This is a genomic window from Desulfovibrio intestinalis, assembly GCF_014202345.1.
Taxonomy (GTDB): domain Bacteria; phylum Desulfobacterota; class Desulfovibrionia; order Desulfovibrionales; family Desulfovibrionaceae; genus Desulfovibrio; species Desulfovibrio intestinalis.
Genome location: NZ_JACHGO010000005.1, coordinates 1 through 230,686 on the forward strand (window position 1 = coordinate 1; position 230,686 = coordinate 230,686).

The following is a 230,686-nucleotide window of genomic DNA, read 5'->3' on the forward strand; positions in this document are numbered from 1 at the left end:
CAGGCCAACTGCTGCTGGTCAGTGGACTTCATGCATGACTCGCTCTCCAGCGGACAGCGGTTCCGTACGTTCAACGTGGTGGATGATTACAGCCGAGAATGCCTCGCCATTGAGTTAGACACCAGCCTCCCCGCAGCCCGGATATTACGGGTTCTGGACAGGGTGGCGGCATGGCGAGGGTATCCGGAAAAGCTGAGAATGGACAACGGGCCGGAACTGATCTCGATCCAGATGGCTGAGTGGGCTGAGGCGCATGGAGTGGAGCTGGAGTTCATCCAACCGGGCAAGCCTACTCAAAACTCGTATGTGGAACGATTTAACAGGACGTATCGGACGGAGGTTCTTGACTTCTACCTGTTCAGCAGCCTCGCGGAAGTTAAGGAAATCACAGCGAACTGGCTGAAGCAGTACAACGAAGAACGGCCCCATGAGTCCTTGGGCAACATTCCTCCGGCTGAGTATTTGGAAATCAATTCACCCCAGAAAGTCTCTACCTTCGGGTGGCACTAACTTGGGGAGGTTTACAAAAAGATGAGGGCAATGACGCGTATATGAAAACCTACATACTTAATCTTTGCCTGAGCCATGTCATGAAGCTTGCTCTCTCATAGGCAACTTTCTTTCCAATCCTTACCCGGACTGATGGCCCTATCCCCATGGCATCGGCATTGGACATACTTTTGGGGGACAGAAGTCCCCCCATACATCTGGAAGCAACATCTCGCGTGAACACAGGTGGGAGTTCTTTTTCCAGGGCGTCGAAAAAACGATCTGTGCCATAGAGATTGGTAATGGGAGTACGATATGGCCGCATGTGGCTACCTCATCGGGCTAAATTGTGTGGTGTTGGGCATACTATATAGAGGAGGGCAGTAGGAATTTAATTTTCCTACTGCCCTCGGTATTTGAATTTCCGCACACTCGCACAGCTCGCACACTACGCACACGGCATTTTTTCAATTTTAAAAATCATTATCGTCAACGGTCTGATACACAATTGAAAGCTTTTCCCCTAAAGGCAAAGGACTTTCAATAATACCATGCGCAGATTCGCCATACAAGTTATCCCTAATAATGGCGAAACCTCTGGGCCGATTATCGTTACAACCTTGCCAGAACTGCTCTCGCACTTCACCGTCCTTGGTCAGAATCAACAGCCCTTTCTCTTTCAGATTAGTGACAAGAGATTTATACTGAAAATCCTTGCAGATTTCGGCTACTGCATAGGTACGTGGGATAAAAAAGCAGTCTTTGTTATCTGCAGCAAGCCTCTTGATTGGGTAGGTATCGCCAACTTTCCCGTAGAACTCAGCACGGGACAGAGACAGAAGCTTCTCTGTTGCTTTTTCAATCTCAAAGTCTACCGCACCATTTCTGTCCCGGAGCCACCAGTCAAAGCAATGCTGCATAGCGGCCATTGCTTCTCCAGCCGACCAGGGCAGTATGTTGAGACGTATGGCGATTTCACCCACACCCGCCAGGAAGGCAAAATGATTGGCAACCCGTTTTGCTTGGGCAGACATGGACGTGCTCGCACGCCCGACAAGGAACTGGGCCATGTATCCATTAACCGCCTCACAAATCCCAGCATAGTCGTCTTTGATGTGCTGGATCATAGCCCGTAATGGGGCACCCCGGTATTCTTTACTGCTTTGTACCAATTTGTCGGAAAATTCTCCAGCGGGCATGCCGTCAGGTATAATCGTGAATATGCCGTGGTCAGTACCACCGTCTGCAAGGATACTGATAACGCGCACCTCATGCCCGGCCATGGCTTTATTCCTATAACCTTGGTCAGCACGGTCAGATATGGACACTTCACCTGAAGACAGAAATGTCAAATTCCACGTCGGTACACGACGGCTGACACCGGTCTTTGAAGAACGTGATTTGCCCTGGCCATTGGCAAGCATATAGGCTGCCTGGGCCACCACATCAGGGTCACACTGATTTATTTCATCAAGCAAAAGGCAGTTGTCGTTATGTTGTTCCGCTACGCCTTCAAGGCCATTGTCCGTTGTTCGCCACGACTTAAGCTCACCGCCAGTGACAGAACCCGCAACATGAAGGCTCGTCGTCTTGCCGCTGGAAGAATTACCGTAGAGGTGAATGCCAAAACCAGAATGCCTCATGAGCGTCAACAAGGGGCCGGACAGGGCCGCAATAATCGTCACCTGCAAAAGAGGGTTGCTCTCGCAATACCTCCCCACATGCTCTCTCCATTCTTCGAGTGTTCCCTTTGACTCAAACAGCTTGGACGCCACAGGGAAGCGGGAGCACAGATACTCGCACTGGCCGTGCTGACTTCCCAGATCAAAAGGTACAAATTTGTTGGCCTTTTCAACCCAACCATTTTTTTCAACAATCAAAGCCCGCTGCTTTGGGGTTGCTTTGCTAAGGTATTGTATAAGCCGCTGGCGGGGCAGTCTGCCTGGCTCCAGCAGCAAACCAGCTTCCGACAGGAGCGCAAGCGCCTCTTCACCTGAGCCGTTTAAGGATGTGAAAGGCACTAGACACTGATGGAGAATGCCATCAGGATCACGTATTTCAATAATCTTTGACCAGCCGCAGCTTTCAGCGTCACGAGCAGAAGCCTTTACTTCAAGTGAGGAAGAGATTTTTTCATAAGTGGTTTTGTCGCTGGCATCTGGATAAAATACAAGCTCTTCGTCCAGTACGGCAAAGGCATCGACTTCGAGAGTCGCAGCGAGCTTTCGCCGATAAAGATCCATAGGGCATTTTACTCGGCAGCCGCCTGAACAAGGGAATACTTTCTGGACTTCCTTACAGGTGATGGGAGAATAACTGTAGGCATTATGCAGCTTCTTTTGGGCCTCTTCTTCATTATAGCGGCGAGGATCAAGCTGACTATACATGTGGAATAATATCCGTCCCAATGGCCCACAGTGGGAAAAAATTCTGGCAAGCGCAAACCATTGGGGCTCTGAGAGTTCACCCGCATGCTGGCTGCAGAAAGTCACAAATTTACATTCTGTTTCCAGGCTTGCAACCTGGCTATCGGCGTTACGCCTGTCAGCAGTAAGACAAACAACCCTTTTGGCTTGCAAATAGGCTTCTTCCAGCATGGGAGCGCAGGTGATACCATTTCGGCTTCCTTCCTCCTCAATATGCCGGTCTTTTTTGACGAGTTCCTCAAAAAAAGAAGCTCCATTGTACATGATCTCGTCATATGTCACCGGCACCTTGTAATTGCCGTCAGCCCGCTGGATATGGGGCAGTCGGATGAGTTGGCCTTTGCCGCCCTTGAACCCGTTTGGATCAATGCACAGGTCTTCAGGGGTAAGTTTGCGGCTATCCTTAAGCGCACCAAGGACTGTACCGTCCCAAAGTTCCTTATGGGCAGCAATATTCAGAATGGAATCAAGGGTACGCCTGTAAATGGCAGGCAACTCAATGTCACCAGCTTCTGAACCTATAAGCTCTCGTGGGATAATCACATGGAAGCCCTTGCCGCCACTGGCGTAATAATGCAAATGGTTGGGGTTCACGTCATATTTTTGGGTAAGCAGCCTGCTGAAAATGCGAACAGCTTCAAGCGCTTTAGCAATATCGCCCACCTTGCCCAACGGATTGCCATCGTTATCAAACAACTCTTTTTTGGCATCGAAGTCCAGCACCAGGTCGCCATAGCGCATGGGCTGAGGTTTACCCTTTTCCACAGGGCCACTGAATTCGAAAATAGAAATGGCGGTATATCCGTCACCTACGGCTTCTTTGATGCCATCTGTGGAGGCAGGGTACTCTCTCCATTGCCGAGGCATTTCCGCAAAATCTGCGTGTTCCTGATCGGCATGGCCCGCGTAGACTATCCGCTTTTCCTTCTGCTCTGTCGGCGTAGAGGAACCATCCAGGATTTTCATGACAACTCCTGATAAGTATGCGTGCGATAGTCGTTCAGGGCCGAAATGGTCTGCATCGGGCTATTACACATATACTAATCAGCAGAAATGTATTTTTTAATTTTGTTTTTGAGGAAACGTGTTTTTGCGCTGTGCGAGGTGTGCGAGGTGTGCGAAAGCCAAAACACCTGAGAAGGCGAGGGGACAAAAATTTTGCACAGCGGTATCTGTGCGGCGATATAACCTGCAACAGACTTTGATTTTTTGCTTTGGCCTTGTTTTAGATTCTTTCTTGTGTTTATTTTTCTTCGCCTTGATCAATAGGTTGGCAAACATATGCACTATCTATCCATCTGATGCACATCCCCCCTAAGGGGGGATGTGCATCAGATGGATAGATCAGCAGAATCTGCCAACATGATAATTCAAAAAGAAAAAAGGATGGTTCTCCCCAAGGAGAACCTATAAATAGCCGCAGGAGCCGTTCAGCAGATTTCATCATCCGACTGCTTGGTAATGTCGGCTTCCTCGGGAGCAGTAAGCTTGCCTTCTTCCCTGAGCGCTTTGTAATGGCTGTGAGCGGCTGCCCTCTTACATATACCCATATCCACAATAGCATCGCATACTTCACCTTGTGCCTGATCCGAGTGCTCTTTGACATAATTGAGGATGGCCTGATCAATATCCGGCTTATCGGGGGTGGATGCTCTCTTATTCGAATTTTTTATGTCTTCGTCTTCACCAGCCGGAAGGGCTGTGGTAGGCGATACTATTGCAACTTGACCGATAGGCTGAAAGGTCATGCCGTCGGATTCGTTTTTAATACTGTATTTGATCCAGGGCTTATCAGTAAATTCAAAATTACGATTTTTTGTTGCTGTGGCCTCAATTGCGTGTGTACTATTTTTCAGTTGCAATGCTGCATCCACACTGATGTCTTTCCCCATAGAACCAAAAGAGGCATGTCCACTTTTCCCTTGGTGGTCAACTACGATGCCAGTTTTACCGTGTCGCCTGCACCAGCTATAAAAATTATTTAATTCCTTGATAGCTGTATATTCCGAGCTCATAGCTGTTGGGATAACTTTAAACAGGCTGTCCACTATAATGATGTCAGCTTGTTCAAGGTCGGGCAGCAGGTCTAGCCACCCCTCTTCAGTGTCCAACACTAAATTCTTTTTTTCTGCCACCGAGGAGCGGACTATAAGATTATTTGCGGCATCCTCAGGCAATCCAAGCCCTTTGGCAATTGAACGAGCACGTTCTTTCAGCTTGCCTGGGGGCATTTCGCCGTCAATCAGCAGCACACGGTATTTACGTGAAGGATATACACGTCCGTTCAACGCCTTATGCCCATTTGCGAAGCACAGAGCCAATAGAAGCGAAAACAGACTCTTCCCTACGCCGCGCCACGCAAATATGGTCATCTGGTCATCCAAAGAAAGCAACCCTTCCAGAAGTGGCTCTGGCTCGCTTTCCCCACCTGGCAACTCCAACAAAGGTTGCCCTTGGGGTAAAATACCCTGAGGGGGCTCCACGCCAAATTCACGGCGACAGTGCTGTGCGAATGTAGAAAGATCGCATTCACCGCTTGGAAATGCTATCGGATAAATGTCTTGGGCAAGCTTAATAATATTTTGAACCTGGTTTGTTGCTTTTTTTTCTTGCCGTTTCAAAAAAATGGGAAACAACCCCTGCGCCTGTAACACCAAGAATAGCTTATAAGCCTCATAGCACCCATCAACAGTATCGTCTGGGAAAATAATGGGCGTCATTGACCCCAGGGATGCCCAATCGCTCATTTCAACCGAACTGTATGTTGTCACAGGAAACGTTTTTGGTATCCATGTGTGATCCTGTTTGATAGTTTCGCATGTCCACTCATTTGCACATATAAGGGCATATTTAGATCTACCGCGCCACCGTGACAGTGCATGTAGGTCATACAAAGGACAATTATGATGAGGATGGAGCAGATCAAAAACAACATTACCAGTAGAGTTACCAACACGCTGCCAGGCTGATATGGGAAGCTTGGCAACCATTCCTGAATCATCAAATAAATACATAATACCAAAGACTGTACTTCCATTCTCTGTGGAGTACCAATACACTCTAAATTTTTTGAATCCAAAATCTATCGGAACAGAGCGTTCAATGGCTTGCATTGCGTTAGCCTTGTCTCTGTCCGTCATCAACACGTTGTTGTGACAAGCCTTTCGATTAAACAGATAACGATCCTCTTGAGTAAGGCTCACCCTCAAACGTTGGAGGATGTTGGAGTAGACGTTTTGTGGGAGCCATCCGCATTTTTGCTGAAAAAGCGGACCAAGGTAATACCCACATGAGGCGGGGTGCTGTTCGGCATCTAAGATGGACTGCTTGTCTTCACTATTCCCTTGTAGCAGATTAACACGGCCAGGCCTTTCAGTAGTATACGCACCGCAGCTTTCAGGATGCAAAGAAATAGCAGTATTATCAGATAGAAAAATATTTTTGTTTTCTTGCGTTGCATTATGATCAAGGATAGTTGCTAATCTTGCCACAAGAGCGGGGTCTGTCTGAACTTTACGCCAAAATAAGTCTTGCAGAAGTGCATCATTTACAAAGCCATACAGGCTCCAGGCTGGATGGCCGAATGCCTTTGGGTAACGCGGGGTATATTGGTACATAAATCCTCCAAGTGAGGCAGGACCACACCTGTTTCACTTGCCAATTTAACGGCGAATTTCAGTTGCTGTTTAAAAAGTATCAACAGATACTGCTATATAAACCAGCATTGTCAATGGATGCAAGGAATGAAGCGTAGGCCGCAGGCAAGGATGTGTAACAATGCTTGTCTGGGGTATGTCTGGCATGATTCATAAATGGGGTTCGGCAGACGTGAGGCGTATGCCCCTTGCTGATGGGGGCGAGATGGGCTAAAAAAGGGTATATGGTACAGCGTGTGAGTGTGCCACTCACTGGGTCACCAATCCAAGAAATCTTATCAAGTCAGCCACAAAAAGAAAAAGGAATTGGGCTTGTTAGCTCAATTCCTAAATTCGTGGTGCCGAGGGCGGGACTCGGCAGTGGTGAGAAAAGGACTCGAACCAACTGGCTGTATTGCTTGATAAGTTAAAAGAGCAGGGTAGTTATGGTGACCCAGTGAGTGGCACACTCACACGCTGTGCCAGATGTCTTTTTTAGCTCATCTCACCCTCATCAGCAAGGGGCACACGTCTCACCTCTGCCGCACCCCATTTATAAACCATGCCGGACATAACCCTGCCTATCTCATTTTCCTTGTCTGTGTCTGGTTGAGTAGATATCACACCTGTCCGATTTTTGGGAGGCACTTCTGACCATCAGGCCACAGGAAAGAACTTCATGGCTATGTTTCGCCACATTGATAGCTACCAAAATCAATTCATTTTTGTCATGTTGACCAAGGTCATCGTAGCATTCTCCTTTTGGGTATAGGGATATCGTTAAGAATACTGATGACGACGGTGACCTGCTACTTAATATTCCGGTGGTACTACGGTCCGGAATCCAGCGATAAGGCCCTGGATGCTTGGGCTTTTGAGCACGGTGTGCAAATAGAGTTTACTCGTTCGGGGAAGCCCACGGATAATGGACACATTGACAACTTTAACGAAAAATTTCGGGATGAGTGTTTAAAACAGAACGCATTTCTGTCCCTGCCTGATGCCCGAAGAACCGTTGAAGCGAAGAACCGTTGAAGCATCGCGCCAGGATCACAACCAGCCGTGCCCGCATAGTGCATTGGGCTGCTGACACCGGAAGAATTCCGTGAAAAGAATATAACCTGCAACCCATTGGGAGCCACTAACTTTCAGTGGTATACGTAGTGGGGTACGGTCAAACTGCCCTGATAACTGTTATTTATGTAGAATGGAGCGCATCATGTCCAATTATGATAATGCTAAAGTGGCATTCTGGGGCAAATCATTCGACAAGTTTTACGTAAACGTAGATAAGGAAATTAATGAAATCAACAATAAAAGTTTATATAAACGACTTAAAGATGATAACTATGCTGATTTTTACAAATGCTTAGTTGTTCATGAATTTTACTCTAAAGATAAAATGTATCAGAAATATATCCTTAGTATTTTTGGAGTTGATGAATTAAAGAGAAAATCTTTAGTTGAACATCCTCAACCTGAAAAACTTTTACCTACTATTGTAATGGCATTGGGCTATCCTACTATTATTGCAGCAATTCTTTTGGGAAAATCTTTGAGAATAGAGCCTAGGCACTGTTTTTCTATGCCTTCACGATCTACCCTTCGTGCCAATACCTCCATTGTCAGTCCTGTGGAATGATTATATAATTCTTCCACGGTGTTAATTTGCTCTCTTTATTTATAAAACTGAATACAAAAACTGCTAATTTTTTAAGCGACTTGCACAATGCAGCACCATTTAAGCCGCCAACAGCTGGAAGCCCTCACTCTTCGGTGGGAGCAATGGGAATCTGAAGCTACGACCAAGGTGCAAAAAATTGCGCGGGCGAGGCTGCATCTGCTGTTTTTGCTGTTTCGTTACGGTGGATTGCGCCTCAGTGAGGCCATGGCGCTCAACCCGCGCCAAGCTATAGACACTATCACGGGGATGATGCGCGTGCCTGGCCCCAATGCCCGTGAATTGTTATTGCCTCTGAGCGTTATGCGGCACGTCCGGCGCATACTCAGTCTTCCTGAAGCTTCTGATATCGATTTTCTGCGCTTTGATCAGGGTTTTGTGCGCAAGAAGCTTTATGCGGTGGGTGGAACTATGGGGCTGCCCTCCGCCGTGGTGGGACCGCGGGCCATCCGCTATTCGCGGGGGCTTGAGCTGCTGGGTCTGCATGTGCCCATGCCTCTGGTGCAAAAATTTCTAGGGCAGCAAGAATCTGCACAACTGGCGGCCTTCTTGAACTTTTCAAATGGTGAGGCGCGCCGTATTTTGGTCAGCCAGGCATACGGCCGGGAAAGAGCCCAGTGCTCCCAGTCTGGCGGAGATAATGACGACACCAATCTTTTTCTTGGTATTGTCAGTGCAGTGGTTGTGGGCATGCGAAAAATTCAGGTGGAAGTGACCACCTTTTCTGATCTGCGGCTGACTGCCTTTTGTGATCCCGAGCAGGTTGGTCTTCTGGAGATTCATGAGAATCAGGTAGTGAGCGTTAGGATTGATCCAGAAGGCATTGTGCTGTGCTCTGAAAAAACAACAACAAGCCTGACGAACTGCGTATGCGGCATTGTGGAAAGCCTGCATGCCGATATGGTAGAAACTTTTGTTTGTCTGAGGCTGTCCGATGGCACTACCATACGGGCTACGCTTGAAACCCTGGCCGTGGGCAAACTGCATCTGACTGAAGGCAAAAAGATTTTTGCCGTTTTTCCCGCAACCGCCGTGTATTTGCTGGCGGATTAAAATCGACGTCACAATTCCCCACCGATATAGCTGAACCTTGGCCTGTTATTTTCTGCTGTGACCATGAGGCGCGAGCATTTGCTGCCATGGTCATGTCTTTTATGTCACGCTTTTTAATGATATCGTGATAATCGCATTGACAGCAGGACGCATCGGCTCGATCGGGCGAGTATTTTAACGTTAAAATACTCTGAAGGCGATGGCGTGAGCCGCCGCCCGCCGCGCAGGCGTAAGTCAGCTTCACCGTTGCCCATTAGGGCCTGCGGATGCTTTCTGCGCTGCAACGACTGCCGCGAAGGCAGTGCTGCTATTTGTTTGCGCTGGCAAATGCCGAAGCAAGCGTCTTCAAATTTTGAGAATGTACATTCTCAAAATTAATTTGCCATGATGAATTTTAAAAGGAGTATAACATGTTCCGTTTCTTTTTGTCTGTCTGCGTCTTGGGCTCTCTGGCTCTGACCCCTTTTGCGCGGGCCGCTGACACTCTCATGATGGCCACTACCACCAGCACTCAGGACTCGGGTCTGTTGGAGTACCTTGAACCTGTTTTCAAAAAAGAAACGGGCATAGAGCTTAAATGGGTGGCCGTGGGTACAGGCAAGGCGCTTGAAATCGCCAAAAACTGCGATGCCGATGTATTGCTGGTACATGCCCCGTCAGCGGAAATGGAGTTTGTCAAGGCCGGACATGGCACGGACCGCCGTCAGGTCATGTACAACGATTTTATCATTGTGGGGCCTGCATCTGATCCGGCTGGCATCAAGGGCAAAAGCACGGCAGAAGCTCTTGGCGGCATCTTTGAGGCCAAGGCCGGTTTCGTGAGCAGGGGCGACCAATCCGGCACACACAAGGCCGAGCAGAAGCTCTGGAAGCAGGCTGACATCACGCCTGACAAAGATCCCAAATATTTTTCCGCCGGGCAGGGTATGATAGCCACGCTGAACATGGCCGCAGAAAAACAGGCCTATTCACTGACAGACCGTGGAACGTGGATTACCTTCGCTGACAAGATGGGCGACAAGAATCCTCTGGTCATCGTGGTGGAAGGAGACAAGGCCCTGTTCAATCAGTACAGCGTCATTACGGTCAATGCCGCGCAGTGCCCCAAGGTCAAAAAGGATCTGGCGCAAAAATTCGAAGACTGGTGGGTGGCCCCGTCCACACAGCAGAAAATTGCGGATTACAAGCTGAAGGGTAAACAGCTTTTCTTCCCCAACGCTGAATCCGGCGCAGGAAAGTAACTGCACAAGTGACAATCGCCGGGGGGGCAGATCTGTTTGTGATGATTTGTCTCCCCGGCATGCCTTAAAGTTTTTTTGTTTTTTTACTCTTCTGCGAGCGCCCGTATGGAATATCTTATCAACGGCCTTTCTGGCGCGTTTTCTCTTCTAATCCATATGGATGCGGCTACACTGTCCGCCATATACGCCACTTTGCTCTCCACCTGTTACGCCATGACGGTGGCACTGCTGCTCGGGCTGCCGCTGGGCTTCGTCCTTGGTTACTGCACCTTCCCCGGTAAAAGAGCATTACGCCTCATTTCTGATACACTTCTGGCTTTTCCCACAGTGCTCATCGGGCTGTTGGTCTATGCCTTTATAACGGCCCGCGGACCCTTGGGCCAGTACGGGCTGCTTTTTACGCTGCCGGGCATGGCTATTGGGCAGGCCGTATTGGCTCTGCCCATCGTAACTTCATGGACGGCGCAGGCAGTGGAGAGCCTGGATCCGCGCTGTCGGGAAACGCTGCTCACTCTCGGGGCCAACGGCAGGCAGGTCGCCGCTCTCGCACTGTGGGAATGCCGCTACTCCATTGGCATGGTTTCCATCACGGCCTTCGGGCGTGTCATCACTGAAGTGGGCGTGGCCATGATGCTGGGGGGGAATATCCGTTACGCCACCCGCACAATGACAACGGCCATCGCGCTTGAAACCAGCAAGGGCGATTTTGCTCAGGGCATTGCCCTGGGGCTCATACTTTTGCTCATGGCTTTTATCATCAATTTGATGCTGGCCTTTTTTCGCCACAGGGGCCGGGTATGACAGAGAAGAAGGATTTGTTGTACCAGGGGCGCGATCTTGTGCAAGTATACGGCGATCGTATTGTACTGAATGTGCCTCACATTGAAATCGTACGGGGTGAGGCGCTTGCCCTGACGGGCCCCAACGGCTGCGGAAAGTCAACGTTGTTACGCATCCTGGCCTTTCTGGAGCGTCCTGCCTCGGGGGCGTTACAGTACGCCGGAGGAGGTAACGGAAGAAAGCAGGCCACACTGCTGCTGCAGGATCCCTACCTGTTGCGTATGAGTGTTTTCAGCAATGTTGTAATGGGGCTTCGCCTGCGTAATGATACCGCTTCGGCCGACATGGTTTTCGAGCAAAGTATGCGGGCTGTAGGTTTTGACAGGCCGTGGGATTTTGCCCGGCGCGGCCCAGGCGAGCTCTCCGGCGGAGAGCGCCAACGCATAGCGCTGGCTTCAAGGCTTGCCTTGCGCCCCATGGTGCTTTTACTGGACGAGCCCACGGCCAATGTGGATGCCGCCAGTGCGCGGGATATGGTACAAGCAGTGAGTGTCTGCCGGCGTGAAGGGGCGACAGTGGTTTGTTCAACGCATGATCCGGCGCTGATCCATACTCTTGGCGCGCGCGAGGTTCAGCTTGGCAGACGCTGGGATGAAACTTTCTGACATTGTAGCTGGGCCCTGTTTTAGCAGCCGCGCTGCGCCAGGGGCTGTTGAGTCATTCTTTAATCCTGCTTGAGCTTTTGTTGTCAGATTGACCAGTAGCCGTGTGCGCCACGTGCTGGCTGCGTCCTCTCCACGCATATCGTCATCGTTTTATACCAGTATGGGCACGCTGAGGGGAAAAGCGTGTCATTTTTTTTATATGCTTGCCTGTGTAATTGCCTGGGGTACAGTACCTCTCAAACACATACAGGCGCGGTAGCGCTTTTCAAGGAGGCCCCATGTTTCGTTTCTTGCGCGTCAATATGGCGACAAAAACCTGTGTTCTTGAAGAGATCCCCCAGGAGTATGCGGGCCTTGGCGGTCGCGCGCTGACCTCGACCATTGTGGCACGGGAAGTGCCACCAACGTGTACGCCCATCGGCCCGCACAACAAACTTGTTTTTGCCCCGGGGCTGCTTGGTGCGACCAACAGCCCCAACGCGAATCGTCTTTCCGTGGGTTGTAAAAGTCCCCTTACGGAAGGCATCAAGGAATCCAACGCAGGCGGCCAACCTGGCGGTCATTTGGCCCGTCTGGGTATTCTGGCAGTCATTATTGAAAATATGGCCGAAGAAGGTCAGTGGTGGCAACTCGAAGTAAGCAAGGATCACGCTAGGCTTGTGCCTTCGGACGTGGCTGGGCTGAACAATTTTGACGCCGTGGCCAACCTTGTGGAAAAATACGGCAAGGATTGCAGCTACATCACCATCGGCAGGGCCGGTGAATTCAAGCTTACTGCGGCTTCCATCGCCTGTACTGACCGCGAGCTGCGTCCCATGCGCCATGCCGGGCGAGGAGGCGTGGGCGCTGTCATGGGTTCCAAAGGGCTCAAGGCCATTATCGTCAATCCCGAAGGCGGTAAAAACCAGCCTCTCAATGACGAAAAAGCCTTTCGTGAGGCCTCCAAGCGCTTTGCCAAGGCTCTGGCCGAGCATCCCATCACCAGCAAGGGACTTGCGGATTACGGCACGGCCGTGCTCATCAATATTTTGCACGAAGCTGGCGGTTTGCCCACAGCCAACTTTACTGTTGGCCAGTTCGACCAGCACGAGAGCGTTTCGGGCGAACTTTTGAACCAGATCACCAAAGAGCGCGGCGGCACAGTGGCGCACGGCTGCATGAGCGGCTGCATGATCCGTTGCAGCGGCATCCTGCCGGACAAGAAAGGAAAATTCCAGAGCAAATGGCCGGAATATGAAACCCTGTGGGCTTTCGGTCCCCATTCCGGCATCGGCGATCTGGATGCCATTTCGCAGTACGACTACCTGTGTGACGATATTGGTGTGGATACCATTGACGTGGGTGTGGCCATGGGGGTGGCTATGGCCGGAGGGGGCATACCCTACGGCGATGCCAAGGCTGTGCTGGACGCCATGCATGGCATCAGTGAAGGCACGCCCTTGGGGCGCATTATCGGGTGCGGCACTGCCACCACGGGCCGGGTCTTCGGTGTGCGGCGCGTACCTGCCGTCAAGGGGCAGAGTCTGCCTGCCTATGATCCCCGTGCTGTCAAGGGCCAGGGCGTCACTTACGCCACTTCGCCTATGGGAGCGGACCACACTGCAGGCTATGCCGTCACCGCCAATATCCTCAGCAGCGGCGGCACGGTTGACCCTCTGAAAAAGGAAGGGCAGATTGAGCTTTCGCGTAACCTCCAGGTGGCTACAGCCTCTGTGGATTCCGTAGGCTTGTGCCTGTTTACGGCCTTTGCCATTCTTGACGTGCCGGATGCGTTGCCCGCCGTTGTGGACATGCTCAATGCCAAGTTCGGCTGGCAGCTCACCGGCGACGATGTGGTGACTCTGGGCCAGCGCATTCTATCTACTGAAATAGATTTCAACCGTCGTGCGGGCATCACCCTGGCTGCGGACGTGTTGCCCGACTTCTTCACGGATGAAAAACTTCCTCCCCATAACACCACGTTCGACATCACGCATGACGAACTTAAAACCGTGTTTAACTGGGTTGAAGAAAAGAATTAGACCTGATCTTGAAAAGCCGCCGCTCCGGCAGAAGGCGGAACGGCGGCTTTGAAATTTTGTTTTGCTGTCGAAAAAGGGCGCCCGGCTGGCGCGGGATAAGCCTTGGCGCTCCAGATGGATGCTGGATGCTTGACCGCAGTTTCAGGGCATGTGCATATAGAGTCTGACCGCGCAGGTTTGACTGGCATGCGGACGAGGAGTTTATCATGCACCTGACCGTAAAACTGAGTACTACACTACGTGATCATGTACCCGGCTATATCCCGGAAAAGGGCTTGCAGGTGACCATACCTGAAGGCTGTACCGTGGGAGGGCTGGCCCGGCATCTGAACCTGCCGCAGCAAGACATCAAGATTGTTATGGTCAACGGACGCCAGCACAAGGCGGACGATCTCCTGCGCGACGGCGATCGCATAGCCTTCTTCCCGGCTGTCGGTGGAGGCTAGGCGTCCGTTGGCCATGACTACACCCCAGTTATACGCTTTTTTCAAGCCCCATCTGTGCGCTGTATATCCGGCGCATCCGGCCTCAGCCGATTCCGGCAGGCACTGTGACGGTGCGGAAATACTGTTCGTAAGGCTTGCGGGCATTCGCACCTGGGCAGATACGCAAGGGATGACCTTGCGCGAGGCCATGATTTGCCTTTTGGGGCACCATATCTGGCCTGAGCGCTTTCGCCGCAATTACGGATTGTTTTCATCGGGCGACATGGCCTGCCTGTTGCAAAGCAGGGTACTTGTGCTGGGCTGCGGCGGTTTGGGTGGATATGTGGCGGAACTGCTGGCCCGGTCGGGTGTGGGCTCTATCCGGCTTGTGGATAACGATGTGTTTGATGAAAGCAACCTCAACCGTCAGTGTTTCAGTTCAGAACGCGCTCTGGGGCTGCCGAAGGCGCGGGTCGTGTGCAATGCTCTTGAAGATATTGCTTCGCATGTGGCAGCAGAAGCTCTGGAAGTTGAGGCTGGCGAGCACAACCTTCCTGAGCTTGTGACAGGTATGGATATTGCGCTGGACTGTCTGGACAGTATCCCTTTGAAGACCGCTCTGGAGCGGGCCGCCTTGGCAAGGAACGTACCTTTCATTCATGGGGCCGTTCTTCGGGAAGAGGGCTTCAGCTATGCCAACTCCGGCCCAAGGCCCCGGCTGGAGGAACTGTACCCTCAGGGGCAAAGCTCTCAGGAGCTTGCGCAGGCGAGACGTGAAGCCATTGGCGCTCTGGCCCCGGCTTCGGTGGCCTGCCTGATGGTCAAACTGACCCTTCGCGCTCTACTGACACAAAGCAAGGACTCGTCCTTGCTGCATCTTGATTTATCCGTACCGGAGCTGGAAGACTTTTCCTGGACTGGCCTGGAGTAAAAACTTCCACTACCTTCCCGCGTATTCCCAGATAATCTGACCTGTCTTTTCCGTGCCATAGCCTCCCATACTTTCAACCGTCTTGCGGAAGGATTCACTGCGTATGACATCCAGCAGGGCCTGCATGGCTTCCATTGCTAAAAAACGTCGTGGAATGACCAGATCGTATTCCTCCATGCCAACAGGAACAAAGGGGAGCCCCAGAGCATTGGCGGCGGCCCTGACAGCGAGGCCGGCGTCTGCCCGGCCGGAAAGCACGGCAGCGGCCACGTTCATATGGGTATATTCCTCGTCACGATATCCCTTGATGCCAGTGGAGGAAATTCCCAGGCTGGCCAGACGGTAGTCAAGCAGCACGCGGGTGCCGCTGCCGCGCTGGCGATTGATAAATCGCACATCCTGCCGGGCCAAATCTTCTATGCCGTTGATGTACAGAGGGTTGCCGGGCGCTGTCAAAATGCCTTGCTCCCTGTCCACAAGGCGTAGAAGTACTGTGGGTTCTTCAAGATTTTCTTCAATGGCCTTGCGATTATACACGCCGTCTTCCGCGTCGAGCAAGTGACTGCCCGCCAGATGGCACTGCCCACGCCGCAACGCCATCAGGCCGCCCAATGATCCCACATGGGCAGAAGTCAGGCGGAATCCGGGGTAGGTCTTGCGCAACAGGCTGTCGAGCATATCCAGGGTATTGTCATGACTGCCTATGGCGAGCAGCGCCCCTGCAAGAGCCGTCTCCGGGCGCAGCAACTCAACGGTTACCGGCTCTCCGGCATCACAGCCTTCGCTGTCTCGCGGAATGCAGATAATGCCGTCTGCGCGGCTCAGGCTTGTAATGGTTCCTGCGCCGCGTGGCAGGGGCACAGCCACTATGGAGCCACCAACAAGGCCGAGTTTGACTCTCAGTCGCTCTTCCATTCCGGGGCGCGAAGGCAGCGGATTGTAGGGAACAGCAAGAACTTTCCGGCGTTCGCTGACAGAGCGTTTCTGCCACAAGGCAAGCAAATGTAAGACAAATTCTTCCATGGCGATGCCAGCCGAAACCGGATAGCCCGGTACGCCGATAACGGGCCTGCCTCGCACTACGGCCAGTACCGTGGGTTTGCCGGGCATAACCGAAATGCCGTGCACCAGTACTTCCCCCAGTGATTCCAGCACATGGGCGGTGTAGTCGTGGCTGCCTGCCGAGGAACCGGCATTGAGGATGATCATGTCTGCCCCGGCATCAAGGGCGTTTGTGATGGCGGCGGCAATGGCAGTCGGTTCATCTGGAACTACGGGCAAAACCGTTGCATCGCCTCCGGCTTCGGTAATCATGGCTGAGAAAATCAGGGAGTTGAACTCGGGCAGCACCCGGCCAGCGCGCAGGTCTTCTTCTCGCGCTTCAGACAGGGGCACTATTTCCGAACCACTGGGCACGATGGAAACGCGGGGCCGGACGAATACAGGCACTTCAAGTACGCCACCCGCCGCCAATGCGCCCAGGTCGTATGGTCCTATACAGGTTCCAGGCGGCAGGATTATTTCTGTGGCCACCATATCTTCGCCAAGCTTTCGCACATGCTGCCAGGGGAAAGTGGCTTTTTCAATGATGGCCCACTGTGTTTCCCCGACGGTTTCCGTGTTGAGATTTTCCATCATGATGACGGCATTTAAGCCCTGAGGCAGGGGATGGCCGGTATTTATCCAGTGAGCCTTTTTACCCAGTTCAAGGCGCAAAGGGTTGCGGGCCGAAGCGGAAAACGTATCTTCGGCACTGACCGCAATACCGTCCATGGCTGCGCCGTGAAAGGCCGGAGAGGACCGTTGTGCCTCAACAGCCCGGCTGAGTACACGGTGCAGCGCATCAGGCAGAGCTACATTTTCTTCCGCCAGAGTATGGGAGTGGGCGTGTAGACGCTCAAACCAGAGAATTCTAGCTTCATCGGGCGTGAGCAGGGTCAGATAGGTATTGCGTTTCAAGGTTTGCCTCCACGAAAATTGGGCTCAGGTGCCGGACATTCTACTGAAAAAGCTCTATCATGACTATGTCTCCCGCATCAAAGCCTTCGCGGTTTTCAGCGCAAATCAGAAGGCCATCCGCAGCGGTCATGCCTGTTATGAGGCCGGAGACACCCATGATTGGTTCCGCCTCATACAACGCTGAAACTTCCTTGTCGGTATGGGAATTGGTCTGCGGGAGCATGTTCAGGCGAACTCGCAGATAATCGCGGCGTCCCTGGGCTGAAGCGACGGATCGCGCCAACCTGGCTGGAATACAAGGGGAAATTGCTGTTGAAATTTGCCCCTGAAGGTGATGCAATAAAGGGGTGAGAAAAACACGCGCGCAAACAAGGGCGCTGGCGACGTGCCCTGGAAGGCCCATGAGGCAGACTGTGCGTCCGTCCATGACAGCACGGGCCAGAATAAAGGGCTTGCCAGGGCTGATGGCCACCCCGTGGGTCAAAATTTCGCCCCCAGGCAGAGCGGCAAAGGCTTCAACCGTATGGTCACGCATACCGGCTGATGATCCGCCTGAAACCACAATGACATCATACTGGACGGCAAGCTTGGCAAGGGTCGCCCTGAGGTCGTCCGCATCGTCACGCACAAGTCCGGTTCGTTGGGCCTGGCCGCCTGCTTCGCGGCACAGGGCGGTGAGGCTGTACGCATTGACATCACGGATTTTACCCGGCGGTGGCGTTTCAGTTGCGGGAACAATCTCATCACCGGTGGAAAGCACGGCTACACGTGGGCTGCATCTCACGCCGATTGTGTTGACGCCGAATGCCGCCAGAAGCCCCACATCCTGAGGCCGCAGGCGATGCCCGGCGGGCAGTAGAGGTGCGCCGGCCGTAGCGTCATCATCACGCAGAATCACATTGTCGCCTGGGGCCTGGCTGCGGGTGAGCTCAATCAACTTGCCTCCGGCAGGGCGGGAATACTCCACCATGGCTACACAGTCCGCACCCTGTGGCAACATGCCGCCTGTGAGAATGCGCGCGGCTTGCCCTTCCTGAATGACGATTTCTGGGGCTGCGCCCATGGGGCAGTCGCCCACGCACTCCACCAGAGCCGGGCTGCCTTCTTGAGCGCCGAACAGATCCCGCGCACGCACGGCGTAGCCGTCTACAGTGGAACGGTCAAAGCCGGGCAAATCGGCGGGGGCGGTAAATGCGCAGGTCAGATGGCGATTTAGTGCATTATCAAGAAGAACCTGTTCCTCCCCCAGGACTGGAAAAGTACGGATATGCTTAATGACCGTTTCCACAGATTGTAAGGTCAGAAAAGGTTTCACGCGGGCCTCCGGATGGCAGTCTTCGGGGTGGATAACCCTTTAAATTTAACTGCAAATATTGCCAAAGAGCAATACATAAAGGCAAAAAAAATAGCCACGGCTTTGATCGCCTAACAAAGCAGTTCAATTGCGGTTTGGCCGTAGATCGCCCTTAAGTATAACAATGGATAAACTTGATAAATACATGACAACAAAGCATTCTAAAGTACTATCTGTACGCCTTGATATTCAGAATGAACAAGGAAGCAATGATACGCTCAGTTACAAGGAGCTGACCAGAGTCATTGAACATGACAACCGCTAGATAGATTCATGCTTTAAAAATGGGAAAAATGATCCAGATATGCACTATGTCTGGTCATCAGAGAAAAAGAGCCCAAAAGACAAACCACATTACCATCTCAACATCTTTGTAAATGGCAACGCCATACAAAATGGTTATTCCATCAAAGAAACCTTTACGAAGGCTGTGCAGCGTAGACTAAACACAGATAACGAAGGTTTGGTCAATTTTTTTTGCCAGTAATGGGGCCAAGGGTAAACTCATAGAACGCAATTCCACCGACGTTGAAGAGCAGATGGGTGACGTGGTGTATACCGCCAGCTATCTGGCCAAGACCCGGTCAAAGGAATTCAACTCCAAGGGGTCTCATGTATCTTCGCGCACACGCATACGTGAAAAACAGGTATCCTAGCCGAAAAAATCGGCCATCGTCCACTCCCGGTCTTGATATCACGGGCAAGGGCCAAGAGGCATCAGTAGACGTTACTACGGTAGAAATGCGCCCAGCACACGTGATGAGTTCTGCATGGCTCTGGGGATTACAAAATAGCGGTGACTGGTGGGGGCTGCCTGCATGACAGCCCCTATCTTTTGTCATTGTAAGCAATAGTATGTATTCCCACACATGCCCTCATCCACCCAACTCACCAGCAGGAGGCCACATGCAACACAGAAATTGGCATCACGACTTTGAATATAGCGACAGGCTGATAAATACCGGCATCGGTACAGAGGAATTCTTCAAAGCAATCGAGGTGGCCTTACCCCCGGTGGTTTCCAGAGCAGAGCTGGCACGAATTACCGGCGGCCTCATTTCTGCAAAGACGCTTAGCAATGAAGATGCGCTGCAAAAAGGTCCAAGGGAGCGCGTCAGAGCCGGGGCCAAGGTCGGCTATACTAAGGCGTCCGCCATCGCTTACTTACGCAAAAAGATTAAGTATTTGCAGCAACACAAATGTTAACTATTTAAACTGCACAGCGTATTCTTTGGTCGTGGGGTCTTTTTGTTTGTCCCCTGCCTGATTGCTTATCTATGATATATCGGATGGTTGAACAGCATGTATGATCTACTGTCCAATGCGAAAAATTCTGCGACCTTTGTAGTCATGAGTGTCATGGGCAGTAAATTCAAAGAGAATCAAGTGAGCAAAATAGAATGCGGTCCGATAACGCTTTTGCGCACCCCGGTATCCTGTTCATTGATCTCCGTCGCACCTCACTGCAGCCGGAAATCAAAGGGCAGCAAGACTACCGTATTAGCCACAATCCCTTTAATTTTTCCCGGTTTGAAACGTAATCGTTGGGCAGCCTCTAGTGACGCCTCTTCAAAGTAACCTTCAGGTTTTGCGGAAACTACCGTGCACTGTTGCGGTAAACCTGAGGTATCCACAATTATTTTTACAACTACAGACCCCTGAATGCGCTTGTGTTTGGCGCTGGAAGGATACTGTGGCGCAACGCGCTTGGTGATGGCCGGGGGACTGTCCACCGTTCCGGCCTGATATGCTGTATATTCTCCCGCAGATATGGCCTGCGGGCCGGAAGTTTGCCTTGCAGTGACATCTTGAGCAGGTAACCCAGCTGAAGCTGTGCCGGTAGTTTCAGTAGCGCGCTCTGTATCATCGGCAGAAAAGGACGGTGATTTTCTGGCCTCATTGTTGGGATGTCCCGTTATATGTTCAGATGGCGCCGAGTCTTTTTTTCGTTTTTTTGCACTAATGGGTATGGATTTTTCTTCTGTTGAAGCCCGCGCAGGTTTAGACGCGATAGGAAGGGCTTTGTCGTTCGCTTTAGGTTCATGCCTCACCTTAGCCACGGGCTCCACCGCTGAATCCGCTTTAACTGTAGGAATTGTTTTCTGAACTGCTGTCCCTTGTGCATAAAACGCATCCACAAGGGTAACATGGTGTGCATCCATTTGCAGGTGTTCTGCTTCATAAAAAAAGGCCAAGCCCGTTCCTACCAGCGCAGTGTGCAGGCACAAGGAACAGAGTACGCTGCCCAAACCGCGCGTTTTGGCGGACTTCTCTTCAAACACCTGTTCTGGCAATGTTAACAATTCTGCCATATGGGGTACCACGTAGGTTCATATGCTAAGATATGTCAGTGTAAAGCGGGTTCCTGTCTATTAAGTGATCTGACGGCATCAGGAGCTTCGTGGCACCTCAGTGAATTTACCATTGGAGCTTTGCTCCTGTGCAAAGGTACCAACCAGTGTAAAGTTGCTTTAATGAGACGGATGGACACCTTGTTTTTTTGGCGAAAGCCACATGGCAATGACGAGTATGCTGGCAGAAAGCAGCACGATCGCCGCCCCTGGCGGCACTGCCCAATAAAAGGACAGCCCAAGCCCGAGCGTAGATGCAATGGCGCCAAACAAAGCAGAAAGCCAGAACATGTAGCTAAGGCTGTACGTCAGCTGCAGGGCTGTAGCCGCTGGCGTGACAATAAGCGCATAAATCAACAGTCCACCGATGGCCTTGAGGGCAAAGGCCACGCCTAGCCCCAGCAGAATAAGGCAGGCGTAGTAGATTTTACGCACCGGAATGCCTGCGGCTGCAGCAGCATGCCTCTGTCCCATAATGGCCTCAATTTCTTTGAAAAAAAGAAAAATAAATAGAAATATCAGCAAGCCTGCTCCAGCCATAAGCTGTAAGTCAAAAATAGTGACGGAAAGCAAGCTTCCCCAGATGAGGCTGAGCCCTTCGGTCTTGGCCCCCGGCATAAGCCCCAGCGCCAGCATGGCCAGACTCATAACCACGGCAAAAACAACCCCCATTGCAGTGTCCAGACTGAATCCTGGCCTTTCAGCCAGTGGACCGACTGCCGAAGCCGCTCCCAAACTGGCCACAAGGGCGCCTGCTAGTGGGGGTAGCCCCAACCACAGCCCCAAAAGCGCCCCGGCAAATGAGGCATGTGAAACGCACATGCCTACAAGACTCATCCGCCAAAGCACTACAAAAACGCCCATAGCGCCACAGACGGCCCCTCCGATGAGGGCCATGAGGAGCGCCCTTTGCAAAAAGGCATAGTAAAAAAACTCTTCCATTGGATTACCTTGCACAGATAGTTTCAAGCACCATGCTTCAAAATAGGGCGGCTTTTCTTCCGTCACAGTCCGCAATCTGAATGGGTACATCATAAAGAGTACTTAAAAGTTTCGGTTCCATCGCATCTTGCACCTCCCCCTGCCAGAGAAGGCGGCCTTCCCGAAGCATGGCCACCTTTTGCGCCAAACTGAAGACGGCATTGAGGTCGTGGGTGACCATCACTACGGTGAGGGAGAATTCCTGGCGTAGTGCAGCCACAGTCGTGCAAATATCCCTCTGGGCTCGCCAGTCGAGTGCGGCTGTGGGTTCATCCAGCAACAGCATTTCCGGTTCTTGGGCCAGAGCGCGGGCCAGGGCCACACGCTGCCGTTCACCGCCCGAAAGCTGGCCTATGGGACGCGAAGCCAGATTCGCCAATCCCACAACGTCCAGCGCTCGCATGGCAAGTTTTTTTTCTTTTTGTCCAGCGCGCCGGAAAAGCCCCAAGCGTCCATAAGTTCCGCTCAACACGGAGGCAAAAACTGAAAGTGGCATTTTGGGATCAAGGTCTGTGGCCTGAAAGACATGAGCTATTTTCAGTCGTGCTTCCCGGGCGTTTTGTGGGGTGACGGCTTTACCAGCGTAGGTAACCGCGCCTGAGTCATACTGCGTCAAACCGTTAAACAGACCGATCAAAGTAGATTTTCCCGCGCCATTGGGACCGATTACCGTCCAAAATTCACCTGCGGACACGTTCAAGCAGATGTCGTGTAATACGGCGCGGCATCCATAGCTAACGTGCACGTTGTGTAAGACGGCAAGACTTTTCGACACGGTTTCTCCTTATAGCTTGGACAGTTGGGCCACGTTGGCCTGTAACAAGCTGAAGTAGTCTGGCACGTCGTCAGCAGAGCCGGGGAAATTGGAAAGTACCACATGCGGGACGCCAAGTTCGAGCGCCAGTGGCAGTCCGGCGTCCATTCCACTTTGATAATTGTCTATGACGCCGCAAACTTTTTTTCCTTTTGTATCCGTCATAATAGAGGCTAACTCTCGGGCATTGATTTCTTCAATGCGTCCGAAGGAACGCAGCACGCTAAAGCCCGCCCATTGCACAAATTCTGACTGCATGGCGGCAACAATAACGGGTTTTCCTGCGACAGCCCTGAGGTGTTCCCGGCATTCACGATCAGCCTGGGTAACTTTTTCAATGCGCTGTCGCGTTCTTTGCTGAATGGTCTCTGCCTTCTGCGGAGCAACGGCACACAAGGCTTCGGCTATCTCCAGCACCGCTTGTTTTTGTATTTCCGGAATGAGCCAACTTCCCTTCGGGCTTATGGCAACAAGCTTCAGCGAGGCATTGCCCACTGCATCCAGCATGGTGGTCACTTGCAGCATGTGGCGCTGAAAGGGATGTATCAGCACAAGGTCAGCTTTGGCGGCAAATACAAAATCCTGGGTTTTGGCATTCTCGTGGCCCGGGCAACTGGAGCCCTGAATGATGGTGATCACCTCGCTGTCGCCAGCGGTGAGATCATTGACAATATCAGTTATCAACGACGTGCCTGCGACGACCCTCAGCGGTTCAGCGGCAAAGGCCGCAGTGAAGGTAAAAAGACTTAATAAAAGGATGCTGGGCAGGGCAAAAATTAAACGGCGCATGCAACCTCCTATTTTATGGCAAAGAAGTAATAATGGTTGGCAGTTTCATCGGCATTGGTATGTGCGAAGCCAGCCTCAAGAAAAAGAAGTCGCATACCCGTTGGGCAGGGTAAGTGGTCACCCTCTACTGCATGGTGCTTGTCGTGCAATGCATTGAGTTTTTCTCTGCCGTCAATGTGCAGGACATAGGCCCTTCCACCGTTTTTCAGCACGCGATAAAATTCTTTGACTGCCGCAGGTTTGTCGCTGAAATGGGGAAAGGCAGAAAAGCAGACCAGAACGTCAATGCTTGCATCTGGCAGAGGCATTGATTCGGCTTTGGCATGAAATGTCTGAACATCGGGGAAACGAGTAGAGACGCTTTGAAGCATGATCTTGGAAGCGTCCAGAGCAAAAAGCTGCGCGTCTTTGCCCGCGTGCTTGCGTAAAAATGGTTGTAGTACCCCCTCACCACAGCCAACATCCAAAATGTTCATGCCGTTACTGAGAGCCAATCCGGCAACCATGTGATCCACTTGCACGAGTTTTTCAGGTGTATAATTTCGTTCTTCCCACTGGCAGGCATGTGCATCAAAGAAACGTGTTCGCTGTGTATTGCGCTCAGAACTATCTGCCATACAACCCTCCAAAGAAAACGTGCAACCGATGCCTAAAGGCATCGGTTGCACGTGCTTGCGTTAAAATTTGAGCTCAAACCCCACCATAACTGTGGTTCCCGGCATGTAATACAGTTGCCTGTCCTTGCCGTCACTTGTTTTTTCCATAGCGTAAGCATAGGGCGTATTAAAGATGTTGTTCACAGCCACGTAAACTTTGCCTTCTTCCAGGTGCAGGTCGTCATAGCTGAACATGTAGTCCAGCCGCAGATTGACCACATTGATTTCAGGTAGTTTGTCAATTTCCTTGAGCTTCGTGAAATTGCTAGCCGGATTGGCCGTTGCCGATGTGCGTGCCAGTGTGCCCGCATAAACATCCTGCAAATGCTGATAGTCGCCGCTTAAGCGAAAATGCTCCAGAAAATCCCATTTGAAGCCAGCCTGCAAGGCAAAGCTGGGGGTATAGGGCAATTCATTTGTAGTTTCGCCATTGTCACCTTTGGCCCAGGCTTTAATCCACGTTCCTGCCGCAAAGATTTCAACCCCGTCTATGGGGGTTACAGAACCGGCCAATTCAAAACCGTCAGTTTTGTATTCTGCGGTAGAAGAATTGAAAAATGATGCAGTGGGAGATGGGCCAAACATATAGGCGCGCAGCCTGTCTCTGCCGTCATCATGAAAATAGGTGGCACTGGCACTGAACACACCGGGCATGGTGTGCTTTAACGCCACTTCGTAATGATCTATGACTTCCGGTTTGATATCCTTGGTGTCGAAGCTGCCGGGCAGGGACTTATTGGCCAGAAAATTTTGCAGTACTACCGGACTGGGATAATTGACCCCACGCGAATAGTTGAAGCTCAGGTCTGTATTGGCATATCCGAGCACCAGGCCAGCCTGGGGCGCTGCATGGTCTTCAAAGAGGTTGCTGCTATATATGCGTATTCCAGCTGATGGCGTTACGTGGAACCCATCTATGCTGCCAAAAAGCTGGCTGGCGGCAAAATAAGGTGAAAACAGCGTCTGATCGGGAAAATCCCAACTTGTTGAAGTGCGTGTTTTGTACTGTTCCTGATAGTTCTGGAGGCGAGACATATCCAGGTCAAATCCTGCGACAAATTCACTTCCTTCCCACACAGAGAACGTTTCGCGCCCGCGGATGCCATACAGATCGTTGGTCTGACGAGACATGGCTGTACCGCTGTTTTCGCCCCTTATGTGAAACAACGTATTGTTATAATACCCCTTAAGATAGCCTGAGGCATTGTTGTAGTTATTGTTCAAAGAAAGTGTGGCAAGACTGGTTTCCGTGTCATATCGGTCAGTGGTGCGCGTGTCGGTTATGGGGTTATTGGGAACCTGGGTTTTGGCATCCACGCGGTTAGCCATAAGCCGCATGCCCCAGTTGTCGCCAAAGGCAATGCCCAAATTGCCGTAATAACTGGCCTGATGTCCGGCACTATGATCCACGTGCCCCAATGTGCTGATCCAGCTCTGTGCTGCATAGATGTCGACATTGCCTTTTTTAGCCCCCATGCCCACATTTTCCGCAACGGTTCCATAGCTGCCTGCTTCTGAACCTACACGCAGTTCATACCCTTCTTCCGTCATGTACTTGGGAATAAAATTAATCATTCCATACCCGCTGCCGAAACGTGAAGGCTGCGGTGCTTTGTATATCTCCATACCACCCAGGGCATACACAGGAATACCGTCAGCCAACGCCTGGCCGTAGAGCACCCCACTGCGCGGCACGTCGTCAAAGAAAATATTAAGGTCAGGACTGGGGTGGCTTGCCCCGCGCCCACGGATATAAAGGCTGTGCGACGTCTGTCCACCGATAATATTTTTCTTTTGGTACATAACGCCCGGCACATTGCGAAGAGCATCATAAAAATCCAGAGAATTTTGCCTCTTAATTTGTTCTTCCGTCACAACGTTGTACTGGGTTCCAAAACGGGTCTGAACAGGAACCGAAGGAGGTTGATCTGCCACACCGTACGCGGTTATCGCTGGTAATGTGAAAGCGGTCAGACTTCCCTGCGTAAGGCCTGTTTTTCGTTCTGGAACATCCTGCTGTGATGGATTCTGACTATCTTGCGGGCCTTCTGCCCGTGCAAGGGAACACCACATGCAAGTACAAACGAACAGCATGCCCACTATGGATAGCACCTTCCTCATCCGAAACCTCCCTCTCGTGTGAATGACCGGCTTATCCAGTTCATTGTTAGATTTTTTGAAATATGGGTTCCCCACAACCCTTACGCAGTAACACATTTTTTAAAAAGGTAGCACCATATGGGCGTGCAAATTCACCCCTGTTGCCGAAGCCGACAAGGTGAATTCAATAAAAATATTTAACACCCAAATGTTATTAAAGAATTTATTTCGATTGAATTAACAGTACATTAATTCGTGTTATTTTATATAAAAAGGTAACACACGCTATAAAGAACCTGGGCGCACGTCAAGCCATTAGTAAAAACTGACAACGAAAAAAAGAAGATAAATGGGCGCTCCGCTAGCAGCCAAAATATTTGGCTTCCGGGATGATTTTGTGAGGCAGCTTGGTGATGTTTAGTAGCAAGTAAGATTAAAAGCGGCCCTCAAAAGAATCTGAGGGCCACTCGCAGTAACATTCATTATTTCATGGCACGTATGGCAAACATAGGCACAGGGTTGTAGGTTGCATCCTGTTCTGTATAGATGCGTGAGCTTAGCTTCATGTCACATTGGCATTGGGAAAAGCCAATATCGCGCAAAACACGCATGTCCCAATCCGGGCGTGATTCGCGACTAAGGGGCAGTTCACGGCGAATGCATTCGCATTCTTCCATCATACCGTCGTCCATGCCAACATGCGCGTGTGTTCCTGGGTGGCGGACAACGTCCATAAAGGATACGGAGCCATAGTTTGCGTCGAAGTTCAGTAAGATTCCGCCAGAGCGTAACACGCGGTACCATTCTTTGTATGCCTCGGCAGCGTCTTGTAGGGTCCACGTCAGGTTACGGGAAATAACTACATCCATGCTCTCGCCTTCAAAGTTCAGGCAGCTCGCATCCATTTTTTGAAAGTCGACAGCGCAGCCATGTTGTTTGGCTATGAGGCGGCCCTCTTCAAGCATGGCTTCGCTCATATCAATTCCGCAGGCTGTATGGCCTTGCTGTGCCAGAAGAATTGCAAAAAAACCTGTGCCAGTACCTATATCAAGAACGCGTAAGGGCTGTTTGCCTTGCAGATGTGGTAAAATTTCGGCTAGCCATTGGTTTTTTTTGTCACTGCTCAATTCCACTCTGCGTGTGGTTCCATAGCTGCCTGCCCTGCGGGACCAGTAGCGTTCAATGCGGCTACTCAACGCACTGTCATTATGGGATATAGGTTCGCTGCTTGCAGAAGAGGGGGCTGTATAGTTCATGAAGATTCCTTATTTGTAATGAATACAATGGTGAGAAGGATCGGTTCTATTTGCCCGTCCAGCGGGATTGAAAGAGGATTGCTGAACCAATAAGCCTTTTGGCGTAATCACTCGATACATGGGCAAGAGCAGTGCTGGAGCACTGCTCAACAACGCTGCCCTTCTGTAAAAAATAAATATCATCACAGAGGTATGTGACGGCCTGCAGGTCATGCGCTATGAAAAAATAGGTCATATCCCCCTTCAGTTCACGCAGCAGCTCAAGTATTTTTGCCTGCACCGAAACATCAAGAGAGCTTATGGCTTCGTCAAAAAGAACGAAGGTTGGGTTTGTTGCAATGGCGCGAGCGATGCAAGCTCGTTGCAACTGCCCGCCGCTTACCTCGTGAGGAAGATGATTTGTCAGCTTGGGTGAAAGACTTACTCGATCCATAAGCTCGGCAATGGTGGCATCTGTTCCTTTGCTTTTACCACAGGCAACCAGCGGTTCTCGAATGATGTCTGCAATGGTGTAGGCCGGGTTTACTGATGTGGTATAGTCCTGAAAAACGACGCTCATTCCGCCAGCATGTTTTTTTCGCCATTGCCTTACGGGTTGCCCCTGCATAAGAATGCGACCGCTGTCTGCCGGTTCAAGGCCAAGAATCAAACGCCCCAGCGTGCTTTTTCCGCTGCCACTTTCACCCACAAGACCAACTGACGCTCCGGCAGGTACGGAAATGTTTATTCCGTGCAGCACCGGCTGCTTTTCAGTCCGCCAAAAACCACCTTTGCCGTAGCTTTTACAAACGTTAGCCACTTCAAGCATGGCATTTCTCCAGGATGGACTTGAAGTTTTTTGTCAAAGCCATGCGCGTTCTGATCAGGTATTGGGTATACGGGTGTTGCGGGGCGTTAAAAATATCCTCGGCACGCCCTGATTCAACGCATTCACCGTCTTTCATGACCAGCAATTCGTCCGCAAGGCGCTGCACAATGCCCAAGTCGTGAGAAACAAAAATCATGGCTGTGTTGTGGGTTTTTCGCAATTCAAAAAACTGCTGTACAACTTCATACTGTGTTTCCGCGTCCAGTGCCGTGGTTGGTTCGTCTGCAATGATACTTGCTGGTTTCATTATCAGGGCCAAAGCTATCATGCAGCGTTGCAGCATGCCCCCTGACAGCTGGTGCGGGTAGCTGTTCAGTACCGTTTCGGGATTGGCAATACACACGCGTTCAAGCATATCCATAGCCAAGTGTTTTGCTTGTGCCATGCCACATATGCCGTGTGCTGACATGGTTTCCAGAAACTGTTTATCGAGCGTGTAGAGTGGGTCAAAGGCCGTCATAGGTTGCTGCATGACCATAGCTATTTTACTTCCACGCAGGCTTCTCATGGTTTCTTGTGGGGCATGCAAAAGATCCATTCCCTCAAATATGACCGTACCATCTGCTTGCAGCGTGGGAGGCAATAGTCCCATAAGGCTCCGGCAAACAAGCGTTTTACCACTGCCGCTTTCACCTACGATGCCAAGGCAGGTTCCTGCATCAAGCGTGAAATTCAAATCATGAACCAGTTGCAGCATTTTTCCGGGATGCGTGATATGCAAATTGCGCACTTCAAACACGGGATTATTGCAATTTGTCATATACGCACACCTTCTGCCGTGGTGTGGGCGGGATCCAGTGCGTCCCGCAGGCTGTCGCCCAGAAAATTGAAAGCCGCCACAACTAACAGTATGAGCAGGCCGGGGGGGAGCATCTGCTGTGGATACATGCTCATGATGTCCTTGGCATCGCTGAGCATGGCCCCCCATTCCGGTGTGGGAGGCTGCACGCCAAGTCCCAGGAAGGACAGGGCGGATACGGCCAAAATGACTGCTCCTGTATCCAGCGTAGCCAGTACAATTATTTCTCCGGCAGCGGCTGGCAGAAGATGTTTGCGAAAAATGTGCAGGGTGCTGCACCCGGCTACACGCGAAAACCGCACGTAGTTCATGTCTGAATACTGCATGACTGTTGAGCGGATCATGCGTGTATACCAGGGCCACTTGGCTATAATACTGGCAATGACAATGTTGCCGAGCCCTGGCCCGAGCATGCCCACAATGGCAAGAATCATGACTTCACTGGGAAAAGACATCATTGCATCGCAAAAGCGCATGATGGTTTCATCCACCTTGCCGCGAAAAAAACCAGCCACAAGCCCCAGAAATGTCCCCACAAAAACGGTGAGCAGCATGGCCAGAAGTGAGAACCCCAAGGTTGCCCGGCCACCCCACATGAGCCGCGAAAGTACGTCGCGCCCTAGCTGGTCAGTCCCTAATGGATGCGAAAAGCTTAAGCCAGCAAACTTGTCCTTAACATTTATGGCGGTGGGGTCGTAAGGAGCCAGCCAGGGAGCAAAAAGAGCCGCAATAGCCACCATACCCAGAAAGGCCATACACCACATGGCCATGCGGTCTTGGCGTAATGCTTTCCACATCATTGCTGGCTCCCGTTGCGCATGCGAGGGTCGATGGCAGCGCAAAGAATGTCCATGAGCAGGTTAAAACCCACGAACAGCACGGCCATGAGCAGCACATAGGCCTGAATAACAGGGAAATCTCTGTTGAAAATTGAGGTCACGCACAGCCAACCCAGGCCCGGCCATGCGAAAATGGTTTCCACCACAAAAGTTCCGGCCATTAGCTTTGGAAGCGACATGCCAAGCCCTGTGAGCGTGGATTGCAGCGAATTGCGAAAGATATGCCGCCAGATTGTCCCAGGGTAAAGGCCGCGTGCCCGTGCGAATAACACGTAGTTGCTCTGCTTGTTGCGCACCATGCTGTTACGAAGCAGGCGCGCATAGGTGGCAGTGTATGTCAGGGAGAGCGTTATGGCTGGAAGGATAACGGAATATGCGCTGTTCATGCCGCTGGTGGGCAGCCAGTCCAGCTTTACGGCGAAAAGCCACATAAGGAGTAACCCTGCCCAGAATCCAGGCACGGCCGTTCCCAGAAATATCAGTCCACGTAGCAGATAGTCCACAGGTCTGCTTTCATAGCGGGCGCATATAAATGCCATGCCGATGCTGCAGACAGCCGTGATAATGGTGGCAACGGCAGCCAACCAAAGAGTAGGGGGCAAGGCTTTGGCCAATTCCTGTGCCACTGGTTTGTCGTCAACGTAACGTCTGCCCAGGTCGCCTTGTACGGCAGAACTTATCCAGTCTACATAACGAGTCAGAAAAGGCTTGTTTAATCCCAGCTTTTCTCGGGTAAGCTCAAGTACTTCTTCTGTGGGCACAATCTCATTAACGCGTACGGCTACTTCAGCCGGGTCACTGGGGCTCAGCTGAATAACCATAAATGCCAGAAAAGAAATGACTAGCAGTAGTGGAATAGTACCCAGAAGGCGATGCAATATGTATGTTTTCATACAGAAAGATTCATGCGCACCACCTGTACAGGGGTGCGCATGCTTATGATTGGTTACAGCTTAACGGGTAGAGTTCTGGAAATACATGGTCTCAAAGGGTATTTCATACTGGGAGGCTCCGAAGCCGACCCCTTGCAAGGCTTTGCTGTGCACGGCTTTGGTGCGGGAATACGTAAGGGGAATATATACCCCTTCATCATGAATGTAAGTCAGGATATCCCGGTACATCTTTTTTCTGGCGTCTTCAGTAGGTTCTATCATGAGTTCGGTGATAGCTTTGTCCAGCCATTCCTTGCGCTCAAGTCCAACCTGTGCCTGATAATCGCCGTGAGCGGGAATCCGCCAGGATGAAAGATAGGATTGGGGATCGTAAGGCGTACCCCAGGAGAGCGAGTATTGCAGTTCAAAATCGCCGGTCTTCTGGCGGTCAAGAAATGCCTGCTTTTCCTCGCCGATAATCTTCATCTCAATGCCGATTTTTTTCAGGTCGCTCTGCATATATTCGCCAATGGTGCGTTCCTGTGCATTTTGCGAGTTGTAATACAGGCGAACAACCGCTTTTTTGCCATCTTTGTAACGCCAGCCGTCTTCACCTGTTTTCCAGCCAGCCGCATCAAGCAGTTCAGCAGCTTTGGCCGGATCATAGTGACGGGCTGGCAAGCCAAGATCGCAGTAATGAACTGTGGGCGAAATAAGCGTGTCGGCCACGCTTTCAGTGCCGTTGAGCACGCCTTCCGCAATGGCTTGCTTGTTAACGGCATACTGCAGGGCTTCACGTACGGCTTTTTCTTCTGTGACGGGCTGATGAGCGTTGAGTAAAATGGCGCGTGAGGCCACAGGTGCGCTGATGGCAGTGACGTACTTTCCTTCCTTTTGCAAGGCATTGAAGGCATCAAGGTTCAGCATGTCTCCGTCCGACCCGAACAGCAAATCAATTTCACCTTTCTGCAGGGCCAGCATGATGGTCTGATGGTCCGGCATGACCCGCCAGCGCACCGTATCCAGTTTTGGCATTGTTCCCCAATAGTTTTTATTGGTTGTAAACAATGCGTATTGTTTGTCTTTATGCTCAGTTAGCACCCACGGGCCAGTGCCTGCATAGCCAGAGACTCCGTCTTTGGTTTGCCCGTTCACAAAGCAATTGGGGGAAATGAAACGGAAGGGGCGCACCAGGCCAAGCTCCACCAGAGTGGGGTAGTACGGGTGCTTCATCACCAGTTTGAAGGTGTGTTCGTCTATGACTTCATTTCGGTCGATGAGGTTAACCATATCAAGCCATGCATGACGTGGCTTGTTAGCTACAATGGCGTCCATATTGAGCTTAACGGCTTCAGCGTTAAAAGGTGCTCCATCTGTGAAGTGAACCCCTTTGCGCAGATGGAAGGTGTACTCCTTGCCGTCGGGAGAAATTTCCCAGCTTTCCGCCAGCCAGGGTTTAACGCCCTCTGTCGTGTTTATGACCAAGGGTTCAAAAACCATGTTCTGCGCGGCCATCTCCCCGGAGTACAAGTGCGGATTGATATTACGGATGTCCTTGGTGCTGGCGTATGACATCTCCGTGCGCGCTGCCTGTGGCTGATCTTTTTTTTTCGCTGCTTTCACAAGCCGCAATAGAAAGGCAGCACAAAAGGGCCGCCAGCAAAAAGACTAATTTTCGCATGATGGTGCTCCATATTCGCGAAAAACATACTTTCTTGTTGACTTTAGTAGCATGTTTTTTCAAAAGGTATTACCCAAAGTGTGGCGTATTGGTAACACGATTATAATAATCGTGTCTAGGTGGGGTTTAAAGAATAATCGCGATGTTGGGGATGATTATGTTGAAAAAAATCAGCACCCTGTTTATTGCTGCGGCCATTCTTCTGGGGGCGGGCACTGCCAGCCATGCCGTTGAATTCAAAGCCAAGGGCGTCTGGAATATGAACTTTGAATATGGCAGCGGAGGCAATTTTACTGAACGGGGGCGTTCAGAAAATGGCAACAAGGCTGCAGGGGTAACGGGCTGGGGCCGCTACGGTGAAGATCAATTCGAGGCCAAGTCACGAGTGCGCCTGCAACTGGACGCCGTGGCATCCGAAGCCTTGTCAGGTACCGTTTATTTTGAAATTGGCGGCGTCACCTGGGGTAGAGCCAGCAAGGGGGGGGCACTTGGCGCGGACGGCAACAATGTGGTCAAGATCAAGCACAGCTATCTTGACTGGGCAGTGCCGCAAACCAGTGTAAAGGTGCGTATGGGCATACAGCGCGTGTTCTTGCCCGACTTTACAACAGAAGCTTCTCAGGCGTTTGACGCCGACGTGGCTGGCGTGGTGCTTTCCACACCAATCACTGACAACCTTTCCTTGTCAGGTTTTTGGGTGCGGCCTTACAACGACAATTGGGCTGGCGACTCGCAGTCACCGCAAAATTACCTGGATAATTTTGATATTTTTGGTTTGACCGCTCCAGTGCGCCTTAATGGTGTAAATGTTACGCCCTGGGCCATGTTGGGTATGTTTGGCAGCAATTCTTTTCGGTCCGGCACTGATTTTTATGGCAAAAATTCAACTGGTGCTGGCGCTCTGGGCCTCTCCCCCGCAGTCTACGCGCTTAAGGATTCCAAGGTAGGCCGTCAGATAGCCGATGCCTATTCAACAGTACTTTGGGCCGGTATTACTGGCGAGATGGTTGCGTTTGATCCTTTCCGCATTGCAGCCAGCTTTAACTACGGCTCAGTGGACACAGGTGCAGAAGCTCTTAACCGTAAAGGCTGGTATAGCGCCCTGCTGGCTGAATATAAACTTGATTGGGGAACTCCCGGTGTCTACGGCTGGTACTCAAGTGGTGATGACGACAATATCAAAAACGGTTCAGAGCGTATGCCCAACGTTGAGGCCAACAACGAAAGCACAAACGCCATGTCGAGCTTTGGTACATTGGGTACATGGACTCTAGGCCGCGACACCCTCATTGGTTCCACTTTCGCAGGCACCTGGGGCGTTGGAGCGCGAATCAAGGATGTAAGCTTTTTTGATAAGCTGAAACAGACATTTCATGTGAACGTTCTGGGTGGCACCAACAGCCCCGCTATGGCCAAGTATATCAAGGGCGCAAAGGGTGTTGACGGCTATACCAGTTATACGCCCGACACGGGTGATGGGTTTGCAGACTTTAACTCAGCCAACTATTACGGCCTTTACTTGACCTCGCAGGATTACGCAGCTGAATTTGGCATCACGACTACATACCAGATTTACGACAATTTACGCCTCCTCGTGGAAACCAACTACATAGCCTTATGGCTGGATCAGTCGCGAGGGGTATGGGGTGGATATACATCTGCCACTGGCAACAACATGGGTGCCAATAGCACGACAGACGCTTGGAATGTTAACGTAAGCTTCATTTACAAGTTTTAGTCTCGTGCTTTGGAGTTGAGTCAAGAATATATGTGCGCAGAGTCAAATGCCATTGGACTTTGCGCACACTTCAGATGTGCAATCTCTATTGTCAGCAATTATAAATTGTTAAGGGATTGTTTTATTTTTTTGGAACAAGGGGCATCATGAATATCGTATTACGTAATTGACAAAGGTAACACTGGATGCTACTTGCTAGGCAGCTAATGAAATATTGCCATGCCCAATTGATCGTGAGATCTGATGGCGCGATAACATCCTGCCTAGATGGTAGGTTTTTTTACGGACTTAGGTGTTACGTTTTTTAAAAAGGTAGCACTTTGAAATGCTGACCAATGTTTTTAGCTACGCACAATCGTCTTGGGGGGAGTTTCAATGGGTACCGCCGCTGATTCAAAAGCAGTCTGGCTTGATGACGCCAAAATCAGAAATACGCTCGAATCATGTAGCCGCGAGGACGTAGCGAGAATCCGTGACGTCCTCGAAAAGGCCAGAGAACTGAAGGGACTTTCTCCGGCGGATGTAGCCGTGCTTATGGGAATTTCATCGCCGGAGCTTCTTTCGGATCTTTATCTGACTGCCAAGGCGGCTAAAGAAGAAATATACGGCAATCGTATCGTGCTTTTTGCTCCGCTTTATATTTCCAACCTCTGCTCCAACGAATGTCTTTATTGCGCTTTTCGCAAATCAAACAAGGCAGTAGTGCGACGGGCTCTGAACAAGGAAGAAATCACCGAAGAGACCAAGGCCATACTTCGGCAGGGGCACAAACGTGTTCTTATGGTAGCAGGCGAGGCGTATCCTGGTAGTGGCATAAGTTATGTGCTCGACGCCATTGACGCTATCTATGACGCCAGAGAAGACGGCAGCAGCATCAGGCGCGTCAATGTTAACCTAGCCCCTTTGTCCGTAGAAGATTTCAGGCAACTCAAAAACCGCAATATAGGTACATTTCAACTTTTTCAGGAAACTTACCACCGCGAAACATACAAGCAGGTGCATCTTTCCGGCCCGAAGAGCGATCTTGACTGGCGGGCATCTTCCTTTGACCGGGCCATGCTGGCTGGCATTGATGACGTGGGTATGGGGCTGCTTTATGGGCTTTATGACTGGCGTTATGAAACGCTGGCGCTCATGCAGCACATTGCCCACCTTGAAGACAGATTTGGTGTCGGTTGCCACACAATCAGCGTTCCGCGCATAGAGCCTGCCGTTGGTTCAGATATGGCCTCACATCCGCCACATGCCATAAGTGACAAGGATTTTCTTAAGCTCGTAGCCATTCTCAGACTGGCTGTGCCCTATACTGGCATCATCATGTCTACTCGCGAGAATGCAAACATACGCAGTCTCACGCTGGAACTCGGAGTTTCTCAAATTTCCGCAGGCAGTCGCACGAATCCTGGCGGATACAAAGAAAGCAGCCAGTTCGAGGCAGCCCAGTTCCAGCTTGGCGATCACAGAACCTTGGCAGAAGTAGTGAAGGATCTGGGAGATCACGGATTCATTCCATCGTTCTGCACCGGGTGCTACAGGCTTGGCCGTACTGGCAAGGATTTTATGGATCTGGCCAAACCTGGCCTTATTAAGGCCAAATGCGCACCAAACGCGCTTTCCACCTTTGAAGAATATCTGCTTGATTATGCAACGGACGAAGCCCGCTTGGCCGGGCAGGGAGCCATTGCCTCCACGCTGAATGGCATGGAAGACCGCACGCGTCGCGTTTCGGAAAACTTGCTGGCCAAGGTACGTTCTGGGCAGCGCGACGTGTATTGTTAGGCAGTTTTTGCAGGGGTAGTCATGCGCCGATCGGAAATATCTACTCTGCTGTTTGAGACGCCCTGGCCCGAACTACGCCACTACGCGGCCAGGGTTCTCGAACGTGAAAAGGGCTCACACGTTTTCGTGCGCGGCCTTGTAGAGTTTTCCAATCTTTGTCGGCGAAATTGTCGCTATTGCGGTTTGAGGGGCGGGAATTCTTCCCTTGTTCGGTATGCGCTTTCTCAGGCTCAGGTTCTTAAAGCCGCTTCAGTGGCGGTGGATACTGGCGTCGATACCATTGTATTACAGTCAGGCGAATATGCCATTGATCCACTATGGCTCGCCCAGATAATCGACGCCATACGAAGTACGCATCGGGTGCCTGTGACGTTAAGCGTGGGCGAACAGCCCGATGCTGCTTATGCACTATGGAAAGAGGCGGGGGCCGTACGTTTTCTGCTCAAGCACGAAACATCAGACCGAAGGCTCTACGCCGCACTACACCCAGGTCACAATCTGCAAGAACGGATTGATTGTCTGAAAAGATTGGCAAAACTGAAATATGAGTGCGGCTCAGGTTTTATGATTGGCTTGCCAGGACAGCACCCTGAAAGTCTCGTTGACGATATCCTGCTTGCACGTCGCCTGCGTGTAGGCATGTGCGGCGCAGGCCCGTTTATTCCGCAGGAAAATACGCCACTTGGGCGGTCTGAAAGCGGAAGTGTAGCTATGACTTTGCGCGTGTTGGCTGTGCTGCGCATCGCCTTGCCCTGGGCAAATATCCCGGCGACAACGGCTCTGGCCACGCTAGACGCTGCAAGCGGACAGCGCGAAGGCTTGCTGGCAGGAGCAAATGTTCTCATGCCCGGTTTTACGCCTGCGGGGTTTCGTGAACATTACCGCATTTATGACAATAAAAACCGTGTTGATCTGGCCGGGGTTCAGGCGGCCATTGAAGCAGCCGGGCGCACCCATTCACTCAAGCCTATGGGTAATACGCAGTGCGTGCTGGCGGAAGCATTGGCATCAGCCTAGAACAAGCTGTTTTTCGCCAGCACAACGCACAATGGGCTTCAGGCTCGGACGCTGAGCAGCGTTGGTATAAATGTGTACTTCATCTGTTACTATCGGGAGGTTGAGATGCCGCGCATTGTCATGGAACATATCCAGTATGAACCGCATGTGCCGCCAAAAGGTGCAGATGGCGACAAGATGCTTTTTGTGCAGATTGACGACAAAAAATGCATCGGCTGCGACCTCTGCCAGGAATATTGCCCCACCGGAGCCGTGTACGGCGAAACAGGGCTGGCGCATAAAGTTGCGAATCCTGAGCCCTGTATCAACTGCGGGCAGTGCCTCACCCACTGCCCTGAAATGGCTATTTACGAAACCCAGACCTGGGTGCCAGAACTTCAGGAGAAGCTGAAGGATAAAAACCTCAAGTGCATTGCCATGCCTGCGCCAGCGGTTCGTTACGCCCTTGGCGAAGCTTTTGGCCTTGAACCGGGAAGCGTGACCACTGGTAAAATGCTTGCCGCTCTCAAAGCCTTGGGCTTCACCCATTGCTGGGATACCGAATTTGCCGCTGACGTTACCATTTGGGAAGAAGCTTCGGAATTTGTGCAGCGTCTGGGTGAAAACAAGAGTCTTCCGCAGTTCACGTCTTGCTGTCCTGGCTGGCAAAAATACGCTGAGACCTTTTATCCAGACCTGCTGCCACATTTTTCATCCTGCAAGTCGCCCATCGGTATGAACGGCCGCCTTTCCAAGACTTATGGGGCCGAGAAAAAAGGCTATGATCCCGAGCAGGTATACACCGTTTCCATCATGCCCTGCATAGCCAAAAAATATGAAGGGCTGCGTTCTGAGTTGGCTGCCAATGGCATCCGCGACATTGACGCTACCCTTACTACCCGCGAACTGGCCTACATGATACGTCAGGCGGGGATAGATTTTGCGAAACTGCCCGAAGGCGAACGAGACAGCCTTATGGGTGAGTCTACTGGTGGAGCGACCATCTTTGGCGTGTCTGGCGGCGTTATGGAAGCTGCCCTGCGCTATGCCTATCAGGCTGTTACCGGTCAGCGCCCGGATTCGTGGGACTTCAAGGAAGTTCGCGGCTTGAAGGGCGTGAAGGAATATGCCGTTACCATCAACGGCACAGAACTGCGCCTGGCCGTGGTACACGGGGGGAAACATTTTGCCGCTGTGTGTGATCAGGTGCGGGCAGGAAAATCACCCTACCATTTTATCGAATTTATGGCGTGCCCCGGTGGCTGTGTCTGTGGCGGCGGGCAGCCCATCATGCCTAATCTGCTGGAATACGCAGAGCGCAAGGCCACCAGCTTGTTCGCAGGTCTTAAAAAGCGTCTCGCTGACGCTTCAACAAACGCATAGGGGGGCGGCTATGTCCATCATTGGCATCACAAGACGCGGTTTCTTGAAGGGCGCATGTATCGTTTCTGGCGGTCTTTTGCTCAGCGTGCGCCTGGTTAACAAGGCGCATGCGGCAGTCAAGGATATCAAGGACTACATGGTAGACCGCACAAAGGGGGTGTACGGCGCGGACGCGGCGTTTCCCAAAAGAGCCTCGCAGGACAATACGCAGGTCAAAGCCCTGTATGATAACTGGCTCGGCAAGCCTTTGAGCCACAAATCCGAAGAGCTGCTTCACACCCAATGGTTTGATAAATCGAAAAATCTTCAGGCCCTTGTTGACGCCGGGGTATATCCCCATCATCGATACAAGGAATTTGCTGAAACTCCATATCCCTACGAATAGACAATCGTTTCAAAATTGAGCGCTGTGCCCACAGCTCTCATCGGGAACCTCACCCGGTTCCCGCTCAGACCCCGGCCGACACGGTAATGCCCCACCGTGTCGGCCTAGCTTGCATGGCAGGTTGCTCAGGGGCTCAGTCATAAACCGACGTCCCCCCGCATAAGGAATCTTTACAATGAATGATGCCCCCAAGGGACTTCGTTTGCATATTGCTATTTTCGGTCGCCGTAATGTTGGCAAATCTTCGTTGCTCAATGCACTTACCGGGCAGTCCGTGGCCATAGTCTCCGACATGCCGGGCACGACTACTGACCCCGTTGAAAAAACTTTGGAGATGTTGCCTGTTGGCCCCGTAGTTTTTCTGGATACCGCAGGGCTTGATGATGTAGGAGAACTGGGAAAACTCCGTACCGAGCGGAGTCTTCAGGTTATGCGCCGTACCGATGTGGCTTTGCTTGTTACCGTGGCAGACGAGTGGGGTGCCGATGAGTCCGGTTTGGCAGCAAGACTTGTGGAATTGAAAATTCCCTTTGTGGTTGTGCAGAACAAGGCAGACGCAGCGCCTGAAGTAGAGGCGGGCTTTGCGCGCCCACACGATCTTTCTGCGGATATTCCTGTCATACGAGCTTCTGCCCATAGCGGGTCTGGACTCAATGAGATTCGTGAAGCCATAGCTCGCATTGCCCCGGAAGATGCCATGCACCAGCCAGCCCTGGTGAGTGATCTGCTGCCCGAAAAGGGCGTTCTTGTGCTTGTGGTGCCCATTGATACGGGAGCCCCAAAAGGGCGACTGATTTTGCCGCAGGTTCAGGCAATCCGTGACAGCCTTGATGGCCGTAAAATATGCATGGTTGTTACGGAAGAAGAGCTTCCCGCTGCTATTGGCTGTCTGAAAAATCCACCGGATCTGGTCGTTTGTGATTCACAGGTGGTGCATCTTGTGAACCGGGATACGCCAGCGCATATTCCCATGACGACATTTTCCATTCTTATGGCGCGATTCAAAGGAGATCTGAGCCAGATGGCCCGTGGGGCTGCCGCCCTGCAAAGACTCAAGCCAGGCGATCGGGTGCTTATTCAGGAGGCCTGTTCGCATCATGCGCAGAAAGACGACATAGGGCGTATCAAGCTGCCGCGCTGGCTGCAAAAAATGGCGGGTGGAGAACTGGAAATCACGGTGGCCGCAGGCAAGGAATTTTCCGGTTATGATCCGACGTTCAAAACCGTGCTCCATTGCGGTGGCTGTGTAATCACGCGGGGACAGATGATGGCTCGACAACGCGCAGCGGATATGGCCGGATGCCCCATGACCAATTACGGCGTGGCCATATCTCTCGTGCAGGGGGTTCTGCAGCGCGTACTGGAACCTTTTCCCGAAGCCCTTTCAGTGTTCGAGGCACACACTGGCAGAAGCGGGATAGGTAGCGCACAGGATCTGCGTTGAAGGCACCCGTTAGGGCGAGTTGCAGAATTGCACGGTGGAGGCGTAGGGTCTCTTTTCCCTTTTGGCTTTTCAGCCAAAACGCCAGTTGCCGACTTTTTGAGTGCTTGCCCCCTATCTGCGTCTGGTGAACGCCAAATTCCAAACTCAATTCCGTAGACTGGAAAGAGGAGCTAGGGGCACCTTGGCCTTGAATGCCAGTAAATAGTTTTTACGCTTTTTGTTATCAGTGCTCTCCCTTCGGTCAAGTGTAGCTATCACACTTAGTCTAATTGGGGGGAGCACCTTTGTTCCAAGGTAGCACGATGAAAAGATCATACACCAGTTGCTTTGCTATGAGGATATACTGACAAGTTCGTTGGCATATGTTCCTCCAAGGGCGCAATCCAAAATGGCGAGGCCAGACATGGGAACTCAGGAGCATACGCGGGTGTAGGAAGTGATGAATACTCAACTGGATGAATCTTATATTGAACAATACAAGTAATTTTAGCAGTATCCTTAAATATAAATCTTCAAGAAAGTTCATCTCTCACACATTACTCTGCACGTGCGTGCTCCAGATGCAGTTCAAAGTTTTGTAGATATTTTGCGCTTAATGAACAACTATGAATAATTAATAGATTTTCTGCATTGCGTTCTTCAGCCGATTTTGTAAAGTTGTAGCTTCCTGTGATGACTATTCGCCTATCTATGATTATGACCTTGTTATGAGCAATAGCTTGAGTGTAGTCGATATACAAAGGGATTCCCGCGTCTTTGAGTCGTTGGATTTTGCTATTTTTGGCTGTTAGCTGTGACTTGTCCAGTATTACCCGTATGTGAACCCCTTTTTTGTACGCCAAGATTAAGGAGTCACATATGTAATCTGAGGTAAAACTATAAGCAAGAACGTTGATATCTTCAGTTGCTTCGCGGATATTTCGGGATATAGCAGTTTCTGCACCCCCCTTGGGGGAAAAATATATTTCAGTATAAGCGTTTTGGATATTAAGTGACGCACCCGAAGCGGATTGCGCAAGAAGTCCGAAGAGGACATGAGCCAATAAAAAGGTCGTTATTAACGTTGCAATAGGTTGCAGAGCCCAGCAGGCCCCTATTAATAGGGGCCTGCTGGGCTCTGTTTCCAATTCAGCCACATTGGGGGGCATGCCTTTTAAGCCAAAAACTTTTACCATCGGAATAAGCTAAAAATGATCCGCGAGCTTAATGATAAGGCCCGCCCCAATGGCAGCGGCAAAAAACGCGGCTACAGCTTGTGGCCCAATAAACCAGAACAGTTTTTGCTTCACAATGGCGGAAAATCCTCCAGTGGTGAAAATCATGTCCGGTATGAAAAGCTTTCGTACAAAGTCACCCAGCAAGGTTCCCCAATAACCACTGATCACGCCTGCGATGAAGGCTATGATTTTAGTAAACAAACCGTAATTATAGGATTCTTTCAGGCTTCCAACTATAAGGCATGCCATTATGACGGCAATAATTATGTGGGCGATTTTCATTGGATTCTGTGAAAACGGCTTCTGCATTTCTCCATTCACATCAGACATGAATAGTCCTCCCCAATATTATTTTGTTTTGGTTAATACAATTTCAGCAAAACCTGTCTGTTGCAAAAACACTTTAGAACGCATTATTATTTTTCTTTCAGAATCAAAAACTATTTCAATAGGCGCACTGCTATTTAATGTTATTACAATTATATTGCTTTTCTCTTTTTTTACTTCAAAAGGAAGTATAAAAGCATCCTTTTGATTTTCAGTATAATAAATTTCAACGGTCTTCCCAAGAACATCAAAATTTAATGAGGGTCTGACCATTCTACTTACCAATTCAGATTTCATTTCTTTTGACATCTTCCCGTATTCTTTGCTCAAATCAACGGTTTCTTTTCTGTCTACTGACCATTTTCCATGAAGTTTTTCCAGGTTGTTCCCGCTTGATCCACACGCCAACAAAAAAAAGCTTACAACGAATACGCCAACAAGCTTGATTAAAGCCCCTAGTTGATTATTCACCATTTAACTCCCTCTTATGGGTTTATGCGTAGCGCGGGATTGCAGTCTGATGTCCTAATATTTACGTCTTTTACGCCTTAAAACACGCTTTTAAGTGTATGTCAATGCAATTCCTACCGCTTAAACTCAATTCCAGAATTTCCTCTGGAGGGTGCGGTGAAAGAACGGTCCAACTCCTTGACGCAAACAGTGGGTCAAGCCATTTGTCTACGCCGGAAAGCCTTGGCGATGTCTCAGGAAGAACTTGCGGAAAAAGTCGGTATTGGGCAGCAATCACTTTCACGCATGGAACAAGGAAAAATTGCACCCAAGTTTGAACGCTTGCAGTTATTTGCCGATGCGCTGCAGTGCCGTGTTGTTGATCTGTTCTTAGCGCCAGAGTCATCTGCTGACGCTTGCGCCGAATCGCTCGCAAGCTTATTGCGTCCGCTCTCAGAAGAGCAGCGATCTTTCATTCACTTACAGACAACGCAGCTCGTGCGGTTTTTGCAAGAAATGAAAAAACATTAATGGAGATGCCCCGCCTAGTATGACTAGGCGGGGCATCTCCATTTTGAATCGGGCATGTTGAGCCGGAAAAATCTCTCTGGAAAAATAGCTTTATCCCGCCAAATTTATAGAAAGCGGCTGGCAGTTCAAACTGCAGCTTGATCTGGGGATTATCCCGGCAGCAGGTGATCTAAAGGGCAAGAGCAAGGCCCGCGTTCCCGGTGTGGACAGTCAGGTCGAAATGAAGATGCAAGTTGTAGACTACGCCACCTTTGACGGCGGCCTGGGCTTTGAGCTTGGGAAAGGCGACTTTACCCTTGGGCTGAACTATAATCTTCAGGCTTCGGAACACCGCACTGGGCATGGTGTGTTTGGTTCGCTGCGGTATGAGTTTTAACGTTGGTTGACTGGATAATTGAGAGATTGAGGAGAGAGGGCTGGGGATTTCCCCGGCCCTCTTCATATGATCACCCTTTTCTAAAGAATAAATTCTACTAAATACAATCTAACATAATAATATATTCAATAAATAAAAATATATTAGTTAACGCTCTTCGCATTAACAAATAACATTAGGGTACAATTTAAAGTATACTCAACTTGCTCCAGGGAAGAGTAAGTCTTCTGTGCAGAGGCTATGACCTTATGAGTTGTTCATTGCAAAATTGGGAATATTCGGTTTAGCGGACAACTTCAAGCCGAATTAATTTGTCCATTGTACTGTATACAAGTTTTGAGAATCTATATTGTCAAATTGTATTTCAGGATTCTTTGGGCTACTTTGAAACAAATAGGTGTGTTACATTTTTTGAGAGGTCAAAAAAAATTGGCAGAGCCAAGTGAACGGGATCTCTTCAATATGAAAATATATGGTAAATTATCTAGAGGCTAATTCTAACTCCAGTAGGTGATTTATATATTTAATTAAATTTCTTAGGTGAAATAAAAATATTTTTTAAGCCCACCCAATAAGCTGATTATCAAGGGATCTCCATTAGCATTTACAAGATATCTAACACTAGTTCTGAATGTTACTTCACGCTACTTAATTCAAATGACAAAAGATAAATATTATGGATATAAAATTGCAAAAAATGATTGATGATGGAAAAAGAAATGCAACAACTCTGGAACTTGTTAAAAATTGGTGTGCTCATGTAAGACTAAAAAAAATTGGTGGCATTGGACTGATTGAACAACAGACCGGCTATCCCATTGGCCATCATGGATTCGAATGTGATTTTGCAGTTGATAGTACAGGATATTATTGGGATTTAGCCCATTCAGCTTTGGAACTTTATGATCAGCAGTGTGCAACTTGCACGAATCGTAGGGCAGTTGGCTTTCCGAACCTCACCCAATTAATTGCTGAGCGAGATAAACAAAAAGAAATCCGCGCCGCTCAAGCTGAGCGGGCTGAGCGTGAGGTTATCCAGCAAACTCAAAAACGACAGATACGACGAGATGATTTGTATAAGAGGCTGCCACCAGTAGCAGCATCAATTTTGGATGACATCGCAGCATTTGACAATGAGCGAATTGGTCAAAATCTTGAGCGCCTAAAGGAAAGCGCCAGGTTGGCACCAGAATATTTTATTAAGGATTTGGTCTCCTATGTTTTTGAGCTGACTGAAGAGGAAGATTGGTTTGAAGAAGCGGGACTTTCAATACTCCATGCAATTGATGCTGACCCACAGCGCCTTGTAAAGCTGGCTCTTGCTGCCGTGAATAGGGCTGCATTATACAAGATTGCTTCTGATATCCTTGTTACCCATATAAGTAATATAACCTCTTTTGATGTTCCGCTCATAGTGTGGTCTGCAGTTGAACATGCGTCTCCCGAGCGAGGCACATTTGGCGAAGAATTACCGCCAAATTCTAATCTTTTACATGTTATTTGGACTCATTTCCCATCAGATGTCCTGACGAATCTAGAGTCGTTGCTGTCAAGTACCACTTTGTATTCTGTGGAATTAGCTGGACGCGGATTCAAGGTTCTGCAGTCTTTTGATCCCACTGCAGCAAATCGCAGTGCTAGAAGCATGATTTCTTCATACGCTCGAGCCTATCTTTTCATCAAGGATTTTGACGCAGGCCGCAGCCGCTTGTTTCACCTAGGTGAGGCTATATCGAAGGTTTTTGAGAATGTGCCTAGTGAAGTGGATGATATTGCACAAGATCTCCTCTGTGGGCTAGAAACGGATTCTAGGGCTAGGATATTTGAAATTTATTCGAACTGCCTAAGAGATAAGAAAGTAGGAACTGATGATTTAATTTCACCGGATGCTCAAGCACCACGCATTGCTTTCAAACGAATACTTTGGGCTCCTATTAATGAAAGTCATGATACGATTATTAAGGCAGCACAGGATGTTTTTGTAAACAGAAGGCCATACGGGCTAAAGCTTATAGCTCGAGCTGAAATCGAAGGATTGCTAGGCGCTTTTATTCTTCTAGATGACCGGTTACGGATAATCAATGAAGAGCCTCATGAGCTTGATGAGGATCTTTTGGCTAGGATGAAACGCAATAATCGTCGTAATGCTATCAGAAATCTCATGTCCAGCTATGTTGAATGGGCCGCAATAGCTGCGGGAGAAGACGATGCGTTGATAGAAAAGATTTGTGCGACGATCGGCTCCATTCCTGAAGGCAGAGAAGAACTCAGAGGAATTGCGCTGAGGGCAATTGAACACTTAGCCGTATCCGTAGCTGGCGTAAACGCAATGCTACCTCATTTATATTCCGGTTTGGTGGGGGCTTCAACTCTTGTCCGAGCCTCTGCAGCGACTGCTTTGGGAGAAATTAGTTCTCAAGGGCACAAGAATATCCCACCATTAGTATATGAGGCTTTTTCAATATTGCTTTTTGATCAGTATGTTATAGTTCATAAATCTGCAGTACGCGCGTTGAGGCGATTTAACCTGCCCCAAGAATATCGTCCGCGTGCAGCCGAAGCATTGTTTAATATTTTCTTATACTACAGCGAAAAACGTAGTGATGAACAATTTATTGTTGACTGTGCCGACGTGCTGGCGAGTTTTCTTGATACATTTGAATGTGATTTAGATATAACAAAAAAAATAATAATAAAAAATATTTTAAAAATTGACCCTATATATCTTCATAATGGGCTTCATTTTTTATTACATTGGCTTGATAGTTGTGATGATTTAGCAGACTTAGTACTTCACATGTTGCCATATATTATAACTCTCAATAACTATGATAATGAGAGCTGGCGTCTCCTCCAACAACTATCTGATTCTTCAGTCGTACACAGGCAAGAACGTTTTGTTGAGTTTGGCATCTCAACACTCAAGGCAGCCCCTTGGGTTGCATACGAGATTGTTGAGCGCTTGAGTTTCGCAGGAGCTACAGAAGGAGCTTTGAAATTAGCAGTTGCTTGTGTTACTCGGATACCAAATACTGAACTTACACGAGAACTACGTACCAAAGGGCGCTCTATCCAGATAGCAGTTGAGTTTGAAGCGGCAGTTAAGTCTGACCAGGAATCTCTTGTCGTAGATTTCTCCAAACAATGGGAAAAGAATTTTGCCGAGCGAACAAGGCAAATAGTAGAGTCAAATGAAAGAAATTCTCGAAGAAATTTACCCTTTGCGCATTAAAGCAATAGAAATATTGCGCTGCTCAAGTGCAATAGACATAGACTCCTTCAGGGAGTGTGCAGAACGATTACGCGAGGCATCAAGTCTGTTAGGGCGCGCGCCTATCGCGAAATTGTGGAACATTTTCGCTGAGGCTATTAGTTGCATTAGCTTCCTTGAGGATTGGAGACGAGCGATTCTTGCAGGCGAGACTGATTCAGACCGCTTATTGCGTGCTGCTCGCGCTAGATTTCAGCTGATCACCGAAGTTGCTGGTAATACAGTATTTGAACAAACGGTACTTTCGATTCTTCAGCCGGTAAACAATGAGCTACAATTATCGGAAGTTATCACTATTCGGCGAGCTCTAGCAAAAGTACCAATGCCTGTACCCATCTATGCTGATCCAATCCTCGAGCCTCCAGAATGGGCTAAGCACAACATCCAAAGTAAACAAAAATTCCCGGAAGGTATTGCTGTAGCTTTCTTAGAATTTTCTATCAACGGGCGTCCTGCCGAGCGAGTACATTGGCTCCCTTCGCATCAAACTAATGATCTTGAAATACTTATTCGTATTTCTAGGTGGCCAGAACATGCCTCTGTTGTCCGTCTTAGCCCTGTATCGATTGAACCAACAAGTACATTCGAGCTTCCAGTATTTGAGTTTGAAAAACCGATCGGAGATCCACCGTATTTGCTTAGGCGGCTTGGACGCATGGTTCTCCATGCACCACAGAGTTTTCATGCGCGTCCATATGAGTTTATGTACACAGCCGAATCCTATCCATCACAAAGCGAGCAGCCTGTTGCCGTAGCAGGGCAACGCACGTTAAGGCTAGATGGTAGCGATATCCGTCAAAATCCTATTACCGGTTATCCTGCAGTGGATTCAAAAATTTTGAAAATTAGAGAACAAATGCGCCAAGAGCCAGCTCTTGCAAGTAATGATATTGCTGACGCCTTGACTTTACTTGCGTCACTCGGGAATTTAATGGGACAAGCAGTTCAGGACTCCCGTTATCCGGAGCCTATTTTGGAGGAAGAGTTCCAACGCGATATTCGGCAATTTCTTCGTCAATCCCCAACAATAGGTGTTGAACTCGAAGAGCAGGCCCATGCAGCTGGTGGCCGAACGGATCTATCATTCAGAGGAATTCGTATTGAGCTAAAGTCTGAACGCTCGAACCATCTTTTACCTGAGGACTGCAAGCAATACGCGGAGCAAGCTGCCACTTACGGAGTGGGAACTAATCGTCGTTTAGCATTTTTATGTGTTCTGGACTGTAGCCACAAAAAAACGCCTCCATTTCCAATAGAAGACGGCCTTTTTATTATCAAAGTTCAAACAGCAACCGCGCAGATTTATGTGATTACTTGCCTTGTTCAAGGAGGGATCCCGAAACCTAGTTCTTTGTCACGGCAACACTTAACATATAGCCCATAGCGTATATAAAGTTTCTTCCACCAAGGGGCCATAACTTATATACGGAAACGCTCTGCAATATAAAATTCTGTAAACGAGGATTGACGTGAATTTTACTATTCTTGACAGGAGCGATAGAGATCCACCAGATGCAAAAAATGCCGCCCATCTTCGTATTGATCGCTGGAATGATTATCATTTTGTGACGATGTTTTACATGAATGTGTACGATGAAACGGGGGAGAAGCACGATATAGGCCAAGTAAAAATAGGATTCCGTGGGCAAACCACTGCTGAAAGGACTTACTCAACTTTGCCTTCCAACTTTCAGGAGTTACCCAACGGATATTTCTCCGTAGGCCAAGACGTTAGTTATTATAAGGCAATATATAAGCTGCCTGTTGTTTTTCGGGAAGCATTGCTGACCGGACTAAAAGATATAGTTTTCATTCCAAGCTTAATAGATGTTATCAGCAATGAGCTGGTTTTTCAAACCTCGCTTTTACGAAGCTTAAGCCTTTCTTCCATTACTGGGCAATTCTCCGGCGTATTGCAAGGTCGAGCTCCTTTGACTGATTTTGAGTTCAGATTTATTAGAACACAAAGTGACAATACTTCTGGAATCAAACTTGATTTTATTGTTAAGGCAACATCTAAGCCAAGTACAAATATTCATGCTATCATTGGTCGAAACGGTGTCGGAAAAACAACATTGTTCGACTGCATGGTTAATACCTTGATAAAAAAAGATGGTGAATCAAAATTTTACAAAACAGAAGGCTTTCAAGATGTTGAAATAGATAGTGATTACTTCAGTAGTCTCGTGTCAATTTCGTTTAGTGCATTCGATGTTTTTACTCATCCGCAAGAGCAAAATGACCCTATAAAAGGGATGCGTTATTCTTATATTGGACTAAAAACAGATAATGGTAGCTTAAAACAGCCGACAGAAATTCGAGAAGAATTTGTCACATCTCTTGGGTATTGCATGAGCCAATCATCCAAGAAGAAGATGTGGCTGACAGCCATAGAAAACCTCGAATCAGACGAAAACTTTGCAAACATGAGATTGGCAAGCCTTGTCGATTATCCACAAGAAATATTAAAGGCAAAAGCGGGAAAGCTTATAACGAAAATGAGCTCTGGTCATGTAATTGTTTTATTAATAATCACAAAGTTGGTGGCGACGGTTGAAGAAAAGACACTGATTTTATTTGATGAACCAGAAAGCCATTTGCATCCTCCCTTGCTATCAGCACTAATAAGGGCCCTTTCAGAGCTACTCTATGACAGGAATGGCGTGGCCATCATTGCCACCCATTCGCCTGTCGTTCTTCAAGAAATACCCAAAACTAATGTTTGGAAATTGAACCGCTCAGGTGTTGCAACTATTCCGTCAAGACCTGATAGTGAGACTTTTGGTCAAAGTACAGGCATCTTAACTCGAGAGGTATTTGGGCTTGAGGTTGTTAAATCTGGGTTTCATGGCATGCTTGTTAAATCTGTTTCTCAAGGTAGCACCTATGAAGAAATTGTTGATGAGTACGGCAACCAGCTAGGCCTTGAAGCACGAGCCGTGCTGAAAGTTCTTATCATGAACCGTGACAGGGGGATGGAATAATGCTAAAATTTGTAACTCCACAATATACCAACGCAAATGTTTTGAGCCTATGTGAACAGGGAATACACAATACTAATCACCTACATGGACGGTTTCATGCCTGTCATGAAAGATTGCTCGAGCTTGGCGAAGAATACATATCTTGTGCTGAGCAAGAGGATCTCTATACCCTTAACGCCTTTCCTGTAGGAGTTATCCCAGAGCCACCAGTTGTAGGAACACTCACAAAGAATGAATGCGAAAAGCTATACACTCATTATTTCGCGAAAAACAATAAACCAGCGCGCATTGTGTATGACACTTTGCTTGCTGCCGCTGCTGGGAAGTGCCCCTACTGTTGTGGAATCGGTAACCCTAGCAATCTCGACCATTATTTGCCAAAAACGCATTACCCTCAATTTTCAATATTGCCTTTGAATTTAGTGCCAGCATGCCGAGACTGCAATATGGGAAGTAAGGCAAATTCCTATGCAATGACAAGGGGTGCACAAGTATTTCATCCGTATTTTGATGACGACTGCTACACAACAGAGCAATGGCTTTTCGCACAATACATTGCAGGAAAAGACTCAAATCCTTCTGTTATTGACTATAACGTTATTCCTCCAGCGCACTGGAATAGAGATCAAAAACAACGTGTTGAAATGCATTTTAAAACTTTCAATCTTAGGCTTCGTTTTTCAAGAGTTGCAAGTAGTTGCCTCAATGACTATCTTTCGCAGATCAAAAGGTTATATTCCCATATTGGTGATTTTGAAGAATCAAAAAGGATAATTGTACAGCCTATTATTGATAAAATTCCTGAGGTGAACCACTGGAAAAAATCTATGTGTATAGCTTTGTTGACAGAATTAATGCCATTTTAGCATATGTTGATCTTATATGCTTTAAGTTGATGGATAGAATTTGTGATGTGATAGTGCAAATATAAAATTAATCAAAAAAATGCCTACGAGAATATCATTAGGTGGTGAAGATTGTTATTCATCATCCTTTAAAAATATATTACTTTTGCAAGAACACTAGAACAACGTTTCAAATCACCCCTGAAAGCCCTGTCCAGCATTAAGCTGGCTGGGGCTTTGTCGTTTTGTTATCGTAGGAGGATTTTCATATGAACCAATACCAATCAGAAAACATCACCGATCTGGCTAAGGCCTTGCTCAACGTGCAGCGAACCATGCGCCCCATCGCCAAGGACGCTGAAAATCCTTTCACTAAAAGCTGGTACGCCAGCCTCAACAGCGTTATGGATGCCTGTCGTGATGCGCTCATCGAAAACGGCATCTGGCTCTGTCAGCATCCTGTGCCAGTGGAGCAGCCCAATACCCTCGGCCTCGTTACCAAACTGACGCATGCAGAGTCGGGCCAATGGCAAAGCTCCTTGGCCGTGGTGCCTCTGCCCAAGGCCGACCCACAGGGAATGGGATCGGCCATGACCTATTGCAGGCGGTACGTTCTGACCGCCATGCTAGGCATGGTGACGGAAGACGACGATGGCGAAGGGGCAAGAACTGGTCGGAAATCGGCATCTCGTCCGAAATTGCCCGTAAACAGTCCTGAAATGAAAAAAGCGCATTTGCCCGGCACCAATACCAAAAATAATTCTTCAGCCCCCTCAAATCGCTCGTCAGCAGTGCTTGAAAATCTTCCTCCGCTGGAGGGCATTACTTATCAACAGGTGACAGCTCAGGACGGGCGGCCCTGCATCATTGCTAGCGGCAACACGCAGGCCAAAAAGGAAATACTCACAGGCGTGGGCTTCCGCTGGAATCCGCAGAGAAAATTGTGGTGGAAATATGTTGATGCCGCATAATGAAAATCAAAATACCGAATAAGAGGGCTGCCTGATGGCGGCCTTCTTGCTTTTATGGAGGTAGCATCATGAAACAGAACGACCGTACGGAAGGATTGCGGGCGTTAATCAGACAAGGGCTGCAATCTGTCGCCCACAAAGACACACTGGCCCATCTGGGCGATCGTTCCAGCTACGTTGGTATGAGTGATATTGGCCAGCACTGGGAATGCCCACGGGCTGCACTGGCCAGAAAGGTACTGCCCACTAGAAACAGCCTGGAGCGTCTGCTGATCCTGCAACGCGGGCACTGGTTTGAATCTGGGGTTGGGCAAGCTATGGCATCGCTGGGCCTGCATGTACTGCCCCAGCTTGAGATCAACTGGCAGCATCAGAGCGTGCCCATCAAAGCCCATCTGGACTTTGTGCTGGTCTGGGGTGCGCCCGTCAATGCCGTACGGATTCTGGAAGTTAAAAGCACAGACAAACTGCCTGCTTCGCCGCATGATTCTCATCTTCTGCAACTGCATGGCCAAATCGGTCTGTTGACAAAAGCATGGAGCAAGCCCGTATTCAGCCTTCGTGCTGAGGACGGTACGCTTTTGCATGACAAAATGACCTTCCCTCAGCTTTGTTTTGCCCAACTTGGCCTTCAGTTGCCCGCAACGGCTGCCGAGGCAAGTATGGAGGCATGGTTGCTATGCCTTTCCATGAAAGAGGTAAGGGCGTTCGGCCCCTATGGGTTCAATCAGGCCATGCTGGATACAGTCCTTGACCATGCAACACAGCTTTGGGGCGAGTTGACTGCATTCCGGACTGGGCAATTAACTCTGGTGCGGGTGGATTGCGCTCAAGGTTTTTACCCTTTGTGCACGTACTGTGAGTATAACGGGGACTGCCCCAAGTTCCCACAAGGCGTGCAAATGCCCCAATGGGAGCCAGCATTGAAAAAATTGGCTGCCCTCAAAGAGCAGCGCACGGCTTTGGATGCCGAAATCAAAGAAATGGAAACAGTACTCAAGCTGGTTCACCGCCAGACTGGCACTCGGGATTGGGTAGACACGGGAAACTACCGCTTCCGTATGTCAGTGACAGCTGGTCGCACTACATTGGACAAGGATGCTCTGCGGGAGGAGTTGGCCGAGATTTTTCATACGGAGCATCTGTGCGGAATTGACGTAGATGTCTTGCTAGCACGTTGCGAGCATACGGGTGCGCCTTCCGAACGCTTAACCATTTCGCCAATCAACTGAAATCAATGAGAATAAGAATGGAATTAACGTGTGGAATTGCGGCTGGATAACTATTGCGGATACCGCCGCGCGGTATGCAGAACACGAAGAAGCTGAACTTCGGATTTAACAACCCGGTATGCAATAAAATACGGAAAATCTGTCAATACAAGCTCACGAGTCCCTGCGACTCTGCCAGCTCTTCCCCGCGAAGATAGTGAGGCGAGACTTTGTCCCGCATTCCATAGGCATTGGGCTACTTGTTTCCCTGCCTCCAAGTCCTTTCCAGCCAGATATGTCGCAATGTCATGCAAATCTTCAAGAGCCAGGGTGAGCCAGCGCACAGCCCTACTTTGCATGGACGCCCCAACGAGCAAAGGCTTCCGTCACCTGATGGTCAGAAGCAAATTTCCCCTCATCTGCCTGACGAATTCCTTCCTGAATAGCTTCAACCTGCCAGGACTGTTCAGCCACATATTGCCTCACCGCCTCTGCCACCAACCATGAACGAGAACGCGAGGTAGCAGCGGCAAGCTTTTCAAGCTGCGCCTGCGTATCCGTATCCAATCGTGCTGTGACTGTAGACATGGGAACCTCCTATGTCTTTATTGTGTACATTCAAGTTAAACGTGTCAATAGAACACACAGGAGAAGTGATGCATACCAATCTTACTTCTGGCCTTGATTCTCTCCAGCCCACCGACCTCGACGCCGGTCAGGTGTTCAGCGGAAAATCATCCGGCACCACCGTCAGAGGCTACGCCGCAGCATCTGCATATACCCCGGCCATAGACCTCGGTTACATATTCCACGAGTCCAGCCGGGATGTTGTGGTCTGGTTTCTCAACCCGCAGGGACTGGAGGAGCCGCTGTACGTTTTTGGCCCCACAGGCTGCGGCAAAACCAGTTGCATCAAGCAGTTGGCGGCCAGACTCAACTACCCCGTCTTTGAGGTGACAGGACACGGGCGGCTGGAATTTGCCGATCTGGTGGGGCATCTGACGGTCAGGGACGGCAACATGGCCTTTGAATACGGCCCGCTGGCACTGGCCATGCGCCACGGAGCAATTCTGCTGCTGAATGAAATCGACTTAACCTCACCTGAGATCGCCGCCGGGCTGAACAGCGTCTTGGATGGCTCCCCCTTGTGCATAGCGGAAAATGGAGGCGAAATCATCACCCCGCACCCCATGTTCCGTTTCGTAGCCACAGCCAATACCAATGGCGCTGGCGACGACACTGGTCTGTACCAGGGTACGCAACGCCAGAACCTCGCGTGGCTGGACCGCTTCACTATCTGCGAAGTGGGCTACCCCGATGCAGCTGTAGAAAAAAGGCTGCTGTCTCAGCGTTCCCCTTCACTGCCCGAAGCGCTCTGTGCCACCATGGTGGAATATGCCAATGAAATCCGCAAACTGTTCATGGGCGAAGCTTCGACCGGCAATCTGACCAACACCATTGAAGTTACCTTCTCCACTCGCAGTTTGCTGCGATGGGGGGATCTGACCGTGCGTTTCCAACCTCTGGCCCATCAGGGCATACAACCTGTCACCTATGCCCTTGACCGAGCCCTAGCCTATCGCGCCAGTCGCGAAACTCGCGCCATGTTGCACGAACTGGCCCAACGCATGTTCCCTCAACAAAAGGAAGCAGAAGACCCCAAAACCGAGATGTCTGAAACAGAAAGCCTGCAAGGTGAACAAGCCCTGCGCTTCATGCGCAGCCATTTGAGAAACACTCCCACGGTGGCAAAGCCGCGTGTTCATCTGGAGGTAGCTCAAACCCCTCCCGGTAAAAAACAGAGCGGAAAGTTCTGGATCGGCGAGGCGAGGCCTGAAGGCCTCATGCTTCATTGGGGTAAGCCGGACACTGCTGGACAACAACACTCTATCCCTGCTGAAAATTGTGCGGGCAACAATTCCGTACTGGAGCTTGAAGCCCGTGCAGCCAAAAAGCTCACCGAAGGCTACGTCCTAAACATTACAAAAAGCTTATTTTAGGAGGCTGTTATGACACCGATTGTTTCTGACATTCGCATTCTTGATAATTTACTGGCCCTCAATCTCAATGTCAGCCTGTGGTCAGCCCGGCGCAAGATGAGCCAAGAAGACCTGGGCGGCGCAGAACTGCCCCCTGAAGACCTAGCATCTCTGGGATCAAAGCGCATTGCTGACCCGGAAAACCTCAAAGTGTTTGGTACGCTCAAGGCCCGCGCCTTCAATTATCTGGACAGGCACGGCGTGCGCTTCATGTCCGGCTGGGCAATTCCTGAAGAAAAAGCCGGCGAAATCGTGCAAGAGCTTTGCAATATACGCAACGATTTTCAGAAAGAAAAAGAGGCCTTTCTGGCAGGTTATGATCAGAATGTGCAGGCCTGGATAGAAAAGCACCATCAGTGGGGCGAAATTATACGCAATTCCATTGTGGGGCCGGACTATGTTCGCGTCCGTATGGACTTTCGCTGGCAATTGTACAAGGTGTCCCCGTTGGAACAGCACTTGGACAACACAGCCGTGCTGGAAGCCGGTCTGGCAGAAGAAGTGCAGGGCCTCGGTGACACGCTCTTTGGTGAAGTAGCCAAATCCGCCGAAGACATCTGGCGCAGGGTTTACCACGGCAAGACAGAAGTAACTCACAAGGCCCTTTCTCCTCTGCGGACTCTGCATACCAAGCTCACGGGCTTGTCGTTTGTGGAACCGCATGTCGCTCCTGTAGCAGATATCGTGCAGGCCGCACTGCTTCGCATGCCCAAGAAGGGCAATATTATCGGCACAGACTTGCTGCTTTTGCAGGGTTTGGTCTGCCTGCTCAAGGACAGTGATGCCCTAGTGGCGCACGCGCAGAAGGTTGTTGAAGGCTATGGCCCGGCCTTTGTGCTGGACGCTTTGCTGGCCGATTCGGGCGTTGTCAACGAATCAGACGCCCCCGCTGGACAGATAGATGACATCGTAGATGGGGAGGTGGGCGACGAGCCCATACTGCCGGACATCCCCGTGGCAGACAACACGCTGCCTCATCCTGCCATTCCCAGCCTGGGCCTGTGGTGATGCCATGATTCGTTCAAAAGACATTCTCAACTGCCTGCCCCTGCTGGCGTCCGTGCTGGGCGACCAGTACGGGGTGCAGATACGTATCGGTGGCAATGAAGCCTGCACCAACGGCAAGATCATTCAACTGCCCTCATTGCCGATGGATTGTGAACCGGAACTACTGGCAATGGCTCGCGGATTTGTCGATCACGAGGCGGCCCATATACGGCATACGGATTTTGGCGTGCTACAAGCCGCCAACCTTGATCCTGTGACCTTCAACCTCTTTAACTGCCTGGAGGATTGGCGCATCGAGAAAAAGCTGTCTGGCATTTTTCCTGGCAGCCGATACAACCTGAACTGGTTGATACGGCGATTCTTTGTGGAGCAGGCACAGCCAAGGGCCGGGGATGATTCCCTGGCCCTTGCTGTTTTGGACTATGTGCTGTTGACCGTGCGGGCCTGGGATGTGGAAGAAGTGAACATTTCACGCATGGCAGCAGCAGAGGTGCTACGTCAGCACTTCCCCGGCCTGAAGGAAGTGCTGGATGCCATTCTGGCCAAGGTTTACATCCACTGCCCGGACACGGCTGCAGCCGTTGCCTATGCCCGTCAGTTGGCCCAAAGCATTCGGGAGTGGGAACCGCAACAGCAACAAAGGAAAACCAGAGGAAACGGAGCTGGCAACACTGATTTTGCCCCTCAATCAGATCAGGATATTTTGTCTGGTTGTGCATCTCAAACGCAGATGCCTACATCCCCCAGCAAGGCCAAAACTCAGCTTACAGCCCTGTTACACGCCGAAGCCCAAAACCTGCCTCAAAACCTGGGTGAGCTTCTTTCAACGGCACTTGTTCTTTGTCAGGCAGAATCAGCCTTTGAGAGCGTTACGGTGGCGGTGGAAGGATTTCGACCTTCGGGCGTATTGCCTGAGCCGCAAAAGCTGCAAGCCCTTCAGGCCAGCATTGCCTTGCGAACTCGCCTCCAAGGGCTTTTACAGGCACGGACACAAAAACGATGCAGCATAGGTCGGCGCGGGGCCTTACACCCCGGTTCGCTCCATCGGCTGCAGACGGGCAATCCGCGCATCTTCCGCAGGGAGGCAGAACAAACCGGCCTCAACACTGCTGTGCATATCCTGTTGGACGTCAGCGGCAGTATGAGCGGCGCTCCCATCGTTCTGGCAAGGCAGGCGTGCTTTGCTGTGGCAAAAGCGCTGGAAAATATCCGGGGCGTAAACCCTGCAGTCACGGCTTTTCCTGCGATGGCTTCCACAAGTTCTGTATTCCCCATTATGCGGCATGGTCAAAAGGTACCGGACAGCTTTGACATCAATGCTTCAGGCGGAACCCCTCTGGCTGCGGCTTTGTGGTGGGTTATGCAGACGATGCTGTTCCTCAGGGAGCAACGAAAAATAATTCTCATCATCACTGACGGGGTACCCGATAGCACACACGCAGCAACCCATGCTTTGAGTACAGCGCAAAAGCTTGGTTTTGAGGTGTATGGCCTTGGCATCCGAGATGAACACATCGCTCATTTGCTGCCACAGACCAGCAGGGTTATCAACGATCTGACCGACCTAGCACCAGTAATGTTTGATCTGCTTCAGGACGCTCTGCTGAAAGGGTGGGCATCATGATGGTACCACTGGACTTTGGCCGTTGGAGGCCGGCACGAGCCATTTCAACAATCATCAACTGCAACCGACGGCGCACTCCGCGCTGCTGATACCCAAGGAGGATGTATGAACCCACTGGCATGGATACCTGTTGCTATTGCTGTGCTGCAGGTCATCAAGGAGAATTGGGACGACTAAGCTATTTAAAATAGCAGATGAACAGTGGGCGGGAGCGATCCCGCCTTCTGCAATTGCGCAACTAAAAAGGAAGATAACCATGAGTAGTAAATGGACATTTATAGGGGGCATACTGGCCGGAATCGCAGGGGTATTCACTGCGGCGGCGGTTGCGGTGGAACTGGAAAACGGGAAAAGTGGCAAATGCGATACCGTGGATGAAGCCGTGGATGAATCGCAAAGGCTCGCCTTGCCTGAAGGCGAAGGCAGGTAGAGGGCTTCAGGCTGATTGCAGGACGGGAAGCGAGGGGACAGCTCCGCTTCCCGTCCTTTCGTACATGTTTTTCTACTGAGGAGTGCTATGTGTCCGTCAAATATAAAGTCACTATTACTTGAAGGAAATTTTTGAAATAAGTTCCTCATAGATTTGTTTTATTGAGAACTTATCACCATATTGCCTTCCTGCCAGATTTTGAATCTCATGTCCAAATACCTGTCTAAACATGTCTGTATGCATATTTCTAATTTTGAAAAAGTTTGAGAAGGAGTGACGGAGCGAATGAAAACTTTTTCCATCAGCAATTCTCTTTTCTTTTAGGAGCAATCCAAACGCTTTTCCAACCTGCTTACCATATTTTGGAGATTTTTCTGTTTTATTTAGAGATGGAAATAATCTAATTTGATTATTTTTTATTACATCATCGCGGTATGATATAAGTCCAAATTTTATCATATCGTCATGCAGCGGTATTTTTCGTTTTGCATTTTTTGTCTTTAATATTTTATCACATAGTCCATCCGCACTATCTTCACGGATATCAATTAAAAATATGCCATTTTCGTCATAAATATCCTCACAATGAAGTTGACATATTTCTTCAAGTCGCATTCCGGTATAGAGAGCAATCAAGGGAGCCCAGTAAAAAGCGGGATTTTTGAAGGCGTCTGGCTTATAATCACCATTAAAAAATATCAGCTTTATATCATCATCGGAGAGGGGAAGCCTCTTCTCTATGTCCTGTTGTGTGTCTTTAATGCCAAGGCCTTGAGCTGGGTTGCGGTCAATTAAATTCTCACGCATAGCCCAAGTAAACATTCCGGAAACTGCTTCCACAATTACATTGATACTCTTAATACTTAATGATGTTTTATTTTTGTGTTTTTCAATAAAATCTTCCACAGAAAGTCCAGATTTATCTAACTGCTCGCGCCAGCGCGGAGGAAGTTTTTGAAGCGTATCTCTGAAGTTACGCATATCTTTTCTAGTGATTGAATGTATTGGTTTGTCACCGATAATTCGTAATAGGCTTGTAACTCTGTTCTTGTGGTCGGCAAGAGAGCGCTGGACCCATGCGCCATCGTTAATTTTTATAATACAGTATTTCTCTATCAGTTCACTAAGATAGGGAGTTGCTTCTTCAGTTGGCATTTCAATTTGTGGATATGGTGTATATTCAGCTTGGTGGTAGGGTTGCTCGTATGAAAAATCTCCCTTAAGCCTCGCTGCCCTGATTTTTTCGAGGCTGATCTGCATAGCCAAAAAACTTCTGGTAAGTCCATCTACATTATCACGAGAGACTTCTGAAGCTTCGAATACACCGCTTTTAACGAGCTCAAATACACACCGCTGAATATCGTTATCAAAATTTTCCCCTGTATTGAGATTGTAAAGTAAATTTGCAGCAATCTCTTCACTTACTTGTGCCAAATCAACCCGTTCGACGTGGCCCTTCTCATCTTCAATTTCAATGATATCAGGAGGCTCAGGCGATACTGCTTCTTGGTCAAGCTGATACTTCAAATATCCGTTCAGCCGTTTACGAATATGGGAAGGGGGCAAATCTCGTTTGCCTGGCGCATCAAGGATTTTGTCCAATTCATTCTGAAGAAATTTGCGAAGTTCAGCAATTCTCTTCATGTTTTCTGTAAAATCATCATGATCGCCCATCGTCCAACGCTCCAAAAATTCTGTAGTCAAGGAATGCAGATGAGAAGCCATACGCACTGCCTGAGATTGATAGGCAGTTCGCAGGCTGATTCGGATTTCTTTCGTTGAGCATCCAGAAGCGAATCGCTTAGGCAGCTTATAGCGATAGTAGAAAATCCTTCCCTTTAGGTAAAGGAAGGTTGGAGGCTGAAGAGGGAATTGGCAATGACTGAGAGTAGGATTGTGCATGATTTTGGCTCCCTGTGACCCAGCGAGTGCCCCATTAAGGGGACGCCTGGGGTAGAGGGTCACCAGCCCAAGAAATCTTATCAAGTCAGCCACAAAAAGAAAAAGGAATTGGGCTTGTTAGCTCAATTCCTAAATTCGTGGTGCCGAGGGCGGGACTCGAACCCGCACGAGAATCCTCACTACCCCCTCAAGATAGCGTGTCTACCAGTTCCACCACCTCGGCGCGAAGCAATGTATTAGCGAATTGGTTTGGTCTTGGCAAGTGTTTTTTTTAAAAAAATTTTCCGGGACTTGCGCTTACGGGGTGTTACGGGTAACTTCTGGCCCCTACTGGAGAGAGACTATGGACGAATTTGTATATAAATTTTTGAAGCACACCGGGCCTATATTGTGTCTTGATATAGGCAGCGGCACGCAAGATGCTCTTTTGGCGCGCCCTGGGCTTGAGTGTGAAAACTGGCCAAGGTTCGTTCTTCCCGCTCCCGCCCGTATGGTGGCGCAGCGTATACGCGAACTGACGTTACTGCGCCGCGATATCTGGCTTTATGGCAACAATATGGGCGGTGGTTTTACACAGGCAATCAAAGAGCACCTGGCTGCTGGCTTCAAGGTCAGATCCACCCCAGCTGCTTCGCGCGGCATTCACGACAGTGAAGACGTTGTGCGTAAAATTGGCGTGGAGTTCGCCGCCAACTGTCCTGAAAACAGTGTGCCCATCTTTTTGTCGGACTATGCCCCCGATTTCTGGGCTGGCCTGTTACGCACATCCGGTCTGCCGCAGCCTCATCTGGTTTTGGCCGCGGCTCAGGATCACGGCTATCATGTTGGTGGCAACCGTCAGGCAAGAATGTGCATGTGGAGCCATCTTTTGGCTTCTTCTGCCGATCCGGCAGAGTGGATATATTCCTCACCGCCTCCTGCTCTGACCCGCTTGCTTCCGCTGCATGAAAAAACAGGTGGCCCTGTTGCAGATACAGGCACCAGCGCCCTGCTGGGCGCTTTGTGCGACGCTGAAGTTATGGAACGAAGCTTCCGTGAGGGGGTAACCTTCATTAACGTGGGCAATGGGCACACAGTGGCGGCCCTTCTCTATAAAGGGTTGGTGCGCGGTATATATGAGCACCATACGGGCATGCGGGATCTGGAGCAGCTGTTGCACGACCTGGAAGAGTTCCGCAAACACTGGCTGCCTGCCGAAGAAGTGCAGTCCACAGGTGGTCACGGCACGGCTTTTGGCCCTTATTGCGAAGAAGCCGGAGGGTACGAACCCACCTATATCACCGGACCCAAGCGGGCTTTATTGCAAGGATACGGGCGGTTTCTGGCGCCGCACGGCGATATGATGCTTGCAGGCAGTTTGGGATTGCTATGGGGCTGGGCGAGGCTGCACAGCAACTGACATGACGCTGTCTCTGAGCTTGAAGTAATCTGAAGATTTCACCTTGTGCGTTAATGACAATATTAGTGAAGGCGAGGAAAGGGCATGGAAGTTTTTGATCCCGCGGAATTGTGGAGCCGGGAACGCATTGAGGAAACACAGCTTGTCCGGTTGAAAAATACGGTAGGGCAGGCGCGCAAATGCGATTTTTATCGCCAGCGGCTTGACGAGGCCGGGATCGGCCCCGATTCTTTGCGCAGCCTGGACGATTTGCGCCGCATTCCCTTCACTACCAAGGAAGATCTGCGTACCCAGTATCCAACGGGTATGCTGAGCGTGCCTCAAACGGAAATTGTGCGCATGCACTGTTCCAGTGGAACCACAGGGTCGCCTGTGGCCATCTGCCATACACAGAACGACATCAATTCGTGGGCTGACCTTATGGCCCGCTGCATGCACATGGTTGGCGTGCGCCGCGAAGACGTTTTTCAGAATATGTCGGGCTACGGCCTCTTCACCGGGGGGCTTGGTATCCACTTTGGCGCTGAGCGTCTTGGGTGTCTGACCATTCCCGCAGGTGCGGGCAATTCGCGTCGGCAGATCAAGCTGGCCAAAGACTTTCGCACGACAGTCGCTCATATTTTGCCGTCCTACGCGCTTATTCTGGGTGAACATCTGCGCAATATGGGCGAAGACCCGCGCGAGTTTCCATTGCGTGTTGCCCTTGTTGGCGCAGAGCCCTACACAGAAGAATTCCGCCGCCGCATAGAAGGCCTTTTTGATATGAAAGCCTACAATTCCTACGGCTTGTCTGAAATGAACGGCCCGGGTGTGGCTTTTGAATGCCTTGAACAGAGCGGCATGCACTTGTGGGAAGACGCCTATATTCCAGAAATTATTGATCCTGAAACCTGCCAGCCGGTTCCTGACGGTGAAGTGGGCGAACTGGTCATGACGTGTCTTTGCCGTCAGGGAATGCCCATTTTGCGTTACCGCACCCGCGATCTCACCCGCTTTATTCCCGGTGAATGCGGTTGTGGACGCCTGCACCGTCGTATGGACCGTATTCTTGGCCGCTCGGATGACATGTTCATCATCAAGGGCGTCAACGTTTATCCAATGCAGGTAGAGCAGGTCATCATGACCTTCCCCGAAGTGGGGCAAAGCTATCTTATTCTGCTGGAAAATGATGGCATTGGCGATGTCATGCGTGTGCAAGTTGAAGTGCGGGATGAATTCTTTGTTGAAGACATGCGCGCATTGCAAAATCTGCAAAAAAGCATTGCCCAGCGGCTACGCGATGAAATCCTTATTACGCCAAAGGTTGAGCTTGTTCAGAGCAACAGCCTGCCGCGTACCGAAGGCAAGGCTGTGCGACTGCAAGATCTGCGCGCTAAAAAATAGGTCACCTATATGGATTTTTTGCCTTTTCCCTTGGCAAGCCTGCTGGCGGGCGCATTCATCACATTGCTGTGCTTTGTGCTTGTGCTCAATGTTTTTGGTCTGCCCGCCAACTGGGTAATGCTGGGGCTGGTGGCCTTATGGAAAATGGCGCATCCTGCTTCAGAATCCATGAATATCTGGTTTTGGGTTATGATGGTGGGCTTGGCTCTTGTTGGTGAAGCTCTTGAGCTTGGCATGCAGATCATCAAGGCCAAGCGCTACGGGTCCAGTTCATCAGGAACTTTTGCAGGTATGATTGGGGCTATTGCTGGGGCCATTTTACTGGCGCCGCTCTTCTTTGGCCTGGGGGCTCTTATAGGCGCAGTTGCTGGCGCATGGATAGGCTGCTTTATTATGGAAATGCTCAAAGGCCGCCCACTTCGTGAGTCGCTTGACGCTGCTTTCGGGGCGATGGTTGGCCGTTTTTTGGGCACTGTGTGCAAATGCGGAATTGGAGGAGCCATGCTGGCTCTGGCTGCCAGCCGTATCTGGCCGAAAGCTCCTGTTGAGATGCTGCCAGCAGCACCCGAAGGACCGCTTCAGCTGGTCATGGCCCTGGTGGGAGGTTTGTGCTGACATGGCTTTATTGCTTGATGGCCTTGATGTTGTTCTGGTCAAAACACGTTTTCCTGAAAATATAGGCATGGCGGCCAGGGCTTGCGTCAATATGGGATGTTCATCCCTGCACCTCGTAGACCCCGAGCGGTGGGACAGGGAAAAAGCCCGGCCCCTCGCTACGCCCAAGGGACAAGATTTACTGGATAGCGTGAATGTCTGTGCCGATTTGTCGCAAGCTGTCGCGCCTACAGCCCTTGTTGTAGGAACCACTGCACGCGTAGGCGGGTGGCGGCAATCATTGCTGTCTCCTGGTCAGGCTGCTGAAGCAATTGCTGAAGTGTTGGCCCGTGGTGAAAGAGTCTCGCTGGTTTTTGGGCCGGAAGACAGGGGCTTGAACAATGAAGAAATCACGCATTGTCACAAGCTTGTAACCATCCCCACGGATCCGGCGGCAAGCTCGCTTAACTTGGCTCAGGCCGTGCTGTTGCTTTTATACGAATGCGCTAATGCCGTGCGCAACTGCCAGAGAAAAGAAAAGGGGGCTTCGGGCGAAAACCGGAGTGGTGGCAAATTAGCCACAGCTGCAGAGCAAGAGCGCCTGATGGAGTCGCTGAAAGATATGTTGCTGCGGCTCGATTACTTACATGGCGATAACCCAGAGTATTTTCTTATGCCTTGGCGTCGTCTCTTTACCCGGGCTGAATTGAGAAGGCACGAGTACGACGCGCTGATGGGACTTTGCAGGCAGGTGCGCCACAAACTTGGCTGATCTGCAACTTGCTGATAAATTTGAAAAGTTTGCATTTCAAAGTTGGCATTTTGCCAAAAGATGCAAATTTCGGCAAGATTCACGGTGCGTTGCGCCACGTTGCATGAACGTGCAGGATTAAAGCGTTTAGTTTTTCAATATTAAAACGCTCTAACTGACCAATTTTATATTCTATTTTTTGTTTATTTTACTACACTTGTAGTTTACCCACGATAGAGGAAATTCTTCCATCGTGGGTTTTTTGTATGTTTTTTTCTATCCTTTTGACTCTATTTCATATATTAAATACAGATCTCTATAATAAATTATCTCATGCCTCCGATATGGCATTAAAAGTCTACAGAATGAATGTCTGATAATGATGGCGTTCACATGAAATATTTGTTTTTGTTGTATTGATTTAGTCAATATAACAAGTCGGTTAAAAATATTTCATGAGATTACCCTGCCTTGTTTCGGGAGTTTTTTACAGTTGTAAGGAACACAAACAAACATGCAAAGGCATGAGGAGCGGCTAATGCGTTTAACTCTGACTCATAAATATGTTGGTTCTCTTTTTGCGGCTCTTATAACCTGCTGCGTTGTCGTATTGTTTGTTTCAATATATTATATGAAGAAACCTATTGGCGAAGAGTTGAACAATAGCATCCGGCGGATGCAAAACGTGGTACAGTTGGCCAATGAACTAACTAGCAACCGCTATGCGCAAAATGCCGCCCTCATTGCTGCAGATGAAACACTCGCTCGGGCTATGGCCGATAATAATCACTCCATAGTATTCAGCCTTTCTGAAAAGGCTATGAAGATGGCCGGGTCGGACTTCATGTCTGTTACTGACGCCAAAGGAAAAGTCATTGCGCGCGGGCATGCCGAAAGCAAGTTTGGCGATAGCATTGCCAAGCAGGAGACTGTGGCCAAAGCCATGCAGGGCGTACCTGCTCAGGCTGTCGTCACGGGGCCTCTCAATCCGTTTACCTTGCGTGCCTCACAGCCCGTGTTTTTTGAAGGTCGCCTGGTTGGCACAATTTCCATCGGTGTGTCCCTTACTACTCCGGTCTATCTGGATTGGCTGAGCAAACTTGCTGGAGCCGATGTGAGCATTTTTAAAGGCGATACACGAGTCATGACTACTATTATGACTGATGGCAAACGTGCGGCAGGCACTGTGCTGGATTCGCCACAAGTTCTCGATGCCGTGCTGGAAAAGGGTGAACTGGTATTCATACAAAATTCCATTCTTGGCGTTTCTTTTCAGTCTGCGTATTGGCCAGTAAAAGCTGCAGACGGTAAAATTGTGGGTATGTGGTTTGTAGGCTCGCCTATAGATGAATTGAAGCGGCTCGAGAACCAGGGCATTCGCATGGCTGCGGGCACGGCAGCTGCCTTGCTAGCCGTGCAGCTTTGTATTTCTGTTGTGGTAGGATTGCGCGTGAGTGCCCCAGTTCGCAAAATTACCCGGTATGCACTGGATGTTGCCGATGGTAAAAAAGATGCGACGCTTACGGTGCACAGCGCGGATGATATGGGTATGTTGGCTGACGCCCTGCGTTCTATGGAAAAGAACTTGCGGTCTCTGGTTCAGGAAGCAGGCGAAAAGGCAAAAGAAGCCGAAATACTTGGTAAAGAAGCGCAACAGGCCATGTCAGACGCGGAAGAGGCCCGATTAAAGGCGGAGCAGGCGCGGCATGACGGCATAGCCAGTGCTGCCGCGCGTATTGAAGATGTTGCTGAAAAACTCAATAGCTCTGCCACGGATATTGCCGAGCAGGTGGAAAATACCGATGCTGCTCTAAGCCAGGCGGTGAAGCGCCTTGCTGAAACGGCTGCTGCTATGGAAGAAATGAGTTTCACAGTACTGGCTGTAGCAAAGAATGCGGGCGAGGCTGCTGATATTTCAGATGCTGCGCGTGAGAGGGCCGATACCGGGGCCCATGTTGTTTCACAGGCTGTGGCCAGCATACAGGAAGTGCAACAACAGTCGTTGAGTCTGAAAAGCGGTATGGCAGAGCTTGATGAGCATGCCAAGGCAATTAGCCGTATTATGGCGGTTATTTCGGACATTGCGGACCAGACAAACCTGTTGGCTCTTAACGCCGCCATTGAAGCCGCCCGCGCCGGAGATGCTGGCCGGGGATTTGCTGTGGTGGCTGATGAGGTTCGCAAACTTGCTGAAAAAACGATGGCTTCAACTACAGATGTTGGCAATGCCATTACAGCCATTCAAAAAAGCGCAGTTCAAAGTATGCAACAGGTGGATCAATCTGCGGCCAATATTTCCATCGCAACGGATTTTTCCAATAAATCTGGCCAGTCTCTTCAGGAAATTGTCAGTATGGTGGACAAGACCGCGAACGAAGTGCGCGCCATCGCTACCGCCAGTGAGCAGCAATCAGCAGTCACCACTGAAATCAGCAAATCCATCAATGACGTTAACTACATTGCCGGTAATACTTCGGAATCAATGAAGGTGGCACTGCGTGAACTTGATGAATTACGGCTTCAGACAGATCGCCTCGTGAAATTGGTGGAAACCATGAAAGATTGATGATTTTAGATCTGCTTTGACGCACCATATAACATGCGGCGGCCTGAAATTTCGGGTCGCCGTTTTTCATAACGACTATCACGCAGCAACCAATGACAAATTTTGAGTGAAATAGCTGATGATAACGATAGGAATATTTGCGTGATAGTTGAAAAAATATTTTTTTCACAACTGGGCAGATTTGGAAATTTTACGTTAACTTACCGTAATTAAAAACTTTAATTGTCGAGTAATATGGATAAGTTCTAGTTGTCGAATATAAATAAATTTGTTTGTATTTTTAATATAATGATATAATTAACTAATTTAAAAATATGACACAGTAGATTTTTCGATTATGTGAAAACTTGATTTGCATTCCAACTCTATTTGATTTTAAATTCCTACCGAAGAGCACTACATAGCATTGATTTCGATGTGTCTGGGCTTGCCTGTATGGAGGCTGGCCACAGATTATCGGAATGGGGATGAAGCAGGCATAAGGCGGGGGCCATTATGTCGGTTTCCGGCTCTGTGAGGCTGTAACCTGTCGCGTGGCAGGAGGTACATATCAATGATGGTTATCTCGCTGAAATGTAACTTTTTGTTGAAGGAGGGAGCATGCGCATAACGCTCACACACAAGTATGTGGGTTCGCTGTTTGGAGCGTTGATTACCTGTTGTGGAGTAGTGCTCTTTGTTTCCATCTACTTCATGAAGGTGCCGATTGAAGACGAACTGGATAAGGGCATACGCCGTATGCAGAACGTCATCATGGAAGCCAACGAGATGACTCGCAACCGTTTTGCGCAAAGCGCGGCTCTCATCGCTGATGAAGACAATTTCGTTCGTGCCATTGCCGACAAAAATCACGAATTGTCTATGGAGCTCGGCAAGAAAGCGATGAAAATGGCTGGCTCTGATTTTATGACCATCACGGACGAGACGGGTAAAGTCATAGCACGCGGCCATTCCGACAAATACAATGACAGTGTCACCAATCAGGAAACTGTGGTCATGGCCCTTAAAGGGCAGCCAGCCGCAGCTGTGGTGGCGGGCACTGTGGTGCCCTTTACCATCAGGGCAAGCCAGCCCGTGGTGTATGAAGGGCGGGTAGTTGGCAGCATATCTATTGGCACTTCTTTGGTTGCGCCAGCCTATCTTGACTGGCTCAAGCATATGTCTGGTCTGAATGTCACCATTTTCAAGGGTGATACGCGAATCATGACCACCATCATGAAGGATGGCCAGCGCGCGGTAGGCACCAAGCTTCAATCTCCTGAAATTATTGATGCCGTACTTAATAAGGGTGAAACCTGTTTTACCCACAATACTATTTTGGGTGTTGATTATAACTCTGCGTATTGGCCAGTTAACGACGCACACGGTCAAGCTATTGGCATGTGGTTTGTGGGTATGCCCATAGACGTGTTGCAGCAGCTTGAGCGCGAAGCCATTAATAAGGCCATTATGGTTGGCTGTGCCTTGTTGTTTGTACAGCTTACCCTTTCGGTCATTCTTGGACTTCGGATCAGTGCTCCAGTGGGTAAGATAACCCGCTATGCCTTGGGAGTGGCTGATGGCCAGAAGAATTTGACGCTTGATGTATATAGCAAGGACGACATGGGGCAGTTGGCTGATGCTCTGCGCCATATGGAAGAAAATTTGCGCAAACTGGTTCAGGAATCAGCCGAACAGGCCGAACAGGCCCGCCTGATGGGCGAAGAAGCTCATAAGGCAATGGAAGAGGCCAAACAGGCTCAAGCCCAGGCTGAAATAGCCAAGCGAGATGGCATGGTAAGTGCCGCCGCCCAAATTGAAGGTGTGGTTGAAAGCCTTAACTCCTCCATCAACGACATTGCCGAGCAGGTAGACAATACTGGCGGCGCGTTAAGTCATGCTGTTTCCAGACTGGCTGAAACCGCTACTGCTATGGAAGAAATGAATTCTACCGTGCTTGAGGTGGCTAAAAATGCAGGGGGAGCGGCAGACGTTTCTGCTTCTGCCAAGCTGAAGGCTCAGGCTGGCTCCGAAGTCGTATCCAAAGCCGTAAGCGGCATACAGGAAGTACAGCGGCAATCTCTGGCGCTTAAGGGTGGCATGACGCAGCTTGACGAGCATGCCAAGGCCATCAGCCAGATTATGAGCGTCATTTCTGATATTGCTGACCAGACCAACCTGTTGGCGCTCAACGCGGCCATTGAAGCCGCCAGAGCTGGCGATGCAGGACGAGGCTTCGCCGTGGTAGCCGACGAAGTACGCAAGTTGGCTGAAAAAACTATGACCTCAACCATTGATGTGGGCAACGCCATTGCCTCTATTCAGCAAAGCGCTTCACAGAGTATCAATGAGGTTGACCTTGCTGTGCGCAATATCGCCACGGCAACGGATTTTTCCAACAAATCCGGTGAAGCTCTTCAGGAAATAGTGGGTATGGTGGATCAAACCGCCGACGAAGTGCGGGCTATCGCAACTGCCAGTGAGCAGCAGTCTGCCACCAGCGAGGAAATCAATAGGTCCATCGCTGACGTGAATCATATTGCCGCCACCACGGCAGAATCCATGCAGCTGGCCATGACTGAGCTGGAAGCTCTGCGCAAGCAGGCACATAGTCTGGTGGAGCTCATAGAGCATATGAAGAGAGCATAAACTCAATACCCAAGTTGAACAAAAAGCCCTCTCGACTGTGTCGGGAGGGCTTTTCAATTCAAGTAACTGGAAGAGGCGCGGTCTTTGCTCGCAAGCCAGTAGGGCCTAAAGGGCATTTGCTAAAGCACTGTGTGCCCTGCACAGGCAGAATGCCTGGATTTAGAGCATGTTAACTTAAAAAACTTAAAGCTCTAATGCTGCACAAGAGTGCAGCACGCCGCAACACTGTGCGGATTACGCCGAAAATTGCGTTTTTCAGCGTAATGATAACTCAGAGTTGACCTGTTCTAGACGTTGAACAAGAAGTGTACGACGTCTCCGTCTTTGACCACATATTCCTTGCCTTCAACGCGCAACACTCCGCTGGCACGACATGCAGCTTCATTCTCGTGGCTCATATAGTCATTATAGGAGATGACTTCGGCACGAATGAATCCACGTTCAAAGTCGGTGTGAATAACTCCGGCTGCCTGAGGGGCCTTCCAGCCAACGTGGATGGTCCAGGCGCGCACTTCCTGGGGGCCTACCGTAAAGTAGCTGCACAAACCAAGAGTTTCGTAGCCAGTGCGGATGATGCGCACAAGGCCGCTTTCGTCAATACCGTAGGAAGACAGCATTTCTGCCTGCTCCGCATCGGAGAGGCCTTGCAATTCTTCTTCAAGTTTGGCGCAAATACAGGCAAAGCCCGCATGGCGTTCAGCGGCGAATGCTTTAAGTGTTTCTACAAACGCATTGCCATCGGCCACAGCAGTTTCATCCACGTTGGCACAATAAATAACGGGCTTGGCTGTCAGCAGGCCCAGTTCGCGCCAGGAAGTCATAAAGGCTTCGTTGCTGTCGGGCAGAGAAAAATTGCGTGCAGCGTTGCCGTCATTCAGATGGGCCAGCAGGGTCTGCATGATTTCTGCCGTCGCCTTGGCATCCTTGTTGGTCTTGGCCATCTTTTGCAGGCGTTCCAAGCGTTTTTCAACGCTTTGCAGGTCTGACAGCAAAAGTTCGGTTTCGATGGTGTCTACATCGCGCAGGGGATCAACGTTGCCGTCCACATGAGTGATGTTTTCATCTTCAAAACAGCGCACCACATGCACAATGGCCGCACATTCGCGAATGTTGCCCAAAAACTGGTTGCCAAGTCCTTCGCCTTTGCTGGCGCCTCTGACAAGCCCGGCAATATCAATAAAATCCACGCTGGCATTGATGGTTTTTTGCGGTTTGGCCTTGTTGGTCAAGTCCTGCAAGCGCTTGTCGGGTACTGCTACCGTAGCCTTGTTGGGCTCGATGGTGCAGAACGGATAGTTGGCGGCCTGGGCGTTTTGGGCCTTGGTAAGGGCATTGAAAAGGGTGGACTTGCCCACGTTGGGCAGACCGACGATACCTATGCTAAGGGCCATGCTTTCTCCTGAATTGCGGCAAGCGCTCTTGCATTGAAAGGAATAACGAAGCCGCGCGGGCTGTTAGAGACCCGCGCAGCGAAATATTAAGGCTTGAAAGCCCGGCAGCGTGTACCAAGCCGGGCCTGTTATAGACAGAAAGTGTAGCGGAAGCAAGAAAACTTACTGCAATCGAGTGTTCACAGTAGGAGTGACTCCTCCCTTGCCGCCGGGGGACGGATCACGCAGGAGCGGCAAAAGATCATCGGTAATGGGCACTGTTCCCGAGCCCATAGCCAGAACTTCATTGCTGGTGGTGTGTATCAGCCGGATGTTGAACCGTACCTGTTCGCCACTGACAACATAGGTGCCAGCCATAATTGCCTGACTGGTTCCCACTCTGCTGGCCAGACGGTTAACGTCGCGGGTGAGAATAAATTCACCCTTTTTTCTGTCAAAATAGATGTCACGGCCCTTGCGCAATTCCTGAAAACGATAGCCGGCATTGATGAGCCAGCGCGATACTTCTTCCATCATCTGCCGCGCCAGGGGCGAAGCTTCATTCAGATCGTTAAGATTGGCAGGGGTGGTGCCCATAATCATTATATTGGCGCGAGCCACAGCCTGTTGTTCTTTTTTACTTACCTGTGGGTCAGTTCCGGCGTAGCGCATCATTAACTGCTCGTCCAGCTGGCGGGCTATTCTTGTGGCCGCAGTAGGCACGTTGCCAGCGGCTGCGGCAGTGAGTGGCAAAAGCAGTGCCACCAGAACGAGAAGAACGGTAATAAAACGGCTCATGATGGTCCTCAACGCATGGTGCGCAGCAAAAGTTCAATGCCGCCCATTTCTTTTTCAATAACAGCCAGCTCCTCGGCAGAGCGGCAAGTGGAAAGAGCCTGAGCATAAGACTGGCGGGCCAGTTCGTAACGCCCCTGATCGCGGTACGCGCGGGCCTGTTTCAAATATTTCGCGCTGATATCCGGCCCTTGATTGGTCGATTTGGCCGTGCGCGTAGCTTGGGTTGGCGCACCGTCATACGAAGAAATATTCTGGGCAGTGGCCCGCAGTCCGTGTGAGCTTAAAGTCAGGGCAGGCCCTGCTGCCAAAGCAAGAAAAACAATTACTGTAAAGCGTAGGGTAGAGCACATGACTGCATCCGGCATTATTTGCCCTGTTTGATGTTAACGCTGCCGCTGGTGATGGAGTTGGCCGGGGTATAGAGCGAAGGATAGAGGCCTCCACGCTGCCCGGAGGGCTTTGCCGATGAAGCCGAAGCCACGCTTGAACTGGTATTCTGCACTGGGGCAGGTTTGGGCGCTGGCGGGTCTGTTTTGCCCATACGGGCCACAATGGGAGTATTCACCAACACAAGTTGCCCTGTGCGCATAACAAGCCCGTCCGTGGCACGAACCAGGCGGGCATTGACGAAGGTGGCATCCTTATCCACATAATATGTGCCCACTACCAAAGCGGCCCATTTCTGACCTGCTGGAATGACGGCATTTTCAATGAGGGCCAGGTCGTCACGTCCACCCACCACGGTGATATTTCCTGTCAGGCGATACTCGCGTGAAGGAAACCCACGCTGATTGAATTCGTAAAACATCGCTTCGCCCATAAGTCTGCCCAACGGAGAAGATCGGGACGTATTGTTTTCATCCACAAAAGACGTGGGCATGGCAATAACACCCTGCAACGCGTCATTGGGCATGGTAGCGAGCATCTGGTCAGCCAGTTCACGAAATTTAAGCTTCAATTCCACGGCGTCAATATAGCCGGGATCATTAGCGGTAGCCGGTGCTTTAGAGCAGCCGGGCATCAGGGGCAACGCAAGGAAGCATATAAGTAGGAGACGCAATAACCCGTGCATAATAACCTCAGTAGTGTTCTGTTGTACTTATCGGCTTCTGAGCGATAAACTTCAGTACATGGATAGAAAAAGAGCATTTATCTGCCCCTTGTCTTCCTGAAAAAATATGCAAAACACGTTCCAGCGGCATAATTGGCTGCATACTTGGCTTGTGATCGGAAATAGCATACAAGACGCCCTTAACAGTATATGGCGACACAGCGCCGCCAAGCTTTATTTATTGGGAGAAGGCATGCGCAAAAGCACCAGAGCGATACGCCTTGGCAGCGTGACTGTGGGCGGCGGTGCGCCCGTTGTGGTTCAGAGTATGACCAACACAGACACCCGCGATCCTGCGGCCACGCTGGAACAAATTGGCAGACTGGCGGCGCGGGGTTGTGAAATGGTGCGGCTGGCCGTGCCTGATGAAGCTGCTGTGGCCGCTTTGCCTGCCATTCGCGCTGGTACGTCGTTGCCCCTTATTGCTGATATTCACTTTGATCATCGCCTTGCAGTAGGCGCTCTGGAGGCAGGCTTCGAGGGCTTGCGCATCAACCCTGGGAATATTGGCCCCAAGGCCCATGTAGACACGGTTGTAGACGCGGCCAAGGCGCATAGCGCGGTTATCCGCGTGGGGGTCAATTCCGGTTCAGTTGAAAAAGACCTGCTGCGCAAGTACGGCAATCCTTGTCCCGAAGCTCTGGTGGAAAGCGCCCTCGGCCATGTGCGCCTGCTTGAGGCGCGCGGTTTTTACGATACGAAGATTTCGCTCAAATCTTCGTCTGTGATGGACACCATCACAGCCTACAGGTTGCTGGCCAAAGCCTGCGATTATCCTGCTCATATTGGCATTACCGAAGCTGGCGGACTTATGCGCGGCACGGTAAAATCCGCTGTGGGGCTGGGGATTCTGCTGCATGAAGGCATTGGCGATACGCTGCGCGTCTCCCTCACTGCTGATCCTGCCGAAGAAGTGACCGTGGCCTGGGAGATTTTGCGCGCCCTCGGTTTGCGCTCTCGCGGGCCGGAGATCATTTCCTGCCCGACCTGCGGAAGAACTGAAATAGACCTTTTTTCTCTGGCACGTGCTGTTGAAGAGCGTTTGGCCACATCCACCGCCGATATAAAAATCGCCGTTATGGGCTGTGTGGTTAATGGGCCCGGCGAGGCCCGCGAAGCTGATCTTGGCGTGGCCGGGGGCCGTGACAAGGGCATTATTTTCCGCAAGGGAGAAATCGTTCGCTCCGTTAAGGGGCAGAGCGCCTTGCTGGCTGCTTTTATGGAAGAATTGCAATCACTGCTTAACGAAAAGGAAAACATCTAATGCGTTTCAGCTCCTGCTATATTCCTACGCTCAAGGAATCTCCGGCCGATGCGGAAGTGGTCAGCCACAAGCTCCTGTTGCGGGCGGGCATGGTTCGTCGGCTTACGTCAGGGCTGTATGTCTACTTGCCCCTCGGGCTGCGAGTGATTGAAAAAATTGGCCGTATTGTGCGCGAAGAAATGGAAAAAGCCGATTTTCGCGAACTGCTCATGCCGATGGTTCAGCCCGCCGACCTTTGGAAAGAAACAGGCCGCTGGGAACACTACGGCAAGGAACTTTTGCGTTTTAAAGACCGTAACGAGCGCGAATACTGCCTTGGACCCACGCACGAAGAAGTCATTACCGACCTCGTGCGCGGTGAAGTGCGCTCCTACCGCCAATTGCCTGTGCGTCTGTACCAGGTGCAGACCAAGTTTCGTGATGAAATCCGTCCGCGCTTCGGCCTTATGCGTGGGCGTGAATTTGTCATGAAGGATGGTTATTCGTTTGACGCCAATACCGAAGGCGCGGAAAAAAGCTATAAGGCTATGTATGACGCCTATATGCGCATATTCCGCCGCCTTGGTCTGCGCTTCCGCGCGGTGGAAGCCGACACGGGCTCCATTGGCGGAAATTTTTCGCATGAATTTATGGTGCTTGCCGACACTGGCGAAGACACCATTGCTTTCTGTCACGAGTGCGAATATGCCGCCAACGTTGAAAGAGCTGAAGTCGTGTGGAAGGGCCAACCCGCTACAGCGGCTTGCCCGGCTATGGAAGAAATCGCCACGCCGGGCGCGCACAGCGTAGAAGAAGTGGCGACCATGCTTGGTGTGCCCGCAAGCAGCATAGTCAAGACCATGCTTTTTAAGGCTGACGGCCAGACTGTGGCCGTGCTGGTGCGTGGCGACCGCGAAGTGAACGACATCAAGCTCAAAAACCTCATGAAAGTGCAGGAAGTTGAACTTGCCGATGCAGCCACAGTGCAGGCCGTAACTGGTGCTCCTGTTGGCTTTGCCGGTCCCGTGAAGCTTGGCGTGCCCATTTATGCTGATGCCGAACTTCAGGGCGGCACGGCCTATGTGGTTGGCGCCAATGCAGCCGATGCCCATATCAAGCATGTGGATCTCAAGCGTGATGCTGCAGTGACTGCCTGGGGCGACTTGCGCACCATTACCCCTGAGGATCAATGCCCCCGTTGCGGCGGCCGTATGGAGCTGACCAGAGGCATTGAGGTGGGGCATATCTTCATGCTGGGCGTGAAGTATAGCGAAGCAATGCACGCCGTGTTCCTTGACGAAAATGGCAAGGAACAGACGATGATTATGGGCTGCTACGGTATTGGCGTTTCCCGCGTGGCCGCAGCTGCCATTGAGCAGAATCACGATGAAAACGGCATTGTCTTCCCGCCGCCAGTGGCTCCCTTTGAGTGCATTTTGCTTAACCTTGATCCCCGCAGTGAAGAAGTTAATGCAAAGGTTGAAGAAATGTATACCATGCTGCAAGGCAGGGGCGTGGAAGTGCTGATGGACGACCGTGAAGAGCGTCCCGGCGTCAAGTTCAAAGATGCCGACCTGCTTGGTATTCCCACACAGATTGTGGTGGGCGGCAAGGGGCTTGCCCGCGGTATCGTGGAATGCAAGGACCGCCGTACGGGTGAGAAGGGCGAACTTTCCGCTGACAACCTTGAGCAGGACTTTGCAGCCTGGATTGAAAAAGTCCGGCAGGGTTGGGCTGACCGCTAATATGTTTTTGGTTTGAAGTGGCTGCTTGGTGCGGCTCTTTGTAATGTTCACGCCAAGCAGCATTGTGTAATGTCTGGGCGACTCAGGGCGGAGTTTGCCCCTGGGTCGCCTTTTTTATGACGCGCAAGAGGCTATAGAGCACGATGCAGGAAGCCATACTGACAGTTCGCGAGCTTACAGAGCAGCTGCGCAAGAGCCTTGAGGGGCGCTTTCCCTTTGTTTGGGTACGGGGCGAAGTGACCAATTTTTCCCGTCCCGGCTCAGGGCACGTCTATTTCAGCCTCAAGGATCAGGACGCACAGTTGCAGTGCGTCTGGTTCCGGCACATGCAGCGGCAGACTGACCAATCGTTCGACCCGCTCACGGGTGAGGTTTTTGACAAGCCACGGCCGTCTCCTCTTGAGCTTTTGCGCAATGGACTGGACGTTCTTTGCGCGGGGCGCATCAGCGTGTATGCGCCACGGGGGCAGTATCAGCTTGCCGTGGAACTGGTGCAGCCCGCTGGCGAAGGCTTGTTGGCTCAGGCATTTGAAGAAAGCAAACGCAAACTGGCCGGGTTGGGGTATTTCAGTCAGGAGAGAAAGCGGGCATTGCCCCGTGATCCACAGCGCATTGCCTTGATTACTTCACCCACCGGGGCGGCCATTCACGATTTTCTTGAATTGGCCCGCATGCGCGGCAGTGGTTCACGCATCCGTTTGTTTCCTACGCTGGTGCAAGGGGCAGAGGCTGCTCCGTCCATCACTCGCGCACTGGCAGAAGCCAATGCCCAAAATTGGGCGCAAGCCATTGTGCTCGTGCGCGGGGGCGGTTCCTTGGAAGACCTGTGGGCCTTCAACGAAGAAAGCGTGGCCCAAGCCGTATTTGAGTCCCGTTTGCCCGTGCTGGCAGGTATTGGGCACGAGGTTGACGTTACCCTGGCAGACATGACCGCCGATATGCGCGCCGCAACGCCAAGCCATGCCGCCCAATTGCTTTGGCCATTGCGTGCAGAGCTTCATCAGCGTGTGGATGAAACATGGTCAGCCTTGCGCCGTGCTATGGAGCGACGCCTTGAAATGGCAGGACAAGGTCTGCGTGAATGTGAAAAAGCTCTTGCCTGGTTTTCGCCGCAGCGCCACCACGAACGTCTTTATGAGCGCCTTGCTTCGTTGGAGGCGGCCTTGGACAGGGCTGGCCGTCATTGGCTGGATGGCAAACTGCAAAAGGCAGATTCGCTTGAGCGCGCTCTGCGTAGTGCTTTGGGCTCAGAAAAGTTGGATATTTTCAATACAAGGCTGGAGCAGCTCACTGCCCGTCTGCAAGCAGCGCTTCCCCGGCTTGTTGCAGACAAAGAACGCGCGCTGCAACACGGTATTTTGCGTTGGCAAAGTACGGCCCGTACCTATGTGGCCGAGCAGTTGTGGCGTTTTGACGCCCTGAGCATGGCGCTGGAAGCGCGAGACCCGCTCATGCCCCTTACGCGTGGTTATGCGCTGGTCAGCACATCCGCTGGCCTTGTGCGTTCGGTGGACCAGACTTCACCTGGGGCGAAGATTGAAGTACGTCTGGCTGATGGCAGCCTGGCTGCCATAGTAAGCAGCGTGCAATGCGCCAAGAATCGAAAGCGAGAAAAATCATGATACATTTTTTAAGCAGAAAAAGGCTATGTCCTCATAGGATCAAGACAAATCGGGGGGGGATGCCAACTCTCATACTGCCCTTGATTCTGGCATGTTTTTCTCTGTTGCTTATGGCAGCACTGGGTGGAAGCCCGGCCTTTGCGGCTCCTCAGGTCAGCCTTGAAGCCCCTGCCACAGTAGCTCGCGGCGATGCATTTGTTGCTCTGGCAGTCAGTAACGAACCAGTGCAGAGCTTCAGCTTCAAATGGATGGGCAAAAATTACGCGGCCACTGCTTATGCTGGTGAAGCATCCACTGGTGCAGAAAAAAAATGGCAGGCCGTCATATTGTTACCCGTGCCTTTAGATGCCAAAGAAAATGACCTTACCCTTGCCGTAGCGCCCATAACTGGTCAAACGGGCGGCAAAAAGCCCGTGGCCGCAGGGCAGGCTGCTACGCAAAATATAGGTCTTTACAACAAGGACCGCCCGGTTCAGCAACTTACAGTGGACAAAAAGTATGTTGATCCTCCTGCGGCGCAGATGGAGCGCATAAAGGCCGACAGGGAGCTTGTACGCAAAACTCTTGCCCAGTATTCGCCTGAACGTCAGTGGACCCTGCCTTTTGAAAGGCCAGTGTCTGGCGACGTTTCTAGTCTCTTCGGACTCAAGCGGGTGTTTAACGGGCAACCTCGTGGCCTGCACAGAGGGTTGGACTTAAGGGGTGCAGAAGGAACACCCATTTTGGCCTGTGCAGATGGCAAGGTGGCTTTGACAGGCAATTTGTACTTCTCGGGCAATGTGGTGTACATCAATCACGGCGAAGGGGTCTTTACCGCCTACCTGCATATGTCTAAAGTTCTGGTTGAAAAAGACCAGGTTGTACGCAAGGGGGATGTGATTGGTCTGGTCGGGGCTACGGGCCGCGTCACCGGGCCACATTTGCATCTTTCACTTCTGGTGCAGGGGGTATCGGTTGATCCGCAGCCTTTTATTCCTGCTGCCGAAAGTAGCGAGAAAAAGGCTCCAAGCAGTGCGAATCAGCCTTCTAAAGCCCCCAAAAAGGGAAAGTAGACAGCATGAGCGCCAAAACAGAAAATCAATTTGAAAAAAAACTGGCCCGGCTTCAAGAAATTGTAGCCGCGTTGGAATCTGGCGATCTGCCTTTGGAAAAAGGTATGGCCTTGTATAAGGAAGGAGCGGGGTGCGCGCGTTATTGCCGCCAGCAACTCGACAAGGCGCGCCACGAGCTTGAAGTGTGGCAGGACGATCAGGCCCGCCCCATGCAGGGTCAAGGTATTCGGACTGATGAGGGTTTTAGTTCATATCCCGATGATGAAGCTGAAGAAGCCGAGGAAGCGTAGGAGGCTCAACAGGTGATGATGCCAGTACCCCGGATGAAGGAACTTTTGCGCGAACGCGGGCAAATGGTGGAGTCCTATCTTGCCACCTGTTTTGACGGGCGTCCCATTCCACAACGTCTCAAGGATTCCATGCAGTACAGCCTTCAGGCTGGTGGCAAACGTTTGCGCCCTGTGCTCTGTTTGAGCACGGCGGCCATGTGCGGGCTGCCCCTGCAAGACACTCTGCCCTTTGCATCGGCCATTGAAATGATTCACACCTATTCTTTGGTGCACGATGACCTTCCGGCTATGGACGATGACGATTTGCGGCGTGGCAAGCCTTCAAACCACAAGGCTTTTGACGAAGCTACTGCCATACTTGCCGGTGACGGTCTGCTGACAGATGCTTTTTTGATGATGTGCCGCAGCCCGTTGGCTCCGCCGCGTGTATTGCGTGCCGTTGGCGAGCTGGCGCTTGCTGCTGGCTCTTCAGGCATGGTGGGCGGGCAGGAATGGGACATGATATTTACCGGAAAAGCCGATATAGCCCTTGAAGAGCTGAAAGGCATCCACGCAATGAAGACTGGCGCGCTACTGCGGGCATCCTGCGTGTGCGGAGCCATGCTGGCCGGGGCTTCCGACGAAGAGCTGGCAGCTATCGGCTCTTACGGCGCAGCCTTGGGCGTTGCCTTCCAGATCGCCGACGATATTCTTGATGTGGTGGCGGATACCGCCACGCTTGGCAAGCCTGTGGGCAGCGATGTGGTTCAGGGCAAAAAGACCTATCCTGCTTTGCTGGGACTCGAGAAGAGCCGCGCCCTGGCGCAGGATCAAGCCGAAGTTGCCAAGGCCGCTCTTGCCGCGTTCAGCGGCCCGGAAGCGGAGTTTTTACTTGCTCTGGCCGAGTATACGGTCAATAGGGCGGCCTGATATGTTTGATGCTCCCAAAATGCCAACGCCTGCTGATTTAGGCGCGGATGGGCAAAAACCGGACAGGGCCGAAACAGCCCCTGTAGAGCAAGCTCTTTTGCAAGATGTTCTTCAAGCTGAACCTTATGTTTCGCTTTTGGACAGCATTGAGCGCCCTTCACAATTGGGTGAAATGAGCGAGCCCCAGCTTGAGCTGTTGGCCGCAGAAGTGCGCCAGCGGATTATCGAGGTGGTTTCGCGTACTGGCGGGCACCTTGCCCCTTCGTTGGGGGTGGTGGAGCTGACGCTGGCTCTTCTTTCAACTTTCAATATTGAAAAAGACAAGCTCGTGTGGGATGTGGGGCATCAGGCATATGCCCACAAGCTTCTCACAGGCCGAGCTCGCCAGTTTGATACCTTGCGCACCTTTGGTGGGATTTCGGGCTTTCCGCGTATGGCTGAAAGCCCTTACGACCACTTTGGCGTAGGGCATTCCTCCACGTCCATATCCGCTGCTTTGGGCATGGCATTGGCCCGCGATCTTTCCGGGCTCAGGCATCATGTGATTGCCGTTATTGGTGACGGCTCCCTGACTGCCGGTGAAGCCTTTGAAGGCCTCAATCTGGCCGGGCATATGGGGAGGCGGCTCATTGTGGTGCTCAACGACAATGAAATGTCCATTTCGCCAAACGTGGGAGCGCTTTCATTATTCCTGAGCCGCACCCTGTCGCGGCGCTGGGTACGGCAAACCCGCAAGGAAGTGCTCAACTTTTTGCGGTCCATACCCCGCATTGGTCAAAAACTGGCCGTTTACGCCATGCGCGGTGAGTGGAGCTTCAAGTCGTTTTTCACCCCCGGCATGTTGTTTGAAGCTTTTCGTTTCAACTACATCGGCCCTGTAGACGGGCACGATCTCGGGAGCTTGCGCCGTCATTTACAAATGGCTGCGGCTGTGGAAGACGGCCCGGTGCTGCTGCATGTACGCACCCAAAAGGGTAAAGGCTACGCGCCTGCAGAAAAAAATCCAACGCTATATCACGGTGTTGGCCTATTCACCCCAGAAACGGGACAACCTGTTCAGTCTACAGCCAAGGTGCCGTCCTTTACAGGTATATTCAGTAAAACCCTTGTGGAACTGGCTGAAAAAGACAAGAGAATTATCGCCATCACTGCTGCCATGCCGGAAGGAACCGGAACCGACAGCTTTAGGGAGCGCTTTCCAGATCGGTTTGTGGACGTGGGCATCTGTGAGCAACATGCAGTAACGTTTGCAGCCGGCCTTGCCAGCCAGGGTTACCGTCCTGCTTTGGCCATTTATTCCACCTTCCTTCAGCGGTCTTACGATCAGGTGGTGCACGATGTCTGTATCCAGAATCTGCCTGTCACCCTTTGCGTGGACCGCGCCGGGCTTGTGGGAGAAGACGGGGCCACCCATCATGGCGCTTTTGACATCGCTTACTTGCGGCATATTCCACAGATAAGCCTGCTGTCTCCTCGTGATGAAGACATGTTGCGCCACTGTTTGTATACGTCGCTCAACCACGACGGCCCCTGCGCTTTGCGTTACCCGAGGGGAGCAGGATTTGGCGTTCCGCTGGATGGCTTGCCGCGTCTTTTGACTCCCGGCAGAGGCGAAGTACTTCAAGACGGTGAGGGCATTGCAATTGTCGCTGTGGGCAGCCGGGTTCATCCTGCGCTTGAGGCAGCTGCGCAAGCTGAGCAGGTTCTTGGTATCCGCCCGCTGGTTTTTGATCCCATATGGCTCAAGCCTTTGCCTCAGGAACAACTTGCCACCATTGCCCGCCGCTTTGACCGTATTCTTTTCGTGGAAGAAGGTGTGCTGGCCGGTGGCTTTGCTTCAGCAGTGCTGGAGTTCTATGCAGATAACGGCCTCATGCACGGGCAGAAAATCAAACGCTTGGGATTGCCCGACAGCTTTGTGGAGCACGGCAGCCAGTTGCGCTTGCGCGAACTGGTTGGACTTCGCACCAAAAATATCGCCGAGGCCATCGTCGAACTGGCAAAGCAGAAATAGAAAAGCTTCTGGATCATACTGATTACGAGGAAAAGAGATCGAAGGTGGCCTCTTTTTCTCGTTTTTGATTGATAGGCGTTTTTTGATGTTAAAAATCAGAGCGGTGGCGTTGTGGATGTATGGCAGGATAGACAATGTAAAAGCAAAGCACTTGCAGGAAGCGGTAGGTGGCAGGCGTAGCGGATACTATGAGACAGGTTGGCTAAAGGTAATAGCGCCTCCCTTGAGGTACGCTTCAAAACCGCCAGGCAGTTGAAAACGGCTATTACCGCGTCCTTGCATGAGTGCTTCATCCAAAGCCAGCAGGGTGCTTGCCCTGCCTTGGGAAGATGGCGCTGGTTGCGGCAACGCTGAAGTTGCAGCATCAGCAGAAGGTAAACCGCCTGCACACAAATGTTGCACAGCTCGCATATAAAGACGTAGCCGGGCTGCCGGATGCAGAGCGCGCAATAGCGAACGGGGCAGGAGTATGGATTTACCAGTTGCAGGGCATTCCTTCTGTTCCTGTTTTATTTCCTGCCAGGGGTGAGCTAACAGCGCGTCATTAAGAAGTTTTTCCCAATAATCCCTGTCCATTCCGGCAAGTTGCCACATATGTCCCATGCTGCGGTCCAGCGCGGGATTTTCCGCCCGCAGCAGCGGTAAAACCTGAAGCCGCAGCCTGTTCCGGCGATATTGCGTACTCTGGTTGCTTGCGTCTTCATGCCAGCTGAGTTCGCATTGCATCAGTAGCTGTTTCAGATCGTCTGGGCAGCAGGTCAATAGCGGGCGCAGAAGATGACGTTTATCATCTCTGGCGGGCATGCCCCCAAGAGAAGGCCAGCCAGCGCCACGAATCAAGCGTAACAGCACATCTTCGCTGAGATCTTCACGATGGTGCCCCAAGGCTATAAAGTGGGCATGCTGCGTGAGCCGTTCTTTTTCCAGCAAGGAGTAGCGAATGGAACGTCCTGCCTCTTCTTCACCCATATGATGTTTAGCCGCAAAGCCTTTTACATCTGCTTTGCGTACAGAGCACTGTATGCCCAAAGCATGGCAGACAGCTTGCGCGTGAGACGCATCATCTTCTGCTTCGGGCCTCAGGCCGTGGTTAATGCTGAGAGCTGAAAGGTGCAGATCCAACCGTGGAGCAAGCAGGGAAAGAATAAGGGCTAGAGCTGTAGAGTCAGCCCCCCCCGAGATCGCCACCACAAGATGTGAACCGCGCGTCAAGCCCAGCTGGCGCAGACAAAAGCGCTCAACTTCAAGACAAAGAAGGGCAGAGGTTCTGGGAAGGTTTTGCAGACTTGGTATTTGTGTCATGCTGTGGCCCTGATTGTGTGCAGCGATGCGCCGTTCTGGCCGATGAGGGCAGAATACCGCCAATTCAATTCGGGCTGCTGATGAGGCTGACCACACGGTCTTGATAAGGGCCGCTTACGCGGGCATTTGAAAGTTGTCTGGGGCCGGACTAGATGACAATGCCAAGGTCAGTCAGCATCTGTTCCAGCCAAGCGATCATGTGGGCACGTAACTCAGGGGTGGCATAATGCACGCAATCGCACCGCATGCGGTTTTTGGCCCTGACCAGCAATTCCATTCGCAGGGAATCTTCTTCAATTTCGAGGCCGAACACGTGCGGACCGCAACTTTGCACATGCTCTTTCTGGATGGGAGACAGCATTTCCGCAGGTGCGGGCAGCCAATACAGGCCGTCCATTCCAGATTCAAGCCCCATATCCTTAAGCGCGGCCACTATTTTGGACATGTCCTCGGGGCTAAGATCATCAATGCCATACCAGCGCATCAGCTTTCCTCCGAATAAATACAGCCTGTTTTGTCGAGGTTGAATATACGCCGCATGATACTGATACGCGGGCCGTTGCCTTCCTGCGACATGCCGCCGTGTTTTAGAAACATGATGGGGTCGTGGTTCAGCTTGCGTACCAAGGAGTTGGCCATAGCTTCCAGGGCCACGCGGGTATTTTCGTCCACCGGACCAAGCCGTTTGAGTGTCTTGGCCAGTTCTTCTTCTGCAATACTTTGGCTTTTTTTGATCAGATCCACGATGGTGGGCTGCATGTCCAAACTGGCGAGCCACTTAGAAAAATATGTCACTTCCTCGTTAACGATTTCTGCGGCTTTAGCTGCTTCATCTCTGCGAGTGGCCAGATTTTCTTCAACAACTTCCCTGAGGTCATCAATGTCATAGAGATAGACGTTGTCCAAACCATTAACATCAGGGTCTATGTCGCGGGGCACTGCAATGTCGATAAAGAACATGGGCCTGTTTTTACGGGCTTTGAGCGCAGCGCGGATATCACGGGCACGAATAATGGGTTCCTGAGAGCCTGTGGAGGTGATGATGATATCCACGTCCAGCAAATAATGCGGCATTTGCTCAAAGGGAATGGCGCGTCCATTAAACTGCTTGGCCAATTCTTGCCCCCGCACGAGGGTGCGGTTAGCCACAATGATTTCGTTAATGCCCGACTGAAGCAGGTGCATAGCCGCAAGTTCAGCCATTTCACCGGCTCCGACCAGCATAGCCTTGTGTTCGCGCATGTCGCCAAAAATGCGTTTGGCAAGCTCCACGGCGGCGTAACTGATGGAAACAGCACTGGACGCTACGGCAGTTTCAGTGCGCACCCTTTTGGCTACAGAGAAAGCCTTGTGCAGCAATCTGTTAAGGATGACTCCTGTAGCACGGCTTTTAACTGCGTTGCGATAGGCAGTTTTTAACTGCCCAAGGATTTGTGGTTCGCCCAGGACCATAGAATCCAGGCTTGAAGCCACTGAAAAAAGATGCCGTACCGCCTCAAGGTTTTTATGCACATAGACGTAAGGCTTGAGGTCTTCAATTGCTGTACCCCTTGCCCGCGCCCAACTGCGCAACACCTGTTCAGCTACGTCGCCAGTTCCCGAGGCAAGAACCTCAACGCGATTACAGGTCGAGAGTATAACACTTTCGTTAACCGCGTCCGTACATGGAAACGCCCAATGTTCTTCATCGCAATGATTGGCCAGGGCGAAGCGTTCGCGTACGTCTACCCCGGCTGTGCGGTGATTCAGGCCAACAAGAAAAATATCACAGTCCATAATTATGCCCGAGTCAGCGCCGGATGAATGCGTGGTGAGTTTCCATAAAGGTGTTCACCACAATGATTGAGAAAAGACAGAGTATAAATATGAAAACAGCCAATCGCGCGGGCTTTCGTCCACGCCAGCCCTTGGTGAGCCTGTTGTTGAACAACACAGAAAACATCAGCCAGATGACGATGCTGATAACTTCTTTGGGGTCACCTGTAACAGTGGCCCCAAAAACGGGTTTGGCCCATATAAGGCCAGACAGAATGCCTAGTGTATACAAGGGATAGGCAACTATCGTGGCAAAAGCATTGATTTTGTCAAGCATGGCAAGGGCAGGCATATCTTGCCAGAAACCTTTCATGTACTGCTTGCTCTTTATGCGCGCCTCCAAAAAAATGAACAAGGCGCCCGCAGCAAAAGCCAATGCCATCAAGGCGAGGCTGAGAAAAAGCGTGCCAATATGCAAGGCGTAAAAAGACGCTTTAAGATGGGGCGGCACCTGTACCACCGCCTGAAGGTAGGGAGCAGACATGGCAAAAAGCATAAGCCCCAGTGGGGACGCAAAAATAAGCGGGGCTTCCTGCCGAAACTTGGCCCAAGACGCAAGGCCGCACAAAACGACAAACCACGCCATAAGCTGCAGATAGGCCCCAAGGCTCAGACCGTTCGGCAGAGCTTTATGAAAGCCTGTAGCAAGGCTGATGGTTTGAAAGACAAAGCCTGCGGCGGCAAGGCAGCAGCAAGTCCGCCGCCAGAACGGGCTGCGCGCCACCATGCCTGCAATACCAGACGCACTTGCCAGTCCGTAGAGCAGCAGCGTGACGCCAGTGGAAAATTCAGGGGAGATCATAAAGTAACTCCGCTATATGAGCGTGCAGTTCCGACGGCAGTTCCGCCAGCAACCACTGGCGGCAGTTTTCTAAATCTCCGTCCTCCAGCCATTGCTGCAGGGGCGAAGCTGTAAGCTTTCGGAACAACTTTGTATTGTGCACTGTCTCGGCATTCAAGGCAAGAACCATTGGGCGCAGTCTGCCCATAAGGGCGGCCATTCGGGCGCGTGGTACCAGCCATTGGGTCAATTCATCCTTCCAGCGCCGGGCAAGAGCAGGGCTAGCGCCTCCAGTGGACAGGGCAGCGGCCAAAGGAGCGCAGCGCGCCACTGCTGGCACATGGAAGCTTCCATCGTCAGGGGCACTGGCGCAGTTGCACAGCACGCCCTGGCTGCGGCACAAGGCCGCTACACGCTGGTTTTCCGCGACGCTTCCTGTGGCAGCGAACACAAGAGCTTTGCCGTCTATGTCGTCTGCCGTGCAAATGCGGTATTCAAGACGCACTCGTCCATCATCCAGCATGTTGAGCAAGGTCGGGTCCTGCTGCGTCGACGCATGCGGATCAAGCACCAGCACCGAAGCGGGATCACAGGCCAGAAGCCCGGCCAACTTGCGCTGCCCCACCTGACCCAGCCCCACCAGCAGACAATGCAGCCCGGTGAGAGAAAGAAAGAGCGGGTACAGGGTAGTTTTAGGCGCGAAAGTTTCCATGTGGGAGTCCGGTATACATCATGATGCGGCTATATGAGATGAGGTATTGTACAGAAGGCAGAAGGTTTTGCAAAGTCCCTTGCTCTTGCTTCCGCAAGTCTATTGCCGTACCTTCCAGTATCGATTGATATTGGCGACGGGCGCGGCGATGCCGTAGTTGCTGTCAATGACAAGCGAAATGCCTACGGTAAAAACAGGGAAGGGACATGGCGGCTTTTTTGGTCATTCAGGCAGCCCGTTTTGGAGATGTGGTGCAAACCGGGCGGTTATTGCGCGGTCTTGCGCAACAGGGGCAGGTACATCTGGCTGTTGACGCGGGGCTGGCACGCCTTGCCCGCTTGATCTACCCTTTTGCCACTGTGCACAGCCTTGCTTTACACAACTGTCATGAACATGATGTTCTGGAAAAAAATATACGGGTATTGGCCGACTGGCGAAACAGTGATTTTACTGCCGTCTATAACTGCAATTTTTCTGGTTTGACAGCGGCCTTGTGCCGCATGTTTGAACCAGAGATTGTAGTTGGCTACAGGCCTGTTACAAATGGCATATGGCGCTCACCCTGGGCCAGAATGGCCATGCAGCTGACCCGTCAGCGCGTACTTTCATCCCTTAATCTTGTGGATTTTTGGGCTCATTTTGCTTCCGGCTCTTTGCCGCCAGCTGCAGTAAATCCTGTGGCTGCACCAGGTGGAGAGGGAATTGGCGTGGTTCTGGCCGGGCGTGAATCGCGGCGTTCCTTGCCGGTACCTGTGCTGGCCGAGGTTGTACGCACAGCTTTTGCAGCTATGGGGGGACCGCGTGTACGTCTGCTCGGCTCCAATGCAGAAAAGAACGTGGCCCATCGGCTTCAGCGGCTTCTGCCTGCAAAAATGCTGGACCGTGTGGAAGACCTGAGTGGCAAGACCGATTGGCCAGGACTTGTTGACGCCGTCAAAGGGCTGGATGCCCTGATTACTCCTGATACGGGAACAATGCATCTTGCTGCGCATCTTGGCGTGCCCGTACTGGCTTTTTTTCTCTCCTCAGCTTTTGCGCATGAAACTGGCCCTTATGGGGAGGGGCATCTGATCTGGCAGGCTGAACGCCATTGCGTCCCTTGCCTGGAATCTGCTCCATGCCCCTATAACACGGCCTGTCTTGAGCCTTTTCGCAGTCAGGAGTTGCTGCGTTCCCTCACTCTTGCTCTCACAGAGGGAACGAAGCGGGTGAAGCTGCCTGATGGTTTGCAACTGTGGCGAAGTCATATTGATTCGCTGGGAGCAGTGTTGCGTCTTGAGGCCGGAACTGACATGCATGCGGCCAAGCGCACTCAGGTGCGAGAATTTTTGGCCTCTTATTGTAACGTGTCCTCATTGGAACAGATGGACGATATTTTCAGTAAAATGAAATTTACCGATGACGACGGCTTAGGCAATACCTGGCTTTTTGACGAATGGTTGTGCCGCGACGTGGACTGGATGCTGCCGCCTGACAGATATTGTTGATGTGGAGAATATGCTGATGCTTTCTGCCTCTTTGAGAATTCTCGTTGTTTTACCGATGTATGGCGGTTCTTTGCCCATAGGAAGATACTGCGCTCGTGCCTTGGAAGAAATGGGGCACAGTGTGCGCACCTTTGAGGCTCCGCTCATGTTTCCGGCTTTTACGGGATTGCAGGGGCTTGGTTTACCCCCAGCGCAAACAGCGCAACTGGAAAATTCCTTTCTGCAAGTTGTGTCTCAGGCTGTATGGGCGCAAGTGCAGGCGCAGGAGCCGCATCTGGTGCTGGCTTTGGCGCAGGCTCCGATGGGCCGCAGCCTTCTTCAGCGGTTAAAGCGGGCCGGGGTGCGCACAGCCATGTGGTTTGTGGAAGACCACACGGTATTTCAATACTGGCGGGCTTACGCGCCTCTGTATGACGTTTTTGCCATTATTCAAAAGCAGCCTTTTATGAGCCAGTTGGCAGAAATTGGGCAAAACAATTTTCTCTACCTGCCGATGGCAGCCCATCCAGATTTTCATAAACCCACTGATCTCAGTTCCGAAGAACGGCGGGAATATGGGGCAGATATTGGATTTCTTGGGGCCGGGTATCCTAACCGCAGACTGGCTTTTCGTCCCTTGCTAGGCCGTAATTTCAAAATCTGGGGTTCGGATTGGGAGGGCGAAAACTTGCTGGCTGCCCACGTACAACGAGGTGGCGCTCGCATCGATGCAGCAGAGAGCGTAAAAATTTATAATGCCACCAAGGTGAACCTCAACCTGCATTCCAGTCTGCATACGACGGATTTGGTGAGCCGCGGTGATTTTGTTAATCCCCGTACATTTGAGCTGGCTGCAATGAACGCTTTTCAACTTCTGGACGAGCGCAGTCTCTTGCCCGAGCTGTTTGCCCCGGGTGAATTGGCTACTTTTGGCACGATTGAAGAATTTTATGCCAAGATTGACTATTTTCTTGCGCACCCGGAAGAAAGAATCTCCTATGCCGCGCGGGCACAGGAGCGGGTATTGCGCGACCATACCTATACGCGCCGCATGCAAACCCTGCTTGAGTTTATCGCCGAGCGTATGGGCCCCTGGCCTGAAGCTGGAGTGGGGGGGCAGGCGCACGATGAAAATGGAAGGGGTGCTATTGCAGCGGCTTCTTTGGCGCAATCCTTACCGCCTGATCTGACGCCGGAACTGGCGGCAGACCTGGCCGCCACCATGTCGCGTACGGTTGAGCGCTTGGGCCTTGGCCCGAATGCAGATTTTGATTCTGTGGTTACGGCCCTCAGGGCCAGGTCAGGAGTTCTTGACGAAATGGAGACCTGCCTGCTCTTTTTGGATGAATGGCGCAAGCAGTACACCAAGTAGTGTTCAAATAAAAAGCCCGCATACAGCGGGCTTTTTATTGTATGTAGAAAACCCCCCGCTAGGCGGGGGGTTCCGTAAAGCTTAAAGCTATAAGTATGTCAGCAAAACTCCTTTTGATTTGTTACAACAGCTTGCGGTCTGGCAACTGCAAGCGAGACAAATCAAAAGGAGGTCACAATGGGTGACGCCAAAAGTTTAGCTCACACAAAGTGGAACTGTAAATATCACATAGTGTTTGCCCCCAAATACCGTAGGCAAGTATTTTATGGTGAGAAAAGGCGAGCGGTAGGGGATATTTTGCGGAAACTATGTGAGTGGAAAGACGTAAAAATACTAGAGGCAGAATGCTGCCCAGATCATATCCACATGCTGCTTGAGATACCCCCGAAAATAAGTGTATCGAGTTTTATGGGGTATTTAAAAGGTAAAAGTAGCTTGATGCTCTATGAACAATTCGGTGATCTCAAATTCAAATACCGCAGCCGTGAGTTTTGGTGCCGCGGGTTTTATGTGGATACCGTAGGCAAGAATACTTCAAAAATTCATGACTATATAAAGAAGCAACTGGATAGAGACAAACTCGGCGATCAGTTGAGCCTTCCGTACCCAGGTAGCCCGTTTACGGGCCTCAAGTAACAAAAATGCAAATGTCAGATCGCGCATGCGCCTGCTAGGGCGCAGCTGGTAAGAGAGCCTTACAGGCGCATATGAAAAACCCCCGGCTATGCCGGGGGATATTTATTTTGCAAAAATAAGGCGTGGATTTTCAATTTTGAAGTTTGCGCATGAAAAGCTGTCACATTGCTCCATTTTGAAGTTTGCGCATGAAAAGCTGTCACATTGCTCCATTAACGAGCAGTGCCGTCAGCTAGTCAGCACTGCCTTTGGGGGAGGCTTGCGGTGCAGCCTGATGATCCGTTTCAGGCGTTGCCTGTGGATCAGCTTGCGGCAGAGGTTCAACAATAATTTCCTGCGCTGTCCTGGAAGACAAGGTAGAAAGATTCGTTACCTGTGAATAGTAGGGAAGCATGAATGCCATTGCCGTCAGCAAGGCCAGCACCAGTGTAAATTTATGACGCATGGGCGCACTGCTGCGACCAACGATGGTCCAAAGAACCAGAGGCACAAGCCATACCAGCACCTTTGCGCTTTCACGCAAGGCGTTTTCAATGGTGAAGATGCCTCCCTGCCACGCCTGTTGTATTTCTGCTACGGTGGAGGCGAGGAAAATCAGCCAGAAGATGGTCCAGGTATTGCGTGCCCACACGGCGCACCAGGGCACCATAGTATTATAGTGGTCGCGCCCAAAGTCATCACGCTGGCGACGCATGGTCAGCCATAAAGCGCCGCTGCCAGCCGACATGGCCACAATCAGCGGCAGGGTCCAGTACAACGAGCACCAGAAGGGCGAAAACCAGCCTGGAAAAAAGATGTCGCCCAAGGTGATAATAGTTGCGTCGGGCCGCACATAGGCGCTGATCATTCGGGCGGAGCCCAGCGTAACCACTACGGCTATACAACCCTGGATGCCGCTGATTATGCCCATGACAATATGCAGGATCGGAACTTTTACAAGAAACTTCCACAAGGCGTAGTAAAGACTGCTGATAAGCACGGCCAGGCCCAGCAAAATCCAGCTCAACTCGACCATGAAATCTGGCAAAGAGTCTGGCGTATAGGAACCCTGCACAAAAAACAGCCATACGCGGCCCGCAACAAGCAAAATCCAGCCCAGAATCATTGCCAGCTGTGCCAATTGCCGCGCACATTTATCGTAGGAAGAGCGCCTGCGCGTTATGGATAAGATTCTTGCCGTGGCCGATATAAAACCAAGCCCCGCAAAGGCCAGCAGGGTAGCCAAGGCCAGGGTTACGCACAGATTATCAAGGCCTGTCTGCAAAAAAGGATAGGCTTGCATCCATTGGCGTGGCAGCTCCATCCAGGCGGACAGTTGGCCCAATACATCCTTAAAGAAGTTCATCGGGCACCGCCTGTGGTATGGCGTGGCTTCAGAACGGAAACACTCATGGTTGCTCCTTATAATCTTGCGCTAGCTTGGGATGATACGCTATGGTCTAGAAAATGTGGACAAGCCTGTATTTGCCTTAAAAATGCCGGGGCCGCAAGGGTTCTTGAAATATGGCCGGGCTTGGGGCAAAGTTGCAGGGGGAGACGTTATGAAAAAACTTTTTGCTGTTTCTTTGGCTTGCGTTGTTTTAGCTGCAGGCTGTGCATCGTCTGCGCAGATGCGACATGTAGAAGATAAAGAAACTGCCAGCCAAAGAACCTTGCGCGAAACCGATCAGCGGTTACGCACTTTGGAGCAGAGTGTGGCCACTCTGGACAGCCAGATGGCCCAGCTCAAGAACAGAACTTTTGAAGTGCGCACCCGTGGCGGCCAGAAGACCAGCATGACTGTTGTACCCATTTTACCACCGGCCCCATTGACCGTGCCGCCTACGGCAGGAGTCTCTTCGGCGGGGCAGAATGGAGCAGGCACTGCTGAAGCATCTTCTGCAGGTTCGTACCAGCGCGAAGTAGCCCTGGGGCAAAACGGACCATCTGTGATTACAGCTCCCGCGTCTGGCACTGGAACGCCAGTAGCTCCCATGTCTTCATCAGTCCCGGCCGCAAAGCAATCGCAGCCCGCTGCTGCACCTGCAAACAATGGAGCGCAGGCTGTTACCCCAGCGCCTGCTCCAGCAGGTGCACCCAAGGGAAAAATTATTGATCCTGCAACGCAGCCAACCTCCTTTCCGCCTGCTGCCCCGGCCACAGCGTCACAAACTGCGGCTGCACCATCAGCTTCCGCCAGTTCTCCCGCTGGCCGGACAGTTACGGCTGGCCCCAGCGGACAAGTGGGAGTTCCCGGCAAAAATACTGCTTCTGTTAGCGGAGCAGGAGCCGCGGTTGGTTTGCCCCCAGTGGCGGCTCCTGAACCAGTTGTACCCCCTGCCGTAAATCCGACCAATTTTTCCGCACAAGCCGCCAATCAATCTGTTGTTCCGGCCAGTTCGGGCAAGGGCGATCCCGCTGGCGGCAATACTGCTGTGCCTATTCCTGCCTTGCCGCCTTCAGCGCTGGCGCTGCCCCCCGAGCATCCCGGTTTGCCTCCCGTGGAAGCAGCAAGCCCAGCCGCGACGCCCCTTGCGACTGCAGCGCAGGCCACTTCCCAGCCAGTGGCTCCTGCGGAAGTAAAACCCGCAGCGACAGTTAATACGGCTACACCGGCCAATCAGACCCCACAACAGGCCGCCAAACCAACCAAAAATGAAAAAGCCGCGTACGAGGCAGCCCTCAAGGTCATGACGGCCGGACGTTCTGCCGAAGGAATATCCCGGTTTGAAACCTTTTTGCAGGAATACCCTCATGGGGGATATGCGGCCAACGCAGAATACTGGATAGGCGAGGGGCTGTACGCTCAAGGCAAGTATCAGGATGCCCTGAACCAGTTCCGTAAAGTGGATGCGTCGTATCCGCAGCACCACAAAAATGCGGATGCCCTGCTCAAAACAGGTATGTGCCTGAGCCGTCTCGGTGATAAGGATGCAGCCACGCAGGCGTACAAGCAATTATTAACGCGCTTTCCCAATTCCGAAGCCGCCCGGATAGCCCGTTCACGCGGGCTGGCACGTTAAATATGTCCGAAGGTTTTTCGTGGGCGGAGCTGGATGAAGAGGCCCGTACGGAATATTGGGCCAGTCTGGCCTTGCGTCATTGTGCTGGTCTTGGGGCGCGCTCATGCTCCCGTCTTTTGCGCACCTTCGGATCAGCGTATGCTGCCGTTCAGTCGCGGCAGCGTTGGCGTGAAGCAGGCCTGAATCAAAAACAGGCCGCTGAGATGGCCACGGGCTCATGGCGAGTTACTGCCCGGCAAGAATGGGATAGGGCGCATGATCTCGATGCCGACATCCTGCTTTGGACGAATCCCTTATATCCGTCACTGCTGCGTCAATTGCCCGATGCGCCAGTGCTGCTGTATTGCCAGGGCGATATGTCGCTTTTTCAAGCGCCAGCCTTTGCAATAGTAGGATCTCGGAGGTCCACGGACCATGGCAGAACTGTAGCCGCCCACATGGCGCGGTGTCTGTCATCCTGCGGCGTTACTATAATTTCAGGTATGGCGCTCGGCATTGACCGCGTTGCACACGAAAATGCTTTGACGCGTATTGGACGCAGTATTGGCGTTTTGGGCACGGGCATTGACGTGATGTACCCGCCGGGAAACAAAACCGTTTTTGACAATATGCATCGGTATGGCTTGCTGGTTTCGGAGTTTATGCCAGGGGCACAGCCCTTGCCTGAGCATTTTCCCATCCGTAACCGTATTATCAGTGGTCTTGCTCTTGGGGTTCTGGTAGTGGAGGCCGCCAGCCGCTCTGGAAGTCTTATTACCGCCCGACTGGCTCTGGAGCAAAACCGCGAGGTCTACGCCGTGCCCGGCCCGGCGCTGGATTCCCACTGTATGGGCTGCCAGGAGCTGGTGCGGCAGGGCGCGCGCCCGGTTTTCAGTGCTGAAGACGTCTTGCACGATTTGGCTGAACAGTTGCGGCCCTTTGGCATCAGTAAGGCCAGTTTGAGTGAAGATGAAAAAAGCGCGCAGAAAGATACTGTCGCTATGCAAGGAAAAGAAGCCGAAGGCGAAACTGCCAGTTCTGCTTCATCCCAAAAAGGATCTCGCCGTAAAAGCTGTAAAGATGACGGCAATGCTGTGCATGTTGCTCCTGCCGTTCAGGAGCAACCTCGTCTCGATGCTGCGGAACAGCTCGCTCCGGCAGAACGCAGGGCATGTTTGCTGGATTGTTTACACCAGCGGGGGCCCATGCAGGCTGACGATCTGGCGTGTGTTTTAGATATGGCAGTATCAGAACTTAATGCCATGCTGGTGGGGCTTGAAATGCTGGGGCAGGTGCGAAGGCTGCCGGGAGCCCGGTATGAGGCCGGAAAATGAACGGAAAAAAACTGAAACAAGGCAAAGGCGCGTGCCGGGTAAGAAATATCTCTGATCCGGCTATTGGTTCTCGCTCGGCAGTGGATGTAGCAGAATTGCCTCCTGCCGGACATACAAAGGGGCCCGCGTCTGGGACTCCATCCGAGCTTTTATCCAGTGCGGCAGGCATTGCTGAAAGTGATGACAAGGCCAAGCCTGACCGTAGTGCGCTGTTTATTGAGGCTTTTTTAACCTGGATGGCTGTGCAGAAGGGGGCTTCAGAGGCTACGCTGAAAGCCTATGGCGTTGACCTGGCCCAACTGGCTGATTTTTTACGTGACCAGGGCGTTAATCTTGGGCAGCCGCAAACCGTAACACGCCGACATATCCAGGCTTTTTTGGCGTGGCTGTTTCGTAAGGGCGAAGCCAAAAGCTCTATGGCACGTAAGCTGGCAGCGACCCGTTCCTTCTTTCGTTTTCAGCAGCGCGGTGGTAGAGTAACGGAAAACGTGGCAGCCCAGGTACGAAATCCACGTCAGGAAAAGCGCCATCCACGCGCTCTTAATGTGGATGAAACGTTTGCCTTGCTGGATGCCTCGTCAGGACCTGCTGGCGCAAAAGGCCCAGTTTCTGGAAGTGCTGAAGAAGAGCGCACTCTTTGTAGGGACCTTGCCCTCGCTGAGCTGCTGTATGGTTCTGGCTTGCGCATATCCGAAGCTTTGAGTCTGGATGTTGACGACGTGCAGTTGTCGTCGCGCGTGTTGCGGGTTATGGGTAAAGGATCAAAAGAGAGGCTTTCGCCCCTGTCGGACACATCCTACACAAGTCTCAAGCAGTGGCTTGAAGAACGCCCTTTTTTGGCGCAATCAGAAGAAAACGCTTTGTTTGTGGGCACGCGTGGCGCTCGACTTAACAGGAGGGAGGCCGCCCGTATTGTGGAACGTTTGTGCCATCGCGCCGGGCTGTCGTTCACCGTTTCGCCCCACAGCTTGCGGCACTCCTTTGCAACCCACTTGCTTGAAGCCGGGGCAGACATGCGTAGTGTTCAAGAATTGTTGGGACATCAGCGCCTTACAACCACGCAGCGATATACGCAGTTAAGCCTTGAACGCCTTATGCAAACCTACGATCAGGCGCACCCCAGGGCTGCAAAAAAATAAAAAAATCACGAGCTATTTTTTAGTTTGTAATTTCAGTATATTATCGTATAGTTCGCCATGTGCTTACGGTGCCTGTGTCAGGAAAATTTCCCGGAGGCGCTTGGCATGGACAGCACTTTGTGCTAAAGAGAACAAATCGGTCAAATTAAACCGCATACCTGAACCATACCGGAAGGAGAGACAGTCATGTCTGCATTAGTTCTTGGTCACATGAATCCTGATACCGATAGCATTGTTTCCGCCATTGTCGCCGCTGATCTGTACAGCAAGCGCGGTATGGACGTCACCCCGGTTGCCCAGGGCGCGCCCACTCCCGAAACCGAATTCGTTCTGAAGAAGTTCGGCCTCACTGCTCCGCAGGTTATCTCCGATGTGGCTGGCAAAGATGTTTATCTGGTTGACTACTCCGATCTGGCCCAGGCCCCCAAGGGCATGGATTCCGCCACTGTGCTCGGCGTTGTCGACCACCACAAGCTTGGTGACGTGACCACCTCTGCGCCGCTGGAAGCCTGGATTTGGCCCGTTGGCTGCACCAACACTGTTCTTAAGAACATGTACGACTTCTACGGCATCGAAATTCCCAAGAACCTTGCTGGCGCCATGCTTTGCGCCATCCTGTCCGACACGGTTATTTTCAAGTCGCCCACCTGTACCCCTGCCGACAAAAAGGCCGTTGAAGAACTGGCCAAGATCGCAGGCGTGAGCGATGTGGTGTCTTTGGGCATGGAAATGTTCAAGGTCAAGAGTGCCGTTGACGGCACCCCCATGAAGGATCTCGTCTTCCGCGACTATAAAGATTTTGACATGAATGGCAGCAAAGTCGGCATTGGCCAGCTTGAAGTTGTCGACCTGTCCATCCTTGAGCCCGTAAAGGCTGGCCTGCAGGCCGAAATTGAAAAGGTTAAAGCTGAAGGCCGCCACAGCGTGTTCCTGCTGCTGACCGACATCATGAAAGAAGGTTCGGAAATGCTTATCGTATCCGATGATCCTTCCGTGGTGGAAAAGGCTTTTGGCGTAAAGGCTGAAGGCAGTACCGTTTGGCTGCCCGGCGTGATGAGCCGTAAAAAGCAGGTCGTGCCCAACTTTGAAAAGGCCTTCAAATAAGCTATTGGATGAAATACTAAAAAGCCCCCGGCGTTCTGCGCCGGGGGCTTTTTAGTATGGATTTAGCCAGTAGCGCGCAAACAAGAAAATCATTCGCAGTGAGGAGGGTGCTGATGAGGCCCACACAAGCAGTTTGTCCGCATGGCCAGATAATTTTATTTATGAATTCCCAAGACCGTATTGCTTGGAAGGTGCTTATTTGAAAGGAAGGCTTTGGTTGCTACGGTCAAATAAAAAAGAATTAGTGTTCAATCCAGATAAGCATCGCCACCAGTGCCAAGCAACCAGTGAGCACCATATAGGCTTGTCTTGTACGAAGAGAAAGTACAGCTCCCAATAAGGCAGCTACATAGAGGGCAGACCATGTTACCGCACGCAGAGCAGGCAGGGATTGGGTGTTTTGCAGGGTACGCAACAGACTGAAGATTACCACGAAGCAGAGGCAGTAGAGCGTGATCTGCCATAGGCTTCTATGCAAAGACGAGAAAAAAAGAGCCGCACCCGGGGCAAGTCCGCCGGGTTTACCCGCACACCATGTCTCAACCTTGTCTACCATTGGGTTTTGGCTGATGCGCTGGCGGTGTTCGCCATAGGCAGCGGCATAAGCCGCAAGCATGCAAAAAATAAGAGGGATAAGCAGATTGCCCGGTTCAGTCAGCCCAAAGTGTCTGCATAGAGGAAAAAGTAGTAAAAAGCTCAGGCTGCCATATGGAGGAACGACGCTGCCCAATTCTAGGGCGTCCAGCCATAGTAGCTCAAAGATGATGCCTAATGGGAGGGCCAGACTCCAGTCTGAAGTAATGGCTCCTGCTATGAGGGCCAGACAAATGGGGCGGTCAATGATGCCAATTATGCAGGAAGAGCGGGCCGCGCCTGCCAGGGCAAAAAAAAAGCGTAAGGTGCCCCAACTAACGTCATTTCATATAAGTTGTTCATGGGGACCCCTTACGGTTTCTGTGGGAACACTGCGGAAATCCAGTTGTACAAGGTGCTGCTGGATAGAGTGCAGGTCTTCCCTGTCCTGGGCTGACAACGCCACATGGGGAAGAATTTGTATTTTTTCCGGGCCGTAATGCAGGTTGCCAATATTGAGAGTTTCCATAATGACGCCCGCTCCGCTGGCGCGTCGAGCATCCTGGCAATTGCCAAAAAGAACAAAGCTGTCTTCGCCGCAGGCGTCAAGCGTTCTGGCCAGGTCGTGTACCGGAATGAAATGGGTGATAATACGTTGTGGCACGGCAAGTTCAATTATCTGCTGGCGCAGTTCGTCTGCAGCAAGCTCGTCGTTGGCAACCACCAGGTGCCTGGCACCAGTATAGGGTAACCACGCCTCTATGACCTGCCCGTGCACCAAACGATTATCAACGCGGAACCACATATAGCTAGCCGTCGTTTTTGGCTCGGGCCTTATTACGCAACATATTTCCGGCAACCACGATGCCCTTTGCCCCCGCTTCGCCTGCCAGTTGCGCCAGTTCTTCCAAAGGTTTTTCGCGTGTTGAGAAAACTTTGAGAAGCATAGGGAGATTCACTCCCGTTACAACCTCAACCTTGTGCGTGGTCAAAAGTGAAAGAGCCAAGTTGGTTGGGGTGCCGCCGAACATGTCAGTAAGAATAATGACCCCAGCCCCCTTGTCCAGCCTTTGGGCTGCGTCAGTAAGGCGTCGTACGGTTTCAGACACTTCGTGGGCAACGTCCACACTAATGGAGCTACAGTCGCTTTGCGGCCCCAGAATGAATTCAGCAGTCCGCAACATTGCCGAACCATAGTCGGCATGCGAAACGATGATGATACCCACCTGTGTCTTCTTGTTTTCGTCCGTCATGGCATTCCTCTCGACTCAAAGCCTGCCAGCTTTTTTAGCCAAGTTCAAGATGTCGGTGTTCCAGAGTTGTTGGATAGTCAGCCTGTTTTAATGCCTGCAAAATTTCTTCGGCCATGGCCACTGAACGGTGGCGTCCCCCAGTGCATCCAACAGCAATGGTGACGCGGTAACGGCCTTCAGCTTCCATAAGCGGCAGCATGAACAAAAGCAAATCCATAAGCTTGGCGCGAAATTCGCGTGCGTGCGGCTGATTGAAAACGTATTGCGCAACAGCCTTGTCTTTGCCGCATTGCGGGCGCAGTTCTTCTACAAAGTACGGATTGCTGAGAAAGCGCAGGTCAAATACAAAGTCGGCTTCGCGCGGGACACCGTATTTGAAACCAAAAGAAATTACGTTGACCTTGATGGCGCGGAGCTTGCTTTTGCTGTCGCTCCAGCGCTTCTGAATGGCACGCCGCAGGTCGTGAATGGAAAAGCGTGATGTGTCAACGACAAGGTCGGCCATCTCCCGCAGAGGGCGCAAGCTGTTGCGCTCGGAAAGCAGGGCGGTTTCAAGGCCCAGCCCCTCACGTTCAAGCGGGTGAGGGCGGCGGGTTGTCGCGTAGCGCCGCAGAAGCTCCTGAACGTCGCATTCCAGAAAAAGAAGCATGGGACGGACATTTTTGGCCGTAAGGTCAGACAATGCCTCGTTAATCTCATCCAGAAAATTGCTCTGCCGCAGATCCATGCCAAGGGCAATGCCCTTGAAGTGGCTCATGGAGGGGCGAGCCATCATGGCGACCATTTCAGGAGCCAAGCTCGCTGGCAACCCATCCACCACAAAATGGCCCATATCTTCAAAAACTTTTAGAGCCGTGCTTTTACCCGCTCCGGAAAGGCCGGTTACTATGCACACGGCCACGGGCTGCTCAGCTGCACAGATTTCAGCTGCAGACTCTTCGGGCTGTTGTTTTGTGGTGTTCATGAATCCCCCGCTAATTTCCCGGCTGCCTGATTGGCAGCCGGGAATCAGGAGTAGTTATAAGACGGGGTCAATCAGCGCGTAGCTGCTTGTGCGCGTGCGGTATACCACATTGATGCGGCCATTTTCTGCGTTAAAGAAGACCAGAAACTCGCTGCCAATGGAGTCAAGCTGCATAAGCGCCTCATCAAGGTGCAGCGGCTTGGTTGCCAGACGATCTGTGCCTTCCACAGGCAGTGCAACATCAGTTTCTGCGTCAATGTTGTAGGTGAAGACATCCACATCAGCACTGCGTGCCTTGCGGCGCTGCGTCTTCACTCGCGAAACCTGACGCTTGATCTGCGCTTCAACCTTGTCGGTCACAAGGTCAATAGCGGCATACATGTCTGAGGTTTGTTCTGTGGCATTGATATGCAGTCCTTCACCGACGACAGTAACCTCGCAACGGTGGCGGAATTTGTCCACAGTCAACACAACACTTACTTCAAGACCGGAAGATTTGCCAAAAAACCGCCCCAGCTTTTCAATGCGGCGGCGGGCATATTTCTTAAGGTGGTCGGAGGCTTCAAAGTTTTTGAAGGCGAAAGAGATGTTCATATAATCCTCCTTATTATGGCAGTTCTCCATGCGGAGAACCAGGAACCCGCCCTTGAGGGACGGTGAAAATCCGGCAAAAGGCCCGGTTTTTCGCAATTTTTGTCTTTCCTTCGTGGGCAGTCTGATTCAGCTTCTGCCACAGGCGATCAAAAAACTAAAAATGTTCCTTTCGTCTGGAAGAGGACGGAATATCAAGAGCGGTGCGGTACTTTGCCACAGTACGCCGTGCGATGTTGACCTTGAGGTGGTCCTTCAGCATTTCGCCAATGCGTTCATCGCTCAGGGGAGACTTGGTGTCTTCATCGGCGATGAATTTTTTTATAAGCGCCTTGACACTTTCGGAACCCACCTGACTTCCGTCATCCAGCTCCAAACCGCTATTGAAGAAAAATTTCAGCTCAAAAATACCGTGGGGCGTGGCCACATATTTGTTGGTCGTAATTCTGCTGACAGTCGACTCATGCATACTGATGTCGTCTGCAATGTCCTTGAGGATGAGAGGAGCAAGGCGCGATACACCAACTTCAAAAAAAGCTTGCTGATGCCTGACAATGCTTTCCATTACCTTGTACAGAGTGCGTTGGCGCTGATAAAGACTCTTGATGAGCCAGCTGGCCGAGCGCATCTTTTCCGTACAGTATTCCTTTTCTTTGTCTGAGGCTCCCTTCATGTCCATTTGGTTCATGTTGGAAAGCTGCAGTTGTGGCAAGCCATCTTCGTTGAGCAGTATGACAAATTCGTCACCCATCTTGTACACAAAGACGTCTGGGCTGACGTAGGTTGGCTCTCCGCCTCCAAAGCTGGCCCCTGGAAGGGGGTCAAGACTTTGAATAATATCCAGATACTCCTTGAGTTCCTCCATATCCAGTTTGAATTTACGCAGCAACGGCTTATAGCGCTTGCCTTCAAGGTCTTCCAGGTGAGAGCGTATCAGTTCAAGCAGTATGGGATCGCGGTCGTATTTCAGGCTTTTTATTTGCACCAGCAGGCATTCACGCGCGTCACGCGCTGCAACGCCCACGGGATCAAACAGCTGCACTTTTTCAAGCACTGTCAAAACGTCAGAAGGGTCCGACTCGGTCATCTGTGCAATTTCATCTATGCTGGCGTGCAGATAGCCTGCGGAAGAAAGATTGCCAATAATGACTTCGCCAATATCTTTTTGCGCGTCAGAGAGCGAAGAAAGGCGCAGTTGCCAAAGCAGGTGCCCTTCAAGGGTCGGTTTGGCTGAGTAGCGCGCCTCTAGAGGAGAAATGTCTTCAGCAACTTCAAATTCACGAGGCTGCACAAGGCGGGGAGTGCTGGCGAATTCGCCAAGATAGTCTTCCCAGTCGGCGTCCTTGGCCAAATCCTGGTCGTATACTTCTTCAGTGGCCTTTTCCCGTCGGTCTTCAGCTGGTTCAGCTGAGCCGTCATCGCCCTGGGATTCTTCCAGAAATGGGTTGTCCAGCATTTCTTGCTGCACAGTCTCCAGAAGCTCCATGCGCGAGAGCTGGAGCAGCTTGATGGCTTGCTGCAATTGCGGGGTCATCACCAGCTGCTGAGCCAGTTTGAGTTGCTGTCGAAGTTCCAGTGCCATGAGCCAGTTCCGCCTTGAATGTCCTCAGGAAAGTTTTTTATTTACAAGTAGTGTGCCATAGTGGCAAAAATTATGCAATAGCCAGAGGTTGCGAGAGCAAAAACATGGTTTGAAGTGCCTTGAAACAAGCTTTGCCCCATTGTTTTCAGGGTGTTGGCTTCACGGATGCCAATCGGGGCAAAAAATGAAAAAGGGAGGTTGGCCCTCCCTTTTTCATTTTCTATGAGATGTCTTTAAACCCTCAGGCGTTAAACCTTGGCGTGTTTTTTAGCAGCACCAATAAATTCGCGGAAGAGGGGGTGGGCATCCATAGGCCTGGATTTGAATTCGGGGTGGAACTGACAACCAAGGAACCACGGATGGTCAGGCAGTTCAACAATTTCCACCAGCGTTCCATCCGGTGAAGTGCCGCTAAAAACCATGCCCTTTTCTGCCAGAGCTTCTTTGAATTCATTGTTGAATTCATAGCGATGACGGTGACGTTCTTCCACCAGTTCTTTCTTGTATGCATCCAGAGCCTTAGAATTGGGCAAAACCTTGCAAGGATAAGAACCCAGGCGCATGGTGCCGCCCTTGTCGCTTCCGGCATCGCGTTTTTCAACGTTCTTTGTGCGGAAGTCGTACCATTCTGTCATAAGGTAAATGACCTTATGCTTGGAACGATGGTCAAATTCTTCAGAGTTGGCATCAGCCATTTCGGCAACGTGGCGGGCAAATTCGATGACCGCACATTGCATGCCCAGGCAGATGCCGAAGAAGGGTATCTTTTTCTCGCGGGCGTAGCGAATAGCCGTGATCTTGCCCTCAACACCGCGGTAGCCAAAGCCGCCAGGCACCAGAATGCCGTCACAGCCCTTGAAGTGCTCTGCCGCATTGTCGGCATCCACGTTTTCGGAATTGACGTAACGCAGGTTCACCTGAACGCGGTTGGCCACGCCGCCGTGGATCAGGGCTTCATGCAAGCTTTTGTAAGCTTCCTTCAAGTCCACATACTTACCCACAATGGCGATGGTAACCTTGCCCTTGGGGTCGGCGCAGTCGCTAACGAGTTTTTCCCAGGCTTCAAGGTGGGCATTGCGAGCTGGCAAACGCAGCATGATGGCTACTTTTTGATCAAAGCCTTCCTCATAGAACTTCAGAGGAACTTCGTAGATGTTGTTCACGTCTACCGAAGAGAATACGGCATCCTGGTCCACGTTGCAGAACAGGGCGATCTTGCGGCGCAGCTCTTCAGGGATACTTTGTTCGCAACGGCACAGAATGATGTCAGGCTGGATGCCGATGGAAAGCAGTTCCTTCACACTATGCTGGGTGGGCTTGGTTTTGTGCTCGCCAGCAGTGCGCAGGTAAGGCACCAGAGTGAGGTGGATGTTCAGGCAGTTATCGCGTCCAATATCTGAACGCAACTGACGTATTGCTTCAAGAAAGGGCAGGCCCTCTATGTCGCCAACGGTGCCGCCAATTTCAATGATGGCCACATCAGGGGCATCGTCGCCTTCTGCCAAGGACAAAACTACGTTTTTGATTTCGTCGGTAATGTGAGGAATAACCTGCACCGTAGCGCCCAGATAATCACCGTGACGTTCCTTGGCGATAACCTGATTGTAGATGGCCCCTGAAGTGGTATTATTCTTCCGTGACATGGGCACGTTCAGATAGCGTTCGTAGTGTCCAAGATCCAGGTCAGTTTCAGCGCCGTCGTCAGTAACGAAAACTTCGCCATGCTGAAAGGGGTTCATGGTGCCAGGGTCAACGTTAATATAGGGGTCGAGTTTCTGTATGGTTACCGAAAGGCCGCGGGTTTGCAGCAGCGCGCCCAATGAGGCTGCTGCCAGACCCTTGCCCAAAGATGACAGAACACCGCCTGTCACAAAGATAAATTTCGTTTTCATGACTTCCACCTTAATATCTTGATCGCTTTTTGGCACAACCCTGTATGCTTAGCCTAAAATCATTTTTTTGGCTAGCATTGACTATCGAAAACAAGGTAAGTAGTGTGTTATTCCCTCTCCAGCATGCGCAGGTACAGCTTGGCTTTGCCTGCGGCTCGTGAGGTGCGGGCTGACTTCGGCCCAAAGGCCGCACTGTGCACGTCTGCCAGCATCAGCACGGCTCGAAAAGATCTGCTAGCAAGCCAAGGAGGCTTTACCCGCATGGGCATGGTCAATACGCTGGTTATCACCGGTTATGGAACAAATTCTCATCTGGAAACCGCCCATGCAGCCCGCTTGGCCGGTGCAGACAGGGCGGACGTAGTCCACTTTTCAGACATTGTGGCGGCCAAAGTTCGGTTGGCCGACTATCACTTTTTGGTCTTCCCCGGCGGATTTCTAGACGGTGACGACTTGGGCGCTGCCCAGGCCGCTGTTATGCGCTGGCGTTACCTCAAGGATGCGCAAGGCGTTCCTTTGCTGCAAAGTTTGCGCGACTTTCTGGATCAGGGCAAGCTCATTCTCGGCATATGCAACGGCTTTCAGTTGCTGGTTAAACTGGGGGTGTTGCCAGCCTTGGGCGGCGTGCGTTTTGAACGCCAGGTTTCTCTTGGGCACAACGATTCCGCCCGCTACGAAGATCGCTGGGTGCACTTGCTTCCCAACGCCAAGAGCCCCTGTGTCTTCACCAAGGATATGCCCTTGCTGAGTATGCCTGTGCGTCACGGAGAAGGCAAACTTGTGCCGCGCGACGAAGAGTGTCTGCGCCGCCTTGTGTCGGAAAATCTTATCGCGCTTCAATATGCTGATCCTGAAACAAAGCAGCCCACGCAGGAATATCCTTTAAATCCCAACGGTGCTGCCTTGGCCATTGCCGGACTTACCGATCCGACGGGCCGCGTTCTTGGTCTTATGCCGCACCCTGAAGCGTTCCATCATGTGACCAACCATCCGGCCTGGACTCGTGGTGAACTGGATCCTCCAGGAACACTTCTGTTCGTCAATGCCGTGCGCTACCTGCGCGGACAGCAGTAGTTTTATAAATTTTGATAATAAAAAGAGCCGGGCATGTGACGATGCCCGGCTCTTTTCGTTACGATTTGTTTTTCTGGCAGCTAGCTCTTGTTGCCATTGAACATGCTCTGCACGCTTTTGCTCAACGAGGCCATAGCGTCATCGAATTCGTGCTGCAGGCTGTCCATAAGTTCGCGGACAGAGGTGATCTTGTTTACGCGTGACACATTGGCGCCGCAGAAGGCGAATCCGCGTTCAAGGTTTCCCTTCATGGCGTTGATAAGCGCCTGAGCAATGCAGTAGGGCGTCTTTTCCTGTTCGCAGGTATGCACGCAGTGGAAAACGCATTTGAAGGGCTTTTTGTTGCCTTCGCGTGCTGCGTGAATAAAACTGTTGTCCAGGGCGCGTCCGGGCATGCCCACCGGGCTTTTGATGATGGTGACGTCTTCAGCCTTGGCGGCAAGGTAAGACTGCTTGAAGCGTTCGTCGGCATCGCATTCGTGCGTGGCAACAAAGCGGGTTCCCATCTGCACGCCGGAAGCGCCAAGGTCGAGAAATTTTTTGATGTCTGCACCGGAGTACACACCACCGGCGGCAATAATAGGCACAGCTTTGCCGTATTTGTCTTCCAGAGGCTTCACAACTTCAACCACCTGAGGAACCAGCACTTCCAGCGCATGCGCCGGATCATAGAGTTCTTCAGCCTTGAAACCGAGATGCCCGCCAGCTTTGGGGCCTTCAACCACAAAGGCGTCAGGCACGTAGTTGAAGCGGGAAATCCATTTTTTGGCGATGACAGAAGCCGCGCGTGCCGAAGAAACTATGGGCACAAGCTTGGTTTTGAAGTCTTCCTTTTTTTCTTCGCACGCTTGAAAAAGGTGCTTGGGCATATCAAGCGGCAGGCCAGCGCCAGAAAAAATGATGTCCGCTTTGTGCTCAATAGCAGTACGCACCATCTGGCTGAATGTGGTCAGGGCTACCATAAGGTTAACGCCAACAATGCCGTTTGTCAGCTGGCGGGCTTTTTCAATTTCATTGCGCAGGGCACGCAGGTTGGCTGTAAGAGGATCCTTGGCAACGTCAGGTTCCTTCATGCCGATCATAGCTCCGGCGATGACGCCGATGCCGCCCTGATTGGCCACAGCAGAAGCAAGGCCTGAAAGCGATATTCCAACCCCCATGCCACCCTGAACAACAGGGATTCTGGCAGTGAGGTTTCCGATTTTAAGTGCGGGAAATGACATTGCAAGACCTCCGTCCTGACTTATATGGAACAAGCTCAACAGCTCCCGTGGGCGCTACCGAGAGTATCCCCCATATGGAAATTAGGCGCAACAGTAGCTGTAATTTTTATAAGATGCAACAATAGCGTGCACTCTTTTGCGAATAGCGTCAACAGCCCGGCATTTATAAAGAACAAAGGCCAGAATATGGGCACCACTGACAATGCTTGTCGGGGCGGGCAGTGAACGTTGGGGAATATTCCATATGTAACAGGGTCAGGGTAAGGGCCGTGCGGCAAAACCCTAGAGCAGCATTCAGATCTTCTTCTACCAGTCCTCCGAAAAGAGGATGCTCTTTCCCCTCATCGCGCAGTTCCACCAGGGCAGCGTCGCCCAACTGGGCCATACCACAAGCGCCAGCCATCGACAGATAGCACGGCAACTGCAGGCTGGGCAGGCGTGTTCGTAGTTCGTCAAAGAGGTTTTCAAGGTTTTCCAATTGTTCCGTATCGGCTTCCGTAGCTGGCGTCAGGGCCGCGCACAGACGATCAGCCCGGGTAAAGTACGCCAGGTCAGTCCACAGGCTGCCGTCATGTTTTTTGATGGTTCCTGTTTTGTAATCAAGCACGTGAAGCAGACCGTCGCGGCGGTCCACGCGGTCCACCGTACCAACAAAAGCATAGTCGCGTTCGGCCAGCCGCAATGTGGCGCTGATTTCTTTTTCCAGAGCCATAATCATGATGTTGTCTGGTTGGCCTGATAAAAAATGCATGAGCCGCATGGGGGCTGCCTCTTCCAGCATCAAGCAGCTGTCTGCGGGTAACAGGCGTCGCAGGTCGGCAGCTTCAAGCTGCTCCAAAAAACGCGCACGCACGGTTTCAGCGGAAATATCACCGGGGCGTATGACCTTGTGCAGATAGGGTTCGTAAAGAGCCTTGAGCGTGTTGTGAATGCAGGTACCGACCGCAGCGGGATCATCACCTTCATTGATCTCTTTTGGTGGGCGCAGGTCGCACAAGTATTGCCAGGCGAAGCGCAGGGGGCACTGAAGGTAGACATCCAGCCTGGTGGCGGAAAGCGGTTTACGCAGCAAATGCGTCAGGGCTGTGTTTAGTTCAACCCCGCGCGTCAGAATTTTTGTTTCAGAAGCGGCAGCCTGTACTTCGCAAGCGGCGGTTTCAAGAGGCGGTTCACCGGGGGTGAGCAAAGCTCCTCGCCGTTGTTCTTCCTGCCAGAGCAGTTGCTCCACAAAACGGCTGCGGCTTTTTTTACCGTCAAAGAGTGCAGAACGGCTGATGCCTTCCTGCCAGAAAAAGGAGACTTCATCCGCCCCGGCGCAAAGGCGGTACAAGCTATGCGCAGCGGCCCTTTCACGACGGCGTGAATCGGGCAGGCCAAGAGTTTGCCGCAAAGAATCCGGCAGCAGCGGGTCCTGTGCAGGGTTGCCGGGCAGTTTGTCATCAGTGGCATCCACAATGAACACCCGGTTAAAATGCAGCAAGCGTGTTTCAAGCATGCCAAGTACTTGCAGGCCTGTAAGCGGCTCGGCCTCAAAGGGCACCCGCTCTTGCCCCAGCACTTCGCGCACCATTCCGTGCAGCGTTGTGAGGGGAAAATCCGTGTCTGCCAGAAGGTTTTCACGCAAGACGGGCACAGCTTGCCGGATGAGGCGGTACATGGCCTCTGCATCCAGGGGAAAGTGTTTCCACAGGTCGCCGCCACGGTTGAGCAAAAAAGAGCACAAGTTTTGCAACACGTCGGCCATGCCCCTTGTGGTGCTGGCAGTGGATGGCGCATGAACAAGCACATGTAGTGTTTCTTCCAGCAGTTGAGACAAGGGTTCAGGCAGCTGGCTTCGGCAAGAGTTCGCCACTTCGGCCAGGTCAACGAAGCGTGTGCCTTCGCGTATGTGTTTTTCCAGGGGACGCAGGGCGTCACGAAGCAGCAGGGGCTGCCCGTTGCTATCCTGAGTGCGCAGCATGGTCACATAGGGGTGACGCAAACATTGCAACACTTGCCGCCAGTAGTACCGCCCCTCGTCGCTTCTGTTTGCCTGAAGCCGCAACAATGCGTCCAACAACCTATTGAGGGGTGAACGGTCCAGGGGATAACCCATGGAGATGTTAACATCCTTGTTCGGCAAATGATGGAGCACTGGCATGAGCAAGGAGCTGTCTGTTAGCACTACGGCTGTGGAGGCAGAAGAATCAGCATCATTTGTTTCTACCTGATCGCTTTTGCACTCAGGCTCAAGGTCTCGGCGCAGGGCTGCAAGCTGCGAATGGCAGTCGTAGCCTGCAAAAAAGTGGAATCGAGGTTGGTGAGATTTTTCTTTCTCGTCAAGCTGCATGGCTGGAAGTGCCTGCGCTTTCCAGCGGCGCAGCCATGCGGCCTGTTCATCACAAGCCCAATGAATGCCGCTTTCTCTTTCTGCCAAGGCCGGATCACCGTGCAGGCAAAGTTGGGCTCCAGCTTGCCAAAGACGTTTTAAAAGATGGTCCTCGCCGCCCGTAAGCAGGGAAAAACCAGCCACCACCACGGGACGATCATACTGCGGCTCCAACAGGTAAGGCACAGGAGAATCGCTGTGTGCCAAAGCGAAAATATCAAGGCCCGGCGTTGTCCAGTTGTTTTCCAGCAACGCTGTTTCATAGGCTTTGCTGATGCGTCCCAAAGCGCCCAATAGCGCGGCTGCAGGAGCGGCAACCTCATTTTCCAGATGGGTAAGGTCCGTCGCCTCCACCAGTTGCCCGTACATTTCCTCCAGAAGTGCAGCCAGCCGCAGACCCCAGGGTAAAAAAAGCGCCATATCCATACGGGCGAAACGGGACGCAAGGCTGCTGTCATCCTGCGCCAGAGCGTTAACGCACTGGTACAGTAATGCCACGCGGTCCAGCGTGTTGGCTGTATGCAGCGGAGCGGCACTGTCAAAGGCGCGCCATGAGGCTATCGTGTCGGACAACGTCATGACCTTGGGCAAAAGCCCTGTGTAGCCTTCAGATGCGTATAGCTGCACAAGATAGCGCCAAGGGCGATTGTGCGGCACAAGCAGCAGGGCCGAGCCAGGGTGCCCGTGGGTGAGTTGGTTCAAGTAGTCCTTGAGGGCTGGCAAAAAAGGGCGCTGCCAGGGAAAAATCAAAAAGGGCGAGGCATTCATGACAGATCTTCTTTGATGGGCAGCAGGTCATGACAGTGTGGAACGAGCTCTGAAGCACTGTCCTGTGTCACAAGGCGAAAGCGCCGCTGGTCAAGGTATACCAGCAAACCCCTGGCAGGCGTTTGCTCTTCATCATTCCCCTGGTTCAGGCAGGTAAGGTATTTTCTGACCTGATCCACATGTTCGTCTTCAGGTTGGCCGCTTTTGTAATCAAGAACCAGCAGACCCCAGCTTTCCCGTACTAACAGGTCCATGCGCAAAAGTTGGCCGTCTTCGGTCATGATAGAATGTTCGGGCCAGCCTTTTTCAAGCCAGCGAGTTGTCTGTGGCTGGGTTGCCAGCCAGTGCAATGCCTCTGTTACGCCCTGGCGCAGATCTGCGTCATCGGGGACGGGCAGAGGATAATGACGCAAACCGAAATGCAGGGCTGCCTGTACGTCTTCTTGCGGATTGCCCGTGAGGCGCAAATGTTCCAGGCAAAAATGCAGTAAATTACCTCTGTCTTCAGGCCTGAAAGAAAACGCCGCCAGCGGGTTGCGGAAAATTTTCAAACGAGGCAGCCACTGCATGGGTCGCCAGTCTTCAGGAATGGTATGGTCCAGATTTGAGGCAGGCATGGAAATTATTACAGGTTCCATCTTTGCCTGTGCTGTTCCCTTGGCAGCGTCGGACTGTACCGCCATATTTTTTTCAGGTGCGCGCACGACAGATGCCTGTGCTGCCAGCCCGGCGGGCTCAATGGCTTCTGGAGCAGAAGCCAGACTGCCAAGGGTATAGGGAGGCTGCCAGCCCGTGCGCTCCCACAGAATGTCCAGGCCCGCAAGGACGGGCGACTGCCGTTTGGCCGAGGTGCGAAAGACATACAGGGCGTCTCTGGCGCGCGTAAAAGCCACATAGAGCAGGTTGAGGCTTTCACGGGCCTGCCGGGCCAAATCTTCATAATATGGACGTCCAAGGGCTTTCTGATTGCGCACCATCATGCTCAACCCCTGGCGTTCATCACGTACCGGCTTGTCTGAAACGGAGAGACTCAGGCCAGTAAAAGGAACAAAAACCACAGGAGCTTCTAACCCCTTTGACTTGTGCACGGTCATGATGCGCACGGCATCCATATTCTCCGGCATAGGAACTTTTTCTTCGTTACTTTTTTCACTCCAGTGCTCAAGAAAGGTAGAGAGAGTGGCAAGTCCTTTTTCTTCAGCACTGTGCAACACTTCCATAAAGCGGCGTAAAAAAGTGGTTGCTTCAGGAAAACGCTGTTCAACCTGAAGGCGCGCGTACCATTCAAGCACCGTGTCATACGGCGTCATGAGGCCCGACTGGCTGAAGAAAGGAGCCAGCAATGTCTGCCATACATGAGGCCAGCGCTGCCGAAAATTTTGATACAAAAAGCCTTTTTTTTGTAAGGCGCACCAGCCGTCCAAATTTGTATGGGCAAGGTCGGCTGCATCTGCATGGTCATGAAAAATATTGCCCGTAATAAGGGTCAGAAAAGCGATGTTATCATCCGGGCTGTCCAAAAACGCCAGAAAGGCCACAGTTTGGATAACCAGAGGGTGGGCAGAAAGAAGAAGACTGTTTTCAGTAATGACCGGGATGCCCTGACGTACAAGATGGTCGGCCAGAAGCGCTGCCCCGTTATTGCTGCGCACCAGAACCAGAACATCGGCCCAGGGACGGTGCGGAGCAATATCTTCGTGCAGGATGTCGCTCAAGCGCGTGAAAACTGCGTCATTCAAAAGTTCGGCAGAGTCAGCTGATATGTCTTCAATCTGAACAAAACCACTGTCAGGCGTGTGTTCCGGGCATTGCTGCCTTGTACCAGCAAAGGCGCTTACAAGAGCATTGACAGATGACGTCATAATTTCTTCGCGCAGATCTAACGGCATTTCGTTGGGCAAGAGGGCGCTCATGACGGCGCGTGCTGTCTCTGGCTGCTCCAGAGGCGAAAAAAGGGCATTATTATGCTCCACCACCTGTCGACTGCTGCGCCAGTTGAAGGGCAGGCTGTCACGGCTGGTAGTTGCGGCAATAGCCGTGAGGCCCCTGTCGTCCAAAATGCCGTCGAAAAGTTCAGGGTCGCCGTCACGCCAGCCGTAGATTGATTGCTTAACGTCGCCCACCCAGGTCAGTGAACCGCCGTGGGCAAGGGCTTCTTCCACCAATGGACGCAGAGCGCGCCATTGCTCCTGGCTCGTATCCTGAAATTCATCTACAAGAAAATGACTGAGGCGGCTGCCCAGACGGCAAAGAGTGTCGGGCACGCCATGATCGCTTTCCAGCACCTGTCGCGCCATATAGGGCACAAGCAAGCCCGGCAGGGTGCCTTCCTGTTCCTGATTGTGCGAAAAGGCCGCAGCAAGAATGCGGGCCATCCGGATGGAAGGTTCAAGGCGCAAGGCTTGCCGCAAGATGAGCCCGTCAGTTGTGTACGCCTGGGCTGCCTGGGAAAAAGCTGCGTAAGCGTGCTCCACCTCGTTGTCGATTTTAGCCCCTTTTTTGAAAACCTGAGCTGCTTCGTCCTTGCACAGATAGGCTGATGTCTTACGCTCGCCATTGGACCAGGCTGTAACGGCTTTCAAGGCATTGGCTTGCCAGGGCAGTTCCCTGCTGGCTGCCAGTTGTAACAAGTGAACTGCGGTTTCGTGTGCGGTCTTGTTGAGGGCCGTCAGGCGTTCATCAAGCTCGTCATATGAAGAAAGTTCGCCAAAATCACCCAGAAGCGCGCTATTCAGCAAGGGGCGTAACTGATGGAGCAGTTTTTCTCCAGCCAAAAAGCCCTTGCTGCCTCCGTACCAGACCATAGCCCGGCAAACTTGCCGCAAGAGGTCGCGCATAGCTTCGTCACCCTGCCACGCTTTTTCCATCAAAAGATCAAGGTAAGGCGTCAGGGCTTCTTCAGTTGCAAAAACAGGCTGAAAGTCTGGGTGTAGCTTGAGTTCCAGAGCCGCAGCACGAACTATGAGGTGCAGCAGACTGTCAATGGTACGTATATTCAGGGCGCTCATGTCACGCATGATGGCGTCAACCCAGCGTCCAGCTGCTACGGAGTCAAGGGCGATCCCTTGCATTGGGCAGCCCAAGGCCGCGCTTTTCAGTTGCCTGATGACGCGCTCTCGCATTTCGGTGGCTGCGGCATTAGTGAAGGTTACAGCCAGAATATCGCCCCAGCCGCAGGGACCGCCTGAACCAAGGGCGCAAGCAGGGGAGGCTGCTCTGCCCGGTGCGCCGCAACTCACAAGGCGCTGCAAAAAACAGCGCGTCAGTTCATAGGTTTTTCCCGACCCGGCAGATGCCTTAACTTGGCGTAAGTGCTGCATGGAAACTAAATAGGCGGCAGCATGCCCTTGAGCATGCCTTGACCTGTTGATTCAAGTACTGCCCGCCAAAGATCCGAGTAAATGTTGAGCTTACGGCGTTTGCGCGTGACCAATTCCAGAGGCAGGTGCACATAGCGGTCTTGGATTTTGCCCACCACCATGTCTGTGCGGCCAGCCATAGCGGCATGCACGGCGTATTGCCCCAAAAAGCCGCAATAGACCTTATCGTTGGCATTGGCCGGAATGGAACGGATAATATAGCTCGGATCTATGTACTTTATGGAGTGGGCCATGCCGCGTGCATCAAGGTAGGTGTTAACAGATTGGCGCAGCAGTTCGGATATGTCTCCCAGCACAGGATTGCCCGAGGCATCCGTGCCGCTCTGTTCTGCCAGCAGATGCTGGCCAGCGCCTTCGGCTGCCACAATAACGGCGTGTCCGCGTGCTTTCAGGCGTTCTTCAAGTGCGGGCAGCAGTCCTCCTTCACCGTCAAGGGTAAACGGCGCTTCGGGAATGAGCACAAAATTCACTTCTTTCAACGCCAGGGCGGCGCGCGCGGCAATAAATCCCGATTCGCGTCCCATAAGTTTTACGATGCCAATGCCGTTGGGTACGCCACAGGCCTCGGTATGAGCGCATTCAATGGCTTCAGTGGCCTTGAAGACAGCGGTTTCAAAACCAAAGGACTGGGGAATGAAGTTAATGTCATTATCAATGGTTTTGGGAATGCCGAGAACGGAAATTTTTAGGTTACGAGCCTGTACTTCATTGCTGATGGCCCGTGCGGCCTTCATTGTGCCGTCACCGCCAATGACAAAGAGTGCATTGACGTTGCTGCGTTCCAGCGTATCCACAATTTCTTCGGCAGACTGCGGTCCCCGTGAAGAACCAAGCATGGTGCCGCCAAAGCGGTGAATGTCTGCCACGCCCTTGGGAGTCAACTCTTGAAGTGTGTGCCCGTATTTGGGAATAAAACCTTCAAGGCCGTATGGAATACCCAAGATGGAAGGCACATTATAGGCATGAAAGGCTTCCATAACAATGGCACGGATAACGTCATTGATGCCCGGGCAGAGTCCGCCGCAGGTGACAATGGCGCATTTGGCCCGAGTAGTGTCAAAGTACAGCTTGCGGCGCGGCCCTGCGGCCTCAAAACATACACTGAACGGCTGACCCGCATCTTCAGTCAACTCTTCATCCACGAATATTTGTATGGATTTGTCATCGGCCCATGTGCGGTAGGGCAGATTTGAGTCCAACTTGCAGGGGCCAAGGGTGCGGATGTCCGTTTGCATTGTGCATTCGTTATTCATGAGGCCCTCGCGTTCTGTTATTTGCTCAATCCAAGTTCTTCGGCATAGGCGCGCATGGCTTCAATGGACAAAGCCAGAAATTCGTCAAGCTCCAACCCTGCCTCGGCACACTGGCGTATATTTTCACGGCTGACACTGGCTGCAAAGGCCTTGTCTTTCATCTTTTTTTTGATGCTCTTCACTTCCATACCATCAATGCCAGTAGGCCGCATGAGAGCCGCAGCACTGATAAGGCCTGTAACGCTTTCACCACAGCGCAAGGCGTAATCAAAGCGGCTTTCGGGCTGGGCACCGTTCATCTCGGCAGCATGAGCACGAATGGCGGCAAGAGCGGCTTCAGGCAACTTGCCAGACAGTTGCTCTGCACTGTCCAGTCCGTGCCTCTGCGGATTTTCTGACGTGGTAGGGTAGTCGAGATCGTGGAGCAAACCCGTAAGGGCCCATACGTTTTCGTCTTCGTTCAGACGATGCGCCAAATCGCGCATAATGGCTTCGGTAGCCAGTGCATGCTGCATGAGCGAGGGCGGAGTTTCGTGGTCAGCCAAAAGTTTTAAAGCTTCGTCTCTTTGTATCATGGTATTGGCTCCTATATCTTCATCAAAGTAAATCAGAGCACGGGTGAAGGCAAGTCAGGTTGGGGCTACCCCATGATTGGGTGCGCTGCGCGAATCGTTTTATTCCTTCTGCCCTTGTGCTTCTGCCCCTTTGGGGCATAAGTTTGTTAAGGCCGTGACAAGCTGCATTAAGATGTTTGCACGACAATGAGCCGTTATTTTATTGTTGCTTTATGGCAAATCTCAGGCTTCAAGCGCCCACAATCGGCCTTATTCGGGCTTGAGCTGTTGACAGCAGGCTTTTTATGGCCGAAAAGAATTTTTTCAGAAATCGTCTCACAAGGTTTTGCACTGTGACCTCTATGCCCATATATGGCCTGCGTTTTCGCGCGCTTGGCCAGACAAGCTATTATAGTGGCCCTCCTGGTCTTGAACCTGGGCAGCATGTGCTTATCGAAGCTGAACAGGGGCATGCCCTGGCTCTTATTGTTTCTGGCCCGGCCCATAATCTGCCGGGGCAGGAGAGTGAACCGCTGCCTTCAATCCTGCGGCTGGCAAGCCCCGACGACGTTACGCGCGGCGAGGCTAACGAGCAGTTGAGCAAAGAAGCTCAGGTGTTTTGCCGGCAGTGCATCCGCCAGCGTGATCTGGACATGAAGCTTGTGGATGTGGAAGTTTTTTTTGACCGCAGCAAACTCATTTTTTACTTCACAGCGCCCTCGCGCATAGATTTTCGCGATCTTGTCAAAGATCTGGTGCGTGAATACCGCGCCCGCATTGAGCTGCGCCAGATTGGTGTGCGTCACGAAACGCAGATGGTCGGCGCTGTGGGCAACTGCGGCATGGTTTGCTGCTGCCGTAGGTACCTGCGCAAATTTGCGCCTGTGACCATTCGTATGGCCAAGGAGCAAAACCTTTTCCTGAACCCGGCCAAAATTTCCGGCATCTGCGGTCGCCTGCTGTGCTGCCTTTCGTATGAGCAGGACAACTACGACCATTTCCATAAGAATTGTCCTCGGCTTGGCAAAAAATACCAGACCGACAGAGGCCCAATGAAGGTGCTGCGGGCCAATATGTTCCGCAACTCGCTGGCTGTGCTCACCGAAACAAATGAAGAAGTTGAACTGACACTCGAAGAGTGGCAGGCACTTTCGCCACATCGGCCAGAATCCGTGCAGTGCGTTCAAAACCAGCCGCGGCAAGCGCCCAAGCCGCAGATTGGCGACGGCTTGCTGGTGGTTTCTGCCGCGCCTGACACCCTTGATCATCTTGATACGATGGATGAACTTTTTTCGCCGGATGCCCCCGCGAATGCTGATAATAGTCGGCAAGAAGGCAACGGTCGTGCCCATAGCCACAACGCTGACCACGGCGACAGTGGTGAAGCGCACGGCCCCGACGGGCAGGGCGAATCAGGCAAGCCCCGGCGCAAAAGGCGTCGGAAACCGCATAGTAAACCAGAGAATCAATAGCCAAATCAAGATTACGGAGCCTTGAGTGAACACCTTTTTCATCACAACGCCTATTTACTACGTCAATGCCAAGCCGCATCTTGGACATGCCTATACCACTGTTGTAGCTGATGCTATGGCCCGTTTTCACAAGCTGATGGGTCAGGACACGCTCTTTCTCACAGGTACGGACGAACACGGCGACAAGATCGTGCAGGCTGCCGAAAAAGAAGGTAAATCGCCCAAGGAATTTGTGGATGACATCAGCGCCCGGTTTCAGTCGCTGTGGCCCAAGCTGGATGTTGCCAATGACCGTTTCGTGCGCACTACCGATGAGGCGCACAAAGCTTCGGTGCAGGCTTTTTTACAGAAAGTTTATGATGCCGGAGACATCTACTTTGGCGAGTTCGGCGGCCACTACTGCTACGGTTGTGAACGGTTCTACACTGAAAAAGAGCTGGAAAACGGCCTTTGTCCCCAGCATATGGTCAAGCCGGAATTCATCAGCGAAAAGAACTATTTCTTCCGCATGTCCAAGTATCTGCCGTGGCTCAAGGAGCATATCGAGCAGAACCCGTCATTCATCAGGCCGGAACGCTACCGCTCGGAAGTTCTGGCCATGCTGGAATCCGGTGCTCTGGACGACCTGTGCATATCCCGTCCCAAATCGCGCCTGACCTGGGGCATTGAGCTGCCTTTTGACAAAGACTATGTGTGCTATGTCTGGTTTGACGCCCTCATCAACTATATTAGCGCGCTCAACTGGCCTGATGGCAAAGACTTTGAACACTTCTGGCCGGGCGAGCATCTGGTAGCCAAGGATATTCTCAAGCCCCACGCCGTGTTCTGGCCCACCATGCTCAAGGCTGCGGGCCTGCCCCAGTACAAGCATCTCAATGTTCACGGCTACTGGCTTGTGCGCGACACCAAGATGTCAAAATCGCTGGGTAACGTTGTTGAACCTGAAGCCACAAGCCAGCGCTACGGGGCGGATGCTTTCCGTTACTTCCTGCTGCGTGAAATGCATTTCGGTTCTGACGCCAGCTTTAGTGACGACTCGATGGTTGGCCGCATCAATGCCGACCTTGCCAATGACCTTGGCAACCTGTTCAGCCGCGTACTTTCAATGACTGCCAAATATTTCGGCAGCCGTATTCCGGCTCCCAAAAGCTTTAATGAAGCGGATGAGGCCATCATTGAGTTGACCTCAACGGCCATGCGTAACTTCAGCCAGCTTTTCGGCAACGTGCAGTTTGCGCAGGGGCTTGAATCCTTGTGGGAACTGGTGCGCGCCCTGAACAAGTATGTGGACAGCCAGGCCCCCTGGTCCTTGCACAAGCAGGGCGATATGGAACGGCTTGCTACCGTTATGTATGTGCTTTTATCTGCCATGCGCAAAACGGCCCTGTGCCTGTGGCCTGTCATGCCCGTAGCCTGCAGCAAGATGCTGGAACAGCTTGGGCAGTCTGTTGAAGCCAACATGCCTCCTGTAAAGGCTCTGGAAGCTGAAATGGACCATTTTGACGGACTCGTGCCTGGCACGATGGTAGCTGAAGCCTCAAACCTGTTCCCGCGCATTGAAGTAAAAAAAGATTCGGATGAAGCGGAAAAAGCCAAGGCCGCCAAGGCAGAAAAGAAAGCTGCCAAGCAGCAGGCTGCGGCAAAAAGTCCGGCTCAGACTGCCCCCGCGGGCGCAGAGCCTGCAGACACCGCGGCGGGCAAGCCGAACATAGACTTTGATCACTTCAAGGCGGTAGATATGCGCGTAGGCACTGTGCTGATTGCTGAAAAGCATCCCAATGCCGACCGCATTTTGCGTCTGGAAATTGATTTTGGCGAAGGGCAGCCCCGCCAGATTCTTTCTGGCCTGGCCGAACATTATACCCCGGAGGCTATGGTGGGTAAACGCGTTTGCGCCGTGCTCAACCTTGAGCCACGCAAAATTCGCGGTCTCATGTCGCACGGTATGGTGCTCACAGCTGGAAACGATTCGGCTCTGACCCTGCTTGGCCTGGACGCAGAAGTGCCGAACGGCAGCGAAATAGCCTAGTAAATTGACACGGCGGCGGGTTGGTTAGTCCGCCTTGCCGCCGTTTTTCTGGAACAGACGCTCCAGAGACATAGCATCCAGTGGTGTGAGATTGAAGCGCATGCCTGTTTCATCCAGCAGGGTAGCCAGGCTTTTACCGGAATTTCGGTTCAGCTCTTCTGTCAGATAGGCAGCAGCTTTGCGCACCAGCTCACTTTGCGGCATGATGGTATTCATTGGATACGTCCTTTTTTTCACCAATAGCTGTTTGACCGTTTTTTGGCAATAACGGAACATCAATACGCGAATATACCGCGCCAGTTTCGGGCATCACGCTCAAGACAGAGCCTCGCCTTATGGCGCGCACATAGAGGCCATTTTATATGGATAACTTGCTCACTGCCCTGATTCTGAGCATTGTTGAGGGACTGACAGAATTTTTGCCGGTATCTTCATCCGGGCACCTTATTCTTGTTGGCGACCTGCTCGGCTTTGTAGGTGAAAAGGCAGCCACGTTTGACGTTGTTATTCAGCTTGGGGCCATTCTTGCCGTTGTGGTGCTTTACTGGAAGCGTTTTTGGGGCCTTGTGCGGCCTCAGCCTTATGTGCGCTTTGCTGGCATGCGCGGCATTACGCTGCTTATTCTTACGTCGCTGCCAGCCTGCGTACTTGGCTTGCTGCTGCACTCCTACATCAAGGAATACCTGTTCCGCCCGTCCACCGTGCTTATTGCCCTGGTCGTGGGTGCCCTGTGCATGATTTTTGTTGAAAAGCGCAAGTTCAAGACCACCTGCATCAGCCTTGACGACATGACGCCCAAACTGGCGTTGGGTATAGGCTGCTTCCAGTGCCTTGCCCTCTGGCCCGGATTTTCGCGCTCTGCGGCGACCATTATGGGCGGTATGCTTTTGGGAGCCAAAAGACCTTTGGCGGCGGAGTATTCCTTTATCGCGGCTGTGCCCATTATGGTGGCGGCCACAGGCTACGACCTGCTGAAAAATCTGAGCATGTTCACCTCCGCCGACATTCCTTTCTTTCTGGTGGGCATGATTGGTTCTTTTGTGTCGGCTTTGCTGGCTGTTAAGATTTTTGTGGCTCTGGTGGGGCGTATGACTCTGGTTCCCTTTGCCATTTATCGGCTGCTGATCGCGCCCTTTGTGTATTATTTTATGGTGAACTGAGCCTCGCAGCAGGAGGCCATCATTGCGATGGAATACCCTGGCGGGTACGAGTTTAAGCGCCCGCATGTCGCTCATAATAGTTTAAATTTATTAGCACTATTTAGAATATGAGCGGCGCGCGCCTTAGATTTTTTGGATGCATCTTCTCAACGATAATCTGCTCTGGCTGTCGCCTTGCGCAGCATGAAAATTGATAGGGTGCAGGGTGTTGGAAAAATTTTACTTGCCAAGCTTGTGCAAATCTTATATTTAGATCGTCGCGCTGCCTGAGGGCAGTACACGGCAAGGTAGCTCAGTTGGTTAGAGCATGCGGTTCATACCCGCAGTGTCGGGGGTTCAAATCCCTCCCTTGCTACCAAGTAGTATAGGCGCTTGAAAATGAGTGCCAAAAATAAAAGGCGCTTATGCATCGATGTGTACTGAAAAGTGCGCAGAAGGCATAAGCGCCTCGTTTTTTATTCCTGCTCGGCAGTTCAGTTATCCAACGATGCTATTTCCCCATGGGTAAGACTGGCCGCTCAATTGCGGCTCCTGCCACAGGATCAGGATTCTTAGCCGTACGGTTTGACTCATAAGGCCACAGAGGAGAATTTAATGGATAGTTCCGTTTCAAGGCGCACCTTCATTAAAGCGGGCGCGGTCACGCTCTGGACAGTGGCCATGACAGGCACAGGAATTTTTGCCAATGCGCAGGAAGGCTCTACCGTATATTTTACCAAGGATATCAGCTCAAGCGGGCTGACAAAAATTTATGAGCATCTTATGCAGGGCCGCGCATTGCCGGGCAAGGTAGCGGTGAAGCTGCATTCCGGCGAGCCGGGGGGGCACAATTATCCTGCGCCTGCGTTGATTAAAGACCTTGTGCAGTCTGTGGATGGAACGATTGTAGAGTGCAATACCGCCTATTCTGGCAAGCGCTTTAACACTGCCGACCACCTTGTGGCCCTAAAGGATCACGGCTTTATGGATATTGCCCCGGTAGACGTTATGGACGAAAATGGCTCCATCAGTCTGCCGTTTTCACGAGGCAAAAATATTACGGAAAATTTCGTTGGCGCAAACTTTGCTAAGTATGATTCCTTTCTGATTTTGTCGCACTTCAAGGGGCATGCGATGGGCGGCTTTGGCGGCGCTATTAAAAATGTGTCCATCGGCATTGCTTCCGGCGAAGGAAAAATGTGGATCCACACTGCTGGAGGCAGCCGAACGCTTGGTAACTTCAGCCGCTGTTACAAGACGAAGAAAGAGCTATTTTTGGAGTCAATGGCAGAAGCGGCGGGTTCAGTGATTGAAAAGCTGGGCACAGACAGAATCGTGTATGTCAGTCTGATGAACAATCTGTCTATTGATTGCGATTGCGACAGCCACCCGCCCCCCCCAGAATTGGACGATATTGGCATTCTGGCGTCCTTTGACCCTGTGGCCTTGGACCGGGCCTGCGTTGACCTCATTTACGCCGCAGACAGCGAAAAGAGCGCCTCATTGCGCAAACGTATTGAATCCCGCAATGGGGTGCATGCGCTCGATCATGCCGAATCGCTTGGGATTGGCCGTCAGCAATATACGCTTGTGGGCATTGACGCCTAGACGCGCCTTCGGCCTCTGCCCAGCGCGGTAAGGCTGAATGCTAGGCGCGACACGCTATATGTGGCGCGGTGATGGGCGGGCAGGGTGTTTTTCTGCTGCCTTTTGCGCAGACGCGGTGTTCATAAAGGCCGCCAGGCCAAAATACATGCGCTGCTATGGGGTGAGCGCAACTGCTGATTGTTGATCTTGCACGATCAGCTTTTAGCTGTGCGCACTATAGTATTTAATTGGGGGCAATCGCGCACTGGATTATTCACAAGTAATAAACCTGCGATAGTGTCAGTGGCCTAAGAAATTGCTGAATTTTATATAGAATATATCTGATACAGAAAAAATTGTTCTACTATCAGATGCAATAATAAGCATTTTTTATATTTGCATATTTAGACTTAATCCTTTTTTCATGATACACCCCACGGCTAAATGAAATAAGGAGAGACAAACATGCGTTCACTTGTTTTTACTTTTGCTTTGGCAACAGCGTTAATTACCACAGGCTGCCTAAAAAATTCACCTATTAATGATTTGCTTGGCCCCAGCTCAGACAAGGTGGCGGCAGCCCCAATGGCCCAGGTTTCGGACTTTGTTACGACCTATAAAGAAAACAGCGTCAAGGCCAACAAGGAATACGCTGGAAGATGGGTCAAAATTACCGGAAAAGTCGCTGCCATAAGCAAAATAAAAGGAATAATCGACGGTCGTATCTACTATCTTGTCGATCTGAATGACAAGGACGGCAAAGTTTCAGAAAGAATTGTCTGCCGGTTTAACTTCAACAAGCAGGATGAAGTGGCCGAGCTTAAACAGGGCTCCATTGTTGTCTTTTATGGGCGTATTGACGACCTGAGCAACATTACCCACAAGGATCAGCATTTGCCGATGATAATCGATAGCCAGATTGTGCATTGATTATAATTCAAAATAGATAGTAAGAAGAGGCCTCAAGCGGGCCTCTTTTTTTTGAAGATTTTTCAGGGGTTCACTAAAAGTATTTTGTGGTGGCATGCAGAGGAAACAAGCCGTGCGCCCGCCAGCAGAGCAGGGGCCATTGAGGAGTAGTAAATACCAGTGAGCGCCCAATTTTATACTATTGATGGCGAAGCGCTTGTGCGCTGTCGCCTGCTTTACGATATGGAAATTCTGCGCACCAGCTCTTCTGCAAGCATTCGGGTTGGGAGTTGCCGCAACACCTTTTCTTTGGCTTTGTAATCTGCCTCTTCATCCTCCGTTTTATACAGCGGCCGTATGGGAGAAAAAGAAACAAAAAGCGGGCCGTTGCCAGTTAATATCCATTCCGGGTTGGCACAGTTAAGCCGCATGAGAACAATCAGCCAATTGGCCGGGATACTTCCGCGCCGCTTCGCATCAGAAATGGAAGACTGTTTGACGCCTAGCAGGTCAGCCAGCTCTACCTGGGTTCTTTTGCCAGTAATAAGCTTTATGCGCCCCATTTGTTCGTCAAAATTTTGATTATCCACCCGCCCCTCACAATATTTGATTATCATCACGACCTACCATTGATAGTCAATCGAACTACAATAGTGGGTCAATTTTGTAAAGGGGCGCTGTATCCAGATGGCATGAAGAAGAACTTTGATGAAGATAAATTGGCGAAAACTTTCATGCCTGCGGTAATTCGAAGGTATCGTGATGCTGCTGGCTTGTCACAGCAAGAACTTGCAGATCAGGTCGGCATTTCCAAGAGCTACATATCCTCACTGGAACTCGGCTACAGAGCGCCCAACCTGAATCTGCTGGTGAAAATTGCCCAAAGTTTAGGCGTAGCGCCAGGAGAAATGGTTGACGCAATGGTTGCTGATGCAGAAAAATCTTGTGATTATTGATAAAAAATCAGTTGCGACTGATTTATAGGTTTACAGACGGGGCAGTTCAGGGTAGTTATCTCTTTCGTGTCGGGATGTAGCGCAGCCTGGGAGCGCACTTGAATGGGGTTCAAGGGGTCGAAGGTTCAAATCCTTTCATCCCGACCAGAGATTTGAAGGGAATTCATGGAAACATGAATTCCCTTTTTTCACTATAACTCTGAAACACGCTTGAATGGCATTCAAGAGGTCAAGACTTCAATTCTCTTCAGCTCCGCCATGTAGGTAATTAAAACCCCCGACCATTTTTCAATGATCGGGGGTTTTTGGTGTGCCTTGGTTGGGGATTGCCCACAGCAGAGAAGATCAAGTGAGTTTGAGATTGAAATAATATCCTATAATTATTAATAGCAGAACATTAAAAGCTAAATTTAGCACGGAGTACACCATGCACCTACTTAATACCGTCTCATTACTGACACCAGATGGATATTTTTATAAGGCTGAAAACTGTCACGGTGGACTTTTGCCTGGTAGCGCTGTGAACATAGCCCCTCCAAAACTTAAGCCCTATGAATCAGCCAGAATCAATGAAGCAAAAAATGATTGGATTATTGAGGAAGACCTTAACGGATTACATGCTCCTGCCTTTGATTTTAATGAAGTGGATCAGGAGTCTTTTATTTTTGATGATAGGTTTTATACGCATATTCCAGACGTTAAATACTCCTTAGCAACACTTAGAGCATTGTCACGACATGCTGTTCACAGAGTTCGAACAAAAAATGGTGATAGATTTTTCAATTTTCGCGGAATGGAAACACAAAATCGCTTGATTTATCTTAATAATAACCTAAATATAATTGCCAAAGAAACTGTTGCTGCATATAATTTTTTATATAATTCCACTGGAGTACCATGCGATAATTATCTGAATATTCTTTCGAAAACAAAGTTTGGAATAGAACAGTCAATATATTGCATGAAATTGTCTTTTGATTACCTTATCCAAATAGCATCTTATTTCCTTTTCAAAAAACGAAAATTAGATTCACTAGGCGCATTTTTGAAACTTTTGGGGAAAAACAACGATAATGCCCTAAAAGTAAAAGAATTAATATTCAGCCGCTATACAGATAAGAATTTTAATTTTTTAAAATTTTTGAATGGCATTGCAAACTGCTACAAGCATTCATACCTCCAAGCATTTGCAGATTGCCTTCATGGGAAAGGAGTTCCTAGCGTTATAACTGTCCACTTGGAAAAAAACGACGTTATAACTGTTTCAAATGGTCAATATCTGCAACTTATCTATGGTTTTCATGTTAGTATGGCTGAATCTATGAGTTCAATAAAAGATACGCTATCAGAGGACATACGCTGTTACTTTGAACAGAGGGAAAATGACCCAATGGGTTTTATCTAATTTCCTTGATCTTTTCTGCTGTGGGCAATCCCCAACTAAGCACCCAAAACCCCCGAACTCTATGTGATGATCGGGGGGTTTTAAACTTTCTGGTGGAGCTGGACAGGATTGAACTGACGGCCTCTTCAATGACATTTAAGTGCGCTAAACGAGAAAAGGGAATTCATGTTTCCATGAATTCCCTTCAAATCTCTGGTCGGGATGAAAGGATTTGAACCTTCGACCCCTTGAACCCCATTCAAGTGCGCTCCCAGGCTGCGCTACATCCCGACGCGAGAGAGATAACTACGCTGAACCACCTGGTGTGTCAACACATTTTCTAAACTATTTTTTGCGAATCAAGGCTAACCCCACCAATGGCGGCAGATACAGCCTAATATCGCCTTCCTGCCGATCTGGCAGCGGGGTTGTAAAATGCTCCGTTACCTGGGCCTCTGCATCAAGGTTGCCGTGCCCGCCAAAGCGTTTTTCGTCAGAACTCATCATCTCCACGTACTTGCCGGGGGTTACGGCAAACGTCAGGGCTTTTTGCGCTTCAAGTTCATGAAAATTAAATACAAAAAGTAATTGCCCGCGTTCAAAGGCCAGCAGGCGTTTTTCTTCATGAATAAAACGAAAAACTGGCTTCTGGCAAAAGCTCTCAAGGTGAGGGCGAACAAGCTCAAGCATCTGCGTTTTGTCCCAGGCGGCCAGCAGGCTGTACCTGAGTTCGGGGGCATCAGCCAAATGCCACTGCCTGTGGGCGTAAGCCTCTGCGTCCAGCCATTCGGGATGCCCGAACTCATTACCCATAAAGTTCAGATACCCCGCATCTGCCGTTGCCAGCGTGATGAACCGCATGAGCCGATAAAAAGCAAGCCCACGCGACACATGCCAATTATCAGTAGCAACAGACATGTGGCTGTACATGCGATTACCAAGCAGCCGCCATATCATTGCATCCTCGCCATTGATGCACTGGTCGTGGCACTCCACATAGCTGATGGTGCGGTCATACGGGCGGTAATTCGTCATTTCGTACCACAGGCTGCCCATGTCGCGTGGTTCTTCAATGCATTTGGCCCAATAGTCCGGTATGCCCATAGCAAAGCGGTAGTCAAAACCCAGCCCGCCGTCTTCCGGCTGGCAGGTCAGGCCGGGCATGCCTGAAAATTCCTCGGCAATGGAAAGGGCAGAGGGGTAAAGCTCGTGGATAAGCGTGTTAGCCATGCACAGGTACAACTCGCCCTTCTCATTGGTGCGCGGCAGGCCCACTTTGTCATAAAAGCAATGACTGACATGAATGAAATCGTCATCCTTGCCGTGATCGCGATACAGAATGTTGCCCACAGCATCAAAGCGGAACCCATCAACCCTGAACTCTTCAAGCCAGTAGCGGCAGTTGGAAAGCAGAAAGCGGCGTGCCATTTCTTGACAGAAATCAAAAGAGGGCGTTCCCCACTGATTAAACTGATCGGTGAAAAAATAACTGCTTCCGTCATACTGCGCCAAACCCTGCTCTGTATTGGGGCAGGCGTGCCCATGTGGAATGTCGAGCACAACCGCAAGGCCAAGTCCGTGCGCTGCGTCAACCAGAGCCTTGAATTCGTCTGGCGTGCCGTAGCGTGAAGACGGGGCAAAGTAACTGCTGACCTGATACCCGAAGGAGCGGTACAGGGGATGCTCAAGAATGCCCATAAGCTGCACCACTGTGTAGCCGCGTTCACGGATGAGGGGCAGAATATGGTGAGTAAAATTGGCGTAACTGCCCACACTGTCTGCGCTGTGGTGCAGGGCTGGCTGCGCCATGCCCACATGCACCTCATAAATGCGTGGAAAGGACTCCACACGAGGCCTGCGGTGCTTGAAACGGAATGGCTCTTCCGGCTGCCAGAGGCGGGCGCACCATTGCCCAGGCATGGTCTGGTCCTGCTCAACCCAACGGGCGAAGGCGGGTACTCTGCGCAAGGCACGGCCCTGGGCGTCGTCGCCCGTGACTGCATCGGCCTGAACTCGCAGCTCCATATATGTGCCGTGCTGCAAGGCATCGTGCGGTAAGGTGAGTTCAAAAAAACCGTCATTGTCGCGTTGGTATTGATAGCGTGCATGACGCTGAAAATTGAGTTTGTCTGTGGTCAGCCATACCGCGCTTGCATTGGGCATGTATTCACGCAGACGCCATACGGGCTTTCCTGAGGCGTCTTTGGCCTCATGTACCCCAAGGGTGGCGTGCAGATCGGCATACGACCGCAAAGATCCATAGAGGCCATTTATACGCTCTATTTCAGCTTTGAATCTGTCGCTTCTTGCGAGCAGGAAGGAACGGTAGGACTCCAGCTCTGGGTCCTGCAAGGGATTTTGTGGAATTTGTTGGGTCATGGCGGCCTCCACGGACTGGTTCGCCCAGGGAGAGGGGGCGCAGGCGCGTCATGCAAGCGAAACCGCCCGGCAGACAAGGCTGCCGGGCGGAAAAAGGTATTCTAGCTGTGTGCGTGCCACTGCTTGCCAGAAAGGGTGGCAAGGCAGTCTATAAGGGCCTGAGTGCCCTGGTCACCCTGGCCTCTGGCCTGCATGCTGCGGTACAACTGTTCAGCCAAGCCTATGCCGGGCAGCACAATCTGCATGCGGCGGCATTCATCGAGGCAAAGGCCGAGGTCTTTAATGAAGTGATTGATGAAAAAGCCAGGGTCAAAGTCCTGCTTGAGAATGCGGCGGCCAAGGGTATCCATCGCCTTGCTGCCAGCAGCGCCCTGCACCACCAGCTCCAGCCATTTGGCTACATCCAGACCTGCTTCCTGCGCAAAAAAGCAGGATTCGCATACGCTGAACATGACGCCAGAAATGGCTACCTGATTGGCGAGTTTGGCTTTCTGGCCAAAACCAGCCGCACCGCAGTGCAAAATGCTTTTGCCCATTACGTTGAAGCAGGGCTCAAGCTTTTCATAGCCTTCTTTATCGCCACCAACAAAAATAGAAAGGGTGGCGTTACGGGCGCCGATGTCGCCGCCAGTAACCGGGGCGTCCATAGCAACGCAGCCCTGCTGAAGGGCGGCAACGGCAATGCGCTCGGCAAGAACTGGGCTGGAGGTGCTCATGTCGCAAACAAGACCGCCGGAAGCCAGACCCTGCAATACGCCATTTTCACCAAGAATCACGCTTTCCACATCGCGGGGGTAGCTCACAATGGTAAAGACCACATCAGAATTGGCCGCTACTTCACGCGGGGTATCAGCCCACTGAGCACCCTTGGCAAGCAGTGGGTCGGCCTTGGCGCGGGTGCGGTTGTATACGGTCAGGGGATAGCCTGCGGCCTGCAGGTGACCCGCCATCGACAATCCCATAACGCCTGTGCCAATCCATCCAATGCGCATTTTGTCAGCCATAAAAAACTCCTTTGACTACTGAAAGCGACGTTCCAAAATTTCCTTCTGCATGGCCTCACGCGGCAAGGCCTTGTTTTTACGGAACAAGTCTACATGCTTGCGGTACAATTCAAGATTGCGCCGCATGTTTTCGTTGAAGGGGTCACTGCCGCTGAAGTCTTTGCTCAAAGAGTCATAGGCTGCCGACAGTGTTTCCGGCGTCAGTTGCGCGCCGTCCTCCACCTTGCTGCGATAAAAGGTCAAAGACTTGTCCAGGCTGGTATCCAGCATGACTAGCCCTCTATGGGCAGTATCTATTATCTGGCGCAGTTTTTCAAGTTCGGCGCCCTTGGCTGTCTTGCTGTCTCTTTGCATGCCTTCAAGCTGCGATTGCAGCGAGTTGCGCCTGCTGGAGTAGTTGCGGATGGTTTCAGTCATATACACGCCAGTGCGCAAGAGCGATTGAGCCTCAAGCTGCTTTTGGCGTTCAAGCATAATGTTGTTTTCTTTGATGGTATTGCGCAATTCTTGAAGATTTTTCTTCACTGCCTCATTGGGGGCAGACACCAGCAGGCGGTCAAGCTCTTCAAGGGGGTTGCGCGCGGCCTGCGTGTCGTATCCCGCTACGGTCATTGACTCGCCAGCCTTGCTCCATTCGGCCTGCAACTCCTGCGGGCGGTCGCCGCCGGGTGTATTGATGCCTGAAATGACGGGGCGAAAGCCCATATCACGGGAGTGTGCCGGGCCATCCGCCATAAAGAAGGGAGTTTCTTCACGGCGGCCGGGCAATATTTCGGCCTCGCCAGAAAGGAATGAGCCGCCCTTGCGCACAAAGCCGCCAGCAGAGCCGTGCAGGCGGCCAGCCAGTGAAAAGCGAAAAGCGTCCAGCACCATTTCGGCAGCATTGCCGGCAGTGTCGTATATCCCAAGGGGATTGGGTTTGCGGGAACCTATATTGGCGGTGTCTTCAACGCGTGCTGAACCCTCGGGGCGATACACGGCGTAGTCTGCCTTGTTGGCATCTGGGGGCAAGGCGAAGAAGTCTTCCTGCAAAAGCTGCTGGCTGCCTGCCATATGGCCGCCGCGCGCGGCGTATTCCCATTCAGTCTCTGTGGGCAGACGCACAAAACCCACATTGCGGCTGTCGCCTGAAAAGCGCGGCAATGACTGAGGCGAATTCTGCAAAAGCCAGGCAGTATATTTTTGCGTAAAGTCTACCGCCGCGTACCAGCTTATGTCGGTAACGGGCTTGGCGGCATCCGCTGCGGGAGGCTGCGTTACCGGGCAGGCGTTATCCATCACGGCCTGCCATTGCAGATTTGAAACTTCATATTTGGCAATAAGATAAAAGTAATTTTGCCCTTTGGGAGCCAGTTTGCGCCAAGCTGGCAGCAGATCTTCCAACGAAAATGCGCCTGAAAGTGCCGTGTTATAGCGACGGTCATAGAAGGCGCGGTCGGCATTGGCACTGTCGTCTATGCCGGGCCGCATAGGCATATCCCACAGCAAACCTTTGGCGGGCACAGCTACGAGCTTGAATACCATGCTGAGATTACAGGGCATGGGCAGTATGATGTCATCATCCGCAGGTTTGGGATTGCTGACATCCGCAAGGCTGAGTTCGCCCTTGCGGGCCAGTGCCGCATTTGCCAGATCAGGCAGTGCCGTGAGGCACAACAGACTGCACAACAGGATCAGGCTGAACAGGGGCAAATTTGCGCGATGGCACAACCTATACTTCACGGATAACCTCCGAAGGTTCTATGCGGGCGGCTCGTAGCGCTGGCCCAAGGGCCGCTGCCAGGGCAAGGCCCGCCACGGCTGCGAAAGCCAAAAGAAAATGCTGCGGTAACAGACGGCAAACTTGCTCCATACCACTGAGGCTGGCGCTGAAAAGATGATTTATCGCCACGGCTGCCAGTGCGTACAGGCCAGAGGCCAATGCCGTGCCAAGCAAGGCGGTGAGCAGGGACTGCGTCAGGGGCAGCAACATCAGTTCGCCCGTAATGAAGCCAGCCAGATTCAGCAGGCCGAGCGTGCGTTCTTTACGTTTAACGCTGGCAAGCGTGCTGCTGGTTGTGGAGGCCAGAAATCCGGCTGCCGTGGCCGCGCAGATAAGAGCAAAAACAAGGTTCAGCGCGCGCGCCAGACTGTTAATCTGCTCAATTTCTTCGGCATGGGTGTACACATCAAGCTTTTGCTGTGCAAAACCCTGACGCAACCGCATGACGGCGTCCAAATCCTTGGCATACAGCCTGAAACCAGGGTACAGGCGTGTTTCTTGCGGGCGGGCTTCGCCTGTCCAGCCATTGCTGGTGCCAAGTTCTGGCACGGCACGGCCATCTCGATAGTCTTCTGTGGCTTCCAGCAAGGGCAGCGGAATAAAGGCCACATCCTTTTGCTGTGCTGCAAGGGGAAGAACAGACGCAATCTGCAAGGGGACGCGCACGCTTTGCATTTGCCCGGAATAGCGGCGCTCGACGCGGCCAGTAATGGTGTCGCCTACCGATACATGCAATTTTTCCGCAGCAGTGGCCGAAAGCGAAACGCCAATGGCTTCTTTGTCGGGATGCTGAGGCATAGCAGGCGAGGATGCGCCATAGCGCTGGAGAAGCGGATCGCCCGTTGCCGTCGGTTCAAGTGAAACCAGAAGGGTTGTGCGGTCTGTACCCTGGCCTGCCACAAGGTCCATAGTGGCAGCAATGGAGCGCGTGCGCGGCAGTACAAAAGCAACGTCAGGATGCGCGGCGAGATCATCAAGGTATTTCATTGAAAAGCGGCCGCTGACCACCGGAGAAATTTCAAGGGTGCGCGGTTCGCTGCGCAGTCTGTCCGTAAGGGTTTGCATCACCCCAAACTTGACGCCATAGAGAACCAGCAGGGGAGTGAGAACGGCGGCCAATCCAAGAACAGCGCAGGCAGAAAGCAACTTTTCATGCGCGTAATCCCGCCAGGAGAGGCGAAGCATCTGCCTCAATGTTTTGCGACGGCGCGGAGCGGCAGACTGGTTGCTCATGCCCGGGCTCCTTGCTGTTTGTGGGCTGGGGCGACGGACTTCTGCTCAACACGGTGATCGATGCGGGATATCGAGCTTGGTCCGCTTTGATCAAGCGTGACCTGTATGGGGCTGAATCCGGCCTCAAGAGCCATTTCAAGACTGTGCGTCACCATAAGCACGGTAATGCCCATCTTTTGGGCAAGGTCGGCGAAAATCCGCAAGGCATTGCGTGCATGCATAGGGTCAAGGGCCGCTGTGGGTTCATCCGCCAGTACCATTTCAGGCGCATGCGCCAAGGCGGCTGCTATGGCGACGCGCTGGCGCTCGCCAACGGAAAGGGTGGCAGGGAACTGTTCGAGCAGGCGTCCAATGCCGAGGCCATCCACAATGTCTTGTATTTGCTGGTGGCGTTCATCGAGGCATCCGAGGGTGCTGCAACGCAGCGTGATATTGTCGCGCGCCGTGAGAAAAGGCAGCAAGCCGCCTGTTTGCTGTACATAACCAAGGTGGCGTTGTCGCTGACGAGCCAGAGTGTTGAGCCCACCATTACGCCACGTTTGCAGGATGTCTATGCCTTCGTGGGGCAACGGATTGAACAAAAAGCGTTGCTCTGCTGCGGAGGATATTTCTTGAGCATCCATATCCGGGCGAAGTATGCCAGCCAGCAGATCCAGAGCAGTGCTTTTACCGCAGCCGCTTGGGCCCACCAAGGCTTGCAGGCTGCCCCGCGCCACATCAAGGGTTGCCATATGCAGGCAAAAGCCATCCGCACCGGGACGGCTTTTGCCTATATTGCGTAATGAAAAGACCAGATCATTCATGAGGATTCTTTTAGGGCAGCATGCTCAGGGGCACACGGTATACCCAATCGCCAGGGTTGGATTGGCCAAAGCTTTCCCAGTTGGCTCTGTCGCGGTCATATTCTTCATAGCGGGCCAGACGGGACTTGAGCCTGTTGATGAAGGCCGTTTGCTCGCCCACGCTCATGCGGTACCAGTCTTCTTCACGCAGAAGCATGATGTCGCTCCTGTAGGGCAGGCCATCAAGAAATTCTGCCAGAACACCCAGTTCTGCGAGATTTTTGCCCTGCGTGGGCATATTGGGGTCTCGTGCCATACGGGTGGAAGCGGAAAGCACGCCCTGAAAAAAGTCGCGTGAATCCGTTTTCTTGGTGCGTTCGCCACTATCAATGATGGCTTTTATCTGGGCGCTGAGGTCATTGAGCTGATTCTTGGTCAACAGCACGGCAACCTCAACACTGGGGCTTTGCTCGCTTTTGGCAAGGCGCTTGAGGTCCATATCGGCGATCCATGAGCTAACCACGCTTGGAGCCTGATTTTCATGTGCTCTGCCAAGATATTCAAGCTGCATGGCGTACCCAAGGGTGGCGGCAAGGCGCGCGGCTTCTTCTTCAGCCGTGAGCTTTTGGGGTTTTTCGTCCTTGGGTTTGGTCATAACCTTGCCGGAAGCTGTGTTTTTGACCATATCAACCATGCCAGAAGCCAGAACCTTGGCGACTTCTGCAAACTGCTTCGCACCTGCGGCGGCCGTAGGCGCGGCCACTACCTGATAGTTGGAGCGGTTGCCGGAAAGCTTGCTCAAGGCGCGATAGTTTTGTTCAGCATAGGCGTGGTTTTTGGCCCCGCCCGGGCTTTTGATATGCAGTGCTGTTATCCAGATGCCTTTTTGGCGTGCAAAGTCATTAAGCTCATTGGGCCCCATGCTGACAGAGGCGTACTTGTCTGTGCTTTTAAGCGGGCCAGCATCCGTGATGAGCAGGATGAGCCGCGATGAGTAGCCGCTCCAGTCCAAAGACTCCACGGCTTTGTAAATACCCGCCAGAGAGTCTTCGTTGAAGTCGTGGCTTGAAACCGTGGCTTCCTGCACCTTGCCCAGTTTTTCTTCAAGGCTCTTACGGTTTTTGGCCGTGGCAAAGTCACTTACAACCTCGGCAACGTAGCCCAAACCGGGAGTAGCCGTCGTGCTGTTACGAAACGCCACTACGGCGAAGCCTACGTTGTCTTCCAGTTTGTCCTGCTCAATCTTGTCGTATATCTGCCGCACAACGTTGAGGCTCTGGTCAATATAGGGCTTCATGGAAATAGTGGTGTCAATAACAAGGGCAATGCCTGTTTTCGGGGGGCCGCCCTTTCCGTCCTGACCGCCAGCAAGGCTGCCCGGATCGATGGAGGCCACACGCAAAAATTTTACACCATCAAAGGGATCTTTCATTGCCAGAATGGGCATGAGGTAAAAGCGTTTTTCTGAAATGGCCCCGGCGGCATCCGCAGGTTCGCTGGCAATTACAGGAAAATCTGCAGGGGGCGTTTTGTTGCCCTGCAACAGACTGACGGCTTCTGTTCCAAGCTTGTCCAGCTGGGCGTCCATATCAGGAGCCGAGCAGACATCATTCAACGCAGTTTCTGTTTTGAAAAAAAGAACAGGGTCACGGCCCGTGCGCGGTGTGAAAAGCAGGGTGAGCGACTGATTCCACTCTGTGGTTTTGGGCGCTTCAAGCCAGCCTTCGGGTGATGCTGTTCCCGTACCAACCTGAACCCATCCTTCATTGCGGGCGTATACATAAAAGACTGTGAAGGGCGTTACCTTTTCTTTTACCACAGCTGCGTCAGCAGCGGGAGCCGCCACAAGACGCGCGCCAGGATGGCTCACCACACGCTGGAAAAGTGTTTTTTTACCTTCAAGCAGCAGTGGTGCCGCCTGCGCGTCAGCAACAGAAAAAAACACGCCTGTATCCAGAACAGACATTAAGGCAAAAGCGCAGGCCAGAATGGCGAAAAAGGAATGTCGGTAATATTGAGTCATGACAGAGCACATGGCATATCCTCGCAGCCGTTACGGCTTTATTTCCACGTTTGCAGCAGGGCGCGTGCTTCGGCATTTCCCTTGGTTTCTTCCGCCTTGGCATATTCCTTGAGCTTGTCCAGAGAACTTTGTGCCTGCGCTTTGTCCTGTCCCTTTTGAAGGGCTTCGTCATACCAGCGCTTCGCCTGGGTCATGTCCACCGGGATACTGCCGCGGGGCAAGGTAGCTGTGGGATCGTAGTATTGCCCCACAAGCAGCATTGCTTCTGCGTTACCCTTTTGAGCTGCGTCTTCAAGCAAAAGGAAGGCAGCGTCGCTTTCTTCAGGTTTGGCGTCAGCCTTGCGCATGGGTTTGGCCATAGCCAGACTTACATCGGGCAGGGCTTCGCCACGTAACTGTTCGCGTGCGGTAGCCAGAGGAGATTTTTCAGACGGATTTGCATTTGCTCCTTGAGCAGGAGATGTTGCAGACGCCGCTGGGGAGCTTGTTTGCTCTGGCGTAGCTGGCAGAGCCGGGGTTGCAGGCTCACGTAGTACAAACCACCATAATGCAAAACCTGCACAGAGCAGAAGAACAAGCACGGCAATCAGGCCGATCAATTTTCCTGAACCATTGCCTGAAGTTTCTGGTGTACTTGCCATCTGTAATGGCGGTTCGACTTGCACTGAAATTGGGTCCGGCTCCGGTATGGGAATTTCTTTCGGGGGCGTTACTGGCATAGGATCAGGTTCGGGATCAGGCCGTGTTGCTGGAGCTTCCGGCGCTTTGTAGCCACCCGCCATGCCTTGTCCACCGCTGATATTGGAATACATGATCTTGCCTACGCTCATCGCGCAAGCGCCAAAACCAGGAAGATTGATGCGGTAGGCGTCCAGACTGTCCAGTTCGTCCACAACTTCAGGACCAACATTCAGACGCAAGTTGCTGTCAGTGGCGTTCCAGTCGTTTGGAGTAACTGTGGTTTCACTTTCCTGCCAGCCGCCAGAAGAAAGGCATTTTCCGTCCGAGGCCCGTTGCAGTACAAAAGCCGGGGAAGATATACCGCCCACGCCTTCAATTTCAATAATTCCGTAACCGGGCCCACGTGATGGATCCACTGCAATGGTGGCGCGCATAATTATCCCTTGAAAACCTGCAAAATATCACGCAGGCGGTTATTTTGTTCAGGGTCCAGCGTCTGCTGGCCGTCAAAATCTACGTTGGCAGTAATGCTGAAAGCCAGAGCACGCAGCCAGTCTGTATACCAAAAACGGTCATACGGGGCTTCTTGTTCGGCAATGCGTGGCTCACCAACGATATCTGGCGGCGGATCAAACAAACTGATGCTTTTGCCGCCAAAAAGAATTGTGCGTTGGCTCTGATTTTTGAAGCGAGGGTCAAAGCCCAACCAGTCCACAAAGGCATTAATGGCATCGGCAGCCAGGCTGACCTGCTTCCAGATCAGTCGTTCGCGGGCGATATTGCTGTAAGACATGCTGCGCCGCAGGTTGTCTTCCAGATTTTCGCGTAAATGACAGCGCGAAGCGGCCAATATGATTTCGTGGCACAACTGATCAAGCTCAAGGGCTGGCAGCCCCAACTGACCACGCGCCTCACTGGATGCACCAAGGTCGCGCAGGCGGCCAATCCAGTGCTCCATAACAAGAGAGGCAAATACTCCGGCCATATCTCTTGCCTGTTCCTCGGCACTGTCTTGGGTTACAGGCGCGCTTGCTGCGCTGTCGCCAAAAATGTCCCCCAAAATGTCATCAGCCGACACCCGGGTGCCCACTACCTGCACACTCGCGCTGCCTTGCCCCTGCTCTGGAATTTGCCGGGCATTGAGGCACAGTTCGTAAAGGTCATAATCGCGCACCTGCAAATGACGTAAAAATTCACCGAACAGCTGTTTTTCAGCCAGCTTGGCGAGCAGGGTGATCAACGTGCGCGAAAGTTGTTCTTTCTGACGGCGCAACTCTTCTCTGTCGTCCGTACGGTAAAAGGGCGAAAGGCGTGTTACAATCTGTTCTCTTTTTTCATCAAGACTGACGCGAATCTGCTGGCGTTTGAGTTCTGGATTGCAGAGAGGCCGCAAGCTATCACGCAAAAGGCTTACACCGCCATCGTTGAGCGTCATAGCAGCCTGCCAGACTGTCTCAGGCGAACCCACATGACGTTGCACTAATGGTGACTGCAAGAAAGACTGACGAACCTCTTCCACAAAAGCCAACTGGTCCTGACGGACACCGGTTTCGCGTCCGTTGTCATAGTCAAAAATGGCTTCGCAGGTGAAGTTGGGGTTGCGCAACAAGAAGACATTATTAAAGGGTTGGATGCCATCCCAGTTTTCCGTCCAGTCGTGTACCTGACCGAAGAATTTGACCAGCGATGATTCCATACGGGTGGTCCATCGCGTCTCGACAGAAGGAGACCCCTTCTTTTTTTCAAACTCCATATCCATCTTGGTGAGCACGAAGAAAAGAGCCGGAGCTTTGCCCGCACGACTAGAAGGTTTTTCGCCGTGCGTGGAGCATATCCACTCATAGACAGCATGGGGCAAGTCGTGAACTTCCTGCGGACCGGGGGCAATGCATAAAAGCATGCTGGTGAGCTCTTTTTCCTCACGGTAGCGCTCAAACAGGTAAGCGACCTTACCACGCAGAAAAAGCTCTTTAAGCATTTCTTCTTTGCTGGCCAGTGCTGCGCGCAGGTCTGTGAACTTGTAACGCGAGCGGTAGCCGGGAAAGTCCAGCAGGTCCGTGTGATCAAAGAAATCATCAGGTTTTTCGCGCATGTAAATGGTTATTTCTGCTGTAAGGGCAGTAACCACGGCTCTTGGCAGGTTAACCTTGAGGGCGCTGGGCGCAAGAATGGGCAATGTATCGTCGGTGGGGTGTTTCAGACCCTGCAGGCGTTCCACATCAATGATGCTCCGCTCACGCGGAATAAGAGCTTCAAGGGGGCAATTTACCTCAGCGGCATTGCCAAGACTTCGTAAAGCTCCGCACAGTTGCAGATAGACTGACTGAAATTCTTCTACTTCATCCCATACAAGGCCAAAGAGGCGAGCGCGGGCTTCCATATCCAGGCGCGGGGCAAGAGCTGTCGCACGCGCCCAGTAACCATTTTGAAGCATCTGTACGCGGGGACGTGAACTGAAATTCTTGTTAACGTAATCGCGCAGGTCTTCAACATCGTCAACATCAAGCCCATCTGCAACAGGACTGGCAGGGGCGCTTGCCTCCAATGCGTCGAGCGCTTTTACCAGAGCCTCTGCGCTGGGGGCGTCCTGGTGGTCGCAGTCAGCATAGTAGGTATTGGCCAAAACGCGGGCTACGTCTGTTTCAGACAACAGGCGCAGACGTATGGGAAATTCTGGCGAAATTCCTTCTGGTTGCGTGGTGGTAAAACGCGTTACGAGCCCTGTGGACTCCTTGCCGCCTTCTGGATTGATTTTTTTAAGAAAATCATGATTCTCGCCACAAAAATCAGCCAACAAAGCACCATTGGCGTCACTTGCCAGGGCTGAAATCAGGTACGATTTGCCTGATTGGCTGGGGCCAAAGACGCCAGCGCACATTTTACGCTCGGCAGCCTGGCCACATTTACCGAAAAAACGGGCTGCGTGGCGCATATCCTTAAGCAAGGAAACCCGTTCGCCACCGACCATTTCGGCATTATCTTGAAGCCACGTCCCGGCCTTTCGGGCGGTGTCCGCAAACTGGCGGCATTTCCGTGCAAGGTCCATATCCTGCTGCATAACCATATCTTGCCTCACTTAACCGCCGTTAACCGGCATCAGTCACAATGCCCGTATCCAGCCAATACCCTTCGTCCAGCTTTAACGTCTGCAAGCGGATTTCGAGATCCCGCCTGTCTACGCCACGGCCTTGATTATCCACAATGGAAATAATGCTGAACTCGCCTTCGCTGCGGTCTTTCTCATCGTCGGTTCGAGGGGCATCATCCCACACATCTTCAACAGTGAGGCGAACCTCCACTTCATAGGGAAGGCGGCCAGAAGCTCTGGCGCGCGCGTCTTCATTGGCAAAAGTGAGCAGATGATACCGCGTTGTGGGCCACCGCTCAGCGTCCAGTTGCCGATAGCCAATGGAAAGCGGGCCACTGAACGCGACACGCCGGATTTGCTCTGTGCCCTCATTGCTGTCCACATCAACAGCAAACCAGACCTTGGGTTTTTTGAGCTGGCTGTTGATATCCATCTCACCAATATACCGGGCTGTCGAAGTGAGATGCAATGCGCCAGAGTCAAAAGAAAAACCTTCAAGATGCCCGTCTGCCAGGGCGCAAAGGATGGCGCCCACAACCACAGTGGTTTTGGGGTCGGTAATACGGCCTTGCGCGTCAGCAAAGGGATACCACGATCCGGCATGATAGCTGCGCATGGGAATTATTCTGTCAGGAGGAACAGGCAGTTTGGCCAGAACAGAGGCGACAACGCCGTTCCATGAGCTGGGGCGGCCCGTCAGCAGCAAAACGTCACAGTCATACATATGCACCACTTCGCACAACGCTGACAGCGTGGGGCCAAGAGTAGAGCGTATGGTCACATCAACAGCTGCAGGACTGACCGTGATGGGCACATCCAAAATGTTAAAGTTCTGGATGAGGGGGGCTCCCCTGCGAACCATATTTTCCACGGCTTTGAGTATGGCAGCCTGCGGGCGCGGCGCGAGAGCCGCTGGTTCAAATCCTGCTCCCTCGGCTTTGCCTTCGGCTGAACCATGTTCACCCTCGGGTGAGCCAAGAGGGTCGGGTTCAAAAAAGTCTCGCAATGCGCATGTGTAGCTGGCGTGACGCATGTCAGGGTTTTCGCAGGCAGCAAGAAGGCCCAACGCCACGGGCACTGCAATTTGTCGCACCAGACGGACTCTTGTATTGCGGTCTTCCTGTGACATGCCGATGGAATCGCGGCCAAAAAGTTGCCCAAGAAGGGCGCGGGGCTCGGGCAAGCCCTGTTGTAGCAGCGCCTGCCCAATGGCCGGAATCACATGGTTGGCCACAACCTCACGCAAGACTTCGTCGCCCGCGATATTGAAACCGTCTCTGAATTCGGTATGCGGCACTATTCGGGCTGTATCACCTTCACCGCTAGCCAGTTCGTAAGTGGCTATGGACAGGTCCGTCGTACCGCCGCCGATGTCAATGGAAGCCATTCGCACGCAGGGGCGTCCCTGGCAGGAGGCGCGGGGTTTGCCCAAAAGGCGGAAAAGATGATGGGCGTCGCCGTGCTGTTTGACTGCCAGTTCATTGTAAAGCAGCACCAGTTGCGAACAACTGGCTTCGTCCCAGTCACAGCGCACCTGCGGACTCTGGCGGTAGTCACCGCTTTGACCGCGCACCAAGGCTTTGGGCGTGTACCACTGGCTCCAGCCCAAGGCATTCCACACAACACGAACGGCCCAGACAACCCAACGGCGAAAAATGCGTTTTTCGGCTACGGGCATGGCTGTAGGCACGGTAAAAATGAGCCTGCGCAGGCGGCGGGGCAGGTTGGGCAGTTCGCGGCGTGCGCGGGTTGCTGGAGAGTTGATGGTTACAAGAGCCTGCGTAAGAATTTCGCCAAGCATGAAATGCATGAGCGACGAGCGTGTGAACAATGATTCAAAGATAGGTTCAGCCTGTTGTTTTTGCAGGGCTGGACTTTTTTTGAAAAGCGGGTCGTCAAAACAGGCAAGCGGGGTGCCCAAAGGATTAAGCTGCCGGGGAAAAAGGCCACGGCTTACCATAGGTTCAGCCTTGCCGCCAGTATTGTAGCGCCAGCTTTGCTGCCAGGGGCGTTCATCCCACAGGTACCGCTTGGGGCTGGACATGCCTGTCGTACCCTCGGCGCAAACAGCCTGAGTTGCCAGACGTGCAGCTTCCGGCCCGATGCGTACTGCGGAAGGCCATGCAAAGGCAGGGGTTTGCCTGCCGGAACGGCGGGAAAGCGCGTCATTGCCAAAAGCCGCATCAACAAATTCAACACGGGTTTCAAAGGGGTCAGAGTAAATATTCTCTGGCTCGCTCAGATCCCGCAGTTCCAGTAAATAGCTGTCGTTGAGGTTGGTCACGCGCTGGGGCAGCGTTTCCACCAATATGCCTGTGGTGCGGGAGTTGCCGATATCCAGCACAAGGTCCACGTCCACAGGCGTATCGCGGTCAGGATTGATAACCTGCGCCGCCAGATCATTGAGGGCCATGCGCACCACGTCAAGCCATGTGAGGTAGTTGGCCAGATGCTCCAGCACATACGGTGTGTCATCTTTCCACGAGCCGCGTCCCCGATGCTGCGATTGCCGCCATGCATCAAAAATACCGCTCAACCATTCATCTACCCACGCGGCATTGAGAAACCACGAATTGTCGCGCACAAGATGAGCCAGCATGAAGTGCCCGTGGGCAGCCACATCCTGCGGGGAAAGGGCATGGTAATTTTCACCTTCGGCAGGGCGCTGTTCCACATTGGTGTCAAAGGCCAGAACAACGCGCAGTTGGTCGGGATGGCGCTCTGACTGCATAACGCGCGCGCGCGCCCAGTTTGAGGGGCCGCATTCAAAGCGTTTGCCGCCGTCGGGCCACGACTGGTCAAGGGTGCGCAAAAAAGGAATGGGCAGCCAGTGACCATCCCATACGCCAACGGCGCGGCGGGCTTCAACGCTATAGTCTTCATCGCAGGGCTGGCCCGTCAGCTGGTCAATAAAGCCGTTTTCACTTTCAGCCAGACAGCGCAAATAGTGCGTGTAGCGTCCATCGGGATCGCCTTGATTCTTTTTTTCTTCGCGAAAGTAGCGCCGCATTCGCCGGATGGAGTCCTCTGGCAGAGAGAAGTCCAGAAACTGCGGGCAACCACCAGGAATGATGCTCACAGGAGAAAGATAGCGGGGTATGACATTCATGCTTATTTCCTTCTGAAGCGGGCATCCCACTTATTGTTGCGCCCACCCTGCTCTTTGCCCTTGCATTGCGTGGTGTTTTCACTGCCGGTGCATTCCACCTTCTGGGGGACGTAGGTGCCACCTTTGGGGCATTTGGCCTGACCTGAATCAAAGTTTAACCTGTTGCCCTGAAAGCGGGCTGAAGCTGGGCCGCTGCACACCTGACCATTGCGCTCACGCACAAAGCGGCGGCCACTGCCTTTTTTGTCAAAGCAGTATTCCGCAATGATAGGCTCATTGGACGGGTGTGAATACAAGCCCGTTTCGCTGGTCCAACAACCTTCAAGAAAACTCAAATCGTTCTTTTTGGCCGCGTCCTGCGGAATGCTCAGATCTTCATTCTTTTTCTTGGGCTTTTCCGGTTCCTTGGGCGGCTCAACGGGTTTGGGGTCCGGTTTTGGCTGCTTTGGCTGCTCCTTGGGCTTTTCAGGCTGAGGAGGCGTCACGGGAGTTTCACCCAAGAAGGGTTCTACCATTTCAGGTTCCGGCGCAGGTTCGACCGGCTCTGGCTGTTTTTCCACCACGGGAGGAATAACTGGTTTTACAGGCTTGCACATGGCTGCACGCTCTTGAAGCTGCTCCCACAAGAGGGCCAGTTCATCATCAAGAGCAGCAGCGCGTTGCTCTTCTGCAGCGAGTTTTTGGCGGTCTACTGGCATGCAGCCCGCAGGAATGGGTGACGGCAGAAATCCCAAAGCTGCACCCAAAAGCCAGAGCAGAAACAAAAGCAGCAACAAGGGCAAAAGCCAGGGCAGGCAACCGCCAGCAGCAGGGGCCACAGGCGGGAGAACCGGCGCAGCTGGAGGTGGCGGCGGAGATGCCGCGCCTAGACGCGTTAGGTCCTGAGGCAAAGCCCCGGAACTGCCGGGGGCAAACCCCCAGTTGATAAGCACAGGCTGCCCGTTTACAGACCAGATGTCGTCGTCGGACGGATACTGCAAGGCCTGCCGCAACAGCTGGCCTGAAAGAGCCTGTCTGGCTTGAGCGTCGGCGGTAAGTTGCTCTGACAGGTTAGCTACATCCCGTGCAAGGGCTGCGGCTTTGGAACGCACAACATTGGCTTCGTCTTCTGAAAGATCTTTGAGGGCGACTGCCGATCCCTGACCTTCAGCATACCAGTCTACAGTGTTGGCCTCGGGATCGTGTTGCGGCTCTGCCAACAGGGCCGCGTGCTCGGGACCAAGCTTTTGCAGCAAAATGGTTTTAAGCTGGGCATGGCAGTCTGTAGCCAAAATGCCCTGACTGGCAAGCGCGCGCATGGGGCCACGCATGGTTACGGCGATGCGTATGCTCATGGCCTGCCTCCTTGCGCACCCTTGGCTGTATCAGGGGCATCCTGTGCCTTGTTGCCCGTGGTATCCTGCTTGGATGCGTCCGCCTTGTCAGAAGACTTGGGGGATTGTGCCTGCCCCTGACTTGCGCGGGGGGGCGCCATCGTGAAGGGCACTCCGGCTGCCTTGAGAAATTCTGCCAAACTGGCGCTTACAATAGCCAAACTGGACTGTCTGTAAGATTCGTCATCCAGTTTAATAAAGGTGTTGATGCCCACGACCTCTCCCTTGTCATTAACCAGTGGGCCACCGCTGTTGCCCTGTGACACGGTTGCCGTGTGGACGATAAGGGCTGGTTTGCGCTCAAGAATGACACTGACCACACCGTCGGTGTAAACCACTTCGGGAGCAGCGGCGTCGTTGCCTTTCAGTAATGCCAAAAATTGTGGGTCGTCGTTGGTCACAGCACCGGGGAAACCCCAGGCGCTCACTCTTTCAGTGCGCCAAACGTCGTTGGTCAACGCCAGGGGAGTGATCGCGGGGCCGCCATCCACTGCCAGTACGGCAAAGTCACGGCCATTGCTCTGAACGGTTCGCAATACGCGGGCAGAAAGAGGCGAGCCTGTGGCCTTGTTGACAACAGCTGCCTTTTCAGCGGTGCCTACCACATGCGCGTTGGTAACCACATACCCCGGCGCCACAAAAAAGCCAGAGCCCATAGACAAACCTTCCTGCCGCAGGGCCAGAACAAGAACAGTGGCCTGCTCCATAAGGGCTGCAAAACCCTGGGGCGCAACCGTGGGTTGCGAAGCCTGAGGATTTACAGGGGCAGGGCGCGCTGTTGCGCCAGAAGCTTCAGGAAGTGTGCCGCCTGCCTTTTCCGCATTGCCAGCCAATGGCGGCCAGACAATACCTGCAGGGGCAGAAAGATGGGGCAATTGCCGCTGTACTTCACACGGCTCTTCTTTAAGAAGCTGGCGTAAACGGGCAATAAAATCCTGACGCGATTGATTCTGCTTCTGTAACTCAACGGTTCGGGCTGCTGTTTGCTCTTTGAGATTTTCTGCTGCCTGCCATTCTTTCCAGAAGAGCCATGCTACCAATAAAAAGAGGCCCAAAAAGAACAGAATCCCCCAAAATAGAGGGCGGCGAAACCAGGGTAAGGCAGGGGTGGGCTGAGCGCTGGTATGCGCTTCTTGCCCCTGAGCAGCGGGATCGGGCGTTTGACTCATGGCAACTCCGCGGCGTGCCGCCGCAAAAGATGTTCGCGCGCCCCACCCACAAGGAATGGGGCTGCGCGATCATACGGCTAACCGAGCAGGTTATTGACAGTCTGCTCGTAACTGTTCATGCGGGCGTCAACATCACTGCGCGTACTTTCAAGCTCTTTACGCGAAGACTTCCATTCCGAAGCCTGTGGCGTCAGATTCGCCTGCTTGACAGCAGGTGTTGTCTTCTTCTTGGCAGTAGTGGGCGACGACGCCGCAGGCTGTTCTTGAGTGGTTGGGCCTGCCAGCACTTTTTCGTATTCGCTATCTTTTTGGGCCATTGCGACTGAAGTGTCCTTCAGAATGAAGGCGGTTTCTTCCAGGCCGCTACGGATTTCGTTGTAGCGATCTTGAAGCTCAAGACGGGTAAGCTGACCTGCCTTGAACTGGTCGACAGCCAGTTTGAATTGCTGATCGTAGCACTTGGTGGCCAGCTTGGCGGCTGCTGTGGCACGGTTCATACTGGCAGCTTCGGCTCCCATCTGGCGATTGTATTCAGCCAGATAGTTTGCATCACGCTGACGTTCCTGTGATTTCCCGTAAATATTGCCGCCAACAGCACCTGCAGCACCACCTGCAACAGCGCCAACCAGTGCGCCTTCCACCTTGCCAGTTGCGAGGCCCCCAATAAGCGCGCCAAGCAGAGCGCCACCAGCAGCGCCAGCAGCCGTGCTTTTGCCGGTGCTGTTTTCATCCTGGCGCAGCTTGGCTACAGGTTCATAGCATTGAGGATAGTAATTTACTCGTGTTTTTTGCTCACCATAACGGCTGGTGCAGCCCGAAAAAAGCAGGCTGCCCGCAAGAAGAAACACGAGAGGAAGATATACGCGCCGCTGCATGCCACGGCCTCCTGATTAAAGTTAAAGAAAGTCATCACTTCTTTAATGATACTGCAAAGTCATGCAAAACAGCAAGTCCCGGCAAGACAAAGCACCGCCGGGGTGCGTGTGCATACGCACTGTTTCGTAACATCAGCAGCTCAAAAAAAGAGACTAATAAAGCCCGCTGGGTGGTCAAAAGTTGCCAGAAAGAAACTTAACTGCAAAACATGGGCGCTGGCCTGTTCCTTTGCCTTAGCGCAGCACTGAATAATCCACGTCAGTTTTCAATGATGATAGCTAGCTGTTATGAATAACCAAACAAACTTTAGTGGAATTTGACAAGTTTATGGGGTCAGTGGTTAAACAGCCTGCGGCAGTTGTACCGATTGCGCATAAAATTTTGAGTCATATTTTCTGCTCATGCCAGTTGCGTAATCAGGCTGCGGCATGCCGTAGACCAAAGTTTGAACAATTTTTACCCTGTGAGTTGTCATGGCTTTTTTTGCCTCTCGCGATGCCAGAACTTCGTTGAATTGCCCAAACTGCGCGGATAAGCTGCATATCGTTCGTACCTGTCATGAGGTATTCATGCGCTGTTCGTCATGCAAAGCTGAATTTCCCCTGCAGGAGTATATCAAGCAGGCTGACGATGCTATGGAAAACTTTTTGGAAAACGTTTACTGCAATCGAATCTGATACAATTTTTTGCGCTATGCCTTGGCCGCGTGGCTTATTTCTCCAGGTAATGCCCTGGCAGCGGCCATGCCACTGGCCCATGCCCAATGCAGGTTATAACCTCCAAGCAATCCAGCCACATCCAGCACCTCGCCTACAAAATATAGCCCACGAGTGCGAAGACTTCCCATAGTCAAGGGGTCCACCTCACAGGTGGATACGCCGCCAAGGCAAACTTCTGCTTTTTTTAATCCGGCCACTCCCACAGGCAACAGCGCATGGTTGTGCACGGCTTCTTCTAACGCTGTGCGTACTACACGTGACAGCTCCGCCGCCTTGCGTCTTGCATTTTCCTGTGGCAGCAGGGCGTCTACCAGCCTTTGCGGCAACAGGCGGGCAAGAATGGCCCGCGGCGTCTGCTTTCCAGCTTCGTTGGCGTCCAGAAGTGTTTTAAACTTTTGGTTCGGCAGAAAATCAACGCGAACTTCAGCCCCTTCTTCCCAATACAGTGAAGCCTTTAACGCGGCTGGTCCACTCAATCCCTCATGGGTAAAAAGAAGATCGTCCTGCCAATGGCGTTGTCCGACCGATATACGAACCGGCAGGCTGATGCCAGCAAGTGCTGTAAAAGGATGCGCAGCAGGCAGAAGCAGGGGACTCAAAGCCGGACGTGGCGGCACAACGCTGTGGCCAAGCCCTTGAGCCAGCCTGTAGCCTTGACCACTGCCGCCGGCTTGGGGCCATGCTGGGCTGCCCAAAGCAAGTACAACATTTCTGGCGCGCCATGTGCCCACGGTTGTTTTCACTTCAAACATGTCGTCCAAAGCGTGAAGAGACTCCACAGAATTTTTGCATTCTACGCGGCATTCACGCTGACGGCAGTCCTCCAGCAGGGCTTTGACAATTTTTTGTGCGGGAACAGTCAAAAATAACTGCCCATGCTCTCTTTCTTCGAAAGGCAAATGCCACTGGCGCACAAGGCGAATCATGTGCGTTGAAGTAAACGAGCGCAAAGCAGGAGCACAAAAATCGCTGTCACCCACACCTGCACAGCGATAGTGGGATGTGTTGATCTGCCGATTTGTAAAATTGGCCTTGCCTCCACCGCTTATAGCCAGTTTGCGTCCAGGGACAGATCCACGTTCAAGTATAATTACTTTAAGGCCGCGCCCGGCGGCTTCTCTGGCACACATAAGGCCAGAGGCTCCAGCACCCAGAATGAGAACATCGGCTTCGTTTTTGGCCGAATCTTGCTGCCAGTCTTTGCCCTTGGAATAGGGGGCACGCAAGGGTGGAAAAATCGTGTTTTCGATTTTTCCACCTAGATTTGACAGCTCTTTCTGGGGAGCGCTATGTAAGTAAGTTCTTTGCATGGCGTGAAAATATACGAGACGGCGACGTCTGCCAAGATGCCCCGCACACCAGTGCCAGTTGCACCTGATAACAACCTTAAACAACAAACCACGAATTGAGAGGATCATGCCTGTACTTGATTCGAACTACATTTGCCCCTGGTACATGACTAACCCCCACGTCAACACCATGTGGCCTTCACTTTTTCGGCCACAGTTCCCATTGTCGCCCCGTGTGACACGGCAACGCATCAATACGCCGGATGGCGATTTTCTGGATGTTGATCTGCATCCAGCTTCGGACGAATCGGGCCAGAGCTTTGGCATGGGAAGGGGGATAGTTATTTTGTCCCACGGGCTGGAGGGCAACAGCCGCCGTAAATATATTCTTGGCATGGCTGCGGCTTTGCGTGTTTTAGGCTTTGACGTCCTCGCCTGGAATATGCGCTCCTGCTCGGGGGAACCAAACCGCACGTCCCGTATGTACCATATGGGAGAGATTGAAGACCTCTCAACGATCATCCGTTTTACGGAAAGTTTCAACCGTCCCTTGCTGCTGGCAGGTTTCAGCATGGGCGGCAACCAGATATGTCGCTATCTTGGTGGTGACACAGTATCGCCCTTGATAAGGGGAGCCATCGCCATCTCTGTACCGTGCGACCTTGCTGCCGCAGCGCCAGTTATGGATGGCCCTGCCTGCCGGGTGTATATGTGGTATTTTTTACGCACGCTACGTGAAAAAGTGCGTTACAAGGCTGAACACTTTCCGGGGTACCCATCTATAGACGGCCTGGAGTCCATCAAAACCTTTGCGGAGTTCGACAGCCGTTTTACAGCGCCAACCTTTGGATTTTCATCTGCTGAAGACTACTGGAAAAAAAATACAGTGTTGCCGGATTTGCCTCGCATATCCGTTCCTTTGTATCTTCTTATGGCGGCGGATGATCCCTTTTGCGCGCCGTCCTGCTATCCGTGGGATACCGCAAGGGCCAGTCAACATCTGTTTCTTGAAGTTTCAAAGCATGGCGGGCATGTGGGCTTTGCTCAGGCTGGTGGCATGTACTACAGTGAGCAACGAGCGCAGGAATTTGTTCGCAGTTTGATGGATCAGGGCAAAATTTTCTAAAGTCTTTCTTGTTTCAGGCTATCTGCCCCTGAGCACGCCGTAGTGAAGACTTCATATCCTGGCTTTGGGCCTGATTTGTTTAGAATGTTGGCGCACCATGCCGTATTTTATTTCTTGCCTGTTGCGGCCAGCTTCTTTTTGGTCAGGGCAGTGGCTAAAGCCGTTAAAGGGTCTTCAGGCCAGGGGTGGCGTGGGTATCGCCCCCGCATTTCACTGCGTACCGACAGGTAGCCATTACGCCAGAAATGAGCCAGATCGCGTGTAACCTGCAATGGGCGGCCAGCAGGGGAGTTAAGGCGCAAAAGTAAAGGAATACGCCCTTGAGCTATGGTTGGAGTGTCAACGCAGCCGAACATTTCCTGTAACTTTACGTCCAGAGTCGGGCCTCCTTCTTCACCATATAGTACAGGTCTCTGCGCTCCAGAAGGCACCTGCCAGTGAGTTGGGGCGAAGTTTTCAAGCTGCCGGCGTAAATGTCCTGGCAGCAAGCTGCACAGAGCACCTTGAAAGGCGGAAGGCTGTATGGACGCCAAGGATGTGCATCCTTCCAAAGCCTGAGAAAGCCAGGTTTCCAGCCCATCAAGCAATGCCTGGTCATCCATGCGCGGCCAGGGATCGCCGTCCAGCTGTTGCAACAGAGCCACGCGTGCGCGCCACTGAAGACTCTGTTCGTCCCAGGGAAGGCAGTTCAGACCTTGCGCGCGAATATGTGCGCATAAAGCCTCTATGGCCTGCTCCGGTTTAGGGCGTGGCAGGGGAGTGTCTTCAAGCAAAAGAGAGCCCAATTTTTTTTGGCGGCGTGTTGCAAGCTGGCCGGATTCGCTGACATACGTCATATCTTGCTGAATAATCTGCTGTGCAAAAATTTCTTCAACCATCTTTTTTGTAAGCGGCGCAGCCAGACGGATACGTCCGTGCGGCAATGCGCCATCAACGTGGGCCACTGACAAAAAATCCTGCCGGGCCAGGGGATCTTCCTGTGAAAGCAGGCATGCCCTTCCACTACGCATGCGATAAACCGCAGCAGGTCTGTTTCCGATATTGCTGCCCTTGGAATCTCCAGGTTGCAGCATACTCACCTGTTCTGGCCACGCAACGGCTACCAGCATGCCCAATGCTTGGGTGTCTGCCAAAGCTTCAGCAAAAAAGCGCTCAGAGTCTGTATCTGATTGAGTAGTGACGGCTGAATTTGTTGCGCCTGTCCGTACCAAACGGGCCAGGCGAAGACTCTGGCGGCGCAGCCGTTGACGTGTTCCCTGCCCCATGTTGCATGCTTTGCCGCGTTGACTTTTGTCCTTGAGGGCGTGGCACAGCCAATCAATGCGTCTGCCAAGATCGCAGTCCGGTTGATGCGCTGGGCGTTGTCCCTGACTGCCATGTTGCGTAGTCGGTATCAGCGGATCTTTTTCTTCAAGCAACGCGGCCAAACAGCAGGCCAATGGCCCATGCCCGTGCAGAACTCCCCACAGGAGCATTCGAGCGGTTCTGGGAGCCAGAGGCAACTCTGCCATGCGTCGTCCAGTGTCAGTGAGCTTTCCTGCGCTATCAAGTGCGTCCAGAAGCTCAAGGGTCTGACGCGCAACAGCTAGATGCGCCGGGGGAGGAGAATCCAGCCAGGACATGCCCGCAGGCTCCAATGTGCCCCATGCTGCCAACTGCAACAGCAAACCCGCCAGGTCGGCATCCAGTATTTCTGGCCGAATATGGGCGCGCATGCCTTTTTCTTCTTCAATTGGCCACAAACGGCAACAAATGCCTGGTTCTGTCCGTCCGGCACGGCCCGCGCGTTGGTTTGCGCCTGCCAATGATACACGCTCTGTCACCAGCCTTGTCAGCCCGCTGGCAGGATCAAAGCGCGATAAACGCGCGAGCCCTGCGTCAATAACTATGCGAACGCCTTCAATCGTTAGTGATGTTTCAGCAATGGAAGTTGCCAAAACCACTTTGCGTTTGCCTTCTGGCGCCGGGGCGATGGCTTCATCCTGACTGTCTGACGAGAGGTTCCCATACAGCGGACAGAGCAACACATTTGAAGGCAGGCGGTCTTCAATAAGGTTTGTAACGTGGCGTATTTCTCCCGCACCTGGTAAAAATGCCAGCAAACTCCCCTTTTCTTCATGAAGTAAAGTTAAGATTAGATGGGCCATGTGCTGCCACAAGACGAAGGTGTTCGCCGAACCCCCAATGCTTCCCTGCCGGGATGGTGGCAGTATATGGCGCATTTCTACAGGATAGGCGCGGCCAGGGCACTGGATTGTTGGGCAATGCCCCATCACATGAGAAACGGCCTGCATATCAAGCGTTGCAGACATTACCAGAATACGCAGATCTGGCCGTAAAACAGCCTGACTTTCAAGGCAAAGAGCCAAGCCAATATCTGCCGTGAGCGAGCGTTCATGAAATTCGTCAAACAGTACACAGGCAGTATGCGGCAGGTCAGGATTTTGCTGTAGCAGGCGAGTAAGTACGCCTTCAGTTACAACTTCAATGCGCGTGTCGCTACTTATATGACTTTCGTCACGCATGCGCAGCCCAACCGTGCGCCCAACTTCTTCACCCAAAAGCGAAGCCATATAGCGTGCAAGGGCGCGAGCGGCGACTCTGCGAGGTTCCAACAAAATAATGTTGCGTCCTTCTAACCAGGGCGCATCAAGCAGCCATAATGGAACCCGACTGCTTTTTCCCGCGCCAGGGCTGGCGCTAAGTACAAGGTTGCAACCTGTGCTCAGTGCAGCAAGAAGAGCCTGACGCTCTGTGTCCAGAGGGCAGGGAGGTAAAACCGTCGCAGAAGTTAAACGGGCAGGGTGTTCAGTCATGCGATGCCGGATGCTGCATAAGAACCTAAAGTTCAAACAGCTTTTTTACTGGTAATCCTTTTCGCGTCAGTGTATTGACACAAGAAAGGATTATTGGTGGAGAAGTACTCATGGAGTTGAACAAAAGCGGCATAATCGGCCAGAGCACAAGCCTGGTTGAAGTGTTTAAAGTTTTGGGCAAGGTTGCTCCCACAGACAGCACCGTGCTTGTAACCGGGGAATCGGGAACAGGCAAGGAGTTGCTGGTGCGTGCTCTGCATTCCAATAGCAGTCGTCACGACAAGCCCTTTGTGCCCATCAACTGCGGAGCCATCCCCAAAGAACTGCTGGAAAGTGAACTTTTCGGGCACGAAAAGGGCGCATTCACACACGCCATTCGCTCTCGTCCTGGCCGCTTTGAAGTGGCGGACGGTGGCACCATCTTTCTTGACGAAATAGGCGAAATGGACCTGAGCCTTCAAGTCAAAATTTTACGCGTATTGCAAGAAAAAGAGATTGAACGCGTTGGCGGCAGCGGCTGCAAAAAAGTGGATGTGCGGATTGTTGCGGCCACCAATCGTGACCTTGAAGCCGAGGTTGCCGCCGGGCGCTTTCGCGAAGATCTGTATTATCGCCTCAATGTCATTCCATTACATTTGCCGCCGCTGCGTGAAAGGGGCGGGGATGTTCTTGTGCTGGCCAAATATTTTCTGAATCATTTTTGCTCCAAAAAAAAGCGTCCCGTTCTTACACTTTCTGCTGATACTCGCCGTGTGCTGGCTGCCTACGCTTGGCCGGGTAACGTGCGTGAACTCGAAAATTTTATGGAGCGGCTGAGTATTCTTGTGGACGATGATATTGTTCGTCCAGATGATTTACCCAGAAAAATACTTGACCATGTTGGCGATATTGCAGAACTGCCAGAGGTTCAGGAAGATACTGACGAAGCCTCACCAACGTATAATGAAGGGCCCTGCCTGGACGTTACTTCAGGGGCAGTAGAGGCTGTAAAATCAGCCGAAGCCTCAGAAGGGCAATCAATTGCAGTTCCACAGCAGGGAACAGGATTTTTTGTGTGGCCGGACCTGGCCGTGCTAGAGGCACAAGCAGTAAACCTCAAGGATTTTCTTGACGCTGTTGAGGGGCGTCTTATTGACGAAGCACTGGATAGGGCTGAAGGCGTTAAAAACCAGGCAGCCGAGCTTTTGGGCATAAAGCGCACAACACTCATAGAGAAATTGAAAAAGCGTAATTCCTAATGGCACTTATTTTGCAAGATTTTGTTAGTTTCAATGCCTGCTAACATTCCGCGAAGTATACGTGAATAAAAAAATCCTCACTGGCGTTGCCCAGCTTCAACTTTTCACCAGCGAAGGCCTAGCCTTCAATCTTCGAGCAGGTTTGCATTGCCTGTTACGAGCACTTGTTGTCTGCTCTCTGACTCTATGCATGTTTGCCTTCCAAATTCCTGACGCACAAGCCCTTTCATGGAGTTGGTCAACTCCACAGACTGGCGTTGAAAAATTACACTTACAGCTTGATGAACCTGCACAGCCCAGTAGTTTGGTTCGCGCTGGGGGTAATTCTTTAATCCTATACTTGAACTCTTCTGAGTCGCTTGTGCCGTCATTGGAGCTGAATGGTTCAATGCCGCCCTCTGGCGCGTTGCTTGAAAGTGTGGGCCTTGTTGATAGCCAAGTACGCATTTTACTTTCTTCTCGTACCGTAAGGCACGCTGTTCACCGCACAGCACCAGATAAACTGGACATAGAATTTTTTGCCGCTGGCGTTGAATCTGCTGGCCAGCCTGGTCCTAACAATTGGTCAGGAAAGGAAAAAAATTCCTTCAGTGCCCCCGATGCAGATACTTATGTGGCGAACATTTCCGGTTCAGGACAAGTAGCGTATGGTGAGTTAAAGACGGCTGAATCCAATTCCAGTTCAGCTTTCGAAGTTTTGCCAGCAGTAGCTGGAGGAGAGAACGCCACTTCAGCCGAGGCCAGGCTGGTATCAGCTGTCCCCGCTGAAAGCCTGGGAAATGTTCTGCGCCATAAGCTCGGCTCTGAATCTTCTTTAAGTTTTTTGCAACTGATGCGCTTCAGCCCGGCGGACGCTTCAAACGAAGCATTTATAGGCGATTCTGAAGTGTCTTCCTGGCGGTTTTGGGATTCTTGGGGCCTCTCTGAAGCCCAGGCAGCGCAGCGGCCGTCTGAATCGACCCCTTATGCGCCAGCAGTCACGCAAAGCCTTGGTGATCGGGGCGGCATGGTTGATCGCCAGACAGTGCTTGGCAGGGTGAATACTGGAGGCCCCGAGGATTGGCCAGAAAACAAGGCTCTTTCGACGGTAAGTGAATCACTGTCTGATTCCGGCAAAAGTGATCCACAGCAGAATGTTGGCGCACCCCACACTGCTTCGGCTCAAAGTTCCAGCAATATGCCGCAACGAGGTGATGGAGCTGCTGGTGCTCCCGCCACGGGCACTGCCACCAGCATGGATTCTTCTGCTGAAACCAAGCCTGTTTCGTCCAGTAGCGCCTCGCCTTCTGAAACCACAGGGCAGCCCTCTTCGACATCTGTAAATCAACAGGCCAAGATCGAGCAAGCTTCAGCGGGTGGAGCAGGCCAGCCACCAGCAATCTCACCAGTGACGCAGCCAGTGTCTGCGCCAACCAAGACGACCGGTACTGCCGCGGAAAATGCCGTCCAGCAAGGGGCGGATGAGCAGGGCAAGGCTGATGCTTCGGGTAGCGTGTCTGGCAAGGTAAGCGGACAGACCGTAGGTTTGACATCTGGGCAGCAAGCCCCTGAAGAGCCAGCCAAAGCGCCTGAGGACCGTCCGGTCATCTATGTAGACGAGCAGGGCAATCCCGTAGCCAAGCCCATTAAGCCTGAAGTTGTGATGGAAGAGGCGGAGAGGCTCCTTCGCGAACACAAATATGTTGAAGCACTGCCTCAACTGGAAAAACTCAAAACTCTGCCTGGCGTTAGCCCGGAATTGCTCGAAAAAACACTATACTACATTAGTGACTGCATGTGGGCACGCTATGCGGACAATCCTCTTGCGGGTTATGAAGCTATCGTTTCGTCTACCAGCGAGGCGATGAATGCCAATCTGCGTTCACCTCGTGTGCCGGAAGCGTTGTTGCGCCTTGGGCTTGCTAACGTCAATGTTGGCAATCTGGTAGATGCTGGTGGATACATTGTGGCCTTGCTGCGCCGTTATCCAGACTATCCCGGTGTCGCTCAGGGCTTTACCAGCTTGGGTAAGGCACAGTTGAAACGTGAACTTAATGAGCGCGCGGAACAATCTTTTTCCATTGTTCTAGACAAGTACCCGGAATCCTCTTACCTGCAAGAAGCTTCTGTAGGCTTGGCCGAGGCCTTAACCAAGCAGAAAAAATTTCAGAACGCACAACTTATCCTTGATTTCATAAGCAAACGCTGGCCACGCTACTATATTGACCAGCCCGCTTTTTTGCTTTTGCAGGCTGGAAATGACAAGGCGCTGGGCAAGCTCGCTACAGCTTTAAACCTGTACTGGCTGTATTATAACCTCGTTCCTGCCCATGCTGGCAATGATGCCCTTTTACTCGAATTGGGCGATATGTACGCCCGGCAAGGGGTTTGGACTACCGCCGAGTTTGTTTACCGCTACGTTGAACGGCAGTACGCGGGCACTTCACCTGCCTCTACAGCTCAATTACGTTTGGCGGAAAAAGGAATCTACGACTCGCCCATTACCTATCAAGAAATGAGCTCTGTATTTGCGAAAGCTGATAGTGGGGCATTGTGGAAAATTTATAGTGATCTGGCAGCAGCATCAAATACTGCTCCAGAGGCTGTTTTGGCTCGCCTCAAAGAGGCCATGTGGCTCTACTGGGACAAAAAGTACACCGAAGCAATGGGCAAGGCTGCAGATTTTATTGATGCCTACCCTGAAAATGCCAATGTGCCTGAAGCACGCGATCTTATATGGGAAGCCTTTCAGAAAGAGTTATCCAACTCGCTGGCCGAGAATAACTATGGGCGCATCCTTATCCTCTGGAATGGGTTTCCCCTGGTTCGCGAACGGTATGGCAATCCTGATCCACGCATGCGGTTTGTTCTTGCACAAGGACTGCTTGAGCGCGGTGATGACGCTGCCGCTCTGGCTTTGCTGGCAGACTTTTTGAAAAGTCCGATGGATCCCAACTATGGGGAAGCGGCCTTTACCGAGTTTTTCAACCGATATCTCAAGGCTGGCGCATGGAATAAAGTGCTGGATCTTGGCAAGCTTGTTTCTACCTGGCCTATGAACAAGCAGTTACGGAATCAGCTTGACTATGCTATGGCGCTGTCTGCCCAGAATCTCAATCTTACTGGCCCTGCACTGGCCATGTGGGCACAACTGCTTGAAAAGCAGGATATTCCTCTCTATCAACGGGCGTATGCCGCATACTTTTTGGCGCGCGATGCTGAAGACAGAAAGGATATCAAAAATGCCTACGCGTTGAACCGTAAAGTTCTCGAGCTGTTCACGCAGCTTCAAGAAGAGCGTTCTGACAAGGCTGACCCTCAACGAATCAAGGATGCCCTAGCCGCGCTTATGGATATAAGTGAAGTGGCCAACCGGGTGCCGGAGGCCCTTGAATGGGTTGAGCGCTATAACGCCTATGCACCGCCACAGTCACCAGAATATCCTGGGTTGAGATTTCGTGAAGCACGGCTTTACCGCAAACTTGGCGATGCAGCGCGCGCGCAGGCTTTATTAGAAGATGTTGTACGCAACTACCCCAACTCGCCTTTTGCGCAGGCTGCTGCAGGGGAATTGCGTACTTTTGAGGTGTCGCGCGACCTGCAAAACTATTTGCCTGGCGGCGCGTCGGCCCCGCAATCTTCTTCGGCGCAACAACCTGCTCAAACCCAGGGCCAAGGAACGCCAGCTGCCCAATAACAGTAGCTTTTTATTGTCTTCTTTTTCGTAACATAACATTCTGTTGACGGCATTTTTTGCTAATACGCGTTGCCAGCCCTGCTGGCATCGCATATACTGTCTTATGGGCTTCATGCCGATGAACAATTGGTCAAATGTCGGTAATGAATAATGACAAAAGAGGTAATTATGAAGAATTTGCGTCTACTTTGTCTTGTAGTGCTTCTTGCGGCACTTGTTACCGGCTGCAACGCTGGCTTACAACGTGGAATGGTTGGGCCTGTCTATGTATCAACAGCGCGTCCGGCAATCAGTTTGACGGTAAAAGATATGCCGCTACTGGCTGGCGGGCAGGGGCAGTGCAATCTGACCTGGACGAGCGTTATGGGCGGATTGCCCGTATCTGTATGGCTGGCAGCCTACGGAGAAGGAACGCCGCAGTCGCCGATGGCAATTGTAGCACAGGCTGAACTGCCGCAAAGCTGGTACTGGAATAGCGACTCCACCCCTCCGTTCAGTGTTGATCACGCAACTGAAGTAATTGGCGAAACACAATTCGCAGCCAGTACCTTTATTGTTGATGGTTCCCGTGATCCTTTTATGCAGTTAGCAGGTATACAGCCCGACACGCCCCCGGTGCGTTGGCTTGTGCGCAGTTTTACGGCCCGGTTCAACTTTAATGCCGACAAGATTATATTGGAATATAGGGAACCCCTTCCGCCACAAATGGGTTTTCTTGACGTGCTCAGTATCGCTCAGACTGACCAGCTGAAGGCCTTTGAAGAACGCGCAAGAAAGGTCTTTATTGTTGGCCAGATACCAGAAAATTTGATCGGGCTTAAGGATTCATACCTGAAAAACGTAAGCTGGCAGTTTATGGGCCAACGTTTTCTGGGTACTGTATCACGGTTTGATGTCTTCAAAGGCAACTGATTTATTATTAATAATCAGTTTTTATTGCAGCAAAAACCAATGGCAACGGCCCTTCAAAACTGGTGTTTTGAAGGGCTGTTGTACGTTAAATCATGATTTTTTGTGTGGAATTTGTTACTCTATTGCACCATAAGAGGCAATATACTCAAAATACCTACAATAATGTTTGCAAAATGATTTTTTAAATACGCATTAGTACATTGACGAAATAATAAGCCCTGTGTATGTTCTGCGAATTGGGAATGTGGATTAAAAAAACAGATCTGTTTTGAATATAAGCGCGCCCCCCATTGTTGCGCGTTTGGCGGATCATAAAGACGACCTAAGGGGTAACTATGGACGATTATTTGAAAGAAGCTCTGGAAATTACCAGGGCACAGGCCGGTGTGCGTGTGATGAGTGAAGAAGAGATTGCTACCTTCATCCAAAGGGTTGCTCTCGGTATTCGCGCAGTGGCCGAAGGTGAAACCCCCGCTGAAATGGACAGTCTTGAAATGGCTCAAGAAGCCCGCAAGTCTGTTAAAGAAAAATCCGTGACCTGCCTTGAATGTGGCAAGAGCTTCAAGATCTTGACCAAGCGCCACCTCGCCGGACACAGCATGACCACTGCTGAATACCGCGAAAAGTGGGGCTTCAAGAAAGATGCTCCCCTCGTTTGCAAAGCCCTGCAGCGTGAACGCAGAAAGAAGATGAAGGATATGAAGCTGTGGGAAAAGAGGCGTAAAGCCCAATAGCTTACAGGCCCGCCGCTCAGGCGGGCTTTTCGTTATGGGGCAGACGGTTTTAAGAACTGCGTTATCGCTCTTACGATTATGTATTTCCCCGTTATCTGGCATTAGACAGGCTGTTTTGAGTGCAACCTTAATGCGCTCAAAACGGCCTGTATCTTCACAAGTAACTACATTGGAAATCCATAGTACTTGTTCGCATGTGCTATCTCAGGTTTCAGGGTCTAGCTATGACTTTATTTTCAACGGCAAATACTCCTGCTGAAGCTCTTCAGCTTTTGTCACTTCCAGAAGATGAGCTGTTTGCCAGCGCAACTAAACTTCGAGCTGCCACTTTTGGCAATAAGGTGACCCTCTGCGCCATCATTAACGCACGCAGCGGAAACTGCGGGATGGATTGCCGCTTCTGTTCGCAAAGCAAGCACAACCATACGCCCATTGATGTTTTCCCCTTGCTGCCCGCGGATGAACTTCGCGAGCGTATTCTGGCGTTGGTTGAGCAACCTGTGGCCCGCATTGGCGTTGTGACCAGCGGAGGCGCTCTTAGTGGGGAAGAATTCGAACGCCTGCTGAAAGTCCTGCGTTCACTGCCCGAACATGCGCTCGAGCGCGTTTGCGCCTCTCTCGGCAGGCTCAGTGCCGAACAGCTTAAGCAGTTGAAGGATGCCGGGCTTGATCGGTTTCATCACAACCTTGAAACTTCCCGCCAGTACTACCCCAACATTTGTTCAACGCAAACTTGGGATGAACGCAAAGACACGCTGCTTCGCGTCCATCAGGCTGGCATGACCGCCTGTACAGGCGGCCTGTTTGGCCTTGGTGAAAGCTGGCAGGATCGCATTGATTTCGCTTTCAGTCTTAAAGAATTGGGAGTGGGGCATGTTCCCATTAACTTCCTCCATCCGCATCCTGAAACTCCTCTTGCCAGCCGCGAGCCTCTTTCTGCGAGTGAAGGCTTGCGTATCATTGCGCTTTTCAGGCACATCCTGCCTACGGCTACTTTGCGGGTGTGCGGTGGCAGGCCTCTTGTGCTCGGGCAAAGGCAAAATGAAATTTTCTCCGCTGGCGCAAATGCGCTTATGACGGGCGACTATTTGACCACACATGGGCGCGGGCTGGTTGATGATCTTGCTATGATTCGGGCACTTGGGTTGGAGATCGACTGTGACAAACAGTACTGAGCATAGCTCTTTGCGACCTGACGGCAAACCGCTTCTTGGCGTTTTTGTCGCTGGTTCAGGCACTGATGTGGGCAAAACTGTATGTACTGGCGCTCTATTGCGCGAGCTGCGGCAGGCTGGGTTTGCCGTGCAGGCTGTCAAACCTGTGCAAACTGGAGTTTTGGCAGCAGAAATTGCATCTTCTCCGCTGTCTGATGCACGCGTCTATGGCAAAGCCCTTGAAGGCGTAGAGTCTTTGGTAGGCTTGCCGGCGGCCGCTGTGCTTCATTGTTTTGGTTTGCCAGCTTCTCCCCATCTTGCTGCCGCGAAAGAAGGAAAGCGACTGGACTGTCAAAACCTGCGCAAGGACATCCTTGCCCACTGGAATGTTGTTTCAGCCAAAGCTTTTCTATTGGAAGGAGCAGGGGGGCTGCATGTTCCTCTCAATGAAGACGAGGACATGCTGGACCTGATGAGCATGTTGGGGTTGCCTGTTTTTCTTGTTGGCGGCAACTACCTTGGCGGCCTCAATCATATTTTGCTTTCTGTTGAAGCGATACTGCACCGTGGCTTGTCATTGGCAGGGATAGCGCTGGTGCCAGCCTCTGACCCTGCAATGGGCTGTCCCGGGGTTGATGTGGCGGGGCTGCTGACAGACAACGCCCATATTTTGCAAAAAAAGCTCGAACGCCTTGGCTGCGCAATTCCTTTAGTCGAAATTTCCCGGGTAGAGAAGCTGGATCAGGCCGGGTGGGAAAAACTGGCTTGTCAGCTCAGACCAGCAGCAAAACGTATAGCCAGTAATTGGCCTACTGCAGGCCAAGAATCCTCAGAACAGCTGTCGGAAGAAGAGAGCCTTGTGCAAAGGGACAGAAGCTCTGTCTGGCATCCCTATGCATCCGCCACAAATTTCCCTCCCCTTAACGCGGTCAAACGCACATTCAGCAACCGTATCGTACTTGCAGATGGAAAAGAGCTTGTGGATGGCATGTCTTCCTGGTGGGCGGCCATTCACGGATACAATCATCCCCGCCTGCTTGACGCTCTGCATGCCCAGGCCGGGCGTATGCCGCATGTAATGTTTGGCGGCCTTACGCATGAGCCTGCCGTAGCTCTGGCTGAAAAATTGCTTGATATTGTGCCCGAGGGGCTTGAGCGTGTTTTTTTTGCTGATTCCGGGTCAGTTGCTGTTGAAGTGGCTTTGAAAATGGCTCTTCAATATCAGCAGAGTCGTGGGGAAACACAGCGTACTCGTTTTTTGACGCCACGCAGGGGCTATCACGGCGATACCATTGGAGCCATGTCCGTTTGCGACCCCGTGACTGGTATGCACAGTCTTTTTTCAGCAATGCTGCCAGAACAGCTTTTTATGGAGCGTCCCTCCTGCCGATTTGACCAGCCCTTTGATCCCGCATGCCTGAATGATGCCCGTCAGATATTGGCGATGCACGGCAAGGAAATCGCAGCGGTTATTCTGGAGCCAATAGTGCAGGGAGCAGGAGGGATGTGGTTTTATCATCCCGAATACCTGCGCGGATTGGCCCAATTGTGCCGCGAAGCTGACACGCTTTTGATTTTTGATGAGATTGCCACTGGCTTTGGCCGCACTGGCAAAATGTTTGCCGCTGAATGGGCGGATGTTCGACCTGATATTCTGTGCTGCGGCAAGGCGCTTACTGGCGGCATGCTCACGCTGTCCGCCACAATTTGCAGTGGCCATGTGGCTTCGGGTATTTGCCAGGATGGCGGCGTTTTCATGCATGGCCCCACATTTATGGCCAATGCCCTGGCTTGCGCGGTAGCTAGAGCCAGTCTTGATGTGCTTGCATCTGGCGATTGGCAGCAACAGGTAAACAGCCTTGAGTCTGCACTGCGTGAAGGCCTTGCCCCATGCCAGAACTTGCCAGGTGTCGCAGATGTGCGGGTTCTGGGAGCAATTGGTGTAGTTGAAATGCTTGAGCCTGTTAATACGCACTCGCTGCAGAAGTTCTTCGTGAAGCAGGGGGTATGGCTACGCCCCTTCAATAGGCTAATCTACCTCATGCCTCCCTATGTGACGCCCAAAGAAGATATGCTCAGGCTCTGCACCGCAATAGAAGGAGCCTTGCGCCAAGGAGCGCACCTATCGTGATATTTTTGCTCGTTTATGTAGCTGTGCTGTTTTTGCATGCGTGGCTGACAGCAAGGCGCAGCCCTGACAGGGATACGTACTTTGTTAACGGACGCCGCAGCTCTGCAAACTTGGTGGCCTTGTCCATAGTCGCTTCCTGTGTGGGCGGTTCCGCCACAATGGGGATGGCTGGTCTGGCGTGGCAGGTGGGCACACCTGCCATCTGGTGGCTGATGTCAGGTTCGCTTGGGCTGATTCTTCTTAGTATCTTTCTGGCTCGTAAGGTTCGTGGCAGCGGCGCAATGACCATGCCGGAAATGCTTACGACATTTTTGGGCGCTCCCAGCCGTGCTCTTGCCTCTGTCATCATTGTTACGGCATGGTTGGCAATTCTTGCAGCCCAGTTCAGTGCCCTGGCTACCATCATAGCCCCATTGGCAGATATTGATAAAAATGTGGCAATGTTTGTGGGCGCAATAGTGCTGGTGGGGCATACCCTGGCGGGCGGTCAGGCATCAGTAATGAAAACAGACCTCTGGCAATTCAGCATTCTGTTGCTCTCCCTTATGGTGGCTCTTATGCTCACACTGCATCTTGGCGGGGGACAGGCATTCGCCACTGTAAAGCTGGAAATTTTCAATGAGCAATTCCCCATATCAAAGCTGCGCTACTTCCTTTTGATTCTTGGCGGAAGTTATGTGGTTTGCCCCATGCTTTTTGGACGTCTGCTTACTGCTCGCAACGAGCAGGCCGCACGCAGGGGTGGGCTTATGGCTGCTGCGGGGCTTACACTTACAGCTGCGTTGATTGTGGCCCTTGGCATATCCTGTCGTGACCTTGTGCCTGTGGGTACGCCCCCGGAGCAGGTTTTGACCACAACATTACTGGCGCATCTGCCTTCCTGGGCGGCAACGCTTATTCTGCTGGGAATTTTCAGTGCCATTTTTTCCGCTGCGGATTCATGCCTGCTTACTGCGGCCTCTGTGTGCAGCAATGACATCCTGCGCCGCCCGGGAGTAATGACCTGCCGTCTTTGCCTGATTTTCCTCGGCGTTATGGGCCTAATTCTTGCTTTGCCTGGCAAAGGGATTCTTTCTTTGCTACTCATGGCCAATGATATCTATGTATGCGGCGTCGTGCCTCCGGTTTTTGTGGGCATGCTTTTGCATAACAAGGCGCATTTTCACCCGTGGGGTATGGCAATAGCCATTCTGGGAGGAGGCCTTTTGGGATTGACTGCCGCGCTCACTGGCGTGAGTAATTGGAGTTTTGCTGGCTTGATATTTTCGCTGGTTATGAGCCTTGCGTCTGCCCGTCGTCTTCCTCTCCCCGCGCAGAAGGAGGCAATGGCATCGGCAGACCCCGGAATATAAGCCTCGTAGCAGTGGAGTCGGCCAATTCAGCGACATCCATAATTTTTTCGAGTAGCTCGAGAAGATAGAAACGGTCATTTTCGCAGCCGTCTTTAAAGTCGTCTTCCAATTGGCCGGAATTGATGTAGGCTTCTAAATTTTCCAAGTCTTTTACAGTCAGCATGAACAATCCTTCGTAGGTTGCTTCAACCTTGCTATACAATTTTCCGTGAGGGAATCGGCGAGGCTGAGCACTCGCTCTATTTCCTCTTTGGTGATACAGTCAAAATGAATGCCAGCACTCACGCAAACTGTGCAATTTAGCTCACTTGCCATACGGTGAGCCATCTGTGCCGCTAACAAATCTTCGCGGTGCCCAGGGAGAGTAAGCAGATCATTCTGATTTTTTTTATTTACGGCATCGTGTGAACACGGGCTGGCCAAGGCAACGGCTCCAATATGGGCTTGACCTCCACTGCACATGACCTGTAGGTCTCGCCCCTGATGCAGTACTCGCAGGGTAATGACAAGTCTGCCATGTTTGGCGGTCAGACGCATGGGCTCCCTCGTGTGTATCTATTTGTCCAAATGAGCGGCCTGATCAACTTAGCTTAGGGGGCGTTGTCTCGCAAGCAGCATCATGGATCACGCAAAGCACATTTTTGTTCATAACATAGTTGAATATACCAATTAAATATATGTTAACAAAAATGCGCACATGATTTATAGTAAATACAAGTCTGCATTTTCAAAACATCATTATTCGGTCACAGAATAATGATGTTTGAAACAAGAAAAACATATTTACCAATTTGGTAAAATTTCTTCACAGTTTTTTGCATTGGCTGAAAGTCTTTGCACCTAACCATACAATTTAAATAACAAACTATATTCTGGAGTTGCCATGACGCTAGATCCTACAAAGAATCCCGATTGGAAGATCGCCCTGGATGCGGAAAGCCGCATGAAGACAATTGAAACGCTGGCATCTGAATTGGGCCTTGAAAAGGCGGAACTGCTGCCTTATGGGCACTACATGGGGAAAATTGAGCAGCATGCAGTGATGCGCCGGCTGGAAAATCGCCCCAACGGAAAATACATCGATGTCACGGCGATCACGCCCACCCCACTGGGTGAGGGCAAATCCACAACAACTATAGGCCTGGTACAGGGGCTTGCCCGGCGCGGCCAACGCTCTTCAGCGGCTATTCGCCAGCCATCCGGTGGCCCGACGATGGGTATGAAAGGTTCCGCCGCCGGAGGAGGCCTTTCGCAGTGCATTCCTCTGACGCCGTATTCGCTTAACTTCACGGGCGATCTTCATGCCGTGAGCGCTGCTCACAACCTGGGCATGACGGCTCTTACCGCCCGCATGCAGCATGAGCGCAATTATGATGACGCCACGCTTGAAAAACTCTCAGGAATGGCCCGTCTGAATATTGACCCCACGCGCGTCAATACGGGCTGGGTAATGGATTTTTGCGTTCAGGCTCTGCGAAACATTATTATTGGCATTGAGGGCGAAGGGCGTCGTAATGACGGCTTCATGATGCGTTCGCATTTTGACATCACTGTTGCTTCTGAAGTCATGTGCATTCTCTCCATCGCTCGCGACCTTGGCGACCTGCGCCAACGTATTGGGCGTATGGTGCTCGCACATGACCGTAACGGCAAGCCCGTGACCACAAGCGATCTGGGCGTTGCTGGAGCCATGACCGCGTGGCTTGTCGAAGCTGTGAAGCCGAACCTTATTCAGACCATTGAAGGTCAGCCGGTTTTTGTACATACCGGGCCCTTTGCCAACATTGCCCTTGGGCAGAGTTCGGTCATTGCAGACAGAGTCGCGCTCAAACTCAGCGGCTACCATGTGACAGAATCAGGATTTGCCTCTGAAATGGGCTATGAAAAATTCTGGAACCTCAAGTGCCATTACAGTGGGCTTACCCCGGATGCGGCTGTGGTTGTGGCCACGGTTCGCGCGCTCAAAAATCACGGCGGCGCGCCACAGCCCAAGCCTGGTCAGCCGCTTCCTGAGCCCTATACAAGGGAAGATGTAGGTCTTGTAGAAGCGGGTTGCGCCAACTTGCTTCACCACCTTGGTGTTGTGCGCCGCTCTGGTGTGCCTGCAGTGGTTTGCATCAACAAATTCCATACCGACACCAAGGCTGAAGTGGACGCCATCCGCCGTATATGTGAACAGGCGGGGGCCAGGGTGGCTTTGTCCGAGCATTGGGAAAAGGGTGGCGACGGTGCCCTTGAACTGGCTGACGCCGTTATGGACGCCTGCAAGGAAAAGAATGAATTCCGTCCCCTTTACGACTGGAAGCAGCCCATCACAGAGCGAATTGAAAGCATCGCGCGGAATGTCTATGGGGCAGATGGCGTGGAATTTGAGTCCCTCGCAAGCCAAAAGCTCAAGACCCTGCAAGAACGGCCAGATGCAAATGAACTCGGCGTGTGCATGGTAAAAACCCAGTACTCTTTGTCTGACAACCCTTCGCTGAAGGGAGTGCCCACAGGTTGGAAACTGCATGTGCGCGATGTGCTTTTCTTTGGCGGTGCTGGCCTTGTCGCGCCTGTGGCTGGTGATATCAGCCTCATGCCCGGCACTGGTTCCAAGCCATCATTCCGCAATATTGATGTGGATGTAGACACGGGTAAGGTAACCGGGCTGTTCTAGAGCTGATTCCCTTATGGATACGCTCTTCAGCCTGCAACCGTTTATGGTTGAAGATACGGTTCGTTAACGGCTGAAGACTACGAGAGTATTATTAAGCATCCTCAAGGTTTCGTGTTCTGTTTGCTTTGAGGATGCTCACAAAAACCGATAGTGTTTATTTGCCGTTTGAGCACCGCCGAGTAGTGGTGCTCAAACGGCAAAAAGCAATATTCTCAGTACAACTACGCGCTCTTACGAGCGCTTTTTTGTATAGTTGATATACAGTTATATACGTTTGACACAATTGTAAGCAGAAGATATTTTTATAGTAAATAAATCTACTTAATAATTAAAAACAAAGGTGATACCGTAAAGAGACTGTGATTCCATCTGAGCCGTTGAAAACAATAACAAAATCTGCCAAATTTTTCCTATCTTAGTGTACTATCTATCAATTAATTATTTTCTTTATTCAAAAGCAATGTTTATGCGTGATCTGGGACTATTTGTATAGAAGTACCCACAAATTATGTCTATGTTTTGATTAAACGCGCAGTGAATTACTCTTTCACTTTCATTGAAAATGAATCAATTTTATATGGTAGTTATGGGAGGAGTCTATGATTGCCTATATTCATGGTTTTAACTCCAGTCCTGAAAGCAATACTTTTAAGTTGCTACGACAATTTTTTCCAGATGCTCAGGCACTGAATTATCCCTCCAGTGGTTTATTCCCCGAAAATCTTGCGCGACTGCAAAAACAGGCTCGCGCTCTGAGTATGCCCCCCGGCACATCCTTGATTTTGGTCGGTTCATCACTTGGTGGGTTTTACGCATCTCAGTTGTCTGCACTGCTTGGGTGCAATTGCGCTCTTTTCAATCCTTCTGTTTGGCCTGCCCAGTCATTACGGCAATTTGTTGGCCCCAATACCTATTTTTACGGTGGTCAACACTGGGAATTCACGGAAGCAATGTGTGACAGTTATAGCATTTTTTCTGATGTTCGAACTGCTCCCGTAAAACGCTTCTTGGTCCTGGGCTTGGCCGATACTTTGCTAAATCCCGAAGAAGCTCGCGCCTATTGGAAAAATCACGCAGCTATTCATGAAACCAATGATGGTCATAGCCTGGCCGCATTGGACGACACTATTGTAAGCACACTGCGCAATTTACAGCAGTAGGGCATATCCTTTCCCGTTTTTGTAACATGTGGAGATACTATGTTTCATAAATACCTTGTATATAGCCTTGCGGTATGCACGCTGGTGATGGGCCTTGCGAGCGGTGCTGTTGCAGGCCCGGCCTACCGTATTGCTCAACCCAGCCAACCTGAAGCCGACAACTGGCGTAGAGCAGATGGTTTTTCCATAAGCTTTGAAGTTGATGTTGAGCGTTGCAAAAAGCAGTACGGCACAGACTGGTCACGCCAATGCTCCGGCCCGCCTGCTGGCCCGGAAGGGCATTTGGTTGAAGGCGTGCAAATGACCCCAGCTGTTCAAGGCCAATGGCGATGGGAATACGGCTCAACAATGGTTTTTCAGCCCGAAAAGCCCCTGCGCCCGCAGACCACATACACCATTTCGCTTGATAAAGTGTCTTTACCTTCACGCTATGAAGTAAATCGGCAGGTTCGTTATACGACACAGCCGCAAGCAGTACGGATCGGCAAGGAAACCTTCTGGACAGACCCTTCACCCAAGGGAGCTAACGCCGTTTCCGTACCAGTATATTTTATATGGCCTGTCAATCCGCAAAGTATGGAAGAAAATATAACCCTGCGGCCAAGTGATCCAAAGAGTGGCCTGGCCCTTGGCGCGCTTCGTTTTGTATGGAACGAACGACGCGACGAGGTTGTCGTTTCAGCCACTGTAACAGCACTCCCCAAAGATAATGCTGCTGCCGTCATATCTGTCAAAGGCTTGCCCGGATTTATTGAAAAGAACAGTAAGCGTACAGTTAAAATTTCAAAGGCCAAAGGCTCGGAAAATTCCGAAACGCTGCTTTATATTACTGGCCGCGACCGCATTATGAATGTCAGTGATATTAGCGTGCGAGCCGCGTATGATAAGGGGCTGGACAAAGAATACCAGCTTGTGGTGAAGACCAGCTTACGCGTGCTGCCCTCAGAGGTGTTGCGCTTTCTGGATGTCATTCAGCTGCCAAGAAAAATTACGCCAGAAGCAGGGCAGGAAGCCAACTGGGAAAAAATGCCCGCCATCAGTGCCGCAGATATTGCGCATGGCGAAAAACTTCATCCCCAGCTTGTCCAGGCTGCGGACGAACCCACAGATCAAGTTCTTTTGCGGGTAAAAGCAGCAGCCGGAAGAGGGTTGCTCACCGCTGTGAAGCCAGGGCTCACATCGACTGGTGGCTTTTCATTATCGGAAGTTCGCCGCTTTATCCTTACAGTCCCCGGTATGGGAGCAGAGCTTTCCTTTTTGCAGCCCGGCAACATTCTTGCGCTCAGTGGAGACAAGAAACTTGATATTTATGCCTTGGGTCTGACTGATATTGATTGGCGCGCCGAGCGCGTGCGCGAACCCTTTATGGCCCTTTTGGCCAGGGGGGGCAGCTTTGAAGACCCCGATGCAGATTTTACTGTTCTGAGTGATGTCGTGCAGGGGCATATCAATGTGCCCAAGGGCGACCGTGAGAATACACCCGGCGAAGCCTTTTTTAGCGTTCTGGATATGGCCCCGTTGTTACAAGGGCAGGATGGGCTGCGTCACGGTCTCATGCGCATGGTGCTTACCGGGCGCAATGGCGACAAACATGTAGCGGAAGCCACCCGGTTGCTGTTGATTACCGATATGGGCCTCAGCATGAAAACAGCTTCGGACGGAACCCGAGCGGTATTTGTGCAGAACATTGCAACGGGCAAGCCTGTGCCCAATGCTGAAGTGCGTCTGCTTGGGGCCAACGGGTTGCCAGTATGCAGCGCAACCACCAATCCACAGGGGCGTGCCGATCTGCCATCTACCGTTGGACTTGAAAGAGAAAAACGCCCGGTGGCCCTTGTGGCCCTTGCTGCGGCTCAAGGCGGCGGCCAGGATATGGCATGGCTTTCTCTTGACGACTATGCCCGTAACGTAGACTACAGCAATTTTTCAGTGTCGGGGCGTCATGCTGCAAGTAATGGCCTGAGTGCTTCAGTTTTTAGCCAACGAGGTCTATATCTGCTTGGGGAAACACTGCATTTTGGCTGCATTGTACGCAGATTTGACTGGCAACCCTTGCCTGCTGATCTGCCGCTTGAAGCTGTGCTCGTAAGCCCTACAGGGGCGGAAGTCATGCGGCGTTCCTTTACTGTAGGCCCTGAAGGGCTCCAGAATTTCACCTGGACCAGCACTGAGGATGCCGCAGTTGGGCAATACCGTATGGACATCCGTCTTGCCTCGGACAAACCAACCTATGGCGGGCCGATTCTTGGCAGCACTTCGACGAGGGTTGAAGAATTTCAGCCCGATACTTTGGCCTTGGCTGCAAACTTTGACCCCGGCGCTCCAAAAGGCTGGATTCGTACTGGCGAGAATATGCCTCCTGCGGTGGCAGTGGCACGGCTGGACAATCTTTACGGTGAACCTGCAACCAGCCACCGCATCCATACGGCTTTCCACGCGCGTAAGGGAGCGCTCCGGTTTCCCGGATATGAAGACTACACCTTCTATGATGCTTTATCTTCCGGCGCGCAGGATCAATACATTGACCTGCCTGACGTTTTTACTGACAGCAAAGGCTTTGCCAAGCTGGCTTTGCCTTTGGGCAAACTGCAAGGCAGCACTTTTTACGGAACAGTGCTGATTGAAGGCTTTGAACCCACGGGCGGCAGGGCAGTCACCCGGCAGCTGTCAGCCCTGTTTTCACCGCTGGAAGTTGCCCTGGGCTACAAACCGGAAGGGCAGGCCAACAACCTGGACTATGTGCCCCAAAATGCCAAAGCGTCATTACGACTGCTGGCCGTTAACAATGACCTTGCACCTGCAGGTTTGCGCGGTGCGGAGATAGTGTTTTCTGCCCGGCGTTATGTGAATAGCCTTGTTACAGATTCGCGCGGTGAATACCGTTATGATGCCACCCCGGTCGATACGGAAATAACGCGCCAGACAGTTGATCTTGATCCAAAGGGGTTGGCCTGGCCCATGCCTACGGCCGAAGCCGGAGATTACCTGGTCACAGTTCGTCAGAACAACGGCAATATCCTGGCCCTTATTCCTTTTTCAGTTGCGGGCACGCGTCTGGCCGAACCTTCTGATCTTTCCACGCGTTCTCTGGCCAAGGGCAACCTGCGTCTGAAGCTTGAAAAGGATCAATACGCTTCTGGCGAAACCATAAAAATGAGTCTTTCCGCTCCGTACTCTGGAACAGGGCTTATAACCATTGAAAGAGAAAATGTTCTGACCCACGCATGGTTCACGGCCCAGGCCGGAGAAAGTGTGCAGGAAATACGCATTCCTGACGGGTTCGAAGGGCGCGGTTACGTTAACGTATCTTTTGTGCGCTCACTTGGGTCCGAAGCAATATACATGAATCCCCACACATTTGGGATTGCCCCCTTTACCGCAGGGATAAGCCAGAGAAATATGGGCTTGAAGCTCACGGCTCCTGCGCGCGTATTGCCCGGTGAAAAAATCACTGTTCGGTTAAGTTCGCGTGTGCCTGGGAAAGCCCTGCTTTTTGCTGTCGATGAAGGCGTTCTGCAACTTACCGGCTTTACCACGCCTGATCCACTGACCGAGCTTCTGAGCGACCGCGCTCTTGATGTTTCAACTCTACAGGTTTTTGACCTACTCATGCCCGACCATGCGCGCCTGCAGGGCCGTATTCCCGGGTTTGGCGGTGATATGGCAGGAGCTGGCGGGCGCTTTCTTAATCCATTCAAGCGGCGCGGCGAACCTCCTTTTGCCTTTTGGCAGGAAGTGACTGCTGTCAATGCCAATGGGACGGACATTACCCTTACCATCCCTGAATATGTGAGTGGACGCATCCGCATAATGGCTGTGGGCAGCAGCTCTGCGCAAGGTGCGACATCAACAGCAGGAAATGCTCAAGCCAGCACTGAGGTGCGTGGCACGCTTATTTTGAAACCTCTTCTGCCTTTGGCTGTGGCTCCTGGCGACGAATTTGACGGGGCTTTGGTTATCGCAAACACTGTCGAAGGCAGTGGCAAGGATGCCAAGGTCAATGTGAAAATGGAGTGCGGCCCAGAGCTGGCATTCCTGAGCGGGCAGACCCCACATCCACTTACGATCAATGAAAATGGCGAAGCTGTGGTACGTTTTCGCATGAAGGCACTGGACCGTCTGGGCTCAGCTGACGTGCGTTTTACCGCCAGCTTCGAGGGGCAGAACAAGCCGGGGAGCCAGCGCAACCAAAGCTTGTCGGTGCGTCCTCCTGCTCCTCGCGTACGCACCGAACAGGTGGTTCCCCTCACGGGCAATATGGAAGTGCCTGTATCCAGAGATATCTACCCATATGACGCGCAAGGACAGGCCAGTGTTTCTGCACTCCCACTGCTTGGTTTACGCTCTTTGCTAGACCAACTGGATACATATCCCTACGGCTGCACTGAACAACTCATCAGCCGCGCAATGCCTTACGCCGCACTGCTGGGTAATCCGGCATTGCGTGAAAAGGTTCTGCTCGATCCCAAGGCTTCGCCTGAAATGCTGGCAAAGCGGGGTAATGCTGTCATCAGTGCGGCTCTTGATACAATACGCAGTAATTTTTCCTACTATGAAGGTGTAGGCCTTTGGCCCTCAGCACCAGCTAACGATTTTGTAACAGCATATGCAGGAGATTTTCTGCTGACGCTGCGCGAAAGCGGCGTTGTTGTGCCTGAAGGACTGACGCGCAATATTCTCGATACGCTTGAAAACACCGTACGCCGTTCGCCCGTGGATATCGATGACGGGCGCATCAAGGTCTATGGCGCATGGGTTCTTTTGCGCGACGGACGCATAATGACCCAGGAAGTTGAACGGCTGGAACAGTGGTATAAGGAAAACACCAAGGGCTGGAACAACGAGCTTGTGGCAGTGTTGCTGGCAGATTGCTACAAGATATTGCGTATGGAGCGCCGCGCGCAACAACTCATGCCCACATCATTCAACGCTGCAACTACCGACTATATGCTGGATGCAGGCGCAGCCAGGGCGCTTCATGCCGCAGTTATACTGCGCCACTTTCCTGAACGCCGAAAAGAAATCAACACTGCAGCCTTACTTGATGCCGCATTCAATACCACGGCAACTACAGTTGATATGGGGCTCTTGTCCCGCACCCTGACCATGCTGGCTGAAAAAGGCGCACCTGCGCCCGAAGGCATTACCCTGACCTGCACACGCTACGGTCAAGGCTTCACAGCTGGTGTTGATAAGGCCGAACTGCTTGGCCCGGTTCTTGAATTAAATGCTCCCGGCTGCCAGAATTACAGTGTAAGCCTGCCCAAAAGTGATTCTGGCTGGAATCTTCATACCGTAACTGAAGGCTTTGAGCGTAAGCCTTTGGCTTCAGCTGCCAATGGTATTGAATTGCAACGGCGTTATTTGAATAACAGCGGAGAAGCCGTCACCAGCGCCAGGCTTGGTGAAGTGCTCACCGTGGAATTAAGTGTGCGTTCTGCTGAAGAATACAGCAACGTCGTTTTGGTAGACCTGCTGCCCGGCGGTTTTGAGCCGATGTTGGAGAAAAAGGCAAATGAACCGCAGCAGGGACTTATTCGTCATGAACGGCGTGAAGACCGGGGCATTTTCTTTGTGAATTCCGGTTCTGATCCTCGCACCTTTACCTATAAGGTACGCGCTGCCACCAGAGGACGCTTTGTATTACCTTCTGCTACAGCTGAAGCCATGTACGAGCCTGCGATCAATGCCCGTGTGGGCGGCGGCCAATTGATTATAGATTAGGTTTTTAGCAGAACTAATGAAAGGCAGGGCAATGTACTGGAGCTTGAAAACAGCCCAATCATTGCCCTGTTTTCCTGCTGGTGACGGCTGCTGAACAAACTATGCTCAAATAAAAACAAAAATAATTACCTTCTTTTATGGCAAAAAAAACAGCGATAGACCAAAAACAGGTTGAATACAACGCTCTTGGAACATGCAAGGCCGTGTTAAAGCGCGTCTCTTGTTCTGTATCCCGCCGTAGTAACTGGTGGCTGCTGCTACTGCCTGTTATGGTATTCGTTGTTTTTATGCTCTGGCCGCAATTAACGCCTTGCCGCCATCCTTTGGATGATATCAGCTTTTCGCGCGTCATACGTGACAGCAAGGGCGGCCTTATGCGCCTGAGCCTGTCTAAAGATCAAAAGTATCGTGTGTACACCCGGCTTGCTGATATTCCCCCTGCGGCAGTAGATGCCGTGCTGCGCTATGAGGATCGCTATTATTGGCAACATCCAGGGGTTAATGCTCTGGCGCTTGCACGCGCGGCCTTTGGTCTTCTCACAGGAAAACGCCTCATGGGCGGGTCTACCATAACGATGCAGGTGGCTCGACTCACATATGGATTGGAAACCGGAAAAATCGGAGCCAAGCTGCGCCAAATACTGTTGGCAGTTCAACTGGAATGGAATTTCAGTAAGGAAGAAATTCTTGAGGCTTATTTTAATCTAGCCCCGTATGGCGGCAACGTAGAAGGGCTTGGCGCGGCGTCCATCGTGTATTTTCATAAAGCTCCTGGGGAGTTAACGCCCGGCGAAAGCATGGCTCTCATGCTGGTGCCGCAAAACCCTGTTCAGCGACGCCCAGCGCAGGATAATGCGAACTTTACAGCTGCTCTGTTCAGGCTGGAATCTTCTTGGCACGGCCGCAAAGAACACGCACCGCTACGAGTATTTGGCGCAAGTGATCTGCCTTTTGCCGTCCCGCACCTGAGCACAGAACTTTTGCAGCAACAAGGCGACAACCAACTGCGCACAACTATTGACCCTGCTAGCCAGAAGAAAATTGAACGCCATTTGCGCCTGTTTACTGCCAGACAGCATTCGTATGGACTCACTAACGGCGCGGCGCTGTTGGTGCATTGGCCCAGTATGGAAGTACGCGCACTTGTCGGTTCTGCAGATTTTTTCAGCAATGACATTATGGGACAAATGGACGGCACACGCGCTCGGCGTTCACCTGGTTCGACGCTCAAACCTTTTATTTATGCTTTAGCTCTGGATCAAGGGCTGATCCACCCACTAACACTTCTTGCCGACACACCGCGCAGCTTTTCCGGCTATGATCCTGAAAACTACGATGGCAGTTTTCGCGGCCCTATTGGTGCGGCTGATGCCCTGAGGACAAGCCGCAACGTGCCAGCCATCGCCTTGGCTGCACGGTTAAAAAATCCTAATTTTTACGGGTTTTTGCGAAACGCCGGTGTAGAGTTTTTATCTGATGAAAACCACTACGGGCTTAGCCTTGTGCTCGGCGGGGCGGAAGTAACCATGCGGGAACTTGCGGGCCTTTATGCCATGCTGGCCAACAAGGGCGTGTGGCGGCCACTGCGAGTTTTGCATGCTACAGGCCGCGAGGATACGGCTTTGCCCTTGCTGTCGCCGGAAGCCGCTTTTGTCACACTTTCAATGCTGGAAGACGGCGACCCAGATCATCAGATACGCTCGCAAGGGGGCACAGTGCTCCCGCTCCGCCTCAAGACAGGCACATCCAATGGCTTTCGTGATGCCTGGGCCGCAGGCATTGTAGGCCCGTATGCGCTTGTGGTCTGGCTGGGAAATTTTGACAACAAGCCAAATCCACTTTTAGTGGGGGCAATTTCGGCAGTGCCCCTGTTTTCTCAAATAGCGCGCGAATTGGCCGCCTCTGAACCAATGCAAGACTATTTTGCCAAACCAAATCACGGCTTGAATCTGGAAAATATTGAAGTTTGTGCAGCAACGGGTGATCTGGATACCTCACTTTGCGCAGATACGGCAAAAACTTGGTTCATACCCGGAGTTTCGCCTCTTGCGCCATCAGGAGTGTTCCGGTCCATACTTGTAGATAAAGCAACCGGACTGCGGGCCTGTATGCCGCAGGAAGGCCGGACTGAAATACAGTCATGGGAATTTTGGCCTACGGAGCTCGCGCAAATGTTTGCTCGGGCAGGTATGCCCAAACCAGAGCCGCCGCCGTTTATGCCAGAATGCGAACGCAAGGATATTGTGGCAGGAAGTCCTCCACACATTGTTCAGCCCAAGGATGGCTTGGTCTACAGACTGAGTTTGAGCAATAAAGGAAACGAAAGTGTGGCATTTATTGCCCATGCGGAAGCTGGAGTGAAAAACCTGCACTGGTTCGTCAATGGGAGTTACCTTGGCAGCAGGGCTCCCGGTGAGATCATTTTGTGGAAGGCAGTGCCAGGTGATGCCGAAGTTCGTGTGGTGGATGATGCCGGGCGTGCGGCCCAGAAGCGCCTGCGCGTACGAGCCGCACAGTAGCTAGAACAGAATAGTACGTTGAGAACGTACATTTCAAATCTAAGACACGCTAATTCGGCGCGTAGACCCGCAAAAATTACGTGCTGTTCTTCTATAGCGAAGCAATCCTGCGCTGTAAGACGGTTTCGTCAACGATTCAGGCTGCCCCATAAGACTCTGCGTCAATGGCGCACGCCCATAAGGCGGACGGTTGCTCACGCAGCCACTGGAACATTTCATAATCAATGCTCTACCTATGCCCAAATTTGCTGCATCTTCTCAAATTAACAATGAAAAAATGCTGCCACGTTGCCTTATCAAACAGAAGGCTGCCTGGACGAGCGCACAAAATAGCCGATTACCCCAAAAATGCAGGCCGGCACAATCCAGCCAAGTCCGGCAGAATTGAAGGGCAGATGTGATGTGATGTTCAGGGAGATTCCCCATTCATCTAGCACGCTGAGGGCGCTGGCAAGCAGAGCGCCTGCCGTGGCAAACCTGAAAATATTGTCATTGGTGATGTGTTTGTCAAAAAGTGAAAGTATAATGACAACAAGGGTGCCGGGATACAAAAATGTAAGGATTGGTGCTGCAAAAGCGATAATATTATCAAGGCCAAAATTGGAGACGATCATGCTGAAAAGCCCCGTACCAATAGCAACAGCCTTGTAGCTAAGCCGTCCTTTACTAAACTGGGAAATGAACGTCCCAGTTGTTCCAATAAGCGCCACGGAAGTAGCCATGCATGAAACCGTCACGATAATGGCCAGCAACACTGTGCTTGCACTGCCGAAGAGCCTGCCCACCAAATTGGTGACCAAGGCGCCTTTTTCCATATCTACGGGGTAATAAGTAGAACCAGTGGCTCCCAGGTAGCACAAACCCAAATAGATAATAAACAGCAGGGCGCCTGCAACCAGGCTGGCAATACCCACTGAAAGTGCTTTCTGGCTATTTGTTTCATAGCCCTTGTTTTTCAGGGCAGTCACAATAATCAGGCCGTAAACCAGCGCAGCCATAACATCAAGGGTCTGATACCCGGAAAGGATGCTGTGCCACGCCACGTTATCATCGCGCACTATGTCACTGATCGGGCCGATAGGCATGTAAAGGGCAGCAGCCACTATCAGTAAAAAACCACCGACCTTGATAGGGGAGAGGTAGCGGGCAATGACATCTACCATATTGGATTCTTTTAACGCCAGTACGGTAGATATTCCAAAAAAAGCCAGTGAGTAGATAATTTTTACCGCACTGATTCCTTTGGAAGAATATCCCAAGGGTGAAAAAGAAATGGCAAAGGCTGTTGCCCCAGTGCGAGGAATAGCAAGCAACGGGCCAATGCAAAGAATGATGGCGCACATCATAAGCATCGCTGCGGTGTTTCCAAGGCGATGCATGATGCCTTCCTTCCTGTCAATACAGGAAGAAGCCAACATGGCATAAATGGCCAACAGGGCCAAACCTACATCAGCTATGTAGTAGCAGAGGAACCCCAAAAACCATTCTGGACCTGCCGTCAACCCGATATACGGGGGAAAAACCACATTTCCCGCGCCGAAAAGCATTGAAAACAAAGCTGCACCAACAATTATGGAATCGCGGACAAGAGAGGTCTTCATTGCTTATACTCACAGGCTGTTGTCTATGTGGTGCGCACGCTGGCAAGCGCAATCATGGGCGCAGGCCACGCGTGGTCAGGGGGCGGTCTTCGGGGCAACGCAATTAACGGGGAAATGCCGAATCAGAGATAGCAGAAGTCGTTTCAGCATGCCAGTGTTCATTTGATAAAACATGCGTCCGAAATATTTTCGACTAGTGCCGTAAAAAAGCGCCCGCAGCCTGCCATATAAGGCTCTGCGGGCGCTGTGCGCTTTTTCTGTACTTGGAGTGATGTGGTTAGGCGTTAGGCGCAGGCCAAAAGGTTGAAGCTTTGCGCCCTTCGTGGTCAAAAGCCCAGCCCACGAACCAGCCTACCAGAGAGCATGCCAACCCCACAAAAAAGGGCGGAACAAGCGCCGCCTGCATTCCGAAAACAGGGGTAGGCGAAATTGCCTTGTTGGCCAACAGGTACCACAGCAGGCACGAAGTAAAACCAAGACCACAGCTCAACCACGCGGCCAAAGAACTGCGTTTGCCAAAACGTACCAACGCCACATAGCTGATGAGCACGGTTGCCCCGACAATACTCCAGCTGGTGGTGCACAAAAGGGCGATGAGCTGCCCCTTGATCTGAGCACTACCGCCAGAAACCAGAACACAAAAAACAATACCCAAAAACCAGGAAAATCTGGTGGCGGGCTTGCCAGGCAGGTCTTCGGCAATGGCTGATACCGCAATGTGATAGAGGGCAGTGGCTGTTGACAGCGAGGCAGAAACAATGGCCAAAACGAAAACCTGAAGGCCAACATCAGGCAGAAGCATTTTCACCAAGTGGGGCACAACATCGTCAGCAGAAGCAATTTCCGGCAAAATCAGACGAGAAAGAGCCGCCACAAAATAGGTTCCGCCAACAAGCACAGTCAGCACAAGCATGGCCAACGGGGTGATGCGGTTGATTTGACGTGTAGAATTGAGCGCAAAGTGCCGCTGCATCATTTGGGGCTGCGACCAAACGGCCACAGATGTGACCATCACAAGGGAAATAATAAACCAGCCTTGCTCACCCATTGAGAGGGCAAGAAAACCTTCGTTGGCCCGTGGCGTGGGAGCAAGCTGCGCAAGCTGTGCAATACCTTCCAGTGGTCCGCCAACCTTGTCCAGCACGGCCCAGATGAGCAAAACAATGCCAATGAGCATAACAACGCCCTGCATTGCTTCGGTGTAAAGGACTCCGCGCAGACCGCCAATAAAGACCACCACCCCTACCACCACGGCAGCAATCCAGACTAATGCCCAAACAGGGATTGGCAATATCTGGGCAAGCATGAGGGCTGCGCCCTTAATAACCGCCGAAGCGTATACACCGAGAAAAATGGCGAAAATCAGCGCGAGAGCTTTGCCAAGCAGAGGGCTTTTATGCCCCTTGGCAAGAAGCTGTGTAGGCGTGCGGGCTTGGAGATTACGTTGGCATACCCTGGTAGGCCAGGCCAGATACCGGTAGACGAACCATGTTCCCAACCATACGTTGCCAGCAGCCACCAGCAACATCTGCATGCCATACAGATATGAAAGTCCGCCGAAGCCCACCAGGGCCACGGCGGAAATGTAGGTTGCCACATAGGCTAAAGCCTGAATGACAAAACCCACACGGCCCGTTGCCATGGCATCATGCCCTTGCCCTTTGCGTGCCAGCCAGATGAAAGCCGCTATGTATCCAAGCCAGATAAGAGCGTCGCCCATGTCTAACCCCTTTGAGCCTGGCGCACCAGGTTGATGAGCGCCATAAAAAAGGAGCCGACCAATAATGCCATTGCAATGAGCACTGCTGAATCCATCAACTGTAACGTTGAAATCAGGTCCATGAGCCCTCCGGCGGATAAAAGCGCACAATCAAAAAAAAGCCGCCGACCCCTTTGGTCGGCGGCTATGTTGCCTTATAAGCACAATGGCCATAAATCCGCGATCCTGGGGTCAGCGTATGACTCCGGTAAAATAATATCGAACATCGCGGATGGCTCTTAGTAGTTTCATAGCAAAAATTTACATTTTCTCCACTGCGCTGTCAATAAAGACTCGCAGCGTAAGATGGCAGTAAAAATTTCTAAGCCTTTATGGATCTGGCTACGAAATCCAGCACATCTTTGTACAGAGTGGGCATTGCGTAGGGGGTAAGTACGCGGGTACGATTAGCGCCTACCATCAATGAGATGATAACCTGGGCTGTAGACCTGCTGTCCACAGTCACAAGACTGCCATCCTCAATGCCGCGCGCAATGACCCTTTCCAGCTCTTGATGCACCTGCGAAAACATCGAATCCATAATGTCGCGATCGGTTTTTGTTTTCATGTCGCTGTAGGGTGAACAGCGCACAAGCACCAACCAGCTGGAATCCTTGTCAATAGAAAAATCAAGATAGGCTTTGCAAAAGCGCATGACTCCATCAAAGCCTGAATCAGCCTCAGCAGTGGCCTGACGCAGTCTTTGAAGAAAATGCTCCAGTACATCGAGCCCACAGGCCAAAAAAAGCTTTTCCTTGTTGCCGTAATGGTGGGTTAACAGGCCAAGAGCAACTCCAGCCCTGTCAGAAATCTTTTTAAACGTTGTTTCTACATAACCACATTCGCCAAACAAGTCCTTAGCCGCCTGGAGCAATGATTCTTTTTTGCTTTTGTTCATCATAGTTTCGCGGGCACAGGTTGGATGATCATTCAACAATTTACAAGATATTCTATGAGATTATATGTAAATTTCCGCAAAGTCAATACAAGGCGGGGAACAGGGAAATCCCGACCGCAAGACTTAGCTGCGCTTGCTGCGCCTGAAAGCATTTTGCGCGTAATCGCCCAACTGCTCCAGTCTTCTATCCACAAGGTCGTACAGGCTGCCTCGCGTGAAACCGCCTTTTTTCAGGCGACGTCCGGCGGCAAGGCCGGTGAGCAGCAGCAGCGCCTCTTCTATCCGGCGCACAGCATAGATGCTGAACTGTTTATTCTCAACAGCCTTGAGGACTTCAGGGGAGAGCATGAGGTGATCCACGTTGTCGTGCGGTATGATTACCCCCTGCGTACCAGTAAGCCCGTGCCTTGCGCAAACCTTATAAAAACCTTCAATTTTACGGGTAACACCGCCCACAGCCATGATTTGCCCGGCATGGCTGACAGCCCCCGTAAAGGCAAGATCAAGGCGAACCGGAACTTCGGCCAGAGCCGAAAGCAGGGTTACAAGCTCGGCGCCTGATGCGGAGTCGCCCTCAATTCCTGCATAACTTTGTTCAAAGTACAGCGAACCAGAAAGGACGAGGGGTTTTTTACGCGCAAAAAGATCGGTCAGATAGCTCTTGAGAATCATCATGGCCTTGGTGTGGATGGGACCACCCAACTCGGCCTCACGTTCAAGGTCAATGATGCCCTCATGCCCCACGCCAACAGTGCATGAAATGCAGTGAGGCAGCCCAAATTCGAAATCTCCGTGCCACGTAACCGAAAGCCCGTTGACCTGACCAATGGCCGAACCTGAGGTTCGAACCTTGATCATTTCGCGGTCATATTCTTCCATAAATATTTCTTCTACAAGATTGGCCCGGTACGTTCGCGCAGTGTAAGCTTCTTCAAGAATGGGAGCCTTGATTATTTCTTCCCCACGCATATTGGCCAACGCAGAAGCCTCAATCATCAACTCGCGCAGCAAGGGAAACTTGAGCGAAAGACGCCGTTGGTCTTCGCACAGGTGGGACCCAAGATCCACAAGCCAGGCCAGAGCCGTACGGTCAAAAGGAGGAAGCTCACAGCCGTGAATGATGTGGGCTATATGGCTTATGTAATGGCGAATATTCGCAGAATTACGCTCAGTTTCATCAGCCATATGGGCTTTGATGCGGAAAAGCTTGGAAAAACGGTCGTCATTGACAAGCAGGCCTTCGTAAAGCTCTTCACCGCCAACCAGAACAACCTTCAGATCCAAAGGCAGGGGGTCGGGGGTTAACCCCTTGGTGCGGATGGCTGTATCTGGCGCTTCCCCTGCATCTTCAATGCGCGCCTGGTTTGAGCGTAACGCTCGTAACAGACCTTCCCAAGCGGTTGGGTGCTGCAAAAGATCTTCAACATGCAGCACAAGAAAGCCGCCATTGGCTTTATGCAGGCTTCCCGCGCGAATAAGTGTAAAATCGGTCACCAGCGCGCCCATTTCAGATTCGCGCTCAATGCAACCCAGCAAGTTTACTGCTGTAGGATGGTCATCCACAATGATGGGAGCGCCTTCCTGCTTGCTGTTATCAACCAGCAGGTTGATAGCATAGCGGTAGAGCACGCTGTCTGCGCCTGGGCCGCCATGCCCTTCGCCGCCCTGTGAAAGAGGTACGCCTTCCCTTTGAAGAAATGCATCAGTATTTTTCAGCATGTCTTCGCGAAGGGCTTCGAAATACCCTGCCAGGCCTTCGTTGGAGCAGGCTTTGAGCGTCTTTTGTTCAACGGGCGAGAGCAGGGCGTCCAGCACTTGTCCCATTGCCTCGCGCTCAAGACCACGCTCATCATCCTGAAAATTTTCTTCAGCCTTGTTCAATTGACGCATGAAACCAGCCATGGACTGTACCAGATTGTCGCCACGGCTTTTGAGTTTCAGACGGATTGTACTGTCAAGATTGTCGAACTCTTCTTCATTCAGGCGCTTTCCCTCAACAAGGGGATAGAGGGTAAGTCCGCCGTTTTCGTCCATATCAAGGTTAAAGCCCTTGTCTACGGCTACGGAGTTCATTTTGCGTAAAAGGCCCATACGCGCGGTCTGAAACTTGTCCACCAGCTTGGCCCGGCGTTTCATATACGCATTGGCTTCAAAGCGGCGAGGCAACTCTTTTACAATGCCATCAAGCATTTCTTTAAAGCTCTGCTTGAACTTTTTGCCAAGCCCTGCGGGCAAAGCAAAAAGAAGTGGCCGATCAGGGTCTGAAAAATTATGCACATAAATAATATCAGGCGGTGTAGGCGCTTTGCGTGCCTGCGGGCGCAGGTAATTGAGCAACATATGCGTGCGCCCGAGATCCGTTTCGCCGGAAAGATAGACATGGTAGCCACGAGCTTTGATTTGCAGGGCAATATCCAGTGCCTGCATGGCGCGGGGCTGGAAAGGAGTCCTGCGTCCATTGCGTTGGACAGGAATACCCCGGCTGTCATCCCAGGGAAGACGGGCCGGGTCCAGCGTAGCGTGCAATCTTGAACCGGGTAACGATGAGATTTTAGACATATCTATCTGGTATACCTATGACTGTCGGTAAAGTTTTTCAAGGATGGAACGGCCACCCTGATTGAGTATTTCTTCAGCAAGTTCAAAGCCCCACTGGCGCGCCTGTGAAGTGTGCCCCCGTTTTTCAGCTTTAAGAATACGGGTTCCGTCCACTTCGGCCACCAAGCCCTCAAGGCAGAGCGTTTCATCATCCACCAGGCGCGCATGACCAGCAATGGGCACTTGGCAACCGCCCTCAAGACCAGCCAGAAACCCTCTCTCGGCCTCTACGCACACTCTGGTAGAAGTGTCCTCCAATTGAGCGAGCAGCGTGAAAAGATCGTGATCGTCTTCACGGCATTCAATACCCAAGGCTCCCTGTCCAACGGCAGGAAGAAAACTCTGTGGGGCAAGAGAATGCATATAGGGAGCGCTCAATCCCAAGCGGTTCAAGCCGGCAGAGGCCAAAACAATGGCATCGTACACGCCGTCCTGTAACTTGCGCAAACGAGTATCAACGTTGCCTCTGAGGCTTTCGATCTGCAGATCAGGCCGCTGTGCGAGCAATTGTGCTTGACGGCGTAGGCTGCTGGTACCAACACACGCATTTTGCGGCAAGGCGTCCAGAGAATCGAACTTGCATGAAAGCAGGCAATCCGTGGGGTCTTCGCGCGGCGGAACGCAGCCTAAAAGAAGGCCTTGCGGCAGCTCCATCGGCACGTCCTTCATGCTGTGGACGGCCAGATCGGCCTCACCGTTAAGCAGGGCTTCTTCTATTTCTTTGACAAAGAGCCCCTTGCCTCCAACCTTGGCCAAAGGCACATCAAGAATAATGTCGCCCTTGGTTTTAATAACATTAAGACGAATTTCAACTCCAGGCGCAATGTCCTGAAGGCAACTCTTGATGTGCTCGGCCTGCCAGAGGGCGAGACGGCTGCCACGCGTGGCAATGGTGATTGTTTTGCGCATGCTGATCCTCGCCTAATGCCCGCAACTTGCGCAATTTCCACCGGAGCAACCGGCGCAACCGCCACCACCGCCAGAGGAAGGCGCATAATCATCGCCATGAGCACCGCCGCCACGATGGGCGCAGCAAGACATGAGCTTGTGCGTTGCGTGTGATCCGCAATGCGGGCAAGCCGGGGCCGCATCGCCATAAACCAATTCTTCAAATTTCTGGTCGCATTTTTCGCAACAGTACTCATAGATGGGCATGATTAATCCTCGTTTACTGTATCCGCGTGCAGATAGGGCGTCAGTGCCGCCACATTTTCAAAAAGATAATAATCCGTGAGCTGGCAAAGAAGATGACCAGCTGTAATATGAAGTTCCTGAATCAAAGGTGTACTTGTACTGGGCACATCCAGCAGCATATGGCACAAGGAAGCCATCTTTCCGCCACCGCGGCCTGTAAAACCAAGGGTAAGCATGTCTGCGTTGCGCGCCGCTTCCAGAGCAGCCACGACATTGGGGCTGTTGCCAGAAGTGGATATGCCTATCAAAACGTCCCCTTTGCGGCCCAGCGCTTCAACCTGACGAGAAAAAATCTGTTTAAAATCCAGATCATTGCCGATTGAAGTGAGCGCAGAAGTGTCAGTTGTAAGCGCTATGGCTGGCAGGGCGGGTCTATCAACCAAAAATCGGTTAACAAATTCTGCAGCCAGATGTTGGGCATCCGCTGCGCTGCCGCCATTGCCACAGAGCAAAATTTTTCCACCTTGCGCCAAACTGGTTGCAAGCTGCAAGGCTGTGTCACGCAAGTTAATGGCCTGGTCCGCAAAGAAAATTTCTCGCAGCCGGGCGCCGTCACGCGCATGCGCGGCTACAATGTCAAGTGCGCTGTCATTCATGAGTATAACGGCCTATGGGGTTGTGACTTGGAAGTTACTGTTCATATGACAAAGCGGCAGCCCTGACAAGCGAGGTCGGCGGGCTTGCGGTAAGAGCCTTGATAACGTAAATTGTTGACTTATGCAAAATCAACACAAACGCCACATCCTCTTGGTCTGCAAAGCCCGTCACGAACGTGCCGCGCAACTTGGCGAAGAAATCCGTGCTTGGCTGACAGGGCAGGGACATACAGCTGATTTGGTTGAGGCAGGTTTGCCCTCATCCTTATATTCTGCATCTGATCTTGATTTTGTTGTGGTGCTTGGCGGTGACGGCACCATGCTTGGCGTTGCCCGCCGTCTTGTGGGACGCAACGTACCCGTGCTGGGTGTCAACTTTGGGCGCGTGGGCTTTCTAACCGACGCCCAGCCTGAAGACTGGCATGAAAAGATTGAAGAATGCCTGAAGGGGCAGGAACCCATACGGTCCTGTATGGCCTTGCGCTGGTCTGTTTTACGATCTGGCGCAATGCTTGCCGAGGGAGCGGCCATTAACGACGTTGTCGTAAGCCGGGGAGCCCTGTCACGGCTGGTTTGTCTTGATATTTGGGCTGACGGGCAGCGCATGGGATCTTTGCGCAGTGACGGTATCATCCTGTGCACGCCGATTGGCAGTTCAGGTTATAATGTTTCTGCGGGCGGCGCGCTTCTTTACCCTTTGATGGATGCCATCGGTTTTACGCCTGTATGCCCCTTCCTTAATACGATTTCTCCAATGGTTTTTCCAGGTAAAACAGATATTCAACTACAGATTTTGCGTGGCTCCACAGATTGTTACCTGACTGTGGACGGTCAGGAAGGGCAAAAGCTTGAAATGGGCGACATTCTGTATGTTTCCGGTTTGCCTTCTGCCGTGCAATTTATGGGAGAGGGAACTTCCTTTTTTGAACGCCTACGCACCAGAGGCTTTGTTTTGCAGGGTTCAACCGGAAACAATACGGGAGAAAACCTATGAATAAAGGGCTTGCTCCCGTAAAAGTTCGGGATATTCGTCTGGGAGAGAATGTCCGGTTTGATGCATGGCTGTACAGCATGCTTATGGACAACAATCTGGCTTACAGAATGAATCCTGACCTTATTGTCAGTCCAGAGCAAATGTCTTTTATGGTGCATCTTGGCCCCGATCAAATATATCTGCCTTGTTCGGACGCCACATTTTCCATGCTATGCGCCCAAAATCCTTCTGTGGAATTGCGCAATCAGTACAACAGATCCTGGCGCATCATCATGCGTTTGGTGCGTTCCTTTGTGCCGGACAAAGCCACGCGCAGGCGTATCCTGCAATTCTGCCGCTACCGTTTTTCACAGTATATAGCGCAGCACACCCTTATTCCGTCACGCCTTGTTAAAAGAATGACAGGCCTTGTATTGGCGCAAGGGAATATGCTGGACGACCCCTGGGAAGACCGGCGGCGAACATCCACAGCGCTACAGCAAGAAGTGCTGTCGATGCCGGAAGTTTATGAAAACCTTGAGGCCATGCCCAAGGGACCGATGCCCACAGGCATATCCAAAGCGCGGCGCAGCATGGACTATGTTGAAGTTACCCGCCTGCTTTGTCTTTCAGCCATGTCGCGAGACTGGCTTGAAAAAAAGCCTTCCAGCGAAGAAATTCGCAGCGCAATGGATGAAGCCTACACGGCCTGCGAAGATTTGCGCCTATACTTTGAAGCCAGCGCCGGACGGTCAGGCACGATACTTTTTCTTTGTGATGCTGATGGGGGCACTCTTTTTGATCTGGTGATGGTGCAGAGCCTCATTCGCATGGGACACAGAGTTATTTTTGCCGTTAAAACTGGCTTTTATTTCTATGCGCCGACACTGGAAGACGTGGAGACCGACCCAGCTCTCAAACCTTGGCTGCGCGGCGGCATTGTTCTGCGTCAAGATAAGCTGAGTAAGAATGACCTGTTGCGGCATTTGAGAGAGCACCGTCTTGTGGTGATTGGTGACGGCACTCGTGAAAGGCTAAATTTATACCGGGTTTCTGTGACATTTTCTCGCGCGTGGAAAGAGGCAGACGTCATTCTTGGCAAAGGCTGGCGTGCTGCTGATGTTTTGCTTGGCACCAGCCAGGAATTCACCCGCGATGTCATTTGTTACTGGCGTGATAGCAATGGTTTTCATATCAAACTGCGCAAGCACGCGCCAGAAGTTAAAAAATTTAGCGAAGATGCCATTGCCGCGCAAGCAGAGAGCATTATTGCCGGCATGCGCGAAGCGAAAAGCCAAGGCCGTACCATCATGTTTTACAGCTGCGTTATTGGCAGTATTCCGGGTGAAACTTCTACGGCAATCAATCTGGTACACGCTTTTGTAGACAATTTGCGCAAAAAAATGGATAATATACTGATAATCAACCCCGCTGAGCACTTTATTGATGGCATGGACGGGGACGATCTCATGTACATGTGGGAGCGCGTGCAACGTAGCGGTCTCATTGATGTGTGGCGCTTTCAAACATTTGAAGATATTGAGGAAAGCTTCGCTCTTCTTGGGCGCAAAGTACCGCCGCAGTGGTCTGGTAAAGACTCGACGTATTCTACCGGCTGCACCAAGGAAATGCACATCGCTCTTGATGTGCAGAACAAAAACCGCGAAATGCAGATCATTGGCCCTGAAGCCAGACTTTTCTTCCGCAGGGGAGAATACGGCGTGGGCAAATATTTTGATGCAAGCATTCCTCACTAGAGCTGATTACTTAAGGGAGTAGTTGAGTTATGGCCGCCTATGAAGCCGTTATCGGCCTGGAAGTGCATGTGCAACTGGCCACGGCCTCCAAATTGTTTTGTTCTTGTCCTACCACGTTTGGTCAACCGCCGAACTCCAATGTTTGCGAAGTTTGCTCAGGTATGCCTGGCGCATTGCCAGTACCCAATAAGCAGGCCATCCATTTCGCGACGCTAGTGGGGCTTGCCACCGACTGCACCATAAATTCTCGCTCCATTTTTGCGCGCAAGAATTATTTTTACCCTGATCTTCCAGCTGGCTACCAAATTTCCCAGTTTGAACTGCCCATTTGTGAGTATGGCCATCTGGATATTGAGACAGATAGCGTCGTCAAGCGGGTGGGTATTACCAGAATTCATATGGAAAATGATGCTGGCAAGAACATTCATGCCCAGGGTGAAAACGTCAGCTATGTTGATTTGAACAGGGCTGGCACCCCCTTGGTGGAAATTGTTTCTGAGCCAGATATGCGCTCCGCAGCTGAAGCTGTGGCGTATCTTAAAGCTCTTTACGCTATTGTGACCTACCTTGGCGTATGTGACGGGAATATGGAAGAAGGCAGCTTCCGCTGTGACGCGAACGTATCTTTGCGGCCTGTGGGCACAGAAGCTTTCGGCACACGCACAGAATTGAAAAATCTCAATTCATTCCGCAATGTACAGCGGGCCATCGAATATGAAATTGGTCGGCAGCAGGATGTACTGGACGACGGCGATAAGGTCATACAGGAAACGCGCCTTTATGATGCCGTAAAAAACACCACTGCCTCTATGCGTAGCAAAGAAGAAGCGCACGATTACCGCTATTTCCCTGATCCGGATATTTTGCCCATTGAAATTTCTGATGAAGAAATGGTCAAATGGAAGGAAGAACTGCCTGAGCTGCCCAAAAGCAGAGCTGCCCGTTTTATGCAGATGACAGGTCTGCCCGAAGCTGAGATTGAAATTTTAGTTCAGAGCCAAGGGCTGGCCGACTTTTTTGAAGCAGCTGCAAAGCTTTCAGATGCACGCAAAACAGCCAACCTCGTACTTGGCCCCCTGTTGCGCGAATGTAACCTTCGGGGCGTCAGCGCCGCAAATCCTGCCCAATGGAACATGCGGCCAGAAGCTTTGGCAGAATTGGTACGAATTGTTGACCAGGGGCTGATTAGCGCAAAGATTGCCAATGACATCTTTAGCGATATTTTTGAAACCGGGGCCATGCCTGAAGCCTATGTAAAAGAAAAGGGCATGGTTCAGATTTCCGACACGTCAGCAATTGAAAAAGCTGTCGACGAAGTCATCGCCGCCAACCCTGCAGAAGTTGAAGCATACAAGGGCGGTAAAACCAAACTCATAAGTTTCTTTGTGGGCCAGATTATGCGCGTTACCAAGGGCAAGGCCAACCCCGCTCTCGTAAACGAACTGCTGGCAAAAAAACTGCAATAGTACCTGCAGAATTTATAAGCAGCGAAGAGTTTCGCTGACCTTACAAATCAGATGACAAAGGCCCCCCGCGAAAGCAGGGGGCCTTTGTCATCTGAAAGTTTGATTCCTGGAGCATTCCAACATTGAAAATATTCAGGAGCAATCAAAACGAACCGTCTGTCGCAAGGCTGCACGGATTTAGACGAAAACCAGGCTTTCAGCTAAAAAACAACTTTGAATGCGCCGTCAATTGCAAAACGAATCGGCTCCAGCTACACGCCAGTTGCTGCTGCCTCATCTACAACCCACACCAGATCGCCGAAACCTGGACGCACCATTTGCGCAGGCAAGGTTGGAGGAGCAAGAAGGTCAAGAGCGCGTGAAAGAACGGTATGCTTTTCCGCACCAGTGACAAGAAACATGCAGCAACGCGCGTTATTGATGACAGGAAGGGTTAAAGTCAGGCGGTCGGCCTTTCGTTCCGGTACATACTGATCAATAACAAGGCGTTTTTTCTCTGCCAGAGCAGGCGAGTTAGGAAAGATGGAGCCAGTATGACCATCTTCGCCCATGCCAAGCAGCACAAAGTCAAAACGGGGCATATCTTGCGGGCCAAGGTCGAATTCTGTTCGCAGCTGTTTTTCATATTTGACGGCTGCTTCAACAGGGTCTTCTTCTCCACGCATGCGATAGAAATGGGTAGCGGGAACATGCCCAAGCAATTCTTTACGCGCCAGACCGTAGTTGCTGTCAGCGTGCTCAGGGCCCACGCAACGCTCGTCAACCCAAAAGATGCTCATCTTGTCCCAAGGCAACCTGTCAGCCCAGTCGTCGCCCGCCAAAAGGCGAAAAAGAGGAATGGGAGTTTGACCACCGGAAAGGGAGATACGAAAAACGCCTCTGTCAGCAACAGCTTCTTCACAGGCGGCAGCAAGAATATGCGCGGCACGTTCCGCCATAGCCGCAGGATCTTTATGAATATGCACCGTAAGATGAATGGATCGGCTGAGGCCCGACATGTGACGGCTCCTTAGATGTTGACGATGGAAACGGTCAGGCGCGGGGCCAAGACCGTCCTGCTAAAACTTGCCTGCTAAACAATAGTCGTGACGTCAAAAAAAAATCAGTAGCACTGCTATACAGCAATATGCCTATATTCTTGAACAGATTCGGCAGTAGTCGCGCCGATTCTTACCATAAATTTTGGGTTCTATGTGGCCGGAACAACGATTTTTACTATGCCATAGAAGCAGGGGAGAGAAAAGTCATATTTGTGTCAATTGGGTGCCACGACTATTGAAATTCTTCAATTGGGGCTGGAGCTTCTGATATATGCAGCACCTCGCCACTGTTGAGCCCAAGTGTTTTCCAAGAAGCCTTGCATTGCAAAGGTTGTCCACTCAAAACACGCTTTCCGAGATCGCTGTTGCCATCAAGCTCAATTGTCCAGCTGTGTTCAAAGTCTTCACCAGGGTGTGTTGGTTGAACCGCATTAAGATTACGGGACAGTAAAACAGCCCCTGAAGCAGTGCTGAATTCAGCAAACAGGTTCATATTATTCACACTAACTGTGCCAATATTGCGAGCCAGAACACGCGTTACCAAAAGCAAGGTAGTATCATCTGAAATGAGCCCTGCACTGGCCGAGCAGGATTGAAGGGGAAAAAGATCCTTGATGCGCCGCTCTGTCAGTATGTTTTTATCCAAAATCATTTGACGTTGCGCACGCATGCGCTCCTCTTGCGCTTCGCGGAACTGGCGTACCAGTTCAGGGCTATTTACCAAATAGCGCACACGCCATCCTTCAGGAGTTGTATCCATCCGGAAAATAAGCAGGAAATTTTTATCAAGAAGAGGATGATGCACCTTGGCTGTCAGAAGGGCAGTACCTTCGCTGGAAGTTTGCAAGCTGAGGGTGTTGACAATCTGAGCAATGAAATCTTGCGGTAAAGCGTACAGGGGGGTTCTTAGCCGTGTTTTCAGATCATGTTCTTCTTTTGCGGGCTCCTGCTTGGTACGAACCTGTTTGAGCAAAGATGTCTGTATCATATCGCGCAATTGCCGTTCTTGATCTGGGCCCGCTTTGAGAAAAGGGTAACTCTGCATCAAGTTCTTGCTCAAATTAGCTGAAAACGTATTGAAATCGACAAGCTCGGCAATACTTTCAGCATCACCTGTTTTCAAGGCGTCGCGTAAAGTCTCATAGGTATACTGGCTCGACTGGCGGTACTGAAAATAGCGCCAACCGCTGACCCCCATAACAACGACAATAATAACAAGAACAGCCGCTGCCAGCACAAGCGTATGTTTTTTTGCAAAAGCTACGACCGTAGAAAGAAAAGGGAGGTTCATGATGTACCTGTGGCAAGAACTTCTATGAAGAATTCAAAGAGTTTTTTGAACCGCACTCCATTGCCGGTTGTGGGCTGCTCAAGCGTGGCCTCTTGATTTTAAGAGGCATAGGAGTGACCGGACGTGCCGATTCCAAATCAAGGCGTATGACGCCCCAAGCCCCAAAGGGCAAGCGCAACACGCGAGTGCAACAACTTAATGGGCAGATACCATCCCAAAAACTTCGAGGACCTGCAAGCGTGCTTGTTCCACAAAGTCGCCCAATTTTTGTGTTCTTAAGCACTCGCCAGACTTGCCACCAATTATGCACCGGACCTGGCCAGGAACTTCTGCTTCCCTTGCTTCCCTGGATGCGGTGCAGGGCGTAGGCTAAAGAAGCACTGTTCCAAAAAGTAACCGCAAGACCACTCGAGGCAACGCGCAAGGCTTCTCGCACCGCAGCGTCAATTCCTTTTTTGTCCGTAGCGGCAAGGTGCAATACCACGCTGTCGAAAAAATTATCATCAAAAGGCAGGTAATCTTCGGAGGCGGCCAATATCTCGGCCCGCCCACCCATAAGGGCGGCAACCTGCGACCGTAGTTCAGGGCGTAATTCCGTGACGGTCAAATCGAAACCGCATTCCCACAGTAAAGGAGAAAACATCCCTTGACTGCAGTTGATTTCCAGCAGTGTTTTTCCTCTGCGCGGCCATACAGCCAAACACTGCTGCAACAAATTTTGCTGCTTGCTGAGGGCTGAATCCCTTTTAATGTTCCAATTCAACCATTTCATATAGTCTGCCTTTTTTATGGCCGCCAGCTATTTCTTACACCACTATTTTGCAAAGCAGCCAAAATGGCAAGGAAAAACTGTCACATCAAAATTGGGCGTATGTAAAGCACAATAAGGCGCTTTTTGCATACGGCAAGACAGAAAAAGAGGCGGGGCTGAAATGGCATACCCCGCCTCTTCTTGATTGTTACCCTGCTTTAGCAAGCTGCAATGGCTTCAATTTCTATTTTGGCGCCCAAGGGAAGCGCGCTCACCTCAACGCAGGACCGCGCAGGGCAAGGCGCTGTGAAATACTGCTTGTATACTTCGTTTACAGAGCCGAACGTGCTAATGTCAGTAATAAAGACAGTGACCTTCACCAGATTCTCGGCTGTAAGTCCTTGGGACTCAAGAATAGCCAGAACATTTTTGCAGCTTTGGGCGGCCTGGGTTGCAGCGTCGCCTTCAACCAGTTTGCCTGTGGCCGGATCAATAGGCACCTGACCGGAAAGAAACATGAGGTTTCCTGTTTTGATAGCCTGGCTGTAGGGGCCAACAGCGGCAGGGGCTTTATCCGTGCTAACGACTTGCTTGTTCATGTTTCGCTCCTCTATCAGTGGTACATGGGTAAAAGATTGAAAACAAAAAGTGTATGACAGATGGCCACAAAGCAACCATAAAACAACAGCATGGGGATGGTAAGACGGCCCCCCGGCGTCACATAACCAGTTTTTCCAAACTGGTTACGCGCTGCTGCTAACAGCAGCGCGGGTATAATGACAGCCCAAAATGCTGAAGCCAAACCGGCCCAGCCAATAGCAGGCAAAAAGCCGTCTGGCCAGATAATGCCGCCCAAAATGGGCGGGGCAAAAGTGACCAGCAGTGTTTTGGTTCGGCCCCAATTGGTGTCATCAAATTTGCACAGGTCGGCTATATAGTCAAAAAGACCAAGCCCTGCTCCAAGAAAGGACGTTGCTACTGCCAGCAAAGAAAAGCTTTCCAGCATGCGCAGGATGAGAAAACTGCCAAGGTTATTGCCTGTAGCGGCCATAAGGTCGCCAACATTGCCGCCAGCCGCAATGACAGCTTTGAAATCTTCACGGGAAATATTGCCATCGGCTACCGTTAACCACGACATATAACAAACAAGGGCCACAACTGTTCCATAGCGCAAGCTTGCGTTAATTGTGCGCGGCTCCTTGCCCATATATTTGACCAGACTGGGCACCGATGCGTGAAAGCAGAATGACGTCAGGTAGGTTGATACTGCTCCCCACAGGAAGATCATTTCCCCGCCGTTGCCATTGCTATCCATCAGGGTGTCAATACGGAGGTGAGTTGCCATACCGCTGATGGAAAAGAGGTAGGTTATAACCATGCCGCCAACAAGCAGAATGGAAAACCTGTCCACTGCCTTTGAACTCCACCAGATAAAAGTTGTAAGCAGCAGCGCAAAAACAAGACTGGCGAGCAGCCTTGGCGGCGCATTTCCGGTTATTGAAGTTATGCTTTGTTCAATGATTGAGCCGCCACCGCTGACATAGGCGTAGATAAGAGTGTAAAGCACAAAGGTTACAGCGCAGCCGTTGGCGAAACTCCACTTTGGACCAAGTAAGTCGCGCACCATCGTGTGGAAGCTGTGCCCAGGTTCAAAGTGCAGACTCACTTCCAGCAAGGCCTGGCTTGAGCGCAGCATGACAAACCACGACACAAGCATAAGTGCAGTGGACCAGTAAAACCACATTCCTGCCGAAGCCATAGGTAAAGCCAGCATACCAGCGCCAATGGCGGTTCCGGCCACAAGGGTCGTGCCGCCAAGTACAGGGGGGAGACGAAAATTCATTATCTATCCTTGGTTGGGGGGGATTTTTGCTGGCGGGTATGAAAAAAATTGGAAAGCAGCGCACCAGAAATATTTTGCCAGACGCTGTAAAGAGCACCTGCAATGGCTGCTGACGGAGAAAAGTGCGCCAGGGCCAGCGCGGTGGCAAGACCAGAATTTTTGGTTCCTACTGAAAGACAAAAGGCACGCGCTGTACTTGTGTCAAAGCGCATGAAACGGGCAAGAAGGCTGCCAAGCCCCAGCCCTGAAATATTGAGGCACACAACAGCCACCAGAATATCGAGTCCGGCCTTCAGGATATTTCCAGCGTTGATCGCCAGAATGCCCGCCACAACAAGCGTGATGGTCAGAGCCGAAAGCAGGGGAAGAAAGGGCAGGGCGTTTTTGGTAAAACCGCTAAAAAAGCGGTGTGCCACAAGGCCCAACAAGACGGGAACGACAACAATTTTACTGATGGAAAACATCAAGCCCCAAACATCCACCGGAATCCACACGCCGCCAAGAAGCCAGGTAAACAAGGGCATGAGAAAAAGCGAAAGAAAGGTTCCCACAGAAGTAAGGGTTACGGCATACGGCACATTACCCTTGGCAATGTAAGCCAGAACATTTGCCGCTGTGCCTCCTGGCGCAGCGCCAACAAGGATAAGTCCCATAGCTATGTCAGGCGGCAAGGCGCAAATATGGCAGAGGACAAAGGCCAGCAAACTCATAATGACAAACTGGGCAGCTATTCCCAGTAAAATACGCGCAGGGTTGGCCAACACATGGCTGAAATCACCCACGCGCAGGGTCATGCCCATACCGAACATGATGAGGCCCAACAAAATTGTGATATATGGGGCCACCCACAAAAAAAGCTCTGGCTTCCAGAGAGCCAGAACCGAACAGGCAATAACCACTATGCCCATATAGCGTGTGATAGCGGCGCTGATTTTAATTGCAAGGCGCAGCAAGACAATTCCTCCGCCTGAGGCGTTACAAGATTATGTAGGGCATACTGGCAGAGTGACGTTGGCTTGGCAATAGGCGAGATAAAAAGTTACTGAGAATAGTGGGTTGGAGAAAACTGGCAATATGCCTCAGCTGCCTGTCGGCATGAACGTCACTTGAAAAAGCTTTCCCAAGCAGGTAGTCTAGAACTTTAGGAGCGCGCCCATTTGGCGCGCGTTTTCGCACCGCACTTTGCACGAGGCGAAAACGTCACCAAATTTTGAGGAGCATCATGAGCAACGAACCGGACAAGATTATTTATTCAATGATCCGTGTGACCAAGCGCCACGGCCAGAAGGAAGTGCTGAAAGACATTTCCCTCTCCTATTTCTATGGGGCCAAAATTGGCGTGCTTGGATTAAACGGCGCAGGTAAATCCAGCCTGTTGAGAATTCTGGCTGGTGTGGATCAATCATTTGAAGGCAAAACCGTCCTGGCACCCGGCCACACCATTGGCTATCTTGAACAGGAACCACTTGCCAACGAAACACGTACTGTGCGTGAAGTTGTTGAAGACGGGGTCAGTGAGCTTACTGCCATTGCCCGCCAGTTTGAAGAAATCAATGCCAAATTCTCTGAACCTATGGAACCAGAGGAAATGGACGCGCTTATCACGCGGCAGGCTGAAGTACAGGAACTCATGGACGCCAAGAACATCTGGGATCTTGATTCCCGGCTTGAGATGGCGATGGATGCGTTGCGTTGCCCTCCTGGCGACATGCCTGTTCCGCAGATTTCCGGTGGTGAACGCCGACGGGTAGCCCTGTGCCGCCTCCTGCTTCAGGATCCTGACATTCTGCTGCTTGACGAACCTACCAACCACCTGGATGCCGAATCCGTGGCATGGCTTGAGCGCTACCTGTCCACGTTCCCGGGTACCGTCATCGCAGTTACGCATGACCGCTACTTCCTCGACAATGTGGCGGGGTGGATTCTTGAGCTCGATCGTGGCCGGGGCATACCCTGGAAGGGCAATTACTCTTCCTGGCTTGAGCAAAAGCAGAAGCGGCTGGCTCACGAAGAAAAAAGTGAAGCCGAACGGCAGAAGACACTGCAACGCGAACTCGAATGGGTTCGTATGTCCCCCAAGGGGCGTCATGCCAAAGGCAAGGCGCGCCTCAATGCGTATGAGGCCATGCTTTCTCACGAGAGTGAAAAGCGGGCCCCGGACCTGGAAATTTATATTCCGCCGGGACAGCGCCTGGGCAAAAGTGTTATTGAAATTGACGGTCTCAGTAAGGCTGTGGGTGACCGCATGCTGATGGATGGAGCAAGCGGGATTATTCCGCCTGGAGCCATTGTTGGTATTGTTGGCCCCAACGGTGCTGGTAAAACGACTCTTTTCAAAATGCTGGTTGGGCAGGAACAGCCTGATTCCGGCACGCTGAAAATCGGAGAAACCGTACAATTTGCTCATGTTGATCAGGGACGTGAATCCCTTACACCGGGCAAAACGGTATATGAACTCATCAGTGATGGGGCAGAAACAATCAAACTTGGCAACCGTGAAGTCAATGCGCGTGCTTACTGCACCCGCTTCAATTTTCACGGAGCAGACCAGCAGAAAAAAGCCGATGTGCTTTCTGGTGGTGAACGTAATCGGCTTCATTTGGCTCGCATGCTTAAATCAGGGGCCAACGTGTTGCTGCTTGACGAACCTACCAACGATATAGACGTCAACACCATGCGCGCTCTTGAGGACGCACTGGACAACTTTGCTGGCTGCGTACTGGTTATCAGCCATGACCGTTGGTTCCTGGACAGGGTAGCCACGCACATCATGGCTTTTGAAGACGATGCCAACGTAATTTTTATTGAAGGCAACTATTCGGACTATGATGAGGACCGTAAAAAAAGGCTCGGCAAGGATGCCGATACGCCGCACCGCCTCAAATTCCGTAAACTGACACGATAAGCGCCGTTCCCCCGCGGCAGGCAACTGACGCGGGGGAACAGGTCCTTGGGAGGGCAGATGCGTACAGGGAAAACTTCACAGAACCGCGTTCGCATCGGCAAGATTTCCGATTGCGTGAAGGTTCTGTTTCTCGTTTTGTTAGTAGGCCTTATGGCAACCGATGGCGCATGGGCTGCTGCGGAAAAAACTGTTGCAACAGCGCCAACAAGCCCTATTTCCGCAATTCTTTCACCATCCGGCGGGCAGGTACAGGTTGAAGAAACTTTGCCTGTTGTCATGAATGATGACTTGGGAATTTTGAGTTTTGTCTTGCCTGGCGGAGCTGAAAACTTACAAATCAGTGTGCCGGGGCATGTCATCGCTCGCTGGACTTCTACCCCGCAAGCCCTTGAGCGCAAAGGTCATCTTGCTGCCATTCGCGAAGGCTTGACTGCAGAAATAAATCAAATTAACGGCAAACTGGCCGCAATCAAAGCACAGCTGGCTCTTTGGCAAAGCCCGCCAACCAGCAGCACCTTTCAGGATCTCACCCAAAGAGAAAAAAGGCAGAGCGGCGCCATTCCTGAACTGATAGTGGAGCAGGCGAACCTCGAAAGCCACTTGTCAGTACTGCGCCAGCAACTGGACCAAATGCCCCTGAGTCCTGAAATGGGACAGCGCGTCACAATTGCTCTGCGTAAACCGGTCACAGCGAAAAGTCTGCAGGTGACCTACAGCTACCAACTGCGTAATTGTGGCTGGCGGCCAGTTTATACTTTTGATGCCAAAACCGGTAACGGCAAAAGCAATGAAACCTCTGTTCGCCTGATGGCAGAAATCTGGCAACTTTCGGGCATTGACTGGCAAAATGCCCAAATTACACTTATCTCAAGGGGGGAAGGCCCACGCGAGCCTTCGCCATTGAACAAGTGGGTTGTTGATTCTCAGGCCGCACCTGCGCCACAGCCTGCCCCCATGGCCCGCAAGGCCTCGGGCCGCGTCATGATGATGGCAGCAGAGGCTGATACTGCTTCTATTGAACCCCCTGTGGTGCATGACAACAGTGCTGTTTTTGCCCGTTGGAACCTGGCTGTACGCGGTCTGCCTGAAGGACGCTCCCGTTTGCTCATCGTTGAGGACATGTGGAAAACTTCTCTTCAGTGGTTGACTCGTCCTATGGTGGGTGATAGCCGCGTGTGGCTTATGGGCAAATACACCCTTCCTTCAGAGCAGTCTTGGCCAGATGGTTCCGCAGAATTCTGTGTTGACGGCCAGGGTGTTGGCCAGGGCTTCTTCACGCCGCGTGGTGGCGAAGCTACACTGTATTTCGGGCCGGACCCGCGTGTACATGTTAATGTTATTGTTAACAGCAGAAGGCGCGGCGAAAGCGGTTTTATTGAAAAAAGCCGCACCTGGACTTGGGCATGGACGTATGTGCTGACCAATACCCACAAGTCTCCTGTTAATGTCCGCCTTGAGCGGCCAATGCCGATGATTGTCGATCAGGGTGTGACAGCTACCTATAATGATACGCCGCCCGCGCAACACGTGACAGACGAACAGATGTTGTTGTGGAATATTGAGGTGCCTGGCGACGGAAAGGCTGAAGTTAAGCACTCCGTAACTATTACCTCATCCAAAGAAATGCCGATGCTGAGTGATATTCCTTAGCAAAATCATGTACTTAAAGAATATCATTAAAGCCGCCCTGTCAGTACGGGGCGGCTTTTATACCCATAGGGCAACCCTACATGGAGTAAAATAGCGTGAAGTTCAATCCCATATTTTTTGATCTGGATGGCACCATTACTGATTCAGAACAGGGAATCATCAAATCCGTGCAATACGCGCTGGAATATTTTGACATCTCTGTTGAGCAAGAAAAATTGATTCCCTTCATTGGACCACCGTTGCGGGATTCTTTTGCTCAATTTTTTCCTGACGATCAAAACAAAATTCAAGAAGCGATCAATAAATACAGAGAGTACTACGCCGAACGTGGCATCTTTGAAAACCGCCTTTATGAAGGCGCTCGTGAGTTGCTGCAACATCTGGCAGAAAGTGGACAAACGCTTGCATTGGCTACTTCAAAGCCTGAGCCGTTTGCTGTGCGTATTGTCGAACACTTTGACATTGCAGGTTATTTTTCTTGTGTGGCCGGGGCACAATTGAATGGGCCGCGCAACAGCAAACCCGCTGTGCTGCGTTATGCATGCCAGAGGCTTGAAGTTTCGCCGTCGTCCGGCTGCATTATGGTTGGTGACCGCAAATACGATGTGCTTGGAGCACATGAGGTGGGCATGCCCTGTGCCGCAGTATTATACGGCTATGGCCCAGAATCAGAGTTGATACAGGCCGAGGCGGATTGGATATGCCGCGACATGGAAGCGCTACGCAAGTTGCTGACAGATCAGTAAGGCTCTAAAGCATTCTATCTTGAAATGCTCTGACGCCTACGTGAGCAAATCCTCTGCCGAGGCGTAAATACTATATATTTTCACTACTAAACGCCGTAATGAGCCTGTTTTAAACTTTGGCGTGTATATTCGTAAAATTCTTCTGCGTTAATGATCGCATTTAGACAGGAGCAGGGTGATATCCATATCTTCAGCTTCATTGCCTGACAGAGATCGCTCAATCTCAAGCCCTGGTTGCTTGCTCAAATCCAGGGCGCAGGGCTTCACGGGTCTTCCTGCCGGGTCAAAGGCAACCATAATGCAAGGCTGAGCGGGGAAGCTGGGGTTTGAGCGGCAAACAATACCACGTTCGCCGCTGGAAAGCTGCACGGGGGTACCGACAGGATAAATTCCCATCATCTTTATGAACCGCTCAACATAGCCGGGCGCCCAGGCTTGACCGCGCATTTTGTACATAACAGCCAGTGCCACATTTGCGGGCATTGGCGTTTTGTACACTCTTTTAGCTGAAAGAGCGTCATAATTGTCGCTCACTGAAAGAATACGGCCATAAATTCCAATTTTCTTTCCGGCCAAACGGTATGGATAGCCTGTGCCATTGTGCTTTTCATGATGTTGCACAACGCCCTGCAAAACCTCCGGATGCATGTTTTCCACTTTTTTGAGCTGATTGTAGCCAAGCAGCACATGGGATTGCATGATTTCCTGTTCTTGGGGCGTCAGTTGCCGAGGGGCATTAAGAATTTCTTGCGGAACGAACGCCTTACCAAAATCATGAAACAAACCAGCCATGCCCACAAGATGCAACTTGTCCTCTGACAGGCCAAGGTAGTGGGCATATGCCACGGCAAAAATGGTCACATTAACCGAATGTGTGTAGGTATATTCGTCTGAACTTTTGAGTTTGGATAAAGATATGAGGGCGTCAACATTTCGATTGAGGCTGTTGACAATGGATTCAACGTAGGGCTGGGATGCTGCAACGTCTACCGCGCCACCTTGAGCTGCCTGCATCAAGCTTTTTACATGCTCAAAGGAATCGGCGTAGACTGCCCTGGCTTGCAGTATTTCTTCATCTAAAGAGACCTGAGGGCCGCGCGGTGCTGGCCAAATGGGAGAGTTTGCATCCGGGTCTTCAGCAAACTCCTCCATACGGCGAAAGCGGGCAGGGTCATGATAGGCCTCTGCGTAGCCCTGCTTGACAATATAGTCAATTTCTTCGGACGAAGTTATCAGCCCCTCTTGCATATACAGGAGAGGCGCCTTTATCCAAGAAATCCCAGGATTAACTATAAACATTCCTGGTTTTATTTCGGTAACGGTTATTTTTACTAGCGCCATAGACAAAAAAACCGCCTCTGATCGTCTGGCCACGACATGGATTTGCCGTGGCCAAGACTATCAAGATGTGGAAAAAGCTGGCTAACCTATGTCCCAATCAAGGCCGAAAGTGTCGTGCAATATACGCACGGCCAATTCGACGTATTTTTCTTGGATCAAGATGGTAATCTTGATTTCAGAGGTGCTGATCATCAAAATATTGATGCCTTCCTGCGTAAGGGCAGCAAACGTGCGTGCAGCAACGCCAGAATGGTTGCGCATACCCACGCCGATGGCCGAGACCTTGGCCACGCTTACATCGTGCAGAACTTCAGAAGCACCCGTTTTTTCGGCCACTTCTTTCATGACTTGCAACGTCAGTTGCAAATCCTTGCGGGAAATAGTGAAGGTAATATCTGTATGACCGTCCAGACTGGTGTTCTGAACAATCATGTCTACCAGGATGCCTTTTTCAGATAAGGGGCCGAATACCGCAGCAGCCATTCCCGGCACATCGGGCAAGTCACGGATAGTTACACGGGCTTGATCTTTGTCGTAAGCAATGCCGGAAACAAGAACGGCTTCCATGCTGGAATCCTCCTGAGTAACAAGAGTGCCGGGATCACTGCTGAATGTGGAGCGCACCCGCACGGGAACTTTGTATTTTTTTGCAAACTCCACAGAGCGTATGTGCAGAACCTTAGCCCCCATGCTGGCCATTTCCAGCATTTCTTCGTAGGCAACACGGTCCATTTTACGCGCTGTAGAGCAGATGTTGGGGTCGGTGGTATAAACACCGTCAACATCTGTGTAAATTTCACATTCAACTGATCCTAGCGCAGCAGCCAAAGCCACAGCCGAGGTGTCTGAGCCACCACGACCAAGCGTTGTGATGCGTCCGTCCTCAGTACAGCCCTGAAAACCTGCAACTACAAGTACATCGTAGTCTTCAAGGAATCCATGCAAGGCTTTGCTGTTGATGGACAGAATACGCGCGCGGCCAAAATCATTGTCTGTGGTAATAGGGATTTGCCATCCCAACAAGGAACGGGCGCGAATGCCTGCGTCCCTAAGCAGCATGGTGAACAAGCTGATTGAAACCTGTTCGCCTGTTGCCACCAGAGCGTCACATTCGGCCTTGTCTGGCGTGCTTGACCATTCGTCAGCCAGAGCTAAAAGATTGTTGGTTTCGCCAGACCTGGCAGACAGTACCGCTATAACCTTATTGCCTTGAGCAAGGCCGTGCAGAACTTTTTCCCGCACCTGCTTCATGCACTCAAGTCTGGCTACTGAAGTACCGCCGAACTTTTGCACCAAAATTTTCATGCCTGTATCCATTGCCCACTATCCTTAACAGAGTACAACAGGCTAGCTGTGTGGAACAGCCGGGCCCTCAGCATCGGCTTTGCGCATGGGCCATTGACCGCGCAAATGACGCAGCAAAGCTTCAGCACAAGGGCCATAGGCTTGCAGTGTCAGTAAGCGACCTTCTTCGCATGCCTTCAAGGCGATGTCCAGATATTCTTCGGGTCTATCTTGCTTTGACAGAAATGTAGACCATTCGATTATATTCAAAAATTTAGGGTTATCAAGTGCTTCAAAAAGCTCTTCGGGTGCAGCCCCAGCGCATCGGTAGAGATCACAATGCAGAATCGGCGGCTCTGTAGGATAGTGATTGCATAAAGTAAAAGAAGGGCTTGCCACTTCAGACTCAGATCCGCCGGGTAACGACAGGACCATATAGCGCGTCAGTGTAGTTTTGCCACTTCCCAGGTCGCCATTCAGCAAAAGAGTTTTTACTTTCGGATGAAGGCTCAAAGTTTCTGTGAGCAATCGAGCAAAACAGTCAGTATCGTCAAGGCTTGAAAGTATTATCTGGACCATGAAAGAATATCTTCCTGATTTTCGCCGATTCTTTGAAGCACCCTTGGCAGGGCGTCTGCGGTTTCGGTAGAGGTATTTCCGCGTAAAGGCCATTGCTGGGCAAGGCTGCGTCCGGCAAGAGCGTGCAGTGCCACTCCCATGCCCGCAGCGAGCAGGGAAGGGTGACAGCCCCAGGTCAAATCCGAACTGCATTTTCGTACAGTTTCACCCCGCGATGCAAGCAAGCCGCCAAGGCAGCCTGCCAGAACATCTCCAGAACCGCCCACAGCCAACTGTGGGATATCATAGGGGCAAATCAATATTGGGCTGGTCGATTGTTGCACCATTGTACCTGCCCCTTTAAGAATATTCACTCCGGGGCTACGGGTACACAAAGCTTCCAGAGCCGCCCACCTGTCAGCCTGAACTTCTTGCGCAGTTTGCCCAAGAAGCATGCCAGCCTCGCCTGGGTGCGGCGTCAAAATATCTTCTTCGCGAACCCGGGAGAATAGTTTGGGTTCGTAAGACAGCAGAGCCAGAGCATCCGCATCGAAAACTGTTGGAGGACGGTGAGGCAGTGCCAGCAAGGCACGCAGAAACTCGGCCCCGTCTTGTCCTCGCCCCATGCCAGGGCCAACGACCAAGCTGCTGCAAGACGCTATTAAAGATTTGAGCCTTGGTGAGATGCTAGACGGCCAAAGTTGCTCTGTATCCTCAAGAGCCAATGTCATAATCTCGGGCCAGCCACATTTAATGTCGGTAACAGCTGCGGCAGGCGCTGCCGCAGTTACCAGACCTGCCCCTGCACGAAGAGCAGCACGGGCGGCAAGATGAGCAGCGCCACCATAACCCGGTGCACCGCCTAAAATAAAAACATGCCCGAACGTATTCTTGAAGCTGTTTTCAGGCAGAGTCGAACGACGCGTAAGTGGCGCAAGACATTGGGCGTCCAACAGATATGCTGAGCAGGGCTCTTTGGTGCGTATTACAGCGGGTATGCCAATATCACACACGCGCACTGCCCCCGTCCACTCCTTGGCGCACGGCAGAACAATGCCCGGTTTGGCTGCGGCAAAGCTGACTGTAAGGTCTGCGCGTATCGCAGAGGGCATGGGTTTGCCCGAGCAGGCGTCCAAACCGGAGGGAATATCAAGAGCCACAACCATTCGCCCCGGCGCAAAGCTGTTCAGAGCTTCAACGAGAGCCAGAACATCAGCACGAAGGGGGCCGCTAAATCCAGTACCCAGCAAACCATCTATAATAATGTGTGGCAGACCATTCTCTGGCAGATTCCAGCCGCTTCGCTGATAACGCAGGCGATAAAATGGAACTCCCGAGGCCTTTGCAACTCTTGCATGCTGTCCACTGGCTCCTTTGAGGTGCCCCAAGGCCTTGGTATGTAAAACGAGCGGCCTTGCACCCGCGTCAAGAAGGTAGCGGGCCAGACAGGCTGCATCACCGCCGTTATTGCCGCTTCCCATAATTAACCAGACACTGTTGCCAACAATATCTGGGCACTGCTGGCGTATAACGTCAAACGCAGCTTTGGCGGCATTTTCCATCAACAGCATCTCAGGCAGACCAAACGCTTCAGCACTTTGATCCCATGCGCGAATTTCCTGGGGAAAGGGCAGGGGAGGCAGTTGAAACTGTGACATAAATTGGGAGGAGTCGATCATTAAGCCTCCAAGATCACCACAGCCACAGCCGAAGCTCGGTCATGACTGATAGATACGTGGTAGCGAGTGACACCCATGCTATTGGCTTGTTGCAGAGCAGCACCGTGCAACACCAATTGCGGTTTCCCACCAGGGCCAGAAATCGCTTCAATCTGATCCGGCCCTATGCCCTGGCTAAATCCTGTTCCCAAGGCCTTGACCGCGGCTTCTTTAACAGCAAAGCGCCCGGCCACATAGTTTACAGGCTGACCGGGGATGTGCGCCAATTCTTCAGCACCAAGAATTTTTTGCATAAAACGCAGCCCAAAACGAGAAATGCATTTATCTATGCGTGCAAGGTCAACAATGTCTATCCCTAACCCGACTATCATCATTATTACCACCGCGCGCAAAGGTACGCATGACGGAGAGTTTCACTCAGTAAGAGCTGGTTGCCCAATGAAAAAAAATATCGTATAGGCTGCCATTCGATGAACTATTTTGACCCGTTCATGGCCGTAACGTCAAGGGTGCGGCCCGCTTTGAACATTGGGAGATTACATATGAAACTTTGCATTATCGGCACCGGCTACGTGGGCCTGGTCAGCGCCGCCTGCTTTGCAGAAATGGGCAATACAGTTACCTGCGTTGATGTGAACCCTGCCGTTGTGGAAAAACTGAATGCTGGTTCTGTCCATATTTTTGAGCCTGGTCTTGAGCCTATGGTGCGACATAGCCGCGCCGATGGTCGACTGACTTTTACAACCAAGCTTGAAGATGGCATCGCGCAGGCCGATTGTGCATTTATTTGCGTTGGTACGCCGCCCCAGCCTGACGGCTCATGCGATTTGAGTTTTGTTCGTCAGGTCGCGAGCGAGATCGGCCAATACATGCAGAAGGACATGGTTGTGGTGGACAAGTCCACCGTGCCTGTGGGAACGGCTGATGAAGTGCGTGGCCTTATTGAAAAAGAACTGACCAAGCGTGGCGTAAACTTGCACGTTGACGTTGTTTCAAATCCTGAGTTCCTCAAAGAGGGAGACGCCATTTCCGACTTCATGAAGCCTGACCGCGTGGTTATCGGCACGGATTCGGAAAAGGCCGCCACTGTCATGCGCGAGCTCTACGCCCCCTTTGCCCGCAACCGTGATAAAATCATAGTTATGGGTGTGCGCAGCGCAGAGATGACCAAGTACGCCGCCAACTGCATGCTGGCTACCAAAATTTCTTTCATTAATGAAATTGCCACTATTTGCGAACGCGTGGGTGCAGACGTGCGTGATGTGCGCACGGGTATCGGTTCTGATTCCCGCATCGGCTACCAGTTCATCTACCCTGGGGTGGGTTATGGCGGATCGTGCTTCCCCAAGGATGTAAAAGCGCTTATTCGCACTGCTGAAAATGCTGGCGTGCGGCCTGAACTGCTCAATGCGGTGGAAGCTGTAAACGCCCGGCAGAAAAAACATATGGCGAGCCGCGTTGAAGAATACTTTGCACCGCAGGGTGGTGTGGCTGGTAAAACCCTGGCCATGTGGGGCTTGGCTTTCAAGGCCAACACCGACGACATGCGCGAAGCCGCGGCCATTACCATTATCAATGAGCTGACCTCCAAAGGAATGAAGATACGGGCATTTGACCCTGTTGCCGCTGACAATGCACGCTCAATTTTTGCGGATAACAAGCTGGTTGAAATCGTTGAAGATCAGTATGATACCTGCCAAGGGGCTCAAGGGCTGATGGTTGTGACTGAATGGAACCAGTTCCGTAATCCCGACTTTGCACGAGTGCGCAGTCTTCTGACAGCGCCATTGCTCTTTGACGGACGAAACCTGTATTCCCCTTCCTCTATGGCTGATCACGGTTTTGCCTATTTTTGCATTGGCAGGGCAAACGCCTAGTCTGGCAAATTATGTCTACTCGGAATATAGAGTAACTGAAAGGGCTGAACCGTAGAGTTCAGCCCTTTTTATGATACTTTCCATAGGGTTCACCCTGGCCGTAGCAGACCAGCTCCCGGCCCATCCCTGTCGGATTGCACCCCAGGCATTGCTGGAGTATATTGGGAACATGCGCAAGACCACCATCCCCCCCACTGAAAACGGCCAGCACACAGGTGTTTTATCCAATACCGCGGGCGATCATCAAGAACAGCAACTCAAGCTGCTTTTTGAACTTGCCCAGATCATGAATACCACCACTGACCTTGCGCAGGCATTGAACAAGGCTCTTTCGCTTATGGCGGATCAGCTTCATATGATGCGCGGCGCCATCACTCTGATTTCACCGCATACCGGAGAAATCAGAACAGAGGCCGCCTATGGGCTCAAGCCTGCGGAACTCAGGCGGGGCCGCTATGTGCGCGGTGAAGGCATCACGGGGGGAGTTATCGAAAGCGGCCGCCCCATGTACATATCCAACGTGTCTGAAGATCCATTGTTCCTCAACCGCACGAGATCACGCGATCTGGGTAAAGAGGACATTTCCTTTATCTGTGTTCCCATTCGCCTTAACGATCAGGTAGTGGGAGCGCTTTCAGTGGACCACTTGTTGGTGGATAACGCCACGCTTGAAGATGAAATGCGGCTTCTCACGATAGTTTCCACACTGTTGGGTCATGCAGCCCTTGAAACACAGGGGCGTATGGATGAAGACACCTCTTCGCCCCTGCGGCCAAGAGGTTTTGTGGGCAACTCTGAAGGCATGCAAAAAGTTTACGCCCAGATTGCCCAGGTTGCCCCGTCAGCCACAACAGTTTTTTTGCAGGGTGAATCCGGTACAGGTAAGGAACTGGCAGCTCGCGCCATACATACTGGCAGCTCTAGAGCAAGTAAGCCATTCATTTCACTGAACTGTGCCGCATTACCGGAAAATCTTATTGAAAGTGAGTTATTTGGTCATGAGCGTGGCGCATTTACCGGAGCCAACGCAACACGCAAGGGACGCTTTGAACTAGCCAACGGCGGCACGCTCTTTTTGGATGAAGTCGGCGAGCTTTCACTCATGACTCAGGCCAAACTTCTACGCGTTTTGCAAGAAAGAGCTTTTGAACGCCTGGGCGGTATGGAAACGCACTATGTTGATGTGCGTTTTATCACTGCTACCAACCGTAACCTTGAACACATGGTCAATCAGGAAAGCTTTCGGCGCGATCTTTTCTACCGCCTCAATGTCTTTCCCATATATCTTCCGCCGCTGCGTGGCCGCCCAGAAGATATTCTTCCGCTTGCCAACCATTTCATAAAAAAATTCGCGCAGACGAATGGACGTGAAAACGTACGCCTTTCTCTGGCCGTTATGGATATGCTGCAACGCTATGCGTGGCCGGGCAACATTCGCGAACTCGAAAATGTTATGGAGAGGGCAGTCTTGCTTCTGGGCCGGGAAGGCCTTGTCCTGCCGCAGCACCTGCCCCCAGCCTTGCACGGCATTCACTGCACCAATGTGAATGGTGAAAACGTCTGCACACTAAGGCCCGGATTTTCTGGCAGCTTACAGGATCAACTGGATGAACTGGAACGAGCTTCCATTGTTGAGGCTCTTGAATTCAGCCAGGGGCAAATGGGAAAGGCTGCCGCCAGCCTTGGTCTGACTGAAAGAATAATGGCGTTACGAATGAAAAAATATGGCATCAGTTACAAAGATTTTCGCCTCAGGCGTGAACGGATATAGATGCCTTCTCGCGCGCTCAATGACGAGCCTTTTTCGCCGCTGTATCAACAAGTTTACGGCCTGGCCTCATTGCCGGCTATCGGTGGAAAGAGGACAGGCTTTTTCTTCTCAATCTTCACACATGCCCACAGCGACTCGAACTGCAGCTTAGCTCAATTCCAGTAGCACCCCCCGCCGCGCATCTTATTTTGCCCCCTGACAACATCTAAAAACATAAATCTACATTTCAGTAGATATTTTAAACATCCAGACGTTATCAGATATTTCGCCTGAAGCAGCCTGCTGTTTCAGGTTTTTTAGTTTTTGGAGCAGACAAAACATCTCTGGTTAAAAAGAATCTACAAAATGGTATATTTTAATAAAATAAGCATAACATACTAAATTTATTTAATTTTATAAGTTTAATCAAAAAAGTCATTTTTAATATGTTGATGGGTAAAAAATCTTTCGACTAAAATGTAATAAAATATCATTCACAAATAAATTTCTTCTTTCAGTCAAACTGGGGACATATGAAAAAATATTAAAATTTAAGCATGTTATAAAATCATCAACAGTTTTCTTCAACTTTGGCACAAATAATGCCTGAGAGGGGTTGTACTGGCAACGACGCTGTGTCGTTGTAGCGGGTCTGGCGCCGACCCGCTGAAGAGGTTCAGTCAACACGACACACTGTTGCTTCATAAGTGGACACGCTCATGACGCAAGGTGGCCGTAAAGATCAAGGATGCCCGTATGAACGCCTCTGATACCGCATTTATTATTATCTGCGCCACAATGGTCATGCTTATGACCCCGGCCCTGGCCCTTTTTTATGGTGGTCTAGTTCGCGCACGAAACGTGCTTTCAACCCACATGCACAGCTACGCCTGTTTGGGACTCATTTCAGTTCTTTGGGCCTTTGTTGGGTACACCTTGGCTTTTGGCGGTGACGTGGGTGGCCTTATTGGCAACTTCGACTTCCTTTTCCTGAAAGGTGTCGGCGGAGAATCCGCGCCAATGGCTCCCCAACTTCCCCACACCGTATTTATGGGCTTTCAATGCATGTTTGCGGTGCTCACCGTAGCGCTGATCTCAGGCGCTTACGCTGAACGAATCCGTTTTTCAGCCATGCTGCTTTTTTCCGGACTTTGGCTGATATGCGTCTACTCGCCCATGGCCCATTGGGTGTGGGGCGGCGGCTGGATGGGACAAATGGGCGCGCTTGATTTCGCAGGCGGAGCGGTGGTGCATATGTCTTCCGGTGCAGCGGCTTTGGCCTGCGCCCAAGCCCTTGGTCCGCGGATTTCCACTGGTTCGCAACATTCTCCTCATAGTTTGCCCTTGACCCTGCTTGGCGGCGGCATCCTCTGGTTTGGCTGGTTTGGTTTCAACGCGGGTAGCGCACTGGCTTCTGGCTCTCTTGCCGGTCAAGCGCTGGTAACAACCCATATGGCTTCTGCCTGCGGCATTCTCGGCTGGCTGCTTATCGAATGGAAGCACACTGGCAAGCCTACAAGCCTTGGCGCAATTTCTGGTGCGCTGGCAGGCCTGGTGGCCATCACTCCCGGAGCTGGTTTTGTTGAAATTTTGCCTGCCATGCTCATCGGATTTATTGGTGGCCTTGTATGCTACGGCGGCGTGTTCATGAAGGGCAAGCTTGGATACGATGATGCGCTTGATGTGGTTGGTATTCACGGTCTTGGCGGCACCTGGGGCGCGCTTGCTACTGGCCTTTTCGCCAGCGCGGCCATCAACAATGTGGACGGTCTCTTTTACGGCAACCCAGGGCAAGTGTGGATCCAACTGGTTTCCATCGTCGGCACATGGGTCTTTGTATATATCGCGACACGCATCATCCTTTATGTAGTAAACGCCATCGTTGGCCTGCGCGTCGCGCCTGAAGAAGAATTTACAGGCCTTGATCTTGGTGAACATAACGAACGTGGCTACAACCTGTAAACCTTGCCGCAAGGAAAAGGAACAGCAGTATGAAGAAGCTCGAAATTATCATCCGGCCCGGCTTGTTTGAAAAGGTCAGGGATATGCTTTCAGAAAAGGGAATTCACGGCCTCAACTATACTGAAATAAAAGGATTTGGCCGCCAGCGTGGGCACACTGAAGTGTACAGGGGCAATATCATGCAGGTGGACTGCCTTCCAAAGGTAAAAATTGAAATAGTACTGCATAACGACATGATAGAATCTGTAATCAATGCAGTAGTGGCTACAGCCCGTACGGGGCAGGTTGGGGATGGAAAGATTTTCATCAGTGATGTGGAGGATGCCATTCGCATCCGCACAGGCGAACGTGGCGATGCAGCTCTGTAAGAGCGCTTCCTCCGATGGCAGCAACTCTTGTTTAAAGGATAAAGGAGAAGAAGTATGAGTTCCCCCCGTAAAAAGGCGTTGTTCAAGGCAATTAATACCTCTCCCGTGATGCCCACCAGCAAAGAAGATACAGGGTGCGGCGTGGAAGAAGGTTTTGGCCGTCATGTATTTGGCCTAGCTACCATGCGCAAACGCCTGCCCAAGGATGTGTACCGCAAGCTGGCCAAGACCATTCGTGATGGTGAACGCCTGAACCCCGAAATTGCCGATGTGGTGGCCAATGCCATGAAAGATTGGGCCATTGAAAACGGCGCAACCCACTACACCCACTGGTTTCATCCCATGACTGGCCTGACGGCTGAAAAGCATGATGCTTTCTTGTCGCCCACTGCAGACGGCCAGGTTATCAGTGAGTTTTCGGGCAAAATGCTTATCAGCGGTGAACCCGATGCTTCCTCTTTTCCTTCCGGCGGCATCCGTTCAACCTTTGAAGCACGCGGCTATACAGCGTGGGATCCTTCTGTTCCCGTGTTTATAATTCCCGCTCCTTACGGGGCAACGCTGCATATCCCCACGTACTTCTATTCTTACTCCGGCGAGGCGCTGGACCGCAAAATTCCCTTGTTGCGCTCCATTTCAGCCTTGTCCAGGCAGGCCCTGCGCATACTGCGTCTCTTCGGCAACGACTCAGCCGCCTATGTGCGCGCCATGGTTGGACCGGAGCAAGAGTATTTTCTGGTAGATAAAAACCTTGCGGCGCTGCGTCCTGACCTGCTGCTGGCAGGCCGCACGCTGCTGGGTGCTCCTTCTCCTAAAGGCCAGGAAATGGAAGATCACTACTTCGGCGCAATTCCAGGCCGTGTAATGAGCTTCATGCAGGACGTGGAAAAGGAACTGCTGGCTCTGGGTATTCCCGCCAAAACCAGACATAACGAAGTGGCTCCTGGTCAGTTCGAGCTGGCCCCTGTTTACGAAGAAGCAAACATTGCCTGCGACCACAACATGCTCGCAATGAACATGATGCGTCATTTGGCAGGCAGGCACGGCTTTGTATGCCTGCTGCACGAAAAACCCTTTGCTGGTGTGAACGGAAGCGGCAAGCACAACAACTGGTCCATGGGTGACTCCGATGGCCAGAACCTGCTCAATCCTGGCACCACACCGCAGGACAACGCTCAATTCCTGGTCTTTTTGGCCGCGGTTCTGCGTGCGGTACACAAGCACAGTACGGCGCTGCGCCTTGGCACTGTGGGCGCTGGCAATGACCATCGTCTTGGCGCCAACGAAGCGCCCCCGGCCATTTTGTCTGTCTATCTTGGCGAACAGCTTACCGACGTGCTGGAAGGCATCAACAATGGCCGTGGTTCCAAAAACAAAAAAAGTGGCTTCATGGAAGTAGGGGTCTCGACCCTGCCGCCTCTGCCTGTTGACCTTGCTGACCGCAACCGGACGAGTCCCTTTGCTTTCACGGGCAACAAGTTTGAATTCCGTGCGGTGGGTTCTTCGCAGTCGGTGGCTCCGGTGAACATAGTGCTCAATGCCGCTGTGGCCTGCGCCCTGGACGACATTGCCACTGAACTTGAGGCGTCCATTTCTGCAGGTACGGATTTGAATTCCGCCTTGCAGGAACTGCTTCCCCGTCTGTTCAAGGAGCACATGCCCGTGGTCTTCAACGGCAACGGCTATGCGGAATCCTGGGCTGAAGAAGCCGCTCGTCGCGGCTTGCCTAACCATAACAACACAGTAACCGCGCTGGAGCACTACAGTGACCCAGAAGTCATGAACGTCTTCCTGCGCCACGGCATCCTTACCGAACGCGAAATCATTTCGCGCCAGGAAATATTGCTGGAAAGTTACTGCAAAACCATATGCATTGAAGGCAATCTTATGCTCGACATGCTGCGTACGTCCGTACTGCCCCAGTGCATTGAAGCACAGGCTCGCGCCGCCGATGCGGTCATTAAAACCAGAGCCGTGCTGGGTGAAAAGGGTGCAGATGCGGAAGAAGTGTACTTCAATACTCTGCGCGGTCATGTTGTAGCTTTGCAAAAGGGCGTAGCCGAGTTGGACAAGGCTATTGCCAAAGCCCACAGCACCGCAGGTGCTCTTGAAGAGGCCAAAGTGGCACGCGATTGCATTCTTTCAGCCATGAACCAATGCCGTGAACACGCCGATGCCCTTGAAAGCATTGTGGACGACACCCTGTGGGTGCTGCCCAAGTACGCAGAGCTGTTGTGGGTGCATTAGGCTTTATGTTGATAGTTATTGAATAATGTACGGTTACAACCTCGTGGAGGTCAGTCATACGTAACGTACTCTAAAAAAGTTGATAGCAGGAGTCTCATCCCGGGGGGGAAGGTGGTCTCCCAGCTATCAGCCCCTGCGGTAAAACCGCAGGGAGCCACGGGCCTCGCCGTTCGCCGCAACGGACGGCGAAGGCCGGTGGCCACAAGGCGGAGAGTCTGGCGGCTCTTCGCCTTTTTTGATTTTGCGCGCCAGTCTTCATGTTTACTTTTATCTTGAATCAGAATAGGTTGTTTATTCATTATATAATCAATGATGTTTAATAGGGGCGTTGTACGCCTTTGATGAATAAAGGAGAACTATATGGCTGCGACATTGCGCTTTACGAAGATGCAGGGCATCGGCAATGACTATGTCTATGTCAATGGCTTTGAAGAGCGCGTTGACAGCCCCAGTGAACTCGCCAAAAAAATAAGTGACCGCCATTTTGGTGTCGGCTCTGACGGACTTGTGCTCATTTTGCCTTCAGCTTCAGCCGATGTGCGTATGCGCATGTTCAATGCAGACGGCTCTGAAGCTGAAATGTGCGGCAACGCGGTACGGTGCGTGGGCAAATATGTGTACGACCACGGCATCCAGGTTAAGGATGTAATCACTGTTGAAACGGGAGCAGGCGTAAAAGTTGTGCGCCTGTTATTTGAAGCGGGCGAAGTTTGTGGCGCTACAGTCGATATGGGAGAACCCGAGCTGACCCCCGCAAGAATTCCCGTGCTTACAGAAGCCTCAACAGACGGTGGGCAGCAGCGCTTTGTGGCCCATCCCGTAGATGTGGATGGCCAGCTGTACGAAATTACTGCCGTTTCTATGGGAAATCCGCACGCTGTCATTTTCATGAAGGGTATTGACGAACTGGATCTGCCTCGCATCGGCCCGAATTTCGAACACCACCCCTTGTTCCCCAAACGCACCAATACGGAATTTGTTGAGGTCATCTCTTCCAACAAAGTACGGATGCGCGTATGGGAGCGCGGTGCAGGAGAAACTCTTGCCTGCGGAACTGGCGCATGCGCCGTCGCAGTTGCCTGCGTTCTCAATGGCTACACTGGTCGCGATGTGGATGTTGAACTTAAGGGCGGCACCCTGCAAATTCATTGGGACGAAAGCAGTAACCATGTGTACATGACCGGCGGCGCTGTAACCGTGTTTGCCGGCGAATATCATATCTGAATCGCAGAGGACTGACATGACTACCGTAAACACCAATTTTCTCAAGCTGCAAAGTAATTACCTTTTTGCCGATATTGCCCGCAAGGTGTCCACCTTCAAGGAAGCCAACCCGGACAAGCGCGTCATCAGCCTGGGCATCGGCGACGTTACGCGCCCCCTTGTGCCTGCCGTTGTCAACGCTTTGCATAAGGCAGTGGACGAAATGGGCGATGCCGCTCACTTCCACGGCTACGGTCCAGAGCAGGGCTATGCCTTTTTGCGCGATATCATTGTGCAATATGACTACAAAGCGCGCGGCGTGAACCTCAGTGCAGACGAAGTGTTTGTCAGTGATGGAGCCAAGCCCGACGTTGGCAATTTTCAGGAGCTTTTTGCTCAGGACAGCATTGTTGCGGTAACCGATCCGGTGTACCCTGTATATGTTGATTCCAATGTTATGGCCGGACGTTCCGGTGAAATGACAGGCAAGCAGTGGAGCAGCATTGTTTACCTGCCCTGCGTGAAGGAAAATGATTTCGTGCCTGATTTTCCCAAAACCCGGCCCGATATGATCTACCTTTGCTATCCCAACAACCCCACAGGAACGGTACTTTCGCGAGCCGCGCTGCAGGGTTGGGTCGATTATGCCAGGCGTGAAGGCTGCGTCATTCTATACGACTCTGCTTATGAGGCTTTTATTACCGATGCCGACATCCCCCACACCATCTATGAACTTGATGGCGCGGAAGAAGTGGCTGTAGAATTTCGCAGCTTCTCAAAAACCGCCGGATTCACTGGCTTGCGTTGCGCCTATACTGTCGTGCCCAAGGCATTGCAAATCAGCGATGGCAAGGGCGGCAAGATAGGCCTGAACGGGCTGTGGAATCGCCGTCAGTGCACCAAGTACAATGGCTGCCCCTACATCGTACAGCGCGCGGCTGAAGCCGTGTACAGCGAACAGGGCCGGAAGGAAATTATGGGGGTTATTGCTGGCTACCAGCGTAATGCTACCATGTTGCGCTCTGCTGTAAGCGAGATGGGACTTTCTGTGTACGGTGGCGTAAATGCTCCCTATATCTGGGTGCGCGTGCCAAGCGATACAGACTCTTGGGGATTCTTTGACAAACTGTTGCAACAGGCCGCCCTTGTTTGCACCCCTGGCGCGGGCTTTGGCGCTTCCGGCGAAGGCTATGTGCGCCTGACGGCCTTTGGGTCGCCCGAAGATACTGAAGAAGCCATCAAGCGCCTGCGCAGTTTGTGCTGACACTTGTTTTGCTGAGATAACTCTCTGCAAGCCAAATAAAAAACCACCCGCTTTAAGCGGGTGGTTTTTTATTTGGCTTGTGTCGTGAAAGCATACAACACAACTGCCGTTATTTGCGCCAAACTGTATCCATCAATAAAGATATGAGCCGCCCACTGCACTCAATTTTCAAATATTTTAGCATGTTAATTTAAAAAAACTATATGCTCTACGCTACACAAGCAGCGCCGTGCACCGTAATACCGTCTAGATTCGACTGAAAGCTGTATTTGCAGGCAGATCATCTTTTAAATATGGACCATTTCAAAGTTAATCTACTCGAACAGGAATATTTTTTTCTTATACACTTTAGGGGATTATATTTCAAAAAGTGCTTTGGCACGCATGGATATACGATGCCGGTAAGAACAAAAAACAGGCCAATCCAGTGTGCCTGAGTGATTTCTTCACCAAGAATCAACCTGGAAAAGAACACGCTGCTCAGGGGTACAAACCCAGTGAACAAGCCTGCTATTCCAGCGGGCACGCTGGCAACGCCTTTGAACCAAAATACATACGAAAGAAAGGAAACAAAAAAACCGTAGTAAGCCAGACACAGTAATGACGGGGTTGTTATCTGTGCAAAATCATAATGGCATGCATCATACAACGCCAATGGTAACAAGCAGAGAAATGCATAAAGAGAAACGATGGCCGCCCGAAGCAGGGCAGACATGGGCTGGCAGCGTGACTTGCTCATAACGGAAAATAAAGCTTCGCAAAAAACTGCAATCATTACCAGACTGTTACCCATAAAGGCGTTGGCGGCCTCTGTTGAATCATCAAGAAATGGAAGAATATTCATGACTGATATGCCAATCGAAACGCATAATGCGCCAACAATGCGTGGCACAGACAACTTTTCACAGAGAACAAAAACAGCCAAAATAACTATAAGAACAGGAGCTGTGCTGCCAACAAGCCCTGCCGCAGTTGCCGATGTATACTTCAATCCCCAGAACATGAATATCCGGTAAAGCACAACACCAAAAACTGCTTGCGCCAAAAGAATCATGTGTGTCCTGCTGTCAGATGGCCACATGCTTTTGCCTTGGCGCAACGCAGGAAAAAACAAAAATGGAAGACTGAAAAGAATTCCCAACTCTGCAGCAAGAAAAATGGGCACATCTGAAATAATAAGCTTGCCAGCCACAACAGCACTTCCAGCAATGGACATGGCCATGACGAGAAAGGAATACGCCTTTAATTGTTTATTCATTTTACCAAGTCCTTTTTCATCGTGGTTGTGCCACTTATTTTCCTGAATTTTGCAGTGCTGCTGACATGCGGAGAAATTCTTGTCCTTACTTGAGCCCTTATGTATAAAGATCAAATGGTATTAAAAAGATCCATTTTACATAAAATATTACCAGACCACTTTACCGTGAGGCAGATATGTGGTTTACCCCGGACAAAAAAAATGAGCTGCCGATTTTCCGGCAGCTCTATGAAAAAATAAAGTTTCTCATTCATTCTGGCATATTAAAGGAAAATGAAAAACTGCCTTCAAGCCGCTTTCTCAGTAAAGATCTGGGTATTGCGCGTAGTACCGTTTTGGAGGCCTACGATCAGCTGATTGCCGAGGGCTACCTGGAAACCCGCCAGGGTTCAGGAACCAGAGTTGTGCCAGGTCTGGTTGCGCTGCCACCGCCTGCTTTTGATGACAGCAAGGCACTCAGCGCATTTGGAGGCTGCCGTATAGATGAGGTACAGAGCGAGAATATTATAAATTTTCGCTCAGGCATTCCTGACCTTGAGGCTTTTTCGCAAAAAGAGTGGGGGAAGATTTACGCACGCGTATGTGGAGCACTGCCCTCATCTTCTTTTCGCTATTGTGGGCCAGAAGGAGTGTGGGCACTGCGAGAGGCTATTTCCGCGTATCTTTTCAGAATGCGCGGACTTAAAGTATCACCTCACCGCGTGATGATAACATCTGGCTCAACGCAAGGCTTGGCAATGATTTCCCGGCTTTTGCGTAAAACGGGTGAATACATATTTGCGGAGGATCCGGCACATATAGGAATGGTGGAGGTTGTCAGTCGCGCAGGGTTGCATGTGCAAGGTGTTCCAGTGGACGAGAAGGGAATGGACGTATCAGCCCTGCAACGTTCGCATGCGCAGCAATCCAGCTCAAACCTGGCCTTTGTTTATACCACGCCTTCGCACCAATACCCTTTAGGGGCAATCTTGCCCGTTCAGCGTCGCCAAAGTCTTGTGCGCTTTGCCCGTGAAAAGCAGTGCTATATTATAGAAGATGACTACGACAGCGAATTCCGCCACGAGGGAGCCCCCACAAGCGCGCTCTATGAACTTGCTCCAGAAGTGGTGATCTACCTGGGTTCCTTTAGCAAAATCCTTGCGCCTGCCTTACGTCTTGGCTTCGCTATTATCCCCGAACACATGATTTGCGACTGGAAAGCAGAAAAGATGTACACTGATGTGCATACCGAAGCCCTTACACAACACACGCTTGCAGAGTTTCTTAACAGTGGAGGCCTTGAACGGCATACTTGGAAGATGAAAAAACTATATGCACGTAAAAGAAATCATGCATTAGCTTGCTTAAAAAAGGTTTTTGGCGGTGCTGTATCTGTCAGTGGGCAGGCGAATGGCCTTCACTTTGTTGCAGCTTTTCCTGGTCTCGTTTTTACTGATGACCTAGTAAATAATCTCTACGAGCACGGGGTAAAGGTAATTCCTGTTGATAAATACTCTCTGAGTCGCAGCAGCAAGCATGCCCATAAAATTATCTTGGGATATTCACATCTGCCCCATGAAGAAATATCAAAAGGCCTTGAAACTATTAAAAAGATAACCGGGTATGCATGCTGATTATGCAGCATTGCCGAACAAGGCGGCAATCAGAATCAAATTTGAATATGTTCGTCGACTCTACACGCCGAAAAGGCCGGAAACTCCGCGGAGCTTCCGGCCTTTTCTGTTATATCGACCGTATAAAAACTACACGCCTTGTGCAATCATAGCGTTTGCAACTTTGCGGAAGCCGGCGATGTTGGCTCCAACAACAAGGTTGCCAGGAGCGCCATATTCTGCAGCGGTTTCAGCAGCGTTGATATAAATATTATTCATGATCTGGCGCAGCTTGTTGTCCACGGCTTCAAAAGTCCAGCTCTGCATGCTGGCGTTTTGGGCCATTTCAAGCTGGCTGGTGGCAACGCCGCCAGCATTGGCCGCCTTGGCAGGCCCATAGCAGATGCCAGCGTCAAGGAAGGCATGCATGGCATCCAGGGTCGAAGGCATATTCGCGCCCTCGGCCACGCAGTGGCAACCATTGGCGAGCAGGGTTTTGGCGTCCTCAAGGTTCAATTCGTTCTGAGTAGCACATGGGAAGGCCGCAAAGCAGGGGACAGACCAGACGGCATTACGGCCCTCGGGGTAGCTGCTCACAGGAGTGTACACAGCAGAAGGCACCAGCTCCGCGTAACGGCTCAAAGACTCACGCTCAACTTCTTTTACCTGCTTGAGCACGTCCACTTTGATGCCTTCTGCGTCATGAATCATACCGCGCGAATCGGACACGGTAACAGGCTTGGCCCCAACCTGGTAAAGCTTTTCGCAGCAATAAATGGCCACGTTACCCGCGCCGGAAACCACGCACGTTCTGTCTTCCAGGCTCTTGCCTCTGGCGTCCAGCATACTCTGGGCAAAATACACGGCGCCATAACCAGTGGCTTCAGTACGCGCAAGCGAACCGCCAAAAAGCAGATTTTTGCCCGTCAACACGCCTTCATAGCTTCGGGTGATGCGTTTATACTGACCATAAAGATAACCGACCTCACGCCCGCCCACGCCAATGTCGCCAGCCGGCACGTCGATGGTGGCTCCGATATGGTGGAAAAGCTCATTCATAAAGGCCTGGCAAAAGCGCATGATTTCCATGTCGGATTTGCCCTTGGGGTCGAAATCCGCACCGCCTTTGCCCCCGCCAATGGCGAGACCAGTGAGTGAATTTTTGAATATCTGCTCAAAACCCAAAAATTTCAAAATCCCCTGATTCACGCTGGGGTGAAAACGCAGCCCGCCTTTATAGGGGCCAATGGCAGAGTTGTATTGAACTCGAAAGCCTTTATTGACCTGTACCTGACCACTGTCATCTACCCACTGAACGCGAAAAGAAATGGTGCGCTCAGGCTCCACAATGCGTTCAAGGATTTTATTGCGTTCGTACTGAGGATTTCTGTCCAGCACAGCCTGCAAACTTTGCAAAACTTCTTGTACAGCCTGAAGAAAAACGGGTTCGTAGGCATATCGATCTTGAAGATTGTTCATGACGCGCTGAACGTAGGACATCATCGCTCTCCTTGTGGGGGGGTGGTCAGGATTACGCTATAAAAACCATTCTGATTTTTGTGCGGGGGAATTATTTAATCCAACATCATTGCGTCTGACAAGAGTTTTCAGCCGCCTTAAATGGCCAGAAACAAAAAATGTCTGGGTGCTGCGCCCCGCTGAAGACATACCATTCTTCAGAAATACGGGGCACAACGCCACAGATATTTTAAGCATATGATATCAGCCGATCTTTTTTGGCGGCGCCTCAAGAGCAGTGTGCAAAATTTCATCCAACGTTGGATGCGCGAACATGAAATGGTGCAGACGCTCTCCACAATACTGACCAAGCAGTAAAAGCTGGGCTACTGTCACAAGATGCGAAACACCGTGACCTAAAGCTGCAATGCCAGCAACTTTGCCGTTTTGCCATACCACTTTTACAAAGCCGCAGGCATCGCCACCAGCCTGAGCAATGGCATTCGTCATCAACTGAGCACTTGAAACACCAATTTCTCCACCCTCTGCCAATGCCTGACGCTCAGTTATTCCCACGCGCATGATTTCAAGGCTGCCATACACGCATGACGGGACAGGGCCAGAATTATAAGGAGCCTGTTCCATCTCGAGAATGTGTCTCGCAACATATGTTCCTTGATGTTCGGCAGCGTGGGCCAAAAGAGTCTGCCCGTTAACGTCGCCTATGGCGTAAACCGTTGGCGAAGCCATAAGGTATTCATTTACGCTCACGAACCCGCGCGGATTCAAGCCGCAGTCCGCTTTTTCAGCGCCAAGGTTTTCAGTATTGGGAACACGGCCAACGGCCACAAGGGCCTTTTCTGCAAACAACTCACGTCCGTCTTCCAGAGTGAGAACCGCTTGATCGCCGCGAGTGAGCAATGAAGCTGCTTTAACACCGCTTATGCAGGTAATGCCTTTCTTGCCAAAAAGTTTTTGCATCTCTGCAGCAATATCTGCATCCTCAGTGGGCGCAATGTGTGGTGCAGCTTCCACAACAGTAACCTTGGTACCCATCGCGTTAAAAAAGTCAGCCATTTCAAGGCCAATAGCTCCTGCTCCAACAACGATGAGGCTTGCAGGCACTGCGGGTATGGCAAGCAGGGCGGTGCTGTCCAGTATGGCGTCATTATCGGGGCGAAGACCGGGAAAAGCGGCAGACCGGGAGCCGGCAGCCAAAATGATGCGCCGAGCCTCAAGGGTGGCGCTTACCGTGCCATCATCAGCGAGTACTTCAACATGATGCGCTCCAGTGCAGCGAGCATGTCCATTGAATAAGGCAACTCCTGCCTGTTCAAGCCCCTTGGTCAAGGCCTGAGCTGAACCTCGGGTAAATCTTTGGATACGTTTTTGAAGGGCATCGTAGTCTACCTCAATCGTACCTTTTGCAACACGCTGGCGTTCAAGACCGTGCAGCAACCCTTGCGGTGCGGTGGCTCCAAGCAGCATCTTGGTGGGAATACAACCACAATTCAGGCACACGCCGCCCCAGTGGGCGCTTTCTACGATGGCTACGCTTGCGCCTCCATCAGCCAAAACGCGGGCAGCCTTGGCCCCGCCTGGACCACCACCAATAATAACCACATCAAATTTGCTCATGTACGCTCTCCACCACAGTATCAGTTGGTTATGCCTAGGTCTGGATCTGACCCGTATACAAGGCACACAGTCTGCCAAACCTACACTACAGAATAGGCAAAGGTCCAATGTAAAGATGCCACCCTTTGCCCCAGAAGAGGCGTACAAGCTTGGCTTTCTTCCATAAACAAATGCTCGGCTTTTGCATCTGGACGCGACTGCCTATTAAATATATTATTTGACAAAGCATGCCCCAAGTACCCCGCAACAATCCCGCAAACTCCATTCATGAAAACTAACCGACTGCTGCGTTTTTCACTGATAACAGCACTGCCTTTGGCTGTGGTGTTCTTGCTGGTGGCTTTAACGGCACGGTATTTTCTTCCTCTTCCGGCAACGGCAGCACAAAACACTGCCTCAGGAATTGTTGCTGGCGGGCTTGTTGGCGACGATTATGCGCCCGAGCGTCCTATTTCGACCACTTTGGACAAGGTTGATCAAATTCAGCCTTCTTCGCTCGAGGGTTTTACCCGGCAGCCTCCAGCCCCAGCATCAAACAAGCAACAAACGCCTCGCCCAGGAAAAAAGAATGCCCCTAGCAATCAGGAGGGCGTCGGGCAGCCGAATGAAAGCCGTGATGCGCTGCAAGACAGTGAGAACACAGCCCGTCAGGATGACGGCAAAGCGTCGCCTCAGGACCAGGGAAATGCCGCTCCTGAAGATGAAGGCGATGACGTTGTTCCCGCTTCTCATGATAAAGTTGACGTTCCAACAGCCGATTCAGCTTCCGCCACAAGTTCAAGTGATTTCTCAAAGGAGCAGGTCGGCACTTCTGGCAATAAGGTTCAGCTTTTTGGAACCGTAGAATTTAAAAGACCTCTTTCATCGCTGCCCGGTTGGCTTACTCTGCTGAAACGTAATGCAAAAGATCCTATTTTTATTCCCGGAAAATATTTTAAAAAAAGTGTCACCTGGGACAATTTCAAAGAAAAAGCCAAGGGTAAAAGCCCTATGGATCTACTCCGTTACGTTAACTCTTTCTGGAATACCTGGCCCTATAAAGAGGATATCGTAAACTGGGGAGTAGAGGACTACTGGGCAATACCAGCAGAGTTCCTGAAAAAATCTGGTGACTGCGAAGATTATGCTATAGTTAAGTATTTTACCCTTAAAGAATTGGGCATTCCAGCCGAAAATATGCGTATCGTGGTCGTGCGCGATACCGTGCGCAACCTGGCGCATGCCGTTCTGGCGGTATACTTGAATGGCGACGCCTATATACTTGATAACCTCAGTAATGCCGTCTTGTCACACAGCCGGATCAGGCAGTACAGCCCACAGTATTCGGTCAATGAAGTAGGCCGTTGGGCGCACCTTAAAGGTCGCAAGGTAAAGTAGGTAATACTATGAAGATGCAAGAAATGGATGCCCAAAGTGTAGCCAGTAAATACCGCCTTAAGAAAGCTGCCGTGGCGGCTGTCAGTCTGGCGCTTTTTGCCGTAGCGGCTGCAGTGGCCTACGTGCTATGCACACTCCAGATAAAAAACGTGACGCAGGAAGTTTTGAACAGCCAGCGTGACATGGAGCAGGTCTGGATGGAAAAATCGCTGGATGCCATTCATACATGGCGCAGCGGTCTTACCGAGCAGGCCCGCTTTATCAGCTCCGCTGAAATGTTTCGGCTTTACGCTGTAGACGTGCTTAACCTTGGAGCTGACGGCGCAGTACGGCTTGCATCTCCAGACGCGGAATCAAGCAGCGATGAAGCCCTGCGCTCTCTGGCAGAGCAGCGGCCCTATATGCAGGACCTTTTGCAGGATTTTGTACGCAGCAGACAATGGGTTGCGGCTCGCATCGTCACACCTGACGGCCAGCCACTTGTCATGCAGGACCAGAGTGCTCCTCTTGGCGAACCGCAGATGACGTTGGTACATGAGGCCATGACCGGAAAAACCTTAACTTTCGGTCCTGTTCGCGTTCTTGGGCAAAATCTTGTTATAGACTTGGTTGACCCGCTTTACGAGGTGCTGGGACAAGGCAATACCAAACCTGTGGCCGCGCTACTGGCCACAGTTCCGATAGACAGAGCCCTGGCCTCCTTCTTGGCGCTGAGCCAGGAACAGCACAGAGAAATTCAACCTTGCATCGTTCAGCGTAATGACAACAACATGCAAGCCATCAGTCTGCGTGGCGGCAGGGCAGAGTTGGCCCCTTCTTTAGTACAAATGAGCGAGGGAAGCCTCATTTTCAAGCGCAGACCGGGCATTGCTGAAAAAGGTGAAACCTACTCGCTGGGAAGCTATATCAGTGTACTTAAATGGTGGATTGTGCTGGAAGTGCCTGCCAGCGTAGTTGACTCTGTACTGGAAAGACAGGCTAATCAGATTTATGGACTGGGCATTCTTGGCAGCCTGGGCACCGCCTTGCTGGTTGCCTTGGTATGGGCCAGCATTGCTGGACGCGCTTACCGCACGACAGCCATGCATTTTCAACGCCTTTATGCCCTCATACGACAACAAAAACTGATGTTGGACAGCGTAAACGCTTCTCTTCAGGCTGGCCTGCTGCTTGTTGACAGTCAGGGGCAGGTGCAGATGTGCAACCCGGCTTTTAACAGTATTGCCGGAAAAGCAGACGTAGATCTGATCGACAAAAACCTTACTGCCATATTGCCCGCTGCGGCTGCAACAGCCTTGCAGAAAGGCATGGCTATGGTTACGGACAGCAAAACTGAAGGCAGCATTGAGGTATTGCTCGACCAGCCCCAAGGGGAGCGTCTGTACCGGGTAACGCTCTTTCCCTTTGAGGACAAATTGCAGATGGAATCGCCTGTTTCAGGCGGGTGTGTTGGTATTTTTCAGGATATCACGGAATTCCGACGCAGGGCAGAGGCCGCTCGTGAACGTCAGGCCAGCAGCACCGCCGCCTTGGTGCGTGCCATCGAAAGTGTGGATAGAAACCTCATTGGTCATTCGCAAAAAATGGCGCAAGTGGTGGATCTTCTGCTCACGACCATGAATATTTCCGATAAAGACAAAGACACGCTGCGCCTGGCGGCTCGGCTTTCTCAGGTGGGTAAAATCTTTGTTCCCCGTCACTTGCTGACCAAGACTGAAAAGCTCACGCCAGAAGAGCAGAGCGAAGTCATGCGCGCACCGGAATACGCCTACAGGGTTCTGCATGACCTGCAGTTCGACCTGCCAGTGCCCGATGCTGTTTATCAGATGGGAGAACGGCTGGACGGAACAGGTCAGCCGCGTAACCTCAGCGGCGAAGACATTATACCTAATGCGCGTGTTTTGGCAGTGGTTAACGCTTTTTGCGCCATGGTCAGCTCTCGCTCTTACCGGGCCGGAATGACGCCGCAGGAAGCCATTGCGCTGCTTGAACGTGATCAGGGTTTCGATCAGGATGTTGTGGCAAAGCTGGCGTCCCTGTCTGCTGACAGCCTGAAAGAGGCAATTGACGCCAGGGCTGAGAATTCTTCGAATTCTGCCATCGGTGAAAACACACTGCAATGACAAAGAAGTTTTAAATAATCTCATCCGTAGACACGCCGGAGTCCTCTTTGAGGGCTCCGGCGTACTTTTATAGCGGCAAACCTCCTGCCGAACGGGTTGGTCGGCTCCATGTATCAGCAGTGTTTAGTGAGGGGCAGGGTTTATTATTACCCTCTTTTAATGGTCATAAGAAGAACTGCTGCCATAACAAGGCTACAGCCAGCCCAGCCCATTGGCGTAAAATTTTCACCAAAAAACGCCCATACCCAGAGTGTGGCAAACAGAGGTTCTATATTACCAACAACAGCTGCCTGTATCTGACTTATCCGCCTCAAGCTTGCAGCAAGGGCAACATATGCAACATAGTTTGTCAGAAATCCCAAGGCAAACAAAACTGCCCATATGTACCATGTTTTGTCCGGTGTATAGGATACAAAGGGCAGTAGGAAAATGGTGCCACCAAGCAGCATGTAGGTATAAATTATTCCCGTTGAGTAGCGGAGCCCCCAACATGCGTAAAAAGGAAAATGTGAGGCATAGGCGATACCCGCTAATAATCCGCAAATAATGCCGAGCGGTGAATAAACTGCCGACAAGCTGCCACCTGCAAAGCAAATCAAGGCCACACCCGCCAGAGCAGTTCCAATAGCGAACGTTTTTTGTAATGAAATAGCTTCACGAAAAAATATACGTGAAGAAAGGGCCACCCAAGCTGGCGCAGTATAAAGAAGAACCATAGCTGTAGCGGCTCCGCTCAGTTGAATGGAAACTTGCAGTGCTCCGAACAGCAAGCCAACGCCCAACCAGCCGAATAAAAAGAAAGTGGAAGTATGCCGCAATGAAACACGCAAACCTCCAGAAAAGGCGGCTTGTGCGGAAAAACAAACGCACCCGATAAATGCTCGCCAAAAGGCTGTTTCCAGCGGAGAGATTCCATAGTTTAATGCTTCTTTGGATAAAGGGCCTATAAAGGACCAAAGAATTGCCGCGAATGCCGCGAGTGAAAATCCCATAATATTTTGCTGTTCATTGGAAAAAACTGAAAAGTTATTTTTCATGATCAAATAACGGCTATACTCAAGTCAACAACAGCGGCATATTGTTCAAAATAGCGCTGTGTAATGCTCAGGCTGCCCTCAAGCGCATCCAGCCCGGAAAAAGAATAGATAATTGTCATAGCCTCTTTGGTGTTGCCAGTGATCATCGCTCTTGTGGAGTCGCTGGTGGGACTGCCAAAGGGGCCAGCGGCATCCGCAAAAACCGGCATATTCTCAAGAGTCATGCCAGTCTTGCCAATACCCTCATAACTCTCGCCCTGTAGGCCCAGACGGAACTCCACTTCCGGGCCAATGTGCGAGATATCGTATGAGCCCAAAGAAAAACCTGTTTCAAGCGATGCAAGGTTATTGGCATCAACCAGAGAGTTAATCTGGTAAAGGACTTTTCCCTGACGCACACGCCGATACAGAGCTTCGGATGAAATACGGTGCCTACCGGGATCAATCCCAAAGGATTTATAGGCAGCCCGGGCCATGCCTATATTAGGCATATCCGGCAAATTTGTTGTGGTCAGTTTTTGCTCAAGGGATGGTGCAAATTCGTTTTTATAATAATCCCAAAGATCTTGATTTTTGGAGTACACATCAACGGTGTAGTATAGGCAGGCAATATGGGTTGCAGGCCAGGCAGCTTTTAAATTTTCATCAACGCGAATAATTGGGAGTGCCATGCGGTATCCTTGCTGCAAGCAGATATTAAGTAGCAGTGTATTTTCTGCCAAAGTGAAAAAACGTGACTATGGCTGCGTGTTGCTTCTCTTTGGCAAAACATCTTCTGAGATATGGTAGCGCTCGCAGTATTCGCTGTCTTGTTTATTGCTCTTGTTTTTTTGGCCAGAATTCCTGCTGTTGCCGTCTATAGGCTGCTGGGGTCAGACCTGTAGTGCGCCGCATGACCCGCGTCAGAACGCTTTGATCTGAGTAGCCCACTCTCAACGCCAAGTCCGCAATTGGCAAATCGGTTAATGCCAGCCAGCGTTGGGCTTTTTTAATGCGTAGGCCTGTAAGCCATTCTTGAGGTGTTTTTTTGAATCTTTTTTGAAAAACCGCATAAAATCTGCTTTGGCTCAGTCCAACCTGTTCCGCCATCATTCTAACTGACCACGGTTGATCCAACGAATTTTCCACACGGTTTACCATATTAGAAAAGACGGCCCAAGGCATTGAAAGGGCAGAAGGGGAAAGCGAAGCGAGCAGCAACTGTACCCAATGCTCAGAAATTTTTTCCAAAGGAATATGTTCATGTTGAGCAGTTGCTGCAAAGTCCAGAAGTTGCCTTGTCGCCAAGGCAGTAGACAAAAAAATACGCTCGGTCAGATGATCTACAATCGAATGACAAAGCTCACTTTCATTGCAGTTGACGACAAGAAATTTATTTTGCTTGTCAACCTGCTGAGAATGGATGACTCCTGAAGGTACAAAGGCGCAATGGTCGACATCAAGTTTGGCATTTATGCCACCGACCTCAATCTCCATTTCGCCTTCCAGTGCGAGTACAATTTGCGCATGGGTATGAGTCTCATCAGGGAGTCTTCCAGTATAACTGATGAAATCAAGTTGCATTTTTGTATACCTTTTTGTGTGCTATTTTTCTAATGATCGCCCATCCTCGTACCGCGAGTTTACAGGAAAGTATAGGAAGTAATGGCAAAGCACCTACTGGCATTGTTATGGGCGTCCTACTGACATTATCCCTCACCCAAGTGAACCTGTAGATGCAACTGTGCTCCACGCAATCAGGAAAAGATCATGTTTATGTCATGGCCCCTGTTTGTAGGAGCAAAGAATTTTTTTTAAATTTCTCCCCCGTAAGCACTTGCTTATCATTGCCGTTTGTAGGAAGGTCAACTTCCCCCCTGTGAAAGTGACCGAAATTGCCCGCCAGCGCGGTTTCGACAGTCCGACAGGACTGCCCGGCCACAAGGCCCCAGAAACCGACTTTCGTTCACAGCTCTTTTGTTGCGCCTTGGTGCCCAATGGAGCTTTCAATTGGCACCTCCCCCATTGCGGGTACATCAGTGTTGCGGTTGCCGCGTATTGCGGACCGGTCTTTCCGTGACGCTTTTTACCGAGGTTACAGATATGTGCAGAATTGGCTCTATCAAGAGCAAGACGCCAGTGCCCCCCTCAGTGGCGCTCAATCTTATGTTGCCACAGCAGGAAGGCCACGATAACTCCGGATTCGCCATGGTCATGCAAGACCTTGAGGGCGTATTCAGTCATTACAAAGACAAGCCGCTGCTTTCATTGGCCTGTACCCCTCAGGGTGTACAGCTTGTGAACGACTTCATGGAAGAAAAGGGTTTCGTACAGGTGGCACAATGGGTGCCGGAAGTAGACAAGAAACCTGGATTGAAAATTGAAGCCATGCCGCGCTATGTCTTCCGCAACTACGATTACCCTGAAATTTACCGCTACCGTCGCCAGGATGAACGCGAAGATCTTCTGCTCGACACGCGCCTTGAGTTACGCGCCTTGCTGGAAAAAGATAACAACGGCTTTGTCTATTCTTTCTGGCCTGACGTGTTGACCCTGAAAGAGATCGGCGACCCCGCCGATATCGCGACATATTTTCGCCTTTGGAACGACGACGGACGCCTCACTGCGCGAAATATTGTTACGCAGTGCCGGCAAAACACCAACTACGCCATCGTGCGCTATGCGGCCCACCCGTTTTTTCTGCAAGGCTATACCCTCTGCGCCAACGGCGAAAATACCTTTTTCACCAAGAACAAGGAATTTCAAAAAGCGCTGCACAGAGGCTACATCGGCTTTGAATCCGACTCGCAGAACTTCCTTTACACGCTGCACTATGTACTGCATGAGCTTGAATGGCCCATCCGGTACTACAAGCATGTTATCACGCCACTGCCTTTTGTTGAGGCAGAGCAGCGTGCCGACAGTAAAGTGCTTGGTCTCATCCGCGAATCATTGGCCCACCTTGAAATAAATGGTCCTAACACCATAATTGCCCTTTTGCCTGATGGCAGGATGATGACCTGTTGCGATTCGAAAAAACTGCGTCCCGTGGTTGTCGGTCGTTACAAGGACATGGTGGCAATTGCATCAGAAGTATGTGGTCTCAATGCCATCATGCCCGATCGAAATGTGGCGGAAGATATATACCCCCACGAAAGGGAAATGCTGGTTATTGACAACGATCTGGCGGTGGAAAGATGGAATCAGTAAAAACTCAGGATGTCAGCGTCAATGATCTGCGCTGGAAGATAGATTACCGCCTGGACCTGTGTACCATGTGCGGCTCTTGTGTGGCCGCCTGTACATTCAACGCCATTGAAGTGAGCATGATGCGCCGCAGCGTGACGCTTTCGCGCAAGGCATTTCCTGATCCTTCACAAGAACATATGGCCCGGCCCGTCATTTCACAAAAACCCAGCATTGAACACGCTTGCGTGGGTTGCGGCATGTGCGAAAAAATATGCCCCAACGCGGCTATTCGCCCTGTACGCAATGTAGACCAGCGTTTTCCCATGCTGGCACGGGGGCACGGCCCGATCAAACGTGGTGGACGCAGCAACCTTGCCATGCCGCGCACGCTTGATTCCATCGTTGTGGGCCGTATCAGCCAGATGACTGACCCGGCTCTGGACTCGGAAAGGCATACCTTTGATATCCGCTCGCCTTTGGGCCGTGTCATGCTGGCTCAAGAACTGCCTCTGCGAGTGGAAGGATCAAATCTTATTCTTACTGACCGCACGCCTACAGTGAACTGGGTTTACCCGGCCATATTCAGCGATATGAGCATCGGCGCGCTGTCTACCCGGGCCTGGGAAGCCATTGCTGTTGCCACGGCGTATCTGAACGAAAAATGCGGCCTACCTGTGCGCATGTGTTCCGGCGAAGGCGGTATGCCAAGTAAATTGCTGGAATCTGAGCAACTGAAATACATGATCCTGCAAATTGCCTCCGGCCATTTTGGCTGGAACCGCATTATCAGGGCCATGCCACGCATGAAGGTGGATCCCGCGGGTGTGCTTATAAAGATCGGGCAGGGCGCCAAGCCCGGCGACGGCGGCCTACTGCCCGCAGCCAAAGTCGCTCCGCACATTCAGGCCATTCGTGGCGTACCCAGGGCGACCCTGCATTCGCCGCCGAACCACCAGGGCCTGTACTCCATTGAAGAATCCGTGCAGAAAATGCACCTTTCGCTCAATGCGGCTTTTGGTTTTCGTGTACCGGTGGCCATCAAGTGCGCGGCTTCGGCCACATCAGTTTCGGTGTACAACAACCTGCTGCGCGATCCTTACAAGATTTGCGGTGGTTTCTTCATCGACGGCATACAAGGCGGCACCGGCGCAGCCAACGAAGTTTCGCTGGAGCACACTGGCCACCCCATCGTATCGAAGTTGCGCGACTGCTATCAGGCTGCTGTAGCTCAAGGGCTGCAAGGGCAGATTCCTTTGTGGGCAGGCGGCGGTATAGGCCTTTCAGGCAATGCAGCAGCCGATGCTTTCAAGATGATCTGCCTTGGAGCCAATGGCGTTATTATCGGCAAAATACTCATCCAGCTGCTCGGGTGTGTGGGCAACGAAAAAGGCCGTTGCAACGCCTGCAATACTGGCAAATGTCCCACAGGCATCTGCACTCAGGACCCGCGTCTTGTTAAACGACTTGATGTGGACAGGGGTGCACAGAATATTGTGGACTACATGCTGGCCTTTGACTCCGAACTGCGCAAGCTGCTGGCCCCTGTGGGCAACAGCTCCATGCCAGTTGGGCGTTCAGATGCGCTGGTAGCCACAGACAGGGCCGTGGCCGACAAACTTGGCATTCAGTATGCCTGCTAGCACTTTGCACGAGGATGACAGTATGTTGCGCGTAAATACACTGCAAAATCATGAGCGCATGTCTACCCAGGATCTGCTGCTGGCTATTGAGGCCGCGGTGGAGAAGGGCGAGACAGATTTTTATATTGAAGCATCAGGGCAGCACGACATCGGTGGCCCGCTTTGGAACAAGGATGGCAAAAAGCTCACGTTCACTGTGAGCAATCCTGGCCAACGGGTTGGCTCAATGTGCCTGCCCGACACTGAAGTTCTGGTTGAAGGTTCCGCACCTGCTGACGTGGGTTGGCTCAATGCGGGCGGCAGCATTACCGTGCGCGGCGATGCTGGCGACACAGCTGCACACTGCGCCGCAGCTGGCACCGTGTATATCGGTGGGCGTGCGGGGACACGCTCCGGCTCACTGATGAAGCATGACCCTATGTTCTCGGCTCCCGAGCTGTGGGTGCTCAAAAGTGTGGGCAGCTTTTCGTTTGAGTTTATGGGTGGCGGCAAAGCTGTAATTTGCGGCCATGAGAGCCAGACCCTGCCGTCTATCCTGGGCGAACGCCCCTGTGTTGGCATGGTGGGCGGCGCAGTCTACTTCAGGGGACCAGTAGGCAATTTGTCTCAAGACGTGCGTGTCAGCCCGGTCGATGCAACAGATATTGCATGGCTTGAAACCGGACTGGACAGCTTTCTGAATGCTATCAATAAGCCACAGCTGCGCAAAGAACTTTCTGTCTGGAAGCATTGGAGAAAAATTACTCCTTTGCCCTATCAGGAAAGAGAGCATGAAGAAACGCCCAGCCTTGCGCAGTTTCGCACCAAGGAGTGGGTTATTGATGGTATCTTTAGCGATGTTGCACCAGACGACTTTGCCGTCACCGGGCTTGTAGCACGAGGGGATTACCGTCAGCGTGTGCCCCTGTGGGAAAATGCCCGCTATGCCGCCCCTTGCGAGTTCAACTGCCCGGCTTCCATTCCTAGTCAGGTGCGCTTCAATCTGCTGCGCGAGGGCAAAGTAGATGAGGCGTATCGGCTGGTGCTGGATTATACGCCCTTTCCCGGGTCCGTCTGTGGCAGTGTGTGTCCCAATCCCTGCATGCAGAGCTGCACGCGCAACGAGCTGGACAGCCCCGTGCAAATTGGCGGGCTTGGCTCCTGCTCGGCTGACATAAAAATCCCCAAGGCCAAAAAGCGTACGGGCAAGCACATTGGCGTTATTGGTGGTGGTGTTGGCGGTCTTACCGCAGCATGGCAGCTGGCCCGCATGGGTCATGACGTCACAGTGTATGAGGCCGACGCGGTTATGGGGGGCAAGCTTGAACAGGTCATCCCCCGCGCCCGGTTGAACCACGACCTGCTGCAAAAAGAACTCAAGCGTATTGAAGACCTGGGCGTTAACTTTGTGAATAACTGCAAGGTAGACGCCAAAAAATTCAGCGAGCTTCGCAAAAAGCACACGGCACTTGTTGTGGCCACTGGTGGTCATGTTGCCCGTATATTCCCCTGGCCGGGGCATGAAAGAATCGTTGCGGGCATTGATTTTCTTAAAGCGGTAAATAAGGGGCAGCCCCCCAAGGTGCCCGAAAACGTTATCGTTATTGGGTGCGGAAACGCTGGTATGGACGCAGCCGCCGGAGCATACGCCTCGGGTGCCAAGCTGGTTACCTGCATCGACTTGCAAAAGCCTGCCGCTTTTGAACATGAAATCAAGCAGATTGAAGCTCTGGGCGGCAAACTTGTGTGGCCTGTCCAAACCAAGGAAATCACAGACAAGGGTATTGTTACCCAGGAAGGCAGGCTTATTCCCGGCGAGATGGTCATTATCACTGTTGGTGAATCGCCGGATCTTTCTTTTCTGCCTGAAGGGCTTGAGAAGTTTCGCGAATGGATTGTTCCCAAACCTGATCTGAGTATTATGGACGGCGTTTTTGCCGTTGGTGATATTATCAAGCCCGGCTTGCTGGTACATGCCATTGGCACTGGCCGCGAGGCAGCACTTTCCGCAGACGCCTGGATGCGTGGCGAAAGCTACACGCCAACGGAAAAACGTCTTGTCCCGTCGACGCGGCTGCACACAGCCTACTTCGCCAAGTGTCATGACAATGACCTTCCCAGCCCCCAGGATGAACACAGCCGCTGCATCAGTTGCGGCTCTTGCCGTGACTGCAAAATGTGCCTCAAATCCTGCCCGGAAAAAGCCATTGACCGTAAGCAGGATGAAAACGGTTTTGAGTATGTGTCTGACCCTGCCCGCTGCATTGGCTGCGGCATCTGCGAAGGCATATGCCCTTGTGGCATTTGGACTATGTATCCAAACTGGGATATGAGCTAACCGTTCAAATGCGGCAGAGCAGATGATAAGGCCGTACCTGCCCACTGACCTGCCATTTTGAGTGTAAACAGCCAAACAACTCCGCGCGCCGCTGGAAATACCTCCACGGCGCGCGGTTTTGTCATATGCTTTTCCTTTTATGCAATATGGTGCATATTTTTCCTGCCCGTCAGTTATTTTTCAGGAGAATACAATCATGGACGTTTTTGAAGCTATTTTTACACGCCGCAGTATCCGTGAGTTCACATCTGAGGACGTGAGTGACGCTGATTTGGAAACAATACTGCGCGCGGCTATGTCTGCCCCCAGCGCGCATAATCGTCAGCCCTGGCATTTTGTTGCTGTGCGTGACAAAGACTTGCTCGCCCAAATCGCCGAGGCACATCCTTATGCCAAAATGGCTTCCAAGGCACCTTTGGCTATAATTGTTTGCGCCAATCCCGCTGAAGCCAAAGAGCCTCGTTACTGGCAGCAAGACTGCACTGCAGCCCTGCAAAACATACTGTTGGCGGCGCGTGGCAAAAATCTGGGCACAGTATGGTGCGGCATGCATCCGCTTGAAGACAGGGTGGAGCCCATTCGCCATTTGCTGAAAATTCCGGCGGATATTAATATTCTGGCTCTTGTAGTTGTTGGTCATCCGGCTCAACCCTTTAGTGAGGCTGACCGTTTTAAAGCTGAAAAAATCCATCATAACGGCTGGTAACGAGAGCAGATTGCCTTTAAGAAAAGACATTTTCAAAGCTTAAAGCACGCTTGCTGCGGCCTCTAACCGGACAAAGCTCATTTTAGAATAATTAATCAATAAAGAGGCCGAACCAGGAGTTTTATTCTTGGTTCGGCCTCTTTTTGCTTTTTCGTCTGCATCACAAATGCAGGCGTTGGCATTGAAAATGTTTAGGCGCTCGAGGATGGCTGCTTTATTATTTGCTTTTTAGGCTTGGATTTTCCTGGTGCTGGGTCTGTAAGGTCAGCGCAGGCTCCTCCCGCAATAGCCCAAAGATACAGGCTGGCAATGGAAGAGTAGGGGGTATAACGCTTTTTATATTTGGCAAAAAGCGTTGGGGTCATTTTACGGTGCCTGTACAGCATGCGCAGCCCACGCTGAATGGCCAGATCGTCCCAACTCAGGATATTGGGGCGCTGCATCGAAAAGATCATAAGCATTTCAGCTGTCCAGAGGCCGATACCCTTTAGCTGAACAAGCTGGGCGCTTATTTCAGTATCTGTCATGGCTGGCAGTAGTTTCAGGTTCAGGCTGCCATCCAGTACTGCATCCGTGATGCTTTTGATGTACAAGGCTTTGCGCATGGATATGCCGCATGCCTGCAAGATTTCTGCATCCAGATTGCCAAAATTTTCTGGCGAGATGGGAGCAAGGCGCTCTTGCATCCGCTTCCAGATGGTCACTTGAGCCTTGGTAGATATTTGCTGACCAACAATGGAGTTTATGAGCGCCTTGAATAAATCGGGTTGTACCTCACGATGAATGTGCCCGATTTTATCCATTGCATCGGCGAGCAAGGAATCGCGCGACCTGAGCCACTGCTTTTCCGCTTCGCCGTACTCAAAATAATTTGTGCTGGTCATGATTTTTTTCCGGCAGAGCAGGACGCCAAATTTTTTCAAGGTTTAGCAGGTACTGTTTGATGGAAAGGCCTCCTGCGTAGCCTGTCAGGCTTCCATCCTGCCCGATGACTCGATGGCAGGGCACAATAACGGCCACCGGGTTACGGTTGTTGGCCATCCCCACGGCCCGGCTACCACCGGGATTGCCAACCAAGATGGCTATGTCTTTGTAGCTGCGCGTTTCACCAGCGGGAATAGTGAGCAAGGCCTGCCACACTGCTTTTTGAAACGTGGTACCTTCAAGTTTCAAAGGCAGATCGAAGTTTTTTCGCTTGCCATCAAAATATTCTGCAAGTTGCTCTGATGCCTTCTTGATAACAGGAGTTTCTGTCAGCTCAAAACCTTCAGGTGATTCTTCAGTGCTGAAGAAAACCTGACATATACTTTCGTCATCAGCAGCGATGCCAACTTTACCTATGGGGAAGTTATAAAACCATATATTCTTCATAAATAGCCTCTATCCAGTTATCGCATCAATGGATTTTCCGCTTTCATTGAAACTGTGCCGGGACATTGCTTAATGGCCTGTATTCATTGGCTGATGTTTTTTGAGCTGATGCGGAACTTTTTAGGGGTCGTGCCTGTCTGCTTTTTAAAAAAGCTGTAAAAAGCTGGCAAGCTGCTAAAACCAATATCAGCGGCAATATCAATGATGGGCATAGCAGTTTCAGCCAACATTTTTTTAGCTTGCTGTTCTCTTTTGCAGCCAAGGTACTGCGCAGGAGCCATACCATAATACTGCCGAAAAACGACGGCCAAATGACTTTGTGTAACCCCCAGCTTCTGCATTTCAGCAACCAGCAGAGGGCGATTGTCGAAATGATTTTCAAAAAGTTGTCTGGCTTGCTCAGCAAGCTTTGCAACGGGATCATGCATGGCCAGTTCTGGCCGGCAGCGCTTACAGGGGCGAAAACCTGCGTCTTTAGCCTCTTTCTCAGTCATAAAGAATAGCGTGTTTTTTCGCAGGGGAGTTCGCGATCTGCATGAAGGACGACAATACACCCCAACGGTTTTCACTCCATAAAGAAATAATCCGTCGTACATTGAATCACAGGCAACTACGGCCTGCCACATTGTCTCTTCTGTAAGATTGATCATAAGAACCTCACCCTGTTACAGCTGCACTGTAGCACCTCTGCGCTCGAAGGTCTTACTCATTTCCAAGATCCAATTCGTACTGGTAACAGGCAGGCTCAACACCACGCAGCTTTCAGCATTTTTAATGCGCTTACAATATCTGATTCGGACAGCATGCCATACCCCATAAAGAGGCAGTTTTTTGGGCACCTGGCCTTATCACTCCAGAGGAGTGAGGCCGGATGCACCTTGATTTTTGCCATAGCAGCTTTGCTTACAAGCTCTTCTTCACTTGGGCCGCCAGTAAATTCAAGAAGAAGGTGCAACCCGGCATTATGACCGTGAATAGTGGCGCGCTCGCCCCACAGCTGGTTGACAGTATTTACAAACAAGTCGTGTTTTTTCTTTTTTTGCTGGCATATCTTCCTAAGATGCCTC

Annotated in this window: 177 protein-coding genes, 4 tRNA genes and 1 pseudogene (1 of these 182 cut by a window edge); 92 read left to right on the forward strand and 90 right to left on the reverse strand. The window is 51.6% G+C overall.

Translation table 11 applies throughout. The features are described from left to right. The coding region (locus tag HNQ38_RS08430; RefSeq protein ID WP_183719409.1) for an integrase core domain-containing protein at nt 1–510 on the forward strand (510 nt) is incomplete at its 5' end. A 452-nt stretch (nt 511–962) separates the two neighbouring features. Here the strand turns inward: HNQ38_RS08430 and HNQ38_RS08435 are convergent. Both HNQ38_RS08435 and HNQ38_RS08440 read right to left on the reverse strand, forming a co-directional pair. Then, on the reverse strand, nt 963–3,656 hold the full coding sequence (locus HNQ38_RS08435) for a DUF927 domain-containing protein (protein ID WP_183719411.1): 2,694 nt from the start codon (nt 3,654–3,656) through the stop codon (nt 963–965). 689 nt (nt 3,657–4,345) lie between these two features. Continuing rightward, entirely contained in the window at nt 4,346–6,532 is a 2,187-nt protein-coding gene (locus HNQ38_RS08440; RefSeq protein ID WP_183719413.1) for an AAA family ATPase, read from the reverse strand. Between the two features lie 810 nt (nt 6,533–7,342). On the opposite strand from HNQ38_RS08440, the gene HNQ38_RS08445 reads away from it, so the two are divergent. The 9 genes from HNQ38_RS08445 (at nt 7,343) to HNQ38_RS08485 (ending at nt 15,347) form a co-directional block, all read left to right on the forward strand. Next, the gene (locus HNQ38_RS08445) at nt 7,343–7,585 is read left to right on the forward strand and encodes an integrase core domain-containing protein (RefSeq protein WP_183719415.1); all 243 of its coding nucleotides are present in this window, start codon (nt 7,343–7,345) and stop codon (nt 7,583–7,585) included. Nucleotides 7,586–7,769: 184 nt separating this feature from the next. Then, on the forward strand, nt 7,770–8,192 hold the full coding sequence (locus tag HNQ38_RS08450) for a hypothetical protein (RefSeq protein WP_183719417.1): 423 nt from the start codon (nt 7,770–7,772) through the stop codon (nt 8,190–8,192). 87 nt (nt 8,193–8,279) lie between these two features. Further along, the gene (locus tag HNQ38_RS08455) at nt 8,280–9,284 is read left to right on the forward strand and encodes a TOBE domain-containing protein (RefSeq protein ID WP_183719419.1); all 1,005 of its coding nucleotides are present in this window, start codon (nt 8,280–8,282) and stop codon (nt 9,282–9,284) included. Between the two features lie 410 nt (nt 9,285–9,694). Next, nucleotides 9,695–10,525: an ABC transporter substrate-binding protein gene (locus HNQ38_RS08460; RefSeq protein WP_183719421.1), complete on the forward strand. Its 831-nt coding sequence runs from the start codon at nt 9,695–9,697 to the stop codon at nt 10,523–10,525. Nucleotides 10,526–10,630: 105 nt separating this feature from the next. Continuing rightward, nucleotides 10,631–11,326: an ABC transporter permease gene (locus HNQ38_RS08465; protein ID WP_183719423.1), complete on the forward strand. Its 696-nt coding sequence runs from the start codon at nt 10,631–10,633 to the stop codon at nt 11,324–11,326. After that, nucleotides 11,323–11,970: an ABC transporter ATP-binding protein gene (locus tag HNQ38_RS08470; RefSeq protein WP_183719425.1), complete on the forward strand. Its 648-nt coding sequence runs from the start codon at nt 11,323–11,325 to the stop codon at nt 11,968–11,970. The genes HNQ38_RS08465 and HNQ38_RS08470 overlap by 4 nt, the downstream gene beginning before the upstream one ends. Nucleotides 11,971–12,248: 278 nt before the next feature. Next, nucleotides 12,249–13,991, forward strand: a complete 1,743-nt coding sequence (locus tag HNQ38_RS08475; RefSeq protein ID WP_183719426.1) for an aldehyde ferredoxin oxidoreductase C-terminal domain-containing protein — start codon at nt 12,249–12,251, stop codon at nt 13,989–13,991. A gap of 206 nt (nt 13,992–14,197) precedes the next feature. After that, entirely contained in the window at nt 14,198–14,437 is a 240-nt protein-coding gene (locus HNQ38_RS08480; protein ID WP_183719429.1) for a MoaD/ThiS family protein, read from the forward strand. A 13-nt stretch (nt 14,438–14,450) separates the two neighbouring features. Further along, on the forward strand, nt 14,451–15,347 hold the full coding sequence (locus tag HNQ38_RS08485; RefSeq protein WP_183719431.1) for a HesA/MoeB/ThiF family protein: 897 nt from the start codon (nt 14,451–14,453) through the stop codon (nt 15,345–15,347). 9 nt (nt 15,348–15,356) lie between these two features. Here the strand turns inward: HNQ38_RS08485 and HNQ38_RS08490 are convergent, their stop codons facing one another. Further along, complete coding sequence (locus HNQ38_RS08490) at nt 15,357–17,306, reverse strand: molybdopterin biosynthesis protein (protein WP_183719433.1); 1,950 nt, start codon at nt 17,304–17,306, stop codon at nt 15,357–15,359. 40 nt (nt 17,307–17,346) lie between these two features. Continuing rightward, nucleotides 17,347–18,621 carry a molybdopterin-binding protein gene (locus HNQ38_RS08495; RefSeq protein WP_183719435.1) on the reverse strand — a complete coding sequence of 425 codons (1,275 nt, stop codon included), beginning with the start codon at nt 18,619–18,621 and terminating at the stop codon, nt 17,347–17,349. Nucleotides 18,622–19,566: 945 nt separating this feature from the next. Between HNQ38_RS08495 and HNQ38_RS08505 the strand changes: the two genes are divergently transcribed. Next, on the forward strand, nt 19,567–19,866 hold the full coding sequence (locus HNQ38_RS08505) for a hypothetical protein (protein WP_183719439.1): 300 nt from the start codon (nt 19,567–19,569) through the stop codon (nt 19,864–19,866). Between the two features lie 254 nt (nt 19,867–20,120). Here the strand turns inward: HNQ38_RS08505 and HNQ38_RS08510 are convergent, their stop codons facing one another. The 12 genes from HNQ38_RS08510 to nikA all read right to left on the reverse strand — a co-directional run bounded on the left by HNQ38_RS08510 (nt 20,121) and on the right by nikA (nt 32,560). Further along, nucleotides 20,121–20,972, reverse strand: coding sequence for an energy transducer TonB (locus HNQ38_RS08510; RefSeq protein WP_183719441.1), 852 nt, complete (start codon nt 20,970–20,972; stop codon nt 20,121–20,123). 159 nt (nt 20,973–21,131) lie between these two features. Continuing rightward, nucleotides 21,132–21,953 (reverse strand): metal ABC transporter permease, encoded by an 822-nt coding sequence (locus tag HNQ38_RS08515; protein ID WP_183719443.1) that lies wholly within the window; start codon nt 21,951–21,953, stop codon nt 21,132–21,134. Between the two features lie 37 nt (nt 21,954–21,990). After that, the gene (locus tag HNQ38_RS08520) at nt 21,991–22,767 is read right to left on the reverse strand and encodes an ATP-binding cassette domain-containing protein (RefSeq protein ID WP_183719445.1); all 777 of its coding nucleotides are present in this window, start codon (nt 22,765–22,767) and stop codon (nt 21,991–21,993) included. Between the two features lie 9 nt (nt 22,768–22,776). After that, nucleotides 22,777–23,595, reverse strand: a complete 819-nt coding sequence (locus tag HNQ38_RS08525) for a metal ABC transporter substrate-binding protein (RefSeq protein WP_183719447.1) — start codon at nt 23,593–23,595, stop codon at nt 22,777–22,779. 8 nt (nt 23,596–23,603) lie between these two features. Next, the gene (locus HNQ38_RS08530) at nt 23,604–24,254 is read right to left on the reverse strand and encodes a class I SAM-dependent methyltransferase (RefSeq protein ID WP_246388069.1); all 651 of its coding nucleotides are present in this window, start codon (nt 24,252–24,254) and stop codon (nt 23,604–23,606) included. An 18-nt stretch (nt 24,255–24,272) separates the two neighbouring features. Then, nucleotides 24,273–26,186, reverse strand: coding sequence for a TonB-dependent receptor (locus tag HNQ38_RS08535; protein WP_343060139.1), 1,914 nt, complete (start codon nt 26,184–26,186; stop codon nt 24,273–24,275). Nucleotides 26,187–26,833: 647 nt separating this feature from the next. Continuing rightward, a complete protein-coding gene (locus HNQ38_RS08540) occupies nt 26,834–27,607 on the reverse strand; it encodes a class I SAM-dependent methyltransferase (RefSeq protein ID WP_183719449.1) in 774 nt (257 codons plus the stop codon). A gap of 46 nt (nt 27,608–27,653) precedes the next feature. Further along, entirely contained in the window at nt 27,654–28,415 is a 762-nt protein-coding gene (locus tag HNQ38_RS08545; RefSeq protein WP_183719451.1) for an ABC transporter ATP-binding protein, read from the reverse strand. Continuing rightward, a complete protein-coding gene (locus HNQ38_RS08550) occupies nt 28,408–29,235 on the reverse strand; it encodes an ABC transporter ATP-binding protein (RefSeq protein ID WP_246388070.1) in 828 nt (275 codons plus the stop codon). The genes HNQ38_RS08545 and HNQ38_RS08550 overlap by 8 nt, the downstream gene beginning before the upstream one ends. Beyond that, the gene (gene opp1C, locus HNQ38_RS08555; RefSeq protein WP_183719453.1) at nt 29,232–30,074 is read right to left on the reverse strand and encodes a nickel/cobalt ABC transporter permease; all 843 of its coding nucleotides are present in this window, start codon (nt 30,072–30,074) and stop codon (nt 29,232–29,234) included. Before opp1C ends, HNQ38_RS08550 begins: the two co-directional genes overlap by 4 nt. Further along, nucleotides 30,071–31,006 (reverse strand): nickel/cobalt ABC transporter permease, encoded by a 936-nt coding sequence (gene opp1B, locus HNQ38_RS08560; RefSeq protein ID WP_183719455.1) that lies wholly within the window; start codon nt 31,004–31,006, stop codon nt 30,071–30,073. Before opp1B ends, opp1C begins: the two co-directional genes overlap by 4 nt. Nucleotides 31,007–31,066: 60 nt before the next feature. Further along, complete coding sequence (nikA, locus tag HNQ38_RS08565; protein ID WP_183719457.1) at nt 31,067–32,560, reverse strand: nickel ABC transporter substrate-binding protein; 1,494 nt, start codon at nt 32,558–32,560, stop codon at nt 31,067–31,069. Nucleotides 32,561–32,823: 263 nt separating this feature from the next. Here nikA and HNQ38_RS08570 point away from each other — a divergent pair, with 263 nt between their 5' ends. The 6 genes from HNQ38_RS08570 (at nt 32,824) to hydF (ending at nt 40,391) form a co-directional block, all read left to right on the forward strand. Next, nucleotides 32,824–34,404, forward strand: a complete 1,581-nt coding sequence (locus HNQ38_RS08570) for an outer membrane homotrimeric porin (protein ID WP_183719459.1) — start codon at nt 32,824–32,826, stop codon at nt 34,402–34,404. Between the two features lie 375 nt (nt 34,405–34,779). Further along, entirely contained in the window at nt 34,780–36,183 is a 1,404-nt protein-coding gene (hydG, locus tag HNQ38_RS08575; protein WP_183719461.1) for a [FeFe] hydrogenase H-cluster radical SAM maturase HydG, read from the forward strand. Between the two features lie 21 nt (nt 36,184–36,204). Then, a complete protein-coding gene (gene hydE / locus HNQ38_RS08580) occupies nt 36,205–37,200 on the forward strand; it encodes a [FeFe] hydrogenase H-cluster radical SAM maturase HydE (RefSeq protein ID WP_183719463.1) in 996 nt (331 codons plus the stop codon). Nucleotides 37,201–37,305: 105 nt separating this feature from the next. Next, nucleotides 37,306–38,562, forward strand: a complete 1,257-nt coding sequence (locus HNQ38_RS08585; protein ID WP_183719465.1) for a [FeFe] hydrogenase, group A — start codon at nt 37,306–37,308, stop codon at nt 38,560–38,562. Nucleotides 38,563–38,572: 10 nt separating this feature from the next. Beyond that, nucleotides 38,573–38,947, forward strand: coding sequence for an iron hydrogenase small subunit (locus HNQ38_RS08590; protein ID WP_183719467.1), 375 nt, complete (start codon nt 38,573–38,575; stop codon nt 38,945–38,947). A gap of 175 nt (nt 38,948–39,122) precedes the next feature. Further along, nucleotides 39,123–40,391 carry a [FeFe] hydrogenase H-cluster maturation GTPase HydF gene (gene hydF, locus HNQ38_RS08595; protein ID WP_183719469.1) on the forward strand — a complete coding sequence of 423 codons (1,269 nt, stop codon included), beginning with the start codon at nt 39,123–39,125 and terminating at the stop codon, nt 40,389–40,391. 536 nt (nt 40,392–40,927) lie between these two features. On the opposite strand, the gene HNQ38_RS08600 is transcribed toward hydF, so the two are convergent. Genes HNQ38_RS08600 through HNQ38_RS08610 form a run of 3 tightly spaced genes read right to left on the reverse strand, consistent with a single transcriptional unit; the run spans nt 40,928 to nt 42,409 of the window. After that, complete coding sequence (locus tag HNQ38_RS08600; protein WP_183719471.1) at nt 40,928–41,566, reverse strand: phospholipase D family nuclease; 639 nt, start codon at nt 41,564–41,566, stop codon at nt 40,928–40,930. A gap of 9 nt (nt 41,567–41,575) precedes the next feature. Further along, nucleotides 41,576–41,938 (reverse strand): hypothetical protein, encoded by a 363-nt coding sequence (locus HNQ38_RS08605; RefSeq protein ID WP_183719473.1) that lies wholly within the window; start codon nt 41,936–41,938, stop codon nt 41,576–41,578. Between the two features lie 18 nt (nt 41,939–41,956). Next, a complete protein-coding gene (locus HNQ38_RS08610; protein ID WP_183719475.1) occupies nt 41,957–42,409 on the reverse strand; it encodes a hypothetical protein in 453 nt (150 codons plus the stop codon). 153 nt (nt 42,410–42,562) lie between these two features. Between HNQ38_RS08610 and HNQ38_RS08615 the strand changes: the two genes are divergently transcribed. From HNQ38_RS08615 to HNQ38_RS08650, 8 genes are all read left to right on the forward strand, one after another. Beyond that, nucleotides 42,563–42,916, forward strand: a complete 354-nt coding sequence (locus HNQ38_RS08615) for a helix-turn-helix domain-containing protein (protein ID WP_343060140.1) — start codon at nt 42,563–42,565, stop codon at nt 42,914–42,916. Between the two features lie 220 nt (nt 42,917–43,136). After that, nucleotides 43,137–43,292, forward strand: a complete 156-nt coding sequence (locus HNQ38_RS08620; RefSeq protein WP_183719477.1) for a hypothetical protein — start codon at nt 43,137–43,139, stop codon at nt 43,290–43,292. Between the two features lie 676 nt (nt 43,293–43,968). Further along, nucleotides 43,969–46,524 (forward strand): hypothetical protein, encoded by a 2,556-nt coding sequence (locus HNQ38_RS08625; RefSeq protein WP_183719479.1) that lies wholly within the window; start codon nt 43,969–43,971, stop codon nt 46,522–46,524. After that, nucleotides 46,484–47,947, forward strand: a complete 1,464-nt coding sequence (locus HNQ38_RS08630; RefSeq protein WP_183719481.1) for a hypothetical protein — start codon at nt 46,484–46,486, stop codon at nt 47,945–47,947. The genes HNQ38_RS08625 and HNQ38_RS08630 overlap by 41 nt, the downstream gene beginning before the upstream one ends. 85 nt (nt 47,948–48,032) lie before the next feature. Continuing rightward, a complete protein-coding gene (locus tag HNQ38_RS14375) occupies nt 48,033–49,547 on the forward strand; it encodes an AAA family ATPase (protein ID WP_343060141.1) in 1,515 nt (504 codons plus the stop codon). Then, a complete protein-coding gene (locus HNQ38_RS08640) occupies nt 49,547–50,413 on the forward strand; it encodes an HNH endonuclease (protein WP_183719483.1) in 867 nt (288 codons plus the stop codon). The genes HNQ38_RS14375 and HNQ38_RS08640 overlap by 1 nt, the downstream gene beginning before the upstream one ends. A 248-nt stretch (nt 50,414–50,661) precedes the next feature. Continuing rightward, nucleotides 50,662–51,363 (forward strand): ERF family protein, encoded by a 702-nt coding sequence (locus HNQ38_RS08645; RefSeq protein ID WP_183719485.1) that lies wholly within the window; start codon nt 50,662–50,664, stop codon nt 51,361–51,363. 68 nt (nt 51,364–51,431) lie between these two features. Continuing rightward, nucleotides 51,432–52,595, forward strand: coding sequence for a hypothetical protein (locus HNQ38_RS08650; RefSeq protein WP_183719487.1), 1,164 nt, complete (start codon nt 51,432–51,434; stop codon nt 52,593–52,595). A 50-nt stretch (nt 52,596–52,645) separates the two neighbouring features. Here the strand turns inward: HNQ38_RS08650 and HNQ38_RS08655 are convergent, their stop codons facing one another. After that, nucleotides 52,646–52,933 carry a type II toxin-antitoxin system RelE/ParE family toxin gene (locus HNQ38_RS08655; protein WP_183719489.1) on the reverse strand — a complete coding sequence of 96 codons (288 nt, stop codon included), beginning with the start codon at nt 52,931–52,933 and terminating at the stop codon, nt 52,646–52,648. Further along, nucleotides 52,923–53,162, reverse strand: a complete 240-nt coding sequence (locus tag HNQ38_RS08660; RefSeq protein WP_183719491.1) for a CopG family ribbon-helix-helix protein — start codon at nt 53,160–53,162, stop codon at nt 52,923–52,925. The genes HNQ38_RS08655 and HNQ38_RS08660 overlap by 11 nt, the downstream gene beginning before the upstream one ends. A gap of 68 nt (nt 53,163–53,230) precedes the next feature. Between HNQ38_RS08660 and HNQ38_RS08665 the strand changes: the two are divergent. The 4 genes and pseudogenes from HNQ38_RS08665 to HNQ38_RS08680 all read left to right on the forward strand — a co-directional run. Continuing rightward, nucleotides 53,231–54,214 (forward strand): annotated as a pseudogene (locus tag HNQ38_RS08665) (AAA family ATPase); the annotation flags it as partial. A gap of 369 nt (nt 54,215–54,583) precedes the next feature. Then, nucleotides 54,584–55,621 (forward strand): DUF3150 domain-containing protein, encoded by a 1,038-nt coding sequence (locus tag HNQ38_RS08670; RefSeq protein WP_183719495.1) that lies wholly within the window; start codon nt 54,584–54,586, stop codon nt 55,619–55,621. Between the two features lie 4 nt (nt 55,622–55,625). Further along, nucleotides 55,626–57,245, forward strand: a complete 1,620-nt coding sequence (locus tag HNQ38_RS08675; protein WP_183719498.1) for a cobaltochelatase CobT-related protein — start codon at nt 55,626–55,628, stop codon at nt 57,243–57,245. 256 nt (nt 57,246–57,501) lie between these two features. Next, a complete protein-coding gene (locus HNQ38_RS08680) occupies nt 57,502–57,675 on the forward strand; it encodes a hypothetical protein (RefSeq protein WP_183719500.1) in 174 nt (57 codons plus the stop codon). Between the two features lie 114 nt (nt 57,676–57,789). Here the strand turns inward: HNQ38_RS08680 and HNQ38_RS08685 are convergent, their stop codons facing one another. Then, nucleotides 57,790–59,577 (reverse strand): site-specific integrase, encoded by a 1,788-nt coding sequence (locus HNQ38_RS08685; RefSeq protein WP_183719502.1) that lies wholly within the window; start codon nt 59,575–59,577, stop codon nt 57,790–57,792. Nucleotides 59,578–59,715: 138 nt separating this feature from the next. Then, nucleotides 59,716–59,800, reverse strand: a tRNA-Leu gene (locus HNQ38_RS08690). Nucleotides 59,801–59,920: 120 nt separating this feature from the next. Between HNQ38_RS08690 and HNQ38_RS08695 the strand changes: the two genes are divergently transcribed. The 6 genes from HNQ38_RS08695 to HNQ38_RS08720 all read left to right on the forward strand — a co-directional run bounded on the left by HNQ38_RS08695 (nt 59,921) and on the right by HNQ38_RS08720 (nt 68,898). Then, complete coding sequence (locus tag HNQ38_RS08695; RefSeq protein WP_183719504.1) at nt 59,921–60,976, forward strand: DUF1786 domain-containing protein; 1,056 nt, start codon at nt 59,921–59,923, stop codon at nt 60,974–60,976. Between the two features lie 84 nt (nt 60,977–61,060). After that, nucleotides 61,061–62,359, forward strand: a complete 1,299-nt coding sequence (locus tag HNQ38_RS08700) for a phenylacetate--CoA ligase family protein (protein WP_183719506.1) — start codon at nt 61,061–61,063, stop codon at nt 62,357–62,359. A 9-nt stretch (nt 62,360–62,368) separates the two neighbouring features. Further along, nucleotides 62,369–62,974 carry a DUF456 domain-containing protein gene (locus HNQ38_RS08705; protein WP_183719508.1) on the forward strand — a complete coding sequence of 202 codons (606 nt, stop codon included), beginning with the start codon at nt 62,369–62,371 and terminating at the stop codon, nt 62,972–62,974. A gap of 1 nt (nt 62,975) precedes the next feature. After that, complete coding sequence (locus tag HNQ38_RS08710; protein ID WP_183719510.1) at nt 62,976–63,725, forward strand: RNA methyltransferase; 750 nt, start codon at nt 62,976–62,978, stop codon at nt 63,723–63,725. Nucleotides 63,726–64,335: 610 nt separating this feature from the next. Beyond that, nucleotides 64,336–66,270 (forward strand): methyl-accepting chemotaxis protein, encoded by a 1,935-nt coding sequence (locus tag HNQ38_RS08715; RefSeq protein ID WP_246388071.1) that lies wholly within the window; start codon nt 64,336–64,338, stop codon nt 66,268–66,270. A gap of 600 nt (nt 66,271–66,870) precedes the next feature. After that, on the forward strand, nt 66,871–68,898 hold the full coding sequence (locus HNQ38_RS08720) for a methyl-accepting chemotaxis protein (RefSeq protein ID WP_183719514.1): 2,028 nt from the start codon (nt 66,871–66,873) through the stop codon (nt 68,896–68,898). Between the two features lie 287 nt (nt 68,899–69,185). Here the strand turns inward: HNQ38_RS08720 and ychF are convergent, their stop codons facing one another. The 4 genes from ychF to HNQ38_RS08740 all read right to left on the reverse strand — a co-directional run bounded on the left by ychF (nt 69,186) and on the right by HNQ38_RS08740 (nt 72,087). Next, entirely contained in the window at nt 69,186–70,289 is a 1,104-nt protein-coding gene (gene ychF / locus HNQ38_RS08725; RefSeq protein ID WP_183719516.1) for a redox-regulated ATPase YchF, read from the reverse strand. Nucleotides 70,290–70,451: 162 nt separating this feature from the next. Beyond that, nucleotides 70,452–71,066, reverse strand: coding sequence for a FlgO family outer membrane protein (locus HNQ38_RS08730; protein WP_183719518.1), 615 nt, complete (start codon nt 71,064–71,066; stop codon nt 70,452–70,454). 8 nt (nt 71,067–71,074) lie between these two features. Continuing rightward, complete coding sequence (locus HNQ38_RS08735; RefSeq protein WP_183719520.1) at nt 71,075–71,416, reverse strand: hypothetical protein; 342 nt, start codon at nt 71,414–71,416, stop codon at nt 71,075–71,077. A 14-nt stretch (nt 71,417–71,430) separates the two neighbouring features. Further along, the gene (locus HNQ38_RS08740) at nt 71,431–72,087 is read right to left on the reverse strand and encodes a FlgO family outer membrane protein (protein ID WP_246388072.1); all 657 of its coding nucleotides are present in this window, start codon (nt 72,085–72,087) and stop codon (nt 71,431–71,433) included. 283 nt (nt 72,088–72,370) lie between these two features. On the opposite strand from HNQ38_RS08740, the gene ispG reads away from it, so the two are divergent. The 7 genes from ispG to dxs all read left to right on the forward strand — a co-directional run bounded on the left by ispG (nt 72,371) and on the right by dxs (nt 81,052). After that, complete coding sequence (gene ispG, locus HNQ38_RS08745; protein ID WP_183719524.1) at nt 72,371–73,441, forward strand: flavodoxin-dependent (E)-4-hydroxy-3-methylbut-2-enyl-diphosphate synthase; 1,071 nt, start codon at nt 72,371–72,373, stop codon at nt 73,439–73,441. Next, a complete protein-coding gene (locus HNQ38_RS08750) occupies nt 73,441–75,165 on the forward strand; it encodes a proline--tRNA ligase (protein WP_183719526.1) in 1,725 nt (574 codons plus the stop codon). Before ispG ends, HNQ38_RS08750 begins: the two co-directional genes overlap by 1 nt. 143 nt (nt 75,166–75,308) lie before the next feature. Continuing rightward, nucleotides 75,309–76,787, forward strand: coding sequence for an exodeoxyribonuclease VII large subunit (gene xseA / locus HNQ38_RS08755; RefSeq protein WP_183719528.1), 1,479 nt, complete (start codon nt 75,309–75,311; stop codon nt 76,785–76,787). 59 nt (nt 76,788–76,846) lie between these two features. Next, complete coding sequence (locus HNQ38_RS08760) at nt 76,847–77,839, forward strand: M23 family metallopeptidase (protein ID WP_246388073.1); 993 nt, start codon at nt 76,847–76,849, stop codon at nt 77,837–77,839. Between the two features lie 5 nt (nt 77,840–77,844). Further along, nucleotides 77,845–78,129, forward strand: a complete 285-nt coding sequence (gene xseB / locus HNQ38_RS08765; RefSeq protein ID WP_183719530.1) for an exodeoxyribonuclease VII small subunit — start codon at nt 77,845–77,847, stop codon at nt 78,127–78,129. Between the two features lie 15 nt (nt 78,130–78,144). Continuing rightward, nucleotides 78,145–79,038, forward strand: a complete 894-nt coding sequence (locus HNQ38_RS08770) for a polyprenyl synthetase family protein (protein WP_183719532.1) — start codon at nt 78,145–78,147, stop codon at nt 79,036–79,038. A gap of 1 nt (nt 79,039) precedes the next feature. Then, nucleotides 79,040–81,052 (forward strand): 1-deoxy-D-xylulose-5-phosphate synthase, encoded by a 2,013-nt coding sequence (dxs, locus tag HNQ38_RS08775; RefSeq protein ID WP_246388074.1) that lies wholly within the window; start codon nt 79,040–79,042, stop codon nt 81,050–81,052. A gap of 186 nt (nt 81,053–81,238) precedes the next feature. On the opposite strand, the gene tilS is transcribed toward dxs, so the two are convergent. The 5 genes from tilS to HNQ38_RS08800 all read right to left on the reverse strand — a co-directional run bounded on the left by tilS (nt 81,239) and on the right by HNQ38_RS08800 (nt 85,662). Next, nucleotides 81,239–82,354 (reverse strand): tRNA lysidine(34) synthetase TilS, encoded by a 1,116-nt coding sequence (gene tilS, locus HNQ38_RS08780; protein WP_183719534.1) that lies wholly within the window; start codon nt 82,352–82,354, stop codon nt 81,239–81,241. Nucleotides 82,355–82,502: 148 nt separating this feature from the next. Then, a complete protein-coding gene (locus tag HNQ38_RS08785) occupies nt 82,503–82,838 on the reverse strand; it encodes a hypothetical protein (RefSeq protein ID WP_183719536.1) in 336 nt (111 codons plus the stop codon). After that, entirely contained in the window at nt 82,838–84,130 is a 1,293-nt protein-coding gene (gene hemA, locus HNQ38_RS08790; protein WP_183719538.1) for a glutamyl-tRNA reductase, read from the reverse strand. Before hemA ends, HNQ38_RS08785 begins: the two co-directional genes overlap by 1 nt. 13 nt (nt 84,131–84,143) lie before the next feature. Then, complete coding sequence (gene ccsA / locus HNQ38_RS08795; RefSeq protein ID WP_183719540.1) at nt 84,144–84,971, reverse strand: cytochrome c biogenesis protein CcsA; 828 nt, start codon at nt 84,969–84,971, stop codon at nt 84,144–84,146. Continuing rightward, nucleotides 84,958–85,662, reverse strand: coding sequence for a precorrin-2 dehydrogenase/sirohydrochlorin ferrochelatase family protein (locus HNQ38_RS08800; protein WP_183719542.1), 705 nt, complete (start codon nt 85,660–85,662; stop codon nt 84,958–84,960). The genes ccsA and HNQ38_RS08800 overlap by 14 nt, the downstream gene beginning before the upstream one ends. A 206-nt stretch (nt 85,663–85,868) precedes the next feature. Here HNQ38_RS08800 and HNQ38_RS08805 point away from each other — a divergent pair, with 206 nt between their 5' ends. The 3 genes from HNQ38_RS08805 to tnpA all read left to right on the forward strand — a co-directional run bounded on the left by HNQ38_RS08805 (nt 85,869) and on the right by tnpA (nt 89,136). Then, nucleotides 85,869–87,149: a glycosyltransferase family 9 protein gene (locus tag HNQ38_RS08805; RefSeq protein WP_183719544.1), complete on the forward strand. Its 1,281-nt coding sequence runs from the start codon at nt 85,869–85,871 to the stop codon at nt 87,147–87,149. A gap of 16 nt (nt 87,150–87,165) precedes the next feature. Then, entirely contained in the window at nt 87,166–88,500 is a 1,335-nt protein-coding gene (locus HNQ38_RS08810; RefSeq protein WP_183720083.1) for a CgeB family protein, read from the forward strand. Nucleotides 88,501–88,677: 177 nt separating this feature from the next. Next, nucleotides 88,678–89,136: an IS200/IS605 family transposase gene (gene tnpA / locus HNQ38_RS08815; protein ID WP_183719546.1), complete on the forward strand. Its 459-nt coding sequence runs from the start codon at nt 88,678–88,680 to the stop codon at nt 89,134–89,136. Between the two features lie 232 nt (nt 89,137–89,368). Here the strand turns inward: tnpA and HNQ38_RS08820 are convergent, their stop codons facing one another. Beyond that, entirely contained in the window at nt 89,369–90,481 is a 1,113-nt protein-coding gene (locus tag HNQ38_RS08820) for a hypothetical protein (protein WP_246388075.1), read from the reverse strand. 196 nt (nt 90,482–90,677) lie between these two features. Here HNQ38_RS08820 and ybgF point away from each other — a divergent pair, with 196 nt between their 5' ends. The 4 genes from ybgF to HNQ38_RS08840 all read left to right on the forward strand — a co-directional run bounded on the left by ybgF (nt 90,678) and on the right by HNQ38_RS08840 (nt 95,694). Next, on the forward strand, nt 90,678–92,138 hold the full coding sequence (gene ybgF, locus HNQ38_RS08825) for a tol-pal system protein YbgF (protein WP_183719548.1): 1,461 nt from the start codon (nt 90,678–90,680) through the stop codon (nt 92,136–92,138). 2 nt (nt 92,139–92,140) lie between these two features. After that, the gene (gene dprA / locus HNQ38_RS08830) at nt 92,141–93,451 is read left to right on the forward strand and encodes a DNA-processing protein DprA (protein WP_183719550.1); all 1,311 of its coding nucleotides are present in this window, start codon (nt 92,141–92,143) and stop codon (nt 93,449–93,451) included. Then, complete coding sequence (locus HNQ38_RS08835; protein ID WP_183719552.1) at nt 93,448–94,590, forward strand: tyrosine recombinase XerC; 1,143 nt, start codon at nt 93,448–93,450, stop codon at nt 94,588–94,590. Before dprA ends, HNQ38_RS08835 begins: the two co-directional genes overlap by 4 nt. Nucleotides 94,591–94,776: 186 nt before the next feature. Continuing rightward, nucleotides 94,777–95,694, forward strand: coding sequence for a manganese-dependent inorganic pyrophosphatase (locus HNQ38_RS08840; protein WP_183719554.1), 918 nt, complete (start codon nt 94,777–94,779; stop codon nt 95,692–95,694). A 919-nt stretch (nt 95,695–96,613) separates the two neighbouring features. On the opposite strand, the gene HNQ38_RS08845 is transcribed toward HNQ38_RS08840, so the two are convergent. From HNQ38_RS08845 to pyrG, 6 genes are all read right to left on the reverse strand, one after another. Then, entirely contained in the window at nt 96,614–97,072 is a 459-nt protein-coding gene (locus HNQ38_RS08845) for a PTS sugar transporter subunit IIB (RefSeq protein ID WP_183719556.1), read from the reverse strand. A gap of 4 nt (nt 97,073–97,076) precedes the next feature. Then, entirely contained in the window at nt 97,077–97,520 is a 444-nt protein-coding gene (locus HNQ38_RS08850; RefSeq protein WP_183719558.1) for a PTS sugar transporter subunit IIA, read from the reverse strand. A gap of 34 nt (nt 97,521–97,554) precedes the next feature. Continuing rightward, complete coding sequence (rapZ, locus tag HNQ38_RS08855) at nt 97,555–98,484, reverse strand: RNase adapter RapZ (RefSeq protein ID WP_183719560.1); 930 nt, start codon at nt 98,482–98,484, stop codon at nt 97,555–97,557. A gap of 54 nt (nt 98,485–98,538) precedes the next feature. Next, a complete protein-coding gene (gene hpf, locus HNQ38_RS08860; protein ID WP_183719562.1) occupies nt 98,539–99,078 on the reverse strand; it encodes a ribosome hibernation-promoting factor, HPF/YfiA family in 540 nt (179 codons plus the stop codon). Nucleotides 99,079–99,232: 154 nt separating this feature from the next. After that, nucleotides 99,233–100,657: an RNA polymerase factor sigma-54 gene (rpoN, locus tag HNQ38_RS08865; protein ID WP_183719564.1), complete on the reverse strand. Its 1,425-nt coding sequence runs from the start codon at nt 100,655–100,657 to the stop codon at nt 99,233–99,235. A gap of 248 nt (nt 100,658–100,905) precedes the next feature. Beyond that, nucleotides 100,906–102,549, reverse strand: coding sequence for a CTP synthase (gene pyrG / locus HNQ38_RS08870; RefSeq protein WP_183719566.1), 1,644 nt, complete (start codon nt 102,547–102,549; stop codon nt 100,906–100,908). A gap of 261 nt (nt 102,550–102,810) precedes the next feature. Here pyrG and HNQ38_RS08875 point away from each other — a divergent pair, with 261 nt between their 5' ends. Next, entirely contained in the window at nt 102,811–103,623 is an 813-nt protein-coding gene (locus HNQ38_RS08875; protein ID WP_183719568.1) for a phosphoribosylformylglycinamidine synthase subunit PurQ, read from the forward strand. Between the two features lie 80 nt (nt 103,624–103,703). Here HNQ38_RS08875 and HNQ38_RS08880 read toward each other — a convergent pair whose 3' ends face one another. The 5 genes from HNQ38_RS08880 to HNQ38_RS08900 form a co-directional block, all read right to left on the reverse strand. Beyond that, nucleotides 103,704–104,846: an NAD(P)H-dependent flavin oxidoreductase gene (locus HNQ38_RS08880; protein ID WP_183719570.1), complete on the reverse strand. Its 1,143-nt coding sequence runs from the start codon at nt 104,844–104,846 to the stop codon at nt 103,704–103,706. Nucleotides 104,847–105,009: 163 nt separating this feature from the next. Next, nucleotides 105,010–107,982 carry a PD-(D/E)XK nuclease family protein gene (locus HNQ38_RS08885; RefSeq protein WP_183719572.1) on the reverse strand — a complete coding sequence of 991 codons (2,973 nt, stop codon included), beginning with the start codon at nt 107,980–107,982 and terminating at the stop codon, nt 105,010–105,012. After that, nucleotides 107,979–111,302: a UvrD-helicase domain-containing protein gene (locus HNQ38_RS08890; protein WP_183719574.1), complete on the reverse strand. Its 3,324-nt coding sequence runs from the start codon at nt 111,300–111,302 to the stop codon at nt 107,979–107,981. The genes HNQ38_RS08885 and HNQ38_RS08890 overlap by 4 nt, the downstream gene beginning before the upstream one ends. A gap of 5 nt (nt 111,303–111,307) precedes the next feature. After that, on the reverse strand, nt 111,308–112,615 hold the full coding sequence (locus tag HNQ38_RS08895) for an ATP-dependent 6-phosphofructokinase (protein WP_183719576.1): 1,308 nt from the start codon (nt 112,613–112,615) through the stop codon (nt 111,308–111,310). Nucleotides 112,616–112,632: 17 nt separating this feature from the next. Beyond that, nucleotides 112,633–113,190: an HD domain-containing protein gene (locus HNQ38_RS08900; protein WP_183719578.1), complete on the reverse strand. Its 558-nt coding sequence runs from the start codon at nt 113,188–113,190 to the stop codon at nt 112,633–112,635. A 341-nt stretch (nt 113,191–113,531) separates the two neighbouring features. Here HNQ38_RS08900 and HNQ38_RS08905 point away from each other — a divergent pair, with 341 nt between their 5' ends. Together HNQ38_RS08905 and metG are read left to right on the forward strand one after the other, a co-directional pair. Further along, nucleotides 113,532–114,641: a PSP1 domain-containing protein gene (locus HNQ38_RS08905; RefSeq protein WP_183719580.1), complete on the forward strand. Its 1,110-nt coding sequence runs from the start codon at nt 113,532–113,534 to the stop codon at nt 114,639–114,641. A gap of 25 nt (nt 114,642–114,666) precedes the next feature. Next, nucleotides 114,667–116,670, forward strand: coding sequence for a methionine--tRNA ligase (gene metG, locus HNQ38_RS08910; protein ID WP_183719582.1), 2,004 nt, complete (start codon nt 114,667–114,669; stop codon nt 116,668–116,670). A gap of 24 nt (nt 116,671–116,694) precedes the next feature. On the opposite strand, the gene HNQ38_RS08915 is transcribed toward metG, so the two are convergent. Beyond that, on the reverse strand, nt 116,695–116,886 hold the full coding sequence (locus HNQ38_RS08915) for a hypothetical protein (protein ID WP_183719584.1): 192 nt from the start codon (nt 116,884–116,886) through the stop codon (nt 116,695–116,697). A 146-nt stretch (nt 116,887–117,032) separates the two neighbouring features. Here HNQ38_RS08915 and HNQ38_RS08920 point away from each other — a divergent pair, with 146 nt between their 5' ends. From HNQ38_RS08920 to HNQ38_RS08935, 4 genes are all read left to right on the forward strand, one after another. Beyond that, nucleotides 117,033–117,830 (forward strand): undecaprenyl-diphosphate phosphatase, encoded by a 798-nt coding sequence (locus tag HNQ38_RS08920; RefSeq protein WP_183719586.1) that lies wholly within the window; start codon nt 117,033–117,035, stop codon nt 117,828–117,830. Nucleotides 117,831–118,111: 281 nt separating this feature from the next. Then, nucleotides 118,112–118,188: transfer RNA gene (locus tag HNQ38_RS08925), tRNA-Met, on the forward strand. A 236-nt stretch (nt 118,189–118,424) separates the two neighbouring features. Continuing rightward, nucleotides 118,425–119,417, forward strand: a complete 993-nt coding sequence (locus HNQ38_RS08930; RefSeq protein WP_183719588.1) for a DUF362 domain-containing protein — start codon at nt 118,425–118,427, stop codon at nt 119,415–119,417. 444 nt (nt 119,418–119,861) lie between these two features. Further along, a complete protein-coding gene (locus tag HNQ38_RS08935; protein ID WP_183719590.1) occupies nt 119,862–120,326 on the forward strand; it encodes an OB-fold protein in 465 nt (154 codons plus the stop codon). Nucleotides 120,327–120,541: 215 nt separating this feature from the next. Here HNQ38_RS08935 and HNQ38_RS08940 read toward each other — a convergent pair whose 3' ends face one another. Further along, nucleotides 120,542–120,895: a helix-turn-helix domain-containing protein gene (locus tag HNQ38_RS08940; protein ID WP_343060144.1), complete on the reverse strand. Its 354-nt coding sequence runs from the start codon at nt 120,893–120,895 to the stop codon at nt 120,542–120,544. A 102-nt stretch (nt 120,896–120,997) separates the two neighbouring features. Here HNQ38_RS08940 and HNQ38_RS08945 point away from each other — a divergent pair, with 102 nt between their 5' ends. From HNQ38_RS08945 to HNQ38_RS08955, 3 genes are all read left to right on the forward strand, one after another. Next, entirely contained in the window at nt 120,998–121,261 is a 264-nt protein-coding gene (locus HNQ38_RS08945; protein ID WP_183719594.1) for a helix-turn-helix domain-containing protein, read from the forward strand. A gap of 70 nt (nt 121,262–121,331) precedes the next feature. Then, nucleotides 121,332–121,408, forward strand: a tRNA-Pro gene (locus HNQ38_RS08950). A 280-nt stretch (nt 121,409–121,688) separates the two neighbouring features. Beyond that, the gene (locus tag HNQ38_RS08955; RefSeq protein WP_183719596.1) at nt 121,689–122,666 is read left to right on the forward strand and encodes a hypothetical protein; all 978 of its coding nucleotides are present in this window, start codon (nt 121,689–121,691) and stop codon (nt 122,664–122,666) included. A gap of 193 nt (nt 122,667–122,859) precedes the next feature. Here the strand turns inward: HNQ38_RS08955 and HNQ38_RS08960 are convergent. The 13 genes from HNQ38_RS08960 to HNQ38_RS09020 all read right to left on the reverse strand — a co-directional run bounded on the left by HNQ38_RS08960 (nt 122,860) and on the right by HNQ38_RS09020 (nt 142,123). Then, a tRNA-Pro gene (locus tag HNQ38_RS08960) sits at nt 122,860–122,936 on the reverse strand. A gap of 54 nt (nt 122,937–122,990) precedes the next feature. After that, nucleotides 122,991–125,024, reverse strand: coding sequence for an alpha amylase C-terminal domain-containing protein (locus tag HNQ38_RS08965; protein WP_183719598.1), 2,034 nt, complete (start codon nt 125,022–125,024; stop codon nt 122,991–122,993). A 101-nt stretch (nt 125,025–125,125) separates the two neighbouring features. Continuing rightward, the gene (locus HNQ38_RS08970) at nt 125,126–126,028 is read right to left on the reverse strand and encodes an NAD(P)-dependent oxidoreductase (RefSeq protein ID WP_183719600.1); all 903 of its coding nucleotides are present in this window, start codon (nt 126,026–126,028) and stop codon (nt 125,126–125,128) included. Nucleotides 126,029–126,043: 15 nt separating this feature from the next. Then, nucleotides 126,044–127,750, reverse strand: a complete 1,707-nt coding sequence (locus HNQ38_RS08975; protein WP_343060146.1) for a formylglycine-generating enzyme family protein — start codon at nt 127,748–127,750, stop codon at nt 126,044–126,046. Next, nucleotides 127,740–129,023: an FtsX-like permease family protein gene (locus HNQ38_RS08980; protein ID WP_221277861.1), complete on the reverse strand. Its 1,284-nt coding sequence runs from the start codon at nt 129,021–129,023 to the stop codon at nt 127,740–127,742. The genes HNQ38_RS08975 and HNQ38_RS08980 overlap by 11 nt, the downstream gene beginning before the upstream one ends. After that, nucleotides 129,020–129,826, reverse strand: a complete 807-nt coding sequence (locus HNQ38_RS08985; RefSeq protein WP_183719602.1) for an ABC transporter ATP-binding protein — start codon at nt 129,824–129,826, stop codon at nt 129,020–129,022. The genes HNQ38_RS08980 and HNQ38_RS08985 overlap by 4 nt, the downstream gene beginning before the upstream one ends. 10 nt (nt 129,827–129,836) lie before the next feature. After that, entirely contained in the window at nt 129,837–131,750 is a 1,914-nt protein-coding gene (locus tag HNQ38_RS08990) for a vWA domain-containing protein (RefSeq protein ID WP_343060147.1), read from the reverse strand. Between the two features lie 116 nt (nt 131,751–131,866). Continuing rightward, nucleotides 131,867–132,943, reverse strand: a complete 1,077-nt coding sequence (locus HNQ38_RS08995; protein WP_183719604.1) for an SEL1-like repeat protein — start codon at nt 132,941–132,943, stop codon at nt 131,867–131,869. 2 nt (nt 132,944–132,945) lie between these two features. Further along, nucleotides 132,946–135,573 (reverse strand): putative virulence factor, encoded by a 2,628-nt coding sequence (locus HNQ38_RS09000; RefSeq protein ID WP_183719607.1) that lies wholly within the window; start codon nt 135,571–135,573, stop codon nt 132,946–132,948. 22 nt (nt 135,574–135,595) lie between these two features. Then, entirely contained in the window at nt 135,596–138,706 is a 3,111-nt protein-coding gene (locus tag HNQ38_RS09005; protein WP_183719610.1) for a virulence factor SrfB, read from the reverse strand. A 2-nt stretch (nt 138,707–138,708) separates the two neighbouring features. Next, nucleotides 138,709–140,040, reverse strand: a complete 1,332-nt coding sequence (locus HNQ38_RS09010; RefSeq protein ID WP_183719612.1) for an SrfA family protein — start codon at nt 140,038–140,040, stop codon at nt 138,709–138,711. Next, nucleotides 140,037–141,248, reverse strand: coding sequence for a S1 family peptidase (locus HNQ38_RS09015; protein ID WP_183719614.1), 1,212 nt, complete (start codon nt 141,246–141,248; stop codon nt 140,037–140,039). The genes HNQ38_RS09010 and HNQ38_RS09015 overlap by 4 nt, the downstream gene beginning before the upstream one ends. Before the next feature lie 77 nt (nt 141,249–141,325). Further along, on the reverse strand, nt 141,326–142,123 hold the full coding sequence (locus HNQ38_RS09020) for a glycine zipper domain-containing protein (RefSeq protein WP_183719616.1): 798 nt from the start codon (nt 142,121–142,123) through the stop codon (nt 141,326–141,328). Between the two features lie 474 nt (nt 142,124–142,597). Between HNQ38_RS09020 and HNQ38_RS14380 the strand changes: the two genes are divergently transcribed. Continuing rightward, entirely contained in the window at nt 142,598–142,801 is a 204-nt protein-coding gene (locus HNQ38_RS14380) for a dual CXXC motif small (seleno)protein (RefSeq protein WP_281377831.1), read from the forward strand. Between the two features lie 14 nt (nt 142,802–142,815). Here HNQ38_RS14380 and HNQ38_RS09025 read toward each other — a convergent pair whose 3' ends face one another. Further along, nucleotides 142,816–144,069, reverse strand: a complete 1,254-nt coding sequence (locus tag HNQ38_RS09025) for a BaiN/RdsA family NAD(P)/FAD-dependent oxidoreductase (protein ID WP_246388076.1) — start codon at nt 144,067–144,069, stop codon at nt 142,816–142,818. 190 nt (nt 144,070–144,259) lie between these two features. Here HNQ38_RS09025 and HNQ38_RS09030 point away from each other — a divergent pair, with 190 nt between their 5' ends. Next, entirely contained in the window at nt 144,260–145,258 is a 999-nt protein-coding gene (locus HNQ38_RS09030; protein WP_183719620.1) for a YheT family hydrolase, read from the forward strand. Between the two features lie 107 nt (nt 145,259–145,365). On the opposite strand, the gene hrpB is transcribed toward HNQ38_RS09030, so the two are convergent. Continuing rightward, nucleotides 145,366–148,074 (reverse strand): ATP-dependent helicase HrpB, encoded by a 2,709-nt coding sequence (gene hrpB / locus HNQ38_RS09035; RefSeq protein ID WP_183719622.1) that lies wholly within the window; start codon nt 148,072–148,074, stop codon nt 145,366–145,368. Between the two features lie 110 nt (nt 148,075–148,184). Between hrpB and HNQ38_RS09040 the strand changes: the two genes are divergently transcribed. From HNQ38_RS09040 to HNQ38_RS09070, 7 genes are all read left to right on the forward strand, one after another. Next, a complete protein-coding gene (locus HNQ38_RS09040) occupies nt 148,185–149,312 on the forward strand; it encodes a sigma-54 interaction domain-containing protein (protein ID WP_183719624.1) in 1,128 nt (375 codons plus the stop codon). A 1,006-nt stretch (nt 149,313–150,318) separates the two neighbouring features. After that, nucleotides 150,319–152,988 (forward strand): tetratricopeptide repeat protein, encoded by a 2,670-nt coding sequence (locus HNQ38_RS09045; RefSeq protein WP_246388077.1) that lies wholly within the window; start codon nt 150,319–150,321, stop codon nt 152,986–152,988. Between the two features lie 168 nt (nt 152,989–153,156). Further along, a complete protein-coding gene (locus HNQ38_RS09050; protein WP_183719628.1) occupies nt 153,157–153,900 on the forward strand; it encodes a DUF4851 domain-containing protein in 744 nt (247 codons plus the stop codon). Nucleotides 153,901–154,235: 335 nt separating this feature from the next. After that, the gene (locus tag HNQ38_RS09055; RefSeq protein WP_183719630.1) at nt 154,236–154,634 is read left to right on the forward strand and encodes a Ros/MucR family transcriptional regulator; all 399 of its coding nucleotides are present in this window, start codon (nt 154,236–154,238) and stop codon (nt 154,632–154,634) included. Between the two features lie 224 nt (nt 154,635–154,858). Further along, a complete protein-coding gene (gene bioB / locus HNQ38_RS09060; RefSeq protein ID WP_183719632.1) occupies nt 154,859–155,809 on the forward strand; it encodes a biotin synthase BioB in 951 nt (316 codons plus the stop codon). Beyond that, nucleotides 155,793–157,919, forward strand: a complete 2,127-nt coding sequence (gene bioA / locus HNQ38_RS09065; RefSeq protein WP_183719634.1) for an adenosylmethionine--8-amino-7-oxononanoate transaminase — start codon at nt 155,793–155,795, stop codon at nt 157,917–157,919. The genes bioB and bioA overlap by 17 nt, the downstream gene beginning before the upstream one ends. Beyond that, the gene (locus HNQ38_RS09070) at nt 157,916–159,271 is read left to right on the forward strand and encodes a sodium:solute symporter family transporter (protein ID WP_183719636.1); all 1,356 of its coding nucleotides are present in this window, start codon (nt 157,916–157,918) and stop codon (nt 159,269–159,271) included. Before bioA ends, HNQ38_RS09070 begins: the two co-directional genes overlap by 4 nt. A gap of 156 nt (nt 159,272–159,427) precedes the next feature. Here HNQ38_RS09070 and lpdD read toward each other — a convergent pair whose 3' ends face one another. Continuing rightward, nucleotides 159,428–159,808 carry a prenylated flavin chaperone LpdD gene (lpdD, locus tag HNQ38_RS14475; protein ID WP_343060149.1) on the reverse strand — a complete coding sequence of 127 codons (381 nt, stop codon included), beginning with the start codon at nt 159,806–159,808 and terminating at the stop codon, nt 159,428–159,430. A 346-nt stretch (nt 159,809–160,154) separates the two neighbouring features. On the opposite strand from lpdD, the gene HNQ38_RS09075 reads away from it, so the two are divergent. The 4 genes from HNQ38_RS09075 to pbpC all read left to right on the forward strand — a co-directional run bounded on the left by HNQ38_RS09075 (nt 160,155) and on the right by pbpC (nt 171,333). Next, entirely contained in the window at nt 160,155–161,930 is a 1,776-nt protein-coding gene (locus HNQ38_RS09075) for a formate--tetrahydrofolate ligase (protein ID WP_183719638.1), read from the forward strand. A 599-nt stretch (nt 161,931–162,529) separates the two neighbouring features. Next, on the forward strand, nt 162,530–163,090 hold the full coding sequence (locus HNQ38_RS09080) for a YqiA/YcfP family alpha/beta fold hydrolase (protein ID WP_183719640.1): 561 nt from the start codon (nt 162,530–162,532) through the stop codon (nt 163,088–163,090). Nucleotides 163,091–163,129: 39 nt separating this feature from the next. Beyond that, nucleotides 163,130–168,814 (forward strand): alpha-2-macroglobulin family protein, encoded by a 5,685-nt coding sequence (locus HNQ38_RS09085; protein ID WP_183719642.1) that lies wholly within the window; start codon nt 163,130–163,132, stop codon nt 168,812–168,814. Nucleotides 168,815–169,017: 203 nt separating this feature from the next. Beyond that, a complete protein-coding gene (gene pbpC, locus HNQ38_RS09090; protein WP_343060150.1) occupies nt 169,018–171,333 on the forward strand; it encodes a penicillin-binding protein 1C in 2,316 nt (771 codons plus the stop codon). A gap of 296 nt (nt 171,334–171,629) precedes the next feature. Here pbpC and brnQ read toward each other — a convergent pair whose 3' ends face one another. From brnQ to HNQ38_RS09125, 7 genes are all read right to left on the reverse strand, one after another. Beyond that, on the reverse strand, nt 171,630–172,934 hold the full coding sequence (gene brnQ, locus HNQ38_RS09095) for a branched-chain amino acid transport system II carrier protein (RefSeq protein WP_183719644.1): 1,305 nt from the start codon (nt 172,932–172,934) through the stop codon (nt 171,630–171,632). Nucleotides 172,935–173,211: 277 nt separating this feature from the next. Beyond that, complete coding sequence (locus HNQ38_RS09100; RefSeq protein ID WP_183719646.1) at nt 173,212–174,654, reverse strand: sodium:solute symporter family protein; 1,443 nt, start codon at nt 174,652–174,654, stop codon at nt 173,212–173,214. Nucleotides 174,655–175,015: 361 nt separating this feature from the next. After that, nucleotides 175,016–175,591: a TetR/AcrR family transcriptional regulator gene (locus tag HNQ38_RS09105; protein WP_183719648.1), complete on the reverse strand. Its 576-nt coding sequence runs from the start codon at nt 175,589–175,591 to the stop codon at nt 175,016–175,018. Nucleotides 175,592–175,714: 123 nt separating this feature from the next. Next, complete coding sequence (locus HNQ38_RS09110; protein WP_183719650.1) at nt 175,715–178,150, reverse strand: Lon protease family protein; 2,436 nt, start codon at nt 178,148–178,150, stop codon at nt 175,715–175,717. Between the two features lie 15 nt (nt 178,151–178,165). Continuing rightward, entirely contained in the window at nt 178,166–179,098 is a 933-nt protein-coding gene (hemC, locus tag HNQ38_RS09115; protein ID WP_183719653.1) for a hydroxymethylbilane synthase, read from the reverse strand. A 12-nt stretch (nt 179,099–179,110) separates the two neighbouring features. Then, nucleotides 179,111–179,344: an FmdB family zinc ribbon protein gene (locus tag HNQ38_RS09120; protein WP_183719655.1), complete on the reverse strand. Its 234-nt coding sequence runs from the start codon at nt 179,342–179,344 to the stop codon at nt 179,111–179,113. A gap of 2 nt (nt 179,345–179,346) precedes the next feature. Next, nucleotides 179,347–179,979, reverse strand: coding sequence for a D-sedoheptulose 7-phosphate isomerase (locus tag HNQ38_RS09125; protein WP_183719657.1), 633 nt, complete (start codon nt 179,977–179,979; stop codon nt 179,347–179,349). A gap of 121 nt (nt 179,980–180,100) precedes the next feature. On the opposite strand from HNQ38_RS09125, the gene HNQ38_RS09130 reads away from it, so the two are divergent. The 3 genes from HNQ38_RS09130 to gatB are packed head-to-tail and all read left to right on the forward strand — an operon-like array spanning nt 180,101 to nt 184,175. After that, nucleotides 180,101–180,973, forward strand: coding sequence for an NAD(+)/NADH kinase (locus tag HNQ38_RS09130; protein WP_183719660.1), 873 nt, complete (start codon nt 180,101–180,103; stop codon nt 180,971–180,973). After that, nucleotides 180,970–182,709 (forward strand): ARMT1-like domain-containing protein, encoded by a 1,740-nt coding sequence (locus HNQ38_RS09135; protein ID WP_183719662.1) that lies wholly within the window; start codon nt 180,970–180,972, stop codon nt 182,707–182,709. The genes HNQ38_RS09130 and HNQ38_RS09135 overlap by 4 nt, the downstream gene beginning before the upstream one ends. A gap of 29 nt (nt 182,710–182,738) precedes the next feature. Next, a complete protein-coding gene (gene gatB, locus HNQ38_RS09140) occupies nt 182,739–184,175 on the forward strand; it encodes an Asp-tRNA(Asn)/Glu-tRNA(Gln) amidotransferase subunit GatB (protein ID WP_183719664.1) in 1,437 nt (478 codons plus the stop codon). A 251-nt stretch (nt 184,176–184,426) separates the two neighbouring features. Here the strand turns inward: gatB and pgl are convergent, their stop codons facing one another. The 6 genes from pgl to HNQ38_RS09170 form a co-directional block, all read right to left on the reverse strand. Further along, nucleotides 184,427–185,173 carry a 6-phosphogluconolactonase gene (pgl, locus tag HNQ38_RS09145; RefSeq protein ID WP_183719666.1) on the reverse strand — a complete coding sequence of 249 codons (747 nt, stop codon included), beginning with the start codon at nt 185,171–185,173 and terminating at the stop codon, nt 184,427–184,429. A 274-nt stretch (nt 185,174–185,447) separates the two neighbouring features. Next, entirely contained in the window at nt 185,448–186,506 is a 1,059-nt protein-coding gene (locus tag HNQ38_RS09150) for a DUF2939 domain-containing protein (RefSeq protein ID WP_183719668.1), read from the reverse strand. 22 nt (nt 186,507–186,528) lie between these two features. Continuing rightward, entirely contained in the window at nt 186,529–187,278 is a 750-nt protein-coding gene (locus HNQ38_RS09155; protein ID WP_183719670.1) for a class I SAM-dependent methyltransferase, read from the reverse strand. 197 nt (nt 187,279–187,475) lie between these two features. Then, complete coding sequence (locus HNQ38_RS09160) at nt 187,476–187,856, reverse strand: RidA family protein (protein ID WP_183719672.1); 381 nt, start codon at nt 187,854–187,856, stop codon at nt 187,476–187,478. A gap of 14 nt (nt 187,857–187,870) precedes the next feature. Continuing rightward, nucleotides 187,871–189,100, reverse strand: coding sequence for an aromatic amino acid transport family protein (locus HNQ38_RS09165; protein ID WP_183719674.1), 1,230 nt, complete (start codon nt 189,098–189,100; stop codon nt 187,871–187,873). Beyond that, nucleotides 189,100–190,053, reverse strand: coding sequence for a bile acid:sodium symporter family protein (locus HNQ38_RS09170; protein WP_183719676.1), 954 nt, complete (start codon nt 190,051–190,053; stop codon nt 189,100–189,102). Before HNQ38_RS09170 ends, HNQ38_RS09165 begins: the two co-directional genes overlap by 1 nt. A 269-nt stretch (nt 190,054–190,322) precedes the next feature. Here HNQ38_RS09170 and ettA point away from each other — a divergent pair, with 269 nt between their 5' ends. From ettA to HNQ38_RS09185, 3 genes are all read left to right on the forward strand, one after another. Then, nucleotides 190,323–192,005, forward strand: a complete 1,683-nt coding sequence (gene ettA / locus HNQ38_RS09175; RefSeq protein ID WP_183719678.1) for an energy-dependent translational throttle protein EttA — start codon at nt 190,323–190,325, stop codon at nt 192,003–192,005. A 57-nt stretch (nt 192,006–192,062) separates the two neighbouring features. Then, complete coding sequence (locus HNQ38_RS09180; RefSeq protein WP_183719680.1) at nt 192,063–193,655, forward strand: DUF4139 domain-containing protein; 1,593 nt, start codon at nt 192,063–192,065, stop codon at nt 193,653–193,655. Between the two features lie 95 nt (nt 193,656–193,750). Continuing rightward, nucleotides 193,751–194,401 (forward strand): HAD-IA family hydrolase, encoded by a 651-nt coding sequence (locus HNQ38_RS09185; protein WP_183719682.1) that lies wholly within the window; start codon nt 193,751–193,753, stop codon nt 194,399–194,401. A 147-nt stretch (nt 194,402–194,548) separates the two neighbouring features. Here HNQ38_RS09185 and HNQ38_RS09190 read toward each other — a convergent pair whose 3' ends face one another. The 5 genes from HNQ38_RS09190 to HNQ38_RS09210 all read right to left on the reverse strand — a co-directional run bounded on the left by HNQ38_RS09190 (nt 194,549) and on the right by HNQ38_RS09210 (nt 199,634). Continuing rightward, complete coding sequence (locus HNQ38_RS09190; RefSeq protein ID WP_183719684.1) at nt 194,549–195,742, reverse strand: HD-GYP domain-containing protein; 1,194 nt, start codon at nt 195,740–195,742, stop codon at nt 194,549–194,551. Nucleotides 195,743–195,823: 81 nt separating this feature from the next. Beyond that, nucleotides 195,824–197,047 carry an aspartate kinase gene (locus tag HNQ38_RS09195; RefSeq protein WP_183719686.1) on the reverse strand — a complete coding sequence of 408 codons (1,224 nt, stop codon included), beginning with the start codon at nt 197,045–197,047 and terminating at the stop codon, nt 195,824–195,826. A gap of 42 nt (nt 197,048–197,089) precedes the next feature. After that, on the reverse strand, nt 197,090–197,605 hold the full coding sequence (tsaE, locus tag HNQ38_RS09200) for a tRNA (adenosine(37)-N6)-threonylcarbamoyltransferase complex ATPase subunit type 1 TsaE (protein ID WP_183719688.1): 516 nt from the start codon (nt 197,603–197,605) through the stop codon (nt 197,090–197,092). Continuing rightward, nucleotides 197,593–199,263 (reverse strand): NAD(P)H-hydrate dehydratase, encoded by a 1,671-nt coding sequence (locus HNQ38_RS09205; protein WP_246388079.1) that lies wholly within the window; start codon nt 199,261–199,263, stop codon nt 197,593–197,595. The genes tsaE and HNQ38_RS09205 overlap by 13 nt, the downstream gene beginning before the upstream one ends. After that, nucleotides 199,263–199,634, reverse strand: coding sequence for a holo-[acyl-carrier-protein] synthase (locus tag HNQ38_RS09210; protein WP_183720098.1), 372 nt, complete (start codon nt 199,632–199,634; stop codon nt 199,263–199,265). The genes HNQ38_RS09205 and HNQ38_RS09210 overlap by 1 nt, the downstream gene beginning before the upstream one ends. A 171-nt stretch (nt 199,635–199,805) precedes the next feature. Between HNQ38_RS09210 and HNQ38_RS09215 the strand changes: the two genes are divergently transcribed. From HNQ38_RS09215 to HNQ38_RS09245, 7 genes are all read left to right on the forward strand, one after another. Continuing rightward, the gene (locus HNQ38_RS09215) at nt 199,806–201,140 is read left to right on the forward strand and encodes a UDP-glucose dehydrogenase family protein (protein WP_183719690.1); all 1,335 of its coding nucleotides are present in this window, start codon (nt 199,806–199,808) and stop codon (nt 201,138–201,140) included. 169 nt (nt 201,141–201,309) lie between these two features. Then, nucleotides 201,310–202,911 (forward strand): sigma-54 interaction domain-containing protein, encoded by a 1,602-nt coding sequence (locus HNQ38_RS09220; RefSeq protein ID WP_221277862.1) that lies wholly within the window; start codon nt 201,310–201,312, stop codon nt 202,909–202,911. A gap of 735 nt (nt 202,912–203,646) precedes the next feature. Then, the gene (locus HNQ38_RS09225) at nt 203,647–204,852 is read left to right on the forward strand and encodes an ammonium transporter (RefSeq protein WP_183719693.1); all 1,206 of its coding nucleotides are present in this window, start codon (nt 203,647–203,649) and stop codon (nt 204,850–204,852) included. A 29-nt stretch (nt 204,853–204,881) separates the two neighbouring features. Next, nucleotides 204,882–205,220: a P-II family nitrogen regulator gene (locus tag HNQ38_RS09230; protein ID WP_183719695.1), complete on the forward strand. Its 339-nt coding sequence runs from the start codon at nt 204,882–204,884 to the stop codon at nt 205,218–205,220. Nucleotides 205,221–205,274: 54 nt separating this feature from the next. Beyond that, a complete protein-coding gene (locus HNQ38_RS09235) occupies nt 205,275–207,467 on the forward strand; it encodes a glutamine synthetase III family protein (RefSeq protein WP_183719697.1) in 2,193 nt (730 codons plus the stop codon). Nucleotides 207,468–207,827: 360 nt separating this feature from the next. Further along, nucleotides 207,828–208,691, forward strand: a complete 864-nt coding sequence (gene dapF, locus HNQ38_RS09240) for a diaminopimelate epimerase (RefSeq protein ID WP_221277863.1) — start codon at nt 207,828–207,830, stop codon at nt 208,689–208,691. A gap of 16 nt (nt 208,692–208,707) precedes the next feature. Continuing rightward, nucleotides 208,708–209,934 (forward strand): LL-diaminopimelate aminotransferase, encoded by a 1,227-nt coding sequence (locus HNQ38_RS09245; protein WP_183719700.1) that lies wholly within the window; start codon nt 208,708–208,710, stop codon nt 209,932–209,934. Nucleotides 209,935–210,214: 280 nt separating this feature from the next. Here the strand turns inward: HNQ38_RS09245 and HNQ38_RS09250 are convergent, their stop codons facing one another. Next, complete coding sequence (locus tag HNQ38_RS09250; RefSeq protein WP_183719702.1) at nt 210,215–211,192, reverse strand: DMT family transporter; 978 nt, start codon at nt 211,190–211,192, stop codon at nt 210,215–210,217. Between the two features lie 176 nt (nt 211,193–211,368). On the opposite strand from HNQ38_RS09250, the gene pdxR (HNQ38_RS09255) reads away from it, so the two are divergent. Continuing rightward, a complete protein-coding gene (pdxR, locus tag HNQ38_RS09255) occupies nt 211,369–212,805 on the forward strand; it encodes a MocR-like pyridoxine biosynthesis transcription factor PdxR (RefSeq protein ID WP_183719704.1) in 1,437 nt (478 codons plus the stop codon). A 129-nt stretch (nt 212,806–212,934) separates the two neighbouring features. On the opposite strand, the gene gdhA is transcribed toward pdxR (HNQ38_RS09255), so the two are convergent. After that, nucleotides 212,935–214,284, reverse strand: coding sequence for an NADP-specific glutamate dehydrogenase (gene gdhA, locus HNQ38_RS09260; protein WP_183720107.1), 1,350 nt, complete (start codon nt 214,282–214,284; stop codon nt 212,935–212,937). Nucleotides 214,285–214,506: 222 nt separating this feature from the next. Continuing rightward, nucleotides 214,507–215,880, reverse strand: a complete 1,374-nt coding sequence (locus HNQ38_RS09265) for a dihydrolipoyl dehydrogenase family protein (RefSeq protein WP_183719707.1) — start codon at nt 215,878–215,880, stop codon at nt 214,507–214,509. 267 nt (nt 215,881–216,147) lie between these two features. Between HNQ38_RS09265 and HNQ38_RS09270 the strand changes: the two genes are divergently transcribed. After that, nucleotides 216,148–217,257, forward strand: coding sequence for a transglutaminase-like cysteine peptidase (locus HNQ38_RS09270; protein WP_183719708.1), 1,110 nt, complete (start codon nt 216,148–216,150; stop codon nt 217,255–217,257). A gap of 8 nt (nt 217,258–217,265) precedes the next feature. Beyond that, nucleotides 217,266–219,380: an HD domain-containing phosphohydrolase gene (locus HNQ38_RS09275; RefSeq protein WP_183719710.1), complete on the forward strand. Its 2,115-nt coding sequence runs from the start codon at nt 217,266–217,268 to the stop codon at nt 219,378–219,380. A 146-nt stretch (nt 219,381–219,526) separates the two neighbouring features. Here the strand turns inward: HNQ38_RS09275 and HNQ38_RS09280 are convergent, their stop codons facing one another. The 3 genes from HNQ38_RS09280 to HNQ38_RS09290 form a co-directional block, all read right to left on the reverse strand. After that, nucleotides 219,527–220,417, reverse strand: a complete 891-nt coding sequence (locus tag HNQ38_RS09280; RefSeq protein ID WP_246388080.1) for a DMT family transporter — start codon at nt 220,415–220,417, stop codon at nt 219,527–219,529. 2 nt (nt 220,418–220,419) lie between these two features. Then, entirely contained in the window at nt 220,420–221,139 is a 720-nt protein-coding gene (locus HNQ38_RS09285) for a B3/B4 domain-containing protein (RefSeq protein WP_246388081.1), read from the reverse strand. 91 nt (nt 221,140–221,230) lie between these two features. After that, nucleotides 221,231–221,980, reverse strand: coding sequence for an AraC family transcriptional regulator (locus HNQ38_RS09290; RefSeq protein WP_183719712.1), 750 nt, complete (start codon nt 221,978–221,980; stop codon nt 221,231–221,233). Between the two features lie 519 nt (nt 221,981–222,499). Between HNQ38_RS09290 and HNQ38_RS09295 the strand changes: the two genes are divergently transcribed. From HNQ38_RS09295 to HNQ38_RS09310, 4 genes are all read left to right on the forward strand, one after another. Then, nucleotides 222,500–223,606 carry a class II glutamine amidotransferase domain-containing protein gene (locus HNQ38_RS09295; RefSeq protein WP_183719714.1) on the forward strand — a complete coding sequence of 369 codons (1,107 nt, stop codon included), beginning with the start codon at nt 222,500–222,502 and terminating at the stop codon, nt 223,604–223,606. After that, nucleotides 223,594–225,225, forward strand: a complete 1,632-nt coding sequence (locus HNQ38_RS09300; RefSeq protein WP_183719716.1) for a glutamate synthase-related protein — start codon at nt 223,594–223,596, stop codon at nt 225,223–225,225. Before HNQ38_RS09295 ends, HNQ38_RS09300 begins: the two co-directional genes overlap by 13 nt. 22 nt (nt 225,226–225,247) lie before the next feature. After that, nucleotides 225,248–227,542 (forward strand): FAD-dependent oxidoreductase, encoded by a 2,295-nt coding sequence (locus tag HNQ38_RS09305; RefSeq protein WP_183719718.1) that lies wholly within the window; start codon nt 225,248–225,250, stop codon nt 227,540–227,542. A 196-nt stretch (nt 227,543–227,738) separates the two neighbouring features. Next, complete coding sequence (locus HNQ38_RS09310) at nt 227,739–228,248, forward strand: nitroreductase family protein (protein ID WP_183719720.1); 510 nt, start codon at nt 227,739–227,741, stop codon at nt 228,246–228,248. A 191-nt stretch (nt 228,249–228,439) separates the two neighbouring features. Here the strand turns inward: HNQ38_RS09310 and HNQ38_RS09315 are convergent, their stop codons facing one another. The 4 genes from HNQ38_RS09315 to pdxR (HNQ38_RS09330) all read right to left on the reverse strand — a co-directional run. Continuing rightward, nucleotides 228,440–229,132: a DNA-3-methyladenine glycosylase family protein gene (locus tag HNQ38_RS09315; protein WP_183719722.1), complete on the reverse strand. Its 693-nt coding sequence runs from the start codon at nt 229,130–229,132 to the stop codon at nt 228,440–228,442. Next, nucleotides 229,110–229,619 (reverse strand): methylated-DNA--[protein]-cysteine S-methyltransferase, encoded by a 510-nt coding sequence (locus HNQ38_RS09320; RefSeq protein WP_183719724.1) that lies wholly within the window; start codon nt 229,617–229,619, stop codon nt 229,110–229,112. The genes HNQ38_RS09315 and HNQ38_RS09320 overlap by 23 nt, the downstream gene beginning before the upstream one ends. Before the next feature lie 83 nt (nt 229,620–229,702). Further along, nucleotides 229,703–230,269 (reverse strand): bifunctional transcriptional activator/DNA repair enzyme AdaA, encoded by a 567-nt coding sequence (locus HNQ38_RS09325; protein WP_221277864.1) that lies wholly within the window; start codon nt 230,267–230,269, stop codon nt 229,703–229,705. Between the two features lie 95 nt (nt 230,270–230,364). Beyond that, nucleotides 230,365–230,686, reverse strand: the 3' portion of a protein-coding gene (gene pdxR, locus HNQ38_RS09330; RefSeq protein WP_183719726.1) for a MocR-like pyridoxine biosynthesis transcription factor PdxR. It continues 1,103 nt past the right edge of the window; 322 of the gene's 1,425 nt are visible here — the last part of the coding sequence; its start codon lies beyond the right edge, outside the window — the gene reads right to left on this strand; its stop codon occupies nt 230,365–230,367.

Bases quoted from the DNA above. Each gene is read 5' to 3' on its own strand.
- HNQ38_RS08485 (WP_183719431.1), top strand. From the start codon at position 14,451: ATGACTACACCCCAGTTATACGCTTTTTTCAAGCCCCATCTGTGCGCT.
- HNQ38_RS08445 (WP_183719415.1), top strand. From the start codon at position 7,343: ATGACGACGGTGACCTGCTACTTAATATTCCGGTGGTACTACGGTCCG.
- HNQ38_RS08805 (WP_183719544.1), top strand. From the start codon at position 85,869: ATGGCGGCTTTTTTGGTCATTCAGGCAGCCCGTTTTGGAGATGTGGTG.
- HNQ38_RS08625 (WP_183719479.1), top strand. From the start codon at position 43,969: ATGGATATAAAATTGCAAAAAATGATTGATGATGGAAAAAGAAATGCA.
- HNQ38_RS08480 (WP_183719429.1), top strand. From the start codon at position 14,198: ATGCACCTGACCGTAAAACTGAGTACTACACTACGTGATCATGTACCC.
- HNQ38_RS08695 (WP_183719504.1), top strand. From the start codon at position 59,921: ATGGACGAATTTGTATATAAATTTTTGAAGCACACCGGGCCTATATTG.
- HNQ38_RS08600 (WP_183719471.1), bottom strand. From the start codon at position 41,566: ATGGTAAAAGTTTTTGGCTTAAAAGGCATGCCCCCCAATGTGGCTGAA.
- HNQ38_RS09220 (WP_221277862.1), top strand. From the start codon at position 201,310: ATGCGCAAGACCACCATCCCCCCCACTGAAAACGGCCAGCACACAGGT.
- HNQ38_RS09265 (WP_183719707.1), bottom strand. From the start codon at position 215,880: ATGAGCAAATTTGATGTGGTTATTATTGGTGGTGGTCCAGGCGGGGCC.
- HNQ38_RS08900 (WP_183719578.1), bottom strand. From the start codon at position 113,190: ATGATACAAAGAGACGAAGCTTTAAAACTTTTGGCTGACCACGAAACT.
- brnQ (WP_183719644.1), bottom strand. From the start codon at position 172,934: ATGAAGACCTCTCTTGTCCGCGATTCCATAATTGTTGGTGCAGCTTTG.
- HNQ38_RS09160 (WP_183719672.1), bottom strand. From the start codon at position 187,856: ATGAACAAGCAAGTCGTTAGCACGGATAAAGCCCCTGCCGCTGTTGGC.
- HNQ38_RS08685 (WP_183719502.1), bottom strand. From the start codon at position 59,577: ATGCACAATCCTACTCTCAGTCATTGCCAATTCCCTCTTCAGCCTCCA.
- nikA (WP_183719457.1), bottom strand. From the start codon at position 32,560: ATGTCATACGCCAGCACCAAGGACATCCGTAATATCAATCCGCACTTG.
- HNQ38_RS09130 (WP_183719660.1), top strand. From the start codon at position 180,101: ATGCAAAATCAACACAAACGCCACATCCTCTTGGTCTGCAAAGCCCGT.
- HNQ38_RS08735 (WP_183719520.1), bottom strand. From the start codon at position 71,416: ATGTGCTCTACCCTACGCTTTACAGTAATTGTTTTTCTTGCTTTGGCA.
- HNQ38_RS09080 (WP_183719640.1), top strand. From the start codon at position 162,530: ATGATTGCCTATATTCATGGTTTTAACTCCAGTCCTGAAAGCAATACT.
- rapZ (WP_183719560.1), bottom strand. From the start codon at position 98,484: ATGAACACCACAAAACAACAGCCCGAAGAGTCTGCAGCTGAAATCTGT.
- HNQ38_RS09235 (WP_183719697.1), top strand. From the start codon at position 205,275: ATGAGTTCCCCCCGTAAAAAGGCGTTGTTCAAGGCAATTAATACCTCT.
- HNQ38_RS08965 (WP_183719598.1), bottom strand. From the start codon at position 125,024: ATGACCCAACAAATTCCACAAAATCCCTTGCAGGACCCAGAGCTGGAG.
- HNQ38_RS08470 (WP_183719425.1), top strand. From the start codon at position 11,323: ATGACAGAGAAGAAGGATTTGTTGTACCAGGGGCGCGATCTTGTGCAA.
- HNQ38_RS08750 (WP_183719526.1), top strand. From the start codon at position 73,441: ATGCGTTTCAGCTCCTGCTATATTCCTACGCTCAAGGAATCTCCGGCC.
- hpf (WP_183719562.1), bottom strand. From the start codon at position 99,078: ATGAACATCTCTTTCGCCTTCAAAAACTTTGAAGCCTCCGACCACCTT.
- HNQ38_RS09050 (WP_183719628.1), top strand. From the start codon at position 153,157: ATGAAGAATTTGCGTCTACTTTGTCTTGTAGTGCTTCTTGCGGCACTT.
- HNQ38_RS09310 (WP_183719720.1), top strand. From the start codon at position 227,739: ATGGACGTTTTTGAAGCTATTTTTACACGCCGCAGTATCCGTGAGTTC.
- HNQ38_RS09305 (WP_183719718.1), top strand. From the start codon at position 225,248: ATGTTGCGCGTAAATACACTGCAAAATCATGAGCGCATGTCTACCCAG.
- hydF (WP_183719469.1), top strand. From the start codon at position 39,123: ATGAATGATGCCCCCAAGGGACTTCGTTTGCATATTGCTATTTTCGGT.
- HNQ38_RS09205 (WP_246388079.1), bottom strand. From the start codon at position 199,263: ATGATCGACTCCTCCCAATTTATGTCACAGTTTCAACTGCCTCCCCTG.
- HNQ38_RS08465 (WP_183719423.1), top strand. From the start codon at position 10,631: ATGGAATATCTTATCAACGGCCTTTCTGGCGCGTTTTCTCTTCTAATC.
- HNQ38_RS08885 (WP_183719572.1), bottom strand. From the start codon at position 107,982: ATGAATGCCTCGCCCTTTTTGATTTTTCCCTGGCAGCGCCCTTTTTTG.
- HNQ38_RS09325 (WP_221277864.1), bottom strand. From the start codon at position 230,269: ATGATCAATCTTACAGAAGAGACAATGTGGCAGGCCGTAGTTGCCTGT.
- HNQ38_RS08475 (WP_183719426.1), top strand. From the start codon at position 12,249: ATGTTTCGTTTCTTGCGCGTCAATATGGCGACAAAAACCTGTGTTCTT.
- rpoN (WP_183719564.1), bottom strand. From the start codon at position 100,657: ATGGCACTGGAACTTCGACAGCAACTCAAACTGGCTCAGCAGCTGGTG.
- HNQ38_RS08610 (WP_183719475.1), bottom strand. From the start codon at position 42,409: ATGGTGAATAATCAACTAGGGGCTTTAATCAAGCTTGTTGGCGTATTC.
- HNQ38_RS08590 (WP_183719467.1), top strand. From the start codon at position 38,573: ATGTCCATCATTGGCATCACAAGACGCGGTTTCTTGAAGGGCGCATGT.
- HNQ38_RS08985 (WP_183719602.1), bottom strand. From the start codon at position 129,826: ATGAATGATCTGGTCTTTTCATTACGCAATATAGGCAAAAGCCGTCCC.
- HNQ38_RS09105 (WP_183719648.1), bottom strand. From the start codon at position 175,591: ATGAACAAAAGCAAAAAAGAATCATTGCTCCAGGCGGCTAAGGACTTG.
- HNQ38_RS09010 (WP_183719612.1), bottom strand. From the start codon at position 140,040: ATGAGCATACGCATCGCCGTAACCATGCGTGGCCCCATGCGCGCGCTT.
- HNQ38_RS09280 (WP_246388080.1), bottom strand. From the start codon at position 220,417: ATGAAAAATAACTTTTCAGTTTTTTCCAATGAACAGCAAAATATTATG.
- HNQ38_RS08720 (WP_183719514.1), top strand. From the start codon at position 66,871: ATGCGCATAACGCTCACACACAAGTATGTGGGTTCGCTGTTTGGAGCG.
- opp1C (WP_183719453.1), bottom strand. From the start codon at position 30,074: ATGATGTGGAAAGCATTACGCCAAGACCGCATGGCCATGTGGTGTATG.
- opp1B (WP_183719455.1), bottom strand. From the start codon at position 31,006: ATGAAAACATACATATTGCATCGCCTTCTGGGTACTATTCCACTACTG.
- HNQ38_RS08505 (WP_183719439.1), top strand. From the start codon at position 19,567: ATGCAACACAGAAATTGGCATCACGACTTTGAATATAGCGACAGGCTG.
- HNQ38_RS09165 (WP_183719674.1), bottom strand. From the start codon at position 189,100: ATGAATTTTCGTCTCCCCCCTGTACTTGGCGGCACGACCCTTGTGGCC.
- hrpB (WP_183719622.1), bottom strand. From the start codon at position 148,074: ATGACTGAACACCCTGCCCGTTTAACTTCTGCGACGGTTTTACCTCCC.
- HNQ38_RS09295 (WP_183719714.1), top strand. From the start codon at position 222,500: ATGTGCAGAATTGGCTCTATCAAGAGCAAGACGCCAGTGCCCCCCTCA.
- HNQ38_RS08650 (WP_183719487.1), top strand. From the start codon at position 51,432: ATGAAACAGAACGACCGTACGGAAGGATTGCGGGCGTTAATCAGACAA.
- HNQ38_RS08655 (WP_183719489.1), bottom strand. From the start codon at position 52,933: ATGCAAAGTAGGGCTGTGCGCTGGCTCACCCTGGCTCTTGAAGATTTG.
- HNQ38_RS08895 (WP_183719576.1), bottom strand. From the start codon at position 112,615: ATGAATAACGAATGCACAATGCAAACGGACATCCGCACCCTTGGCCCC.
- HNQ38_RS08525 (WP_183719447.1), bottom strand. From the start codon at position 23,595: ATGCGCCGTTTAATTTTTGCCCTGCCCAGCATCCTTTTATTAAGTCTT.
- HNQ38_RS09190 (WP_183719684.1), bottom strand. From the start codon at position 195,742: ATGGCGCTAGTAAAAATAACCGTTACCGAAATAAAACCAGGAATGTTT.
- ybgF (WP_183719548.1), top strand. From the start codon at position 90,678: ATGAAAAAACTTTTTGCTGTTTCTTTGGCTTGCGTTGTTTTAGCTGCA.
- HNQ38_RS09225 (WP_183719693.1), top strand. From the start codon at position 203,647: ATGAACGCCTCTGATACCGCATTTATTATTATCTGCGCCACAATGGTC.
- ispG (WP_183719524.1), top strand. From the start codon at position 72,371: ATGCGCAAAAGCACCAGAGCGATACGCCTTGGCAGCGTGACTGTGGGC.
- tnpA (WP_183719546.1), top strand. From the start codon at position 88,678: ATGGGTGACGCCAAAAGTTTAGCTCACACAAAGTGGAACTGTAAATAT.
- HNQ38_RS08850 (WP_183719558.1), bottom strand. From the start codon at position 97,520: ATGACGGACGAAAACAAGAAGACACAGGTGGGTATCATCATCGTTTCG.
- HNQ38_RS08835 (WP_183719552.1), top strand. From the start codon at position 93,448: ATGAACGGAAAAAAACTGAAACAAGGCAAAGGCGCGTGCCGGGTAAGA.
- HNQ38_RS08660 (WP_183719491.1), bottom strand. From the start codon at position 53,162: ATGTCTACAGTCACAGCACGATTGGATACGGATACGCAGGCGCAGCTT.
- HNQ38_RS09150 (WP_183719668.1), bottom strand. From the start codon at position 186,506: ATGAACCTCCCTTTTCTTTCTACGGTCGTAGCTTTTGCAAAAAAACAT.
- HNQ38_RS08630 (WP_183719481.1), top strand. From the start codon at position 46,484: ATGAAAGAAATTCTCGAAGAAATTTACCCTTTGCGCATTAAAGCAATA.
- HNQ38_RS09250 (WP_183719702.1), bottom strand. From the start codon at position 211,192: ATGAATAAACAATTAAAGGCGTATTCCTTTCTCGTCATGGCCATGTCC.
- lpdD (WP_343060149.1), bottom strand. From the start codon at position 159,808: ATGCGTCTGACCGCCAAACATGGCAGACTTGTCATTACCCTGCGAGTA.
- HNQ38_RS09030 (WP_183719620.1), top strand. From the start codon at position 144,260: ATGCCTGTACTTGATTCGAACTACATTTGCCCCTGGTACATGACTAAC.
- HNQ38_RS08970 (WP_183719600.1), bottom strand. From the start codon at position 126,028: ATGGCTGACAAAATGCGCATTGGATGGATTGGCACAGGCGTTATGGGA.
- HNQ38_RS09210 (WP_183720098.1), bottom strand. From the start codon at position 199,634: ATGATAGTCGGGTTAGGGATAGACATTGTTGACCTTGCACGCATAGAT.
- HNQ38_RS08680 (WP_183719500.1), top strand. From the start codon at position 57,502: ATGAGTAGTAAATGGACATTTATAGGGGGCATACTGGCCGGAATCGCA.
- HNQ38_RS08605 (WP_183719473.1), bottom strand. From the start codon at position 41,938: ATGTCTGATGTGAATGGAGAAATGCAGAAGCCGTTTTCACAGAATCCA.
- xseB (WP_183719530.1), top strand. From the start codon at position 77,845: ATGAGCGCCAAAACAGAAAATCAATTTGAAAAAAAACTGGCCCGGCTT.
- HNQ38_RS09100 (WP_183719646.1), bottom strand. From the start codon at position 174,654: ATGGGCGACGCTCTTATCTGGCTTGGATACATAGCGGCTTTCATCTGG.
- gatB (WP_183719664.1), top strand. From the start codon at position 182,739: ATGGCCGCCTATGAAGCCGTTATCGGCCTGGAAGTGCATGTGCAACTG.
- HNQ38_RS09315 (WP_183719722.1), bottom strand. From the start codon at position 229,132: ATGACCAGCACAAATTATTTTGAGTACGGCGAAGCGGAAAAGCAGTGG.
- HNQ38_RS14380 (WP_281377831.1), top strand. From the start codon at position 142,598: ATGGCTTTTTTTGCCTCTCGCGATGCCAGAACTTCGTTGAATTGCCCA.
- HNQ38_RS09215 (WP_183719690.1), top strand. From the start codon at position 199,806: ATGAAACTTTGCATTATCGGCACCGGCTACGTGGGCCTGGTCAGCGCC.
- HNQ38_RS09015 (WP_183719614.1), bottom strand. From the start codon at position 141,248: ATGAGTCAAACGCCCGATCCCGCTGCTCAGGGGCAAGAAGCGCATACC.
- gdhA (WP_183720107.1), bottom strand. From the start codon at position 214,284: ATGTCCTACGTTCAGCGCGTCATGAACAATCTTCAAGATCGATATGCC.
- HNQ38_RS08905 (WP_183719580.1), top strand. From the start codon at position 113,532: ATGCCCATATATGGCCTGCGTTTTCGCGCGCTTGGCCAGACAAGCTAT.
- HNQ38_RS08620 (WP_183719477.1), top strand. From the start codon at position 43,137: ATGAAGATGCAAGTTGTAGACTACGCCACCTTTGACGGCGGCCTGGGC.
- HNQ38_RS09110 (WP_183719650.1), bottom strand. From the start codon at position 178,150: ATGTCTAAAATCTCATCGTTACCCGGTTCAAGATTGCACGCTACGCTG.
- HNQ38_RS09180 (WP_183719680.1), top strand. From the start codon at position 192,063: ATGCGTACAGGGAAAACTTCACAGAACCGCGTTCGCATCGGCAAGATT.
- hemA (WP_183719538.1), bottom strand. From the start codon at position 84,130: ATGGACTGTGATATTTTTCTTGTTGGCCTGAATCACCGCACAGCCGGG.
- HNQ38_RS08995 (WP_183719604.1), bottom strand. From the start codon at position 132,943: ATGCGCGCCACCATTGCAGTGGATCCATCACGTGGGCCCGGTTACGGA.
- tsaE (WP_183719688.1), bottom strand. From the start codon at position 197,605: ATGGTCCAGATAATACTTTCAAGCCTTGACGATACTGACTGTTTTGCT.
- HNQ38_RS08800 (WP_183719542.1), bottom strand. From the start codon at position 85,662: ATGGAAACTTTCGCGCCTAAAACTACCCTGTACCCGCTCTTTCTTTCT.
- HNQ38_RS08675 (WP_183719498.1), top strand. From the start codon at position 55,626: ATGATTCGTTCAAAAGACATTCTCAACTGCCTGCCCCTGCTGGCGTCC.
- HNQ38_RS08810 (WP_183720083.1), top strand. From the start codon at position 87,166: ATGCTTTCTGCCTCTTTGAGAATTCTCGTTGTTTTACCGATGTATGGC.
- HNQ38_RS09230 (WP_183719695.1), top strand. From the start codon at position 204,882: ATGAAGAAGCTCGAAATTATCATCCGGCCCGGCTTGTTTGAAAAGGTC.
- HNQ38_RS08840 (WP_183719554.1), top strand. From the start codon at position 94,777: ATGTCTGCATTAGTTCTTGGTCACATGAATCCTGATACCGATAGCATT.
- HNQ38_RS08550 (WP_246388070.1), bottom strand. From the start codon at position 29,235: ATGACAAATTGCAATAATCCCGTGTTTGAAGTGCGCAATTTGCATATC.
- HNQ38_RS08945 (WP_183719594.1), top strand. From the start codon at position 120,998: ATGAAGAAGAACTTTGATGAAGATAAATTGGCGAAAACTTTCATGCCT.
- HNQ38_RS08880 (WP_183719570.1), bottom strand. From the start codon at position 104,846: ATGTCATTTCCCGCACTTAAAATCGGAAACCTCACTGCCAGAATCCCT.
- HNQ38_RS08740 (WP_246388072.1), bottom strand. From the start codon at position 72,087: ATGCCCGGCTGCTCTAAAGCACCGGCTACCGCTAATGATCCCGGCTAT.
- HNQ38_RS08700 (WP_183719506.1), top strand. From the start codon at position 61,061: ATGGAAGTTTTTGATCCCGCGGAATTGTGGAGCCGGGAACGCATTGAG.
- HNQ38_RS08760 (WP_246388073.1), top strand. From the start codon at position 76,847: ATGCCAACTCTCATACTGCCCTTGATTCTGGCATGTTTTTCTCTGTTG.
- HNQ38_RS09320 (WP_183719724.1), bottom strand. From the start codon at position 229,619: ATGAAGAATATATGGTTTTATAACTTCCCCATAGGTAAAGTTGGCATC.
- HNQ38_RS08455 (WP_183719419.1), top strand. From the start codon at position 8,280: ATGCAGCACCATTTAAGCCGCCAACAGCTGGAAGCCCTCACTCTTCGG.
- HNQ38_RS09005 (WP_183719610.1), bottom strand. From the start codon at position 138,706: ATGAATGTCATACCCCGCTATCTTTCTCCTGTGAGCATCATTCCTGGT.
- HNQ38_RS08710 (WP_183719510.1), top strand. From the start codon at position 62,976: ATGGCTTTATTGCTTGATGGCCTTGATGTTGTTCTGGTCAAAACACGT.
- HNQ38_RS09275 (WP_183719710.1), top strand. From the start codon at position 217,266: ATGAAGATGCAAGAAATGGATGCCCAAAGTGTAGCCAGTAAATACCGC.
- HNQ38_RS09125 (WP_183719657.1), bottom strand. From the start codon at position 179,979: ATGAATGACAGCGCACTTGACATTGTAGCCGCGCATGCGCGTGACGGC.
- tilS (WP_183719534.1), bottom strand. From the start codon at position 82,354: ATGACACAAATACCAAGTCTGCAAAACCTTCCCAGAACCTCTGCCCTT.
- HNQ38_RS09245 (WP_183719700.1), top strand. From the start codon at position 208,708: ATGACTACCGTAAACACCAATTTTCTCAAGCTGCAAAGTAATTACCTT.
- ychF (WP_183719516.1), bottom strand. From the start codon at position 70,289: ATGGCCCTTAGCATAGGTATCGTCGGTCTGCCCAACGTGGGCAAGTCC.
- pyrG (WP_183719566.1), bottom strand. From the start codon at position 102,549: ATGAAAACGAAATTTATCTTTGTGACAGGCGGTGTTCTGTCATCTTTG.
- dxs (WP_246388074.1), top strand. From the start codon at position 79,040: ATGTTTGATGCTCCCAAAATGCCAACGCCTGCTGATTTAGGCGCGGAT.
- HNQ38_RS08440 (WP_183719413.1), bottom strand. From the start codon at position 6,532: ATGTACCAATATACCCCGCGTTACCCAAAGGCATTCGGCCATCCAGCC.
- HNQ38_RS08875 (WP_183719568.1), top strand. From the start codon at position 102,811: ATGGGCATGGTCAATACGCTGGTTATCACCGGTTATGGAACAAATTCT.
- HNQ38_RS08460 (WP_183719421.1), top strand. From the start codon at position 9,695: ATGTTCCGTTTCTTTTTGTCTGTCTGCGTCTTGGGCTCTCTGGCTCTG.
- HNQ38_RS08785 (WP_183719536.1), bottom strand. From the start codon at position 82,838: ATGCGCTGGTATGGCATTGATGATCTTAGCCCCGAGGACATGTCCAAA.
- HNQ38_RS09040 (WP_183719624.1), top strand. From the start codon at position 148,185: ATGGAGTTGAACAAAAGCGGCATAATCGGCCAGAGCACAAGCCTGGTT.
- HNQ38_RS09085 (WP_183719642.1), top strand. From the start codon at position 163,130: ATGTTTCATAAATACCTTGTATATAGCCTTGCGGTATGCACGCTGGTG.
- HNQ38_RS09020 (WP_183719616.1), bottom strand. From the start codon at position 142,123: ATGCAGCGGCGCGTATATCTTCCTCTCGTGTTTCTTCTTGCGGGCAGC.
- HNQ38_RS09155 (WP_183719670.1), bottom strand. From the start codon at position 187,278: ATGAAATGGTTGAATTGGAACATTAAAAGGGATTCAGCCCTCAGCAAG.
- HNQ38_RS08515 (WP_183719443.1), bottom strand. From the start codon at position 21,953: ATGGAAGAGTTTTTTTACTATGCCTTTTTGCAAAGGGCGCTCCTCATG.
- xseA (WP_183719528.1), top strand. From the start codon at position 75,309: ATGCAGGAAGCCATACTGACAGTTCGCGAGCTTACAGAGCAGCTGCGC.
- HNQ38_RS08540 (WP_183719449.1), bottom strand. From the start codon at position 27,607: ATGAACTATACAGCCCCCTCTTCTGCAAGCAGCGAACCTATATCCCAT.
- HNQ38_RS08935 (WP_183719590.1), top strand. From the start codon at position 119,862: ATGCGTTCACTTGTTTTTACTTTTGCTTTGGCAACAGCGTTAATTACC.
- HNQ38_RS08640 (WP_183719483.1), top strand. From the start codon at position 49,547: ATGCTAAAATTTGTAACTCCACAATATACCAACGCAAATGTTTTGAGC.
- HNQ38_RS09120 (WP_183719655.1), bottom strand. From the start codon at position 179,344: ATGCCCATCTATGAGTACTGTTGCGAAAAATGCGACCAGAAATTTGAA.
- dprA (WP_183719550.1), top strand. From the start codon at position 92,141: ATGTCCGAAGGTTTTTCGTGGGCGGAGCTGGATGAAGAGGCCCGTACG.
- HNQ38_RS08705 (WP_183719508.1), top strand. From the start codon at position 62,369: ATGGATTTTTTGCCTTTTCCCTTGGCAAGCCTGCTGGCGGGCGCATTC.
- ccsA (WP_183719540.1), bottom strand. From the start codon at position 84,971: ATGATCTCCCCTGAATTTTCCACTGGCGTCACGCTGCTGCTCTACGGA.
- HNQ38_RS08955 (WP_183719596.1), top strand. From the start codon at position 121,689: ATGCACCTACTTAATACCGTCTCATTACTGACACCAGATGGATATTTT.
- HNQ38_RS09045 (WP_246388077.1), top strand. From the start codon at position 150,319: ATGGTTGATCGCCAGACAGTGCTTGGCAGGGTGAATACTGGAGGCCCC.
- HNQ38_RS08820 (WP_246388075.1), bottom strand. From the start codon at position 90,481: ATGAACTTCTTTAAGGATGTATTGGGCCAACTGTCCGCCTGGATGGAG.
- pgl (WP_183719666.1), bottom strand. From the start codon at position 185,173: ATGTCGGGCCTCAGCCGATCCATTCATCTTACGGTGCATATTCATAAA.
- HNQ38_RS09290 (WP_183719712.1), bottom strand. From the start codon at position 221,980: ATGCAACTTGATTTCATCAGTTATACTGGAAGACTCCCTGATGAGACT.
- HNQ38_RS08530 (WP_246388069.1), bottom strand. From the start codon at position 24,254: ATGCCTTTAGGCATCGGTTGCACGTTTTCTTTGGAGGGTTGTATGGCA.
- hemC (WP_183719653.1), bottom strand. From the start codon at position 179,098: ATGCGCAAAACAATCACCATTGCCACGCGTGGCAGCCGTCTCGCCCTC.
- HNQ38_RS08730 (WP_183719518.1), bottom strand. From the start codon at position 71,066: ATGAGCCGTTTTATTACCGTTCTTCTCGTTCTGGTGGCACTGCTTTTG.
- HNQ38_RS08715 (WP_246388071.1), top strand. From the start codon at position 64,336: ATGAAGAAACCTATTGGCGAAGAGTTGAACAATAGCATCCGGCGGATG.
- HNQ38_RS09195 (WP_183719686.1), bottom strand. From the start codon at position 197,047: ATGAAAATTTTGGTGCAAAAGTTCGGCGGTACTTCAGTAGCCAGACTT.
- bioB (WP_183719632.1), top strand. From the start codon at position 154,859: ATGACTTTATTTTCAACGGCAAATACTCCTGCTGAAGCTCTTCAGCTT.
- HNQ38_RS08930 (WP_183719588.1), top strand. From the start codon at position 118,425: ATGGATAGTTCCGTTTCAAGGCGCACCTTCATTAAAGCGGGCGCGGTC.
- HNQ38_RS09075 (WP_183719638.1), top strand. From the start codon at position 160,155: ATGACGCTAGATCCTACAAAGAATCCCGATTGGAAGATCGCCCTGGAT.
- HNQ38_RS08915 (WP_183719584.1), bottom strand. From the start codon at position 116,886: ATGAATACCATCATGCCGCAAAGTGAGCTGGTGCGCAAAGCTGCTGCC.
- pdxR (WP_183719704.1), top strand. From the start codon at position 211,369: ATGTGGTTTACCCCGGACAAAAAAAATGAGCTGCCGATTTTCCGGCAG.
- HNQ38_RS08435 (WP_183719411.1), bottom strand. From the start codon at position 3,656: ATGCGCTATGGCGACCTGGTGCTGGACTTCGATGCCAAAAAAGAGTTG.
- HNQ38_RS08920 (WP_183719586.1), top strand. From the start codon at position 117,033: ATGGATAACTTGCTCACTGCCCTGATTCTGAGCATTGTTGAGGGACTG.
- HNQ38_RS09055 (WP_183719630.1), top strand. From the start codon at position 154,236: ATGGACGATTATTTGAAAGAAGCTCTGGAAATTACCAGGGCACAGGCC.
- HNQ38_RS08890 (WP_183719574.1), bottom strand. From the start codon at position 111,302: ATGCAGCACTTACGCCAAGTTAAGGCATCTGCCGGGTCGGGAAAAACC.
- HNQ38_RS09000 (WP_183719607.1), bottom strand. From the start codon at position 135,573: ATGGTTATGCAGCAGGATATGGACCTTGCACGGAAATGCCGCCAGTTT.
- HNQ38_RS09135 (WP_183719662.1), top strand. From the start codon at position 180,970: ATGAATAAAGGGCTTGCTCCCGTAAAAGTTCGGGATATTCGTCTGGGA.
- HNQ38_RS08770 (WP_183719532.1), top strand. From the start codon at position 78,145: ATGATGCCAGTACCCCGGATGAAGGAACTTTTGCGCGAACGCGGGCAA.
- HNQ38_RS08670 (WP_183719495.1), top strand. From the start codon at position 54,584: ATGACACCGATTGTTTCTGACATTCGCATTCTTGATAATTTACTGGCC.
- HNQ38_RS08585 (WP_183719465.1), top strand. From the start codon at position 37,306: ATGCCGCGCATTGTCATGGAACATATCCAGTATGAACCGCATGTGCCG.
- HNQ38_RS08570 (WP_183719459.1), top strand. From the start codon at position 32,824: ATGTTGAAAAAAATCAGCACCCTGTTTATTGCTGCGGCCATTCTTCTG.
- HNQ38_RS08545 (WP_183719451.1), bottom strand. From the start codon at position 28,415: ATGCTTGAAGTGGCTAACGTTTGTAAAAGCTACGGCAAAGGTGGTTTT.
- HNQ38_RS08510 (WP_183719441.1), bottom strand. From the start codon at position 20,972: ATGGCAGAATTGTTAACATTGCCAGAACAGGTGTTTGAAGAGAAGTCC.
- hydG (WP_183719461.1), top strand. From the start codon at position 34,780: ATGGGTACCGCCGCTGATTCAAAAGCAGTCTGGCTTGATGACGCCAAA.
- HNQ38_RS08845 (WP_183719556.1), bottom strand. From the start codon at position 97,072: ATGTGGTTCCGCGTTGATAATCGTTTGGTGCACGGGCAGGTCATAGAG.
- HNQ38_RS09270 (WP_183719708.1), top strand. From the start codon at position 216,148: ATGAAAACTAACCGACTGCTGCGTTTTTCACTGATAACAGCACTGCCT.
- HNQ38_RS08645 (WP_183719485.1), top strand. From the start codon at position 50,662: ATGAACCAATACCAATCAGAAAACATCACCGATCTGGCTAAGGCCTTG.
- HNQ38_RS09300 (WP_183719716.1), top strand. From the start codon at position 223,594: ATGGAATCAGTAAAAACTCAGGATGTCAGCGTCAATGATCTGCGCTGG.
- HNQ38_RS08450 (WP_183719417.1), top strand. From the start codon at position 7,770: ATGTCCAATTATGATAATGCTAAAGTGGCATTCTGGGGCAAATCATTC.
- ettA (WP_183719678.1), top strand. From the start codon at position 190,323: ATGAGCAACGAACCGGACAAGATTATTTATTCAATGATCCGTGTGACC.
- dapF (WP_221277863.1), top strand. From the start codon at position 207,828: ATGGCTGCGACATTGCGCTTTACGAAGATGCAGGGCATCGGCAATGAC.
- HNQ38_RS08980 (WP_221277861.1), bottom strand. From the start codon at position 129,023: ATGAGCAACCAGTCTGCCGCTCCGCGCCGTCGCAAAACATTGAGGCAG.
- hydE (WP_183719463.1), top strand. From the start codon at position 36,205: ATGCGCCGATCGGAAATATCTACTCTGCTGTTTGAGACGCCCTGGCCC.